A 230,686-nucleotide genomic window follows, 5' to 3' on the forward strand; every position below is an offset into this window, starting at 1 on the left:
GGGTGTAGCTGACGACGGCCGCGCCGGCGAACTTGCCCGAGGCCGCAAAGCTCAGCTGGTACGACGGCTTGCCGGCCGTGCCCACGTCGCGCACCAGCACCTTGCCCGCCTCGGCCGGCGCCACGCTCAGCACATTCGCCGCCGTGAACGGACCGCCCGTGGCGCCCGCCGTCAGGTCGACCGTCACCGTCAGGCCGGCCACCACCGTGGCGCTCTGGCTGAGCACTTGCGGCATCGGGTTGACGCTGATGCTGGCCTTGATCGGCGCCGAGGTGCCGAACGCGTTCGACACGGTGTAGCCGATGCTGATGTCGCCACTGGTATTGATGCCGGGCGTGTAGACGATATTCAGGCCGCTGACCACCGCCGTGCCGCTGGCTGGCTGCGTGGTGATGGCCACCGCCGTGAACGGCCCGCCCGTGGCCCCTTCCGTCACGTTCAGGGTCACCGGCGTGCCGGCCAGGACCGTGGCCGTCTTCGCCACCGGCACGGGGACAGGCTGCGGCGCCACCGTCACGCTGACCGTCGCCGGCGCGGATGTGCCGCCCGGACCCGTCGCCGTGTAGCTGAAGGCGTCGGGACCGAAGTAGTCGGCATTCGGCACATACGTCACCTTGAACGCGAGATTGCCGCCGCCCGCCGCGCCGCTCGACACCACCGTGACGGTCCCATGCTGCGGCGGCGTGACGATGGTCACTGCCGTGATCGGGCTGCCATCCGTGGAAGCGATGGTCAAGCTCACTTCCTGGTTGGCCGAGGTCGTCGCCGTTTCATTGGGCACCGGCGGCGGCGCCTGGTTCACCAGCAGGGTCAACGCCTGCTGCACCGTGAACTGGTTGGCATCCTTGGCCTGCAGGGTAAACGCATAACCGCCCGCCACCGTCGGCGTGCCGCTGACGATGCCGCTCGCCGCATCGAGCGCCAGGCCGGCAGGCAAGGCGCCGCCACTCACGGAGTAGGCATACGGCGCCACGCCGCCGGCGGCCGTGAAGGCCTGGCTGTAGGCGTCGCCGACACGGATGGCCGCCAGGCTGGCCGGCGTCAGGGTCAGGGTCGGCGCGCCGACCACCAGGGTATAGCTGTTGGTCCCGCTGAACGGCGCACCCGTGCCCGTGCTGCTGTCCGTGACCTTGATGCTGAACGGGAAACTGCCGGCCACGTTCGTCGTGCCCGACAGCACGCCGGTGGCCGTGTTCAGGCTCAGGCCCGCAGGCAAACTGCCTGCGCTGACGCTGTAGGCATACGGCGCCGTGCCGCCCGCCGCCGTGATGGCGGCGCTGTACGCGGTTCCCGCCGTCGAACCTGGCAGGCTCGGCAAGTTCAGGCTCAGCGTGGGCGACGACACGGCCAGGGTATAGCTTTGCGCGCCGACGAACTGGTGTGCGTCCTGCGCTTGCACGGTCAAGGTGAAGCTACCGGCCTCCGTTGGCGTACCGCTGAGCAAACCGCCGCTGCTCAAGGTCAGGCCCGCCGGCAGGCTGCCACTCGTGACGGTATAAGCATACGGGCCGACGCCACCGGCAGCTGTCAGCTGCTGGCTGTACGCCGTGGCCGTCGCCGCTGCCGGCAAGGTACCTGGAGTGAGCGTAATCACCGCTGCGGCAATCGTCAAGGTATAGCTGTTGGTTGCGCTGAACGGCGCGCCCACACCCGTGCTGCTGTCGCTGGCGCGCAGGCTGAAGCTGAAACTGCCGGCCACATTCGCCGTACCCGACAGCACGCCCGTGGTGGTGTTCAGGCTCAGGCCGGCAGGCAAACTGCCGGCGCTGACGCTGTAGGCGTACGGCGCCGTGCCGCCCGCCGCCGTGACGGTGGCGCTATAAGGCGTTTCCGCCGTTGCATTGGGCAAGCTCGCCGGCGTCAGGCTGACAGTGGGCACGCCCACGGTAATGCTCACGGTGGCCGGCGCCGAGGTGCCGATACCGTTGCTGGCCGTGTAGGTAAAGCTGTCCGGCCCGCCGTAGCCTGGCGTCGGGGTATAAGTGATGGTAGTGCCGCTGGCACTTGCCGTGCCGTTGCTGGCGGCGGACGCCACGGCCACGGACGTTGCCGCACCGCCGCTCAGGTTCAGCGTGATCGGGTTGGCGCTGCTGCCGTAGGCCACCGTGGCGCTGACATCGCCGGCAACGGGCGCACCGGCAGCCACCGTGCCGGAATACGCGCGCGCTCCCGTATAGGGGCCGGTACCGGTGCTGCTGTCGGTGGCGGCGACGGTAAAGCTGTAGGCCCCGGCCGCCGTGGGCGTGCCGGACAGAGTGCCGTTCGACGCCAGGGTCAGGCCCGCGGGCACGCTGCCGGCGGTGACGGCATAGGTATATGACGCCGTGCCGTTCGCAGCGGTGATGCCCTGGCTGTAGGCAAGACCGGCTGTCATCGCCGGCAGGGTCGCTGGCGCGATACTGATCGTCGGTGCCGCCACCGTCATCGAATAGGCGCGCGCGCCCGAATACGGGCCGCTGCCCGTCGAACTGTCCGTGGCACGCACGGTGAAGTTGAAGGTACCGCCCGCCGTCGGCGTACCCGACAGCAGACCGGTGGACGTATTCAGACTCAACCCGGCCGGCAAGGCGCCGGCGCTGATGGCGTAAGTGTATGGCGCGCCGCCGTTCGCGGCGGTCACGCTCTGGCTGTAGGCCGTCCCCACGCTTGCCGCCGGCACGGTGCTTGGCGCAAGCGTGATGGTGGGGCCGCCTACCGTGATCGTCACGGTGGCCGGCGCCGAGGTGCCGATACCGTTGCTGGCCGTGTAGGTAAAGCTGTCCGGCCCGCCGTAGCCTGGCGTCGGGGTATAAGTGATGGTAGTGCCGCTGGCACTTGCCGTGCCGTTGCTGGCGGCGGACGCCACGGCCACGGACGTTGCCGCACCGCCGCTCAGGTTCAGCGTGATCGGGTTGGCGCTGCTGCCGTAGGCCACCGTGGCGCTGACATCGCCGGCAACGGGCGCACCGGCAGCCACCGTGCCGGAATACGCGCGCGCTCCCGTATAGGGGCCGGTACCGGTGCTGCTGTCGGTGGCGGTGACGGTAAAGCTGTAGGCCCCGGCCGCCGTGGGCGTGCCGGACAGAGTGCCGTTCGACGCCAGGGTCAGGCCCGCGGGCACGCTGCCGGCGGTGACGGCATAGGTATATGACGCCGTGCCGTTCGCAGCGGTGATGCCCTGGCTGTAGGCAAGACCGGCTGTCATCGCCGGCAGGGTCGTCGGCGCGATGGCGATGGTGGGCGCGGCTACCGTCAGCGTATAAGCGCGCGTGCCATTGACGGCCAGCGAATCCGTGGCGCGCACGGTGAAGTTGAAGGTGCCGCCCGCTGTCGGCGTACCCGACAGTACACCGCCACCACTCAAGCTCACGCCCGCCGGCAAGGCGCCAGCGCTGACCGCGTAGGTGTATGGTGCCGCGCCGCCCGTCGCCGTCAAAGTTGTTGTAGAGTAAGGCTGGGCCACCGTGGCATTCGGCACGGTGGCCGGTGCCAGCACGATGGCGGAGGTGATCGTGACGTTGTACACGATGGGCTGCCCCACGTCGTCCCTGACGGTAAACGTGTCCGAGGTCGCGCTGAGATTGGTATTCCGGTAGCGCACGGCATTCGTGGCATTCGAATCTTCCAGCGTGCCATACAGCGGCGCCACCAGGGTGCCCGTCAGGCCGAACTGGGAGCAAGGCGCATTGGTGTAATCCTCATAATACTCGCCCCCCGCGACGATGCTGACGGCGCGCGGACTCGGGCAGGTACTGGCGGCGGAAGCCTGGTGCGACCACAGGGACAGCAAGACAAACAGCAGGGTTCCCGCCAGGCGCGTCAGCCACGATCGCGCCAAGGTCTGGACAGCCGGTGTGCCAGGGTCTCCGGCAACGAGACAATCAACACCGCTGACAGGCGTGGATAGCCATCCAAATTTCGTGAAATTTAGAAACATTTGTCTTCCCTCGATACATTTATCTTGGCGCCGGGCCTTGTACGGATAACGCTCATGGCAACCCTGCACGCCGATGACAGCGACCGTCAACAGGACTGATAATGGCTTCCCAGCATGATTGAACCTTGCTTTAAGTCAATCTATGCTACTACGACTCACCAAGAAAGTAACTGTGAAATATTATCAAATAGGGAAGATTTTTAACGAAAAGTAATTATTGCTGAAATGATGTATTTATCTAACAACAGAATTGAACGAGAATGCCTCAGGGAAGGCTGGATTGCCCAACCGCCATGTGTCATGCCTGTGCTTCATCGGAAGCGGCCACAGCGAATTGACCTTGCACAGCCTGGCGTCAGTTGTACGCACGCAACGCCGGAGACTGTCATCTTGCAAGCCACCCGCCCATAATTTCTTGTCGGCGGGCAGTATGGCCTGCCAGGCTGGGTGCCAGGCAGGCCGCGCCACCTGGTGGCCGCTTACTGCATGGCTTGCTGCAAGCCCGGCGCAAACTCGGCGCCATGCTTGACCTGCGCCGTGGACGCCTTCAGGGTGGCGCCGATCGGCTCGGCACGGCCAGACAGGCATTGCCCCAGGAAGTTTTCCGTCACCGCATTGAAGGCGATGTTGTTGACGGGCCGGGCAAAACCATGGCCCTCATCGGGGAACAGCACATACGTGACAGGGATATTCTTCGCCGCCATCGCCGCCACGATCTGGTCCGATTCAGCCACGTTGACGCGCGGGTCATTCGCGCCCTGGCCGATCAGCAGCGGGCGCTGGATGTTTTGCGCAAAGTTCAGCGGCGAGCGCTCCTTCAGCAGCGCCTTGCCCTCTTCCGTGGTCGGGTCGCCCATGCGCTTGTAAAACTGCTGCTTGCCCGCTTCCCAGTACGGCGGGATGGTTTGCAGCAAGGTAAACAGGTTGGACGGGCCGACGATGTCGACGCCGCAGGCAAACGTCGTCGGCGTGAACGCCATGCCGGCCAGGGTGGCGTAGCCGCCGTAGGAGCCGCCCATGATGGCCACCTTGTCGGCGCTCGTCACGCCGCTCTGCACCGCCCATTGCACCGCGTCGAGCAGGTCGTCATGCATCTTGCGGCCCCACTGCAGGTCGCCGGCCGAGATGAATTGCTTGCCGAAACCCGTCGAGCCGCGGAAGTTCACCGACAGCACGGCATAGCCGCGGTTCGCCAGCCACTGGTGGTAGCCGTTGTAGCCATAGGTGTCGCGCGCCCACGGGCCGCCATGCACCAGCAGCACCATCGGCACCGCCTGCGCGGCCTTGCCGTCGGCCGTCGCCTTCGATGCCTGCGGCAAGGTCAGGTAGGACACCAGGGTCAGGCCGTCGCGCGCCTTGATTTGCTGCGGATACATGGGCACCAGCGGCGCGCCTTCCAGTTCCGGCCGGGTCACATATAAACGCGTGAGCTTTTTGGTCTTGCGCTCGTACAGCCAGCTCGATGGCGGCGCCGTGACGGCGTCGACGGACACCAGCCACTTGTCGTCGGCATCCGTGCGCGACGTCACCGTGAACTGGCCCTTCGTGTTTTTCTTCAGGAAGGCCAGGTCGGCTTTCAGGTCGTTCGTCAGCGGCAGATATTCCTGCTGCAGATAATTGACCGTATAGGCCTGCACCTGGCCCGTGCGCGGATCGTACAGCGCATCGGCGATGTCGGAGCGCGGGTCTTGCGCCACGACCGTGCTCTTGCCGCTGGCCACGTCTTGCGCCAGCAGCGCCGAAGTATTGCGGCCGCGCGAATCGGTCCAGTACAGAGTCTTGCCATCGACCGTGAAGGCCAGCGGCGCCGTGGTCTGCGAGTCTTCCAGGCCCACCTCGGCCAGCGGCGTGCTCTCGACCTTGCCGTCCGTCAGGCGGAAATACTGCATGCCGCCATCGGCGCGCGCCTTGCTGGCGACGCGCAAATTGAGCAACTCATCGGCCAGGTAGCCGCCATAGCCATCGTTCTGCCGCACCAGGGTCAGCTTGCCGCTGGCCAGGTCGAGGCTGTACACGTCGTGCCAGCGCGCATCGCGATTATTGATGCCGACGAGGATGCGGTCCTTCACCTTGCTGCTGATCTGGACGATCCGCACGCGCGTCTTCTCGAACGGCGTGTAGCTGATCTGCTTGCCGCTCGCCACGTTCACGCCGTACAGCAGGAAATTCTCGTCGCCGCCCTTGTCCTGGATGAACAACAGGGTTTTCGAATCGGGCGACCAGAAGCTGCTGCGGATGGGCCGCACCTTTTCTTCCGTCAACGGACGCGCCTGCGCCAGGTCATTGGCCGGCGCCACCCACACATTGAGCACGCCATCGCGCGGCGCGATCCACGACAGCCACTGCCCATCGGGACTGAGCTTGCCGCCGGACTTGCTGGGATTACCGAACAGCTTGGCACGCTCGATCAGCGGCGTTTCCTTGACAGGAGCTTGGGCGTGCGCCGGCAGCGCGCTGGCGAACAACAGGACAGGCAGGACATAGCGAATCATGGACACCTCATGGTTGTAGGATGAAGGAAAACATAATAATTTTGCATGTGCCAGCACATCATAGGCCAAAGCCATGTCGCCAGGTTGATGACAGTGATGAAGGACGCAAATCGGGGGATGGAATGCAGGAAAGTGAGAATGGAACGCGGCGCAGGCGAACACCTCAACGCTGGGCCGCGCTTGATCGGCTAGGTCTGCGGCACAGCCATCGTTGTGTTCTTCGCCTCGTCCAGTATCCATTGCGTCAATGCCTGGACCGGTTTTCCGCTCAAGCCGATAGGCTCGGGAAGGACGATGCAGAAGGTCTTGGAGATGGTTTTTCCATCGGGCCATGGAGCGGCCAAGCGGCCTTGCGCCAGCTCCGTTTCCACGTAAGGGCGCGGCACCAGGGCGACGCCGAGGCCGGCCAATGCCGCCTCGATCAGCATGGCATGCAGATCGTAGCGCGCACCGGTCGCAGGATTGCTCAGCACGACTCCGGTTTCCTGGGAATAACGTTCCCAGGCATCCGGGTTCTGCCGCCGGTGCAGACGCGGCAGCGTGTCCAGTGCCGTTGCTCCTCTGCCCACTTTCAGAAGTGCAGGATGGCAAACTGGCACCAGCACCTCATGCAGCAACGGATACGTACGCATTCCTGTCCAGGCCGGATGCTCGAAATGGATGGCGGCATCGAAGCCGCTGCCGGCAAGAACGAAGGGTTCCATCCGCTCTGCAAGATGCACGCAAATGTTCGGATGCTGCTGCTGGAATTGTGGCAAGCGGGGAATCAGCCACCGCATCGCGAACGTCGGGATGACGGCAATGTCGAGGCTGGCACCATCGACTGGCTGTCCCATCAGGTACTGGCTGTCTCGCTCCAGCCGGTCGAGCGACTCGCGCACCTGCGCCGCATAGCGCTCCCCGTTCGGCAATAGCCGCACACGATTGCCGACTCTTTCAAACAAGGTGACGCCAAGAAAGGCTTCCAGCCGGCCAATCTGACGGCTGATGGCCCCTTCCGTCAGTGACAACTCCGCCGCCGCCCGGGCGAAACTGCCATGGCGGGCGGCGGCCTCGAAGGCCATCAGTGCGGCGTTGCTGGGAATCTTGCGGCGCATGGGAGTTCCTGATTCAGAGCCAGGCTAGCGGCTCACCTTGATGTTTAATCATGGAAGGATACCAAAAAATCGATTTATACGGCGAAATTCACGGCGCAGAATGATTGAACATCAACAAGGAAGGCCGGCGCGCAAAGCGTCCGGTCACGAACGATCTCATGATATATACAGTCGAATGCAGCTTTGCCGATCCCGCCAGTGAAGCGGAGTGGAATAACTTCTATAGCCTGGAAAAACTGCCCGCGCTCATTTCGGTAAGCGGCTTCCATACCTCGCAGCGCTTCAAAGCCTTGAGCGCCGGTTGCCCTGCCTACCTCGCCATGCATACGATCGACAATCTCGATGTGCTTCAGGGACCGGAGTATCGCCAGAAAGGCGGCGGCAATTTCGCGCGCTGGCAGCAACACATCAGCGACTGGCACCGCAATCTGTATGCCGGCCTTGAGCGCGCACCGGCCATCGGCGAAGACGACTATCTGGTGACGAGTACGGTCGGCCCGGAGCCGCTCATCGACATGGGCCTCGCTCCTTGTCGGATGCAGGCTGTCGCGTTGGAAAGGTTCCCTGAACATCGATGGGTGGCGAAGACCGGGCGCGCCACTGGCCCCCGCATGGATCAACTGCCGGAGGGCGTCCATCTGTATGCGCCCATGACCGGTCAATTGACGAATGGCAGTGACATCGCTCATCAGATTTCGCGGTAGAGCCCACATGCCCAACGTGACGATTTTCATACCAGGCGAAAAGATGCCGCCAGATGCAAATCTGGGGGAACTCACCGACCAATGTACCGAACTCTGCACAGGAATGCTTGAAGCTGCGCTGGAGAACGTGCACATCATCTATGTCGGTGTCCGTCATGGCCGGGGGAATCCGGCCTATGCGGAAATCAAATACCGGCTTGTACCGTTCAGGACGAAAGCCGTCATGGATGTGTTCATGGAAAGGCTGGAGGCCATCATCAAAGCAAATACCGGCCTTGCCGCACGCATCCGCTGCTTTGGCTATGCGGCTCCGGCCATTCATGCACGCAATTGATTATTATTGAGGAATACAGCAATGGACCACATACCATTTCCCAGCCAGCAGATAGGCGAGTTTTCGATCACGGCCATCAGTGACGGATACCTGTCCGCCAGTCTGGATTTGCTCTCCAATATAGATTCGATGGATGCGTCAAAACTGCAGCAGGACGCAGGTGTGAGCGATCCCTCTTCCATCCATATCAACTGCTATCTGGTGCGCGGCCGTGGCCGCACAATCCTGATTGATGCGGGTGCGGGCGGATTCAAGCAATGGGGCGGCAAGCTGAAAGTCAATCTTGCGCTGGCTGGCGTACACACCTCCGACATCGACACGATACTGCTGACGCATGCGCATCCCGATCATGTCGGCGGGCTGCTTGATGCGTCAGGAGAAGCAACCTTTCCCGATGCGCAGCTGGTGGTCCACCAGCATGAGGTTTCTTTCTGGGAGGACGATGGCAATTTCAGCCGAGCGAGTGAGCGCGCTCGCGGCAACTTTCTGTTTGCCCGGAAGGTGTTTGACAAGTATCGGGAAAAGATACGCTTGTTTACCGGGAACGAAGTTCTCCCTGGCATTAGTGCCATGCCCCTACCGGGGCATACCGCAGGACATTCCGGCTATCGCATCGAATCCGGTGGCCGCAGTCTGTTGATTTGGGGGGATATTGTGCATTTCCCCCAAATCCAGATTGCGCGTCCCGACGTATCCATTGCCTTCGACCAGGATCCCCTGCTGTCGGCCGAAACACGCTCGACACTGCTCGATGTTGTCAGCTCCGACAACATCGTCATCGCCGGCATGCACCTTGGAGAACTCGGCTTCGCACATATCCGGCGCAAAGGCAATCTCTACAGGATAGTCTACGAAGCCTAGCGGTTGCCCGCGCGCAGTAAGTTCAAGGCCTGCCAACGAGTTGCTTCGTCCGCGGAAGCGCCCGGGCGCCTTCACAGTCGTCGCTTGCCTGCGCGCAGATCTCCCAGCCGCCGCCCAGCGCCTTGTAGATGCTGACAACGGCAAGCCGCTGGTTGGTGCGCGCGACGGCCAGCGCGCGCCGGCTGGCAAAGTCGGCCCGTTCCGCTTCGAGTACCTCCAGGTAGAGGCCTGCGCCTGCCGAAAACTGCAACCTGGCAAGACGCGCAGCCTCGCGGTTTGCCGCCGCTTCAAGCATTCGCAAGCCTAACGTGCTGCCTGCCGTGTCATGGGCTTTGAAGGCATCATCCGTTTCCTGGAGTGCGCGCAAGACGGTCTGGTCGTAGACGAGCAGAGCTGCCTGGGCGCGTGCCTCGCTGGCGGCGATCCGGGCACGCACACGCCCCGTATCAAGCAGATTCCAGCGGATGACGGGGCCGAGAAAGCTCGATTGCATGCCAGCGTCGCCCATCGCATCGAGGCTGCCCGCGACAAGTCCGATAGAACCCGTTACCTGGACCTCGGGATACAGGCCTGCCGTCGCCACCCCGATGCGGGCGGTCGCGGCAGCCAGGTTGCGCTCGGCCGCCGCAATATCGGCGCGCCGCGCGAGCAGCCCGGCAGGATCGCCCACGGTGATCGTCCGCACCGTCAGCGCGTCACTTGCGGGCGTGGCGGCGGGAAGGCTGAACGTCTGCGGCACTTCGCCAAGCAGGACGGCCAGTGCGTTGACGGAGGCCGCTCGGCGGCGCTCCAGTTCGGGCACGGCCACCTCCACCGAGCGCAGCAAGGCCTCGGCGCGAAGGCGGTCGAGTTCGCTGGCAGAGCCAGCGTTTACCATGCGCTCAACGAGCGCCAGGCTGTCCCGCTGGCTTTGGGTGATGCTGGCAACGACAGCGAGTTCAGCCTCGATGCCGCCCAGCTCGAACCAAGTGGCCGCCACCGTGGCGGCAACACCCGCCTGCACGCCGCGCAGCAAGGCCTCGCGCGAGCCCGCCTGCGCCTGGCCCGCCTCCACGGACCGCCGCACGCGGCCGAACAGGTCGATCTCCCAGGACGCATCGACGGTGCCGCGATAGCTTTCGCTCCGGCGCGGCTGGCCGGGCAGCGTTTCGGCCTTGCTCAAGCGGCGCTTCTCGTACCCGAGCCCGGCGCCACCTTGCGGCAGGAAGCCCTGCCGGTCTTCGCGCAGCAAGGCTTTTGCCTCCGCGAGCCGGGCGGCAGCGATGCCGACGTCGTGGTTCGCCGCCAGCGCCCGCTGGATCAGGGTGACCAGCGCCGGGGCGTCGAAGCTGCGCCACCACTCCACCTCGACCGCCCCCGGCACAAGACCGGCGTGGGTCTGACCTGCGCTGCCGGAAAACTGCGATGCGGACAGCGGCGGCGGCAACGGCGGCGCATAATCGGGGCCGACCGCGCAGCCGGCCAGCAACGTGAGCCCACTCAATGAGACTAAAATTGTTTGATACGGGCGATTCATGATGCGCTCCTGTGCATGCTTGTCCGGATCGTTGGCGTGTGGCGTTCGAAGCGGGCCGCCAGGGCGCGCATCACCACATAAAACACGGGCGTGAGGAACAATCCGAACAGTGTCACGCCCAGCATGCCGGCGAACACGGCGATGCCCATGGCCTGGCGCATCTCGGAGCCGGCGCCACTGGCGAAGACCAGCGGCACGACACCGGCGATAAAGGCAAGCGAGGTCATCAGGATGGGCCGCAGCCGCAGCCGGCAAGCCTCGATGACGGCATCGAGCGCGCTCGATCCTTCCATTTCCAGGCTACGTGCGAACTCGACAATGAGGATGGCGTTCTTGGCTGCCAGTCCGACGAGCACGATCAGTCCGATCTGCACAAAGATGTTGTTGTCGCCACCCGCCAGCCACACGCCGATGATCGCGCTCAGCAAACACATCGGCACGATCAGCAGGACGGCCAGCGGCAGCAGCCAGCTGTTGTACTGCGCGGCCAGGATCAGATAGGCAAGCAGCACGCATAGCGGGAAGATGAACAGCGCCGAATCGCCGGCCAGCTTTTGCTGGTAGGTAAGATCAGTCCATTCAAAGCTCATGCCTTCAGGGAGCACCTCCTTCGCCAGCCGCTCCATAACCGCCACGGCCTGCCCCGAACTGACGCCTGGCATCGCGCCGCCCGAGATATCGGCCGACGGATAGCCATTGTAGTGAACCACGCGGTCCGGACCGGAACTGGGCGTGACGGTGACAAACGACGACAAAGGCAGCATGTCGCCGGCCGCGTTACGCACCTGCAAGCGGCCGATGGCCTCGGCCTGCATGCGATGTTCCGCATCGGCCTGAGCCGTCACCTTGTAAGTCCGGCCGAAGCGGTTGAAGTCGTTGACGTAGAGGGAACCGAGGTAGATCTGCAACGACTCGAACACGTCGGCCAGGCGCACGCCCTGGCTCTTGACCTGGGTACGGTCGATGGCGACCTCGAGCTGCGGGGCATTGACGTCCAGGCTGGTCATGAGCCCGGCCACCTGTCCCGACTCGCTTGCCTTGGTCATCAGGATATGCGTCTGCTGCACCAGGGCATCGAGCCCGGCGCTGCCACGGTCCTCGACCAGCATCTTGAAGCCGCCCGTCGCGCCAAGACCGGGGACCGGCGGCGGCGGGAACACGCCGAGGAAACCGTCGGGAATGCCGGCGAACTTCGCCTGCAGGCGCCCGGCGATCGCGTTCGCCGTGAGATCGGGCGTCGTGCGGGCCTTGAACGGGTCGAGCATGACGAACATGACGGCCGCGTTCGGCACGTTGACGAAGCCGTTGATCGACAAGCCGGGGAAGGCGACGACGCTTTCAACGCCAGGTTCGGCCAGTGCAATCCTGGACATTTCCTTGGCGACGGCGTCGGTCCGGTCCAGCGATGACGAGTTGGGCAGCTGGGCGATCGCCACCAGATAGTATTTGTCCTGCATCGGCACGAAGCCCGGCGGCACGGCCTTGAAGCCGAAGAAGGTCAGCGCGAGCAGGCCGCCGTATACCAGCAAGGCCACGCCGCTGACCCTGACGACTTTGCGCACCGTGTTGCCATACGCATCCGGCGCGCGCTGGAACGGCCGGCCCAGCATCTGCAACAGGTGCTCGGCGCGGCCACGCAGGCGGCGCGGATCATGCACGGCCTCGGCCTTGCGGGGCTTGAGCAGCAGGCCGGCAAGCGCCGGGCTGAGCGTGAGCGAATTGACGGCCGACAAGATGGTCGAGATGGCGATCGTCAGCGCGAACTGGCGGTAGAACTCGCCCTGCAGGCCGCTCAGGAAGGCGGTCGGAATGAACACCGCGGCGAGCACCGAGGTGATCGCGATGATGGGGCCCGTGACCTCGTCCATGGCGCGCCTTGCCGCCTGCCTGGGTTCTTCGCCATTTTCGATGTGGCGCTCGACGTTCTCGACGACCACGATGGCGTCATCGACGACGATGCCGATCGACAGCACCAGGCCGAACAGGGACAGGGTGTTGAGCGAGAAGCCCATCAGATGCATGACGGCGAAGGTGCCGATCAGCGATACCGGCACCGCCATGAGGGGAATCAGCGACGCGCGCCAGTTGCGCAGGAACAGCACCACCACGATGACGACGAGAATGATCGCCTCGAGCAAGGTCGTTGCCACCGATTCCAGCGAGGCACGCACAAACACCGTCGGGTCATAGGCGATGCGCGAGCTCAGTCCTGCCGGGAAATTTTCCTCCAGCCGCTGCATGGTATCGCGTACCGCCTGCGCTACGTCGAGCGCATTGGCGCCTGGGCTTTGAATGATTTGCAAGGCGACGGCCGGCTCGCCGTCCAGCAGGCTGCGCAGCGCATACGCGTCGGCGCCCATCTCGATGCGGGCCACGTCGCGCAAGCGCGTGACCTGGCCTTCGGCGCCCGTGCGGATGATGATGTCGCCGAACTGTTCCTCGTCGGTCAAGCGTCCGAGCGTGTTGACCGTCACCTGGAAGGCGGCGCTGGAATCGGGAGACTGGCCGACGGAACCGGCGGCCACCTGCACGTTCTGTTCGCGCACGGCGGCAATCACCTCGCCTGCCGTCAGGCCGCGTGCGGCGATCAGGTTCGGATCGAGCCACAGCCGCATGCTGTATTCGCCCGCGCCCCAGACGAGGACGTCGCTGATGCCGGGGATGCGGGACAGCTCGTCGCGCACCTGCAGGTAGGCGTAATTCGATATGTACAGGGGATCGTAGCGTTTGTCGGGCGACAGCAGGTGCACCACCATCAGGATATCCGGCGAGGTTTTCTGCGTGACGACGCCCTGGCGCTGTACCTCTTCAGGCAAACGCGGCAACGCGCGCGCGACCCGGTTCTGCACCTGGATCTGCGCCATGTCGGCATTCGTCCCCTGCGCGAAAGTGACGGTCAAGGTCATGCGGCCGTCGGTTGCCGATTGCGACGACATGTACTGCATGCCCTCGACCCCGGTGATGGCCTGCTCGAGCGGCGCCGCCACCGTTTCGGCGATCACCTTGGGATTGGCGCCAGGATAGGCGGCGCTCACCTGCACGGTCGGCGGCGTCACCGCAGGATATTCGCTGAGCGGCATCTGGAAGAAAGCAACGATGCCGGCGAGCACCATCAGAACCGAGAGGACGATGGCAAAGATCGGGCGGTCGATGAAGAAACGTGGGAAAGACATTACGCGGCTCCCGAGGTTTTCGGCACGGCGATGGGCGTACCATCCATCGCGGCCGACTGCGGCGTCACCTGCATGCCCGGGCGCACCAGGCCCTTGACGACGATGCGCTCGCCGGGCTGCAGCCCCTGCTCGATCACGCGCAAACCGTCGACCATCGGGCCAAGCTCGACCGGCCGGAACTCCGTCTTGTCGCCTTTGCCGACCACCAGCACATAGCGGCGCCCCTGGTCCGTGCCTATCGATTGATCGGAAACGAGCACCCTGGCTTGCTGCGCCCCCGTCTCCAGTCTGACCTTGGCAAACAGGCCGGGCGTCAGTTTTCCATCGGGGTTGTCGACCACGGCGCGGACACGCACCGTTCCCGTGCCGCGGTCAGCGGCGTTGGCAAGAAAATCGACACGGCCGGGACGCGTGTATGTCTTGTCCGTGGCCAATGCCACCATGACCTTGGCCGCCTGCGCCCCACGCGCGGTGGCGCTGGCTCGGCCGACGGCGAGCGAGCGCAAATAGGTGCGTTCATCGACATCGAAATAGACGTGCAGGGGATCGATGGAAACGATCGTCGTCAGGGGCGTCACGCCGCTGGCGACGTAGTTGCCTTCGGTGACGAGAACTTGGCCGACACGTCCGCTGATCGGTGCCGTGACGCGCGTGAAACCGAGCTCCAGTTGCGCGGCGTCGAGCGCGGCCTTGGCGGCATCGACCTGTGCCTTGCCCGCATGCAGCGCCGCCGTGGCCACGTCGAGACGGTCGCGCGCGACGATCTTCGTGGCGAACAGCTGTTCGGCCCGTTCATGCTCGGCCTGGGCCAGCATCGACGCCGCCTCAGCCTCGCGCAGGCGCGCCGTGGCGGCATGCACCGCCGCCTGGAACACGCGCGGATCGATCACAAAGAGCTTGCTGCCCTTCTCGACAAAGCGGCCTTCCGGCACGCTCACGTCCTGCAGGTAGCCAGCCACCTGCGGGCGCAACTCAACCCGCTTGACGGCGGTCAGCGAGCCGTTGAACTCGACGTACGGTGTTGCCTGCCGAACGATCACTTCGGCAACGGGAACGCCGGGCGGCTTGGCCGCAGCGGCAGGCGATGCCGACTGCTTGCATCCGCTGACGGCAAGCGCGGTGCCCAGCACCGCGGTAATCAGAATTATTGGTGTGACTTTCATCATTGTGCCTTTCGCGACTGGAGTCGACATGGTTTTGTTGAGCTGAAACAACTCCCATTGCCTTTATCCGACCTGACACACTTGGAAGGTCAAGTTTTTTTATCAATGTGATGGCTGTGGCGGCGCGGTGCGGTGGTACGCACCGTGTCGATATTTTCTTGGCGTGTATGGATTGGGGAACGCCGCATCTGTGCCTGCGCCAGGACAACCCTATCGATCAAATCGACATGTCCTACCTGCCGTGGGCGCGCGGCACAGATATGCGCATACTGAAAGAATCGAGGGTGGGCGGATCAGGATCAAGCCCAGCAAAACACACAAAAAACAGTGGCAATGCTGTCGATATCGCCGTCCCGCCTGAGACTGCCGAAGTGATCGCCCGCGCCAGTGGACTCCAAATCAAGTATGGGTTGATCAGTCAGTTCGCGTTCCCGCCGCAAAAAGGTGGCGCCTACACCCGATCGGACCTCGGTTCGATGTGGGATGGCGCCGATGAACCGCAGCAGCGTACAGCCCGACGGTAATGGGGGAAAATTTTTGGCTGACGTTACCCAAATATTGAAAATTCGGATGTAGCCTACGCTCAACCATGCAGCACTGGGGCGGCGGTCGCACCGTGCTGCGGCAGTTCGACTCGAACTCTTGAAGCGATAACGAGAGCGGCGAACAGCATCACAACGCCAGCAATCATGAAAACGCCTGTCACTCCACCAAACCCGAACATAATGCCGCCCAATGCGGCGCCGGCGGCTATTGACGATTGCACCGCAGCGACGACCATGCCGCCTGCTGTCTCCGCTTGATCCGGGACAGCACGGGCTACCCAGTTGGACCAGGCGACAGGTACGCCGCCGAACGCCAGGCCCCACAGAGCGACCAAAAACATCAGGCCTGTTCCTTGGACCGGCAGCAGGATCATGCCGAATGCCGCCAGGCCCACCAGCGCAGGCATGAGCACTAAAGTGGCACGCAGGCTATGCTCCATTAGCCAGCCGGCCAGCAGCGTGCCAACGAAGTTGGCGACACCAAAACCCAGGAGCATCAGAGACAAACCGTTTACATCTATATGGGCAACGCTTTCAAGAGCGGGGCGAATATACGTGAACAATGCATATTGCCCGGTATGGGCAAGTACGCAGCCCAGCATCCCGATCCCGATCCCCGGGCGACGGAGCAATCGCAGTACCGATGTGGTGCGCACCATCGTGCGCGGCGCCATACGGGGCAGCGTGAACAGTTGAAACACAAGCGTCAGCCCTCCGACAGCCGCGGCTGCCATAAATGCACTGCGCCAGCCATATAGCCCCCCTAGGTAGCTGCCCAACGGTACGGAAACGACCGTCCCGATGGCGATGCCGCTGAATATGATGGATAGCGCCCGCGGCACCAGCTTTGCCGGCACCAGCCGCATCGCCACGGCTGCCGCCATGCTCCAAAAGCCTCCTAGCGCGACGCCCAGAAGAATGCGCATCACCAACAATACTGTCAAGCTTGAGGACAACGCCACGAGCAAGTTGGAGGCGATCATCAGCACCGTGAAAGCCAACAAGACGACACGCCGGTCAAAACGACGCGTGAGACCTGGCACCGACAGCCCGGCGAACATGGCCACTACGGCCGTCACCGTCACTGCCTGACCAGCTAGTGCCTCCGATACGCCAAGATCGAAGGCCATCGGGGTCAACAGACTGGCCGGCAGGTACTCCGCCGTCAGCAAACCGAAAACCCCCATGGCCAGTGAAAACACTGCCATCCATGCCGCCGCCGCTGGCTCTGGAACAGGCACATCGTTCGCGTTGGGCGTTTGCTCTGTAGCAAAAACATCGTTGTTCATCTCTGAAATCCCTAAAACAATCGGAGTCGAAAGTCTAGAGGTAAAATCCAGGATGATCTATGATGGCAAGTCTTGATGTTTTGATCGAAACACCTAAAATGAGCAAGCAAAATCAAATTTCTCCATCATCTAATCTCGTCAGTGAACTATTGACAGGCATGCGCCTGCGTGGAGTCCAGTACCGCCGCATTCAGACCGGTCCAGCTTTCGGCATGGGCTTTGAAGACAAGCCAAACCACGCCTACTTCCACTTCCTGGCCGTTGGCACTGCCTTCCTATGTACGGATGATGGTGAGTTGCATAAGCTGTCCGCCGGTAGCGCGGCGTTCATGCCTCACGGCAGGAGACATCAGCTTCTATCGGATGCGGGTATTGCATTTCAGGACATCGGAAAGTTCGATGCCGCGCCCCTTGGTGAATCCGTTAGCGGAGTAGACACATGTCCCAGTACGCACCCCGTGCCCAGTGCGGTTATTTTTTACGGCTGCATGGAATTCGATCTCGGCGGGATGCAAGGGATCGGCAAGCTGATGCCAACCGTCATGGTGGCTGACACGCAAACGCAAGGCTATCCTGGATTACTGCCTGTTCTTGATTCAATGAAGCGTGAAATCTGCGCCGGCCGTATTGGCTTTGCAGGCATTCTGGCTCGCCTGGCGGAGGTCGCGGCGGCAATGATCGTGCGCGGCTGGATTGAATGCGGTTGTGAAAACGCTTCCGGTCTCCTCGCCGCCTTGCGTGATCCGCGCCTTGCTCGTGCCATATTGGCGCTGCACCGCCAGCCTGGTCGTGAATGGACAGTTGCGCAGTTGGCCGCGGAGTGCCATATCTCCCGCTCTGTTTTCGCACAACGCTTTGAAACCACCATCGGAGTGCCGCCCCTGCGCTATGCCACGGAATTGAGAATGCGTCTTGCCAGACAATTGCTCACTCACGAAAGAGTGTCCATCGACGTCGTCGCCCGACGCCTTGGCTATACATCGCAAGCCGCGTTCAGTCGTGCTTTTAAACGCGTCATCGGCAAGCCGCCGGGTGCCTGTCGGCAAATGCTTTGAGGAGAACAGCTGAGGGAAGCGCTGATCAATCCATTTTTCAGCGACATAACCGCACGGTGCGTTACGACTGGTTGGCCCATTATTTGTTTGAAACGCTCGAGGATATCGAGGATTTGGCAACCCGCTGGCTGTGGACTTGCAATCACGACCGGCCCAACATCGGACTTGGCGCCATCACGCCAAAACAGAAGCTTGCCATGGCCGCTCAAGCTCTACTTTTAACGCGCTCTAAAAATAGGGGGATTACCATCCATGCCTGCGAAGGGAAATGGCCGAATAGACGGTACACCTCTTCGGGAATGAGGTCGTCGCCAAATAATCGTAGCGACGCTTCACATCTGTTGATGACGCCCATCTGTCTCCCTGTTCACGACTGACCGCTTGTGGCCGGAGGCTGCTTAAAAGGCATCACCTAAGCATAGCGCACGCGCAGCGTCTGACTTTACAAGCGCCCGTCGTTAGAACCATGGATCGCAGTACTCGGGAGCAGAAGCCTTGCCTCCCTCATTGGCGCACCAAACCGTAACACGGCGCCTGACGTTGACAGCACCAACACCAAGCCGCCCTTGATTGTTATTTGATCAAATGGATTGGATTGATCCGAAACAAACGTCCAAACAGGTTCATGATTTTGCAGCGATTCCAAAACGACTACGCCGATCGAGCCGTGTTCCGCAGCCTCTCCGCACTTAACCATGTACTGTCCACCATACAACTCTTCTTGCGCCAGAATCGCGACATTGAGCCAACCGCCAAGTTCCTGTTTTTCACGTACCCTGGCCATTCTGGTTGCGTGCACGTCGTAGAGATCACCATTGCTGCACAGGAGACCATTGCAGCTTCGCACCTCCTGGCTCTTCCACTTTGTTGCCATCACTGTCATTGATTCCATATTTAGAAATGAGCGACTGCATGCCCGGAATTAAACAACCGCTATTCTATCGAGCGGCTGCTCTTGCAGTCGTTAGCGTCGCTGAAAGCAGCCCGGGAAAATTCGACGCAAAATCGACTTGCGTTCAGAATCGTTGAAGACGATTGTGTTCTTGCCCGTAAAGTCAGGCAAGAGGCAGCGCATGCCTGTTCAACGGACATCGGCATGCTGCAACGAAAATCATACGTCACGTAAACGGAAAAACCCAGCACCGATATTATACAAACGTATAATAAACAGTACTGGGTTTCTATACAGCTTGCGCCGTAACTCCTTGAATCTAATGGTCGGGGCGAGAAGATTCGAACTTCCGACCCCATGCACCCCATGCATGTACGCTACCAGGCTGCGCTACGCCCCGACGAGGTGGGAATTATAGCAGACGCTTTTAGGTTTTTGCCATGCTTTGCGCATGATTCATATCGAACTGCGCAAACTTTTTTGCATGGCCCGTCCAGGCGCCCTATTCGCTCAGCAGCAGCGCCGTCAGGACGATGCGGAAACCGGCGATCAGCGGTTCGGCCTTGACGTCGGGATTGTGCACCAGGCGTACGGGCAAGCCCTGGTACATGGCGATCATGGCGTTCAGGCGCCCTTCCAGCATCTCCTCACCGGCGGGCAAGCCGCGCTTGATGCGCGCGTCGCGGATGATGGCGAGCAGCTGCTGGCGCGAACGCACGTCCGCGCAGCGCAGCATCTCGGCGATCACCGGATTGCGCGAGGCCTCGGCAAAAATCTCGAGCGGCATCACCCACGTTTTCGGGTCCAGGCTTTCCAACACGTGCTCGCCCGCATTGTCGATCACGGACTGCAGCGGATCTTCGCGCTGCGCCAGATCCTGCATCAGGTTCGACACCCGCTCGGTGTTCTTCATGACGAAGGCGGCGATGATCGCATCCTTGCTGTCAAAATAATTATAGATGTGGCCCGCGCTCATGCCGGCCGCTTTCGATATCTCGGCCATGCTGGCGCCGTGAAAGCCGCGGCGGCTGAAACAGCTTTCGGCCGCATCAAGGACCTGCTTGCGCCGCGTGTTGGCGCGCTCGGGGTCCGGATGCTTCTTTTCAACTTGGTTCATGATTTTCCAGTAGCGCGCCGGCCCTGCCCCTGCGGACAAGGGCAAGGCCGGCGTCGGCGTCCCCGTGGTTATTGGGCGCCGCCAGCCGCCGCGACGGCTGTCTGCTCAGGCTGCCAACCGCCGCCCAGCACCTTGTACAAGGTCACCAGGTTGGTCGATTTGGCCAGGCGCGCCGTGATCAGGCTTTGCTGCGCCGTGTACAGCGCGCGCTGGGCCACCAGGGCGTTCAGGTAGGACTCGGCGCCCTGCTTGTAACGCGCATCGTGGATGGAATAGCTCTTCGTCGACGCCTCGACCAGCGAGACCTGCGACTGCAGGCGCTCGTCGATGGTGCCGCGCTGGGCCAGCGCATCGGACACTTCACGGAAGGCGACCTGGATCGCCTTTTCGTATTGCGCCACGGAGATTTCACGCTGCACCTTGGCGATATCGAGGTTGGCGCGGTTCACGCCGCCATCGAAGATCGGCAAGCTGATCTGCGGCAGGAAACTCCACGTGCCGCTGCCGCCCTTGAACAGGCCGGACAGGTTGTCGCTGACCGAACCGGCCGTCGCCGTCAGCGAAATGCGCGGGAAGAAAGCCGCGCGCGCCGCGCCGATGTTGGCGTTGGCAGCGCGCAAGGTGCGCTCCGCCGCCAGCACGTCGGGACGGCGTTGCAGCACGTCCGACGGCACGCCGGACGGAATGTCCGCCAGGGCCGTCACGGCGCCGAACTCGGCTTGCGGCAGCAGGTCGGTCGGCACGGGGCCGCCCACCAGCAAGACCAGCGCGTTCTGGTCGAGCGCGACCTGGCTCGTGTAGACAGCCACGTCGGAACGGGCCGATTCCACGCTGGTCTGGGCATCGTATTTATCCAGGCCCGAGGTGGCGCCCGCGCTGAAGCGGCGCACGGCCAGGTCATACGACGACTGCTGGCTCTTCAAGGTGTCTTGCGCCACGCGCAGGCGCTGCTGGTCGGCCACCAGGTTCAGATAGGTGCTGGCCACTTCGGCCACCAGGCTGATCTGCTGTGCACGGCGTGCTTCTTCCGTGCCCAGGTATTGTTCCAGCGCGCTGTCGGACAGGCTGCGCACGCGGCCGAAGAAGTCCAGCTCGTACGCCGACACGCCCAGGTTCGCCGTGTACTGGCGATTGATGGACGCTTCGCCCGTGGCGCTCTGGTTTTTCGAGATGCGCGTGGCCGACTGGCCGCCCGAGGCCGACAGGGTCGGAATCAGGGCGGCGCGTTCGATGCCGTAGGTGGCGCGCGCCTTCTCGATGTTCAGGATCGAGACGCGCAGGTCGCGGTTGTTGGCCAGCGCCAGTTCCAGTACCTGGCGCAAGCGCGCATCGGCAAAGAACTCGCGCCAGGCGACGTCCGCCACCGGCTTGGCGTCGGCGGCGGCCGTGTCGGCCTTGTAGGAAGGACCGGTCGGCCACGCCGTGGGCGCCGGCGCTGCCGGACGCTCGTACGTGGGAGCCAGGCTGCAACCGGCCAGCAAGGCCAGTGCCGCCATGGAGAGTAGCGTTTTTTTCATATTAATGCGCATCCTTAGAAAGCGTGACGGCTGGCGAGCCAGGCGTCGCCGGCGTGGCGGGCGCGTCCGACTTCGAGAAGAAGCCGCGCACCAGCACGAAGAACACCGGCACGAAGAAGATACCGAGGAACGTGGCCGTCAACATACCGCCCAGCACGCCGATACCGATGGCGTTCTGGCTGCCGGAACCGGCGCCGCTGGAAATAGCCAGTGGCAGCACGCCCAGGCCGAAGGCGATCGAGGTCATCAGAATCGGACGCAGACGCAGACGCACCGCATGCAAGGTCGCATCCAGCAGCGACATGCCCGATTCCTGCATTTCCTTGGCGAATTCAACGATCAGAATCGCATTCTTCGCCGACAGACCCACCACCGTGAGCAAGCCCACCTGGAAGTATACGTCGTTCGACAGGCCGAAGAACCAGGTGCCCAGCACGGCGCCAATCACGCCCAGTGGTACCACCAGCAGCACCGAGAAAGGAATCGACCAGCTTTCATACAGCGCAGCCAGGCACAGGAACACGATCAGCAGCGACAGCGCATACAGCTGCGGCGTCTGCGAACCGGATTCGCGCTCTTCCAGCGACACGCCGGTCCAGCTCATGCCGATGCCAGGCGGCAGCTTGGCGACCATCTCTTCCATCGCGTTCATGGCGGCGCCCGTGCTCTGGCCCGGCGCCGGCGTACCGAGGATCTCTACCGACGGCAAGCCGTTGTAGCGTTCCAGGCGCGGCGAAGCATAGATCCACTTGCCGGTGGCGAAGGCCGAGAACGGCACCATCTGGCCAGCGGTATTGCGCACGAACCACTTGTTCAAGTCTTCCGGCAGCATGCGCGATTCGGCATTGCCTTGCATGAACACTTTCTTCACGCGGCCGCGGTCGAGGAAGTCGTTCACATACGAACTACCCCAGCCCACGCTCAGCACGCGGTTGATTTCCGAGATCTGCAGGCCCAGCGCGGTAGCTTTCTGCTGGTCGATGTCGATCTTGTACTGCGGCGTATCTTCCTGGCCGTTCGGGCGCACACCGACCATGGCAGGATTTTGCGACGCCATGCCCAGCAACTGGTTACGCGCCGCCATCAGAGCGTCATGGCCGACACCGCCGATATCCTGCAGCTGCATGTCGAAACCGGTGGCGTTACCCAGTTCCAGCACGGCAGGCGGAGCGAACGTAAACACCATCGCATCCTTGATCTGCAACAACTTGCCCATGGCGCGACCGGCGACGGCCGGCGCTTTTTGCGCCACGTCCTTGCGCAGCGACCAGTCTTTCAGGCGCACGAAGGCGATACCCGTATTCTGGCCGTTACCGCCGAAGCTGAAACCGGCCACGGCAAACACGGAGGCGACGTTGTCTTTCTCGCTGTTCATGAAGTGGTCTTCGACCTGCTCGATCACTTTCAGGGTGCGCTCTTGCGTGGCGCCCGTCGGCAATTGAATCTGCGTAAACAGGATGCCCTGGTCTTCTTCCGGCAGGAAGGAGGTCGGCAGGCGCATGAAGACGAATACCAGGCCAGCCAGCAGGATGACGTACAGCAGCATCGAGCGGGCGCGGTGACGGATCATACTGCCGACCATGCCCTGGTATTTGTTGCTGCTGCTATCGAAGCTGCGGTTGAACCAGCCGAAGAAACCCTTGTTCGTCGCGTGATGGCCCTTTTCGACCGGTTTCAGCAAAGTCGCGCACAAGGCTGGCGTAAATACCAGCGCAACGACGACGGACAGCACCATCGACGAGACGATCGTGATCGAGAACTGGCGGTAAATCACGCCCGTCGAACCGCCGAAGAAGGCCATCGGCACGAACACGGCCGACAGCACCATGGCGATACCGACCAGCGCGCCCGTGATCTGCGTCATGGACTTGCGCGTCGCTTCCAGCGGCGACAAGCCCTCTTCGCTCATCACGCGCTCGACGTTTTCCACCACCACGATCGCATCATCGACCAGCAGGCCGATGGCCAGCACCATGGCGAACATGGTCAAGGTATTGATCGAATAGCCGAACGCATTCAGGATGCCGAAGGTACCGAGCAGCACGACCGGCACGGCCATGGTCGGGATCAGGGTGGCGCGGAAGTTTTGCAGGAACAGATACATCACCAGGAATACCAGGATGACCGCTTCGACCAGGGTTTTCACCACTTCTTCGATCGACAGTTTCACGAACGGGGTGGTGTCGAACGCCACCTGGTAGCTCATGCCTTCAGGGAATTGCTTGCTCAGGTTGCCCAGCATGGCTTTCGCCGCATTGGCCGTATCGAGCGCGTTGGCGCCCGTCGCCAGCTTGATCGCCACGCCGGTCGCCGCATGGCCGTTGTAGCGGGCCACGGTGTTGTAGTTCTCGCGGCCCAGTTCCATGCTGGCCACGTCCTTCAGGTGCACCATGGCGCCCTCGGTGGTGGTTTTCAGCAAGATGGCGCCGAACTGCTCCACCGTTTGCAAGCGGCTCTGCGCCGAGACGGTGGCGTTCAGCTGCTGGCCCTTGACGGACGGCGTGCCGCCCAGTTCACCGGCCGACACTTCCGCATTCTGCGCCTGCACGGCCGTGATCACGTCCGCCGGGGTCAGGTTGAAGCTTTGCAGCTTGGCCGGGTCGAGCCAGATACGCATCGCGTACTGCGAACCGAACAGCGTCACGTCGCCCACGCCCGGCACGCGGCTCAGCGGATCGACGACGTTGGCGGCCACATAGTCGCTCAAGTCGGTCTGGTCCATCTTGCCGTTTTCGGAAATGAAGCCGAACACCATCAAGAAGTTCTTCGTCGCTTTCGACACGACAAGACCCTGTTGCGTGACAGCCGTCGGCAGCAGTGGCGTGGCCAGCTGCAGCTTGTTCTGTACTTGCACCTGAGCGATGTCGGGATTGGTGCCGCTGGTAAACGTCAGCGTAATGCTGATGCCGCCAGTCGCATCGCTCGACGAAGACATGTAGCGCAAGCCGTCGATACCCTTCATCTTTTGTTCGATGACCTGGGTGACCGCATCTTCCACGGTCTTGGCGGAGGCGCCAGGGTAGGAGCCGCTGATCGAAATCGACGGCGGAGCGATGCTCGGGTACTGCGCGATCGGCAGACTGAGGATCGAAATCACGCCGGCAAGCATGATGACGATCGCGACCACCCAGGCAAAAATCGGGCGGTCAATGAAAAAACGGGCCATTAATATTCTCCTGAATTAGTGGGCGCTGGCAGCCGATGCTGCGGCAGAAGCGGCAGCGGCGGGCGCAGGCGCAGGAGCGGCTTCGGCCTTGGCCGGTACGGCAACGGCTGGGGCGCCTGGCTTGACTTTTTGCAAGCCTTCCACGATCACGCGGTCGCCCGCGGCCAGGCCGGACGTCACCAGCCAGTTGGTGCCGACGGTGCCGCTGGTGGTCAGCACGCGCTGCTCGACCTTGTTTTCCTTGTTCAGGATCATGGCCGTGGCTTGGCCCTTCTGGTTGCGCGTCACGCCCACTTGCGGCACGGTAATGGCTTTCTCATCGACGCCCGTTTCCAGCTGCGCACGCACGTACATACCTGGCAGCAATTCGCCTTTCGGGTTCGGGAACAGCGCGCGCAAGATCACGTTGCCGGTGGTCGGATCGACCGTCACGCCGGAAAACTGCAGCTTGCCCGATTCGCCGTACTTGCTGCCGTCCGGCAAGATCAAATCGACCTTGGCCTGGCCTTCGCCCACTTTCTTCAGCGAGCCGTCGGCCATCTGGCGCTTCAGGCGCAGCAAATCCGTGCTCGACTGGGTCACGTCGACATAGATCGGATCGAGTTGCTGCACGGTGGTCAGCGCTTCGGCCTGGCCCGCCGTCACCAGCGCGCCGGCCGTCACGGTCGAGCGGCTGGTGCGGCCGCTGATCGGCGCCGTCACGGTGCTGTAGCGCAGGTTGATGTTGGCCGATTCCAGCGCAGCGGTGGCGGACTCGACGTCTGCCTTGGCTTGCTCGAACGCAGCGACGGCATCATCGTATTCCTGGCGGCTCACGCCTTCGATGGCGACCAGTTCCTTGTAGCGCGACGCTTTCGGACCGGCCGTCAGCAAGTTGGCCTTGGCTTTCGACAGCGCGGCCTTGGCCGAATTGGCGGCCGCCTGGTACGTGGCGGAATCGATCTGGTACAGGGCAGTGCCCGCTTTCACGTCGCTACCTTCGACGAACAGGCGCTTCTGGATCAAGCCGCCGACTTGCGGGCGCACATCGGCGACCTGGTAGGCATTGGTACGGCCGGGCAATTCGGCGCTCATCGGCAACGCGGCCGGATTAACAGTAAACACGACCACCTGTGGCGCTTGCTGCGCGTGAGGTGCTTCCTGTTTTTTACTGCAGCCGGCCATGATTACAGTGGCGCACAGAACGGCAATAGCGCCGCTCGTACGCGGCGACGTCAGGGAAAAGGTTGGTTGCATCTTGGACTTTCTGAAAAAGAAGCTGGCTAGTGTCGTTAGAAATGACTAAATTTATTAACGCAGATCAAAGAATGAACGATCATTCTAAAATCGTCAAGCATCGTTACAATTGAAACATAGCAACCATCAAGCGAATTAAATTATCAATGAAGCAACAAAATGAGGACAGCTACAGCGGCGGCACGCCAGCAAAACCGGCTACGAAGCTGACGGATGGCGGCAAAAATGGCAATGCGGAAAAGGTGGATTGAGTGAATACTGTAGCAGGGTCATGATTTCTTTGCTGAACTGACCGACACGGACGCAACACCGCCCTTCGCGGCAGGCATGGCGAAGTAATTATTTACCAATGGTATCGAAAAGACACATTCCGGCAGACGCGCTACTATATTGTCCACGGCGTGGCGAAGCGGGGGTGCGATGATGATGGCACAGGCGCAAGGAACGGCCCAACACGATGGCGCGAGCGGCCTGGACGCACTGCTGTCGACGGGCGTGCCCGGCCTCGACGCCATACTCATGGGCGGCCTGCTGCCCGAGCGGCTGTACCTGGTCGAAGGCGTGCCCGGCACAGGCAAGACCACCTTGGCGCTGCAGTTTCTGGCCGAAGGGGCGCGCAGCGGCGTGCCCGTGCTGTATATCGCCCTGGCCGAATCCGAGATCGAACTGCGCGCCGCCGCCCTGTCGCACGGCTGGGACCTGGCCGGCATCGCCATCGAAGAAGTGGCGCCCAGCGACGACATGCTCGACCCCGAGCGCCAGTACACCATCTTCCACCCGTCAGAAATCGAACTGGCCTCGACCAACCAGCGCATCCTGGCCGCCATCGAAAAGCACCGCCCGGCGTGCCTCGTGCTCGATTCGCTGTCCGAGTTGCAGTTGCTGGCGGAAAACCCCCTGCGCTATCGGCGCCAGGTAGTTGCGTTGAAACAATACCTGGCAAGCCGGCACTGCACCACGCTGCTGATCGATGACCGTTCCGCGATGGACGACGGCTTGCAGGTGCGTAGCGTGGCCCACTGCGTGATCTCGCTGGAGCTGCAAAACCAGGACTACGGCACAGACCGGCGCCGCGTGCGCGTGGTGAAATACCGGGGCGTGCCGTTTCGCAGCGGCACGCACGACTACCGGATCGCCCGGGAAGGCCTGATCGTCTTTCCGCGACTGGTGGCGGCCGACACGCGCCGCGATGGCGGCCATCGGCGCCTGTCGAGCGGCGTACCCGAGCTCGACGCCATGATAGGCGGCGGCCTGGAAGAAGGCATGAGCACGCTCATTTCCGGCCCCGCCGGCAGCGGCAAGTCCACCCTGGCGGCGCAATTCGTGCACGCGGCCACGGAGCGCGGCGAACCATGCGCCATGTTCCTGTTCGAGGAAGCGCGCAGCAAGCTGCTGATCCGGGCCGACAGCGTGGGCATGCGCCTGCAGGCGGCGCTCGATACTGGCTTGCTGAGCGCTCAGCAGATTGATCCGGCCGAACTGACACCGGGCGAATTCGCCCAGGCCGTGGTCGACGCGGCGCAGCGGGGCGCGAGGGTGATCGTCATCGATAGCCTGAACGGCTACATGCACGCGGTGCCCGATGAACGCTTCCAGAGCACCTATCTGCACGAACTGCTCAATTACCTGAGCCAGCACGGCGTGGCCACCCTGCTCGTCGGCGTGCAGCAAAACATGCTGGGCACCTCGATGACGACGGCGGCCGACGCCAGCTACCTGGCCGACAGCGTCATCATGCTGCGCTACTACGAAACGGAAGGTGAGGTGCGGCAAGCCATTTCCGTCTTCAAGAAGCGCGGCAGCGCGCACGAGCGCACCATCCGCCGCTTCGAGATCAGCCCGCAGGGCATCCGCATCGGCCCGGCCCTGGCCGGCTTTCACGGCATCCTGTCGGGCTTGCCCACCATCGGCGGCACGCCTTTCCCGTAGGAATACCATGGAGCAGCGCATCCTGATCTACGCGCCTGCCGGCCAGGATGCCGCCCTGGCCGGCACGGTATTGGCGGGCAGCGCCATCGCCAGCCACGCCTGCCGCTCGCCCGGCGAACTGGCCGAGCAGCTGGCGCTGGGCGCCGGCGGCGTGCTGACGGTGGAAGAGGCGCTGCATGCGGGCGTCTACTCCGTGCTCGACGCGTATGCCCGGCAACAGCCGGACTGGTCCGACTTGCCCATCATCCTGCTGACGCACGCGGGACTCGATTCCCTGCCCGTGCGGCAAGCTATCTCCACCCTGGGCAACCTGACCCTGCTGGAACGCCCCGTGCACATCCTGACCCTGATCACCTCGGCGCACGCCATGCTGCGCGCGCGCCAGCGCCAGTACCAGTTGCGCGAGACGCAGCGGCGCAAGGACGAATTCATTGCCAGCCTCGGACATGAACTGCGCAATCCGCTGGCGCCCATCAAGGCGTCGGGGGCCCTGCTCAAGCACCTGTTTCCCGCATCGGAGCAGGTGGGCAAGGTGAGCGACGTGATCGAACGCCAGGTGACGCACCTGACGCGGCTGGTGGATGACTTGCTCGACGTGGCGCGCATCACCAGCGGCAAGGTCCTGCTGCAGCGCAAGGAGTTTGAGCTGCAGCAAGTGCTCGAGCATGTCATCGAACTATGCCAGCCTGTGGCCAGCAGCCGGCACATCGGCATCACGCTGGAATTGCCGCCGCATGCCGTGACCTTGCACGCCGACTATGCCAGGGTGGTGCAGATCTTTTCCAATATCGTGTCGAATGCCGTGAAGTTCACACAGGAAGGCGGACACATCAACATGACGGCGCGCCTGGCGCAGGGCCAGTTACAGGTGATGGTCGAAGACAATGGCATCGGCATCGATCCGGATGCCCTCGCGCGCATCTTTTCCATGTTCGAACAGGGACGCACGGTGGCAGGCCAGATAAAAAGTGGCCTGGGCATCGGATTGAGTCTGGCGCGCCAATTTGCCGAAATGCATGGCGGCAGCATTGAGGCCTACAGCGATGGCGCCGGGCGTGGCAGCCGCTTCATCGTCACTTTGCCGGCCAGCGCCGGCATCGCCCCGGCCGCCATGCCAGTCGCCGGGGGCGACACGCCGGCCCGCGCGGGCCAGCCCGTGCAAGTGCTGGTGGTGGACGACAACCGCGACGCGGCCGACTCCCTGCAAAGCCTGTTCCAGCTCGAAGGCTATGCCGCCCAAGTCGCGTATGGCGGCGCGCAGGCGCTGGCGGCCGTCGAGATGGTATGGCCGCAACTGGTCGTGATGGACTTGGGCATGCCGGACATGGATGGCTACGAAGCGGCGCGCCAGATTCGCCAGCGCGCGCAGGGGCGCGACGTGCTGATGATCGCCCTGACGGGCTGGGGCCAGGGTGAAGCGCGCGCACGGACCGAGCAAGCGGGCTTCGACCATCACCTGACAAAACCGGTGGATTTCGACGCCATCGCCGCCCTGCTGGAACAGCACCTGGCGCAGCGGGCTGCCGCTACGCAGTCGCAGTAGCGCTTACTTCCACTTGCCGCGCAACTCCTGCACTTTTTGCTGCAGCAACTCCGGCGTGGCAGCCTCGGGCGCCACGGGCACGCCCACGGCCAGCGACAAACGCGAGCGCAAGCCCGCCTTGAAGGCGCGCTCGAACAAATGGCCATTGCGGTGGCTCAACAGATGCCCCCACAAGCCGCGCAGCGCCAGCGGAATCACGGGCACCTTGCTGCGCTCGACGATCTTGGCGATGCCGCCCTTGAATTCGCTGATCTGGCCCGTGCGCGTCAGCTTGCCTTCGGGGAAGATGCACACGAGCTCGCCCTCGTGCAGCGCTTGCGCGATATCGATGAAAGCCTTTTCCATCAAGAAAGGATCTTCCTTCGCCGGCGCGATGGGGATCGCCTTGGCCGTACGGAAAATCCAGCCCATCAGCGGCATCTTGAAGATGCGGTGGTCCATGACGAAACGGATGGGACGGGGGCTGGCCGCCATGATGACGATGGCGTCCACATAGCTCACATGGTTGCACACCAGCACGGCCGCCCCTTCCGTCGGGATGCGTTCGCCATCGACGACCTTGACCCTGTGCACGGTCTGGATGAGTATCCACGCGAGGAAGCGCATGAGGAATTCCGGCACCAGCGAGAAGATGTAGGCGGCCACCAGCGCATTGAGGATCGCCGTGACAAGGAACAGTTCGGGGATGGTAAAGCCCTTGCCCAGCAGCACGATGGCCACGCCGGCGGCCGCCACCATGAACAGCGCGTTGAGGATATTCATGCCGGCGATCGTGCGCGAAATGTGTTTCGGGTCGCAGCGCGTCTGGATCAGGGCGAACAGGGGCACGATGAAGAAACCGCCGAAGACGCCGATCATGACGATGTCGATCAAAATGCGCGGCACGCCCGCCTGGCTGACGAACGCCAGCGCATCGACCACTTGCGTGTTCGCATACGCATTGCTGGCGAAATACAGGTCGATGCCGAACAGCGACAGGCCGATGGAGCCGAACGGCACCAGGCCGATTTCGATCTTGTGGCCGGACAACCTTTCGCATAGCAGGGAACCCGTGCCGATGCCGACGGAAAACACGGTCAGCAGCAGCACGAATACGCTATGGTCGCCATGCAGGAAATCTTTCGAATACACGGGGAACTGGGCCAGGATCAGGGCGCCGTAAAACCAGAACCAGGAGTTGCCCAGCATGGCCAGGAAGACGGGACGGTTCTTGCGCGAAAAATTCAGGTTGCGGAACGATTCGGCGACAAAATTCAGGCTCACCTTCAAGTCCGGCTCGGGCGCGGGCGTACGCGGTACGCGGTAGCTGGCGATCAGGCCGAACAGGGCCACGGCGATCGTCGCGCCGGCGACCAGTTCCACGCCCAGCGGCTTGTGCACGATCAGCACGGCGCCGAGGATTTCACCCAGCAAGATGCCGACAAACGTGCCCATCTCGATCAGGCCATTGCCGCCGACCAATTCCTCGGGTTTCAGTTGCTGCGGCAGGTACGCATACTTGACGGGACCGAACAGGGTCGAATGCACGCCCATGCCGACGACGGCGGCCACCAGCAGCCACAGGGTGTGCGTCATCCAGCCCGCGGCGGCGACCGCCATGATGGCCAGTTCCATCCATTTCACGAAGCGGGCCAGGCCCGCCTTTTCGAACTTGTCGGCCAGCTGGCCGGCCGTGGCCGAGAACACGACATACGGCAGGATGAACAGGCCGGGAATCAAATTGGTGATGGTGGACGGGTCGAGCGTGGTCCAGCTCAGCGCATCGTAGGCGAGGATCACCATCAGGGCCGTCTTGAACAGATTGTCGTTGAAGGCGCCAAAGAACTGGGTCCAGAAGAAAGGCCCGAAACGGCGCTGCGACAATAAGGAAAACTGGCTGCTTTGACTCATGGCATGGGGAACCGGCAATTAAGGAATTGCTAAAATACAGCACTATCTTGCGCACGACAATCTGAATGTCTTCATCTTGCTTGGCGTCAATACGGAAAGCGCCGCACCGCGCCATGCTGGCCCCGCACCTTGCTACTTTCCCCTTCACAACAAAAATCGCCTGTTTCTTGATAATAAGGTAATGTGCGCATACATCGGGCGCCTTCGCCCTGACCATCCAGGAAAGCTGCCCCCATGTTTGGATTGATAACGCTGTTTATCCTTGGCGTGCTGATCACCGGCTTCGTGCTGGTGCTGCAGTACCGCAGAAAAGTGGCCGATCTGGAATTGCTGACGGCGCGCCTGCGCAAGGAAGTCGACGGCATCCAGCAGCGCCTGCTAGCGCTGGAAGGCCGGGACGTAGCGCCAGCGGCGTCACCTGCCGTGCCCGCTACCGTTGCGTCAGTAGCAGTGCCGACACCTGTTCCGGTTCCTGTTTCCGCGCCTGCGCCGCAAGCGGCCGTGATCGAACCGGTCGAGCTGGCAAAGGCCGCACCGGCCGCTCCCGAGCCGCCGAAACCATCGCCGCCCACCCCGCCTGCTCCCGTCAAACCTGCCCCTGCAGCCCCCAAGACCCCGTCCTGGATCGCGCGCCCGGACGGCCTCGTTGCCAAGGCGAAGAACTGGCTGTTTACCGGCAACCTGGTTGCCAAGCTGGGCTTGCTGATCCTCTTCCTCGGCGTCAGCTTCCTGCTCAAATATGTGTCGGCGCAGGTCACGCTGCCCATCGAGCTGCGCCTGGCCGGCATCGCGCTGGCCGATATCGCCCTGCTGGCCTGGGCCTGGCGCATCCGCATCAAACGCCCCGGCATCAGCTTGCCGCTGCAGGGCACGGCGCTGGCGATATTGATGCTGGTGACATTCGGCGCCTTCCGCCTGTATGAACTGATCCCGGCGGGCCTGGCGTTTGCCGTGCTGTTCGTGCTGACGGCGTTCACGTGCCTGCTGGCCGTGCTGCAAAACGCCGTCTGGCTGGCCGTCTTCGGCATCGTCGGCGGCTTTGCCGTGCCCCTGCTCGTGTCGACGGGCAGCGGCAACCATATCGGCCTGTTCAGCTATTACGCGCTGCTCAATGCGGGCGTCTTCGCCATCGCCCTGAAACGCGCCTGGCGCGTCCTGAATGTGCTGAGCTTTGGCTTTACCTTCGTCGTCGCCACCACCTGGGGCTTGCTGCGCTACACGCCCGAACACTACCTGTCGACGCAACTGTTTTTGATCCTGTTTGTGCTGTTCTATATCGGCATCGCGATTGCCTACTGCGCGCGCCAGGCGCCGCGCTTGAAACACTATGTGGATGGCACCCTCGTGTTCGGCACGCCGCTGGCGGCCATGGGCCTGCAATACGGCCTGGTCCGGCACTTCGAGTTCGGTCTGGCGTTTTCCGCGCTGGTCGCCGGCTTGACTTACACGGGACTGGCCGTCACCCTGTGGCGCCGCGCAGGTTTCAAACTGCTGGCCGAAGCCTTCCTCGCGCTGGGCATCGTCTTCGGCACCTTGGCCATCCCCTTTGCCCTCGATGGCCGCTGGACGTCGGCCGCCTGGGCGCTGGAAGGCGCGGGCATCGTCTGGGTCGGCTTGCGCCAGCGCCAGACCCTGGCCTGGATCTTCGGCCTGCTGGTGCAGGGGGCTGCCTGGCTGGCCTTCCTCGGCACCATGCAGGACCTCAATACGGCAGCGGCCCTGCAAGCCAACATCTGGCTCGGCTGCGCGCTGCTGGCCGCCGCCGCGCTGGTGATGGCCTACAATTTCCGCCGCCACGCCAGCCACTTGCATCCGGAATTCATGAGCAGCCTGTCCGTGCTGTTCCTGACGGCCGCCACGGTCTGGCTGCTGGGCGGCATCTGGAGCGAAATCCTGCTGCGCACGGATGCCGCCACGCAATTGAACCTGCTGACCGTCAGCGCGCTGGCAGTGGCGGTCCTGCTGGCGGCGCTGGCGCGGCGCGAACAATGGCATGCGCCGCGCGCGCTGCTGCTGGCCGTACAGGTCCTGGCCGGCATGGTCATGCTCAGCCGCGCCAGCTGGGCCTGGGACCAGCATCAGGCCAGCCTGTTCGACGGCTCCTTCCTCAGCGCCCTGCTGCTGGGCGCCGCCGCCTTTGCCAGCGCCCGCTTCCTTGCGCTGCGCGCACGCGGCGGCGACGAGCTGCTGGCGCTGGCAGCGCGTCCCCTGCTGGTCTGGAGCGGCTTGCTGTGGTTTGCCGCCATCCTCGTGCCGTTCGCCAGCTGGCTGCTGCGCCTGATCGACGGCGACCTGAGCATGCAGCCGTACGCGGGCGAGCACTGGCTGGCGCTGTACCTGATCGCCGTGTCCGTCACGACACCCGTGTTCGCCATTCTGGCGCGGCGCCTCGATTGGCCGCAGCTGCGCTGGCTCACCGTGGCCGCCTGGCTCGGCCTGGGCCTGTGGAGCGCCAATATGCTGCTGGCGCTGTACCTGCGCGACTATCTGCTGACCGGCTTGAGCTGGCTGGCCCTGGCCAGCGCGCTGGCGGCCGGCGAATACTTGCTGCGTGCCTGGCCAAACGCCGGCTGGCAACTCGACGTGCGTGCGCTGCGCCTGCTGCATACCTTGCGCACGGCCGCGCCCTGGCTGATGCTGTGGCCGGTTGGCGCCATGCATGTCAACGCCTGGCTGGCACAGCATGAAGATAGCGTCAGCCCCGCCTGGGCCCGCTACTTGCCGGCCTGGGCCATGATGCTGGTACTGGCCTGGCTGATCCGCCGCTGCCGCGCGGGCGCCTGGCCGGTGACACCGATTGCCGAGTGGCACCAGCGCACCCTGATACCGCTGGGCGCGCTGTGGTCGCTGCTGCTGATCGCCGCGTGGAACATCTTCGACGATGGCGCCATGGCGCCGCTGCCCTACTTGCCGCTGCTCAATCCGCTGGACTTGAGCACGGGCTTTGCCGTGCTGCTGGCCATTGCCAGCTACCGTCTGCTGCCGGCGAAGCAGTTGCCGCTGCCCGCCCTGTGGCAGGCGCGCTTGCCCGTCGTAGCCGCGTGCTGCGTGTATGTGTGGTTCAACCTGATGCTGTTGCGCACGGTGTCGCATTACGTCGGCGTGCCCTATACCTTCGACGCCATGCTGGCCTCGCAGTTCGTGCAAGCGATGCTGTCGCTCGTGTGGAGCGTCACGGCCCTGCTGCTGATGCGCCACGCGGCCCGCCATCAACGGCGCCAGCAATGGAGCATGGGCGCCGTCCTGCTGGGCTTGGTTGTCGTGAAACTGTTCCTGATCGACCTGTCCAACGTGGGCGGCATCGAACGCATCGTATCCTTCGTGGGCGTGGGCTTGCTGATGGTCTTGATCGGCTACCTGGCGCCCTTCCCCAAGGCTGCCGCAGCAGCGCCAGCCGAACCGCAACAAGGAGCAGCATGAAAACCACCGCACTCATGTTCGGCATCGTGTTGATGGCAGGCGCCGCGCTGGCAGCGCCTGGCCAGGAGCGGCCACAGGACTATCGCTGGAGCATCGCGTTGACGCCGCAGCCCGGTGCCGGCCTGAGCCGCATAAGCGTCCCCACCGACGTGTACCTGCATGCGCGCTCGGCCAGCCTGGCCGACGTGCGCCTGTTCGACAGTACCGGCAAGCCACTGGCCTTCTCCCTGACGGCCCCGTCCGCGCAATCGCGCACGCAGCGCGACACGCTTGCCATGCGCATCTTTCCCGTCACCGGCAAAAACATCGGCTACTACGAACTGGACAACGTCGATATCCGGACCGGCAATGACGGCCGCCTGCTGTCCGTCACGGCGCGTGGCGGCAGTACGCCCGATGCGGCGCCGGGCTTGCAAGGGTTGATCCTCGATGCGGGCCCGCCCGCCAAGGATAGCCGCATCGGCGCCCTGCAATTTATCTTGCCGCCAGGAACCGATAACTACAATGCACAAGTGCTGCTGGAAGTCAGCGACGACCTGAAACAATGGGATGCCATCGCCACCACCACGCTGAATTGGCTGCGCAACAGCGACACGCAAACCCTGGCCAACGACCGCATCGAATTCGCGCCGCGTGCCTTCCGCTATGCGCGGCTGAGCTGGCAGTACGGCGATCCCATCACTTTCGCCGGCATCGCCGCGCAGCAGGTCAGTGTCACGGCCCTTGCCCTGCCGCGCGCCACCATCACGCTGAAGGGGACGACAGGCAAGAGTATCGACGAGCGCCTGTATGCCACGCCGATCGCCATTCCCACCGACAGCATCGGCTTGCAGCTGGCTGAGGGCAACACGTCCATGCCCGTGACTCTGGGCGTGTATCACCCGGCAAGCGAAGCGCCGCGCCAACGCCTGCATCTGGGCCCGCAAGCGCGCGCCACGCAGGCCGCCGAATTCGAACCACTGCTCCACACGACGTTCTACCGTATCAACATGGATGGCAAGGAACGAGTCTCCGGTGACTTGTCCATACCCGTCGTGCAAACGGCGCAATGGGTGCTCCGGCCGCAATATCACAGCGGCACGAACCCGAACCTCAACTCCGTCTTGCGCCTGGGATGGACACCAGCAAGCCTGGTGTTCCTGGCCAGCGGCAAGGGGCCGTATCAACTGGTCTTCGGCAGGAATGGTGCAACGCCGGCAGCGTTGCCGCTGTCGCAGGTCGCGCCCGGCTTCACGCAGGAGGAATTGCTGGCGCTGCCTGTCGCCACGGCAGCCAGGGTGGTGGCGCTGACCAGCGACGCTCCCATCGAGAAGACGCCGGACGGCGCAGGCTTGCGCCTAGCCGCACTGTGGACCGCGCTCCTGCTGGGCGTGGCCGTGCTGGGCTTTTTTGCCTGGCGTTTGCTGTCGCAGATGAAAGAGGAACAAGGCAGCACCCAAGGCAGTACCGACAAGCAGTAACCTTAGCCACAACATTCACCGCTTGAGCGCGCTACCCGCCGGCTCACTGCCGCAGCAGCGCCTTGAACGTCTGCGGCATCCAGGGACGTGCCGCCAGCATGAAGCTGATGGCCAAGCGCTCATTGCCAGGCAGGCGCGCGTCTTCCTGATGTTGCTGCGAGAATTCCACCGCCACTTGCTTCAGGCGTTCCAGCAAGGCGGCCGTGGATTTCTTCGACAGCATCACGTTCACCAGGCGCAGCAATTCCGTCTCGCCATCGAACTGCGAATTCAAATAGTCGCCATAGGCTTCCTTTTTGAAATACGTGTGGATGGGGCCATTCGGTATCCACGCAAACGTGCGCGCCACGAGCAGTTTGACCCGGTTATTCGGCAGCAGTTCCAGAAAACCGATCTTGTCGAGACGCAGCAGGTATTTCACGGCTTGCGCTTCGCTGATGTCGTAGATGGCGACGATCTGTTCCAGCGGCAGCAGGTTCAGGGCGGAGACGGCCACCACGAACAGCCGGGTGTCCTCGATGATTTCCTTTTCCTGCGCATACGTCAGTCCCGTGATCAGGGTGGGCGCGGCCTGGGCTGACTGCACGGCCAGCGCCAGCTGCTGGAAATCGCTGCCGATGGCCACCAGGATCTGGTCCAGCCGTTGCAGGGTAAATTGCTTCTGCGAAAACATCCGCTTGACGCTGGCTTCCGACACGCCGATGCGCTGGGCCAGCTCGGCATATGTGACGGAACGCGCTTTCAACAGGCGTTTCAAGGCTTCGATCAAGGCGTGGGTTTGCGGCATGCACTTCCTTTATAAAAAAAGCATCAATTCTGGCGGCAGAAAAGTAGCGCAATATGCTACCTGCGGTATGCCTTCCCGCTACGAGTAGCGTATTCATTGACCAATTGCCCACAGTCTACAATGATGGCGTTGCCACTTGGCACACTTGAAGGAGAAACACATGAAACGCCTGCTGCCCCTCTGCCTGTCCCTGTCGCTGTTGACGCTCTCCGCGGCCGCTCCCGGACTGGTCCACGCCGCCGCCTCCGAGAATCTGTCGAAAGGCTCGCAAAACCTCAGCGAAGGTTCCGCCGTCGTCGTCGCCGGCTCCATGTCGATGCTGGTCGCCTCCGGCCAGGTAGTGGTTGCCAGCGTGGAAACGGTGGGCGAAGGCATCGTCATCGTGCTCAAGGGCGCATCCGAAGCCGGTGGCGCCTCCATCCAGATGAGCGGGCAAGCGGCCAAGGGCCTGTCGCTGGCGGCCGGCACCGTAGTCAATGTGGTGGCGATGTCCACCGGACATATGCTGGTTCTTTCCGGCAAGGCCATCGCCTTCATCCCGAACGAACTGGGCAAGGCGCTGCTGCACCACTCCAAAGTGTAATCACCAATGAAGAACGGACATCCCATGAAACATCTGCTCGCCACCGCCCTGCTGTGCGCCGCCACCATGGCGCCGCTGGCCCAGGCCGCCAACTCCGACACCACCAACGCCTCCGACAACGCCAGCATGGCCTCGGCCATCGTATTGGTCGGCTCCATGTCGGTGCTGGCCGCTGCCGGTGAAGTCGTCATCGACAAGGTGGAAGACGCGGCCGACGGCAGCGTCCTCGTGCTCACAAGCGCGGCCAGGGGCGCCTCGCAGGCGGCCACGGCCTCCGTCAAGCTGAGCCAGAAGGCCATGCAAGGCCTGTCGCTGGCGGCCGGCACGGTCGTCAAGGTGGTGGCCGTCTCGACGGGACACATGCTGGTGCTGTCGGGCAAGGCCATCGCCTATGTGCCAAATGCGGCCGGCCAGGCCATCCTCCACCATTCGAAAGCGTGAACCCCATGAAACGCCTGACCGTGATTCTCATCACCCTGGCCCTGGCCGGTACCGCCCATGCGGGACGCTCGTGCGAGGAAAAGCAAACGGACGCGGCCACCCTCGTCAAATCGATGGACCTGGCGCAAAAGACCCTGCAGGCGCTCGACGCTTCGGGCGCGCAGGTGGCGCTGCTGGCGCGCGCCGGGCAAGACCTGTCGAAGTACAATTTGCGCTATTCGCACATGGCGCTGGCCTGGCGCGACCACCCGAAAGGCCGCTGGCTGGTGGTGCATGAACTCAATGAATGCGGCACGGCGCAATCGTCGCTGTACAACGAAGGCTTGGGCAATTTCTTCATGGATGATGTGTTCATGTATGAAACCCTGATTTTGGTTCCCGGCCAGGATATGCAGCAGCAACTGGCGCGCCTGCTGACGTCGAACACGCCCAAGCGCCTGCATGAGCCGCACTACAATATGCTGGCCTACCCGTTTTCCACCAAGTACCAGAACTCGAACCAGTGGGTGCTGGAAACCCTGGCCGCCGCCAGCAACGAGCCTGGCAAGATCGAAACGCGCGCCGAAGCGCAAGGCTGGCTGCGCAGCGCCAGCTACGCCCCGCAAACGCTGAGCATCCCCGCCGCCACGCGCCTGGGCGCGCGCATGTTCCGCGCGAATATCGCGTTCGACGATCACCCGTTCGAGCGCCGCATGACGCGCCAGATCGACGTCGTCACCGTCGACTCCATCGTGCGCTTCATGCGCCAGCGCGAGCCGAAGGCGCAGGAGATCATCGTGCGGGGGAATTAACCTGGCGCCAGGCCCTGCACGATCAAGACGGGCGCCTGCGCCAGCGGCGCATCGCTGCACAGCACGATGGACAGCTCGGCATGCGCCAAGGTCACGCAAACGCCCGCGTCCATGCCCAGCTTGTAGCGCGCCTCCGCCTCGCTCCAGCGCTGGTAAAACGCCGCCATCCGCGCTTCAAGCGGCATGATTTCCAGCTCGGCGGCCGCATCTGCGCTAAACGCCTGGCGCGCCAGCGCCAGCACGTCGCGCCGCGGGTCCCGTAGCTCAATATCGAGTCCCAGCCGCGTAGTACCGCTCAGCGCGCAGGCGACCCAGTGGCCGCTATGCGAAATGCTGAAATAGGGACCGCCGGCGGGCGCCAGCAGCCGCGGCGCCTGGCCCGGCCTCTCTTCCAGCGCGATGGATTCCGGCGCCACCTCCAGCAGTTTCCCCATCGCTACACGCAGCAAGGCGCGCCCCAGCAGGAACTGGCGCTGGCGCAGCGGCCGCACAAAGCGTGCGTAGCGGGCCGCTTCCTCCGCACCCAGCCACGTTTCATACCGGCTGATCTGCGCAAGGTCAATGCTGCGGATATCGAGCAGCCGGATGCTGGCGCCGGTACTGTGCAAGGCTGGTGGCATGACAAGGTCAGGATAGGCAAAGGCGCAGTCTGCCACAAATTGCCAGCATGCATGTGTCAAAAAAATGGCAGCGCGGTTGCCCGTCGCTGCCATTCCAGCAGGTCTGCAGGCGCTTGCGCGCCGCGCCCGTCCTAGTTCGTCATTGCTGCTTCGACCGCTTTATTATCGGCGCCCGTCGGACCGCCTTCGGCACGTACATAGTTGGCCTTGATGTAAGCACTGGTCAGGTTGGCGATGCGGGTCAGCATCAGGTTATCGTGCACGCCGAACGTGAATCCGGCCGCCATCGCGTCCGCGCGCTGGAAGAACTCTGGCGTCGCGACCAGGGTGCCCTTGTTGTCGCGGATCATGGCGCGCATGCGCACGCCGGAACTGCCAGCCAATGGTCCCAGGAATACACGCTTGGCACCGCTCTTGAACTGGATTTCTTCAACGATAGGCTCAATGATCAGCACGCGGCCATTGGCCGGGGCGGCATTCCAGCTAGTCAGCGATTCGGCCAGGTCCTTGCGGATATTCTCGTCGATTTTCGCCATGGCCGCCTGGTTGCCCTTATAGCCTTCGGCAAAGACCGTTGGCTTGACTTCAATGCGGCCAAACGCCGAGAAAGCCTCGCTCGGCGGCGGATTGGTCGTCGACGATGCCTTGATGCGCGTGGCGCAGCCTTGCAACATGGTCAATGCCAGCAACGCGCCAGCCAGGACGACAGTTTTCGATACTTTTTGCATATTCTCTTTCTACTTTTTATTGGAATGGCTCCCGGCGCCAGCCTTCCTGCCAGCGAGCGCCGGTTACCGATATGGACGATTTCCCTGCTACTTCTTTGCTGCTTACTTACTTGCCTTCAACTTCACGAACTCCCCCTTCAAGGCCACGCCTGTCATCATCGTGCCTTCGTGGCACTCGTATTCCGTGGCGTTGGAATTTTCCACGTTCTTGTAATTGCTGACGATATTGACGACGGCATCGGCGCCCACCGACTGGGCGCGCTTTTGCAGCGCCAGCATGGCGGACAGGAAGGCCCAGTTGCACGAAGTTTCTGCCGATTTTCCGACACCATTAGTTTTCTGGCTGGTCTTGTCGCTACTGATGCGTGTGGCAATCGGCGGCGTTGCCTGATCGCCAAAATAGAATTTGACGGTATCGCCCAGGCGCGCCTGGGCATCGTTGGCGGTCATCGCATTGGCGATCGACATCATGTGTTTGGTATCGCCTGCCTGTGCCGGCAGGGCAACCGTCAGCACTGCGCTCATTGCTGCCAGGATCATCATTTTTTTCATGCTGTTTTCCTCGATAAGATAGAGATAGTACGAAAGGAGCCACACTTGCCGTTTGCGCCGGCACAAACGGGCGTCACGGCCGGTAGCGTTTAAAAATCAGCGACGTGTTGATGCCGCCAAAGGCAAAATTATTCGACATCACGTACTCGCATTCGATGGCCCGGCCTTCGCCGGCGATGTAGTCGAGCGGTGCGCATTGCGGGTCGATCTGCTGCAGATTGATAGTGGGCGCAAACCAGCCTTCGCGCATCATCTCGATGCTGATCCACGCTTCCAGCGCGCCGCAGGCACCCAGGGTGTGGCCCATGTAGCTTTTCAGCGAACTGATGGGCGTGCGGTCGCCAAACACTTCGAACGTCGCTTGCGATTCGGCGATGTCACCCTGCTGCGTGCCCGTGCCATGCGCATTGATGTAGCCGATATCGGACGGCTGCAGTCCCGCGTCGGCCAGCGCCAGCAGCATCGCCTGGCGCATGGTGGCGGCGTTCGGCTGGGTCACGTGGCAGCCATCGCTGTTCGTGCCGAAACCCACCAGCTCCGCATGGATGGTGGCGCCGCGCGCCTGCGCATGGGCGAATTCTTCGAGGATCAGGCAACCGGCGCCTTCGCCGATGACCAGGCCATCGCGGCTGGCGTCGAACGGGCGCGGCGTCGTATGGCCTGCGTCGTTGCGCGTGCTGGTGGCGAACAGGGTGTCGAAGACGGCCGCTTCGGTGGCGCACAGTTCTTCGGCGCCGCCGGCGATCATCGCCAGCTGCTTGCCGCCGGCGATCGCCTCGTAGGCATAGCCGATGCCCTGGCTGCCCGAGGTGCAGGCGCTCGAGGTGGTAATCACCCTTCCGGTGATGCCGAAAAACACGCCGATGTTGACGGGCGCCGTGTGCGCCATCATCTTGATGTAGGTGGTGGCGTTGATGCCCTTGGTGGTGCGCTCTTCCATCATGCGGCCAAAGTCGCCGATGGCGCTGGGCGTGCCGGCCGACGAACCGAAGGAAATGCCCATCTGCCCGCTCTTGACCACGGGGTGCCCGGCCAGGCCCGCGTGTTCCAGCGCCAATTCGCTCGCGCGCGTGGCCATCAGCGCGATGCGTCCCATGCTGCGCACGGCCTTGCGGTTGTAGCGGTCCGTCAGCGCGAACGGCGCGGCCGGCGCGCCCAGTTGCGTATTCAAGCCTTCGTAATCGGCCCATTCGTCCATGCGCACGACGGCGTTGCGGTACTCGCCCAGGCGCTGGCGGATAGCCGGCCAGTCATTGCCGATCGGGCTGATGCCGGCCATGCCGGTCACGACTACCCGGCGGCTCATGCCATGCCTCCATTGACGGAAATGACCTGGCGCGTGATGTAGCCCGCTTCCTCGCCGACGAGGAAACTGACGGCGGCGGCCACTTCTTCCGGCGTGCCGACTCTGCGCGCGGGGATCATCTTCAGCGCTTCGTCGAGCGGCACCTCGCTGATCATGTCCGTCTCGATCAGGCCCGGCGCCACACAGTTGACCGTGATGGCGCGCTTGGCCAGTTCCAGCGCCAGCGCCTTGGTCGCGCCAATGATGCCGGCCTTGGCGGCGCTGTAATTGACTTGTCCCCGGTTGCCGATCAGGCCCGAAACGGACGCCATGGTGACGATGCGCCCCGGTTTGCGGCGCTGTACCATCGGCATCACCAGCGGATTGAGCACATTGTAGAAACCATCGAGGTTGGTCTGCAGGACGATGTCCCAGTCTTCGCCCGACATGGCGGGAAACGCATTGTCGCGTGCCACGCCGGCGTTGCACACGACGCCGTAATAGCAGCCATGTTCGGCGATGTCCGCTTCCAGCGCGGCAGCTGCCGCGGCACGGTCGCCGATATCGAATTGCAGCACGCGCGCCGCGCGTCCCATAGCCTGTACCTGCTGCGCCACCGCGTCGGCTTCGCCGCGCGCGCTGCGGCAATGCAGCACCACGTCAAAACCGTCGCGCGCCAGCCGCAAGGCGATGGCCTTGCCGATGCCGCGCGACGACCCCGTCACCAATACACTTTTACTCATGCTGCGCTCCATTCATACTCTCCTGCAGAAATTGCTTTGCATCCTCGGGCTGGAATACCGTAATCGTCGCCTGCGCCAGCACGGCGCCTGCCATCTCGATACGGCACTCGAACGCGCCCAGTCCATTCTCGCCCTGCAAGGCCTGCTGCACATGCACCTGCAGCACGCTGCCATTCACAAACAGGGGCAGCTGCGCTTCGTAGCGCCGCGCCCCCAGCAAAAAACCGATCTTCACGGGCGCGCCGGCCAGCCGCGCCAGGTAGCCCGCGTGCGCGGCGATCGCCTGCGCCATGTATTCGATGCCGACCCAGCTGCCCACGCCTGCCGACGGCGCGTCATAAAACACGCTGCCGGCATGGATGGCCACTTCGGCGCACAGGTTTTCCGCATCGGCCGACAACACCCGGTCGAGCAGCACCATGGCGCCGGAATGGGGCACCAGTTCGCGGATATCGGGAAAACTCATGCTCCCCTCCCGAACAGCAGGGCGGCGTTCGAGCCGCCGAAGGCAAACGAATTGCTCAGCGCCCAGTCGAGAGGACGCCCCAGGCGCGCACCGGGCAAGGCCAGGCGCAGCGGCGGCAGGGATTCATCAGGCACGCCGTCCCACAGGTGCGGCGGCAGCAAGCCCTCGGCGTTATCGTCCTGCATCGCCAGCCAGCACAGCGCCGCCTCGATGGCGGCCGCCGCACCCAGCGCATGGCCTGTCAGCGGCTTGGTGGAGCTGACCATCGCCGTGGCGCCGAACAGGTCGGACACCACGCGCGCTTCCATCGCATCGTTCTGCGGTGTGGCCGTGCCGTGCAGGTTCACATAGTCGACTTGCGACGTCGCGATGCCCGCGCGCGCCAGGGCCTGGGCGATAGCCAGCCGCGCGCCGCCGCCTGCGGGATCGGGCGCCGACATGTGATGGCCATCGGACGATTCGCCCCAGCCGCGCAAGGCCACGCTGGCCGGTTGCGCCGTCATCAGGAACAGGGCCGCGCCCTCGCCGATATTGATGCCGTCGCGGTTCGCGCCCAGCGGATTGCAGCGCCGCGCACTGACGGACGCCAGCGCGGAAAAACCCGCCACGGTAAAGCCGCACAGGGTATCGACGCCACCCGCCAGCACGGCATCGCACAGGCCCATGCGGATCAGGCGCGCCGCGCTGGCCATCGCCTTGGCGCTCGACGAACAGGCGCTCGAATGCACGAGGGCCGGGCCGTCAATGCCCAATTCCTCGGCCAGCATCAGCGCCGGCGACGCCATCTCCTGCTGCCCGTAGTGGAAGGCTTCCGGCAAGCCGTCGCCCGCCACATGCTGGCCGATCGCGCCTTCCGTCTCGGCGATGCCCGACGTGCTGGTACCGATCACCACGGCCACGCGGTCCGCGCCATAGCGGGCGATGGCCTGTTCCACGGCGGGACGGATCTGCGCCAGCGCGGCCAACGCCATCCGGTTGTTGCGGCTGCGCGCGGCGATGCCGTGCTGCGCCACCGATGGCAAGGGCGCATCGGCCACGCCCAGCGGCAGCATGCGCCCCGACGTGTAGGTATCGACGGGCACCACGCCGCTGTGCGCGGCAAACAGGCGCGCGCGCACTGCTTCGCGGCTGGCGCCCAGCGCGCAGACGATGCCGCAGTCGTTCAGGTACACAGTCAAGCCAGTCATTCAACTTCCTTCCGGGGCGTTCTGTATCGTCAGGCGATAGCGATAGCGCAGGTTGTCGAGCACCACCGTGCCGCTCCAGCGCGGCATGCCGCTGTAGTCGATCACCGTCACCGCCTCGTCGTGCAGGAACAGGGTGCGGCGCAAGCCGCTGTCCTCGATGCGCCAGCCGGCCGGAAGCGCTTGCGCGATCGCTTCGCGCGGCCACAGAGTCAGCTGCATGTCTTCCAGCACGTCCTCGGCGCGTACCTGCGCCGGCAGCATCAGGTGGCGCCATGACGTCATCTCCTTGCCGTCGTAATGCAGCGACAGCACGCGCTGGCCGAACGCCAGTCCCACCAGGTCGAGGTGCGACGGTTCCACTTCCAGCGCCGCATCGAGTTCGTCGATGCGGCCCGCCCGTTCGACGATCAGGTGCTGCTGCACGCTGACCGTGGCGCCCAGCGCCTGCGGTGCCAGTTTCAGGCCCAGGCGCGCGGGTGCCGAAGGCGGCGTGCTGGCGCAGCCGGCCAGTGCCAGCAGCAACACCGGCGTCCATCGTTGACAGTGAAAAAACATCAGATTTCTCCTGCGGCACCAGCCGCGCTACGATGGTCGGCTTCGGCAAAGCATGGCGACAGCAGCCATACCAGCGCCGTGCCGATCAGCATGGTCAGGCCAAACGCCTGCAATGCGGCCGTCTTGCTCAGCGCCAGCAGGCCGAAAGACAAAATGGTATTGGCCGCCGACAGGCCCACCGCCAGCCATGGCGTATCGTTACGGCGGTCGGGGTGCTCCTGCATGAAGATGCCGTAGTCGACGCCGACGCCCAGCAGCAGCATCAGCGCCAGCACGTGGAACAGCTGCAGCGGCAAGTTCAAATAGCCGAGCAGGGCCAGGGCCGCCACGCTGGCCAGCGCCGTGGGCGCCAGCACGCGCCAGGTGCGGCGCCCGTAGCGGGGCAGCAGCAAGCCGAAGACCACCAGGTAGGCGCCCAGCACCACGGCGCCCATGTAGACGCGGTAGCGGCCCAGCACCGAGGAAATTTCACTCACCTTGTCGACCCACTGCACGCCGGGCATGCCCTCGCCCGCCTTCGCCAGCAGGGGAATGGCCGCATACTGCATGCCGCGCAACGCGACGATGGAGGCATAACCGCCTTCCACCTTGCCCAGCCACAGGTGGCGCCATGGCTCGCTGGCCGGCACCTTCAGGAAGGCGTCGATCGACAGCGGCGCACCCGCTTGCGCCAATTGCGCGCGCACCTTGCCGGCCCATTCCGGGCCTTCGTCGATGGACTGCGCCAACAAGTCGAGCGCGGCGCCCGGCTGCAGGATGGCCGTGTCGAGCAAGGCCCGGCGCGCCGCCTGCGTCTGCAGCGACGGCACCCAGTTCGACATGGCCTGGACACCGCTGATGTGCTTTTGCGCGATCAGCGGCAGCAGCCGCTGTTTCAAGGCTTCCTCGCGCTGCAGCACGGCTTCCGCGCTGTCGCCGCGCACCAGGTAGAACTGCACCGGCGTGGGCCCATCAAGCAATTTGCTCAATTTAATCTGGTCGCGTATCAGGTGCGCGGGCGGCGTTTGCAGCAGGCGGATATCGTCATTGACGCCCAGGCGGCTGATGCCGAAGAGCGCAAACAGGGCAAACAGCACGCCGCCAGCCAGGGTGGCGCGGTTGGCCCGCAACAGCGGCCAGCGCGCGCGCGCCGCGCCGTACTGTTTGACCAGTGCGCCGCTCTTCAAGGTGCCGCCCTTGACCAGCGCGGGGAACCAGAACACCACCGTCAGCCAGGCAAACACCAGGCCCAGGGCGGAAAATACGGCCATGTGGCGCAGGCCAGGGAATGGCGTCAGCGCCAGGCCCATGTAGCCGATGACGGCCGCCAGCAGGGTCAGGCACAGGCCCGGCAGCAAACGGCGCAGCAAGGCGCGCGAATCGAGCGCCGGATCGGCGCCCAGGCGGTTGCATAGAAAGTAAATGCCGTAGTCCTGCGCCACGCCGATCAGGCTCGCGCCAAAGACCAATGTCATCAAGTGTATTTTGCCAAACAGCAGCCAGCACACGGACAGGGAACCGAGGCAGCCGATGCCGATCGACAGCAGTATCAGCGAGATCGGCTTGAACGAGCGGAAGGTGAACCACGTCAGCAGGACAATGCCGGCCAGGGAGCCCAGGCCGATGGTCGACATTTCGCCCGCCGCCTGGCTGCTGGCGGCCGCCGCATGCAGGATCACGCCAGCGCTGATGATGTCCACGCCGGGCACGGCCTGCCGCGCCGCCGCCTCGGCTTGCGCCAGTACGGGCAGCGCGCTTTCCTGCGCGCCCAGCGAAAAGGCGGGCAGGCTCAAGGTCAGCGGCAGCAGCACATACTGGCGCTCGGCATCGGCGACGAACAGATGGCCGTCACGCGGACGCACGGGTGTTTCCTGTGCGCGTTCCTGCACCCAGCCGCCAAACAGGCCGAAGGGATCGTCCTGCCAGGCGCCCAGTTTCGGCCCGCCAAATGGGCTATACAGCTGACTCAACGCAGAATCGCGCCAGAACGCGGGCGTTTCCTGGCGCAGCTGCGTTTCCTGCGGTGCCGTCAGCAAGGTCAAGCGATGCTGCTGGAACAGCGCCAGCCAGTCGTTCTGCGTCTGCTCGTCGAGCGGCGTGGACTGGAACAGGCCAGCATGGCGCGCCAGCACGGCGCCATAGGCATCGGCCGCGCGCTTCGCATCGCTCCATTCGGCAGCACCGACCAGCACCGCCACGCGCTGCTGCGCCGCGTCGACCATATGCGTAAATGATGCCTGCAGCACCGGGTCGCGCTCCTGCACCGGCAGCAAGGCGAGAATGTCGGTTTCGGGCGCGATGCGCTTGCCCAGCCACAGGTAGGCGTTATGCGCGAGCAGCAGCGCCACCACCAGCGCCCAGGCGATGGCGAGCAGGCGCCCGGCGTTGCGGCCGCGCTTTTTCAATGCGTTCAAAACAGGGCCGCCTCTTGCGCCGTGATGGCGGACGGTCCCGTTTCAATCGCCGAGAACACGATGCTCGTGCGGTCGCCGCTCGCTTCGCTGATGCTGATGTTTTTCACGAAAGCGCCGCCATCGAGGCGGATACTGCCGATGGCCTTGGCCAGCGCCGGCTGGCGCGCCTTCAGCGCCACCTGCCAGGTACCGCCATCAATGCTGCCATCGACTTCGAACAGCGTGTCGAGCTGCGCCAGGTCGCCGGCCAGCAGCGAAAACAGCACGCTGTTGATCATCTTGACCACCGGCTCCGTCTTCGCGTCGAGGCGCATGGCCACGCGCTCGCCCTGGAAATGCACGATCTCGTCGCGCGTCAGGCGCAGGGTGTTCGGAAACGGCTGCAAGGTGCGCCACAAGACGCCTTTGCCGGCCACCACGCAAAAACGGCCGTTCGACGCCAGCGCCTTCTTCATGCCGGCCAGCTGCTTGCTCTGGTCGAAGCGGCCGCACAACTGCTGCGGCTTGGCCAGCATGGCCTCGATCTTCGCTACCGGCGCGGCCGCGTGCAGCGGCGCCATCGCCATCAGGCACAGGCCCGCCAGCAGGATTTTGAATTGTTTTTTCATACGGCCTTCAATCCCAATTTTTCAAACAGTACCGGCGGCGAGGCAAAGCACATCTCGCCGCTGGCGATATCGACGGCCACCTGCGTCGTACTGGCGCGGTTCAGGCGCTTGCCCGTCGCGCTGTCGCTGACCAGGTACTCGATCTTCAAGCGGTCTTCCCACTCCACCAGGTCGGCGCGCAAGGTCAGGCGCTGGCCGAAGGTAGCTGGCGCCACATAGCGCAAGTGCATGTCGATCACGGGCCAGGCATAGCCGGAAGCCTTCATGTCGACGTAGTTGTAGCCGATGCTGTCGAGCAGCGCGCAGCGCACCACTTCGAGGTATTTCACGTAGCGGCCATGCCAGACGATCTCCATCGGGTCCAGGTCGAAGAACTGCACCTGCATCTCCACTTCGGCGTGCCAGCGGCTGGGCGTGGCCTTCTTGCCGCGCACCTTATGTGTCTCAGTCATTTCCGGCTCCATACAGTGGCCACGCCTGGGCGCGCATGCGTTCGAGCAGCACGCGCAGTTCCGGGTCGAGCCGGCGGTCTTCCTCGACGGGCGCGATATCGGCGGCCAGCGCCTCCAGCATCGCCGCCAGCGCCGCTTGCGGCGGCACGTCAGGATTGACCTTGCAGCGCAGCCAGACGCCTTGGCGCACGGTAATCAGCAGCGCCGCAGCCACCTGCTCGCACAGTTCCAGCACGCGCAGGCAGTCGCGCGCGGCGATGGTGCCCATGCTGACCTTGTCCTGGTTGTGGCATTCGGTCGAGCGCGAAAACACGGAGGCCGGCATGGTCAGCTTCAGCGCTTCGGCCGTCCAGGCCGAGGCGCTGATCTGCAATGCCTTAAGGCCGTGGTTGATGGCCGCGCGCGGGCCGGTGGCGCCCGACAGATTGGCCGGCAAGCCCTGGTTGTAGCGGCTGTCGACCAGCAAGGCCATCTGGCGGTCCAGCAGGTCGGCCAGGTTCGCCACCGTATTCTTCATGCTGTCCATGGCGAAGGCGATATGGCCGCCGTAGAAATGGCCGCCATGCAGCACGCGCTCGCCTTCGGCGTCGATGATCGGGTTGTCGTTGGCGCTATTGAGTTCATTCTCGATCGACGAACGCAGCCAAGGCAAGGCATCTGCCAGCACCCCGATCACGTGCGGCGCGCAGCGGATCGAGTAGCGGTCCTGCAGCCGCTTGCCATTGCGCTCCCAGGAATCGGTGGGCAGATCGGCGCGCAGCCAGGCCGCCACTTGCTGCATGCCGGGATGCGGCTTGACGGAGAACAGGGTTTCATCGAAATGGTGCGCGTTGCCGTCGAGCGCAAACGAGGCCATGGCCGTGATGCGCGTCGTCAGGCGCGTCAGGTATTCGGCGCGCTCATACGCCAGGCAGGCCAGCGCCGTCATGACGGCCGTGCCGTTCATGATCGCCAGGCCCTCCTTCGGACGCAAACGGAGCGGCGTGACGCCCGCTTCGCGCAGCGCCTGCTGCGCCGGCACCTGCACGCCGTCGCGCCACACTTCGCGCTCACCGCACAAGACGGCCGCCAGGTAGGACAGCGGCGTCAGGTCGCCGCTGGCGCCGACCGAGCCCTCCGACGGGATCAGCGGCAGCAGGCCCGCATCTAGCAGGCGCGCGATCTGCGCCAGCAGCTCCACGCTGACGCCGGAAAAACCCTTGGAGAGCGACGCCAGGCGCGTGGCCATGATGGCGCGCGTCTGCGCCGGCGTGAAGAATTCACCCAGGCCGCAGCCGTGATAGGTGTACAGGTGGTGCGGCAGCTCGGCCACCAGTTCCGGCGGCACGGTCACCGTGCACGAATCGCCGTAGCCCGTGGTCACGCCATAGATGGTGCCATCCTCGCGCAGCAGGCGGTCGAGGAAATCGGCGCCGCGCGCGATCGCCGCCAGAAAGACGGGGTCGCTGGACAGTTCGGCGCTGGCCCGGCCATGCGCGATGTCGGTAATGTCTTCGATGCGCAGGCGCTCGCGGTCGAAGCGGACGGCGCGCCGGGTGTTTTTCAGGTCAGCGAGTTGCATCGGGAGTATCCAATCTTGAAGTATCGGGGAGTTGCCAAAAATCGTAGAAGTTGAACCATTCGAGCGGCGCGCGCAGGCAGTGATGCTGCAGGCGCGCCGCATAGGCGGCCGCCAGTTCGGCCAGCATCGTCTCGCGTGCCTTGCGCGGCAGGTGCAGCGACTCGCGGAACAGTTCGAAATGTATTTCGGAGCGCTGGCCGATGCGCATGGAAAACAGCAGATACACGGGGCATTGCAGCACGCTGGCCAGCACATACGGGCCGATCGGGAAAGCGGCCGGCTGGCCCAGGAACGGCGCCACCGCCACGCGCGGCTGCGGCGAGACGGGAACGCGGTCGCCGGCGATCACCACGAACTCGCCTTGCGCCACCTTTTCCGCCAGCAGCATGGCCGTGGCGGGCGTGATTTCCGTCACCTGCATCAGATTGAGCTGACTGTCCGGATTGAGGCGCTCCAGCATGCGGTTGAACGCTTGCGCATGGCGCGTGTGCACGAGTACCGTCAGCTTCAAGCGCGTATTGCGCTGCGAGAGCACGCGGCACAAATCCAGGTTGCCCAGGTGAGCGCAGATCAGCAAGGCGCCGCGCCCCTCGTCCAGGCAGCGGTTGATGCCATCGTCGCCATCAACGCCGTGCAGGCTCACGCCACGCGTGTCGTACAGGCCGCCCCATAGCAGCATCTTGTCGAGAATGGTTTCGGCAAACGTGGCAAAGTGCCGTAGCACGCTCAGGTTTGCCGGACCGCCGCACGCCGCGACGCGGCGCAAGTAGCTGCGCGACACGCGGCGCGCACGCGGCTTGGTCAGCACGTACCAGGCCAGCACCGGGTACAGCACGATGCGGAAAGGCCAGCGACCGAAGACGCGGCAGATCCAGAACAGCAGGCGCATGCCGGCCACGAAGCTGACCTCATTGAAGCCGGACCAGTGTCCGCGCGGCTGCTGCGGTGCTGCCGTCATCGCGCGCGCCAGTGGCGGGCCAGCAGGCGCGGTGCGCGCCACAGCATGCCGAAAAACAGACGCGCGTGCATGCGCGAAATCAGCACGTTGTCGCGCCAAAGATCAAAATGCGAGACGCCGTCGCTGGGGTAACCGACGCGCGTGGGCAGGTTCGCCATCGACAAACCATCCCAGTACAGGCGCACCAGCACATCGGTGTCGAAATTCATGCGCTGTCCCAGCTGGCACTTCTCCGCCAACGCCATGAAAGACACCAGCGGATAGACACGAAAGCCGCACATGGAGTCGCGAATCTGCAGCGACAGGGTATTGATCCATACCCATACGTGCGTCGCATAGCGGCCGTAGTAGCGCGCCTTGGGTACCGAAGCGTCGTACACGGGGTAGCCAGCCACCACGGCCGCAGGCATGGCTTGCGCCTGCGCCAGGAAGCGCGGCACATCGTCTGTGTCATGCTGGCCGTCGGCATCGATCTGCAGCGCATGGCTGTAGCCTTGCGCATGCGCGTGACGGCAACCCGTCAGCACCGCCCCACCCTTGCCCAGGTTGTGCGCATGGCGCAGCAGGGTCACGCGCGACGGATGCGCGGCGGCCAGCGCATCCAGGATGCGCGCGCCGGCGTCAAAGCTGCCGTCGTCGACGAGGATCAGCGGTACGCCATGCGGCAGCAGGCGCTGCACCACGGCGCCGATCGCGTGTTCATGATTGAACACGGGGATCACGATGCAGGGTTGAAAACGCACTTCAGTCACTGTGTGCTCCGGCGCGGCCAAAGCGCAGCAGCGAATGGCAATAGCCGATACCGTCGCGCGTGGTCAGCAACTCCAGGCCGGCCGCTTGCGCCAGGCGGATGTAGTCGGTGCTCTGGTAAATCTTGCTGTTACCGCTGGCCATGGCCGTGAAGTACGGCGAGGTGTTGATCAGGCAGTAGGCGGCGATATCGTACTGCTGGCGGTCCCAGAAGGTATCCATGATCAGCACTTGTCCATTCGGCCCCAGTGCCTGCGCCACGCGGCGCAGGATGCTGGCGATGGCCGGCTCGCTGAAACAGCTGAGAAATTGGCTCATCCAGATCAGGTCCATGCCGACCGGCAGCGGCGCCGCGTCGTCGAGCAGGTCGCAGGCGTGCAAATGGGCCCGCTCGCGCACGCCTGCATCGGTGAGGGTCCGGTCGGCTACCGCCAGTTGGCGCTCGAGGTCGACCAGGTGCAGTTCCACACCCGCATGGTAGGCCAGCGCCGCACTGGCGAACTTGCCCGTATTGGCGCCGATGTCCATGATGCGGCGGGGCGCCGTGGCGAAGACGTCCGGGAAGATCTCGGGGAACGATGTATCCGAATAATGGTGATCAAAGGCGAACCAGCTGCCCTTGGCCGGCTCCGACAGGGCCGACAGGCCCTGGTACAGGGTGGGCCAGTCACCCAGCGCGACCAGTCCCAGTGGCTGCTCGGCGTCGAGCGAGCGGTCCAGGTCGAACAAGCCCTGGTAGCAGACGTCGTGCATGAAGTCCAGGTTGACCTGGGTGATGCTGTCCGTCAACATGCAAAAACCGACTTTATCGAGCACATACGCGCCGTCGCGCAGCGAGACGACGCCGGCCGACAGGCACGATTCGAGCGCCACCTTCAGCGCATATTCCGTCCAGCGGCCGCTGGCGGCCATGTCGGCGATCGTCAGGCCGCTGTGGCCCGTGTCGGCCAGCGCCTGCAGCATGCCGCGCTTCCAGGCATAGCGCACGCATTGAAAGACGACGGGACCGAAAGCGATTTTTTGTGCCTCGAAACGGGCGGCAAAGGCGGTCTGGCGTTCGGGTGAGAATTTTTTATCTAACATGCGCTCGCTGCTGGAGTGGGTGTATCGGTGCCGCCATCGGGAACGGCAGCGGCATTCGGGTGAAACAGGATGCGGCCGCTGGCATGCTGGCCGGCGTCCGACTGATAACGAAATTGCAGGCTGGCCTTGGTCGCGTCGTATTCGAGCGCCAGCCGGACCGGCCGGTCCGGCAGCACCGGCTGCTGGAACTTCAGCGCATGCATGGCGCGGAACCGCGCGGGCAGGTCCAGGTGCTGGCGCGCGAAGTGCAGCGCCCACTCCACCTGCACCACGCCGGGCAGCAAGGGCGCGCCCGTGAAATGGCCATCAAAATAGAACAGATTCTCCGGGACGTGCAGCTCGAACAGCAACCGTGGCGTTTCGCCTTCGGCCGAACGCTCGACTAACTGCGCATGCGGCAAGCGAGGTTTCTCGAGCAATGCCTGCAACAGCGCCTGCGTCGTCTTGCCCTGCGCATTGATGGGCAATTGTTCCAGGTAGCGCCAGCGGCGTGGCAAGGCAATGGCGTCGACCTGTCCGCCCAGCGCCGTTTGCAGCTGGCGGTTCAGTGCCAGCTTGCCTTCGGCGTCGAGCAGCGCCCGGCCAGCGGCGCTGCAGACGATAAAGGCGGCCACCTTCTGACGCTCGCCGGCCGGCGCATCGCACAGCAGCACGCGCGCGTCCAGCACCAGCGGCGTGGCCAGCAATGCCGCTTCGATGGCATTGAGGGAAATGCGTTTTTCTTCGATCTTCACGATGCGGTCGCTGCGTCCCAACAACTGGAAGCGTGCTGGCGCCGTTTCGCGCGCGCGGTCGGCCAAACATAGCCAGCCATCGTCGGCCAGGTGCGCCGAACGCACTTCCAGCGCGCCGTCATCCATCAGGCGCCAGTCCACACCGGGAAAACCCTGCCAGCTCTCGTCGTCAGGGCGCTCTGGCACGCGCTGGCGCCAGGCTACGCCGCCGGTCTCCGAACTGCCGTAGATTTCGCGCGGCACGCGGCCCAGCAAATGCCCCGCCGCCAGCGCGCTGTCCAGGGCCAGCGGACCGCCCGAGGAAAACACGGCGCGCAGTTGCGCGCGCGCGCCGGACCAGTCGATGTGTTCCGGCAGGCGTTTCAGGTGCGCGGGGCTGGCGGCCAGGACGCACGGACCGCGCGCCAGCAAGGCCGCCAGCTGTTCCGGATAATCCACGCTGTGCGCATGCACTGCACGCCCGGCAGCCAGCGGCCACAAAACCTTGAACAGCAAGCCGTAGATATGCTGGTGCGAGACGGTGGCGACGACGGCCGCGCCATCGGCATGTTCGCCAAACAGCTGCTCCAGCGTGACCACCTCGCTGGCCAGCTGCGAGAGTTTTTTCGGGATCGCTTGCGCCGCGCCCGTGCTGCCCGAGGTGTACACCACCAGCGCCGGGAAATCGTCGGCAAGCTGCGTCCACGCACGCTCGGCCGGGCTGTCCGCTGGCAGCGGCAGCGGCGCATGCGCAGCCGGGAACTGCCCCAGGAAACCATCGACGGACGCAGCCAGCGAAGCGCAGCTGGCCGGCAGCGTATCGGCCGTCAGCCAGACGGTCTTGCCCGCCTGCCAGGCGCCCAGCAAGGCGGCGCCAAACTCGATGCTGTCGTCCAGGTACAAAGCGAAATGGCGGCCTGCCTGGCCTTCCAGCAAGCCGGCCCAGGCGGACATGCGCGCCGCAAAGTGCGCGTAATCAAGCACATCGCCATCGCGCCAGCCGACGGGCATGGACGGCGGGCGGCCATGCATGGACAGCGCAAGGCGCGCCAGCGGGGAAATCGGCGGATGTGCGTCAGGCACGGGAGCTTGCGGCAACGAGGATTCAGGCATGGTGCAAACGCTTAAAACGCAGGCGGACGAGATACTCGCCGCCAAATAACAGAGCCATCAGGATATAGGCGATGACGCCCGTGTACAGCGACCAGACGGCTTCGCTGGCCCACAGTGCCGTACCCAGCGCGATGCCGCCGTTGACGATGAAAAACCCGCACCAGACTTGTGTCACGCGGCGCGTATAGCGCACGGCGGCGGGCGAAAAATCCTTCTCGCGCAAGCGCGCCAGGCGTTCCACCACCGACGGCGGCGCCCACAGGCTGTAGCCGAAAGTGGCCAGCAAGACGACGTTGACCAGTACCGGATACAGTTTCAGCGGTAGCAGCAGATTGCTCCACAGAGCGATGGCGGCCAGCAGCAGCGCGGCCGCCACCGACCAGCGCGCGGCGCGCTGCAGCTTCAACGCGGGCAGGCGGCAGGCGGTGGCCAGCAACAACAGCAGCGCCAGCCAACGCGGCTCGACCTGGCCGTGACCGAACCAGATCGCCAGCGGATACAGTACGGTCAGCAGCAACGCGACGGCATTGAGCAGCACGCGTTATGCCGCCTGTTCCGACACCGACATCGCGCGCAGTGCTTCGACCACATCGTCGATCGTGCGGATGGTCTTGAATACTTCCGGCTGCAGGCGCTTGCCCGTCAGCTGCTTCAGCTTGACCGCCAGGTCGACCGCGTCAATGCTGTCGATATCGAGTTCGGCGTACAGATTCGATTGCGGCGTCAGCGCCGCCGGATCGAGCTCGAACATTTCGGCCAGCAGCTGCACCACCCATGCGTACAATTCATCGCGGCTCATTGCGCTCATATCTACCATTTTGCTGCTCCTTACTTCTTTCTGTGAGTGTCAACCATCGCCGCCAGCGCCCGTACCGAGGCAAAGTGGCGGCGCGTATCGGCCGAATCGGCCGACAGGGAAATGCCGTATTTTTTTTGCAGGGCGACGCCCAGTTCCAGTGCATCGATCGAATCGAGTCCCAGGCCCTCGACAAACAAAGGCGCATCCGTATCGATATCGGCAGCGCTCACGTCTTCCAGTTGCAGCGCCTCGATGATCAGTTCTTTCACTTCTTGTTCAAGCATGGTGTTCCTGTTTCCCGCTAAAGTAATGTTGCAGATGAGTGGTCAAGGTACGCGCCGCCATCACGTCGCTGGCGCCACCGCCGGTAAACTCGCCGATCGCCAGGTCGTCCTGCACGGCGATCTCGAAATGCGCACGGCGGGCCGGCACGCGCCACCATGGTTCGCCCTTGCCCAGAGTCCTGGGCAGGCAACGTATCAGCACGGGCGTCACGTCGCGGCGGCCGCGCACGGCGATATTCGCCGCACCGCGCTTCAGCACGACCTCGCCACTGCGTGGCGTGCGCGTACCTTCCGGGAAAATGATCAGGTTATTGCCGCGCTCCAGCGATGCCAGGCAGGCGTCCACCAGTTCGGCGCCGCCCGTGTTATTGATATAGCCTGCCGCGCGCACGGGGCCGCCCGTAAACGGGTTATTCCACAAATCGGACTTGACGATGCAATCGGCCTGCTTGACATACGCCATCAGGAAAATCGTGTCGATCAGGGTCGGATGATTGGCCAGGATCAGCAAGCCGCCGCGTTCCAGCTTGTCGAGACCGCGCAAGTCGTAGCGCAGCACGCCGAGAAAACGCATCAGGCCGATATACAGGCGAAAACTCCAGCGGATGATGGCGCGCGCACAGGCGATGCGCGTTTCGCGCCGCCACACCAGCACCTGCAGCAAGGGGAACACCAGCACGCGCAGCAGCAAGCCACCAAGGCCGAAGGCGGCGAAACTGAGCGCGGTCGCGATGGTACGCCAGCCTATCGATATGCCGGCGCGAACAGCCTCCAGCTTATGCATGGCGGCTCCAGCACCATGTCTGACGGTTGGCAGCATGCTCGAACGTGCGGGCCTCGCCGAGCATGAATCGCAACACGGCCAGGCTGCCCGGCATGGCGCCGGCGGCAGCCGCCAACGCATCATCCCTGCCGCGGGCGCGCCACGTCAGGCTGAAAGCGGCTCCAGGGGTAGCCTCGGCCTGCAGCAGCCAGGCAAACGCATGCGACTGCTCATGACAGTCTTCAAAAGCTTCGAACGGCACTGGCAAGGGACACTCCGCCAGCACCAGCAATACCTGCGCCGCGCCATCGGCCAGCAAGCCGCACGCCTCGATCACCGCGGCTTCGAGGCTGGCCGCACCGGCGGCAATGGCCAGCTGATTCGCCGTATCGGCGCGGGCGATGGAAAACAGGCCTGCGCTGGCATTGTGCACGGCCATGCCGAACGCCGTCGGCGACAGGGGTTCGCCCTGGGCCAGCGCCGACAACAGTTCGACGGCGCGCGCCACCTCGCCGTGGCGGGAGCAAAAAACGAGCGGAATATCGCGTTGTTCGCCGAGACAGGCGTACGCCACTTCGAGCGCCATCTTGCCCAGCTGACCGGCGCGGCGGCGCAGCATCGGCGCCATCGCACGCACGCCCGGCTCGCCGGCAGCGGCAATCGGCGCGACGGGCAAGGCGCTTTGCGCCCACGCGCGCCATTGCTGCGGCGTTTCCAGGCCCGGCGCCCATGCGGCGTGTCTGACAATTGAAAAACGGACACCATCGGTGCGCATATGCATTTTCCTGAGCTCAAAAAAAGGGCGAACTCACGTCAAAACCGCGCAAAAAGCCTCGCCGGCGTTCTTTTCAAATTATAAACGATGGAAGTAAAAATAACTAAAATAAATGGCCGTGAGGCAACTTTTTAAATGTAAATACAAAACCTGTTTTTTAAAGAATCCTCCGCCTTAGTTACTATTCGTAACACTCCCATCCATTGTCTTCCGATGGAAAAATCAGCATTCTCCGGCAAACTGTCGGCATTCTCGGAACTGGCGTTTTTTATCCATGACCAAGACAAGCGGCGCATGCGACACATAAGAGCGTTGTTTTTAGATAACACACGCCGCATGGCGCAACGGCGCCCCCATATTCCCGCGCATGGTGGCCGCGAGGATTAAAGCGGATGCGCGGCAAGGACAATACAGAGCGTTTGCTTTATGCCAGTTCCAGCCGGCCCATTCAACTCTGGCGGCTTTGTCTTGTCAGCAGGGAAAAAAACAGCACGGCGCCGGCGATCACGGCATATGAAGAATGAGGAAGGCCGGCACGGGCGCCGTGAAATACGGGGGCGATGCAAAGCCGGTGGCCAGCGCGGCACAGACTGCGCGCCAAGGTGGCCACCACGGTACCGTTAAAACACCCAGAGCTTATCGGCCGGCATGTGCAGCCAGTACTTGCCCGCTTCGAGCTTGTGGCGCGAGTACGCGCGCAAGCTGATGTTCTCGGCGCCACCGCGCTCGAACAGGCATTCCCAGCGGTCGCCCAGGTACATGCAGGTCAGCAGCGGCAGCTCGATGGCGTTGTCCACCTGCGTGGCGCTGATCTTCACTTCCTCGACGCGTATCATGGTCGTCACTTGCGTGCCCAGGTTGGCGCCGCGCGCCACGCCCTGCATGGAGGCGCCATCGACAAGCAGGCGCACCTGACTGCCTTCGCGCTGCACCACCTTGCCGGGCAGGCGGTTGTTACTGCCCATGAACTCGGCCGTAAACAGGGTGTCCGGCGTTTCATACATGCTTTGCGGCGTGCCCTGCTGCTCGATCTTGCCGTTATTGAGCAGCAGGATGCGGTCGGAAATGGCCATCGCCTCGCCCTGGTCATGCGTCACCATCAGCGCGGACAGGCCCAGGCGCACGATCAGTTCGCGCAGGAAGGCGCGCGCTTCCTCGCGCAGCTTGGCGTCCAGGTTCGACAGCGGTTCGTCGAGCAGGATCACGGGCGGGTTGTACACCAGCGCGCGGGCAATCGCCACGCGCTGCTGCTGGCCGCCGGACAGCTGGTGCGGATAGCGCTCGCCCAGGTGGCCCAGGCCCAGCTGCGTCAACACTTCCTTGATGCGCGCGGCGATTTCCGTGCTGCCCATCTTGCGCAATTTGAGGCCGTAGGCGACGTTGTCGAACACGGTCTTATGCGGCCACAGCGCGTACGACTGGAACACCAGTCCCAGGTTGCGGTGCTCGGCCGGCATTTCGAAATGCTGCGCGCCATCGAAGACATTGCGCTCGCCGATCTCGATCGTGCCCGCCTTCGGGCTTTCCAGCCCGGCGACGGCGCGCAGCAAAGTGGTCTTGCCGCTGCCCGAAGGCCCCAGCAGGGCGACCACTTCGCCTTTCTTCAGGTGCATCGAGACACCCTTCAGGATCTGGTTGGCGGAGGCGCCGGTGCCGTAGTCCAGGTGCAATTCATTGACGGTCAATTCATTCATGATGTGGTCTCAGTCTATTCTTAGTTATGCAACTCAGTTGTGTAACTTGACGCCGAAGCGCAGCGCGATGCCCAGGCCGATGGCCACCAGGGTGATATTGATGAAAGACAGCGCCGCCACCAGGTCGGTCGAGCCGCCCGCCCACAGCGATACCAGCATGGCGCCGATCACTTCCGTGCCCGGCGAAAGCAGGTACACGCCCGTCGAATATTCGCGCTCGAAGATCAGGAACACCATCAGCCAGGCGCCCAGCAAGCCGTATTTGATCAGCGGCAGCGTTACGTCGCGCGTCACCTGGCCACGGTTGGCGCCGACGGCGCGCGCCGCCTCTTCCAGTTCCGGGCCCACTTGCAGCAGCGCGGTGGAAATGAGGCGCATGCCGTAGGCCATCCACACCACCGAATACGCAAGCCACAGGGCGAAGATCGTCGAGCGCACTTCGCGCAGCACCGGAATCACATGGCCGCTCAGCCACAGGGCCACGCCGTTGTCCATGCCTTTCAATATGCCGTCGAGCCAGGCCGGCACGAACAGGAACACCCACAGGAACGACAGGCCTGCGAGCAAACCCGGCACGGCGCGCGGCACCAGCACGCTGTAATCGAGCAGGCGCGTGATGCCGTCCTGCTTGCGGTGCATGGCCAGCGCGATGAAGCTGTAGCAGCCGACGGCCAGCGCGCCGCCGACGACGCCGATCAGGATGGTGTTGACGATGCCGCGCACCAGCGAAGGCTGGTCGAAAATATCGCGGAAATGCTGCAGGGTCAGCACGTCGGCCAGGTGCACGCCCTCGCCCCAGTACTGCACGAAGGAGCGCAGCACGATGCCCGTCAGCGGCAGGATGATGGTGAAGATCAGCCAGCCTGCCAGCAAGGCAAACGCCAGCCACTTCCAGCGGCCCAGCGGCATGGCCTTGCTGCGCGCGCCCTTGCCCTTGATCGACACATATTTGTTGGCGGACTTGAGCAGCCAGCGCTGGATCATCACCAGCGGCATCGTCACCATCACCAGGCAGACGGCAACGGCGGCCATCAGGTGGTACGACGGCGTGCCCAGTTTATTCGTCAGCTTGTACAGATAGGTCGGCAGCACCAGGTGGCCTTCCGGATCACCGAGCACCAGCACCAGGCCGAATACTTCGAAGCCGAGGAAGAACACCAGCACGCCCGCATACGCCAGCGCCGGCATGATCATCGGCAGCGACACGTTCAGCATGACCTGCACCGGTGAAGCGCCGGCCACGCGGGCCGCTTCTTCCACGTCCGAACCCAGGCTTTTCAGGGCCGACGAGGCATACAGGTAGACGTGCGGCACGTGCGTCAGGCCGGCGATGATGACGATGCTGGTGAAGGAATAAATATTCCAGGGCACGAAGCCGAACAGCTCCTTGGCCCAGACCGAGTAGAAGCCCACGGGCCCCATCGACACGACGTAGCCAAAACCCATCACCATCGGCGAGACAAAGATCGGCACCAGCAGCATGGGCGCCACCCAGCCGCGGCCTGGCAAGTCGGTGCGCACCATCAGGAAGGCCAGCATGCCGCCCAGCGGCACGGCAATGACGGTCAGGCCGCAGGCAAGCATCAGGCCATTCTTGAAGGCCATCGAGAAATCGGGATCATCGAAGATGAAACGGTAAGAGTCAAAGCCGAATTCGCGCACCGGCATGAAAAACGGCGCGTTCAAAAAGCTCTGGTAAAAAATCAGAAACAGCGGCAGGAAAATGGCGACCATGGTGATCGCCACGACCACGCCGCGCGGCCAGTTCAGGCGCGACAAGGGAGAGCGCGACCGTGCAGGCAGCGGCAAGATAGCAGTTTGCATGATGAATCCAATGAATGAAGGGTGCGGCATCCGTCCGCGGGCACGCGCCTGCGGACGGCCAGGACGGCGTTACTTCTTGCCGGCTGTTTCTTTCCATTGCTTCAAGAAGGCCATGCGCTTGGCTGGCCCCAGGAATTGCAGGATGATCGGGTGCACCGGCACCGGCTTGATGTTGGCCGCGCCGATTTCCTTGATCAGGTCCGCCGAGGTGGTCTCGCCCGTGACATCGGCGCGAATCGCGTACAGCTTGGCGCCGTTCGAGATGATGGTCTGGCCGCGGTGCGACAGGATGTAGTCGAGCCACAGCTTGCTGGCGTTGACGTTCTTCGCGTTCTTGTTGATGAACTGCACGCGCGACAGGATCAGGGTGTAATCCTTGGGCAGCACCACGCCGATCGACGGGTCGGTCTTGGCGCGCACCAGGGCATAAGAGCCCAGCACGTTATAGCCGATCAGGTTTTCGCCCGACGAAATACGCTCCATCATGGTGCCCGTCGACGACTGCACGCGCACCTTGGCCGTACCGAACGCGTTTTGCAGCGCCAGGAACTGCGGATATTCCTTCGCATCCTGCGACATGAACATGAAGCCCACGCCCGACTTTTCGATGTCGTAGGTGGTGACCTTGTCCTTGAATTTCGGCGTGGCGATCAGCTTGACGAAGTCGTCGTGGTTCTTCGGCACTTCCTTCGAATCGAGCAAACGCTTGTTGTAGACGATGGCGGCCGGCTCGAACGTGGTGCCGTAAGCCTGGTCGTCCCACATGGCCCAGCCGGGGATCTTGGACGCTTCGACCGACTTGTATTTCAGGGCGTAGCCATCGGAGGCCAGGCGCATCTGCAAGTCCATCGCCGACGACCACATCACGTCGGCCGTGTTGCCACCGGCGGCCACTTCGGAAATGAAGCGGTTATACACTTCCGTCGAATTCATGTCGTTGTACTCGACCGAAATGCCCGGATACAGGGCGCTGAAATCCTTGATCAGCGGCGCGGCGGCCTTGCTGTCGGTGGCGCTGTAGATCACCACCTTGCCTTCCTTCTTGGCCGCGTCGATGATCTTCTGGTAGTCGGCCGGATAACCCGCCGGCACCTGCGCGAAAGCGGCGCCGGTGCTACCCGCGAAAGCGGCTGCCAGGGCGATGGCGAGAATGGTCTTGGTTTGCATGGTTTGTCTCCGTCTGTGATTGTTGTATGGTTTGCTATTGGATTCAGCGCATCAGGCCCAATTCGGCCGCCTGCCTGGAGTAGCGTTCGACTGCCTGGTTCACGTACTGCGTCAATTTGTCGCCCGTCAGCGCGAACGGATACATGCCCGATTGCGTGCGCCACTGGGCAAACTGCGGCGTGGCCATCGCACGGTCGAACGTGTCCACCCAGCGCTGGTAATCCGCTTCCGGCACCTGTGGTCCCATCCACAGGCCGCGGATGATGGGCCAGACCACGTCGATGCCCTGCTCGCGCGCCGTCGGCACGCTGGCCAGCACGCCGGGCAGGCGCTTTTCCGACAGCACCGCCAGCACGCGCGCATGGCTGTCGCCCGCGTTCAGGGTCGCTTCCGACGTATCGCCCGACATCACCTGCACGTAATCGGCCTGCATCGCCGTGAAGATCTCGCCGCCGCCCTCCAGCGCCACGAAGCGCAGCACTTTCGGGTCGATGCCGGCCTTGCGCGCCACGAGCGCCATTTTCAGCCAATCCTGGCTGCCGATGGTGCCGGAGACGCCGATCAGCACCTTGTCGGGGTGGCGCTTGAGCGCGGCGATCAGGTCGGCCAGGCTCTTGTAGGGCGAGTCGCTGCGCACGGCGATCATGCCGTAGTCGGCGCCCAGCGCCGCCACCCAGCGCACATCGCCCGTCTTGGCGTTGCCGAACTTGCCTTGCGCCAGGTTCAGCAGCGAACCGCCCGAAAACACCACCAGGGTGTTGGATTCGGCACGCCGGCGCTGCGAACCCATCGAACGCCACGCCACCGCGCCGATGCCGCCCGGCAGATAGCTGATGCGCACCGAGGACGCGAATGGCGCTGCCGCCGCCGGATCGGGCTGCAGCAAGCCTTTCTGCGCCAGCTTGCAGGTCAGGTCCATGGCGCCGCCCGGCTTGGACGGCACCACGCAGTCGACTTCAGGCGCGGCGGCCGCTGCCAGCGCGGGCAGCAGCGCGGACAACAGCAGCAGCGACAGGAACACGGTGCGCAGCATGGTCATGCCCTTAGAAGCGGTGCTGGATGCCGGCGATCAGGCCGCGCTGCGTGTCGCCGAAACCGGCGTCGTCACGCGACAGGCTGACCAGCTGGTTGTGCTTGGCCTTGGCATAGGCGCCGGCCACATACAGGTCGGTGCGCTTGGACAGGGCATAGCGCACGCGCGCCACGTACATGATCGGATCGGCATCGAGGTTGGCCGCCACGTTTTTCACGTCCTGGTAGTAGATCACGCCCGTCAGGGTGATGACCGGCGTGGTCTTGTAGCTGACGCCGCCCCAGTACAGGGTGCCGCGCACGTCGGCCTTGCCGCCGGCAGCCGGATCGAGCTTGTAGTCGCGCGCCGCCGCCTGCACCTTCCACGGGCCGTCGTCGTACATGGCGCCCAGGTGGTACACGGTGGTCTTGTCGCGCGCGCCGCCGGCGATGGTGTTGCCGTTCACCTGTTCATACGTGGCCAGCAGGCTGACAGGACCGGTCTTGTAGGTGACGGCCGTCGACAGCTTGGCGCTGTCCGAGCTGCCCGTCGACTGTTCGCCAAAGCCGTACGATGCGCCGTAGCTGAAACCGCCCGTCTTGCCCGAGTACTTGACCATATTGTCGAAGGCCGTCGTCATGCCGTATTTGCTGGGGCCCGTCGCATTGGCCGAGGTGGCCCACGAGTAGAACGGCGCATAGGCCATCGGATCGAATGGCAGCACGAAGTCGTACACGGTGGTGAACGAGCGTCCCAGCACGACGCGGCCAAACGCGCCTTCCAGGCCCACGTTGGCCTGGCGCTTGAACAGCGCGCCGTCGGCCGCGCCCGTGTCAACGAGGATGCCGCCTTCCAGATTGAAGACTGCTTTCAGGCCGCCGCCCAGGTCTTCGCTGCCCAGGATGCCCCAGCGCGAAGTGTTCATGCCGCCGGAGCTCACTTGCGTCATCGAGCTTTTGTTCGGGCCGGCGTTGCTGGTGTTGCTGATGCCGGCGTCAAGACGGCCGTACAGGGTGACGTTCGACTGGGCGTGGGCGCTGCCGGCTGCGGCGAGTACCGCCATGGCGGCCAGCGAGAATGCGGTTTTCTTCATGTAGAGTGTCTCCCTTAGATATAGTTATTAGTGATATGCCTGATCAATTTCATGAATCAGGATCACACTATATGATCGCGATCCTTTCAATTCGCTTTCAGACTGGCAGGTGTCGCCGGCCAGCCACAGGCAATAGCAACAAATTCATTGCGGCCCCTGTCGGCGGCGTGCCGACAGGCTTACACTGCACCCATTCAAACGAATGGCGGAGACCATGCGCATATTATTAGTGGAAGACCATCTGGAGCTGTCGCACTGGCTGGCAAAGGCCCTGCGCGACGCGCACCTGACGGTGGAGACAGCCCACAACGGCGCCGATGCCGACGCCCTGCTGCATACGCAGGAATATTCTTTGGTGCTGCTCGACCTGACCCTGCCGAAGATGGATGGCCTGGACGTGCTGCGCCGTCTGCGCGCGCGCGGCGGCACGCGCGGCAAGACTCCCGTCATGATACTCACGGCGCGCGGCGGCCTCGATGAAAAAGTGCAGGGCCTGAACCTGGGCGCCGACGACTACATGGCCAAGCCGTTCGAGCTGGCCGAACTGGAAGCGCGCGTAAAAGCGCTGCTGCGCCGCAGCCAGGGCAACGAAGCGCTCGTGCACACGTGCGGCGCCCTCGGTTTCGACACCGTCACGCGCATGTTCAGCTATCGCGGAGCGGCGCTGGCGCTGACGCCGCGCGAACATGCGGTGCTCGAAGCGCTGATCACGCGCTCGGGACGCGCCGTATCGAAGGAAAAGCTGTTCGATGAAGTCTTTGCGCTGGCCGACGACGCCAACCTGGACGCCATCGAACTGTATATCCACCGTGTGCGCAAAAAACTCGAGAACGGCGTGGAAAGCGGCTCGCCCGACGGCGCCGTCATCACCACCCTGCGCGGCATCGGCTACCTGCTGCAGCCGCGCAGCGCCATGGCCCCCGCCGCGCCGAAATGACCGTGCGCGCCCCACGCCCGCCCCTGTTCGAGCGCCTGCGCCGGCGCTGGGCGCAGGGACGGCCGCTGGGCAGCCTGCGCAGCCAGCTGCTGCGCTGGCTGCTCATCCCGCTGGTGATGCTGGTGCTGCTCGACGCCTTCTTCGTCTACCGCAACGCGCTCGACGCGGCCGACATGGCCTATGACCGCTCCTTGCTGGCGTCGACGCGGGCGCTGGCCGAAAGAGTCTCCATCGTCAATGGCAAGGTGGTGGCCGAAGTGCCTTACGTGGCGCTCGACAGCTTCGAGACCGACACGCTGGGCCGCATCTACTACAAGGTGACGGGCATCAACGGCGAGCTGGTGTCGGGCTATGGCGACTTGCCGCCCGTGCCGAAAAACGTGCCCCGCTCACAGAATTATCCGGCGCTGGTGCGCTTCTACCACGCCGACTACCACGGCAAGCCGATCCGCATCGCCGCCCTGCTGCAACCCGTGTATGACGACTCGATGCGCGGCATCGCCCTGATCCAGGTGGCCGAAACGCTGGACGCGCGGCGCGGCCTGTCGAACCAGATCCTGTTCGACACCCTGAGCTGGCAGGCGGCGATGATACTGGTGATGGGCGCGCTCGTGTGGTTTGCCGTGCGCCTGGTGCTTCGCCCGCTGATGCGCCTGAAGACGGAAGTCGAGACGCGCGCCCTGTCCGACCTGTCCGACGTCGATCCCACGCTGGTGCACAAGGAGATGCGCCCGCTGGTGAGCGCCATGAACGGCGCCATGTCGCGCCTGCAGCAGCTGATCGCCAGCCAGCGCCGCTTCATCGCCGATGCCTCGCACCAGCTGCGCACGCCGTTGACGGTGCTGAAAACGCAGGCCGAACTGGCCATGCGCGAGTGCGACCGCCAGGCTGGCGCGCCGCCGGACATCGCCGCCCTGCGTGACATCGTGCGCTCGATCGCCGCCACCACCGATTCGACCGTGCTGCTGGCCAACCGCCTGCTGACCCTGGCCCGCATCGAGCATGGCGGCGAGAATCTGGCGATGGACAGCGTCGCGCTGCGCGACATAGTGCAGCAGGTGGGACTGGAAATGGCCATGGCCGCCGTCGCCAAAAATATCGACCTCTCGCTGGAAGCGCCGGACGAAGCGCCCGTGCATGGCCAGGCCCTGCTGCTGCATGAACTGGTGGCCAACCTGGTCGACAATGCCCTGCGCTACACGCCACGGGGCGGCAGCGTGATCCTGCGCGTGCGCGCGGGCGGCGCTGGAAACGAAACGGTGCTGGAGGTGGAAGACAGCGGCAAGGGCATCCCGCCGGCCGAGCGCGAACGCGTGTTGACGCCGTTCTACCGGGTCGGCGCGGCGCTCGAGAGCAACCCGGGCGGCGCCGGGTTGGGACTGGCCATCGTGCGCGACATCGCCGCCCTGCACGGCGCGCGCCTGGAACTGGCCACGGCGGCGAATGGGCACGGCCTGAAAGTCAGCGTGCATTTCGGCGGCTGGGCATGAAGCGCCGCACAGATATATCTTCGACACTTAATGTTGCATCAAAACAACAAATATTTTATTTGCAATATTTTTTAAATAATTGCCTTACGTAAACATATTCATCCCTATACAATTCGGCTCCCATTAAGCGGCGAGATAGTCTCCCCCGCATTAATTATCTAGGATCAATATGAAAAAGCAATTGTTCGCAGCAGTCGTCGGCGCCGCCCTGGCATTCCCTTTGTTCGCTCAAGCCGAAGGCATCTACGCCGGCGCGAATATCGGCCGTGCGGAACTGAAAGTATCTGCCGATCAAGAAGTTTCGCGCAAGGACAACGATACCGGCTACAAAGTCTACGCTGGCTACGACTTCACGCAGAACTTCGGCGCGGAAGCCGGCTACGTCGATTTCGGCAAGCTGTCGCAAAACTTTGACGGCATGAAATCGGCAATCAAGAACCATGCATTCTACGTCGCCGCCACCGGCACCCTGCCGCTGAACGAACAGTTCTCGCTGTTCGCCAAGGCTGGCGTTGCGCAAAACCGCGCAAAACTCACCGTCAGCGCGTTGAATTTCAGCGAGAGCGAGTCGCACAACAAAACCTCCGCCCTGTTCGGTATCGGCGCGGCTTACCACTTCGACAAAAAACTGTCGCTGGTTGCGGAATACGAAAACTTCGGCAAGGTAGCGAGCGAAGACGGCGCCAAGCTGAAAGCGGACCTGCTGTCGATCGGCCTGCGCTACAAGTTCTGATTCGCGCTTGCGTGAATGAATGTCCGCCCGATTGAATGACGGATAAAAAAAGCCGGCTGCAAAGCCGGTTTTTTTTATGGCCGCATGGCGCGCCATGGGCACCGATGTTAAGATCGCGCCCTGAGATTTTAATGAAGGCAGACTGCCATGATGACCAAAGAAGACGTAAGCGAACTGTTCGCCAATATCGCCGAGAACGCGCCGTGGGACTTGACCCAGCCGCTGCTGTGGGGCTATTACTTCACCAACCCGACGTCCGAACCGCTGGAACAGGCCGCCGCCCTGCTGGCGCTGCAGGGCTACCGCCCCGTGGAACTGTACCAGCCGGAACTCGACGATCCGGCGGCGCCGCCCGTGTGGGTGCTGCACGTGGAAAAGGCGGAAGTGCACGGCGTCGACAGCCTGCACGCGCGCAATGGCGAACTGATGGCATTTGCCCAGGAAAACCAGCTGGCCAGCTATGACGGCATGGATGTGGGCCCCGTCGGTACGGCGGCGTAATCCGACGACATCACGCATAAAAAAACGGCGCCCGCGGGCGCCGTTCTGCATGGATCGCTGAAGCTTGTTAGCTGAGGTTTTCCAGGCGAATCTTCGTGACGGTACCGACCACGCTGTTCAACGCTTCCATCTTCTCGATGGCGGCCGTGACGTTCTTTTCCTGCGTCTGGTGCGTCAGCATGATGATGTCCGTATGCGTCTCGCCTTCGGCCGGTTCTTTTTGCAGCATGGCGTCGATCGAGATGCCTCGCTCGGCCAGGATGCGCGTCAGGTCGGCCAGCACGCCAGGCTGGTCGGCCACATGCATGCGCAGGTAGTAGCTGGTGGTGATTTCCGACATCGGCAAGATGGCGATATCGGTCATCGCGTTCGGCTGGAACGCCAGGTGCGGCACGCGGTGTTCCGGGTCGGCCGTGGCCAGGCGGGTGATGTCGACCAGGTCGGCGATCACCGACGAGGCGGTCGGTTCGGCGCCCGCGCCGCGGCCCGAGTACAGGCTGGCGCCGACGGCGTCGCCATGCACGAGCACCGCGTTCATGGCGCCTTCCACGTTGGCGATCAGGCGCTTGGCGGGGATCAGGGTCGGATGCACGCGCAGCTCGATGCCTTCCACGCCGTTGACGGTGGCGCGCTTGGTGATGCCCAGCAGCTTGATGCGGTAGCCCAGCTGCTCGGCATAGCGGATGTCGACGGCATTGAGGTTGCTGATGCCTTCCACGTAGGCCTTGTCGAACTGCACCGGGATGCCGAAGGCGATGGCCGACATGATGGTGGCCTTGTGCGCGGCGTCGACGCCTTCGATGTCGAAGGTGGGGTCGGCTTCCGCGTAGCCGAGTTCCTGCGCCTGCTTCAGCACGGTGGCAAAGTCCAGCCCCTTGTCGCGCATTTCGGACAGGATGAAATTGGTGGTGCCGTTGATGATGCCGGCGATCCATTCGATGCGGTTGGCCGTCAAGCCTTCGCGCAGCGCCTTGATGATGGGGATGCCGCCGGCGACGGCCGCTTCGAAGGCCACCATCACGCCCTTGTCCTGGGCGGCGGCGAAGATTTCGTTGCCGTGCACGGCCAGCAGGGCCTTGTTGGCCGTGACCACGTGCTTGCCGTTGGCGATCGCCTGCATCACCAGGGTTTTCGACAGGTCGTAGCCGCCGATCAGTTCGACGACGATGTCGATCTCGGGATCGTTGACGATCAGGTGCGGGTCATTGACGACCTTGCAGCCGCCGGCGACGAGCGCTTCGGCGCGCGCCACGTCGCGCACGGCGACGGCGACGACTTCAATGCCGCGGCCAGCGCGGCGCTTGATTTCTTCCTGGTTGCGTTTCAGAACGCTGAACGTGCCGTAACCGACATTGCCCAGGCCCAGCAGGCCGATCTTGATGGATTTCATAATTGTGCTTGACTGCTCATAAGTGGCGCCCCTTTGGGCGGCGCCAGGTTGATCGAGATTGCTGCTGGCCGGTTCAGCCCCGGCCGTGACGCTTGCGGTAACCTTCGAGGAAGCGCGCAATGCGCCCCATGGCCTCGGTCAGGTCATCGGAATTGGGCAGGAAGACGACGCGGAAATGGTCGGGCGCGATCCAGTTGAAGCCCGTGCCCTGCACGATCAGGACCTTCGCTTCGGCCAGTAATTCATAGGCAAACTGCTGGTCGTCGGCGATCGGGTAGATCTCCGGGTCCAGGCGCGGGAACATGTACAGCGCGGCCTTCGGCTTGACACAGGTGACGCCCGGAATATCGGTCAGCAGCTTGTGCGCCAGATCGCGCTGTTTCAACAGGCGCCCGCCGGGCCCCACCAGGTCTTGTATGCTCTGGTAGCCGCCAAGCGCCGTCTGAATGGCAAACTGCCCCGGCGCGTTGGCGCATAGCCGCATCGAGGCCAGCATGTTGAGGCCCTCGATGTAATCTTTTGCGTGGCGCTTTTCGCCCGAGACCACCATCCAGCCGGAGCGGTAGCCGCAGGAGCGGTAATTCTTCGACAGGCCGTTCATCGTGATGAACAGCACGTCGTCGGCCAGCGAGGCGATCGACACGTGCTCGGCTTCGTCGTACAGTACCTTGTCGTAGATCTCGTCGGCGAAAATGATCAATTGGTGCTGGCGCGCCAGTTCGACTATCTGCAGCAGCACGGAAACCGGGTACAGCGCGCCCGTGGGATTGTTCGGGTTGATGACGACGATGGCCTTGGTTTGCGGCGTGATCTTGCGGCGCATGTCCTCGATGTCGGGATACCACTCGTTCTGCTCGTCGCACACATAGTGCACGGGATTGCCGCCCGACAGGCTGACGGCGGCCGTCCACAGCGGATAATCGGGCGCCGGCACCAGCACTTCGTCGCCGCTGTTGAGCAACGCGTTCATCGACATCACGATCAGTTCGGAAGCGCCATTGCCCAGGTAAATGTCATCGATGGTCACGCCGGCGATATTCTTGCCCTGCGTGTAGTGCATGACGGCCTTGCGCGGCGCGAACATGCCTTTCGAATCCGTATAGCCGGCCGCGTTCTGCAGATTGAGCATCATGTCGCGCACGATCTCGTCGGGCGGATCGAAGCCGAATACGGCCAGATTGCCGATATTGAGCTTGGTGATCTTGTGGCCTTCTTCTTCCATTTGCCTGGATTTTTCCAGGACCGGGCCGCGGATGTCGTAGCAGACGTCCGCCAATTTATTCGATTTCTGAATCGGTCGCAAAATAAATCCCTGTCGTGATGCGGCGCGGTGAGCAGAACTTGCAGCGTGGCCGCCGCGCCAGAACTATGAACCCGTGAAACTGCGATGCCAAAGACTGCAAGGCGAAAACAACCATTCTCGCCGAAAACAGGGCATTTTATCAAATTAAACATGGCGAACCGCAGCATTTGGCGCCGATTCTGCCACGCCGGCGCATCCGCACGACAATCGGGCGGGCGCCATCTTCATCTTCCCTTAATCTTGCAGCATTACCATGGCGTCAGCATGCACCGCCACTGTGGCGCCGAACATTGCAATTTGGAAAGGATGTTGCTTTTCAGTCGCTCTTTTTTGTCATTTATGGCATGCTTACGCCCTTGGCCGCGGCACCCAGTTTGGCCGCGCGCGCACCGATCAACCGACACGACCAGCCCCGATATCGCCATGAAACTCCACGCCAGCAGCACCCAACAATACCAGACTGTCACCGGCTATGACGAAAACGGCGTCGAGATCAATGCCCAGCCGTACAACTACAGCCTGATCGTCATGCCGGAAACACCGCCACGGGCGTGGGAAGTGGACAGTTTCGAGCAATTGAACGAGGCGCATTTCGCGCAAATCCTGGCCGACGCACCCGACGTGGTCATCCTCGGCACGGGCGAGCGCCAGCGCTTCGTGCATCCGAAACTGACGGCCGCGCTGACCATGCGCCGCATCGGCGTCGAATGCATGGATAGCCAGGCCGCCTGCCGCACCTACAATATCCTCATGGGCGAAGGCCGCAAAGTCACGCTGGCCCTGATCCTGGCCCCGGCCGCAGGCAAGGCCGCATGAAAATCAATGTCAATGAACTGCACTCGTCACGGGTGCTGATGTGGTCCCTGCTGGGCATCTTCATCGTCGTCACGCTGTATGCGCTGGGTATCCGTACCCTGGTGCCGCCCGACGAAGGCCGCTACGCCGAGATGGCGCGCGAAATGTTCGTCACGGGCGACTGGATCACCACGCGCCTGAACGGCATCAAGTACTTTGAAAAGCCGCCGCTGCAAACATGGATGAATGCGCTGACCTTCGCCGCCTTCGGCCTGGGCGAGTGGCAGGCCCGTTTGTGGACTGGCCTGTGCGGCATCATCGGCGTGTGCATGACGGCGTATGCGGGCAAGAAAGTGTTCGGCCCGCGCGTGGGCCTGTATGCGGGCCTGGTGCTGGCGTCGAGCCTGTTCTGGCTCGCTTCGGGCCAGATCAATTCGCTGGACATGGGCCTGTCGGGCATGATGACCCTCACCATGGGCAGCCTGCTGATCGCCCAGCGCGACGACGCCACGGCGACTGAGCGGCGCAACTGGATGCTGGCTTGCTGGGCCGCCATGGCGCTGGCCGTGCTGGCCAAGGGTCTGATCGGGATCGTGCTGCCGGGCGCCGTGCTGGTGCTGTATTCGCTGTGCGCGCGCGACTGGCGTATCTGGACCCGTTTGCACCTGGTCAAGGGCTTGCTGGTGTTCTTTGCCATCGCCACGCCGTGGTTCGTGCTGGTCGCCCTGCGCAATCCGGAACAGCCGCATTTCTTCTTTATCCACGAGCACTTCCAGCGCTTCCTGATGAAGGGCCACAAGCGCGAAGGCGCCTGGTACTACTTCCTCGTGCTGCTCATTCCCGGCATCCTGCCATGGATAGGCGTGCTGCCGCAAAGCCTGGCCGCCGCCTTCAAGCGCCAGGAAGGCGCCTTCCAGCCCCGCTTGATGCTGCTGATCTGGGCCGTCTTCATTTTCTTCTTCTTCAGCTATTCGACCTCGAAGCTGCCTGGCTATATCGTGCCCGTCTTCCCCGCGCTGGCGCTGCTGGTGGCGCTGTACCTGGAATCGGCATCGCGCCGCCAGCGCCTGTTCGCCGCCGGTCTGCTGTGCGTGCTGGGCGCGGCCATCCTGATCGGCGGGCCGATCGCCTTCAGCAGGGCCAGCGCACGCGACGCGGATGCCCTGGTCGCGCTCAAGGGCTACCAGCCATGGCTGATGGCGGCCGGCTTCTTCGCCCTGGCCGGCGGCGCCCTGGCCTTGCTGCATGCGCGCCAGCTGCGCCGCGACATGACCGTACTGACGATTGCCGGCGCCGGCTTCCTGGCCACGCACTGCATCCTGGCCGGCTCCGAACTGTATGGCCAGAACCGCGCGGGCACGGACATGCTGCCGCAGATCCAGGCCGAACTGACGGCCGATACCAAGCTCTATTCGGTCGGTATCTATGAACAGTCGCTGACGTATTATCTGCAGCGGCCCGTGATCCTCGTCGATTACTGGGATGAGTTTACGTTTGGCCTGAAACAGCAGCCGGAATTGTCCATCCCGAGCATCGAGACTTTCATCACGCAATGGACGACCGATGCCAACGCCGGCGTGCGCGACATGGCCATTATCAGCCTGGACCGTTACAATGAATTGCAAGAGCGTGGCGTGCCCATGCGTGTTGTCGCCAAGGATGCGCGCCGCATGGTCATTGCCAACAAATAGTGTTTAACTGGGGCGCGAAGCAACACGGATCGCGCCCGCGGCCAGCTTGCCCCGCCCCCGCAGCGGCAGGTGTTTTTCACTGCTGAACCGGCTGCGCCGCCATACTGACGATATAAAATAGCCATGTCCGCCGGCCGCGTTTGAGCGCACGGCAGCCTTGGCGACACCGATACCCTGACACCATACCGACCCAAGAGCCGCACCCCATGACCTCCACCCTGCCCTTTTTGCCATTTTCCAAACCCACCATCGACGAAGCGACCATCACCGCCGTCGGCGAAGTGCTGCGCTCGGGCTGGATCACCAGCGGCCCGAAAGTGCAGGCCTTCGAAGCCCAGCTATCCGAGTATTTCGGCGGGCGTCCCGTGCGCACCTTCAATTCGGGCACGTGCACCATGGAAATCGCGCTGCGCATCGCCGGCATCGGCCCCGGCGACGAAGTCATCACCACGCCCGTATCGTGGGTAGCGACGGCCAACGTCATCATCGAAGTGGGCGCCACGCCCGTGTTCGCCGACATCGACCCCGTCACCCGGAATATCGACCTCGACAAGCTGGAAGCGGCCATCACCGCGCGCACGAAAGCCATCATCCCCGTCTACCTGTCCGGCTTGCCCGTCGACATGGACCGCCTGTACGCGATCGCTGACAAGTACAATCTGCGGGTCGTGGAAGACGCGGCGCAAGCGTTCGGCTCCACGTGGAAGGGCAAGCGCATCGGCGCGTTTGGCGACTTCGTCTCGTTCAGCTTCCAGGCCAACAAGAACATCACCACGGGCGAAGGCGGCTGCCTCGTCCTGAACAACCTGGAAGAAGCGAAACTGGCCGAAAAATACCGGCTGCAGGGCGTCACGCGCAGCGGCGTCGACGGCATCGATGTCGACGTGCTGGGCGGCAAATACAACATGAGCGACATCATGGCCGCCATCGGCCTGGGCCAGTTCGCCAATATCGACGCCATCACGGCCCACCGCCGCGCGCTGGCGCGCCACTATTTCGCGCAGTTCGGCAGCGACTTCGAAGCGCAGAGCGGCGCCCGGCTGCCCGTGCAGGACTTTGAAAACAGCAACTGGCACCTGTTCCAGATCATCCTGCCCGACAACGGCCCCGGCACACGCGCCGCCTTCATGCAGCAAATGGCGCAGCAAAACGTGGGAACGGGCTATCATTACGCACCGATCCACCTGTTTACCATGTACCGCGAACGCGGCTTTACCGAGGGCATGTTCCCCGTCTCGGAACAGATCGGCCGCCTGACCGTGACCTTGCCGATGTTCTACGCCATGACGACACAGGACGTGGAGCGCGCCGTCGCCACCGTCAAATCCATCCTCATCAAATGAGCAGCGCGCCGATGAAACCTGAACTGTCCGTTATCATTCCGATCTACAACGAGCAGGATGGCCTGGCCGCCCTGTTCGCCCGCCTGTATCCGGCCCTCGACGCCCTGCAGACAAGCTACGAGATCATCTTCGTCAACGATGGCAGCCGCGACAATTCGGTGGCCATCCTGGCGGAACAGTTCCGCCAGCGCCCCGACGTCACGCGCGTCGTCTTGTTCAACGGCAATTATGGCCAGCACATGGCCATCCTCGCCGGTTTTGAAGCGTCGCGCGGGCAGATCATGGTCACGCTCGACGCCGACCTGCAGAATCCGCCCGAAGAAATCGGCAACCTGGTGGCGAAGATGCGCGAAGGCTACGATTACGTGGGCTCGATCCGGCGCAAGCGGCAAGATTCCGCCTGGCGCACCCTGGCCTCGAAGATGATGAACCGGCTGCGCGAGCGCATCACCAACATCAAGATCACGGACCAGGGCAATATGCTGCGCGCGTATGGCCGCAACGTGATCGACCTGGTCAACCAGTGCGCCGAAGTCAACACCTTCGTGCCCGCCCTGGCCTACACGTTTTCCCGCAAGCCCACGGAAATCACCGTCGAGCACGAGGAACGGGCAGCCGGCGAGTCGAAATATTCGCTGTACAGCCTGATCCGCCTCAATTTCGACCTGGTCACGGGCTTTTCGCTGATACCCCTGCAAATCTTTTCGATGCTGGGCATGCTGCTGTCATTCAGTTCGGCCGGGCTGGTGATCTATCTGCTGGCGCGCCGCTTCCTGTTCGGCGCCGAGGCGCAGGGCGTGTTTACCCTGTTCGCCATCGCCTTCTTCCTGATGGGCGTGATCCTGTTCGGCATCGGCCTCGTGGGCGAATACGTGGGACGCATCTTCCAGCAAGTGCGCGCCCGCCCCCGCTACGTGGTGCAAACCATCCTGCAGGACGGCATGGCCCAGGCGGAAGCCGAGGCGCCATCGCACGTGCGCCTGGAAAAACGCCAGGTGGGCCGCTGATGGGCGCCCCGCGCGCCGTCGTCTTCGGCTACCACAATGTGGGCGTGCGCTGCATCAAGGTGCTGCTGGCCGGCGGCGTCGATATCGCCCTCGTCGTCACGCACGAAGACAGCCCCACGGAAAACCTGTGGTTCGAATCCGTCGCCAGCCTTTGCCAGGCTGAAGGCATCCCCTACATCACGCCATCGGACGCGCGCGCGCCCGAACTGCTGGCGCAGGTGCGGGCGGCAACACCGGACATGCTGTTCAGTTTTTACTACCGCCACATGCTGCCGGCCAGCATTCTGGAAGTCGCGCCCGCCTACAATATGCACGGTTCGCTGCTGCCGCAGTTCCGCGGCCGCGCACCGGTCAACTGGGCCGTGCTGCATGGCGCCCCGCAAACGGGCGCCACCCTGCATGAAATGACGGTCAAACCGGACGCCGGCGCCATCGTCGCGCAAACGGCCGTGCCCATCCTGCCCGACGACACGGCCTTCGAAGTCTTCGGCAAGGTCACCGTGGCGGCGGAGCAAACCTTGTGGAACGTGCTGCCGGCCTTGCTGGACGGCACGGCGCCGCGCCAGCTCAACGATTTGCGCCAGGGCGGCTACTTTGGCGGACGTACGCCGGAAGACGGCCGCATCGACTGGAAGTTACCGGCGCAGCAGGTGTACAACCTGCACCGGGCCGTCGCGCCCCCATATCCCGGCGCGTTCACCGAAGTCAACAATGTTATTTACACCATCGAAACAGCCCGTTTAAGCAAGCATTCGGCAGGAAGTTTGCCACCGGGCTTGGCCGTAGTGGATAATTGCATCTTTGGCGTCTGCGGAGACGGCCGCATGCTGGCCATTTCCGCGCTGAGGGCTGCCGGGGAGCCGATTTCGGCTCAGCAATTGCAAGCAAGTCTGACCACCCGCGTCAGCACACACTGATATCACACACGAGAATCTCACATGAAAAAAGTCCTCATCTTAGGCGTCAACGGCTTCATCGGCCACCACCTGTCCAAGCGCATTCTGGAAACCACCGACTGGCATGTCTACGGCATGGACATGAACACGGACCGCATCACGGAATTGCTGGAAGATGACAACTACAAGTCGCGCATGCACTTCTTCGAAGGCGACATCACGATCAACAAGGAATGGGTCGAGTACCACGTCAAGAAGTGCGACGTGATCCTGCCGCTGGTGGCCATCGCCACGCCATCGACCTACGTCAAGCAGCCGCTGCGCGTCTTCGAACTGGACTTCGAAGCCAACCTGCCCATCGTCCGCTCGGCCGCCAAGTACGGCAAGCACCTGGTCTTCCCGTCGACGTCGGAAGTGTATGGCATGTGCCATGACGAGGAATTCGATCCGGAAAACTCGGAACTGATCTGCGGCCCGATCAACAAGCCGCGCTGGATCTATTCGAACGCCAAGCAGCTGATGGACCGCGTGATCTGGGGCTACGGCATGGAAGGCTTGAACTTCACGCTGTTCCGTCCCTTCAACTGGATCGGCGCCGGCCTGGACTCGATCCACACGCCAAAAGAAGGTTCCTCGCGCGTGGTGACGCAATTCTTCGGTCATATCGTGCGCGGCGAAAACATCTCGCTGGTCGACGGCGGCGCGCAAAAACGCGCGTTCACCTACATCGACGACGGCATCGACGCGCTGATGCGCATCATCGCCAACAAGAACGGCATCGCCAGCGGCAAGATCTACAACATTGGCAATCCGACCAATAACTATTCGATCCGCGACCTGGCCGGCATGATGCTGACCCTGGCCGCCGAATACCCGGAATACGCCGAAGGCGCGAAACACGTGAAAATCGTGGAAACGACCTCGGGCGCCTACTACGGTGCCGGCTACCAGGATGTGCAAAACCGCGTGCCGAAAATCACGAATACCTGCGAAGAGCTGGGCTGGGCGCCGACCACCACCATGGCCGATTCCCTGCGCAATATTTTCGACGCCTACCGCAGCCAGGTAGCCCAAGCCAAAGCCCTGATGGATTAATGTTGAGCAAGCCGTTCCTGACCCTGAAAATCGACGTCGATACCTATCGCGGCACCCGTGAAGGCATGGGCAATCTGGTGCGCATGCTGACCGCGCACCAGGCCAAGGCCACCTTTCTGTTCTCGCTGGGCCCCGACCATACGGGCTGGGCTCTGCGGCGCGCCTTGCGGCCCGGCTTTTTCAGCAAGGTGTCGCGCACGTCGGTAGTCGAGCACTACGGCTTGAAAACATTGATGTACGGCACCTTGCTGCCGGGACCCGATATCGGCAAGCAATGCGCGGCGCAATTGCGCGCCGTGCGCGATGCCGGTTTCGAGTGCGGCATCCACACCTGGGATCACACCCTGTGGCAAGACAACGTGGCCAAGCGTAACGCCGCCTGGACCATCAACATGATGCGCAAGGCCGCCAACCGCTACGAACAGGTGTTTGGCGCCAAGCCGCACACGCACGGCGCGGCCGGCTGGCAAATGAATGTCAGCGCCTTTGTCGAACACGACACGGCCGGCTACCGCTTTGCCTCCGATGGCCGCGCCATGCTCGATGCGCGCGGCGCCATGACGCAGCCGTCGCAAGGCCCGCACCGCGTGCGCAACGGCAACACCATCCTGCAATGCGTGCAACTGCCCACCACCCTGCCCACCCTGGATGAATTGCTGGGCTGTGAAATCGACGGCAAACTGATCACCACCGGCAATGTTGCAGAGCACATATTATCGCTGACGGCGGACAATCCCCGCGATCACGTGTATACCTTGCATGCGGAACTTGAAGGACAGAAACTCGCCCCCATTTTCGAACAACTGCTGGCTGGCTGGAAAGCCCAGGGCTACCAGTTTGCAGCGATGGGCGATTACTATGAAAAGATAAAAGATGCGGACTTGCCCGTTTGCCCCATCACTTGGGATGAGTTGCCAGGGCGTTCGGGACGCCTGATTGTGCAGGGCAAAGCGGCCTGAATGCTGTATTGTTGCACCTGGATGCGTTGCCAGATTAAAAACCAGCGCTGATGATCACCGTTCAGGAGAGAACCTGTGGCTGATAGCCAATCCCTCGTTAGCATACCCGACTTTAGCGCCGCGATGACCAGCGGCAAAACCTTTCAGTTGCTGGGCCGTCCGGCCAAGGCCACCGTGCTGTTTTTCTATCCGAAGGACAACACTCCTGGCTGCACCACGGAAAACATCGCTTTCCGTGACGCGTATCCGCAATTTGTTGCCGCCGGCGTGGAAATCTACGGCATCAGCCGCGATTCCCTGCGCTCGCACGAAAGCTTCAAAGCCAAGCTGGAACTGCCGTTCGAGCTCATTTCCGACCCGGACGAAGCCGTTTGCCTGCTGTTTAACGTCATGAAGATGAAGCAGATGTACGGCAAGACGGTCCGTGGCGTCGAGCGCAGTACGTTTGTGATTGACGCCCAGGGCCGATTGGTGAAAGAATGGAGAGGCGTGAAGGTCGCAACTCACGTGGAAGAAGTGCTGGAATTCGTAGCGCATCTGAATTGATCGTCCATTTTGATCCAATGCGTGTTGTCGGCTTCCAGCGAGCCTGGTTCAACCGCAGTTCAGTCACGGTACCTATCGCCATTTTGAGTCAACGAAGCGCCTCCATCCACTCCGCCAGGCGGGCCAGCAGCCCGCCGATGGCGTCCATGACCGGCCATGCTGCCGGCCTTCCGGCAGTTTCTCGTCCTGTAGCATTGTTGTTCCCCCGCATCCACCCCATGAGAAGTGCCGCCAGAAGCTGGCTGCCCATGGGCGATTCATTCCAGAAATTTTTTGATTGAGATCCTGATGCCACTGCCAAAATTACCGAGCAAGCCAGCCACCATCCTGGCCACCCAAGATTACCCAACCGCAGGCGCGGCGCGCCCGGCCACCAAAACCCCGGCAGCCAAGAAAGCGGCTGCACCGATCATTGAAGCGGCGATCGCCGAAGTTGCCAAACCGGTCCGCAATGCGGCCACGAAGATCAAGCAAGTGGCGGCCCTGATGGTCGCCAAGCCGGCGCCTGCGCCAGCCGTTGCCGCACCTGCGGCCGCGCCTGCCGCCGTTGCTGCGCCTGCAGCGAAAGCCAAGCCGGCCGCAAAAGGCAAGGTCACGCCGATCAAGCCCGCCAAGCAAGCCGAGCAGCCGCATCCGGCCAAGCACAAGCCTGTGGAAGTGCAGCTCAAGTCGTCCGCCAGCCGCGCCGCCGACCAGCGCGGCATCAGCAAGCTGTTCGTGCTCGACACGAACGTGCTGATGCACGATCCATCGTCGCTGTTCCGCTTCGAGGAACACGACGTGTATCTGCCGATGATGACCCTGGAAGAGCTGGACAACCATAAAAAGGGCATGACGGAAGTGGCGCGCAATGCACGCCAGGTCTCGCGCACCCTCGACGCCCTGATCAGCAATACGGACGACGACGCCATCGAACACGGCATCCTGCTGTCCAAGCTGGGCAACAAGGACGCCAAGGGCCGTCTGTTCTTCCAGACGCGCCTGCAAAGCGCCGACCTGCCGGCAGGATTGCCAGTGGGCAAGGCCGACAACCAGATCCTCGCCGTCGTGCGCTCGCTCGAGTCGGAGCAGGAAGGCCGTCCCGTCGTGCTGGTGTCGAAAGACATCAACATGCGCATCAAGGCGCGCGCGCTGGGCTTGCCGGCCGAAGATTACTTCAATGACCATGTGCTGGAAGACACGGACTTGCTGTACTCGGGCATCGTGCAATTGCCGGACGACTTCTGGAACAAGCATGGCAAGGACATGGAATCGTGGCAGGAAAGCAAGAACGGCTACAGCTCCACGTTCTACCGCGTGACGGGCCCGTTCATTCCATCGTTGCTGGTCAACCAGTTCATCTATCTGGAACCGAAAAACGGCGAAACGCCGTTCTATGGCCAGGTGAAACAGATCAACGGCAAGACGGCCGTGCTGCAAACCCTGCGCGACTTCAGCCACACGAAGAACAATGTGTGGGGCGTGACGGCGCGCAACCGCGAGCAGAATTTCGCGCTGAACTTGCTGATGAATCCGGAATGCGACTTCGTCACCCTGCTGGGCCAGGCCGGTACCGGCAAGACCCTGCTGGCCCTGGCCGCCGGCCTGGCGCAAGTGCTGGAAACCAAGCTCTACAATGAAATCATCGTCACCCGCGTGACGGTGCCGGTGGGCGAAGACATCGGTTTCCTGCCAGGCACGGAAGAAGAAAAGATGTCGCCATGGATGGGCGCCTTCGACGACAACCTGGAAGTGCTGAACAAGTCCGACTCCGATGGCGGCGAATGGGGCCGCGCGGCAACGCAAGACCTGATCCGCTCGCGCATCAAGATCAAGTCGCTCAACTTCATGCGCGGCCGCACGTTCGTGAACAAGTTCCTCATCATCGATGAAGCGCAGAACTTGACGCCGAAGCAAGTCAAGACCCTGGTCACGCGCGCCGGTCCCGGCACGAAGATCCTGTGCCTGGGCAACATCGCACAGATCGACACGCCGTACCTGACGGAAGGCTCGAGCGGCCTGACCTACGTCGTCGACCGCTTCAAGGGCTGGACCCACAGCGGCCACGTCACCTTGGCCCGCGGCGAGCGCTCGCGCCTGGCCGACCACGCCAGCGAAGTGCTGTAAGTTATTATCAGCGCGGCTTCAACGCCGCGTTCACGATCGAAAGCCCCGGCTGCAGCGATGCGACCGGGGCTTTTTTCATGTGCGCGACTTTTCGTGGCGGCATGTTCTAATACCGCTCCTTTTCCTCTGGACACATTGCCCGATGCATCCCGCCTTTCAGTTGTTGCTCTGCTTCATCCTCTTCATGCTCATCCACATTTCCGTCATGGCCATGTGCGCCCGCGCATTGGGCATCGCCGTGCGCGGCATCAGCTACGGCGTGGGCCCAACTCTGCTGACCGTGGGGAAAAGCCATCTCAAGCTGCTGCCACTGGCCGGCAATGTGGTGCTGAAGGATACGCGCGAGGAAACCTTGTATGACGATGATCGCTGCCTGGACGCCTATAACTTCCAGCCGCTGTGGAAGCAGGTGCTGCTGCCATTGAGCGGAGTGGGAGTGCTGCTGGCCTTGTCGCTGGGCATCATGGGAGCCTCGGGCTGGGACAGCTTTGTCGCTGCCTTCGGACAAATCATCCACGGCGCGCTGGCGCCGTTGTCGACGGCGCAGGCATTGCTGGGGGATGGAGAAAGCTTTGCCCGCACGCACGGCTTTGCGCTCGTGTTCGCCCTGTTCTCATTGAAACTGTGCGCGTTCAACCTGCTGCCGTTTGCCAGTTTGAACGGGGGCCAGGCGCTGCTGGCCATCGCGCGCGGCGGCAAGCCGTACGTGGCATGGGAAGAGTCCGTGGCGAAAAGGCTAATGCTGCCGGGGCTGGCGGTTTTGCTGGCGTGGCTGGTGGCTTTCGGCTGGTATGGCTGGCAGGCGCTGGGGGCGTAAGGAACGCCCCCGAGGCCGCCCGGTCAGCCGACCAGCACCAGCTTGCGGTTGACGAATTCCATGATGCCCAGGTCGGACAATTCGCGGCCGTAACCCGAATGTTTCACGCCACCAAATGGCAGTTCAGGCGCCGTGACGGCGGGCGAGTTGATGAATACCATGCCCGTATCGATGCGGCTGGCCAGGCGCTTGCCGCGCGCGACGTCTGCCGTGATGACGGTGCCACCTAGGCCGAAGGGCGAATCGTTGGCCAGGGCGATCGCCGCGTCGTCATCCTTGACGCGGAAAATCATGGCGACGGGAGCAAAGAATTCCTGATAATAGACAGGATTGCTTGGCGTCACTTCGGTGAGGATGGTCGGCGCCATGAAGTAGCCGGCACGCTCGATACGCTTGCCGCCCAGCAGCACTTTCGCGCCGCCTTCAACGGCCTGGCCGACTTGCTTGACGACCAGGTCCAACGCCGATTTGCTCGACAGCGGCGCCAGGGTCGTGGCGGCATCCATCGGGTCGCCTGGCTGCAGCTTGGCCAGCTCTGCCTGGAAGCGTTCGACAAAGGCATCCGCAATGCTGTCGACCAGGATAAAGCGCTTCGAGCCGTCGCAAACCTGGCCCGCATTCTGGATGCGGCCGATGACGGCCAGCTTGACGGCCAGGTCCATGTCGGCGTCGTCCAGGACGATGAAGGCATCGCTGCCGCCCAGTTCCATCGTGGTTTTTTTCAGGGCCTTGCCGGCCGTGGCCGCCACAGAGGCGCCGGCGCGCTCGCTGCCCGTCAGCGCCACGCCCTGCACGCGCGGGTCGGCAATGGCAGTGGCCACTTGCTCGCTGGACAAGAATGCGTTGGTGTAGGCGCCGGCCGGCGCGCCCGCGTCAAGGAACAGTTTTTCAAAGGCCAGTGCGCACTGGGGCACGTTGGACGCATGTTTCACTACCAGGGTATTGCCCGCCATCAAATTCGGACCCGCAACCCTGGCCAGCTGGTAATACGGGAAATTCCACGGCTCGACGCAGAAGATCACGCCCAGCGGCGCGATTTCCACGCTGGCCTCGCCGCGCTTGACGTCAAGTTGTTTGGGCGCAAGGAATTGCTCAGCATTATCCGCGTAGTAGTCGAGGATTTTCACGCACAGCGACACTTCCTGCCGCGCTTCCTTGAACAGCTTGCCCATTTCCATGGTGATCAATTTGGCGAAGTCATCGCCTTGTTCCTTCAGCAGCATGGCCGCTTTCTTGACGACTAGCTTGCGCTCGGCAAAGCTGCGCTGGCGCCAGTCGCCCTCGAAAGTCGCGGCTGCCTGGGCCAGCATAATGTCCATTTGCGCATCGCTATGCGGCGTGAAGGTCTGCTCGATCTGTTCGCTGTAGGGATTCGTGGTCTGATAGCTCATCTGGTTTCCTTGGTCTTGGCCCCCCGGGAGTGCGTGGGGTAGCTGGACAGTATGCTGGCGGACGCGTCGCGCGACAGTACGCACGCGAACATAGCGGGCCATGGCCGCAGGCGTCATGGCGGCCACGGTACGCACCAGCCGATCTCCCTCTTTGTCACGTGTCGCCATGTGCACCAGCATGCCGCTATTCTTTTTTGCAGACCTGTCGTATGCTCGACTCAGTGCCGCAAGGCAAACGGCAAAGGAAGCATTATTTTCACCTTCGACACCTGCGGCAAGCACCTGGCCCTATGGGCGATCCGGGCCTACCAGCGCCATCTCTCGCCCTGGAAGGGATTTCGCTGCGCTTACCGCGTGCTGACGGGGCGCGACAGCTGTTCCGCCTATGGCTACCGGGTGATTGAACGTCATGGCTTGCGCACGGGCCTGCCCTTGTTGCAACGCCGCTTGCGCGCCTGCGGCGAACGGCATCGCCAGCATCGGGAACTGCACCCGCAGGCACGGCGCAGCGGGCGCCGCCAGGCACAGGCGGGGTATTGCGACTGCGACGTTCCCATGTTCGACTGCGCCTGCGACTGCGCCGACGTAGCCAGCCTGGCTGATTGCTCACGGCCGGGCCGTGGCAAAAAACCGACGTGGTTTCGCAACGGCTATACAGCCAGTGCCGCACTGAAACGGCAGCAGGAAGAACACCGCAAGAAGATACGGCAGGGACAGACCCCGGAAAGCTGAAATTCACACAATATCTTATAAATGAAATATTCATTCATGAAATTAATAATACCCATTATCACTGTGAATTGGCCTGAAGCGGAGCGGCGGCCTATACTCAAGCCGTCTCCCCTACTCCGTTTCCCATGCACACCCTGCTCAGCCCGCATACATCGCGGGCTTTTTGTTCCCGGCCATTGCCGTTCTGTCTTTCCTCTTTTAGCGATCACCGGGTGCGCCGTTCGCCGCCAGCCCAGCCCCCGACAGGGAGCACAGCATGATCGTGCGCGAGCGTCCTTCGGCGCTGCGGTTGTTCCTCGTGGTGCGCGGTTCCGTCCTGCCGCGCATCCGCACCACGCTGATCGTCAACACCCTGATCGCCACCCTCGTCACCTGGTGCCACGGCACCTTGTTCGACCACAAGGTGATCCTCACGACCATCCCGTTTACCCTGATCGGCTTGCCGCTGGCCATCTTCCTGGGCTTTCGCAACACGGCCGCCTACGACCGCTACTGGGAAGCACGCAAGCTGTGGGGCGAACTGGTCTTGCGCAGCCGTAATTTCTCGCGCCAGTGCCAGACGATGATACGCGGCGACACGCCGGCCCACGCGAAGCTGGGTCTGGAAGACGTGCGGGTGCGCATGATTTACCGCGCCATCGCCTTTTGCCACGCCTTGCGCCACCAGCTGCGCGACACGCGCGGACCGGCCGACTTGCAACCGCTGCTGCGCCCGGCCGAATGGGAAGCGGCCTGCAAGGCGGCGAATCCGTCCGACTACCTGATGCTGCAGATGGGCCATGACCTGGCCGACTGCGTCCGGCAGGGCCGCATCGACAGCATCCTGGCCACACAGATCGATAACACGGTCTCGGCCATGGTGGCGGCGGGCGCTTCGTGCGAGCGTATCCGCAGCACGCCGATCCCGTTTTCGTATTCGCTGCTGCTGCACCGCACGGCGTATTTGTACTGTTTCCTGCTGCCCTTCGGCCTCGTCGATTCGCTCGGATTCATGACGCCGTTCGTCGTCGCCATCGTCGCCTACACTTTCTTTGGCCTCGACGCGCTGGGCGACGAAATCGAGGAGCCGTTCGGCGAGGATGCCAACGATCTGCCCCTGTCGGCCATGTGCCGCGCCATCGACATCAGCTTGCGCGAATCCGTGCAGGACGACAAGGTGCCGCCGCCCATGCAAGCTGTCGATTTCCTGCTGAATTGATCCGTAAGGCAGCTTTCCCCCTTGACCTTACCATCGGGGGAAGGCTTACAGTGGACACACTTAACCATTGAAGGAGTGCTTGCCATGTATCAGTTACAAGTTGAAAACATGAGCTGCGGCCATTGCGTCGGCTCGGTCACGAAAGCGGTGCAAGCCATCGATCCGCAAGCCCAGGTGCAGATCGACCTGGCCAGCAAGCGCGTCACGGTGGAATCGCCCGCCGAGCTGGGCGCCATCAGCGCGGCCATCGTGGAGGCGGGCTTTCCCGTCACCAGCGCGCAATAACAGCCACAGCAGCGTCACGACAGCCGGCCATTGCGCCGGCTGTTTTTTTATCCGTCCAGTGCGGGATAATGGCGGAAGATGCCGTCCTCATTGAAAGCGATTCTGCGCTTCGAGCGCAGGTAGCGGGCGATGTTCGGCCGCGCCGCCACCGTGTCGTGCAGGTCGGACAAGGCGGGATAAGCGGGTGCCAAACGCGCCATGGCTTGCGGAAAGGCATAACGCAAGCCGGCCAGCATCTGGAACAGCGACAGGTCGCCATACGTGAGCCTGGCACCCACCAGATACTGGCCGCGGCTGCGATTATTCAGCAGGACCTGGGTGAAATAATCGAGGAATTTCGGCAACCGTGTGTCGCGGAAATCCGCGCTGCGCAGCATGGCCGCCTGTTTCTGTTCCTCATAATATTGATTCATCGACAGCGGATGGTGCGTGTCGTGCACTTCCGTCAGCCAGTCGGCCATGGTCAGTTGCAGCTGGTTCAGCCATAAACGGCCGCTTTCCGCGCGCGGCGCCAGGCCCAGGCGCCGGCCCAGGTAGAACAGGATATTCGTCGTCTGGCCGATCAGCAAGTCGCCGTCGCGCAGCACGGGCGGCGCGTAGGCGGCCTGTGGCGTAGCACCGCCATCGAGGCAGGCCAGCATGGCGGGAACGCCTTGCCCCTTGCGTTCAGGCAAACGGGCGACGTCGCGGTACTCGGCGCCCGCCTCTTCCAGGGCCAGGCGGATGAATTCGCCGCGTCCCTGTATCGTGGGCCAGTAATACAGTTCATACGCCATACGCACCTCCGTTGATTTAACTCAATGGCAGCAAGCCTTCGCTTCCGTGTCGCCGGCCAGCCCCAGGCTTTGCAGGATGGGGCAATCGGGCTTGTCGTCGCCGTGGCACGATTGCGCCAGGTGCGCCAGGGTATCGCGCATTTCCGTCAGTTCGGCGATGCGCTTGTTGAGCTCGGCGACGTGGGCCAGCGCGATGCCTTTCACGTCCGCGCTGGCCCGCTGGTCGTTTTGCCACAGCGACAGCAACTCGCGGATCTGCTCGAGCGAAAAGCCCAGGCCCCGCCCGCGCTTGATGAAACGCAGCGCGTGCAAGTCGTTCGGCGTGTAGATGCGGTAACCGGCGTCGCTGCGCGCGCTGGGTTTTAACAAAGTAATGCTTTCATAGTAGCGTATCATTTTTGCCGATACGCCCGTTTCGCTTGCCGCCTGGCCGATATTCATCCTATGACTCCTTGGTATGCGCACTGCGGGCTTTCCAGCGGCGCAGCAACAGGGCATTGCTGATCACGCTGACCGAACTGAAGGCCATCGCCGCGCCCGCCACCATGGGGTTGAGCAGGCCGAAGGCGGCCAGCGGAATGCCGATCAGGTTATAAATGAAGGCCCAGAACAGATTCTGCCGTATCTTGCTGTAGGTGCGGCGCGAGATATCGATGGCGTCCGCCACCAGGGCCGGATCGCCGCGCATCAGGGTGATGCCGGCCGCATGCATGGCCACGTCCGTGCCCGTCGACATGGCGATGCCCACGTCGGCGGCCGCCAGCGCGGGCGCATCGTTGATGCCGTCGCCCACCATGGCCACCTTCGCGCCCTCGCCTTTCAGCGCGACGATTTTAGCGGTTTTATCGGCCGGCAGCATTTTCGCCGCCACCGTGTCGATGCCCAGCAGCTTGCCGACGGCGTCGGCGCTGCCCTGGTTGTCCCCGGTCAGCATCACGGTCTGGATGCCGAGGCTGTGCAGATGGGCGATGGCCGCCTGCGCGTTCGGCTTGACCTGGTCGGAAAAGGCGAACAGGCCCAGCAGTTCCCTGCCCGAAGCCAGCCATGAAATCGTGTTGCCCGTATTTTCCAGCGACAATGCCTGCTCCGCCAAAGGCGTCATGTCCACGTTCAATTCCTGCATCAGCCGCGTACTGCCCAGTTTCAACTCCAGGCCATCGACGCGGGCCGCCAGGCCGCGGCCCGGCAAGGCCGACAGGCCGGCGGCTGGCAAGGGTTCTATGTGGCGGGCGACAGCCGCGTCCAGCACGGCCGTCGCCAGGCTGTGCTCGCTTCCACGCTGGATGCTGGCCGCCAGCTGCAACAACCGTCCATCGTCGATCCCGTGCGCATGCAGGGCCGCCAGGGCAGGTTTGCCGATGGTCAAGGTGCCCGTCTTGTCGAACACGACGGTATTGACGGCATGCGCCACTTCCAGCGCTTCCGCATCCTTGATCAGGATGCCGTAGCGGGCAGCGACGCCCGTGCCTGCCATGATGGCCGTCGGCGTAGCCAGGCCCAGCGCGCAGGGGCAGGCGATGACCAGCACGGCCACGGCGTTGATAATGGCATTCTCCAGCTCGCCGGTGGCGAACCACCAGCCCAGCATGGTCAGCAGCGCCAGCACCAGCACCACGGGCACGAAGATCGCGCTGACCTTGTCGACCAGGTGCTGGATCGGCGCCTTGGCCGCCTGCGCATCTTCCACCAGGCGGATGATGCGCGACAAGGTCGTCTCGCCGCCCACGGCTTGCGTGCGCACCAGCAATAAACCATCGGCATTGATGGCGCCGCCCGTGACCTTGTCACCCGGATGCTTATCGACCGGCAAGCTTTCGCCCGTGATCAACGACTCGTTGATCTGGCTGGCGCCCTCCACCACCACGCCATCGACGGCCACCCGTTCGCCGGGGCGGATGACCACCAGGTCGCCCACTTTCACCTGTTCCACGGGCAAGTCGATCTCGACACCGTCGCGGCGCACGCGGGCCGACTCCGGGCGCAAGACTTGCAGCGCGCGGATGGCCGATGCCGTCTGGCGTTTGGCGCGGCTTTCCAGCCATTTGCCCAGCAGCACGAGGGTGATGACGACGGCCGAGGCCTCGAAATACAGATGCGGCAGCATCTCGCCCGCCGTCAGCCATTGATAGACGGACAAGCCATACGCGGCGCTCGTGCCCAGCGCCACCAGCAAATCCATATTGCCGCTGCCGGCACGGGCCGCCTTCCAGCCCGCCTTGTAGAAGCGCGCGCCAAAGTAAAACTGCACGGGTGTTGCCAGCGCGAATTGCATCCAGCCGGGCAGCATCAGGTGAATGCCGGCCCACTCAAGCAGCATGGGCAGCATCAATGGGAAGGCCAGCACGGCCGCGAACGCCACTTTCATGCCGTCGCGGTTGTGGGCCACTGCGGGTGCGCTGGCCTGGCTGGCGGCGGGCACGGTGGCTGCATAGCCGGCCTTGTCGATGGCGGCGATCAGGGCGCCCGCTTCCAGGCCGCCCGTCACCTTGATGCGCGCGCTTTCCGTCGCCAGATTGACGCTGGCGGCCAGCACGCCCGGCACCTTCAGCAGGGCTTTTTCCACCCGGCCCACGCAAGAGGCGCACGTCATGCCGGCGACGTTCAGGTCGATCTCACGCTGCGCCACGCTATAGCCGGCCTTTTCCACGGCTGCCTGCAGGGTGGCCAGGGGAATCGGCGTGTCGGAACTGATTTTGGCCACTTCCGTGGCCAGGTTGACGCTGGCCTGAGTGACGCCGGGCACGGCGGCCAGGGCCTTTTCCACGCGGCCCACGCACGAGGCGCAGCTCATGCCTTCGATGGCCAGCGCCTGCGCGTGCGCGGCGGCGGGAGGGGAAGCGGCGGGAGCGAGTGCACTCTGGTTCATGGCGGATCCTGTACGAAAGATTAACGAATAGGGTCAGGATCTGCTATCCAACGATGGGAAGGTCAAGCCCTATTTTCAGGGATTTCCCGGGCTTGCGTGAAAAACTTAGCGCACCACGCAATCGATGGCGGCAGGCTTGCTGCCGCCGGCAGAAGCGCCGCCACTTGAGGACGATGGCACGAAGGCCTGCGGCGGCGTGAACTGGATGCCCGGATTGACGGGCAGCAACGTGGGCGGCTGCTGGAAGTTGGGCGTAAAGCCGAACTGGCCCTGGGCAAAGTTGAGCGTGCCCGCAGGATTGGTCACATGAATCATGCCATCGAGCACCTGCACATACAGGCCGGGCGGGCTAGCCTTGGGTGCCGCTGGCCCGCCAGGTGCGGCCGGCGGCACGTAGCTGGCGATGAAGGTGGTGCCACGAATGCCGATGGTGGCCGCCGGCGTCTTCATCTCGAAGCGCTCCTTGTTACGCTTGCCCAGCAGACCGGTGACGGAGCGCAAGCCGCCCTTGAGCAAGCTGAAGATGGCGTGGTCGCCATCGGGCTGCTCGGCCGTGTAGCTGAATTGCTCGATCACGAAACTGGTATTCGGTTTCAGGATGATTTCGCTATTGTCGATCAGCTTGATCAATGCATAGGTTTCCTTTTCCGTCAGCAAGGTGTCACCCTGCTCGACCTCGGACTTGATGGCCAGGATTTTCACCTTGCCGTCCATCTTCTTGGCCATCAGCGGACCACTCAATTGCATGACGGTACCGGCCACCTGCCCGGCCCAGGCGTGCGCGCCCACGCACATCAGGGCCAGCCACAGCAAGGCCTTAATTGCAGTACATTTTTTTAGCGGCATCATCGAATTTGTATCCTGTAGGTTTATCTGTGGCATCGGCAACATCCTTGCTGTCTTTCTTCTTGTCGTCCGGCTTGGCTGGCGGCTTGGACACGAGCACATCATTGGCACGGTCGGCCTGCTTGATGATGCGCAAGGCTTCGTCGATGGCGGCGCTCGTGGCGGCGTCGATCGCGGGCTTGTCGATGGTGGTCGCCGGCAGGAAGATGGCATCCGCCATACCCACCGTGCCATTCGGCGCCAGCAGGGTCACGCCGCTGCGCTGGCGGTTGATGCGCACGCCCGCGTCACCCGTGATGCTGCCCGTTTTCGCCAGCACGCTCACGCTGCCCGCTGCCGGCAAGGTAACGCTGGCCGTGTCCGCAAAGCGTACGTAGCCTTCCGCGCTGGCGCTGAAATTGCCGCCGCTGGCGATATGCGCATTGCCGCCGACACGGATGTCGCCGCCCGCCGTCACGCTGACATCACGCGCCGCCAGCAACTGCGCGCCATCGCCGAGCAGCACGTCCGTGCTGGCATTGAGCGCAATGTCATTGCCCTCGATCTTGCCGTTGACGGTGACGGGGCTGTGCGCCGTCACGCTGACGTTGCCGCCATTCGCATTGATATTGCCGGCAGCGACGCCGCCCGTGTTGTCGATGGCGATATTGCCCGCGCCCGTGGTCAGCGTTCCCAGGGTCAAGGTGCCCGGTGCCGAGCTATTGTTCAGCGCAATGCCGCCCCCTGCGCTGTTGCTGGCGGTAAAACTGTTTACCTGGTTGCCCGCATTGCCCAGCACGATGCCGTCGCGCGCTTGCGCGGTCAGGCTGCCGGCGAGCAGCGCACCATCCTGGGCGATGGCGCCGGTCAAGGCGCTCAGCTGTACATCATTTGCCGCCAGGCTGGCGAAGCGCAAGTCGCCAGCCGCTTGCGTGATGGCCAACTGGCCTGCCAGCCGGATGGCGCCGGCAGTCTGATTAAAACTGTTGGCGACGAGCAAGTTACCATTGCCGCTCAGCACGCCGCCGCCTTGCGCGTAACGGTCCGCCGACAGGCTGCCGTTCAGCAGCAAGCTGCCGCCGTTGATTTCCAGGCCGGCCAGGCCGCCAAGCACGGAGCGGTCCAGCGTGCTCTCGCCCAGGGTCAGGCTGCCGCCCGTCAACAGCAAACCCGTCGCTGAGTTCAGGTTTTTCAGGGTGGTGTTGCCGGCCGCCGCGCTGTAGGTAACGATGCCCTTGCTATTGCTGAAGTCCACAGCCAGCACGTTCGCGCCTTCCGGCACCACGCCGCCGTCCCAGTTGGCCGCATCGCTCCACAAGCCGTTGCCGCTGCCTACCCAGGTGGACAATTGTTTTTGCGCAATCGTTGCCTGTGTGGTGCCGCCCGTCGTTTCCAGGATGTAATTACCCGCATCGGCACCCTCCAGGCGGAAACCGCTGGCCGTCACCAATTTCCCGGCGCCCGCATTCTTGTCGGCAAAGCTGCCGCTGCCGCCCACCACGCTGACCACATCCTGGTCCAGCACGCCGTTCGCCGACGCGCTGACAGTGGCGGAAGTCGTGCCGTCATACGTCTTGTTGACGCCATTGAAACTCACGTTCAGGATGCGCGCCGCGATGTCGGCCGTGGTCGTGCCCGCATTTCCCCTGAGCACGTAGTTACCCGCATCGCCGCCGCTCAGCGCCACATTCGTCACGTGCACGGCCTTGCCCGTTCCTGCTTTCTTGTTGCCAAACGCGGCATTGCCCGCCACCGTCAGGACGTCGCCCTGGATGCGGTCGTCACCAAACGTCACTTGCGCGCCCGTCGTGCCGTCGTAGGTCTTGTTGATGCCGTCAAAACTCACGTTCAGGGTGCGCGCCGTGATGTCGGCCGTCGTGCTGCCCGCATTTCCATTGAGCACGTAGTTGCCCGCATCGGCGCCCGTCAGGTGGCCCGTCGCCACCTGATAATCGACCACTTTGCCAGTACCCGCATTTTTGTCGCGGAAACTGCCCTGCAAGCCGGCCATACCGACCTGGTCGCCCGTCACGAGGCCTTCGAAATAGCCATTCAGGGCCGCCTGCAAGCTGCCGTCGTAGACGCGGTTTTGCGCGCCCGAGACGCCATAGTTCAGGACGCGCGCCGTGATGGCCGCCGTACCGTCCGCCGTCGTCGCGGCCAGGCTGTAATTGCCCAGTTCATTGCCGCCCAGGGCCAGGCCGCTCGCGTGCACGGCCTTGCTGCCGCCCACATTCTTGTCGAGGAAAGCGGCGCTGCCACTGATGCTGATGTTGTCGCCCGTCACCACGTTGCCCAGCACGAAACTGACGCCGTCGTAGCCCAGGGCGCCGTCATAGACCTTGCCATTGCCGCCGATGCCCACCGTCAGCGCGCGCGGCGTGATGGCAAAGGTCGTCGTGCCGCCCAGGGTGATGTCGTATTTGGTCGACCACAGGCCCGTCGCTGCATAACTGCCCACGTTGCGCGCGTTGCCGTAGCCTAGGCTGCCATTTACGCCCGTGTCGCCGTCAAGCAATCCCACATAGGCGATCGAACCGAGGAAGGCGGCCAGCTGGCCATCGTAGACCTTGCCCGCGGCGTTGCCCGAGAGGTTCACTTGCAGCGGTTTGAGGAAAGCCTTCAGCATCGGCGTCGTGTAGCCTTCGTAGATGCGCCAGGTGCTGCCGAAATTGTAGTCGTTGAAGCTGCCCTGCTGCCGCATCTGCGCCGTGCTGCGGCCGCTGGAGCCGCCGCCGTCGATCTGCACCAGCGACGTTTCAGAATTGAAAAAACCATAGCTGAACGGGGAACCGGCGGAGACGCGGCCGGCCACCGCGCCCACGGCCGCATAGCCGTCACCGGTCACGGCGCCGCTGCTGAAGACATGGCTGACGCTGCCCGTGCTTTCACCGACCAGCCCACCCATGTTTTCCCTGGCCAGGATAGGGTCGGCACTGCCGGCCCGGCCCACGGCGCCGCTGGCGTATGCATCGTCGATGCTGCCGCCGTTCAGGCCCACCAGGCCGCCGATGCTGCGCGCGCCAGTGACATTGCCGGTGGCATACGACTGGCTCAGCGCGCCCTGGTTGTTGCCGACCAGGCCGCCGATCATCGCGCGCGCGCCCGTCACCACGCCGGTCGCATATGAAGTCGCGATGCTGGCGCCGGACGCATTCCATCCCGCCAGGCCGCCGATGGCGCCGCCGTTGTCGGCATTGACGCCGGTGACGGCGCCGCTGCCGCTGGACATGGTGATGGCGCCGCCGTTGCTGCCCACCAGGCCTCCGACATTGCGCTGGCCGCTGACGGCCATGCTGCTGTTCACGCCATCGACGGTGCCGCTGACGACATTGCCCGCCAGCGCGCCCACGTCCGTAGTGCCGGTGACGCTGCCGCCGCTCAGGGTCAGATTGCGCAAGATGCCGCCCTGCACGGTGCCAAACAGGCCTGCCGCCGAACCGGACGCCAGACTGCGGTCGATTTTCAAATTGCTGAGAATAAATCCGCCGCCATCGAACACGCCGGAAAAACCGCTGCCACCGCCGGCGACCGGCACAAAGCCCTGGCCGTCGTTCCAGTTCGCGGTGCCGCTGGCATCGATATTGCCGGCCAGGCGATAGCTGTTGCCCAGACCCAGGCTGGCGATGCCTTGCAAGCCATAGATATCGGCGAGCAGGTACGGTGAAGCGAGACCGTCGCCGCCGGTCACGCGCAGGAAACTGGCGCCGCTGCCGATGGTGAAGTTTTTGGCGCTGAACCCGGGCAGGACCGCCGCGTTTTGCACCCAGGCGCCGCCGTCGAGCACAAAGCTGCCGTCCACCGCCACGGCGCCCGTGGCCGCGATGGCGGAAGCTGAATTGAGGTGCAGATCGCCGGTTCTGGCGAGCGCATCCGATATGCGCATGCCGCCCGTGTTCGTGCCGTCGCCGATGGTCAAGGACGCGGCCGAGATGCCGGCCAGCTCAACCGCGTTCAAGCTGAGGGCCGTGTCCGATTTGGTGCCCAGGTCGATGCTGCGCGAACTGCTCAGGGGTTTGATGATGACATTCGCGCCGCCCGCCGTGCCGCCGACATCAATGCCGCCGGCGAGGGTGATATTGTCGGCCTGCAGGGTCACCGTCTGGCCGGCGATGCCGCTGCCTGTGAGCTGGCTGGCGCCGCCCGACAGGCTGATGCCACCCTGCGCGTCATTTGCGCGCAAACTCAGGTTGCCGTTGCCGACATGAACCGCAGCGGCCCCGGCCACGCCAGCACCGGATAGCGAAATGTTGCCGCCGTTGCTGGTGATCGGTGCGTTCAGATTGACGTTCGATCCCAGGCCATAGTTGCCGCCGGTGCTAGCAGGGTCATTCGCCGACAGGGTCACATTGCCGCCATTGGTGCTGATGGCAGCGTACACATTGATGGTTTCGCCCGCCTGCGCCGTCAAGCTGACGCCGGCATTGAGCATGTTCACCGAACTGCTGAAATTGATGCGGTGCAGGGCCTGCAAAGTGACATCGCTGGTGGCGCCGGAGATGGTATCGGCGCCGATGCTGGTGCTGCCAGTCGACGGCATGTCGCTGAACTGATCGACATTGGCCAGGTCGCCGCCCGCCCCCTGCACCACGTCGATATCATACGGGTCAAGCAGCCAGTTGCCGCGCTTGCCGCGCGCCGCGCTGGTATTGACGCGGATGCCGTCGACGGCCAGGTAATGGCCGGACGTTTCCACGAAGCCGCCATCGCCGCCTTGTGCGCCGCCGCGCGCGGAAATGCTGCCGTGCACCTGCGCCGACTCATTGCCCCAGGCGATGACCTTGCCGCCGTTGCCGCTGTTGACGGCATCGGCAACGACGCTGGCGTCCTTGCCGACGAGTACCTGGCGCGCATTCTGCACGGCCGCGTTCTTGCCCTGGTAGTCGCCGCCCAGCAAGACCATGCCGCCGCCCGTGGCACCGCTGGCATCGACCTTCGCATTGCCCAGCAATCCCACCTGCTCGCCCAGCACCTGGATCTGGCCGCCCGTGCCGGCCGCGCCCGTGGCGCTGGTGACGCTGCCCGCTTCGAGCAGCGCCTTGCCGCTGGCCTTGAGCACGATCCTGCCGTTCTCGCCGACGACGGCGCTGTTCGCGTTGAGCACGCCGCGTTGGCTGACCAGCGCGCCGGCCATGCCGATGCCGCCGCCCTGGGCGATGATCTGCCCCAGGTTCAGCGCCTGGTCGCCTGGTGCCGAGACGAGCACGCGCAGCTGCGGATTGCCGGGGTCGGCCAGCTGCACGCTGCGCCCGGCAGCCAGGATCACTTCGCCGTTCGGCGCCGTGATGATGCCCGTGTTTTCCACGTTCGGCGCGATCAAGAGCACTTGCCCGCCCTTGCCCGCGTTGATGCTGCCTGCATTGCCGACGCCGCCTGCCACGCCGCCGGCCGTGAACTGGCGCTTGCCGGCCAGGAAATCCTCGTTCGTCATGCCCAGGCTGGACGCGACCAGCCCGTTCACGTCCACTTTCGCGCCCTGGCCGAAGACGATGCCGTTCGGGTTGATCAGGAAGACCTTGCCGTTCGATTCCAGGCTGCCCAGGATCTTGCTGGGATCTTGTCCCGTGATGCGGTTCAATACGGCGCTATTGCCGTTTTGCTGGATGAAGCGCGTGATTTCGCCCGCATGGATGGAAAAGCTCTGCCAGTTGATGATGGTGTTGGGCGTGTTCGTGATCGAGAAGATATTGCCCTGCTGGTTGAACGTCGCCTGTCCGTTGACCACCTGCGGCAAGGCGGGGTTGGCCTGCGCGGCGCCGAAACAGCCGGCCAGCAGCAGTGCCAGCGCCGTGCGGCGCAAAGGCGGCGCATAGGGTGGCGTCAGGATGAAAGCGGAGGCGTGCGGGACGTGGTTGTGCATGGTGTTCATCCTGATACTAGTAGGCCAAGGCGAGGCGGAAATGCAGGCGGTTGGCGCCCCGCTGTCCCGTGTCGCCGCCATTGACGACATGGGCGTAATCGAGTTGCAGATTGGCGTCGCGGCTCAGCAGCAAACGCAGGCCGAGGCCACCGCTGCCGATGCCTTGCGACGCGCTTTCGCCAGGCAGCGCATGGTTGCGGCGCAGCCAGGCCGTGTCATAGAACGCCAGCGCGCGGCACTGGTAGCCGAGCGCCCGGCCGCACCAGTTCGGCGTGTACCATTCCAGGTTCAGGTTGACGCCCGAATCGTTCGATACCTCGCGCTCGGCAAAGCCGCGCACGGACGCGGCGCCGCCGGCGCCGAACTGCTCGCCCGGCACCAGCGCGTCCGGCGTGACTTGCGCATTGACGAGCGCGCGCCACTGCCAGTCGCCGGCCAGCACGCGCCCCGTGCTGGCGCTCAGTCGCAAGGTGTTGTAGGCGGCCTTCGCATGCGCGCGCACCCGGTCGAAATCGGCTTGCGCGCCGTGCTTGCCGCCAGGGATATTGTGCGCAAAGGTGACCGCCACGCTTGTCTCGCCCGTGGGCAAGGTCCAGTTGCCGATGTAGCTGACGCTGAGCGGATGCACGGTGACGTCGGCGCCCAGTTCCATGCCGAACAGCTGCACGCTGTTGCGGTAAGCCTTGTAATCGATGCCGTACACGAGCTTGGGTTCGAAGTCGCCGCTGCGGGCAAAGTTCTGGTTGTAGCGGATGCCGGCCATGCTGCCCTGGCCGCTGACGGCCAGGTCGAAGATGCCGGCCGAGACACTGCCCGAATCGACGTTCGAATAGCTGGCGAAAAAGTCCATCGAGTCGCCCAGCGCATACAGCGGCAAGTGATAACCGGCGCCATACACGCCCACCTTGTCCGGCTTTTCCAGGCTGCTCGTGTATTGCAGGCTGGCGACATGGTCGCGGCCAAACAGATTGGCATGCTGGAGCACCACGCCCACGTGCGTCTTGCCCGTTTGCGCATTCCCCGTATTGTCCACGTTGAGCATGGCTTTCCAGGGCTTTTCATCGGCCACCGTGACGAGGGCATCGATGGTGCCTGCCGGTTCATCGGCCTGCAGGCGCACTTCGATCTTGCGCGCCGGGTTTTCATTGGCCAGCTTCAGGCTTTGCGACAGGGCCGGCAGGTTCGGCGTCTCGCCTTCGCGCAGGGCTGGCAAGGCGCGCCGCACGTTGGCCTCGTCGACATACGCGTTGCCGCTGATGGCGAGCTTGCCCAGCGGCGTTTGCAGCACGCTCAGGCGCACCACGCCCCGTTCCAGTTCCTGCTCGGGCAATTGCACCTGCACGGCGCTGTAACCGCGCTCGCGGTAAGCCGATTCCAGCGCCTCGACGGCGCGGGCGATGTCGGAAAAATCGCGCTGCACGCCCGTAAAGGGCGCCAGCAGGGCTTGCACCTGCGCGGACGTGAGCAGGGTATTGCCCTGGACGTCGAAACGGCGGATTTCGAAGCGCGGCACGCCGTCTTCCTGCGCGGCAGGAGCGGCGTCATCCATGGAAACGGCAGCGCCGGCGGCGCCGACGGCGAACAGCAGCGCGGAACCCGCAAGCAGGTGCACCAAACGATATGTCATGTGAAGGATTTCTGGTGTAACCGGACAAGCGCGCGGCCCGCGGGCGCCTGCATGTCCGACAATGGATTGAAGACAAATTTTAGACGGCTTTTAGTTTCCAGTCAGAAATTTCTAACATTTCCCCCTGATTTTTATCGCAACGCAACAAACAGTGCGCCGAGAATGGTGAAAAATGCCGCAATGGCCGGCCTATTTGCTATGCAATTCCGTCACGCCATCCCAGCCGGCGGGCGGCGGCGCGTTCTGGTATTGCTCCAGGCGCGCCGCGTACAGCACGTACAAGCCATCGTCGGGAAAGTCCGCCCGCAGGCGGGCCAGCTGCGCGCCAGCCGCCGCCCAGTCGCGCGCGCGCAGACTGGCCAGCACGGCATGCCATCGCTCGAGCTGCGCCAGTTCGGCGGCAGCGGCGCCGGCCAGCGGGCAGCGCGGCTCGAAAATGGCCACCGCTTCCTGCTTGCCCACCACTCTGACGCGGTCGAGCTCGCGGTATAGAAAGTCCGGGGCGGCGGCGCGCGTGGCCTCGCCCACGACGATGCCCACGCCATACAGCTTGCTGGCCCCTTCCAGGCGCGCGGCCAGGTTGACGCTGTCGCCCATCACGGTATAGGCGCGGCGGATGCGCGAACCCATGTCGCCCACATGCATGGGCCCCGTATTGATGCCGATGCCGATGCGCAGCGCCGGCCAGCCGCGTGCGCAAAACTGCCGGTTCAGCCGCGCCGCGCTGGCCTGCATCAGCAGGGCGCTGGCCACGGCACGGCTGGCGTGATCGCCAAAGGCGACGGGCGCGCCCCAGAATGCCATCACGGCGTCGCCGATGTATTTGTCCAGGGTGCCGCCATGGCTGTCGCGGATATCTTCCGACATGGCCGTCAGGTATGCATTGATGTATTCGCGCAGGGCGGCCGGCGCCAGTTGCTCGGAAATGGCCGTGAAACCGCGCACGTCGGCAAACAGCACCGTCAGTTCGCGGTTCTCGCCCTCCATCGTGTAGCGGCGCGGATCGTCGGCCATCTCGGCCACCAGCTCGGGCGCCACGTATTCGCCGAAGCGCGCCACCAGCGCGCGTCCCTTGCGCACCTCGAAAAAGTAACCCCATGCCAGGTTGGCGATGAACAGCGCAACGATCAGCAACAGCAGCACGGCGCCGCCCAGCACCAGGTCGTGCGCGGCGTACAGGTACAGGTTGATGCCGATGGCGGCCGCCAGCGCGCCCAGCGTCGCCAGCATCACGCCGGCCGGCGGCAGCACGGCCAGGGCGCCCGCCAGCAGCAGGCCAAACAGCACGATCTGCACCAGTTCGAGCGCCAGCGCATAATCGGGCCGCGCCTTGAAGCGCCCGTCGAGCATGGACTTGATCAGGTTGGCGTGCACCTCCACCCCCGGATATTCGGCATTCACGGGCGTGGCGCGGATATCGTTCAAGCCGGGCGCCGTCGTGCCCACCAGCGCGATGGCCCCCTTGAGCAGCGCGGGGGGCACCGTGCCGGCCAGCACGTCGGACGCCGACACGTAACGGAAGGCGCCGCCATCGGGACCGCCCGCGCCGCGGTACTGCACCGTCGTCGTCAAGGCTTCGCCCACGGGGATCGCCAGCGCGCCGCGCGGCGTAAACAGCATGATGTGTTCGAGGCCGCCGCTGGCCAGTTCGCGCGCCGACAGGGTATCGGCCGTGCCCGTGAAACGGGGGGCGATGGCGCGCGCCTGCAGGTAGACGGCGACGGTGGCCAGCGACAGCGAAGGATAATAGCCGTCGCCGATGCGCGCAAGCAGGGTCGAGGAACGCACGACGCCATCGGCATCGGTCAGCGCCGTGAAAATGCCGGCGCCCTGCGCGGCGGCCTGCAGGGGCGCGATATTGGCTTCGTAGCCGCGCGCCACGTAAGCCGTCACCGTGCGCCCGTTCAAGTCCGCGACGGTAAAGGCGGGCTTGGGCAGCACGCCCTTCCTTTGCTGCGCCGAGACGCTGTAGCCGAGCACCACGGGCCGGCCCCGCATGGCTTCGGCGAACAGGCCATCGTAATCCATGGCCGGGCGCAGTTTTTCCAGCTGCGCAGGCAAGCCGGCCACGCCCGCCAGTTCGCCCTGCGCCAGTCCTTGCAGCACGGCGTAGCCGGAACTGGTGTCCGCTTCGGGAAACGCAATATCGAAGCCCAGCGCGGCCACGCCGTAATGCCCGGTGAGCTGGCGCACCAGGCGCGCCTGCACATCGCGGCTCCAGGGAAAACGGCCCACCCGGGCCAGGCTTTGCTCGTCGATGTCGACGATGACGATGCGGCGGTCGAGCTGCGGCGTTTCCGCGCGCATGCGCCAGTCACCCAGCATGGCGTCCAACCGCGCGATCGTGTCGTTGCCCGCCAGGCACAGCACGGCAGCCGCCAAGGTCAGCATTATGCCCAGCAGCGTTCGCACCCCATGCTTGCGCCAGGCCAGCGACAGCGTCACGGGGTATAGCCCGGAATGGCCGCCTCGTCGACGGCATCGATCTGGCTCGGATGCATGTGCTTTTCAGCGAAGGTCAGATACACTTTGCTGCGGATGAAAACGTCGAACAGCTCCGGGTCGATATGCCCGTTCAGGCTGAAATTGCCGAGGATGCGCAGCGATTCGGACAGCGACTTGCCCTTCTTGTAAGGCCGGTCGCGCGCCGTCAGCGCCTCGAAAATGTCGGCGATGGCCATCAGGCGCGCCGGCACCGACATCTGCTCTTTCGTCAGCCCGCGCGGATAGCCCTTGCCATCCATGCGCTCGTGGTGGCCGCCCGCGTATTCGGGCACCTTTTGCAGGTGCTTGGGCCACGGCAGCGCTTCGAGCATGCGGATCGACACGCTGATATGGTTGTTGACGATGGCACGCTCGGCCGCCGTCAGCGTGCCGGCGCGGATGGTCAGGTTTTCCGTCTCGTCGGCGTCGAGAAAATCGCGCAGTTCGCCGTCAGCCGCGCGCCAGCGGCGCCTGGCGATCTGCCGCACGCGCTCCTGGTCGGCATGCGCCATGCTCTCGCCGCCGATGTTCACCGTGCGGATGAAGTCGCGCTCTTCGCGCAGCGCGGCCTGTTCCAGTGCCAGCGCATGGGCGATGGCCTCTTTTTGCCGCGGCTGCGCCGCCTGCTGGCGCAGGGCCGCGATCTCGGCGTCGCGCAGCAGGACTTCATAGCGCGTGTCGATCAGGGCGATGCGGTCGAAAATGGTTTCCAGCTTGGTGGCCTTGTCGACCACGTGCACGGGCGTGGTGATCTTGCCGCAGTCGTGCAGCAGGCCGGCCAGCCACAGCTGCTTACGCTCGTTGTCGCTGAGCCGGAAATCGGCCAGCGGCCCTGTTTGCGTGGCGTGCGCGGCGTCGGCCAGCAGCATCGTCAGTTCGGGCACGAACTGGCAATGCCGTCCCGTGTACGGCGACTTTTCATCGATGCCGATATTGATCAGGGTAACGAGCGATTCGAGCAGCTCTTCCAGCTGCGAGATCAGCAATTGATTCGTCAGCGCCACGCCCGCCTGCGCGGCCAGCGCCTCGATGAAGCGCTGGTCGGTGGAGGAAAAGGCGCGCACCTGGCCCGTCTCGCCATCCTTGGCATTGACCAGCTGCAGCACGCCGATCAAGTCGCCCTCATGGTCGCTCATGGGCACCGTCAGGATCGATTGCGTGTGGTAGCCGTGGTGGCGGTCGAACTCGCGCATGCCGGAAAAATTGAAGACCTCGTCGCGGTAGACGTCGGCGATATTCACGCTGCGGCGCATGTTCGCCGCATACGCGGCCACCGATGCCAGGTTGGGCTGGTCCGCGCCATCGAACAGGGGCACGCCAGGCAAGCCCATGTCCGCCCCCTGCGCGATGCCCAGACTGTCGTTGACGCTGATGTCGAACGCCAGCTGGCGGCCCTCGAGCGCGGGCCGGTACAGGGTGGCGCCATCGGCGCCGCTCATGCCTTTCGCCAGCAGCACGATGCGCTGCAACAGCGCGCCAATGTCGTGTCCCTCGCCGCCCAGGCCGTGGCCGAGCGCGACGCTGAGTTCGGTCAATTGCTCCAGTCTGTGGGCGATTTTCTCAGGGTGCAACTGAGGCATGTTGGTGGCAATCAGGTAATGGACAAGCAAAAAAGGGGAAGTCGGCAAGCGCCAGTGTAACGGCCGTCCCGCGCACTGTACATTACTTAGTCACAACAAAATGAAATTACTTTCCGTATCACAACACGCATAAATGTTGCCGCCAATCTCATTAATTAGAATAGAATCAACAATAATTACACTGTAACAAGGTACTGAATGAAATTCACGTTCAGGGGCGTGCGCGGCTCCATCCCCTCCCCCGGCCCGCGCACGGCGCGCTATGGCGGCAACACCACGTGCATCGAGGTGCGCACCGACAACGATAGCCTGATCATTCTCGATGCGGGCAGCGGCATCTTTTCGCTGGCACAGCAACTGCCGCCGGGCCAGCCCGTCGACGCGCACGTCTTCATCACGCACAGCCACTGGGACCACATCCACGGCTTGCCCATGTTCTCGCCTCTGTTCGTGGCCGGCAACCGCATGCGCCTGCATGGCGCCTTTGACGGCATCAGCGGGCGCGGCATCGAGCACGTGATGGCGGTGCAGCTGCAAGGCAGCTATTTTCCCGTCAGCGAAGCGGCCATGGCGGCCAGCATCGAGTACCGCACCCTGGCGCCCGGCGAAGCCGTCGACGTGGGCGGCGCGCGCGTGCGCGGCGCGGAAATGAACCATCCTGTCGTCAACCTCGGCTACCGCATCGACTGCGGCGGCGCCTCGCTGTTTTTCAGCGGCGACCATGAACCGTTCTACAACCTGCATCCGCCCGGCCACGCCGAGCATGCGGCCTGCGCGGCGCGCAATGCGCAGCGACAGGCCGGCATCGACGCGCTCGTCGCCGGCGTCGACGCGCTGATCATGGATTGCTCGTACACGCGCGAGGAATACCCGGGCAAGCAGGGCTGGGGCCACGGCACCTTCGACGCCGCCTTCGACCTGGCCCTGCGCTGCGGCGCGCGGCGCCTGTACTGCACCCACCACGAACCGACCCGCAGCGACGAGCAGCTCGAAGCCGTGTTTGCCGACGTGATGGGCCGCTACAGCAGCCGCCTGGCCGGTTTGCAAGTGTTCCTCGCCAGCGAGGGACTGACGGTGGAACTGGCCGGCGCATAAAAAAAGGGAACCTTTTGGTTCCCTTTTTTTATACATGCGCCTAGTTGGCCAAGGCCCTCTGAAAACCGTAGCGAGCAAGCCCGATATCGGATTGAGTAGCGGAGCTGTACTTTAGTACAGTGAGCAACGGAGATTCGATAGTGGGCTGCGCAGTAGGTTTGCAGAGGTGCCTTACATGATATGCTGGCCAATCCACCAGGCGACTGCGGCAACAAACGCGGAGGCGGGAATAGTGAATATCCAGGCCCAGACGATGTTGCCCGCCACGCCCCAGCGCACGGCCGACATCTTCTGCGACGAGCCGACGCCGACGATGGCGCCCGTGATGGTGTGCGTGGTCGACACGGGAATACCCAGCGCCGTCGAAACGAACAGGGTGATCGCGCCGCCCGTTTCGGCGCAGAAGCCGCCGACCGGTTTCAGCTTGGTGATCTTCTGGCCCATGGTCTTGACGATGCGCCAGCCACCGAACAGGGTGCCAAAGCTGATGGCCGTGTAGCACGAGATGATGACCCACATCGGCGGCATGGCGTCGGCCGAACTGGAGTAGCCGGCGGCGATCAGCAGCATCCAGATGATGCCGATGGTTTTCTGCGCATCGTTGCCGCCGTGGCCCAGGCTGTAGGCGGCCGCCGAGACCAGCTGCAAACGGCGGAACCACTTGTCGACCTTGCGCGGCGTCGAACGCACGAATATCCATGACACGATCAGCATCATGATGGAGCCGAACACGAAGCCCAGTACCGGTGCGATGACGATGAAGGCGACGGTTTTCCACAGGCCGGCCGCGACCAGCGCGCCCGTGCCGGACTTGGCGACGGCTGCGCCCACCAGGCCGCCGATCAGGGCGTGCGAGGACGACGATGGAATGCCGTAGTACCAGGTAAACAAATTCCAGAAGATGGCGCCCATCAGCGCGCCGAAGATCACGTACTGGTCGATCACTGCCGGATCGATGGTGCCCTTGCCCACCGTGGCGGCCACGGTCAGCTGGTGGAACACGAAGATGGCGACGAAGTTGAACGTGGCGGCCATGGCAACCGCGGTCTGCGGTTTCAATACGCCCGTCGAGACCACCGTGGCAATCGCGTTGGCGGCATCGTGGAAGCCGTTCATGAAGTCAAACAGCAGCGCCAGGACGATCAACAGGCCTAGCACGTAGATGCTGATTTGTATGGTCATTATAGTTTCTTTTCTGATTCTGGTTCAGGACAGGCCCAACGCTTACGCGTTTTCGACGATGATGCCTTCGATAATATTGGACACGTCTTCGCAACGGTCGGTCACGGTTTCCAGAATTTCGTAGATCGCTTTCAGCTTGATCAGGTTGCGCACGTCCGGTTCGTCGCGGAACAGCTTGGACATGGCGGCGCGCATCACGTGGTCGGCATCCGATTCCAGGCGGTCGATCTCTTCGCAGATGGCGACGATCTTGCGCGAGTTGTCCATGTTGTGCAGCATGGCGACGGCGTCGCGCACTTTTTCGGTACAGGCCAGCACCAGTTCGGCCAGGCGCTTGGCTTCCGGCGTGACGGCCTTCAGGTCGTACAGCGAGACGGTTTGCGCCGCATCTTCCAGCAGGTCGAGGATGTCGTCCTGGCGCGTGATCAGCTGATGGATGTCATCGCGGTCGATCGGCGTGATGAAGGTCTTGTGCAGCATTTCCACGGTGGCGTAGGTGACTTTGTCCGCCTGTTTCTCGATGCTTTCGATCGCATGCACGCGGTTTTCCAGGTCGTCGAAATTGGTCATCAGGCCGAGCATCTCTTTGGCGCCCTTGACGCACAGTTCCGCGTGCTGGTTAAACAATTCAAAAAACTTGCCCTCAGTGGGCATCAAGCGTCCAAACATGTCATTCTCCGTTAAGCATTGAGTCGTGTTATTTACTACAGAAAGCCGCCCCGTTGCCGGGGCGGCCGATGGAATTGCCAGTGCTGCTGAGTCTTAGTCGCCTTGGTAAAGCGCCAGGCCACCACTGTAATTGCCAAATTTGGTGTACTGCCCCATGAAGGTGAGGCGGATGCTGCCGATTGGACCGTTACGTTGTTTACCGATGATGATTTCGGCCGTTCCCTTGTCCGGCGAGTCGGGGTTATACACCTCGTCGCGGTAAATGAACAGGATCACGTCGGCATCCTGCTCAATAGCGCCCGATTCGCGCAAGTCGGACATGACAGGACGTTTGTTCGGGCGTTGTTCCAGCGAGCGGTTCAGCTGGGACAGCGCGATCACGGGGCATCCGAGTTCTTTCGCCAGGCCTTTCAAGCCCCGCGAAATCTCGGAAATCTCCGTGGCGCGGTTGTCGCCCGGCGTATTGGCCGACATCAGTTGCAAGTAATCGACGATGATCAGGCCCAGCTTGCCGCATTGACGCGACAAACGGCGCGAGCGGGCGCGCAATTCGATGGAATTGAGCGCCGGCGTTTCATCGATGTACAACTGCGCGTCGTTCATCTTCTGGATCGCATTCGTCAGGCGCGGCCAGTCTTCGTCGTTCAGGCGGCCAGTACGCAAACGGTGCTGGTCCAGCTGTCCGACGGAGCCGAGCATACGCATGGCCAGCTGGGCGCCGCCCATCTCCATCGAGAACACGGCCACGGGCAAGCCGCTGTCGATGGCCACGTTTTCGCCGATGTTGACGGAAAACGCCGTCTTGCCCATCGAAGGACGGCCCGCCACGATCACCAGGTCGCCCGGCTGCAGACCCGAGGTCATGCGGTCGAGGTCGATGAAACCGGTGGGCACGCCCGTGATTTCACTCTGATTGTCGCGGCTGTACAGTTCGTCGATGCGTTCGACCACTTGCGTCAGCAGGGGCTGGATGGCGGTCCAGCCCTGGGCGCCGCGCGCGCCTTCTTCGGCGATGGCGAAAATCTTCGATTCGGCCTCGTCAAGCATCTGCTTGACTTCCTTGCCTTGCGGGCTGAAGGCCGTGCCGGAGATATCGTCGGCGACGGTGATGAGCTTGCGCAGCACGCCGCGGTCGCGCACGATCTCGGCGTAGCGCCGGATGTTCGCGGCCGATGGCGTGTTTTGCGCCATGGCGTTCAGGTAAGCGAGTCCGCCCACGTCATCGGCCTTGCCGAGCTGGGTCAGGGTTTCAAAAACAGTAATGACATCGGCTGGCTTGGAAGCGTTAACCATCTTGACGATTTGCTCGAAGATGATGCGATGGTCATAGCGATAGAAATCCTCCGCATGCATGAAGTCGGCGATGCGGTCATACGCGGCATTGTCGCGCAGCAGACCACCGATGACGGATTGTTCTGCTTCGATCGAATGCGGCGGAATACGGAGGGAATCCAGTTGCGGATCAGAGGGGGCGTTCATGGCGCGAATTATACCCGCTTCGGCGTGCTGGCAAAAATAAAGGGCTGAAATTGAGCGAAAAAAAGGCCACAAAAAAGCCGGGCGAACCCGGCTTTTCATAGTGCGGCAATGCTTGCGGGCCAGGCCCGCAGACAATTACGCGTTCGCGTCTGGAACGACAGCGATAACAACTTCCACGACCACGTCGGTGTGCAGAGCAACCGAAACGTTGTGCTCGCCAACGATCTTCAGCGGGCCGGTAGGCATGCGGATTTGTGCTTTTTCAACAGCAAAACCTTGCTTGGTCAGCGCTTCAGCGATGTCGAAGTTGGTGACGGAACCGAACAGACGGCCATCAACACCAGCTTTTTGAGCAACTTGAACGGTCAGGCCGCTCAGTTTTTCGCCCTGGGCTTGCGATGCGGCCAGTTTGGCGGCAGCAGCTTTTTCCAGTTCGGCGCGCTTGACTTCGAATTCAGCCACAGCGGTTGCCGTGGCACGACGTGCCAGGCGTTGTGGGATCAGGAAGTTACGTGCGTAACCGTCTTTGACTTTGACGACTTCGCCGAGGTTACCGACGTTAACAACTTTTTCTAACAGAATGATTTGCATAGTTCTTCTCCAGGAATATCTGACCGATTAAGCGTGGTGCAGATCGGTGTATGGCAGCAGCGCGAGGAAGCGAGCGCGCTTGATTGCGGTGTCAACTTGGCGCTGGTAGTGCGCTTTGGTACCGGTCAGGCGTGCTGGCATGATCTTGCCGTTTTCTTGGACGAAGTCTTTCAGCGTGTCGACGTCTTTATAGTCGACTTGCTCAACGTGAGCTGCGGTGAAGCGGCAGAACTTCTTGCGTTTGAACAACGGGTTTTGCTGTTTGCGTTTTTCTTTAAGCTTGAGCTTATTTTTGTCGAACTTTTTACCGAATGCCATGTCAGGCTCCTGTATCTAAAATGCGCTAGTCAGAATTGACTGCACTAAAATCAATGATGTGAAACACCAAACTCTTGCTGTTGCGGCTCTTCCTGGCCAGGAAACCCGTGAACTGATACACCCCGCCCAAGCTTGCCTGACTGAACCTGCCTGAGATTTCGCCAGCGGCTAGCGCGGCAACATCAAACTCGGTCAAACGGGCAATCCCTGCTTCCATCTGCTGCGAACTGTGTTGCAATACTGCATTCACAATCGGCAGCCCTGCCGGGGTATAGCGCAATATTTCGCGCTCGGCAATGATGGCGGTGACTTGTAGCTGGTTCAGCGCACGATCCTGGTCAAGAATTAAGCTGCTGCTGCGGCTGGAGCGGCTGCTGGTGCTTCGGTGCGGTGGCTTTTGGCCGCGTCTTCGCGTTGTACCGATTTCATCATCGGCGAAGGAGCTGTTTCAGCTTTCTTCATTTTAACGGTCAGGTGACGCAACACGGCATCATTGAATTTGAATGCTGTTTCCAACTCGACCAGGGTCTCGTTGTCGCATTCGATGTTCAGGCAGATGTAGTGTGCTTTAGGCAGCTTTTGGATCGAGTAAGCCATTTGACGGCGGCCCCAATCTTCCACGCGGTGAACCGAACCGCCGCGGGTGGTTACGCTGGCTTTGTAGCGTTCGATCATCGCGGGCACTTGCTCGCTTTGGTCCGGATGGACGATAAAGACTATTTCATAATGACGCATGCAAACTCCTTCAGGTCGGATTGATAATCGCCCACCCCGGCGTCAAGACGGGTGTGGGAAGGTCAGCCGAAGATTATAACCGCCTTTTGCAAACGTTTCAATCATTGCTTGCGCCGGCGCCCGAAAAGCCCGCGCGCCACCGTGCTTTCCGCCCGTGGACAAGTATTTCTTGCGAAATTCGCCTAAAACACGGAAATCCCCTTGCATAGTGGGCGATACTGTACAAAAATACAGACTGTTCATATAGACAGCATTTTAGTATGCACCCACCGCTCATGATCAAGCTGACAGCACGACAAGAACAAATCCTGAACCTGATCAAGGACGCGATTGAAAACACGGGCTTTCCTCCTACCCGTGCCGAAATCGCCAATGAACTGGGTTTCAAATCGGCCAATGCGGCCGAAGAGCATTTGCAGGCCCTGGCCCGCAAGGGCGCGATCGAGATTTCGCCCGGCACCTCGCGCGGCATCCGCCTGATCGGCGCGGCGGCAGAAGCACCGCCATCGAAAGTGCCGGCGGCGCTGCTGATGTCGCTGCCCCTGATCGGCCGCGTGGCTGCCGGTTCGCCCATCCTGGCCCAGGAAAACCTGGAAGCGAGCTACAACGTGGACCCGGCCCTGTTCTCGGCCAAACCCGACTTCCTGCTGAAGGTGCGCGGCTGGTCCATGCGCGACGCCGGCATCATGGATGGCGACTTGCTGGCCGTCAAAAAGGTCGACAGCGCCAAGAATGGCCAGATCGTCGTCGCCCGCATCGGCGACGAAGTCACCGTCAAGCGCTACAAGAAGACGGGCTCCGTCATCGAACTGCTGCCGGAAAACCCGGACTTCAAGGTGATCACCGTGTCGCCGGAAGACGAGTTTGCCCTGGAAGGTTTGGCCGTGGGGCTGATGCGCAGCTGGCATTGATTGAGCGCGCCCTCATAAACCTACTGCGCAGCCCACTCTCGGGCATCCGTTGCTCGCTAGCTGGGCGCCCCCGTACAATGTACAGCTCCGCTACTCAACCCGATATTGGGCTTGCTCGCTACGGTTTCTGAAGGCACGAAGACATTACCATTGAACGGCGAAAAACAAAGGGCCGCAACAGCATGACTGTTGCGACCCTTTTCATTTATCCGGCTACTTATACATCGAGTGCGAGTGCCTGGCGGAAATCCTCAAGCAGATCCACCTCATCCTCGATACCGACGGAGACGCGGATCAGCGATTCGGCGATGCCCATGCTGGCGCGCCGCTCGGCACCCATCTCATAGAAAATCGTGTGGGCGACGGGAATGACGAGGGTGCGCGTGTCGCCGAGGTTGCTCGCGGGAATGGCCAGGTTCAAACGATTGAGGAAATCGAAGCAGTCGATGCCATCCTTCAGCTCAAAGCTGAACAAGGAACCATAGCTGCGGAACAAGTCCGTCGCCAGCGCGTGCTGCGGGTGCGACGCCAGGCCCGGGTAATGCACGGCCGCCACTCTCGGGTCGGCCTGCAGCATGGTGGCCAGCGCCAAAGCGTTCGAGCAGGTGCGGTCCATGCGCAAAGCCATGGTTTCCGCGCCGACAGCGATATGGTGCGCCGCTTCCGGCCCCAGCGAAGCGCCGAAGTCGCGCAAGGCCTTGGCGCGGATTTGCGCGATGCCCCACTGGGCCGGCGCCGCCTTCTTGTAATTTTCAAAGATGTTCGGATACTGCGTCCAGTCGAACACGCCCGTGTCCGTCAAGCTGCCGCCCAGGGCATTGCCGTGGCCGCCGATGGATTTCGTCAAGGCATTGACCACCAGGCCCGCGCCCACGGCTTTGGGGCGGAACAGATATGGCGTCGTCATCGTGTTGTCGACGATGTACAAAATGCCCTTTTCGCGGCACAAGTCGCCGATTTTTTTCAGGTCGGCGATTTGCGTGCGCGGATTGGCGATGGTTTCCACGAACACGATGCGCGTGGCCGGCGTAATGGCGGCCGCCACGTTGGCGACGTCCGTGGCGTCGACGAACGACACGGCCATGCCCTGCCCCGTCACCGTTTGCCACAGGCTGTTGGTGTTGCCAAACAAAAAGGCCGACGACACGACATGGTCACCCGCGCGCAGCAGCGATTGCACGACGGCGCCGATGGCGCCCATGCCGGTGGCGAAGCACAAGGTCGCCACGCCGTCTTCCATCTTGTTGATCTTGTCTTCCAGCGCGGAAACGGTCGGGTTGCCCTGGCGACCGTAGCGGAAACCCGCTTCCTTGCCCTGGAACACGGACGCGAGCTGGCGCGCATCGGCGTAACCGAAAGCAACGGAAGTATGCACGGGCTTGTGCAGCGAGCCGTGTTCGATCCCCTTGCGGCGGTCGTTGTGCAGGATGGTGGTGGTGAAGCCGTAGTTTTTTTTGGTGGTCATGGTGGAAGTTCCAAATACTCGTCTTGCCGCTTAACCCAAGGCAAGTGCCGGGGTCAGACCCAGCGGATCTGACCCCGAAAAAAAAGCCCGGCAATAGCCGGGCCTAGAATCAAGCCTCGGTAGTAGCGAGGTTCAGGTTCAGCTGGGAACGCGGCGTATCTTCGGGCGCTGCCGCCTTCGGATGGTGGCGCGCATATTCCAGGCGGTCCAGGTATTCCTGCGACACGTCGCCCGTCACGTAGACGCCATCGAAGCACGAGGCCTCGAAGTTCGTCAGGGCCGGGTTGACGTCGGCGATCGCCTGCTTCAGCGCGCCGATATCCTGGTACACCAGGTAGTCGGCCGTGATTTCGCGGCACACTTCTTCCGTCGTGCGGCCGTAGGCGATCAGCTCGTCGCGCGTCGGCATGTCGATGCCGTACACGTTCGGGTAGATCACCGGCGGCGCGGCCGAAGCGAAGATGACCTTCGTCGCGCCCGCTTCGCGCGCCATCTGCACGATTTCACGGCTGGTGGTGCCGCGCACGATGGAATCGTCGACCAGCAGCACGACTTTATCCTTGAATTCGGAGGGGATCGCGTTGAGCTTCTGGCGCACGGATTTCTTGCGCGCCGCCTGGCCCGGCATGATGAAGGTACGGCCGATGTAGCGGTTCTTGATGAAGCCTTCGCGGTATTCGATGTTCAGCGCCATGGCCAGCTGGATGGCGGCCGGACGCGAGGAATCGGGAATCGGCATGACCACGTCGATATGCACGCCCGGCAGTTCGGCGCGGATCTTTTCGGCCAGGTATTCGCCCATTTTCAGGCGCGTGGCGTACACGGAAGCGCCGTCGATGACGGAGTCGGGACGGGCCAGGTAGACGAATTCGAACACGCACGGGTTCAGGCTCGCATTGTCGGCGCACTGGGCGCTGTGCAATTTCTTGTCGGCATCGATAAAGACGGCTTCGCCGGGACCGATGTCGCGCACGAAGCGGAAGCCCATGCCTTCCAGGGCCACGGATTCGGAAGCGATCAGGTATTCGGGACCTTGCTCCGTTTCATTGATGCCCAGGCACAACGGACGGATGCCATGCGGATCGCGGAAGGCCAGCAAGCCCACGCCGGCGATTTGCGCAACGGCGGCGTAACCGCCCTTGACGCGGCGGTTCAGCACGGTAACGGCCTTGAAGATGGCTTCCGGGTCCAGGTTCAGGCCCGTCGTCGCTTCCTGGATTTCATGCGCCAGCACGTTAAGCAGCACTTCCGAATCGGAATCGGTATTGATGTGGCGGCGGTCGTTCTTGAACATTTCCAGCTTCAACTGCTCCCAGTTGGTCAGGTTGCCATTGTGCGCCAAGGTGATGCCGAACGGCGCATTCACATAGAACGGTTGTGCTTCCTCTTCGCTCGACGAACCGGCCGTCGGGTAGCGGCAATGGCCGATGCCCGTCGTGCCTTGCAGCGAACGCATGTTGCGCGTACGGAAGACGTCACGCACGAGGCCGTTGGCTTTGTGCATGGAAAACATACTGCTGTGATTGGTCGCAATCCCTGCCGCGTCCTGACCGCGATGTTGCAAGAGCAACAATGCATCATAGAGCAATTGATTGACAGGTTGATGGGAAACGACGCCGACGATGCCACACATGGTGTGCTCCTAAACTGTGCTACTGATTTTAAAAAAATTCAAAATTTCACATGCTGCGCGTAAGCGGCAGGCAGATAAGGCTTGATGGCGCGCGCGCCCTGCTCGGCGAGCGGGCTGAGCTGCGCATTTTTCCAGAATGGCTGCTGCGGTATGGAAGTCATGCCACACAAGATGACGGCGGTCAGCACGATCACAAGGCCCCGCGCCACACCGAACAGAGTGCCCAGGGTGCGGTCGGCCAGGCTCAGGCCCGTCACCTTGACGAGCGCGTCGACCGTCATGGACAACAATCCCATCAAAATGCGCACGCCGATGAACAGCACGACGAAAGCCAGCAACAAACGGATGGCTTCGCCAGGCACGGCTTCCGGCAGGAATTTCGCCAGGGTAGCGCCATAGGCGTTGGCAATGACGAACGCCACGATCCAGCTGACCAATGACAGGATTTCCTTGACCAGGCCACGCATCATGCTGATCAGCACGGACGTCACCAGCACGAACAGCACCAGGTAATCGAAGATCGTCACGCGCGTTCAGCCTTGCAACATCACGCCGGTACCAGGCTGCCGCCCAGGCCCAGCTTTTGCAGCTTGGCGCGGGTCTTTTCAGCGTCTTCGCGGCTGCCGAACGGCCCCACGCGCACGCGGATGCGCTCGCCCGCCGGGCTCGAGACTTTCTGCGTGTACGACTTGATGCCCGCATCGCGCAGCTTGTACTGCAATTCGTCGACCTTGTCCTGCGTCGCCAGCGCCGCCACCTGCACCACGAACTTGCCGCTGCCCGCGTCATGTGCCTTGTCTTGTGCTTTCTCTTGCGGCTTGCCTTCCAGAATCGCCAGCGCGCGCGCGGCATCGTCGGCCGATTGCGCCGGTTTGGCAGGCTTCGGCTCGGGCTTGGCTTCCGGCTTTACTTCATGCTTGGGCTCAGGCTTGGGTTCGTGTTTCGGCTCCGGCTTGGTTTCGTGCTTCGGTTCCACCTTGACCGGCTTGGGTTCAGGCTTGGGCTCGGGTTTCGGTTCCACATAGGTCGGTTTGACCGGTGCGGGCTGCGCGGCGGCCAGCACGGGGGCCGGTGCGGGTGTCGGTGCAGGGGTCGGCTTGGCCGCAGGCGGCAGCGGCGCATCGACGATTTCCTCGGACTGGTCCAGGCCATTCGCTGCGGCCTGGGCCGGGACGGCCGGCACGGGCGCCGGTGCAGGCGCGACGGCCTTTTCCTTCGACGGAATATCGATGGCGATATCGTTGAACGGCGCCTTCGGCTCGGAATCGAGCAGCATCGGCAAGCCGACGGCCACGCCCAGGGCCAGGGCAATGGCCCCGACCAGGCGGCGGCGTGCGCGCTTTTTTTCAGGCAAGACCGGATCCGGCGCTTCCTTGCCGCCACGGCGCGATCCGCCGCCACCGGCCGTGTTGGCGGCGCGCTTGCGGGTCGGCGACTGTGCTTCGCCAGGGACATAAAAGCCGCTGTCTTCGCCAGAGGATTCTTGCTTGTTTTTAAACAGTTTCGAGAACAAGCCCATGCGTGATTTTCAGTCGAGTGCGTTTCAGTGAAGTGAGGATTTTCGGGCCTTCATCACGCCGGCTACGGTGAGGAAAGAACCAAAGACCACAATTCTATCATTCTCACCGGCCCGGCTCATTGCATTTGCAAAAGCTTGTGCCGGATCATCGAAAATAGACACAGTATGTTCGCTGCTGTCGGGCTTATCTTCGAGCATGATCTGCACCTTGGCGGCCAGCTCGGAAGCCGTGGCCGCGCGCGGCGACGGCAGGCCCGTCAGACACCAGTGATCGACGTGTTCGCTCATCGCGGCCAATACGCCATCGATATCCTTGTCCTGCATGGAGCCGAACACGGCATAGGTGTACGGGTGGAAACCCATATTGCCGAGGTTCTGGTTCAATGCCGAGGCCGCGTGCGGGTTGTGCGCCACGTCGAGGATCACGCTGGGGCGGCCAGGCAAGACCTGGAAGCGGCCCGGCAGTTCCACCGTCACGAGGCCCGTGCGCACTTCCTGCGCACCCACGGGCAGCTTCAGCTTCAGCACTTCCAGCGCGGCCAGCACGGCCGTCGCATTGAGGATCTGGTTGGCGCCACGCAAGCTTGGATACGCGAGCGAATTGCGGCGCTGCTCGCGCCCGCCGTAGTTCCACTGCTGCTTGTCGCCCGAGTAATTGAAATCGCGGCCCATCAGCCACAGGTCGGCGCCGATGGCCTCGGCATGGTCGATCAGCGATTGCGGCGGCACGGGGTCGCTGCAGATGGCCGCCTTGCCCGGACGGAAGATACCGGCCTTTTCAAAGCCGATCGCTTCGCGCGTGTCGCCCAGGTAATCCGTGTGGTCGATGTCGACGCTGGTGACGATGGCCACGTCGGCATCGATCACGTTGACGGCGTCCAGGCGCCCGCCCAGGCCCACTTCCAGGATGGCCACGTCCAGCTTCGCCTGCGACAGCAGGTGCAAAATCGCCAGGGTGGTGAATTCGAAATACGTGAGCGGCGTGTCGCCGCGCACGGCTTCAACAAAGTGGAAGCCGGCGACGATCTGTTCGTCGCTGGCCATCTCGCCCAGCACGCGGGCGCGCTCATTAAAATCGAGAAAATGCGGCTTGATGTACAGCCCTACTTTGTAGCCAGCGCGCAACAGTACCGATTCCAGCATGGCGCAGGTGGAACCCTTGCCATTCGTGCCCGCCACCATGATCACGGGGCAAGTAAACGCCAGCTGCATGCGCGCCTTGACGGCTTGCACGCGGTCCAGGCCCATGTTGATCTGGGTTTCCGAATGGCGGGTTTCCAGCATGGCGAGCCAGTCCGGCAAGGTGGTGGGGAGGTTTTGCATGGGAGACTTCTTGATGAGGAGACAGTGCGCGAGGCGCGGAGACGGTGTTGCGTGGCAACCGGGCGGGTCCGCAGGACACCGCCCGGCCTGTTACTTTGGCGTTACGCCAACACTTCCACAGCCTGGTTTTGCAACAAGGCCAGCAGACGGGCGATTTCTTCGCGCATCTTGCGGCGGTCGACGATCATGTCGACGGCGCCCTTGGTGACGAGGAACTCGGCGCGCTGGAAGCCTTCCGGCAGTTTTTCGCGCACGGTGTTTTCAATCACGCGCGGGCCGGCAAAGCCGATCAGCGCTTTTGGTTCGGCGATGACGACGTCGCCCATGAAGGCGAACGAGGCGGACACGCCGCCCATGGTCGGGTCGGTCAGCACGCTGATGAATGGCAATTTCTTTTCGGACAGCTTGGTCAGCATGGCCGTGGTTTTCGCCATCTGCATCAGGGACAGCAAGCCTTCCTGCATGCGCGCGCCACCGGTGGCGGTGATGCAAATGAACGGCACTTTCTGTTCCAGCGCGATTTGCGCGCCGCGCACGAAGCGCTCGCCCACGACGGAGCCCATGGAGCCGCCCATGAATTCGAATTCGAAGCACGCCACCACTACCGGCAGGCTCATGATGGCGCCGCCCATGACGACCATCGCATCCGTCTCGCCCGTCGCTTCCATGGCGGACTTCAGGCGGTCAGGGTATTTCTTGCTGTCCTTGAATTTCAAGGTATCGACGGGCAGGATTTCCTGGCCGATTTCATAGCGGCCGCCCGCGTCGAGCAGGCTGTCGAGGCGTTCACGCGCGCGGATGCGCATGTGGTGGTCGCATTTCGGGCACACGTGCAGATTCGATTCCAGGTCCGTACGGTACAGCACGGCTTCGCACGACGGGCACTTGACCCACAGGCCTTCCGGCATGGTTTTGCGCGCGGCAGCATCAGAACGCTGGATGCGCGGTGGCAGCAGTTTTTCCAACCAACTCATATTTTCTCCTTGGGCCCTTGTAGGGGTAGCGTCGGTGGACGCCCCCGGCAGACGGTAAACGGCAACGCCCCCATAGGGCGCCACCAGAAATTTTATCTATTGCACAATTACAGGCAAATCAGTGGCCGAAGTGTAGCCGTTTATCGCCGGGCTGTCGAACTTTGCCGTCAACGCATCTTGCGTAAACAGCAAGCTTGCTCAGGCGTCCAGTGCGGCGCGGATGCCTGCCGTAAAGCTGCGCACGGCGTCGACGGCGCCGCCTGCCGGGGCATTTTCAATTTCCTGGATGATGCGGCTGCCGATCACGACGGCATCGGCCACCTTGGCAACGGCCTTGGCCGTGGCGCCATCGCGGATGCCGAAGCCCACGCCGATAGGTAATTTTACATGCTGGCGGATGGCGGCGAGGCGCTCGGCCACCTGTTCCGTATCAATGTTGCCCGCGCCCGTGACGCCCTTGAGCGACACATAATAGCTGAAGCCGCCGCCAACCTTGGCCACTTGCGCGATGCGCTCTTGCGTTGAAGTGGGCGCCAGCAGGAAGATCAGGTCGAGGCCCGCTTCGCGCATGGCGGCCGCGAATTGCTCGCACTCTTCCGGCGGATAGTCGACGACGATGGCGCCGTCGGCGCCGGCCGCTTGCGCCGCTGCAATGAACGCGGCGCTGCCGATGCGTTCGATGGGGTTGGCATAGCCCATCAGCACCACGGGCGTCGTCTGGTTCGTCTCGCGGAACTGGCGCACATAGCCGAACACGTCGTGGATGCCGACGTTGAATTTCAAGGCCCGTTCGCAGGCGCGCTGGATGACGGGGCCTTCGGCCATGGGATCGGAAAACGGCACGCCCAGCTCGAGCACGTCGGCGCCGCCCTCGACGAGCGCATGCATCAAAGGCACGGTGGCGTCGGGGCCGGGGTCGCCGGCGGTGATGAAGGTGACCAGGCCGGTCTTGTTGTTCGATTTTAAAGTGGCGAAGGTAGTGGCGATACGGGACATGGGATGCTTTCTTTATCGGTGGAGGGTGTCGGATTACGCGCTTGCGCGCTAATCCGACCTACGCAATACTGGAGTTGTCAGTTATTTAACTGAAATTCAATCCCATACGCTCCGCCACGGTATGCATGTCCTTGTCGCCACGGCCCGACAGGTTGGCCAGCACGATCTGGTCTTTCGGCAAGGTGGCCGCCAGCTTGGCCGCGTAGGCCAGTGCGTGCGACGATTCCAGGGCCGGGATAATGCCTTCGATATGGCAGCAGTCGTGGAAAGCCTGCAGCGCTTCGTCATCGGTGATCGACACGTATTGCGCGCGGCCCGAGTCTTTCAGCCACGCATGCTCCGGTCCCACGCCCGGGTAGTCGAGGCCGGCCGAGACGGAGTGCGTCTCGATGATCTGGCCGTTTTCATCCTGCAGCAGATAGGTGCGGTTGCCGTGCAGCACGCCCGGGAAGCCGGCCGTCAGCGAAGCCGAGTGCTTGCCCGTGTCGAGTCCTTCGCCGGCCGCTTCCACGCCGATCAGTTTTACCTCTTTCTGGTCGATATACGGGTAAAAGATGCCCATGGCGTTCGAACCGCCGCCGATGCAGGCCAGCACGTAGTCGGGCTGGCGGCCCGTCATTTCCGGCATTTGCACCAGGCATTCCTCGCCGATCACGGACTGGAAGTCGCGCACCATCATCGGGTACGGGTGCGGGCCGGCCACGGTGCCGATGATATAAAAGGTGTTTTCAATGTTGGTGACCCAGTCGCGCATGGCTTCGTTCAGCGCATCCTTGAGGGTCTTGGAGCCCGACTCGACGGGCACGACGGTGGCGCCCAGCAATTTCATGCGGTACACGTTCTGCGCCTGGCGCTTGACGTCTTCGCTGCCCATGTAGACCACGCACTCGAGGCCGAAGCGGGCGCAGATGGTGGCCGTGGCCACACCGTGCTGGCCCGCGCCCGTCTCGGCGATGATGCGCGGCTTGCCCATGCGCTTGGCCAGCAGGGCCTGGCCGATCACGTTGTTGATCTTGTGCGCACCCGTGTGGTTCAAGTCTTCGCGCTTGAAATAGATCTGCGCGCCGCCGGCCAGCTCGGACCAGCGCTTGGCGTGGTAGATCGGCGACGGACGGCCGACAAAATGTTTCAGCTCGTAGCGGAATTCTTCGAGGAATTCCGGGTCGGCGCTGTAGCGGGCGTAGGCGTCTTTCAGCTCGGCCAGCGCATGCGTGAGCGTTTCGGCAACAAAGGAGCCGCCGTAGGGGCCGAAGTGGCCGCGCAGGTCGGGAAACGGGTAGTCGGTGGCGTGGAACAATGCGGCGGCTGCGCCGGGCGCTGTAGTATGGTCATTCATGGTTGTTTCCTCTGGCAATGATGGCATCGGCATCCCGCACCGCGGCGATAAACGCGCGGACTCGGGATGCGTCCTTGATGCCCTTGGACGCTTCGACACCACTGCTGATGTCGACGGCGTAAGGGCGCACGCGCACCACTGCGTCAGTCGCGTTTTGTACGCTCAAGCCACCACTTAAAACGACCCGAGGCGCGAGTTCTTCTGGAATGAGGGACCAATCAAATACCTTTCCTGCACCGCCATAGGCATCCACATAGGTGTCCAGCAAGAGGCTGGCAAACAAGGGACTGGCGGCGCGATAGCGCTGTTCGTATTCTAGCAAATCTTCAAAGCTGGTGTCGGGTTTGACGCGGAACACTTGCGTAAACGGCGTATTCACGGCAGCGGCCAGCGCGGCGCTGTGTTCGGGCGTCTCGTCGCCATGAAATTGCAGCATCGATAAGGGCGCAACGGCCCTGGTCGCCCGCACCTCGTCCACGCTGGCATTGACGAACAGGCCCACCGCCGTCACGTAGGGCGGCACGGCGGCGATCAGGGCAGCTGCCTGTTCGGGCGTCACGTAGCGGGGGCTTTTCGGATAAAACACGAAGCCGATGGCGTCGGCGCCGGCCGCCACGACAGCGTGAATGTCTTCTACTCTGGTCAGGCCGCAGATCTTGATGCGTGTGCGTGGCATGGCAATCCTTTATTTAATTTGATGCGGATCAAAACCAGGGCAAGGCGCTGCTGCTGTCTTGCGGCAATGCCCATTTCGGATCGTAATCGATCTGCGCCAGGTACAGGCCGTCCGGCATGAAGGTGGGCGCGGCCGCGTGGCGATCCTTGCTTTCCAGCAAATGCCCGAGCCATTCCGGCTTTTCGCGCCCCGTGCCGATGTAGACGAGCGAGCCAACCAGGTTGCGCACCATGTGGTGCAGGAAGGCATTGGCCGTAATCGTAAAAATGACGCAATCGCCGCGCCGCTCGATGCGGATATCATGCATGAGCTTGACGGGCGACTTGGCCTGGCATTGCGCGGCGCGGAAGGCCGTGAAATCGTGCCACCCCAAGAGCGGCTGCACGGCCTGGCGCATCAGTTCCACGTCCAGCGGGCGGAAAAAGAAGCCGGCACGCCCTTCCACCAGCGGCGAACGGGTGGCGTTGTTGTACAACACATAATGATAGGTGCGCGCGCGCGCGCTGAAGCGGGCGTGGAAGAAATCATTGACCGTCGGGTCGCCTTCGAGTTCCCTGGCCCAGCGCACGGCGATGGATTTCGGCAGGAAGGCGTTGACGCCGCGCACCCACGAGTGCACGTCGCGGTTCAGTTCCGTATCGAAATGCACGACTTGCTCGAGCGCATGCACGCCCGTATCCGTGCGGCCGGCGCAGGTGGTGGCCAGGCGCACGCGGGCAAACTGCTCCAGCGCGTTTTCCAGCTGGTCCTGCACCGTCTGCCCGTCTTCCTGTTTCTGGTATCCATGCCAGGCCGTGCCGTCATACTGCAGGCCGAGGACGATACGCTTCAATGGCGTTGCTGTCGTAATATTTTGCATCGAAGCATTATACCGGCGCGCAGGCGGCCCTGCCCTCCGACCACACAAGCGCCTGAGACGGCGTTCAGGGCCAGGCGCGCGGTCGAAGACAGTACGACCAGTACGGCGAAACCGCGCAACGCCGCCATGGACGTCGTATCGACGCTTGACTTAGCTGAGCAGCGCACGCATGGTATTGGCCTTGGCAACCTGCTCTTCGCTGCCGCCCTTGATGACCTCATCGATCAGCTCGCGCGCGCCTTCCTTGTCGCCGATTTCCTGATAGGCGATCGCCAGGTCCAGCTTGGTATCCATTTCCATGTGGATGGCCGACAGCGGGTCGTCCACGCCCACGCTGGCCGTCTTGCCATCGTTGAGGTCCAGGTCGATGCCGGACAGGTCGAACTCCTGTGCCGGCGGTATGGCTTCCGGCAAGGATGCAGGCGTTTGCGCGTCGTCGAACAGGCTGTCGAGGGAAGGCTCGGCCGCCGCGACCGGCGCGGCAGCCGGCGCCACGGGTTCGTCGAGGTCGAAATGGGCCAGGTCGACATCCTTCAGCGGATCAGGCAACGGCGTCAGGCCGGCGCCCACGCCATTGACGGGGCCGGCAGGCGGCTCCAGGTCCAGGCCGAAATCCATGCTGGCGTCATAGTGCGCATCCTGCGTGGTAGCCTGCGGCTTGCTGTCCGGTCCCGGCATGACGATCGGGTCGGTGGTAGAAACAGGCTCGAAATCGAGGCTGTCGAGGTCGAAATCGAGGGGGTCGCGCGCATCGCGGGCCGTCACGGAAGACACCGGCTCGGCCGGCGCCAGGTCGGCCAGCGGTGCCGGCGGCTCGTCTGGCAAGTCCATGCTCTGGCCATGCACATCGTCGCCGGCAGCCTTGCTCAGGCTGACAACGGCGTCGTCTTCCGTATCGCCATACAGGGGATTGGCGGGGTCGAGCGCCAGGCCCAGCGCGGCCGCCTGCGGCCACTCTTCGCCCTGGCCCCGCGTCAGGCTATACAGCTCGCTGGCCTGGTCTTCAAACGCGCGCACGTCGTTGCGGGCCGAATAGATTTCCAGCAGCTTCAGGCGGGCAGCATGGCGTTCCGGGTGGATGCGCAAGGCTTCCTTGAGGATATCTTCCGCCTGGCCATCGCGGCCGTAGGCGATATACACGTCCGCTTCGGCGACCGGGTCCGTTTCATTCGCGTCGAGCATGCTGGCGCCCGCCGCCGCGGCCACGCCGGCAGCGGCGGCGCCCGTACCGAACAGGTGATTGCTCGCTTCGGACTGCTGGTCTTCCGGCGCCAGGCCGGCCGGCGGCGCCACGGGCGCTTCCGGCTCGACCACGGGCGCGATATCTTCGGGCGGCGGCGCATCCTTGCGGCGGCGCGCGACCACCAGCGCGGCCACTGCCGCCAGCAATGCAGCCAGGCCGATGCCAATGGCGCCCAGGTGGTCATTGATCTTGTCGGTGATGGTCGGTTCCAGCGGCGACGGTTTTTTCACCAGCGGCACCGGCTTCGCTTTGGGAACGGGCGGCTGGGCTTCGACTGGCACGCTGGCAACAGCCGGTGCGCTGGCGGCGACCTCGGCCGGTTTGGCGGGCGCCGGGGCGCTCTTGTCGGCCATGGCCTTGCTCTTGACCGCCATCAACTTTTCCAGGTCGCTGACGTTCTTTTCCAGCTCCTTGACGCGGGCAGCCGCTTCATCGACCTGTTTCGCCTTGGCGATCTTGTCTTCCTCGCTGGCCACCGCGCTCTTGCCGGCCGACTTGGCCGCCGGCTCCGCCTTCGACAGTTTCAGCTTGTCTTGCGATTCGCTGACGGCCGTCGGTTTTTCCTGCACCTTCGTCGCGCCGATCTTGCCGGCCGTGCTTTGCGTCGCTTGCGCCGCCTTGGCCGGCTTGCTTTGCGACACCTGGCCCGCCAGCTTGTTACGGTAGGCTTCGAAATCGATGGCGTGCGCCGTCACGATACCCTTCGCTTCCGCCGCACCGGTGGCGCGCACGGTGTCCGCGCCCGGCACGGCCAGGATGCGCCCGGCCTGCATGCGGTTCATGTTCTCGCCCTTGAAGGCGTCGGGATTGGCGCGGTACAGAGCGACTAGCATCATGTCGAGCGAGACGCCCGATGGTTTCAGTTCACTGGCGATGCGGCTCAGGGTGTCGCCCGCCTTGACCTTGTATTCCCCGGCAGGCTTTTTCGCCGCGGCTGGGGCAGCTTCGGCCGCCGCCTTGCCTTTGCCCGGTTCGGCCGGGGCCGTCACTTGCGCGCCGCGCGTCTGGCGCGCTTCCGGCGTGTCGAGCACGAACGCATATTCGCGCACCTGGCGTCCGCTCTTGCTGCTCAGCTCCAGCAACAGGTCGACCATGGGTTCGGCCACCGGCTGCGCCGAGCTGATGCGGATGAAGGGCTTGCCATTGCGGTTTTCCACGGCAAACGTCAGCGCGTTCAACGCGGGATTGAATTCCACGTTGGCCTGGCGGTAGGCATCCGGCGGCGCCAGCTTGGCCAGCAAGCTCGATGCCTCGCCTGGCTTGATGGCCGATAATTCGACCTCGGCGCGCAGCGGCTGGCCGGCGGCGGACAGCACCGTGATCTTGCCCAGCTCGGCTGCGGATGCCGCCGGTGACAATAACACCGCACAGGCGACAGCGCTGCTGAGTGTTTTAATGGCAAGGGAGGCGACCCGGGGACGAGTGTGTACAGGCATAGTTGGCGGCATCTTAGTTGACATGGGAAAACTGTTACTTTTCCAGAGGTATCAACATATCATCATGCCCAGAGCTATGCAAGCTCCGCATGGTTGAGCCTTGACGGGCTCAGGACGAAAAAAAAGCCGGGAAAACAGCCCCGGCTTTATCTGGATCAGCAATTTATGGCGGTTACGCGTCCAAGAGGATGCGCAGCATGCGGCGCAGCGGCTCGGCCGCGCCCCACAACAACTGGTCGCCCACGGTGAACGCGGACAGGTATTCGCCGCCCATGCTCATCTTGCGCACGCGGCCGACGGGAATCGTCAGGCTGCCCGTGACGGCGGCCGGCGACAGGTCGCGCACGGAGGCTTCGCGCGTGTTCGGCACGAATTTCACCCATTCGTTATTGCTGGCGATGATGTCGTTGATTTCATCGAGCGGCACGTCTTTTTTCAGCTTGATGGTCAGCGCCTGCGAATGGCAGCGCATGGCGCCGATGCGCACGCACAGGCCGTCGACAGGAATTTCCTTGGTACCGAAGTCGAGGCCGCGGCCGAGGATCTTGTTCGTTTCCGCGCCCGCCTTCCACTCTTCCTTCGACTGGCCGTTGCCCAGATCCTTGTCGATCCACGGGATCAGGTTGCCGGCCAGCGGCGCGCCGAATTGCTTGATTTCATCCGGGGAATAGCCGTGCTGGGTGGCCAGCACCTGGCGGTCGATTTCCAGGATGGCGGAAGCAGGGTTGTCCAGCAGCGCTTTGACGGAACCGTTGATGGTGCCAAATTGCGTCAGCAGTTCGCGCATGTGCTGCGCGCCGCCGCCCGATGCCGCCTGGTACGTCATCGACGTCATCCAGTCGATCAAATCGTGCTGGAACAGGCCGCCCAGGCCCATCATCATGCACGAGACGGTGCAATTGCCGCCGATATAGTTCTTGACGCCCTTGCCCAGCGCATCCTTGATGACGTGCAGGTTGACTGGGTCGAGCACGATGACGGCGTCTTTTTCCATGCGCAAGGTCGAGGCCGCATCGATCCAGTAGCCGTTCCAGCCGCTGGCACGCAGCTGCGGGAACACGGCGCTCGTGTAGTCGCCGCCCTGGCAGGAAATAATGATGTCGCACTTGGACAGTTCGGCGATGTTGTTGGCATCCTTGAGGATGGTTTCATTCTTCGCCATGGCCGGCGCCGAGCCGCCCGTGTTCGAAGTGGTGAAAAACACCGGTTCGATATGGGCGAAATCGCCCTCTTCCTGCATGCGTTGCATCAGGACCGAACCGACCATACCGCGCCAACCTACCAAGCCAACTAATTTCATTACCATTCCTCAAGATGAGACGGCGACTGCCGTCATTAGACTATTTTATCCCAGTGCTTTTACAACTGCATCGCCCATGGCCTCTGTACCGACCAAAGTCGTGCCCGCTTCGTGGATGTCGGCCGTGCGCAAGCCCTGTGCCAGCACTTGCTTGACGGCGCCCTCGATGCGGTTTGCCTGCTCTTCGCGGTTCAGCGAATAGCGCAGCATCATGGCCGCCGACAAGATCGTCGCCAGCGGATTGGCGATGCCCTTGCCCGCGATATCGGGCGCCGAGCCGTGCGATGGCTCGTACAGACCCTTGTTGTTGGCGTCCAGCGAAGCGGACGGCAACATGCCGATCGAACCCGTCAGCATGGCGGCCGCATCCGACAGGATGTCGCCGAACATGTTACCAGTCACCATGACGTCGAATTTCTTCGGCGCCCGCACCAGCTGCATGGCCGCGTTATCGACATACATGTGGTCGAGCGCCACGTCCGGGTACTCCTTGTGCACGTCGGTGACGATGTCTTTCCAGAACTGGAAGGTTTCCAGCACGTTCGCCTTGTCCACGCTGGTGAGCCTCTTGTCGCGCTTTTGCGCAGCCTGAAAAGCCACGTGGGCGATGCGGCGGATTTCGCCTTCCGCATAGCGCATGGTGTCGTAGCCTTCGCGCTGGCCCTTGAACGGACCGTCCGGGCACTCGCGCACGCCGCGGGGCTGGCCGAAATAAATGTCGCCCGTCAATTCGCGGATGATCAAAATATCCAGGCCGGACACCACTTCCGGCTTCAGGGTCGAGGCGCCCGCCAGTTCCGGATACAGAATGGCCGGACGCAGGTTGGCGAACAGGCCCAGGTTCTTGCGCAAACCCAGGATCGCCTGTTCCGGGCGGAACTGGCGCTCCAGATTGTCATATTTGTAGTCGCCGACGGCGCCGAACAGCACGGCATCGGCCGCTTTCGCCAGGGCCAGGGTGGCTTCCGGCAAAGGGTGTCCATGGGCCGCATAGCCGGCGCCGCCCACGGGCGCCGTTTCCAGTTCGAACGATTCGCCCAGCACATGCAAGACCTTGACGGCTTGCGCGACGATTTCAGGACCGATGCCGTCGCCGGGTAAAATTGCAATTTTCATATTTTTATCGATTAGATGACGTTGGCGAGCCAGGGTTGATTATGCAGATGCCGCTCTTCGAAGGCGCGGATGTCGTCCGCATGGCGCAGGGTCAGGCCGATATCGTCGAGGCCATTCATCAGGCAATATTTGCGGAAGGCGTCGATCTCGAACGGGTACGACACGGAACCATTGCTGGTGCGCACGCATTGCTGCTCCAGGTCCACCACCAGCTTGTAGCCGGGGAAAGCCTTGACTTCATTGAACAGGTGCTCGACCTGGCTTTCCGGCAGCACGATGGGCAGCAAGCCGTTCTTGTAGCAGTTGTTGAAGAAGATGTCGGCAAACGAGGGCGCGATGATGGCGCGGAAGCCATATTGGTCCAGCGCCCACGGCGCGTGTTCGCGCGAGGAGCCGCAGCCGAAGTTCTTGCGTGTCAGCAAGATCGAAGCACCCTGGTAGCGCGGCTCATTGAGCACGAATTCGGGGTTCAGCGGGCGGCGGCTGTTGTCCTGGCCTGGTTCGCCATGGTCGAGGTAGCGCCATTCGTCGAACAGGTTGGGGCCGAAACCGCTGCGGTGGATCGATTTCAGGAATTGCTTCGGGATAATCGCGTCGGTGTCGACGTTGGCGCGGTCCAGCGGGGCGACCAGGCCTTCGTAAATCGTAAATTTATCCATGCTGTTTCTACTCGGTAGGACGCGCGGCGCAGGGCGCCGGCACGTCACGGTTTATTTTCCGCCGGCGCCAGTGACGACCTGGCCGACTTTCTGCACGTCGCGGCCGATGCCGGAGACGGTGTTGCAGCCAGACAGGATGACGGTGGCGATGAGGAGGGCGAAGAGTTTTTTCATGATGAGTTCTCGATAAGAAAGATGGGACTGATACCGCTAGTGTAAACCAGCGGCGCCAGTCCCTTCCGTCATCGCAATCCCCGCACGTCGACAAAGTGGCCGGCGATGCCCGCCGCCGCCGCCATCGCGGGCGACACCAGGTGGGTACGGCCACCCTGCCCTTGCCGGCCTTCGAAGTTGCGGTTCGACGTGGATGCGCAGCGTTCGCCCGGCTCCAGGCGGTCCGCATTCATGGCCAGGCACATGGAGCAGCCCGGCTCGCGCCACTCGAAGCCGGCATCCTTGAAGATGCGGTCCAGTCCTTCGCGCTCGGCCAGGTCCTTGACGAGGCCGGAACCGGGCACCACCAGCGCCAGAGTGACATTCGAGGCGCGGTACTTGCCGCGCACCACGGCGGCGGCCGCGCGCAAATCCTCGATGCGCGAATTGGTGCAGGAACCGATGAAGACCTTGTCGATGCGGATATCTTCGATGGCCGTGTTGGGTTTCAGGGCCATATACACGAGCGCCTTTTCCATCGCATCGCGCTTGACGCTGTCTTTTTCCAGGTCGGGGTCGGGCACGCGGCCATCCACGCCGACCACCATTTCGGGCGACGTGCCCCAGGTCACTTGCGGTACGATCTCGGCGGCGTTGAGGGTGACGACGAGGTCGAAGCGGGCGCCCGGGTCCGAATGCAGGGTGCGCCAATAGGCGACGGCGCGTTCCCAGTGCGGACCGGCCGGCGAGAACGGACGGCCCTTGACGTAATTGATGGTGGTGTCGTCGACGCCGATGATGCCGGCGCGCGCACCCGCCTCGATGGCCATGTTGCACACCGTCATGCGGCCTTCCATCGACAGCGCGCGGATGGCCGAGCCGCCGAACTCGATACAGTAGCCCGTGCCGCCGGCCGTGCCGATCTTGCCGATGATGGCCAGCACGATGTCCTTGGCCGTCACGCCGGCCGGCAGCGCGCCGTCGACTTGCACCAGCATGGATTTGGATTTCTTTTGCAGCAAGGTTTGCGTGGCCAGCACGTGTTCCACTTCGGACGTGCCGATGCCGTGCGCCAGCGCGCCGAAGGCGCCGTGCGTTGACGTGTGCGAGTCGCCGCAGACGACCGTCATGCCGGGCAGGGTCGCGCCCTGTTCGGGGCCGATCACGTGCACGATGCCCTGGCGCTTGTCGTTCATGTTGAAGTAGGTCAAGCCGTAGTGCTTGGCGTTCTTGTCCAGGGTTTCCACCTGCAGGCGCGAGACCGGATCGGCAATGCCGTCCACGCGGCTCGTGGTCGGCACGTTATGGTCGGCCACGGCCAGGTTGGCGGAAATGCGCCATGGCTGGCGGCCCGCCACGCTGAGACCGTCGAAGGCTTGCGGGCTGGTGACTTCGTGCAGCAGGTGCCGGTCGATATACAAAATTGTCGTGCCATCATCTTCGGCCCGAACAACGTGGGATTCCCAGAGTTTGTCGTAAAGCGTCTTCATCATGATTTATGCAGCGTTGCCACAGCCTGTAGTAAGTGATCAAGTGATACCAGGTCATACGGTGATCCACAAGGATTATGCCATATATTGGGCGGCACAGAACTGAAACAGGCAAAAGCGTGGGATTGGCGATACAAAGTTTGGCCACATTGTTGGATATGAGCTGGAAATTGCCGATATCGGCTTGCCAGCGCCATCACAAGCCCATCCGTACGCGGCCGGCCGAAGGACTGACGGCGGCGGCAGAAATACATGTTTTTACTCAATCTTTCATGTATTGTGTTTCGACAATAATGACCGGCGCACGCGCGCCACCACACCTGGGGACTTCGATGCAACTGAATTTGTTGGCGCTGGCCGCCCTGAGCCTGGCCGGCAGCCATGCGGCGGCGGCCACGCCGGGAGAAACATGCGTACAGGACTTGCGCGCCATTGCGCCCTTCCTGCTGGAAAACGACACGGGCGCGCACCAGCACCTGGAGCAAAAGGGACAGGCGTATTTCGACCTGGCGCTGGCCACGGCCGCCACGGCGGCCGCCAGCGCAGCCGATGGCAAGGCCTGCGATGCAATCTTGGAAAACTATGCGCGCACGTGGCGCAAGGGCCACCTGCACGTAAAGCCGGGCAGCGCGCTCGATATCGCCAAACCGGCGCCGGCGCGCCCCGCCACGCCGGGACAGGCAGCACCATCGAAGGCGCCGGCGCTGCGGATATTGTCGGACTCGACCGTGCTGCTGACCTTGCCCAGCTTCCACGGCAGCTACCGCGCCGCCGTCGCCAGCCTGCTCGACACGCACCGCGCGGCGCTGGCGGCGCGTCCCAACTGGATACTCGACGTGCGCCGCAACGGCGGCGGCAGCGACAGCACGTATGCGCCGCTGCTGTCCTGGATCAGTTCGGATGAAATCGTCACGATGGGCGCCGAATGGCTGGCCACCCCAGCCAATATCGACGGCCAGGAAAAAGTCTGCGCGCTGCTGGCGCCTGGCGACCAGGCGTGCGCGGCCTTTGCAAGCCAGGCCGTGGCGCAGATGCGCAGCGTCAAGCCGGGCCAGTACGCGCCGCAGCAAAGCAACGGCACCGTCATCTATACGCGCGTGGACACGCCGGAGCCGCGCCGGCCGGCGCGCGTGGCCGTGCTGGTAGACCGCGACTGCGCCAGCTCCTGCGAAGAATTCCTGCTGGCGGCGCGGCAAAGTTTTCATGTGAAATTGATCGGCCGCAACAGCTACGGCGCGCTCGACTATTCGAACATGCGCCTGCACATCCTGCCGTCGGGCCAGCGCCACCTGCAATACGCCACCTCGCGCTCGGCCCGCTTGCCGCATTTGCAGGTCGACCTGGGCGGCATCATGCCCGACATCTATCTGCCGCCACCGAAGGACGAAGCGGAGCGCGCCGAGGAAGTGCTGCGCGTGCAGCGCTGGCTGGAAGGCGGCACGCTACGCCCCAACAATATTTGACACCGCTGGCGCCATAAAAAAAGCCCGCTATATCTAGCGGGCTTTCTCATGAATACAATGATACTTACATCAGGCCGCCAACCGTACGCTGCCTCTACACCCGTCCATCAGGAACGACAGACCCACAACCAGCACCAGCTCGCCTTCGGCCGAGCGGGCCGTACCGGTAATGCCTTCCACCGTGATGGCCGTCATCGGCTTGATCACGAGGTCGGCCGTGCCATCGACGGCTTCCACGGCGAGAATGTACGGCTGCGGGGCAGCGACAACGATGCCGACGCGCTCGCTGCACGATTCGTAGCCCAGCGAGCCGGCCAGCGACCGCACGGGCAATGGACGGCCCTGGTCTTTCAGCACGGGCGCGCCGCCCACTTCCATGAAGGTTTCCGGCAATTCGACGACGCGCTGCACCACCGCCATCGGCAGCGCCAGCGCGGCGCCCGAGGTCGACACGAGCATGGTCGGCACGATCGACAATTCGATCGGCAGGCGGATGGCGAACTTGGTGCCCTTGCCCAACGTGGATTCGATGTGGATGGCGCCGCGGTTTTTCTCCACGGCCGTTTTCACCACGTCCATGCCCACGCCGCGCCCGGAAACGCTGGAGGCGACTTCCTTGGTCGAGAAGCCCGGCAGGAACACCAGCTGGAAGCATTCGTCGTTGCTCAGTTGCGCGTTTTCGCTGATCAAGCCCTTTTGCTGGGCCTTGCTGCGCAGGAAGACCGGGTCCATGCCCTTGCCGTCATCCTGCAGCACGATCATGACGCTGTTCGCTTCCTGCCATGCCTTGAGCGAAATATACGATTTGGCGGGCTTGCCGGCGGCCAGGCGCGCTTCCGGCGATTCGACGCCATGGTCGAGCGAGTTGCGCAGCATGTGCACGAGCGGATCGTACAGGCTGTCCACGACGACGCGGTCGACTTCCGTCTCCGCGCCTTCGATGGTCAGCTCGACATCCTTGCCCAGGTCTTTCGCCAGTTCGCGCACGAGGCGCGGGAATTTCTGGAACAGGCGGCCGACGGGCTGCATGCGCGTGGCCAGGGTGGCCCGCTGCAGTTCCGTCGAGTAGCGCGAGGCCCGTTCCAGGGTTTCCGCCAGGGTCGCCATCAGGGTGGCGGCCTGGCCTTCGAATTTGAATTGCAGCAAGCGCTCGAGCAGCACGGCGGCCTGGTTGGCGGCCTGCACGGATTCGCCGGCCACTTCCAGCAGCGCGTCGAGCTTGACGGCATCGACGCGGATGCTGTCTTCCTTGACGGGCGCGGCATGGCGTACTTCCGGACGCTCTTCGCGTCGTTCGGCGCCATCCCAGGCCTTGGCGGCCGGTTTGGCGGCAGCGGAGGCAGGTGCTGCAGGTGCGGCGGCGGCCACAGCGGGCGCAGCGGCGGCGGACACGGGCGCGGCAGCGACCCGGCTACCCTCGGGCACGACGGCGTTGTACATGGCTTCCCAGTCCAGGCCATCGGCGCCGGCAGTGGCAACGGCGGCGGCCGGCGCGGCCACAACAACTTCGGCAACCTCGGCAACGGGAGCGGCCACTTCCGCCACGGCGGCGGCTGGCGCAGGCGCGTCCATGCCCTTGCCTTCGATGGCATTCGTCAGGATGTGTTCCAGCTCTTCCGGCATGGCCGGCAAGCTTTCCGGCGCGGCGCCATTCGCCAGCTCCGTCAGCTGGCCGGCCACGAAACCGGACGCTTGCAGCGCCGCCTCGATGGCGATCGGGGTCACGGGCGCGGCGCCCGTGCGCAAGGCATCGAACAGGTTTTCCGTCAGATGGCAGGCCGCCACCAGCGCGGGCAAGCCCATGAAGCCGGCGCCGCCCTTGATGGTGTGGAAGGAACGAAACACGGCATTCAGTGTTTCCTTGTTGTCAGGATCGCGCTCGAGGCGCAACAAGTGCTCTTCAACATTAACCGCAAGATCCATCGCCTCAACGACGAAATCCTTGAGCATATCGTCCATTAGAATCCCAAATCCGCAAGAAGGTCGTCTACATTATCCTGGTCCAGCGCCACCGACGGCACGGACGGGCCCTGCATCAGCGGCACCGGCTTTTGCGCCAGTTTCTCGCGCACTTCGGCCGGTGCGTTGTCGCGCAGCAGCTGGGCCAGTTCGTTTTCCACCGTCTTGGTGATGTTGACCACTTTTTTGATCAGCTGGCCCGTGATGTCCTGGAAGTCCTGCGCCATCATGATTTCCAGCAAGCGCGCTTTCTCCGCTTCCGTTGCCTCGGCAACGGCTTGCGCGAACTGGCGCGAGTCGCCGGCCAGCGCCTTGAATTCTTCCAGGCTCAGCTTGCCGTCGAACAGGGCCGTCCAGCGGCCGTCCATGTCCTTGGCCTTCTTCGACAGCACATCCTGCGCCGGCATGCCTTCGTCGAGCGTGTTCAGAACCTTGTTGGCAGCCTGTTCCGTCAGGGTGGCGACATATTCCAGGCGGTCCTGGGCGTCGACGATCTGCGACGACGCTTCCGTCAATGCCTTGTCGTAGCCCAGTTCGCGCAGCGAATCGTGCAGCAGGCGCACGATGCCGCCCAGGCGCTCGAACATCGGCTTGTCGGACTGGTCGACGGGATCGGCCGCGTCGCCAGGCGCGTCGGCGCCGGCAGCGGGCGCCGCTTCCGGCGCGGCTGGCGTTTCTGCCGCGGCGGCTGCCGGCACGGCGGCGCTGGCCGACACGGAGTCGAACAGCGCGTCGAAATCGTCCTCCGCGATCACGGCGGGAGCGGGCGCGGCGGCAGGCGCGGGCTGAGCCGCGGCCGCACTTTGCGCAGATACTTCATCGAATAATGCGTCGAAATCATCAGCGGCGTTGGTCATATCCCTGCTTCTCCATAATTTGTCAAAATTCCGCCTGAACTGTGCGTTTTACAGACTGATACCCACAATTTCTCGATTAAGATGATTTGAGGCAATACCGCTGCGATGGTGCGAGTGTAGCAGGGCGCCGCCCTGTTGGTAAATCTCAAAACGCGCTTCCTGGTGCAAAGCTGGCCCACAAGAGCTTTTCCACCGGGAAATAAGTGTTCCTGCTGTTGTATTTTGAAATACTACCATTGGCGTGCGTGCAAGACCACGCGCCGTACAAGAAATCCTGCTTCCGGGCGCCCGCGCAACAGCGCAGTATGGACATCGTTACAGCTAAAACACGATCTTTCTGCCAATGTTGTCTATACTGAAGGTGCAGTTGTATTGATAATTATCAAGTCTTTACATGAATACAATGCTGCCGCCGCGTCTACAATAAGAGGCGTTGCGCGCGCTCAGTCATCGCCAAAGGACCTGCCATGTATAAGAAAATTCTGATCGCCACGGACGGCTCCACCGTCTCCAACTTGACGGCCTGTGCCGGCGTTGCCTTTGCCGAACAGATGCACGCCGACATCCTTGCCGTGTACGTGGCGCCCGAATACCAGTACCCGGTATACATCGAGATCATTCCGCCAAGCTACCCCAGCGAGGAGGAATATCGCATCGCCATGCGCAAGGCGGGCGCCGACCACTGGCAGCCCATCCTCGACGCAGCCGCCAAGCGGGGTCTGGAAGCGACGGGCTTGACGGCCTTTTCCGACAGCCCCGCCCTGAAAATCGTGGAAGTGGCGCAATTGCAGCATTGCGACCTGATTTTCATGGGCTCGCATGGCCGTAGCGGCTGGGGGCAATTGCTGCTGGGCAGCGTCACCAACAAGGTGCTGTCGCACTCGAAATTGCCGGTACTCGTGCATAGGCTGATCAAGGAGCCACCGTCGGAATAAGGGGTCACATGGCCATGGAGGCCGCCGTTGCCGGCACATTAAGAAAAAGGCAAATTTCGGCCGCGTCAGTTAAAATGGCAACGTTTCTCGTTTCTCAACATTTGATTGTCCGGTGACGGACAGAGCAGATTTCACGCATCCAGATTGCCCGCCTATGATACGTATTGTGATTGCCGACGACCACACCATCATGCGAGAAGGATTGAAGCGCATCCTTGACGGCGCGCCGGACATCGATATCGTGGGTGAAGCCATCGACGGCTTTGAAGTACTCAACCACGTACGCCAGGGCGGTTTCGACCTGCTGCTGCTCGACCTGTCGATGCCGGGCCGCAGCGGCGTCGACCTGATCCGGCAAATCCGCAGCGAAGCGCCGAAGCTGGCCATCCTGATCCTCACCATGCATGAGGAGGAACAATATGCGGTGCGCGCCATCCGCGCCGGCGCGCAAGGCTATCTGACCAAGGAAAGCGCGGGTACCCAGCTCGTGGGCGCCATCCACAAGGTGGCGTCGGGACGTCCGTATATCAGCGCCGAGGTGGCGGAGCAACTCGTGCTCAACATCATGATGCCAAATGAAAGTTTGCTGCACAAACAGTTGTCGGACCGCGAGTTCGAAGTCTTTTCCCTGCTGGTGGCGGGCAAGTCGATCACGGAAATTGCCAACAATCTGCACCTGAGCGTCAAGACGGTGAGTACGCACAAGACGCGCATCATGCAAAAGATGGGCATGAGTTCGTTGTCGGAAATGGTCCAGTACGCCGTGGCGCACCGCCTCTTATCCCCCTTCAAGACTTGAGCACGGCGGCGCGCGCACGCGCGTCGACCGTAGGAACAATCCTACCTCAGCTACCACAGCTCCTACTGCCATATTCAGCCACTGCTGATATTAATTGGATACGGTTGTTGGCATACTGAAACCAGTAATCAAGTTGCTGGGAAGTTATTTCATCACACAGCAAGTCGTCAGCGAATTGAGCTTTATCTGCCTGGACGCGCGCCGCCCCTTCCCTGCCCGCCGTCCTGCGCACCCTGTTATTCAACTCTGAACTACCTGTCACCAGGAGATGAACATGCTGTCCACGCAAACGCCCGAAACCCGCGCCGCCTCCCCATCGCTGGCCCCCTCCTCCCCGATGGAAGCAGGGCGCCAGCGCCAGGGGCGGCTCTGGTCGAACCTGAAGGAGGTGTGCGACCTGCTGCATATCTCCAGCGCCTGCACCATCGCCGCCGACGAACTGCTGTTCCAGCATGTGCAATTCAAGACGGGCCAGCGCGTGCACACCATCGGCCAGCCGTTCGACACCCTGTACATCGTCAATTCGGGCTTCCTGAAAACCGTGCTCATCGATGAATTCGGCAATGAACAAGTACTGAGCTTTCCCATGAAGGGCGACATGCTGGGCGTTGACGGCATCCACTCGCGCCATTACTCCTCGGAAGCGGTGGCCCTATCCGACTGCGACCTGATCCTGCTGCCGTTCAAGAAGCTGACGGCGCTGGGACGTGTCCACCTGGAACTGGAAAACGTCATGTACGGCGTGATGAGCCGCGAACTGGTGCGCGAGCAGGCGATGATCGGCATGCTGGGCGCCTTGAGTGCCGAAGCCCGCGTGGCGCGCTTCCTCGTTTCGCTGGCCGACCGCTTCGCGCAGATGGGTTACTCGAGCAAGCTGTTCAACCTGCGCATGACGCGCCATGAAATCGGCAGCTACCTGGGCCTGACCCTGGAAACGGTGAGCCGCACCCTGTCCGCCTTCAATGAAATCGGCCTGATCTCGGTTGACCAGCGCACCATCGGCATCAAGGATCCGGACGCCCTGAAAACACTGCGCCGCCTGCCGCCTTCGCGCTCGCGCGCCAAGCAGCTGGCCGCCGCCAAGCTCAAGGCCGACACCACCGCCGCGGCGGCCGCCTCGGCCCAATTGCTGGCCACGATTTAACGCCATCCCGCTTTCTTCCAGCTTGGCACAGGCTTGACCCGGCCAAGGCGCGCACCGCCTTGCCGGGTCTTTTTTGCCGCCACCGCCCCTCCACGCCGCGCCAGCGGCCGCCTTTGAACGACCTCGTCGGCCAAGGCGTCGCGCTGCCATAAAAAAGCGCAGGTTCCACACAAATAAGCCTTGCTTTTCGGGCCACATTCAACAATAATGCAAATACGAATCATTCTCAACTGAGATAAAGAAAGCCCAACATGCAAAGCTCAAAACCAGCCTTGATCCAGGATGCCGCTACTGCCCACGTCCGTCCTCCCGTCAGCATGGCCCAGCCGGCGCGCCGCATCACCAGCGAAGCCCTGTTGCAGCAGGGCCGCGAAGTGGAGATTGAACACAGCGGCAAGATCTATCGCCTGCGCGTCACCCAATTGAACAAGCTGATCCTGACTGCCTGAAGCAGCACGGCAGCCAGTCACCACACTCGCCAGCCAGTCGCGCCCCGTGCGCGCAGCCAGCCAAACCACCGCACAGGAGTGTTTGATGGCGCACGACCGACCTTCCCCGATGTTTTCTTCCCCGCAAGGCCAACAGCCTGAGTTGCTGCTCTCGGCCGTGCTGCACCTGATGTCACACTATCATGCGGGCAGTCCCTGCGAGAAACTGGCCGGTGTCATCGAACGCCATCTGCAAGCGCTGGCCGGCTCGCCCGGCCTGAGTCCCGTGCTGCAAGCAACTTGCCAGCAACTGTCCCAGCAATGGGCCACCTTGGTGGCGCTGCACCAGCCCACGCCGCCGAAGACCACCTTGCTGGATCGCCTGGCACGCATGCTGAGCGCCAGGCGCCCCGCTTCGCCCCTGCCGCAATAGTTCTCTTCAACATTTCCACCGCCCAACAGGATACCGCCATGTGTGACAAAGACCAGTCCCTGCCCGTCATCAGCAATTGCGCCCACGCCGACACGGAAACGGCGGCGCTCGCTTCGCGCCGCCGCCGGCTGTGGGAACTGTCGCACACCTGCCATTGTCCGCTGGTCGGCGTGGGTTTGCCATTGGGCTACCTGCGCAAACTGGTAGGCAAGATGACGGGCGGACGCGTGCTGGCCGACGACTACGAAGTGCACGTGGGCGCCGTGACGGAATGCGGCGCGCGCAACCGCCTGTCCGAAGCGCTGCAAAAGGAACTCGAACGCCGCTACGCTCCCGTGATCCTGCGCTTTCGCGGCGCCAAGACGACGGAGCAGGTAGCGCAACTGTGGCGCACGGCCGTCGCCAACGGCGACGTGTCGGGCGCTTTCTGGGCCGGCCTGACGCACCCGCGCTGCGATGCCGAGCTGGAAGAGCAGATGTGCCGCGACCTGCACATGATCCAGCACCAGGCCGGCGCCTGCGTGCGCGCCGACATGGGCAAGTTTACGGCCTTGCAGGAAGAAAACGCGCGCCTGACGCACGAACTGGCCAAGCTGCAACAACGCAGTCAGGCCGCCCTGATGGAAAAGACGGGCGAGCTGGAACGCCAGGAGGCCGTGCTGCTGCGCACGCGTGCCGAGGCCATCGGCAAGGACAGCGTGATCGACGGCTTGCGCGCGGAACTGGCGCAGTTGCAGGCCGCCATCCCCGCGCTGGAATCGCGCACGCGCCTGGTCGAGCGCCTGGCGCAAATGGATGAGCGCGAAAAGGAATTGCGCCAGCAAATCGCGGAATTGAAACAGGCCCAGCCGCGCCCGGCCGCCGTCGCGCCACCACCGGCGCCGAAGCTGGAAGTGCCGACCGGCGGCAAGCTGAAAATGCCGATCCGCCTCGTCGACCAAAGCGTCTTGTGCGTGGGCGGACGCAGCGGCAATGTCGCCACCTACCGCGCCCTGATCGAGCGGGTGGGCGCGCAGTTCGCCCACCACGACGGCGGCCTGGAAGACAATGCCAACCTGCTCGATTCGAGCCTGGCGGCGGCCGACCTGGTGATTTGCCAGACGGGCTGCATCAGCCACAGCGCCTACTGGCGCGTGAAGGATTACTGCAAGCGCACGGGCAAGCGCTGCGTCTTCATCGACAACCCCAGCATCTCCAGCCTGGCGCGCGGCTTGCAGGAAGTGAGCGCGGACATCGAACCCGCCGCGCTGAACGCGGCAGGGTAAGAGCGGGACGCCACAGCACGCCCCCGCGATTTTCCTGCGCCAGCTGGTTTCAGCAGGGGTCCTGGTTGGCACGCACCTGGTTGCGGCCATTGCGTTTCGCCGCATAGACTTCGCGGTCCGCCATAGCCAGCAAGTCCTCGGCGCTCATGCCTGCCCGGTAGGCGGCCACGCCGATGGACACCGTGGCCAGAATCGGCGGCTCGGTTTCCAGCGCCGCCTGCGCTACCACCTGGCGGATGCGCTCGGCCACTTCACAGGCTTGCGCCAAGTCTGCCGAGGGCAGCAGCGCGACGAACTCCTCGCCGCCAAAGCGGGCGCTCAGGTCTCCTTTCCTCAGGGGCGAAGCGATGCGTCTGGCCACAGCTTGCAGGGCCTGGTCGCCCACGCCATGGCCGTGCGTATCGTTGATTTTCTTGAAGTAGTCGATATCGAGCATCAGCAGGGAAAACACGGCACCGCGCCGGTCACCCTCGACGATCAGGTTTTCCAGCGCCAGGTCCAGGGCACGACGGTTCAAGTGTCCCGTCAAGGCGTCGGTGCTGGCCAGGCGATTGGCGTGGATCAGATGCTGCTGCAGGCGCTCGGCCAGGGCACCGTTTTCCAGCCGCAGCCGGATTCCTTCAATGACGCGGGTGGAGATCGGGCCGATGGTATAGATCAGCAGCGCACAATACACGGACAAGCCGATGACGAGCTGCAGGCCGGCGTCGATGCCCGACCACCGCCTGGCGACGCACACGGCCGTGGTCAGCCACATGGCGCCCGTGAGGACGCGAAATGCGCGCGGATAGGTGATATACGTCGGTACGTTGACCGCAAGCACGCCGCATAGCACGATCAGCAGCCAGCCATCGAGGCGGGCGTTGTGCGTCATCAGCATCAAGCCCATCAAGCCCATCAAGCCCCAGCAGATGCCATCCAACGCAGCCGCGGCCATCAGCACGAGATGGTGCTGCCTGGCGCTGGCCCCGGTGTTGCCAATATGCCGCAGCGCCAGCAGGCTCAGGGACCATACGAGGAAGAAGCAGCCCACCCAGCGCAGCACATCGGCGACCGGCACCATGCCGTACGTGAGCCAGGCAACCAGAATCCAGCCCACCGGCGTCGCATGGAAAGTTCTTTCCTGGGCTTCCACGCATTGGACAAAGCCCAGTTCCGTGGCTTCGTCCTGCATGCTTTCTGCCGGGGCAGCGAACTCTGTCATTCCCTGAGTGGACATACGCCTCTTTCGGTGCAGGTGTACGGCCACAGTGCCAGACAGATAGACTATTTGCAACGACTTTTTCCGCGCGCCTGCGCACTGGCAGCACCGTCAACACGGGGCCGCATCGGGCGAACGGCAAAGTGGAAACAGCCGGGATCAGCCCCCCGGCGCGAATGTGCGGCGATGAAAAAACTCAATACACGTCGCGCCGGTAGCGTCCTTCGGCTGCCAGCGCGTCGAGCGCGGGCCGGCCCAGGATCTCTTGCAGCGCCTGGTCGACGCCGCCCGCCATGCCGGCCAGGCTGCCGCAGATGTAGATGGCCGCGCCCTGCTCCAGCCACAGCTTGACTTCATCGGCATTGCCGCGGAGGCGATCCTGCACATAGGTCCGCTCCGCCTGGTCGCGTGAAAACGCCAGGTCCAGGCGCGGCAAGTCGCCGCTGGCGTGCCAGCCTTCAATTTCTTCGCGATAATGAAAATCGTGGGCCACATTGCGTTCGCCAAAGATCAGCCAATTGCGCCGCTGCCCTGCCAGCACGCGGCTTTTCAAATGTCCGCGCAAGCCGGCGATGCCGCTGCCGTTGCCGATCAAAATCAATGGCCGCTGGGCATTGTCTTCCAGACGGAAACGCCGGTGCTGGCGCAAGCGCAGCTGCACCACGTCGCCGACCTTGGCCTGCGCCGTGAGCCAGCCCGAGGCCAGGCCCAGGCTGCCATCGGGATGCGCATGCTGGCGCACCAGCAAGTGCACGCCGCCATCGCGCGGGATCGAGGCGATCGAATATTCGCGCGGCTGCGATGGATCGGCGGGCGCCGTCACCTGCACCAGGTCGCCCGACTGCCACTCCGGCAAGGCGCCCGCCACGGGCGCCAGTTCCACGTGATAAATGGCGCCGCCGGCGCTGCCAGGGTTGAGGTGGCGCCGCTGCGCCAGCCGCCAGTCGCCAAACGCTGGCGCACTCCAGTCCGGCGCGTCGCTGGTGCCGGCCAGGTGGCTCAGGTGCTGGAACCATTGCTCGATGGCGGCGCTGGCGCTGCGATCGACTTCGATGCGTTCGAACAGGCGCGACGCGCCCTGCCCCGCCAGCCAGGCATCGAGCGCGCGGCCGAAGCCGCAGAACTGGCCATAGCTGCGGTCGCCCAGGGCCAGCACGGCATAGTGCAATTGCGGCAGCGCAATCTCGCCCGTCATCAATCGGCCCATGAAGGCGGCCGCATTGTCGGGCGCATCGCCTTCCCCGTACGTGCTGACCAGGAACAAGGCCCGTTCGGCCTGTTGCAGATCAGCGGCCGTGACTTCCGCCAGCGCGCACAGGCGCACGGGGATGCCGGCCAGCTGCAGGCTCTGCGCCGTTTGCATGGCCAGTTCCTCGGCATTGCCCGTCTGGCTCGCATACGTCACCAGCCAGGGCCGGCTGTTGGCCAGCGCCGCCTTGGCCGCATCGGACGCGCGGCGTTTGGCGCGCGCGCGCAGCCAGGGCGCCAGGCACACGCCCGCATAACTGAGGGACAGGGCGGCCAGCAAGGCCAGCCGCGTCGTATCGTGCGTAAAAATCATGGAATTAATCGTTCATTCGTCGAGCATGGCCAGCATGTGGCTGCTCAGCGTTTCGTGGTAGCCGTGGCCGTCGCGCTGCAGGAAGCGCGCGGCCAGGCCCTGCTCTTCCGCCAGCGCCATGCCGGCCTCGACACCCAGCACGGTCAGGGCCGTCGACCAGGCGTCGGCCGCCATGCATTGCTCGTGCACGACGGTGACGGAAGCGAGTTGATTGGCGATCGGCATGCCGCTGCGCGGATCGATGGTGTGCGAGAAACGCACTGTGCCGTCCTGGAAAAAACGCCGGTAGTCGCCCGACGTCGCCACGGACAAGCCGTGCAGCGCCAGCAGCATTTCCGCCGGATGCCGCTCGGCATTGGCGCCATCGACCTGTTCCAGCATCACCCACCACGGCTGACCGTCGGGCTTGCTGCCGGCGCCGCGCAGTTCGCCACCGACTTCGACCAGGTAATGGTGGATGCCCTGGCTGTCCAGGTAGCGGGCCAGGCGGTCCACGCCATAGCCCTTGGCGATGGCGGACAAATCGAGCTGCAAGCCGCCCGGCTGGCGCGCGCGGCGGGCCGGCAAGTCCAGCTCCAGGCGGCGGCGCTGGCCTTGCGCCAGCAGCAGGGCCACGCTATCGTCTTTCGGCGGCAAAAAGCCCGGTTCATCGTAGCGATGGCGGGGACCGAAGCCCCAGAGATTGACGAGGGCGCCCGCGCACGGGTCGTACGCGCCACCCGATACTTGCGACACGTGCATGGCAAAGCCCAGCACCTCGCAAAACGCGGCGGGCAGGCTGTGCCAGCTGCCAGGCTCGGCCCGGTTGAAGCGGCCCAGGTCGGACTCATCGCTCCAGTGGCTCATTTGCGCCACCACCAGGTCCAGCTGCTGCTGCAAGCCCTGCTGCAAGTCGGCGCTGCCCGCGCGTCCCGGCATGGCGGACTCGAGCAGGCGCACCGACCAGCTGGTGCCCATGGACAAGCCACGCAAGTCCCGGATCGCGGCGCCGGGCGGCGCGGCCTGATCGGAAATATGCTGCGGCAGCAGGACCCGGCGCATCGGCGCTCTCTGACGATGCCGCCGCTTACTGCGGCAGCACTTCCACGGTGGCCGCGTACGTCATGCGGCGCTCGGGCATGGCGGGCGGCTGGCCGGCCACGGCCGGTGCGGCCGCTGGCCAGGTGCTGCTCAGGTAATACATGCCGGCTGCGGGCACCGTAAACGTGATCTCGCCCTTGGCATCGGTGCTCTGGCGGATTTCACCGAGCACGCCACGGTAGCGCACGCCGCCTGGCACCAGGCTGAAGGCCTGATTTGCCGCCGGCTTGCCGTCGACGAGGAAGCGCCACGTGGCTTTCTCGCCCGCACGCAAGTCGTTCGGGTGCGTCACGGGCACGAATTCCAGGCCCACGCCCGTCGGCTTGAACACTTCCGTGCTCGTTTCGCCATTGCTGAAGAAAGTTTCCAGGCGCGCCGCCGTGCGCGTGATTTTCAGATCTTGCGCGTCGGCCGGCACTTCCTTCTTGAACGTCTCTTCATTGCCGCGGAAACGCTTCTGCTCGCCATTGAGCTTGTAGCTGCCCATCACGTTTTGCGACACGATGGCCGCTTTATACGTGCCCGGCTTTTCCATTTTTACGTCGAAGACGCTGCGCAAACGGCCCGTGACCGTGTTCGCCGGCGTGACCTTCGCGCCATCCGGACCGATGACTTGCAGCGCGTCCAGGCGCAGCGGCTGGTGGTCGATCTCGAACAGGCCGTCGGAAACGGCCGCGTCCACCGTCACCCAGGCGTCCTTGCTTTCCACCATCGTGCTCGATGGCACCATCCAGCCGCGGTGGGCGTGGGCGTTCATGGCCAGGCCGGCCAGGGCCACGGCGATCAGGGATTTGTTGAATTGCTTGAACATGATGTGCGCCTTATGGTTTGAGTTGGACGACGACATTGCCGAGTTCTTCCTTGCCTTTGGCAGGCACGGACTGGGCCGATTTCAGCGGCCACTGGAACGGCACGCGCACCAGTTCGCGTCCGCCCGCTTCGCGCGCCGCTTCCACGACCACCTGGTATTCGCCGGCCGGCAGCTTGTCGAGCAAGGCTTTGGCGCCGGGGAACGTCAAGGTATGTTCGCCGGGGGCGCGCGTGGCGCCGCTGACGCCGTCAACGGGCATGGCCAGGTCGCGGCCGCTCTTGCGCCACCATTGGCGCATGTCCTTCAGCCATTTTTCACCGGCCTTGTCCTTCTTTTTCACGTCATACAGCACGGCCAGGTTGCCAACGACCTTCTGGTCCGCCGTTTCCAGCCACGCCGCCACGTAGGGACGGTGGTATTCCGCCACGTTCAGTTGCGGCAGTTCAATCTTGAGGGACAGGTCGGCAGCCATCGCCGACGTACCGATCAGGGGAAGGCCAAGCGCCAGGGAGTAGCGTAATTTCATGGTGTGCCTGTAAAAAGGAAAAATAAAAACATCAGTGGATAAACAGCAAGGCGATCGCGCAAGGTATCAAGATACCGAGGCCCACCATCGGCCAGGTAAATGGCCGGTTGGCCGCGTGGAACTTCAAAATCAACAAACCCGTCAGGCAAAACACGATGCAGGCGCCGGCAAAGATGTCGATGAACCAGCTCCACGCCACGCCCGTGTTGCGGCCCTTGTGGACATCGTTGAGCCAGGACACCCAGCCCCGGTCCGTCAATTCATATTCAGCGGCCCCGTCTTCGAGGCCGATGCGCACCCAGGCGTCGCCGCCCGCCTTGGGCAGCGGCAGATACACTTCGTCGACCGACCATTCGGCGGGACGCCCGCCCGCATTGAGCGACCATTGCTGCTTGAGCCAGGCTTCGGCGGCGGCCGGCATCGGTGCGTTGGCGCCATCGTGCTTGGCGGCATACGCGGCCAGTTCCGTGACGAGGGGTGCCGGCAACGCCGCCTGCTGGCGCGTGATCGCCGGCTTGGCTTCGATCTGGCCGGCGTGGTTCAGGGTGATGCCGGTAATGGCGAACAGAAACATGCCCAGCAGGCAAAGCGCCGAGCTGATCCAATGCCATTGATGCAAGTTCTTCAGCCAGACGGCGCGGCTGGCGTTGTTCCTGGCCTTGTCTGCGGCGCCCGCATTACCCATCAATAGCTCCCGGCAAGGAGCGGGCCAGGTGGCGCGACAAGTCAGTGTGCTTCATTCCCATCCTTCAATCAAAGTGCATGCTTATATTTTCAAACAAATGATAATGATTATCATTTATTAAGTCAATACATGGGGCGCCCCGCCAGGCCAGCGTTTTGTAACAGCTTTGAAACAAAGCTGGCCTGCTACGTAAGCTGCCGTACAGAGCCGCTTGCCGCACCCGCCTATGCTGTTGTTCAGGACAATCAAACAGGAGCAAGCACATGCAACAGTATTCCAGCGAACAACTGGCCAACATCGCGGCCAAGATCAAGGATGTCAAATTCGGCATGCTGACCACCAGCGACGACATGCGCACGCTCACCAGCCGGCCGCTGACGCAGCAGCAGGTCGACAGCGAAGGGCAAATCTGGTTCTTTGTCTCGGACGATGCCGCTTACACGCGCGATTTGCTGAACAATCCGCAAGTCAACGTCAGCTTTGTCGACACGGGCGACAGCCTGTATGTGTCCGTCTGCGGCCACGCGCAGTTGCTGAAAGACCGCGCCAAGGCGGAGGAATTGTGGAACCCGCTGGTGAAAGCGTGGTTTCCTGGCGGACTCGACGACCCAAAGCTGTCGCTGATCAAGGTGACGATACAGTCGGCCGAATACTGGGATAGCAGCGCCAGCAAGATGATGCAATTCTATGAAATGGCCAAGGCCGCCATCACGGGCGAGCCGCCGAAGGAGTTGGGCGAACACGGCCGGGTCGATCTGTAGCAGACTTTTTCTATTTTACCCGGGTGTTATTGACTTTCAATTTAACCCGGGTAAAATTGCCTGCATTCCCCATGGAGGCAAGACATGCATACCCCCGCAACACCCGAGCTCACCGCCTTCGCGGGCAAACGCAAAGTAGCCGCCGGCTCTTTGCACGCCGTGGCGCAAACACTGAAGGAACTGGTGACGCGCGAACCCGATGCGCAGATCCTGATTTTCGACGACGCCAGCGGCAGCCAGGTCGACCTGAACCTGCATGGCAGCCTGGCCGATGTGCTGCAGCGCCTGCCACGTGCAGCCACGCCGGCGCCGCAGGAAGACGTTCCCGCGCGCACGGCGGGCCGGCCGAAGCTGGGCGTGGTGGCGCGCGAAATCACCTTGCTGCCCCGTCACTGGGAATGGCTGGCAACGCAGACGGGCGGCGCTTCCGTGGCCTTGCGCAAACTGGTGGAACACGCGCAGCGCGGCAACAAGGCGCACGATGAACAGCGCCAGGCGCGCGAAGCGGCCTATAAAGTCATGAATGCGCTGTCAGGCGATGCGCCCGGCTTTGAGGAAGCGAGCCGCGCCCTGTTCGCCGGCAAGCAGCCGGCATTCCTCGCGTGCGTACAGGACTGGCCAGCCGACGTGCGCGAACACGTCTTGCAGCTGGCACAGCGGGGATGGTCCGAAGATTAAGCGACGGTTGAAAGATCAGACGCCCGTACTGCCCGTGGTATCGGGCGCATCGTCGGCGCTCTGCCGGCTCTGCCCGGCGGAGCCGGCCTGGTGATGGGGCAAGCGGTCGGCGCGCCGCACTTCGCCGATGGAAAACAGATCGTCGCCGATATCGAGCCCCTGCTCGCTATCGACCAGCACAAAGTTCTCGGCCGACTCGGCCGTGCTTTGCTTGCTGCCTGCCGTGGACGGCGTGCCGCCCTGGCTGTTGCCGGCTTGCGGCGTAGTGGAGTTGCCCATCATCTTCCCCCTGCTCGTGAATGCGATTTGACTGCGTTGACTGCGCGTGGGCCGTGGCCGGCGCAGCTCTTTCATCATAGTCCATGCCTGCTGCATTGCATCAAAATTTTGCGCTAGCCCGCGGTAGCCCGCGGTAGCCCGCGGTAGCCAGTGCTAGCCAGACAAGCGGCGCGGCCCTGGCCAGCGGCGTGCCTGCTTCCCGCTGGCCAGGGCCACTTGCGACTTGCTACTTACCTGCCGCTACTTGTTGCGCGAGCCCGAACTGGAACCGGAACCGCCGCTTTGCTTGTTGCCACTGTCGCGGTTGCCTTCCTGGTTCATGCTGGCATTGTCACGCGAACCGCTGGAGCTGGCGGCACTTTGCCGGTTCGCATCGTTCTTGTGGCTTTGACTGCCAGCGCGGCGTGCCTCTTCCGACGTAAACTCATGCGCCGTGCCCTTTTCATGCGCGGCGCGTCCGCCTTCGCTGGCGATTTCGCGCTGCTGGGCGGGGTCCATGGAAGCGAAACCGCGCTTGCTGGTATCGCTTTGCTTGCTGCCGCCGCTGCCGCCACTGCTGCTGCTACTGGTTTTACTACCTTGCTGTTTATTGTCGCTCGATGTGGCCATGATGATCTCCTTGATCGATAGAATCGAAACAGTGCAAACCATGCAATTCTTCCCCCTCGCATGGCAAGGGAACAGTCATCTTAGTGCGCGCATGGGGTACAAGAAATAGGAGGATGGCAAGAGCGCATGTAGGATGAGTCCCGCCTACGGTGGCATAGTTAACTTGAGTTTTATACCAAAAGTATCTGTTGCTCAGCTGCTGGCGGGCAAGGGGAAAATCGCCGCGTCGGCCGTCACGTACACGCGCTCGCCAACATTTGGGCGCACCGCATGGCCGCCCGTAAAGGCGCCAAACGAGGGCAGGATGGCGCGCTTCTGCCCCAGCAGGAAACACGGCAGGCGCAAGCCGCCAATATCTCCGCGCAAGTGGAACACGGGATGCACGTGGCCCGCCAGCACATAGCCGGGCGCCACGGTGTCCGGGTGATGGCAGAACGACAGCTGGCCCACGCAATACGGTTCATCGACCATGCGAATGCCCAGCGCGGCGGCCGGATCGCCCGCGTGCAGGTCATGGTTGCCGCGCACCACCGTCAGGCGCACGTCGGGATGGCGCGCGCGCCAGGCCAGCATGGCCGCCACGGTGGCGGCCGCATGGGCGGCGCGCGCGTGCAAAAAATCGCCGAGGAAGACGATTTCCTCGCAAGCGTAACTGGCCAGCAAGGTGTCGAGCGCCAGCAGGTTTTGCGTCGTGGTGCCGCGTGGCACCGGCACACCCAGCGCGCGAAACGCGGCCGCCTTGCCGAAATGGATGTCGGCGATGACCAGCATCCTGCGCGCCGGCCAATAGATGGCCTTGTGCGCCAGCAGCCAGACTATCTCGCCATCCAGCTCCACCGCGCAGTGTGCTTGCGGGCCGCTCATGCGGCCGCCTTTTCCAGCGCACTGACCAGGCGCGCCACCCGGTCCGACAGCTTTTCCGTCGTCAGCTGTTCGCGGAAGCGCTCGACCATCAGGCCGAAGGCAAATGGCGATGCGCGCTGCAGCGCTTGCCTGGAAATGCGCCGTCCATGCAGCTCGCGCAAGGTGGCGCGCAAGCGCGTCAATTCCAGTTCCTGTTCCAGCACTTCGCGCTGCGCCTGCGTGAGCAGCAGATTGGCCGCATCGTGCTTGCGGAACACTTCAAAAAACAGCGAGGACGAGGCCTGCAACTGGCGCGCGCTTTTCGGCTGGCCCGGATAGCCCTGGAACACGAGGCCGGCGATGCGGGCGATTTCGCGGAAGCGCCGCTGCGACAGTTCCGTCGCATTCAGGCTGGCCAGCACGTCTTCGAGCAAGTTATCCGTGCTGAACAGGGCAAGATCGGCGCCGCTGGCACCCGACAACAGCGGCGCAAAATCGATGTCGTCCGCGCCCAGCAATTCAAAGCCGTAATCGTTGACGGCGATCGACAAGGTCGCCGGCTGCGCGCGCGCGATGCGGTAGGCCAGCAAGGACGCCAGGCCCAGGTGCACGGAGCGCCCCGCAAACGGATACACGAACAGGTGGTGGCCTTCACGGCTGGACAGGGTTTCCAGCAGCAGGGTCGCGCGCGTGGGCAGGCTCGACCATGCCTGCTGGATGGCCAGCAGCGGCGCCAGCGCGCGCATTTCCGGCCCGCTGGCCTTGCCCTCCTGCGCCAGTTGCAACTGGTCCAGCACGGCATGCGCGAGTTCCGACGACAGCGGCATCTTGCCGCCCTGCCAGCGCGGCACGGCGCCGCGGCTGCCTGTGGCACGCCGCACGTAGGCCGTCATCTCGTGCACGCGCACGAATTCCAGGATGCGCCCGCCAAACAGAAAATGGTCGCCCTGCTTCAGGCGCGCGATGAACGATTCCTCGATGCTGCCGATGCGCCCGCCACCGAGGAACTTGACCTGGATCGCCGCCTCCGACACGATGGTGCCGATGCTCATGCGGTGGCGCCGCGCCAGCGCCACGTCCGGCACGCGGTACACGCCTTCCTCGTCCGGCAGCACTCTCCGGTATTCGGGATACACGGTGAGGCTTTGCCCGCCGCGCGCGACGAAATCGAGCGCCCATTGCCACTCGTCCAGGGTCAGGTGGCGATACGACCAGGCCGCGCGCACTTCCGCGTACAGCTCGGCAGACTGGAAACCGCCGCCCAGCGCGATCGTCACCATGTGCTGCACCAGCACGTCGAGCGGCTTGTCCGGCACGGGCCGCGCTTCCAGGTGGCCATGCGCCAGGGCAGTGCGGGCAGCGGCCGCTTCCAGCAATTCCAGGCTGTTGGTGGGCACCAGGGTCACGCGCGAAATGCGCCCCGGCGCGTGGCCGCTGCGCCCGGCCCGCTGCACCAGGCGCGCGATGCCTTTCGCGCTGCCCACCTGCAGCACGCGCTCGACGGGCAGGAAATCGACGCCCAGGTCCAGGCTGGACGTGCACACGACGGCTTTCAGTTCGCCCGTTTTCAAGTGCTGCTCGACCCACTCGCGCACTTCGCGGTCCAGCGAACCGTGGTGCAGGGCGATCAGTCCCGCCCAGTCGGGCCGCGCGTCGAGCAGGTGCTGGTACCACAGCTCGGCCTGCGAACGCGTGTTGGTAAACACGAGGGTGGTGGCGCTGCCCTCGATCTCGGCGATCAAAGGCTGCAGCATCTGGATGCCCAGGTGTCCGCCCCAGGGAAAGCGCGTCGGGTTGACGGGAATCAGGCTGTCGACGAGGATACGCTTTTTGACTTTGCCTTCGACCAGCACGCCGGCGCTTTCCTCGCCCAGCAAGACGTCCTGCGCCTGCCGCAAATTGCCCAGGGTGGCCGACAAGCCCCACGTCATCAATGCGCCATGCCAGCTGCGCAAGCGGACCAGCGCCAGCTGCACCTGCACGCCGCGCTTGCTGCCCATCAATTCGTGCCACTCGTCGACGATCACGGTTTCCAGCAGGCTGAAACGTTCGCGGGCATCCGTCTGGCTCAGCATCAATGACAGGCTTTCCGGCGTCGTGACGAGCACCTCGGGCCAGGCTTTCGCCTGCCGTGCCCGCTGCGCCGCGCTCGTGTCGCCCGTACGCGCCTCGATGCGCCAGCCGGGGGCAAGCTCCGCGCCCGAGGCTTGCAGCGCGCGCACCGTGTCGGCCGCCAGCGCCCGCATGGGCGTAATCCACAGCACGCGCAAGCCCTGCTTTCGTCCCTTGCGTTGTAGTCGCTCGGCGCGCAGCAAGGCGCCGAACCAGACGGCATACGTCTTGCCGGAGCCCGTGCTCGCATGCAGCAGACCCGACTGGCCCTGTGCTGCGGTGCGCCAGACGGCGCGCTGGAACGGGAACACGGACCAGCCGCGCGCAACAAACCAGGCATCGATGCGCTGCGCCAGCGCGCTTTTGCTCATCGCTTGCTCATGTGGCCTGGACCAGCATGGCCTTCAGGGTGGCCAGCGTGTCCGCATCGGCGATGGCCTTGTCGTCACGCCGGCGCAGGATGCGGGGAAAGCGCACGGCGATGCCCGCCTTGTGGCGGCTGGACGCGGCGATGCCCTCGAAACCGATCTCGAACACCATCGTGGGCTTGACGCTGCGCACGGGGCCGAATTTTTCTATCGTCGTCTTGCGGATGGCGGCATCGACTTGTCCGATTTCCGCATCCGTCAAGCCCGAATACGCCTTGGCGAACGGCACCAGCTTGCGCTCGCCTTCCTCGACGTCATCCCACACGGCAAACGTGTAATCCGTGTACAGCGACGCGCGGCGGCCATGGCCCGCCTGGGCGTAGATCAGCACTGCGTCGATGGAATACGGGTCGATCTTCCACTTCCACCACGTGCCCACCTCTTTCGTCCGGCCCACGCCATACGCGGCAGACCTGGCCTTGAGCATCATGCCTTCCACCCCGCGCGCCCGCGATTCGCTGCGGATGGCCGCCAGCGCCTCCCAGCTTGCCGCCGCTATGCGCGGCGACAAACGCAGCGCGGGAGCATTTACCTGCGCCGCTACGCTTTCCAGCAGCGCGCGGCGCTCCAGCTGGGGCAACTGGCGCACGTCCACGCCATCGAGTTCCAGCACATCGTAGGCCACGAGCACGGCCGGCAATTCGGACAGCAGCTTGGACGACACGCTCTTGCGGCCCATGCGTTGTTGCAGATCGGCAAACGGCGCCGGCACGTCGCCCGGCTGCCAGATGAGGATTTCGCCATCGAGCACGGTGCCCTCGGGCAAGGCAAGCTGCGCCAGTTCGGGAAAGCGCTCCGTGATCAATTCCTCGCCGCGCGACCACAGCCAGTTCACGCCCTCGCGGCGCAGCAGCTGGGCGCGCATGCCGTCGTATTTCCACTCGACCAGCCAGTCGCCGATGTTGCCGAGACTCTGCGGCTCCGCCTGCAAGGGATGGGCGAGGAAGAACGGATACGGCTGGCCGCCGCGCAGCGCATGTTCACCGTCCGACTGCGCGGCGATCAGCTTGAGAAAACCCGCGCCCGTGGGGCTGACCTTGCCGTCGGTCCAGCCCATCAGGCGCTGGGCGATCAGCTTGCTGTCGACGGCGGCGATGGAGGCCAGCGCGCGCGTCACCAGCAGTTTGGACACGCCCACGCGAAAGCCGCCGCCGATCAGTTTGATGAGCAGGAAGCGTTCGCGCGTTTCCAGCTCGTCCCAGTAGGCCAGCAAGTCGGCGCGGATGGTCTCGGGCGGCGCGCCGCGCAACGGTGCGATGCGCTGCTCGACCCACTCGGCCAGGCCGACGTCGCTGCGCCTGGCGGGCGCGGGCAGGATCAGGGCAATGGTTTCGGCCAGGTCGCCCACGGCGTGATAGGCCTCGTCGAACAGCCAGGCATCGAGGCCCGCCCACTCGGTCGCATACTCGCGCAGCAGCTTGGTGGGCACGGCCTGGCGCGGCTTGCCGCCGGCCAGGAAGTACACGGCCCAGGCCGCATTCTCGGGCGAGGCACTGCGAAAATACGCTTGCAACGCCGCCAGCTTGCGGCTGGTGGAGGTCGTCTCGTCGAGTTCGGCATACAGCCGGGCAAAGTCACGCATGGGCGACGTCCTCCGCTGCCGTCGATACACCGGGTACGCCGTCATCGGCCTCGTCGTCGCCATACTCCGTTTCGAAGCCGCCCGCCTGCCAGCCGTTCTGCCGCAGCCAGCGCACCATCACGGGAATCGAGCCATGCGTGACGATGATACGTTCGGCCTGCGTGGCCGTGATCGCTTGCATCAGTCCCGGCCAGTCGGCATGGTCGGACAGGACAAAACCCCGGTCCACGCCGCGCCGCCGGCGCGCGCCGCGCAGCAGCATCCAGCCGCTGGCGAACGCATCGCTGTAGTCGCCGAAGCGCTTCATCCATGGCGAACCGGCGGCCGACGGCGGCGCGATCACCATCGCCGTTTTCAAGGCCGCCTTGTCCGTCACGTCGCTCACCATCACGGTGGCGGGCAAGGCCACGCCCGATTCGCGGTAGACCTGCGTCAAGGCCTGCGCCGCGCCATGGCAGATGATGGGGCCGATGGAAGGGTCGAGCCCCGCCAGGATGCGCTGCGCCTTGCCGAAGGCATAGCAGAACAGCACGCTGGTGCGCCCTTCGGCCGCATTCCTGCGCCACCATTGCTTGATTTCATCATTGATTTCCTGCGGCGCCTGCCAGCGGTAGATGGGCAGGCCGAACGTCGATTCCGTAATAAAAGTATCGCAGCGCACTGGCTCGAACGGTGTACAAGTGGGGTCCGGCTGCAGCTTGTAGTCGCCCGACGCCACCCACACTTCGCCGCCCACTTCCATGCGCACCTGGGCCGAGCCCAGCACGTGGCCGGCCGGATGCAGCGACACTTGCACGCCATGGTGTTCGATGGTCTCGCCATAGGCGAGGCCCTGGATGGAAACGGCGCCCAGGCGCGCGCGCAATACTTGCTCGCCGGGCGCGGCGCACAGGTAATGCCGGTGCCCGACACGCGCATGGTCGGCATGCGCATGCGTGATGATGGCGCGCTCGACGGGACGCCACGGGTCGATGTAGAACTGCCCCGGCACACAGTACAAGCCTTCCTTGCGCACCACTACCATGTCTGCCATGCCCTGCCCCCTGCGTTAAAAAAAGCGCGTTGGAATGGGCTGATTCTAGCGCTCTTGCGCCAGATCACTGTTCGGCAGCGCACCAAGGCTTCACGCGGGGACGACGAACTCCGCCATGAAAGTACGCGTGGTGTTTTCCGGAAAGGCAATGGTGACCTGGTCGCCCGCCACCGACAGCACGGTGCCGATCTGGTAGCGCGGTACGCGCACGCGGCTGCCGACGGCGATCTGGGGCGCCCGCGCTGGCGCAGGTACTTGAGCAGGCGCTGGCGGGAACTCGTCCAGGGAGATGGGTGCGGCCAGCGCGGGCGGCGACTGGCAATTGTCGCAGGTGCGGCAGCGCTTGAAATCGCCGGCATCGCCAAAATAATCGAGCAGCAGTTTCCAGCGGCACAAGCCGCTTTGCGCATACGCCACCATCTGCTCGAGCGCCTGCTTGTCGCGCTCCTGCTTGTCGACATAGATCTGCGCCAGCTGCGCATACGCAGGCGTGGCGGCCGACGGGGCTGTCAAGCGGTAACCGAGCTTGCGGTCCTGGCGCAGCAGCTTGCCGTCTTTCAACAGTTTCAGGCATACCTTCAGGTGCCCATCGGAAAACTCGGGCAAGCGCGCTGCCAGCGCGGCGAACGCGAACGTGGCCGGCAATTCCTGCGCGGCCGCCACGATGGCCGCCAGTTCTTCGGCCGTGGGATAGTGCTTGGCCAGGAAAAATTGCTGCACCCGCTTGTCTTCCTGGAAGTACAGCAAGGTGCAGTCGGCGGGCAAGCCGTCGCGCCCCGCCCGGCCCGATTCCTGGTAGTACGCTTCCAGGTTGGCCGGCACCTGCAAGTGGATGACGAAGCGCGTGTCGGGCTTGTCGATGCCCATGCCAAACGCGTTGGTGGCCACCATGATGCGGCGCTCGCCGTTCATGAACAAGTCCTGGTTGTGCTTGCGCTCGCGCGCCGCCAGCTTGCCGTGGTAGCACGTGACGCTCTCGCCCAATTCGCCCAGCCGCGCCGCCAGGTCCTCGACGGCCTTGACGGTGGCCGCATACACGATGCCCACGCCTGGCGTCTCACGCAGCAGGCGCAAGACTTCGTCCTGTTTCTCTCCCGCATTTGTGACCTGGATCACGCGGTAGCGCAAATTGGCGCGGTAGATGCCGGTATTGATGACCTGCAGCTTGCGCGCTTCGAGTTGCGTGTCGATATCGTCTATCACTTCCCCGGTGGCCGTGGCCGTCAGCGCCAGCACGGGCGGACGGCCCAGCGCGCGCAGGGCGGCCGCGATTTCCAGGTAGGCGGGACGGAAGTCGTGGCCCCACTGGGAAATGCAATGGGCTTCATCGATGACGACCAGGCTGGGCGGCGCGCTGGCCAGCAAGGACAGGAACTCGGGCATCGCCAGGCGTTCCGGCGTGCAAAAGATGATGAGCCTGCCACCCTGGGCGATGCGGGCGATGGCGTCGTCCTCTTCGGCGCGCGACAGGCTGCTGTTGAGCTGTACGGCCGTGATGCCCAGTTCGTGCAGCTTTTCCAGCTGGTCTTTCATCAGCGAAATCAGCGGCGACACGACCAGGGTGGCGCCCGGCAACAGCGCGGCGGGCAGCTGGTAGCACAAGGACTTGCCGCTGCCGGTGGGCATGATGGCGAGGGTGTCGCGCCCGGCCAGCACGCTGTCGATGACTTCCTGCTGGCCCGTGCGCAGCCGCGCCACGCCAAAGACCGAGCGCAGCAGGCGCTGGATGTGTCGACCAGACTTGTTCAGCGAAGCAAGCATCATTGCCGTCCTAAAAGTAAAACCGCCATGCCGGCGCCCCTGCGCCAAGGTGCAGTTACTTTACGGCCGGGCCTGGCGCACCGCCATAGGACGGGCACCACAGCTGACGTAGGAATTCAGGAAGCAAACAGGATGGCCCAGAACAGCATCAACAAACCGGCAATCGACACGCACCACACGAGCGTGCGCACGACGGGCACGCCAAACGCGTACAGGGGCAGGTACAGCACGCGTGCGGCCAGGTACAGGGCGGCGCCGTACAGGGTCAGCGCGCTTTCCTGCGCCGTCACGTGGGCGATCAGCACGGCGGCGGCGAACAGGGGCAGGGTTTCGAACAGGTTCGCCTGGGCCCGCCGCAAGCGGGCCGTGATCTTGCCCACGGGCGGGCCGTCGCCGTCGCGCGCGCTCACGTTATAGGCCGTGCCCGTTTCGCGCGTGCGGAACAGGGCGGGCAGGAGAATTTGCACCAGCGCCAGCACGAGGGTGCAGGCCAGCATCGTCAGTTCAGGAGTCATCCATTTGCCTCTGCAGGGTGAGACGGGCAAGCCGTGGGAGCGTGCCCGTCAGGGTTGGTCTAGTGCCGCTTGCAACTCCAGCAAATCATAGGGCTTGCGCAGGACGCTGGCGGAAAAGCCCAGCTCATCCATCGATTCCTTGCCATAACCCGTGGAAAAAATGATGCGCATGTCCGGTTTATCGCGCAGCACCATGCGCGCCAGCGCGATGCCGGACATGCCGGGCAGGCTGACATCCGTAAACAGGATATCGAAGTCTTGCTCGTTGAGCAATTTCCACGCCGCCTCGCCATCGGACACGCCGCTGACCGTGTGGCCCAGCATGCCCACCAGTTCACACACCATCAGCTGCGAATCGAGATTGTCTTCCACCACGAGTATTTTCATCGATGTCGGCATGTCCCCCTGCGGTTCAGGCGCATGCCCCGTCAAGTCCAGCCCCGGCGTGCCGCCTGTCAGCACGCTGGCCGCCAGGCCGCCACCCGCCTGAGTGCCGGCCACCGGTGCGCCGGATCGTTCAAACTGGCGCGCGCGCATTTGCTGCTGGCGGTTGGCCAGCACATGGCGCAGCTTGCGCGCCAGCTCTTCGCGCCGGTACGGTTTGCTGAGCAATTCCACTCCCGCGTCGAGTCGGCCTTCGTGCACGATGACATCCTGCGCGTAGCCCGACGTAAACAAGACGGCGATATCGGGCTGCAATTCGCGCGCCTGGCGCGCCATCTCCGTGCTGCTGACGGGACCGGGCATGATCACGTCCGTAAACAGCAAATCGATCTGCGCGCCGCTGTGCAGCACGGCCAGCGCGCTTTCGCCATCCTCGGCCTTGAGCACCTTGTAGCCGAGCGCGCCCAGCATGTCGACGACGGTCGTGCGCACGCCCACGTCGTCTTCCACCACGAGCACCGTTTCCGTGCCGCCCGTGACGACGCCGCTCAATTCCAGTTCCTCGTCCGCTTCGGCCATCAGGGAACGGGGCAAATAGATTTTGACTCCCGTGCCCACGCCAGGTTCACTGTAAATGCGGATATGGCCGCGGCTTTGCGTGACAAAGCCGTACGCCATCGACAAACCCAGGCCCGTGCCCGCGCCTTCCGGCTTGGTGGTGAAGAACGGTTCGAACGCGCGCTGCAGCACGGAGCCGCTCATGCCGCGGCCCGTATCGGTCACCGACAACATCACGTACTGGCCGGCCGGCACGTCGACCAGGTTGTGCACATACTGTTCATCGAGCACGACGTTGCCCAGCTCGATGGTCAGCTTGCCCACGCCATCCATGGCGTCGCGCGCATTGATGGCCAGGTTCAGGATGACGTTCTCGATCTGGCCGCGGTCGACCAGGGTATTCCACAGCCCGCCGCCGCCCACCAGCACGATGTCGATCGCTTCGCCCAAGGCGCGCCGCAGCAGCGCATCCATGTTGCGCACCACGCGGGCCAGGTCGGCCACCACGGGTTTCAACGGTTGGCGCCGCGCAAACGCCAGCAGGTGCGACGACAGCTTGGCGCCCCGCTCGACGGCGGCAATCGCCGTGTCCAGGCGCTGGCGCATGAGGCCATCCGTGCTCGCCAGGTGCTGCAGCAAATGCAAATTGCCGGAAATGATTTGCAGCACATTATTGAAGTCGTGCGCGATGCCGCCCGTCAGCTGGCCCACGGCTTCCATCTTCTGCGCCTGGCGCAAGGCGTCCTCGGCCTTGGTGCGCTCACCGACTTCCTGTTCGACCCGGTGCTCGAGCGTTTCGTTCAATTCATGCAGCGCTTTTTCCACGCGGCGCCGGTCCGTGATATCCGTCTTGACGGCGATCAAGGAACGCGTCTGTCCCTGTTCATCGACCAGGCGGCTGACACTACTCGACACCCACACCTGCGAGCCATCGGGCTTCAGATAGCGCTTTTCCAGCGAGAACGATTCGCCCGTTTCCACCAGGCGCTGGAACAGCACGCTGTTGCCGGGCACGTCCGCCGGATGCATGATGTCGTTCATGTTCAGGCTCAACAGCTCTTCGGCCGAGCGGCCCAGCATGCGGCACAGGGCGCCGTTAACCCTCTGGAAACTGCCATCGAGACCCAGCTCGGACAAACCCACCGAGGCCTGGCCGAAAATGGCCGCCATGCGCTCCTGGCTGGCGTTCAGTTCATCCTCGATCTGGCGCCGCTCGGTCACGTCGAACGACACGCCCACATAGCGGCGCTGGCCAGGCATGCGGCCAGCCATCACCTCGCCCTGGCGCGCGATCCAGCGCAGCGCGCCATCGGCCGGGCGGCGGATGCGGTACTCCACGTACTCGAGGGGATTGGGCGCCACGTCCAGCTTGCTCGGCCCGACCTTCTCGTGGTCGCGCACATCGACCAGGCTCACCAGCAAGCGCTCCGTTACGTCTTCCTCGTCGGCAATGCCCCACAGCCTGCGGAAGGTGGGCGACACCAGCATCGCGCCCGTCTCGGGGAACCATTCGAAGGTGCCGATGCCGCCCGCCTGCTGGGCCAGGCGCAAGCGCTCCTCGCCTTCCATGCGTTCCGTGACGTCGATGCCTTCGACGAGGATGCCCGTGACCGCGCCCTCGTCATCCTTGATGGGCTGGTAGACGAAGTCGATCTGGCGCTGGCCCGTCTGCCCGTCCGCCGTCTGCAAATCCACCTTCACCTGGCGTCCCTCGTACGGTTCGCCCGTGCGGTAGACCTGGTCGAGCAGTTCGATGAATCCTTGCTCCTTGACTTCAGGCAAGGCCGCTTCGACTGTCTTGCCCAGCAGATCGCGATGACCGACCAGGCGCAGATAATGTTCATTCGCCAGCTCGAACACGTGCCGCGGCCCGCGCAGCAGGGCCATGAAGCTGGGCGCCTGCTGGAACAGGGCGCGCAGCAGCGCGCGTTCCTCGCCCAGGCGGCGGTTGGCCGCGCGCACGGCCTCGCTTTCGGCCTGCAATATGGTGTTGAGTTCGCCCAGTTCGGCCGTGGCCAGCTTCAGCTGGCGCCCCTCTTCCATGCGCGCCGTCAATTCCAGCGCCGTGCACAGCACGCCATCGACCTGGCCGTCGGCGCCATGCACGGGCGTGTAATACAGGTCGAAACAGACATCCGCGCGCTGGCCGTCGCGCAACAGCGGCAAACAGCACTCGCGGTGCACCTGGGTCTCGCCGCGCAGTCCCGTTTCGAGGATGCGCGCGTTCCAGTCCCGGATTTCGTGCCAGATGGCCGGCACCGTGCCGCCCAGCGCCGCCGGATGGCGCGCCCCGGCGATCTGGATGTAATCGTCGTTGTAAATCATCACGTGCTGCGGGCCCCACATCAGCACCATCGCCATCGGCGAATTGAGCACGATGTCGACGCTGGTGCGCAAATGGGCGGGCCAGCCATCGAGGGGGCCCAGGCTGGTGGCGGACCAGTCGCGCTGGCGCACCAGCTCGCCCATATTGCCGCCGCCGCGCGGCCAGGTTGGCGCGCTCATGTGGCCATGTCCGCTTGCACGCGCACCTGGCACTGGCGCGGGATGCGCACGGTCGCCAGCGTGCCCTGCGCCGCCGTCGAGCTGATCTCGACCGTGCCGCCATGGGCCTTGACGAACATGTTGACCGTGTACAGGCCCAGTCCCAGGCCCTGCCCCGTCCTGCGCTTCTCGCCCGCCTGCTGGAATGGCTCGAACAGGGTCGGCAGCAAGGCGGCCGGGATGACGCCGCGATTGGCGATGCGCAATTCAATGCTGTCGGCGTCGCGTCCGTCGAGGGCCAGTTGCACGGGCGTGCCCGGCTCGCCATGCGTGATGGCATTGTTTAACAGATTCGAGATGACTTGCGACAGCAGGCCCGCATCGCATTGCCCGTGTAGATTACCCACGCTGCTGACCTCGACAAGGGGGGCCTGGCCGGCCGTCTCGCACTCCTCGACGATGGCGCGCGCCAGCGCCAGGTAGTCGTGCGTGCTGCTGCGCAATTCCATCGTGCCGGAACGGATGCGCGCCAGGTCCAGCAGCTGGTCGACCATGCGTCCCATGCGCTTGGCGCTGCTTTCGATACGCTGCGCCGTGACGATCACCTTCGGGTGGTCGCTCATCATCGGCAACAGCATGGCGCCGTTCATCACCACCGACAAGGGCGTGCGCAAGTCGTGGCCCAGCACGGCCGTGAACAGTTCATTGAGGTGCAAGGCATGCTTGAGCTCGTCGAGCTGGGCCGACAATTCGCGTTTCTGCTGGTACAGCTGGACCAGCACGGCCACCTTGCTTTGCAAGGCTTTCACGTCGATGGGCTTGTAGAGGAAATCGACGGCGCCCGCCTCGTAGCCGCGGAAGCTGTAGCTCGGTTCGCGCGACGCCGCCGTCAGGAAGATCAGGGGAATGCCGCGCGTGCGCTCGCTGCCGCGTATCAGCTCGGCCAGCTCGAAACCGTCCATGTGCGGCATTTGCACGTCGATCAGGGCCAGCGCCACTTCATGCGTCAACAGCAATTCCAGCGCTTGCGCGCCCGAGCTTGCCTTCAGGATGACAATACCGGGCCGTGCCAGCACGGCTTCGGCGGCGACCAGGTTTTGCGCGATGTCGTCAACGACGAGGATATGGATAGGTGCGGTCACGGAATCATCTTCAGGCATCGCAACGGCAAGATGCCATCGTGTTTCGATATGAACATCAACATTGTTTCAATTCTCACATATATTACACGCACTACACCACTCCCATTCACTTGTGTTCGCCATCGCCGAGCAATGCCAGGCTGGCGGCCATTTGCGGCAAATCGAGCACGCGGTCGGCGCCGGCCAGCTTGAGCGCGGCCGCCGGCATGATGCCACAACTGGCCCGCTGCGGGTCTTGCACCCAGGCACTGCCGCCCAGCTGCCGCACGCGGGCCAGGCCCGCCGCACCGTCGGCCGAGGCGCCCGTCAGGATAATGGCCAGCATGGCGCGCCGGTAAGCGTACGCGGCCGTTTCCAGCAAGACATCGATCGACGGGCGCGAAAAATACACGGGCGCTTCCTGCGACAGGGAAAAACAGCCATCGGGCTCGACTTGCAGGTGGTAGTCGGGCGGGGCGAAATACACAGTGCCCGCCTGCAACGGTTCCTTGTCCTGCGCTTCGCGCAAGGGCAGCTGGCAACGTTCCGCGTACAGCTGCGGCAACTGGCTCGAGCGGCCCGGCGCCAGGTGCAGCACCACCACCACGGCCGCGCGGCAGGTGGCGGGCAAGGCGCGCAGCACGATGCCCAGCGCTTCCACGCCGCCGGCCGAGGCGCCGATGGCGATCAGGCGCAGGCCGGCGGGCGGCGGCGCGACGTCGCAGCTTGGCAGCATGTCAGGCACGCTGGAAGATGCGTTCGGCCGGGCTCAGCTCGTTGAAGCTGTCCGCATGGCGGCTGAAATGCAGGCTTTCCTTCATGCCCAGCCCCAGGAAGCCCCGGTTCACCAGCGCTTCATGGAACAGGCCGAGGCTGCGGTCTTGCAAATCTTTGTTGAAGTAAATCATGACGTTACGGCAGGAAACCATGTGCACCTCCGAAAACACGCTGTCCGTCGCCAGGCTGTGGTCGGCAAAGACGAACTGGCGCCGCAAGCGCCGGTCAAAGATGGCGCCCTTGTAGGCGGCCGTGTAATAGTCGGACAACGAGCGCTTGCCGCCCGCCAGCTGGTAATTCTCGCTGAACTGGGCGATGCGTTCGATGGGATAAATGCCCGCTTCGGCAGCGGCCAGCGCTTCCACATTGATGTCGGTCGCATAAATCATGCTGCGCTCAAGCAAGCCTTCCTCTTCCAGCAAGATGGCCAGCGACCAGACCTCTTCGCCGCTGCTGCAGCCGGCCACCCAGATCTTGATCGAGGGATAGGTATGCAGGATGGGCACGACTTTTTCGCGCAAGGCGCGGAAGTAGGCGGGATCGCGGAACATCTCGCTCACTTGCACCGTGAAAAACTGCAGCATCTGCGCGAACATGGCGGGCTCGTGCAAGATGCGGTCCTGCAATTGCGACAGGCTGGCGCAGCCGAAGCGCTCCATGGCCTGGCGCATGCGCCGGCGCAGGGACGCCACGGAATAATCGCGGAAATCGTGCTGATAGCGCAGCAGTATTCCCTCAAGCAATAACTTCAGTTCTATATCGAAAATATCGTCATCTAACAACATCCACCTCATCGGATACCTGACCGTTGAACAGCGTGCAAAGCGCAGCGCGCAGTCACTGCCAAATGCTAGCAGATCGCAGGCGATTATCCTGCAGAGAAAGTTTCAGTTAGGTACGCTGGCGTACACTCGCGCGTTTTTTTCAGGCATCCACGCCCTTCATGCCTTCCTCCGTATAGCGCGCGCCCGCCGCGATGCCCAAGGGAAAGGCGGCATTCATCGCCGCCAGTTCCGTCCCGTCCAGCCGCACGGCCAGCGCGCCGAGGTTGTCGTGCAAATACGCGATGCGCTTGGTGCCGGGAATGGGGATGATGTCGTCGCCTTGCGCCAGCAGCCAGGCCAGCGCCAGCTGGGCCGGCGTGCAGCCTTTTGCGCGCGCGATGTCCCTGACCTGCGCGACGATGGCCTGGTTGCGCGCCAGGTTATCGGCGGCAAAACGGGGGTTGAACTGGCGAAAGTCGCCCGCATCGAGACTGCTCGCATCGGCAATGGCACCCGTCAAAAATCCCCGGCCCAACGGACTGTAGGCAAAGAAGCTGGCGCCCACGTCGCGGCAGGCGGCCAGCACGCCCTGCTCCGGTTCGCGCGTCCACAGCGAGTATTCGCTCTGCACGGCGGCCACGGGGCAGAGCGCTGATGCGCGCCGCAAGGTGGCGGCGCTCACTTCGCACAAGCCCACGGCGCGGATCTTGCCCTCTTGCCGCAGTTGCGCCAGCGCGTCCATCGATTCCTCCAGTGGCGTTTCGAGGTTCAGGCGGTGCAGGTAGAACAGGTCGATGCGCTCCACGCCCAGGCGCGCCAGCGACGCTTCGCACGCCTGGCGGATGTAGGCGGGGGAATTGTCGACGCGGCGCGCATAACTGCCCGCCTCGCGCGCCAGGCCGCACTTGGTGGCGACCATGGCCTGGCCGCGATGGCTGGCCAAAAAGCGCCCCAGCAATTGTTCGTTGTGGCCGAAACCGTAGGCGTCGGCCGTGTCGAACAGGGTCACGCCCGCCGCCAGGGCCGCTTCCAGCGTGGACAAGGATTGCGCCTCGTCCGTGGCGCCATAGAATTCCGACATGCCCATGCAGCCCAGGCCCAATGCCGAACTGCTCAAACCGCTATTGCCGATGCGTCGCTGTTGCATGCTGCTCTCCTCAGTTGTTGACTCGATGCCGCCAGTCTGGACCGCGCCGGCTGGCAAGGGAATACCCGATTTCGTGATACCTTTCTGGTATGAGAGCCCTCGATACCCACGCCTTGACCCTGTTTTGCGCCGTCGCCCGCTGCCTGAACTTTCGCCAGGCGGCGGAGCAATTGCACATGACCCAGCCGCCATTGTCGCGCGCCATCAAGGCGCTGGAAGACAAGCTGGGCGCACGCCTGTTCGAACGCGACACGCAAGGCGTGGCCTTGACGCAAGCGGGCCTTACCCTGCTGCCGCAGGCGCTGCACATCCTCGATTTGCTGGAGACGGCACAGCAATCGCTGCGGCAAGACAGCGCACCCGCGCGCCTGCGCCTGGGCTTGACCAGTTCCGTGGCGGCCGGCCTGTTCCGTCCATTGCTGGCGGCGCTGGAGGAGCAACTGGGCAATGTCCGCCTGGAATTGACGGCGGCCCCGTCGCCGCGCCTGGTCGCCGCCGTGCGCAAGGGGCAGCTCGATGCGGCCCTGCTTGCCTTGCCCAGCGCCACGTTCGAGCTGGCCGTGCAGCCGCTGGCGCGCCAGCCCATGATGCTGGCCCTGCCCGCCGGGCACCGGCTGGCGAAGAAGCGCAAGCTCAGCCTGCTTGATATCGCCCAGGAATCCGTCTACTGGTTCGAGCGGGCACGCCAGCCCGCCTTCTTCGACCATTGTCAGCAAGTATTTCGCCGGCATGATTTCGCGCCGCATTTCCTGCGCGAAGCACCCGACCATCATGTGCTGCTCGGCGACGTGGCCGCAGGCAAGGGCATGGCGCTGCTGGCAGACTCGTTCCGCGCGCTGCGCATGGACGGCGTGGCCTATCGGCCATTGGCGGAAGGCGAGGAATTGGCGGCCGGCATCGGCCTGGCCTGGCAAGCCGACCACGGTCATGCGGCACTGTCCCTGCTGCGCCAGCTGGCGCAGGAATATCTGAAACAATGACGGCCGCGCGCGCATGCGCAAGACGCGCTACCATGTCGCCTTCCCCATTTTCGAGCGCCACCACGACCATGACGTTTACCATCAGCGACGCCGCCTACGGCACCGACACCCCCGCCGCCAAACAAGCCATGTATGCGGACTTGCGCTCGCAGCTGCAAGGCTTGCTGTCGGGCGAGACCGACTTCATCGCCAATACGGCCAACTTCAGTTCGCTGGTCTTCAACACCATGCCGGGCCTCAACTGGGCCGGCTTTTATTTCCTCAAGGGTGATGAACTGGTGCTGGGACCGTTCCAGGGCAAGCCGGCCTGCATCCGCATCAAGAAAGGGCGCGGCGTGTGCGGCACCACGGTGGTCGAAGGCAAGTCCATCGTCGTGCACGATGTGCATGCGTTTCCCGGCCACATCGCCTGCGACGTCAATTCCCGCTCGGAACTGGTGGTGCCCGTGTTTGCGAATGGCCAGATCATCGGCGTGTTCGACCTCGACAGCCCGTTGATTGGCCGTTTCGACGACGTCGACGCGCAAGGCGTCGAATCCTTGGTGCGCGTGCTGGAAGCGGCTATCGTTGCTGCATAACTAGTTGCCCGTCTTGACGGCGATGAATTCGCCCTTGCCGACCGTCGCCAGGCACGTCGTGTAGCGGCTGTCGGCGCGGATGGCTTCGATGAAGCCGGCCATGTCCGCGTAGTGCGAACTGGCGTTGTCGACCACCAGCACGCCGCCAGCCGCCAGCGCGCGGTCCAGCTGCGGCCACCATTGCGCGTATTGCTGGCGCGCGGAATCGAGAAAGATGAAATCGTAGGCGCCGTCCGCCGCATCGCGCAGCACGTCGCCCGCGTCCGCCAGCAATTGCCCGATCACGCCCTGCAATTGCGCGCGCACGAAGTTGTCGTGCGCCATGTCGAACTTGTCCCGCGCCTTTTCCACCGTCACGACGCTGCCGCCCAGCGCCTGCACGGCGCGCGCCAGCCACAGGGTGGAATAGCCATTCGAGGTGCCGATTTCCAGCACCCGCCGGGCGCCGCGCGCGTGCACCATCACGGCCAGCAATTCGCCCGTATCGCGCGTGATGTTGAGCATGCGGCTGGCGCGCGCCGTGTGCGCCGCATCGTTGCTGTTGCCGAATGCTTCAAGTTCACTCAACAGGGTATCAATATCCGGCATGATGGCTCCTTGTTCAAAACACCAGCATAGCAAAAAAACTAGGCGCTGGCGCGGCGCAGCGGACGTTTCAGATACTGCACCATCGCCACGCCCAGCAGGGTCACGCCGCCGCCGATCACATCATAGCTGTGCAAGGTTTCGCCGAGGAACAGCATGGCGATGATCACCGTGAACACGGGCAGCAAATTCATCAAGGTCGTCGCGCGGCTCGGTCCCAGCTTGGCCAGGCCATGCATCCACAAAAACGGCGCGATGATGGAGGCGGGAATGCCCGCGAACAGCACCAGCGGCAAGCCGGCACCGGTGACGGGCGGCGCGGACTGGCTCAGGTAATACACGAACAGCACGGGCACGGCGCACCAGACCTGGATCAGCAGCGAATGCCAGTTATTCAGGGGAATTTTCCAGCGCTTGAGCAGCACGCCATAGCCCGCATACGACAGACAGGCCAGCAGCATCAGGGCGTCGCCCACGGCCGCGCCATGGGCGAGCAGGGCGGCCGGGTCGCCATGGCTGAGCAAGTAGGCCAGTCCCAGCAGCGACACGAGGCCGCCAAACACGCCGCCCACGGTGGGCGCCTCTCCCAGCAGCAGAACGGACAGGCCCACGGCCAGCAGCGGCATCATCGATGCCAGGATGCCCATATTGGTGGCCGTCGTCGTTTGCGCGGCGATGTAGGCGAGGCACTGGTACATGACCATGCCCAACATGCCCAGCACAAACAGTTTGCCCAGATACGGTCGCACCCCGGCCCGCAGCTTCCATACGGGACGGGCAAACACGAGCGCCAGCAGCACGCCGGCCAGCAGCCAGCGGTAGAACGAGATGGCGGCCGGATCGATCACGCCGACGGCCATCTTGCTGACGATGGTATTGATGGCCCAGATCAGCACGGCGATCACGGGTAACAGATAGTGCTTCACTTGCATGCGGCGTACTCCAGTATTCAAGACCGCCATTTTCGCATGGTCCGATTCCATGGATATAATGCATAGCGGACAAACGATGCGAAGAACAGGACAAAGACACCATGGCCAGCAACCAGCATTTCCCCGCCGTTTCCGACGCCCTGCCCTATCCCGTGTATTTCCGCCTCGACGATTACCGCGCGCACCAGCAATTCGATTACCAGAGCCATCCGTGGGGACAGCTCACGTATTGCTCCACGGGCGTGATGGAAATCATGGTCGCGGGCCAGCGCTACCTGTCGCCGCCCCAGTACGCCGTGTGGATACCGCCCGAGACCTTGCACGACGGCTATATCCGCCAGGATGTCGTGTTTCACTCGGCCTACATCGACGCCAGCCTGTGCGCGCAGTTGCCGGCCCGGCCGTGCGCGCTGGTCCTGAGCCCCCTGCTCAAAGCCATCCTCGGCGACTTTGCCGAGCGCAACGTCACCACGCCGGCCACCGAAGCAGACCAGCGTCTGGCGCAGGTGCTGGTCGACCAGCTGCGGCTGGCGCCGTGCAGCCGCAACTACCTGCCCGGCAGCGACGAGCCCGTCATTGCGGCGCTGCTGGCGGCCCTGCAGGCGGAGCCCGGCAGTAACCACTCACTGGCCGAGTGGGCCGCGCAATTACATGTCACCGAACGCACCCTGGCGCGCCGCTGCCAGCGCGAACTGGGCATGCCGTTCGGCGAATGGCGACAGCGCCAGCGCTTCCTGGCCGCCCTGCCCCTGCTGGAACGGGGCGACACCGTGCAGGCGATCGCGCTGGAACTGGGCTACAGCACGGCTTCCGCTTTCATCGCCATGTTTCGCCGGCAAAGCGGCGGCACGCCGGACCAGTTCCGCCGCGGCCTGCGCTGAAAAAGCGGAGCGGCGCTATCCGCCTTGTCATATGGGGATGCTAAAATTCAAACATCTTTCCAGAGAGCAAAAGGACGCGCATGAACCCCAGCACCGAGACGGCCACCGATACCCAAGGCAACGAGGACATGCCCCAGGCATCAGCAACGTCCGTGACGGCGCCAGCGCCCATCAAGCTCGACAAGGAAGAGATACCGACGGTGCTGGGCAAGCTGCGCACCCTGGTGCAGGACAAGACGCGTTTCGAGCCGCACGACATCACGCCGCTGGACGAGGAAGACGTGCTGCAGGAATTCTCGCTGCAAGCGAACTACGCGCTCGAGGCGCGCTTCGAGCAGCGTGTCATCAATGGCTATTTCACGCCGGCGGGCAATGACTGCCGCTGTGGCTCGCACGAGGTGGGAGCGCTCGCTCACGCGCAGGAGAAGGAACGGCTGCGCCGCGCGGCGGGCAAGCTCGACAATGCCTTGCGCCAGCCAGGCCAGGCCTACAACGGCGTCGAGGCGGGCGTCTACCTGCCGCACGCCGTCAAGTACTGGCACCTCGATACCTGCGGCAACTGTACCGGCCGCGGCCGCATCAACTGCCACACCTGCCACGGCGCGACGACGGAAACGTGCTGGAACTGCCAAGGCGGGCGCACCGTCAGCTGCGACGCGTATGGCTGCTACGGCAGCGGCAAGGTGTCGTGCTCGTATTGCAGCGGCAGCGGCACCGTGTCCGAGCAAGTCACCGATTACATCACGGTGCAAGTGCCCACTACCACCTACAGCAACGGCAGCTCGCACACCAGCTACCACAGCGAAACGCGGCCACAGTACCGCACCGAGTACCGCTCTTGCTACCATTGCAGCTACGGCAAGGTCAGCTGCAACACTTGCCACGGTTCAGGCAGCATCAATTGCGGCACCTGCCGCGCCAGCGGCAAGGTCACGTGCCGCACCTGTAGCGGCGTGGGCGACCTGCGCTGCAACCCGTGCGACGGCTCCGGCAAGGTGGGCAAGGCGGCCTGGGTCGACGTGCATGTGACGCCCGGCTACAGCGTCAGCCTGCCCAAGCAAGCACCCGACGACGCGCGCCGCATCCGCGACAAGGAGAGCGTGCACTCACTGGCAGCCATTGCCGGCAGCCTGGCACTGGCGAAAGTGAGCATTTACAATGAAGACCAGCCGCAGGAGGTCGACGCCCTGTATGCGGCCAAGCTGCGCATCGTGCGCCTCGAGGCATCGTGCAACGCGGAAAAGCACCACCTGGTGGCGTACGGCACGGACTTGCGCTGGCTGACCCTGGACGACATCGTGGAAAAGCTGCTGCGCGGCGACCTCAAGGCGCTCAGCGACGCGCTGGCCGGCAGCGCCGACGACGGCCTGTTCTCGGCCCACGTGCAAGGTTTGTTGACGCCGCTGCGCGACGTGGCCGCCTCGGAACTGAATGCGGACGTGATCGAGTCCGTCCTCAGCGGCAACGCGCACCATGCCCATGTCGATGTCGTCTCCGCCGACTATGCCAACAATGTGCGCACCTGCGTGCTCGGCGCCCTGCGCCAGGTCTACACGCGGCTGGCCAAGCAATTCTGGTGGAAAAGCGCACTGGCCGCCCTGGCCGCCGCCATCGCCACCTGGTTCTTCGCCGGACGCGGGGCGGCCGCCATCGCCGGCCTGCTCGTCACGGGCGCCGGCTACTGGCTGTTCAACCGCAAGGTAAAAAACGTGCTGAGCGAAGCGCTGGGCGGCGAGCGGCAAGCCGAACGGGCCATGAGCATCGCCGGCAAGGGACGCCGCAACCAGCTGGCGCAAGTGCTGATCCTCGCGCCCGCCAGCGTGGCCGTGCTGGCCGCCAGCTATGGCTTGCCGGTGCGCGTGCGCCCGGCCGCTCCACCGCCGCAAACGGCCATGGCGTCAGCGCCCGTCGCGCCCCATGCGCCAGTCCCAGTGCCGCCAGATGCGAGTAGCGCCAAAGCCGTCAAGCTGTACGAAAATGGCGACAAGGCGCAGGCGCTGGCCATGCTGGAAAGCCTGGTCGGCAAGGGCGACGCCGGCGCGTATGGCCTGTATGGCTGGATGCTGCTGATGGGCGAAGGCAAGCCCGGCCCCGCCACCGCGCCGACGGCGCAGCAGCGCGAAGCGCGCCAGGTGGCCGCCAAGCCCCTGATCGGCAAGGGCCTCGTGAAGAACGACAGCTATGCGCTGGCGGCGAAAGGCGTGATGCTGGCCGAAGGCTGGCAGGAACCGCGCAACATGGCGCGCGGCCTCGACCTGCTGAAACAGGCCGCGAACAAGGGCAATGCGCAAGCCATGCACTTATTGGGCCTGTACCACGTGCGCGGCTACCAGATTCCCGTCAACCACAAGGAAGCGCGCAAATGGTTCACCCTCGCCGCCGACAAGGGCAGCGCGGGCGACATCTACAATCTGGGCCTGATGGACTGGGAAGGCGCGGGCTTGAAACGCCCCGACCGCGCCAGCGCCATGCAGCGCTGGAAGATCGCGGCCGCCATGGGCGAGGAGCGCGCGATCAAGGCGGTGGCGCAAGGAAAACCTTAAGGAGCACCTGAGAAAAAGCCCATGGCGTTGTTGCGTTGCCTGGCCGTACGTTCGTACTGCCTGCGGCAACGCGCCTAGCCCTGAGCATTTTTCAGGCGCTCCAGCAGAGCGGCGGAAAAAGTCGCCGCTTTTTGATTTTTACACCGCCGCCAGCGCCTGCAAGGCCATCGGATTCGGCGTCGGCTCACCGATTTTCGTCAGCAGGTTGCGGTCCGTGTGGTGGAACGGTTCGTCCTTGCCGCGGATCAGCATGACCGTGTCTTCATCGTAGCCCCACGTGCCGTCGGCGTGGATATCGACCTTGATCCGGTATTCGACGGTGGTGAACGCGTGTTCGAGGAAGGGGTTCGAGCAGATGCCGTACGCCGTCGAATCGCGCTTGGCCACCAGCTCGAAACTGGTGGCGTCCGCCGTCGTCGTGCCGGACGCCATGGCGATCTGGCCGCGCGGGATGGCCAGGGTCTGGATCACGGCGCCCGTGGCCGGCTCCCACAGCCAGTAGCCCACCTGCTCATGGTACGTTTTGACTTGATCCGGCTTGGTGATGTGGATGTAGTAGCGCAAGCCGTAGAACAGTTGCGGGCCGTTGGTGACGGGGTCGATCGGCTGCAGTTCGATGCGCTCGACGAAGGCCTGCTTGCGCGGGCCATCGGCTTTCGGCTTGACGTCCAGGCCGCGCGTGCCCGTCCAGATGCCGGCCATGCCAGTCAAGGGGCCCAGGTTGTTCAGGGTGTGCACGTCGGCGGACGGCTCGGTGTAGATATCTTCGGGAAAATCGCTCATGCGGAAGTCTTCAAAATGGGGCAACAGTGCTTGCCGCCATTGTAAGACGCGCGCCCGCCGGCGGCAAAGCGCCAGCCGTCAGGGAAACTGCGTAGTGTGGCGCTCGATGAACAGCAGGGCCGCGGCGGCCAGCGCGGGGCGCTGCGCTTCGAACACCGTTTCGTCGCGCGTTTGCAGCAGATTGGCAGCCGCCTCGGGCAGTTCCAGTGCGCCGGTGATGAACGCCGCCACCGCGTCGATATTCGCGTACAGGGCGCTGTCGTAGCCTTCCCAGTCCACATAGGCCAGCCATTCGGCCAGCATCACCATGCCGGCGACGGGCGGCGCCAGGGCCGCGATGCGCTCCGCGCGCAGCACGCTGTCGCTGCCGATGCCTTCCTGCTGCAGCACCGCCAGCGCCACGTGCTGCAGCGCGTCTTCCGGATCGCGCCGGTACTTGTTCAGCAGACGCTGCGTCAGCGTATAACGTTCGGCGTCGATACCGCGCAGGGCGGCCGCCACGTCGTCGTCATGCAGCGCCAGGTGACGCGCCGCGCAAGCGACATCCACGCCGGCTTTCGCGGCGACGATATCGGTGAGCTGCTGCCGGCGCGCGTCATCCATGCTTACACCAGCGGCTCGGTCGAACCGGTCAGGGTAAAGATTTCAAAGCCCGTTTCCGTGACGGCCAGCGAGTGCTCGAACTGCGCCGACAGCGAGCGGTCTTTCGTCACCGTCGTCCATTTATCGGGCAAGACCTTGACCTGGTAGCTGCCCACGTTGAGCATCGGTTCGATCGTGAAGATCATGCCCGGTTCCAGCACGATGCCCGTGCCGGCGCGGCCGTAATGCAGCACTTGCGGCGTGTCGTGGAAGACCTGGCCCACGCCATGGCCGCAGAAGTCGCGCACGGAGGAAAAGCCCTGCGCCTTGGCTACCGCTTCGATGGCGGCGCCCACGTCGCCGAGGGTCGCTCCGGGGCGCACGGTGTGGATGCCGGCCATCATGGCGTCATACGCCGTGTTGACGAGGCGGTTGGCCAGGATGGAGACGGCGCCCACCTTGAAGGTGCGGCTGGTGTCGCCGAACCAGCCGTTGAACTTCGGCGTCACGTCGATGTTGAGGATGTCGCCCACTTTGAGGATCTTGGTTTCCGACGGGATGCCGTGCGTGACCACGTGATTGACGGAGATGCAGCTGGCGTGCTTGTAGCCGTGGTAGTCGATGGTGCCGGGGATGGCGCCGGCCGCGCGCATGAATTCTTCGCACAGGGCGTCGAGTCTGGCCGTCGAGACGCCCGGCTTGACGAAAGGCGCGATGTAGTCGAGCGTGTCGGCGGCGATGCGGCCGGCCGCGCGCATGCCGAGGAAACCTTCTTCGTCGTGCAGCGGGATTTTCTTGCCGTGTTCAAGCTGGGTGGAATAGCGCATGGGGATTCTTTTCTTTGTTAGTGTGAGGTGGTATGGGCGGCCCAGCCGCGCACGGCGTCGTGCGAAGCGCGCAGCATGGCGTCGACGCTGGCCGGTATCGGCCGCTCCTGGGTCAGGTAAGGCTTGACGACGGCCACGGGCGCATCGATCAGCACGAATTTGAGCAGCATGTGATCGAGGTCCAGCTCCGCGGTGGCGGGCATGGCTTCGGCGCAGCGGACAAAGCAGGCGTCGAGCGCGGCCTGCTCCTCTTCCACGGCGGCCAGCAATTCCTCGCTGAGGCCACTGTTGAAATCGGGGCTGTCCGCGCATTGCAGCAGGAAGCGCGCATATACGGGCTTGCGCCGGCACCAGTCCAGCAAGCCGTGCACGCCGGCCCACGTGTCGCCGCCGAGCCAGCGGCTGGCCACTTCCTCGCGGAAGTCGCTCTTCACGCGCAGCCAGGCGCGCGCCAGGATGGCGTTGCGCGAATCGAAGCGGTGATACACGGAGCCGATGGGTGCGCCGGCCTTGACGGCGATGGCGGCCATCGAGACGGCACCCACGCCGCACTGGGCGGCGACGGCGATCGCGCTGTCGATGAAGTTGTTTTCGTTGAATTTGGCTAGTCTGACCATTCAAATAGAATACAGATTCTATTTGAATTCGTCAAGCGCCTCCGACATGCGCCGACATGAGTTGCCTTGCTGCCTTACAATGGTATGCACGAACCGCCACAAGGAGAATCCGCTTGCTTACGCCCCCCTTCATCGCCTCCTCCCGCTTCGACGATCCACGCCTGGCGTTGGAACAGGTGCAAGCCATTTACCGCAGCAGCATCGAACACTTGCGCGATGCGCTGCAGCGCTTTGTCGCCGGCGAAGACATGCACGAGCGGGTGCGCGCCTGCTACCCCTTCGTGCGCATCCAGACGGACACCGTGGCGCGCGCCGACTCGCCGCTGGCCTACGGTTTTGTCGCCGGTCCCGGCGTGTTTGAAACCACTTTGACGCGTCCCGACCTGTTCGGCGATTACTACCTGGACCAGTTCACCCTGCTGCTGAAAAACCATAACAGCGGCCAGAAGGTGCACCTGGAAGTGGGCGTGAGCGCACAGCCCATCCCCGTGCATTTCTCGTTCGCCGAACATGACCATATCGAAGGCAATATGGATGCGGGCCGCCGCCTGGCCATGCGCGACCTGTTCGACCTGCCCGACCTGTCGGCCATGGACGACGGCATCGCCAACGGCACGCACGAACCGGCGCACGGCGAAGCGCAGCCGCTGTCGCTGTTCACGGGCCCGCGCGTCGATTATTCGCTGCAGCGCCTGCGCCATTACAGCGGCACGTCGCCGCAGCACTTCCAGAACTTCGTCCTGTTTACCAATTACCAGTTCTACATCGACGAATTCATCCGCCTGGGCCACGCCATGATGGACCGCGCGCCCGATGCGCAAGCGCCCTCGGACGACGACGGCTACGTCGCCTTTGTCGAACCGGGCAACGTGGTCACGCGCCGGGTCGGCCAGACGGTCGAAAGCGAGGATGCGCTGGGCGCCGCCCCGCCGCGCCTGCCGCAGATGCCCGCCTACCACCTGCTGCGCGCGGACGGCAGCGGCATCACCATGGTCAATATCGGTGTCGGTCCGGCCAATGCGAAGACCATCACCGACCATATCGCCGTGCTGCGCCCGCACGCCTGGCTGATGCTCGGCCATTGCGCCGGCTTGCGCACCACGCAAAGCCTGGGCGACTACGTGCTGGCGCACGCGTATGTGCGCGAAGACCACGTGCTCGACGAAGACTTGCCGCTGTGGGTGCCGATCCCGCCGCTGGCGGAAATCCAGCAGGCGCTGCAAACGGCAGTGGCGGAAATCACCCAGCTGACGGGGCATGACTTGAAACACATCATGCGCACGGGAACCGTGGCCAGCACGGACAACCGCAACTGGGAATTGCTGCCGCAGCGCACGCCGGAGCGTCGTTTCAGCCAGAGCCGCGCCATCGCGCTGGATATGGAAAGCGCGACGATCGCCGCCAACGGCTTCCGTTTCCGCGTCCCCTACGGCACCCTGCTGTGCGTGAGCGACAAGCCGCTGCACGGCGAAATCAAGCTGCCCGGCATGGCCAACCACTTCTACCGCGAACGGGTCGACCAGCATCTGCGCATCGGCATCCGCGCCGTGGAACTGCTGCGCCGCCAGGGCGTGGACCGGCTGCACAGCCGCAAATTGCGCAGCTTTGCGGAAGTGGCGTTTCAGTAACTGTCAGCACCACCCCTCATCCGGTTCGCATCATGACTAGGCATGGTGCGATCCGGGAGCAGCTTCACTCAGATACGGTCACGGAATGTTACAGTCGGTTCCGTATCTTCCACCGCACTTCTTGTCCCAAATCCACTGCAAATCGTCTTGCTCCTGCAAATCGACAGAAAATGAAATGGCTGGCGAGGTCAGCGTCAACTTCACGATATTAGCGGTAGCGGACCACTTGGTCTCATCAGTCAAATCAGACAAGATGACGCCCTTGTCTATCTGCATGGTGATTTTACTATTCGCCAGCAAATAAGCCAGATTATCCTGAACGTATTGACCGATAGGAAAACTTCCTCCGCCGGGCAGGGATACCGATTTATCTCGCGGTATCAGATTATTGAGTGCCGTCAGATAATTCTGATCGCGCTTGAAAAATGGGGTCGCGACACCGGCGATGGTCTGATTCAAGCCAGCGACGATGGCATCATCGATCTTGGAGCTACCAAGATTTACAATATAGTCTCCGATCACTGGCAATATCCATCCAAGATTGGAGTCGCAATCGGTCGACGACGAAGGATTTCCTGAAACTCCCATGCCTGGCAATATCTGGCCCGAGCCTTGCGGAGATCCCATCTGTGCATTGATGGTGAAATTATCGATGGCTGCACTATTAGTGCAGCGAAAACTGATGCCATATTTCTTGCCTGAATACCCCATCAGAGTTTGATAGCGTGGTGCTTGCACTGTAATACCAACAGTACCATCTGCCGCAGGTGCCAGCGTAAACAGCAAGCTGCCTGTCACTTTCCCGGAGTAGAACTGCACACCATTATTCGTCGCCTGCTGCTTCAGAAATGTATTCAGCGTTTTTTCCAAGCTATAGGGACCATTGATAATCTGATCCGCAAATCTGGTTACCGGCCCTTGGTCTATCCGATTCTCTGAATAGGCGACACTGCCACCTGCATAATGGACAGTGGCGATGTACGTCACGGCCGTTACCCGTGGCACCCACGCAGCATGCGCACTGCCGGCAATTAACAGGCAAGATAACAAAGCATATTTCTTCATTCAATTTCCTCAATGTGAAAAATTCATGAATTCAGGTCGCAAGTCGAATTTCTCATGGCCATACAGTCTCCGATAGCAACAAGAGCGGCTTGCACTACATCGCCTGACAGGATAAGTAGCACGAAATTTTAATGAATTAACATCTAATTCAAAAATAGAAATGTATCATGAAAATAAACTCTTTCCCTTTCTCAAACATCCTATTTAATGAAATTTCAATGAACGACCAATTTCCGCACTAGACAACTCAAAAAATAAAAAGCCGAGTTCTGCACAAGCAGCCCCGGCCCCATTATTTCGAGAAAGTAGAATAAAGGAATTTTAGCGCATCAAGAAGTTTGTCGTTTACAGTATGCACGCCTTGACTAGCACGAACAAATCATGCACTGCAATAGCCTGAAGAAGAAAAAGCACCAATCGCCGTATACCGATTGATGCTTTTTCGCAGACGCTCCATGCCAGTGTTACAGGAAGCGGTCGAGTATCTTGCGCGTCGTCTTGTCGATATTGAACATGTCGCGTATCAAAAAGTGGATGCCGTGGTTATCGGCGATCAAGAGCGACGTGGCGCCGATGCGGCGGATGTCTTCCTCGCCTTTCAGCACGAATTGCGTCTCGCCCCGGTCCGTATCGACATACCAGGTGCATGGCGTGGCAAAGCTGGAAACGCTTTTCACGCGCGCGATCTCGGGCATGAATTCGCGCCCTTCCAGCTCTTCCTGCAGCAGGCTGCGCGCCGGTTCCGGCAAGGCGTCGATACGGTCGATCCACGCCACTTCCTTGCCATTGCCCAGCACCAGCGAAATGCCTTCGTCGGGCGACTGGATGGGAAAGGCGCGCACGGGCGCCACGCATTCAAAGACTTGGCCGTCCGCGTCCGTCATCACCAGCTTGCCGAAGGTGTCGCGGCTTAATGTAAAAGTTGTACTGGCCATGCTTATTCCTTGTCATCCAGAGCGAGTTCGTTGTTGCGCGCCTGTGCTTCGTAGAGGCGGAAATAGGCGCCCTCTTTCGCCATCAGTTCATCGTGGCTGCCCACTTCGACGACCTGGCCGCGGTCCAGCACCACCAGGCGGTCGGCGCGGTGCAGGGTCGACAGCCTGTGCGCGATGGCGATCGTCGTGCGGCCCTGCACCAGGTTGTCCAGCGCCTTCTGGATTTCCTTCTCTGTTTCCGAGTCGACCGACGATGTCGCTTCATCCATGATCAGGATGCGCGGGTCGATCAGCAGGGCGCGGGCGATCGAGATGCGCTGGCGCTCGCCGCCGGACAAACCCTGGCCACGCTCGCCCACCATCGAATCGTAGCCTTGCGGCAGGCGCAGGATGAATTCGTGCGCATGCGCGGCGCGCGCGGCGGCGATGATGTCCTGGCGCGTCGCGTGCGGCTTGCCGTAGGCGATATTTTCCGCGATGGTGCCGAAGAACAGGAACGGCTCCTGCAGCACCAGGCCGATATTGCGGCGGTAGTCGGACACGGCGAACGAGCGGATGTCGACGCCGTCGAGCAGAATCGCGCCTTCCGACACGTCGTAGAAACGGCAGATCAGGTTGACCAGGGTGCTCTTGCCCGAACCGCTGTGGCCCACCAGGCCGATCATCTCGCCCGCCTTGATGTTCAGGGTGATGCCGCGGTTGACGGCGCGGTTGCCGTAGCGGAAACCGACTTCGCGCAGGTCGATGCGTCCTTCGATCTTGTCCAGCTTCACCGGTTGCGCCGGTTCCGGCACGCTCGACACGTGGTCGAGGATGTCGAAGATGCGCTTGGCGGCCGACGCCGATTTCTGCGTCACGGAGACGATCCGGCTCATCGAGTCAAGGCGGCCATAGAAACGCGTGCTGTAGGCGATGAAGGCGGTCAGCACGCCGACGGTGATTTCGCCGCGCGACAGTTGCCAGATGCCGAAGCACCAGATGACCAGCAAGCCCATCTCCGTCAGGAAGGAAACGGTGGGCGAAAACAGCGACCAGACCTTGTTCAACTTGTCGTTGACGGCCAGGTTGTGCGCGTTGGCGTCGCGGAAGCGGGCCGCTTCGCGTTTTTCCTGCGCAAACGCCTTCACGACGCGAATGCCGGGGATGGTATCGGCCAGCACGTTCGTCACTTCGCTCCACACGCGGTCGATCTTTTCAAAGCCCGTGCGCAAGCGGTCGCGCACCAGGTGGATCATCCAGGCGATGAAGGGCAGCGGCGCCAGGGTCATGATGGCCAGCCATGGATTCATCGACCACAAAATGACGCCCGTCATGATGATCATCAGCACGTCGGAAGCAAAATCGAGCAAATGCAGCGAGAGGAAGACGCAGATGCGGTCGCTGCCGCTGCCGATGCGCGCCATCAGGTCGCCCGTGCGCTTGCCGCCGAAAAATTCCAGCGACAGTTTCATCAGATGTTCATAGGTCGCCGAGCGCAAGTCGGCGCCCATGCGTTCGGACACCAGGGCCAGCACATAGGTCTTGCCCCAGCCCAGCAGCCAGGCCAGCAGGGCCGAACCGAGCAGGCCGCTCATGTAGTACACCACCAGCCATGGGTCGATATGCTTGCCGTTTTGATACGGGATCAGCACATTGTCCATCAGCGGCGCCGTCAGATACGGTGGAATCATGTGCGCGGCCGTACTCAGCAGCATCAGCATGAAGCCCAGGGCCAGCTGGCCACGGTAGGGATGGGCGAAGCGCCACAGGCGGAACAGGGTCCAGGTCGATGGCGGCGTGTGCAACACCTTGGCGCAGATCGGGCATTCTTCCTGCTCCGGCTCCAAAGGCGCCTTGCAGCTGGGGCACACTTCCTGCTCCGCTTCCAGCACGGGCTGGCCCGTCAAATGGCTGTCGAGGCGCTCGACGAACTGTTCCAGCACGCGGATCGCATGCAGGTTCTGGCCCAAAGTGAAGCGCCACGACGCCAGGCGGCCGTGGTCGTCGAACAATTCCAGGTGGCCGACGCCGGCGTGGTCATGGTGCGTCAGGCGCAATCCGTGGCGGAAAGACCAACTTTTCCAGGTGGTATCGCCCGGCGAACGGGCCAGCAAACGCTTCTCGGTGACAACTATTATGCCTTTTGTGAAACGTAATCGCGCATCGAGGTCAACCTCAACGCTACTTAAAACGTTCTCCCCTGGAGAAAGGTTGCTCTCCACTTCCGCCAGCCAGTGTTCCGGCAGCGATGTGAGGGGAATAGTTGTTGCAGGAACACTCAGTTCAGTTGTCATCGTAAAGCATACTCCGGCTCGAGGCCAAGCCCTTCAGGGCGGGATTTGGGGGATGGGGCAGACGCCCGATCAATGTTTGTGTACTGCGCGATGGCGAGGTGGATGCACCAGTGGCAATTTCCTGTATTGTATCGAATGGATGCCTGCCGGTAAGGAATGATGGCAAAACGGCGCAAAAAAATCAGCGTCCGCCGTACCGGAGCAAGTATACAACAGCCCGCTGTTGCGCAAATGCTCCAGCTTGGCCCAGAGTCGGTATCTTTATAACAAGTACGGCAACAATTAGTAACAATTAGAATGACAACACCAGCAGAATAAGGGCAGCAAACGCGACAAGAGGCCGCTAAAAGTGGCACACTGCGCATACCCGGGATAAAGAACCAAGCAAGAGCCTGAAAAGACTCTGTAGAGCCAACATAAAGTATCTGGCGCCCAGACGCCTGGCTTGTTATCAAGAAACCACTTACATGATCAAGAAGAAGAACATCGAATTTGCCCGCGTCACCCACTTGCGCGGCCCCAACATCTGGACTTACCGCCCGGTGATTGAAGCCTGGGTCGACATCGGCGAACTGGAAGACTATCCATCCAATACCCTGCCCGGCCTGTACGAGCGCCTGGTGGCGTGGCTGCCCGGCATGATCGAGCACCGCTGCGGCGTGGGCGAACGGGGCGGCTTTTTCGAGCGCCTGCGCGAAGGCACGTGGTCGGCCCACATCCTCGAGCACGTGGTGCTGGAACTGCAAAACCTGGCAGGCATGCGCACGGGCTTCGGCCAGACCCGCTCGACCAGCCAGCGCGGCGTCTACAAGATGGCCTTCCGCACGCGCGAAGAGCACGTGGGCCGCGCCGCTCTGGCCGCCGCGCGCGACCTGCTGATGGCCGCCATCAACGATGAAGCCTACGACCTGGAAGCGGCACTGGCGCCCCTGCGCGACATGGTCGACTCGCGCTGCCTGGGCCCGAGCACGGCCAGCATCGTCGATGCGGCCACTGAGCGCAGCATCCCTTCGCTGCGCCTGAACGACGGCAACCTGGTGCAACTGGGCCACGGCGCCGCGCAGCGCCGCATCTGGACGGCCGAAACGGACCGCACCAGCGCGATCGCCGAAGGCATCGCCAGCGACAAGGATCTGACCAAATTCCTGCTCAAATCGTGCGGCGTTCGCGTCCCTGAAGGCAGCCTGGTGCGCAGCGCCGAAGCGGCTTGGGAAGAAGCGCAGGACATCGGCGTGCCCGTCGTCGTCAAGCCATATGACGGCAACCATGGCCGCGGCGTCTCGCTGAACCTGATGACGGAAAGCGACGTGAAGGCCGCCTATGCACTGGCCGCGCGCAAGGGCGACAGCTCGGCCGTGCTGGTGGAAAGCTTCATCACGGGCGACGAACACCGCCTGCTCGTCGTCGGCAACAAGCTGATCGCGGCCGCCAAGGGCGAATCCTTGTGGGTCGATGGCGACGGCGTCTCGACCGTGCTGGAACTGGTCAACACGCAGATCAATACCGACCCGCGCCGCGGCGAAGGCGAAGACTTCCCATTGGGTACCGTCAAGCCGCATGAATCGGGCGAAATCGTGCTGGAACTGCAGCGCCAGGGCATGACCGCCCTGTCCGTGCCGCAGGCCGGCCAGAAAGTGCTGATCCAGCCGAACGGCAACGTGGCCATCGACGTCACGGACGACGTGCATCCGTCCGTCGTGCATGCGGCCCTGCTGGCCGCGCGCGTGGTCGGCCTGGATATCGCCGGCATCGACCTGGTCACCACCGACATCGCGCGTCCGCTGGAAGAACAGCGCGGCGCCATCATCGAAGTCAATGCCAGCCCTGGCCTGCTGGCGCACATCAAGCCGGGCGTGGGCCAGCCGCGCCCTGTCGGCGCGGCCATCGTCGACCACCTGTTCGCGCCCGAGGAAACGGGCCGCATTCCGCTGATCGGCGTGACGGGCACGCGCGGCGCCAGCCTGATCGTGCGCATGCTGTGCAAGCTGCTCAACCTGTCGGGCCTGCACACGGGCGCCGTCTGCAGCGAAGGCATGTATCTGGACCAGCGCCGTGTCGTCAGCAGCGATTGCGTGAACTGGGACGCGGGCCAGCGTTTGCTGCTCAACCGCACCGTGCAGACGGCCCTATTCGAGAGCAATCCACGCATGATCCTGGCCGAAGGCCTGGCCTATGACAAATGCCAGATCGGCATCGTCACGGACATGGGCAGCCTCGATAGCGTCAAGGATTTCGACGTGCTGGACGAAGCGGGCCTGTACAAGGCCGTGCGCAGCCAGGTCGACGTGGTGGTGCCGACGGGCGTGGCCGTGCTCAACGCCGCCAACGCGCACGTGCTGGAACTGGCCGAACTGTGCGACGGCACGGTGACCCTGTATGCGCAGGATGGCAGCCTGCCCGCCATCGCGGCGCAGCTGGCCGCCGGCCAGCGCGCCGTGTTCGTGCGCGGCAACCACATCGTGCTGGCCGAAGGCGGCATCGAAACGGTCCTGCTATGCCTGGACCTGCTCAAGCCTGCCACGGCCGGCAATGTCGACAGCGTGCTGGCCGTCGCGGCCGCCGCCTGGGCCCTGAACCTGCCCGTCGACCTCATTTGCGCAGGTTTGCGCACCTTCGACGCGGCACCCGGCTGCATCGGCAACTAAGACAAAGCAGCACTCAAGCCCGGCTACGGCCGGGCCCACAAGAACACAACAGGATTACGGTTTAATTATGGAAGTATCTCGCGTACGGGCCTTGCGGGGCCCTAACCTCTGGAGCCACGACACGGCCGTGGAAGCCATTGTTTCCTGCACCACGCAGGAACTCGACATCGCCCAGCTGCCCGGCTTCGAAGCCCGCCTGCGCGCGCGCTTTCCGCAACTGAGCCCGCTGCAACCGCTGGGCAACTACAACGCCGCGCCGATGGCGCAGGTGCTGGAACTGGCGGCGCTGGGCCTGCAGGCGCACGCCGGCTGCCCCGTCACCTTCAGCCGCACCACGCCGACCCTGGAAACGGGCATCTTCCAGGTCGTCGTCGAATACTCGGAAGAAGCCGTCGGCCGCCTGGCCCTGGAACTGGCGCAGCAGCTGTGCCGCGCCGCGCTCGACGATGCGCCGTTCGACCTGGCCGCCGCCCTGCACCAGTTGCAGGAGCTCGATGAAGACGTGCGCCTCGGTCCATCGACGGGCGCCATCGTCAACGCCGCCGTGGCCCGTAACATCCCGTTCCGCCGCCTGACCGAAGGCAGCCTGGTGACGTTCGGCTGGGGCAGCAAGCAGCGCAAGATCCAGGCCGCCGAAATGGACGGCACCAGCGCCATCGCCGAAGCCATCGCGCAAGACAAGGAACTGACCAAGAAGCTGCTCGATTCGGCCGGCGTGCCCGTGCCGCAAGGCCGTGTCGCCATCGACGTGGACGACGCCTGGGCCGCCGCCTGCGAAATCGGCCTGCCCGTCGTCGTGAAACCGAAGGACGGCAACCAGGGCAAGGGCGTCACCGTCAATGTCACCACGCGCGAACAACTGACGGCCGGCTTCCTCGCGGCGCAGGAATTCCGCGACGACATCCTCGTCGAACGCTATCTGCCCGGCCACGATTTCCGCCTGCTCGTCATCGGCAACAAGATGGTGGCAGCGGCCCGCCGCGACCCGCCGCAAGTGGTGGGCGACGGCCAGCACACGGTGCGCGAACTGGTTGACCAGGTCAACCTGGACCCGCGCCGCGGCAGCGGCCACGCCACCTCGCTGACGAAAATCCGCTTCGACGACATCGCCCTGGCCAGCCTGGCCAAGCAGGGTTACGTGGCCGAATCCGTGCCGCCCGTGGGCCAGCGCGTGATCTTGCGCAATAACGCCAACCTGTCGACGGGCGGCTCGGCCACCGACGTCACCGTCGACGTGCACCCGGAAGTGGCGGCGCGCGCCGTCGCGGCCGCGCACATGGTGGGCCTCGATATCTGCGGCGTGGACGTGGTGTCCGACAGCATCCTGAAACCGCTGGAAGAGCAGAACGCCGGCATCGTCGAAGTCAACGCGGCACCAGGTTTGCGCATGCACCTGGCGCCGTCGTTCGGCAAGCCGCGTCCCGTGGGTGAAGCCATCATCGCCGCCATGTTCGCCGAGGGCGACGATGGCCGCATTCCCGTCGTCGCCGTCACGGGCACCAACGGCAAGACCACCACCGTGCGCCTGATCGCCCACCTGCTGACCACCTCGGGCCTGCGCACGGGCATGACGAACACGGATGGCGTGTACATCGAAGGACGCCAGATCGACAGCGGCGACTGCAGCGGCCCGCGCAGCGCGCGCAACGTGCTGCTGCATCCGGACGTGGACGCGGCCGTGTTCGAAACGGCGCGCGGCGGCATGCTGCGCGAAGGCCTGGCCTTCGACCGCTGCCAGGTCGCCGTGGTGACGAATATTGGCGCGGGCGACCACCTGGGCCTGAACTACATCACCACCGTGGAAGACCTCGCGGTCCTGAAGCGCGTGATCGTGCAGAACGTGGCCGACAGCGGCGTGGCCGTGCTGAACGCCACCGATCCGGCCGTGGCCCGCATGGCCAAGAATTGCAGCGGCACGGTGACCTTCTTCGCCGCCGACAAGACGCATCCCGTGATGGCCACGCACCGCGCGCAGGGCAACCGCGTCGTGTATGTGGAAGACGGCAAGCTGGTCGCGGCACAAGGCAAGGAACGCCACGAAATCGCCCTGTCGCAGGTGCCGATCACGCGCAACGGCGCCATCGGCTTCCAGGTCGACAACGTCATGGCGTCGCTGGCCGCCGCCTGGGCCGTGGGCCTGGACTGGAAAACCATCGCGCTGGGCCTGAAAACCTTTGCCAATGAAGCCGACAATGCGCCGGGCCGCTTCAACGTGTTCGATTACAAGGGCGCCACCCTGATCGCCGACTACGGCCACAATCCGGACGCCATCCTGGCGCTGGTGCAGGCCGTGGAAAGCATGCCGGCCAAGCGCCGCTCGGTGGTCATCAGCGGCGCCGGCGACCGCCGCGACGAAGACATCCGCCAGCAGACGGAAATCCTCGGCGCCGCCTTCGACGACGTGCTGCTGTACCAGGATCAATGCCAGCGCGGCCGCGCCGACGGCGAAGTCGTGGCATTGCTGCGCCAGGGCTTGAACGGCGCCAAGCGCACCAGCCATATCGATGAAATCAACGGCGAATTCGTCGCCATCGACAAGGCCCTGGCACGCCTCGGCGAAGGCGACCTGTGCCTGATCCTGATCGACCAGGTGGAAGAAGCGCTGGCGCACATCGCCAAGCGCGTCGCCGAAGCGTAAACGCAGCCTGATGGCATATGAGGGCGGCCTGCGGGCCGCCCTTTTTCATCCCGGCGCCTCAGTCGGCGCCGGCTTTCTCGATCGCCTGCGCGGCCAGCGCGCCGGCCCGCATCTCGCTGGCAAACAGCGTCGCCGCATGCGCGATGGCGCGGGTGGCACGCGCGAGGAAATGCGTCCAGTGCTGCTGCTCGAGCAGCAGCATCTCGATGCAGAACCATACCTGACCGCACTGCACATGGCCTTTCACCAGCTTGATGCGGCGGTTGACTTCATCGAGCGCGGCACGCACGCGCAGCAACTCTTCCGGCATATCGATGCTCCACACATTCGGCAACAGCAGTTTCCCAAATTGCGCGTCATCGGTATCAAAGCACAGGACATAGCCCATGCCTTCGAAACGGAAGACGATATCGCCATCGCTGTCGATCTGCGCCTGATATCCGTCCGCTTGCAAGTGACGCAGCAACGGTTCGGTGATAGTGGATGCCAACATGGTGCTTCCTTTCATTGAGTGGGATGGCGACGCCCCATCTGGTGCCGCTGCATCGCTACCTCAACGCCGCCACCGGCAAAAAATACAAAACTATTTTCGCCACGTGTGGAGAGCGGGCAAGGCCGGCAGGTGCATGGATGCGGCAGGGATACCGGAATTGATATGGACATCGCAAAAGAAGTCATTTGTGGCGCAAAGTCATTCGCCCCTACCATGCTTCCTGAGCCAGTTCCAGCTCTGGCGGCGACTGCCGCAGCGTTCTCAACATAACTAAAATACAGGTGGAGACAAGATGATGCAATTGATGGCAACGGGCACCCGCACGCCCCGACAAAATACACGCTTGACCTTGAAGGCGACGGTGGCCGCCCTGGCCGGCGCAGGCCTGCTGAGCAGCGCCTCCGTCCGGGCGCAACAGGCGCCCGCCGTGGAAACGCCAGTGGCAGAAACGGCACCGGCGGCGGCAGCGCCGGCCGACAATGGCGGCATCGCCGTCGTCGCCGTCACGGGCGTGCGCAGGGCGGCACAGAGCGCACAGACGATCAAGAAAAACAGCGACCAGGTGGTCGACTCCATCGTCGCCGATGAAATCGGCAAATTCCCCGACAAGAACGTGGCCGAAATCCTCGGCCGGGTGACGGGCGTGCAGGTCCGCCGCGAAGGCGGCGAAGCCGGTACCGTCATCATCCGCGGCTTGCCTGGCGTGGTGACCCTGCTCAACGGCCGCGAAATGTTCACGTCCGTGGGCCGCAGCCTGTACCTGGCCGACATTCCGACGGCCATGCTGCAGCGCGTGGACGTGTACAAATCGCAGGGCGCCGACATGGTCGAAGGCGGCACGGCCGGCGTGATCGACGTACGCACCAACCGCCCGTTCGACTTCAAGGGTTTTACGGCATCGGGCAACGTGCGCGCCGAACACCGCGACAAGTCCGGCTCGACGGACCCGAACGTCAGCGGCATGGTCTCGAACCGCTGGAAGACCCAATACGGCGAATTCGGCGCCCTTCTCGGCCTGTCCTACCAGCGCGGCAGATACTATGACGAGACGATCTGGAACGCCGAACCGGTCAAGCGCCCGGAAGCGGGAAACATCACGGGTCCCGATTCCGTCGGCATGATCCCGACCGTGGGCGACCGCAAGCGCTACGCGGCCAACGCCGCCTTCCAGTGGCGCCCGAACTCGCAGGTGGAAGTGTATGCGGAAGGCATGTCGACCCTGATCAAGCACGCGTTCGACAGCCAGTTCTTCGTCGGTTCGCTGCCCTGGGGCCAGAACCCCGACATCACGCTGATCCCCGGCACCAATCAAGCGGCCACGGTGGGCAAGATCGACGGCCCGTGGTCGCCGTTCACGCTGGGCTCGACCCAGGCGCGGCGCGACCGCTCGATCGGTTCGCAAGGCGCCATCGGCGCGCGCTGGGACATCACGCCGCAGCTGCGCGCCACGACGGAGCTGGCGCGCACGGTCAGCAACTTCGAGCGCGAATTTCCCATCCTCGACTTTCTCGCCCATCCGACCAGCGTGATCGGCAGCACGAACGTGAACGGCGGCGCGCAGATCAGCTACCCCGGCTACAACATGCTCGATCCGAAGAACTACACCCTGCTCGGCTTCTACGACAATCACAGCCACGACGAAGGCAGCTCGACCGACTGGCGCGGCGACGTCACCTACGACATGGACAGCACGGGCTTCTTCCGCGAATTTTCGGGCGGCGTGCGCCTGGCCAAGCGCAAGGCCGAATCGATCCGCGAAAAAAATGGCCAGGGCGGGCTGACGTCGATCATGACTGCGGACGCGATTCCTGGCCTCGCCTGCACCTCGCACGAGAACACGGGCAACTTCGGCCTGCAAAGCTGGCTCACGCCGTGCCGCGACTTCATGCTCAACAACACGGCCGCGCTGCGCCAGCTGTTTACGGGCAGCAGCGAACGCAGCCCCGACGATCCGATGACCCACTACAAGGATGTGGAAAAAACCAATGCCGTCTACGGCAAGGCGCGCATCGGCTTTGACTTGGCGAAAGTACCGGTCGATGGCACCCTCGGTGTGCGCGTCGTGCAGACCAAGCAGGACTTGCAAGGCAATTCCTCGCAAAACGGCATCGTCACGCCCGTGCGCGTCAAAACCTCGGATACGGACGTGCTGCCCAGCATGACCTTGAAAGCCATGCTGCGCCAGGACCTGATCGCCCGCATGACGGCCGGCAAGGCCGTGCAGCGCCCGAATTTTGCCGACTTCAACCCCGGCGTGAGCCTGGGCCAGAGCCTGGAGATGGTGCGTCCGACGGGCAGCGGCGGCAATCCCGACCTGAAACCCGTGGAAGGCAAGAACCTCGACGTGGCGCTGGAATGGTATTTCGCGCAGACGGGTTCCGTCACGGCCACCGTGTTCCGCCACAACTTCAAGAACTACATCCTGTCCGGGTCGGCCAAGGAAACGTATGGCGGCATCGAGTACGACATCACGCGTCCGCGCAACACCTCGAAAGGCCATCTGCAAGGCCTGGAAATGGCGTACCAGCAGTTCTACGACAAGCTGCCAGGCTGGATGAGCGGCCTTGGCCTGCAGGCGAACGCCACCTACATGACGGGCGAACTGGAAGAATTGAATGGCAGCGTGCACCCGTTCACGGGCATGTCGAAGTGGTCGGCCAATATCGTCGGCCTGTACGAACAGGGACCGTGGTCGGCGCGCCTGGCCTACAGCTGGCGCGACAAATACGTCGACGACTACAACTACCGCGGCAAGGGCATCCACCTGACCGTGGCGCCCACCAAGACCCTGGACGCGTCGGTCTCGTACAAGCTCAACCCGAACACCACGGTGACGCTGGACGCGAACAACCTGCTCGACTCGACCTACCGCGACTACCACGACACGCCGGACTATGTGCGCGATGTGCGGCGCTATGACAAGGTCGTGGGACTCTCCGTCCGCTGGAGCTACTAGTGGACACCTGACCAAACCGGCTGCGCGGCGCGCTTTGCGGCCGGCGATGGTTTTGTCAGGCGGTGAGACGTTGTTAAAAACAATATACCTTTCTTCCTTGAGGGTTTTCAGCGCCAGCCGGTGACGGTTGGCATTTTTTTTGCCTTGTGGAATCTATCCGACACAGGAATTGATTTAACGCAAAGTGGCGGCGCCGGGGCGCTTTTATGCTGGCAGTCTGACCATCGAACCCGGCGGGGACAGCATGCGCGAGGCACGACACGTCGACATACAGCTATTTCAACCCGACATCCCGGTGCGGCTCGACATGCGCACGGCGGCGCTGGTGGAGCATGCGCTGGCCTTGCAGGAAATGGCCGGCACGGGCGCCGCCGCCCTGTTTTTGCACTGCCACGACGTGCCGCTGCCCACCGCCTTGCGCGTGCTGACGACGGGACCGCACCGCAAACCGGCCGGGCCGCACCTGTTTGCCCGGCTGCGCCCGCGCACGGCCGCCCGGGCGCAAGGCGCAGCGCTACCGGCGCGCTGACGAATCCTGTACCATCGCCGCAACCTATTCCATGAGGCACGGCGATGCAGGCAGCGACACCCCACGATTCCTATGCGGCACTGATGGACCTGATCAAGGCGCGCCATGCGGAACTGAGTCCGCAATTCCAGGCCGGCGCCCGCTACCTGGCCGACCATCCGGACGAAGTAGCCGTCTCGTCGATGCGCAGCATCGCCGCGCGCGCGCAAGTGCAGTCGGCCGCCCTCGTGCGCCTGGCGCAGCAGCTGGGCTTTGCCGGCTGGCCGGAACTGAAAGCCATCTTCGTCGAACGCCTGCGCGCGGGACCGGCCGGTTATGCGGCAAAGGCCAACGCGCTCGCCGATAAAGACGGTGATCTCGTCACCGAAGTGTTCACGGTGCAGCAGCGCAACCTGGCCGCCACGGAAAGCGCCAACCACGCCGCCCTGGATGCGGCCGCCAATTTGCTGCAGACAGCGCCCCGCGTGCACGTGGCCGGCTTTCGCGCCGCCCACCCGATCGCCTATACCCTGCATTATCTGTACCGGCTGCTGCGCCCCAGCGTGCAGCTGTTGAGCGGCCAGGGCGGCACCCTGGAAATGGACTTGCGCGCCCTGCAGGCGGACGAAGCCGTCGTCGTCGTCAGCTTCGCGCCGTATTCGAGCGAAGCGCTGCTGGTGGCGCAGGCGGCGCGCCAGGCCGGCTGCCAGGTCATCGCCATCAGCGACAGCGCCATGTCGCCGCTGGCCCTGCAGGCCGACGCCAGCATCGTCATCGCCGTCGACAGCCCCTCGTTCTTCCCTTCCATCGTGGCCGGCGTCGCGGCCGTGGAAAGCCTGGTGGAACTGCTGGTGGCGCGCGCGGGGCCCGATGCCGTGCACGCCATCGGCGCGGCGGAAAGCCAGCTGCGGGCGCTGGGCGCCTACGCAAAAAACATCGAATGATGTAAATTAAAACAAAATACATCAATCGTTGCAATGCGGCGCGACGCCTCCTATAATCGGCCATTCCCCCCTTTGCCGATAAGAAAGCGATGCCATGAGCCATGTCTTCCACCGCAGCCTGACCGCCAATTACCCCGTCGCCACGGGCGGCGATGGCCCCTACCTGATCGACGCCGATGGCAAGCGCTACCTGGACGCCTGCGGCGGCGCGGCCGTCTCCTGCCTCGGTCATTCGGATGCGGCCGTGATCGCCGCCGTGCAGCGGCAGATCGCCACGCTGGCGTACGCGCACAGCTCGTTTTTCACCAGCGAACCGATGGAGCAGCTGGCCGATTTCCTCGTCGCCCGTGCGCCAGCCGGCATCGACAGCGTGTATTTCGTCTCGGGCGGTTCGGAAGCGGTGGAAAGCGCGCTCAAGCTGGCGCGCCAGTATTTCGTGGAACGGGGCCAGCCGCAACGCCGTCACGTCATCGCGCGCCGCCAGAGCTACCACGGCAATACGCTGGGCGCGCTGGCCACGGGCGGCAACGCCTGGCGCCGCCAACAGTTCGAGCCGCTGCTGATTGGCGTGACCCATGTCTCTCCCTGCTACGCCTGGCGCGACCAGCCAGCCTATGAAACGGATGGCGACTACGTGGCGCGCCTGGGCCAGGAACTGGAAGACACTATCGCCGAGCTGGGCGCGGAGAACGTCATGGCATTCATCGCCGAGCCCGTCGTCGGCGCCACGGCCGGCGCCCTGCCCGCCGTCGCCGGCTATTTTGCGCGCATGCGCGAGATCTGCCAGCGCCACGGCATCCTGCTGATCCTCGACGAAGTCATGTGCGGCATGGGCCGCACGGGCAGCCTGTTCGCCTGCGAACAGGAAGGCATCACGGCCGACCTGATCTGCATCGCCAAGGGCCTCGGTGCCGGCTACCAGCCCATCGGCGCCGTGATGGTATCGCAGGACATCCGCGACACCATCCGCACCGGCACGGGCTTCTTCCAGCACGGCCACACGTATATCGGCCATGCCACCGCGTGCGCCGCCGCGCTGGCCGTGCAGCAACAGATCGAGGAGCGCGATTTATTGGCCAAGGTGCGCGCCATGGGCGGCTTGCTGCAGGAGCGGCTGCGCCAGCGTTTCGGCGAGCACCCGCACGTGGGCGACATCCGCGGCCGCGGCCTGTTCCTGGGCCTGGAACTGGTGCAGGACCGCGCCGGCAAGCAGCCGTTCGACCCGACCCGCCGCCTGCACGCGCGCATCAAGGCGCAAGCCATGCAAAACGGACTGATGTGCTACCCCATGGGCGGCACCATCGACGGCCTGCGCGGCGACCACATCCTGCTGGCGCCGCCCTATATCATCGACGCCAGCCACGTCGATGAGATCGTCGACAAGCTGGGCACGGCCATCGATGCCTGCGTGGCGTAGCCGCGCATGCCTGCGGCAGAAACGCGCAAAGGCGACTGCCAGCAGTTTCTGTTCACTCCTTGTCAATATTAATTGACTTATTTTAAACAATCGTTTTAAATCAGGAAGTTACTCAAAATCAATCATTTTGCGCACAAAGCCATCGCGATTCCCTTCCCGATGTCTGCTGCGCACCTTGATGCACTCTGAAGCCAAGGTATATGGAACTGCTCGACTCCCTGCGTCAGACCCCGTCGCAAGACGACACGATCAGCGGGCACTACGAAGTGCGCCGCTTGCTGGGCGAAGGCGGTTTCGGCCATGTATTCGAAGCGTGGGATGCCAAGCTGTGCCGTAGCGTGGCGCTGAAGCGCCTGAAACCGCAAGCCGACGTGCTGCATCCGGAAAAACTCATCAATGAAGCGCGCCTGGCCGCCTCGCTCAGGCATGCCGCCTTCGTACGCATTTTCGCCATCGAGGGCCAGGGCACGAGCCAGTCCATCGTCATGGAACTGGTCGAAGGCCAGACCCTGGGGCAGTTCATGCACAGCGGCAAGGCTGGCCTGCAGTCGGCGCTCGACATCGCCTACCAGATCGCCGACGCCATGGACGAGGCGCATGCGATGGACTTGGTCCATGGCGACCTGAAACCATCGAACCTGATGCTGGAAGCAAACGGCAGGGTGCGCATCCTCGACTTCGGCCTGGCGCGCCACATCGACCCGCAAGCCACGCAAACGACCACCCTGTGCGACCTGCAGGGCACGATCGCCTACATGGCGCCCGAGCGCCTGATGGGCCGCCTGCCCGACACGCGCGGCGACGTGTATGCCTTGGGCGCCATGCTCTACGAAATGCTGGCCGGCCAGCGCCACTTCGCCCACCTGAACGGCCTGGCCCTGGCCGCCGCCCACATGCAGGCAACAGAACCGTGGCCCGACCTGCCGGACTCCGTCCCGCCCGCCATCAACGCCCTCGTGCGCGCGATGACGGCGCACGACCCGGCCGAACGGCCACGCACCATGCGCGATGTGCGCGAGGCGATAGGTGGGCAGCGCACGCTAGCGGCGCCGGCACTGGCCGCCGACACCGCGCCCACCAAGCACGCCAAACCCGCCAGGCCGCCGGCTTCGATTGCGATCCGCCTGCAGGTGCCCGTCAAGCGCGCCATGCTGGCGGCCGGCACCGTGCTCGTGCTGGGTCTGGGAGCCTGGCAAGGGCCACAACTATGGACTGCGTTGAGCGGGCAATACGGAACAAAGCCTTATTCCGAAATGGCGTCTATGAAAGCCGGCATGGACGCCCTGCGTGTGTTTGACCTCGATACCAGCCAGGCACAGGCAATCGAGCATTTCATGACCGTACTACAGCATAATCCAGGCAATGCCGCCGCCGCCGCTGGCCTGTCACTGGCAGCCAGCTTCCGCTACACCGGAAATGGGCGCGATGACACCTGGCTACAAAGAGCCGAGGTCAACGCAAAACAGGCATTGGCAGCGGACAGTCAGCTTGCTCTTGCCCATGTTGCGCAGGCATGGGTACTTGAACTCCAAGGCAAGTACGACGAGGCGCTGCGTGAAGAAAACGCCGCATTGAACCTGGAACCGAACAATCTGTTTGGTTTGTATGGCAAGGCACGCTTATACCTGACCATTCAGAAATTTGATCGAGCAGACGCCATACTAAAGCAAGCGATCGCCGCTTATCCAAATGAGCGCATGTTTAATATGTTGCTGGGCGTGATGTATTACAGGAAGGGGGACTATGCGGCTGCCGAGCAGACATTTCGCAAATCCATACGCATGGCCCCACAATCGCCCAATGGTTATGCCCATCTTAACGCGACTTTGCTGCGCCAGAATCGCGAAGACGAGGCACTTGCGGTTCTCCAGCAAGGTTTGCTCATACGTCCGCACTGGGAGCTATACACTAATTTGGGAACATCCCTGTTTGCCAAGGGCGACTATCTGGGTGCCGTGCAGGCATTTGAAAGTGCCGTTTCCGAGAAAAAAGGCAGTCCTGGCACCTATTTGCTTTGGGCCAATCTTGCCGATGCCCAGCGCTGGGTGCCAGCATTAGCGCAAGCATCGAAACAGTCGTATCTACGCGCTATCGCCCTGTTACAGCCCATGCTTGTGCGCATGCCCGACAATATCACCTGGACTTCACGCATGGCCCTGTACCAAGCCTACGCAGGTGAAAGAGATGCAGCCCTGAAAAACGTGCAACACGCACTCCGCTTAGCGCCACAGATTGCCGACGTACAGTTTCGCGCCGCTCTGACACATGAACTGCTTGACAAGCGAAGCGAGGCATTGGCTGCGCTACTGCAAGCTAGCAAGCTTGGCTACCCTCTCAATCTGATCGAATCAGCACCCGATCTGTTGAACCTGCGGCGAGATGCTCGCTACCAACAATTTCTCATCAACCTGGAAAGAGACAGTAAAAAATGACGCCTGTAAGCCCTTGGATGAAGTTATCCGTGCATTTTGATGCAGACCAGATCACCAACCAGCTCGACTACAGCTTCACCTCCTGCGACGGCACGGCCGATCCCCGCCATGGCCCCTACATGGGTGGCGTGCACTTCCAGAAAGGCCAGCATGTCTATCTCGACGTTACTTGCTGCGGCTCCAAGGACAGCGGCTTCACATCGTTCCAGATCATCGATTGCTGCATCGTCACCGTGCCGCAACTGACTCAGATCGGCCCGAAAGTACCCACCATTTATTCACCGCCATCGCCATTCCTTCAGTCGGTAGGCGCCACCTACCATTTCCCTCTGGACTTCGAGATCCAGCAACTGTTGGGTGAACCAGAGGATAAGCCCCTGCACCGCATCCGCCAGGAATGGAAACACAACTTGGACGTTGGCTATGCCGCCGGCCGCTGGGAATTGTCATTCGTCATCACGGTACGTATCATGCGCGGTGAAGACGTCCAACCAGAATTGCGCGTATTTTCCTTTGACCCGGAAAGCTCTGTAGGTGGCGACGGAATATTACAATAAATATTCACAATAAATATTCCAGGACTTTGCCATTCAATAGGGCATATTTAGGACTAGAGTGGAACCAAGGGCAATTCTAGCCAGTCAGACACGATCTATGACTTCATTCTCTCCCCGCTGAGCAAACCATCATCCCCAAAGCCACGCTACCTCCACCGGCGCGGCTTTTTCACGCCCGCACGCAATACCCCGCTCCGCCCGCCGAAAGCGGTAAAATGACGGCCTTGGACTCAAGCCTCGCCTAGCAGCGCGGCCTTGAACGCACACAGCACCACACACAGCCCGGCAGGCATGCGTTTTCCTGCCGCCGGACCAACGACAAAGAACACATGACCACCGTCCCAAAAGAAATCAACGCCGCCGCGGCAAAGAAGAATTCGGCTGAAAAGCTCACGCCAATGATGCAGCAATATTTAGGCATTAAAGAGAACCACCCGACGATGCTGGTCTTCTACCGCATGGGCGATTTCTACGAGCTGTTTTTTGAGGATGCGGAAAAAGCCTCGCGCCTGCTGGGCATTACCCTGACGGCGCGCGGCGTGGCCAGCGGCAACCCGATTAAAATGTGCGGCGTGCCGTTTCACTCGCTCGACGGCTATCTGGCCAAGCTGGTCAAGCTGGGCGAGTCGGTGGCCATTTGCGAACAGATCGGCGACCCGGCCACCAGCAAGGGTCCCGTCGAGCGCAAGGTCATGCGCGTGGTCACGCCGGGCACCCTGACGGATGCGGACTTGCTGCCCGAAAAGGCCGAGCGCCCGCTGCTGGCCATGTGCAGCATCACGCAGCGCAAGACGGTGACGACGGGCCTGGCCTGGCTGTCGCTGGCCAGCGGCGCCTTGAAGCTGATGGAGTTTTCCGGCGACAGCGCCACCGTGGCGGCGCGCCTGCAGCAGGAACTGGAACGCATCGTGCCGGCGGAAATTCTCAGCGGCGACAACGGCAACCTGTTCGACGACTACGCGGGCACGCACATCAACCGCGTGCCGGACTGGCATTTCGACGTAGTCGGTGGCCACAAGGCCCTGCTGGATCAATTGGGCGTGGCGACCTTGACGGGCTTCGGCGCCGATGGCCTCGGCGCGGCGTTCGGCGCGGCCGGCGCCCTGCTGCGCTATGCGCAATCGACGCAAGGGCGGGGCTTGCAGCACGTGCGCTCCTTGACGACGGAAACGGAAAGCGAATTCATCGGCCTGGACGCGGCCACGCGGCGCAACCTGGAATTGACGGAAACCATCCGCGGGCAGGAATCGCCGACCTTGTTCTCCCTGCTGGATCATTGCCGCACGGCCATGGGTTCGCGCATGCTGCGCCACTGGCTGCACCATGCGCGGCGCGACCAGAACGTGGCGCGCGCGCGCCATGAAGCCATCGCCGCGCTGGCGCAAAGCGAGGCGGCCGGTCCGCTCGCCGCCACCCTGGCGCAAGTACCCGATATCGAACGCATCACCACGCGCATCGCCCTGCTGTCGGCCCGTCCGCGCGATCTGGCCGCCCTGCGCGACGGCCTGCTGCAACTGCCGGCCCTGCGCGGCGACGTGGTCCGTTGTTATGGTCCTGGCCAGGGCGGCGAAAGCGGTTTGCTGGCCGCCATCCACGCGGCGCTGGCCACGCCGACGGCCTGCCTGGACTTGCTGGTGCGCGCCGTGGCGCAGGAACCGGCTGCCATGGTGCGTGACGGCGGCGTCTTCGCCACCGGTTTTGACGCCGAACTGGACGAGTTGCGCGCCCTGTCGGAAAACGCGGGCCAGTTCCTGCTCGACCTGGAAACGCGCGAACGCGCGCGCACGGGCATCGCCAACCTGCGCGTCGAATACAACAAGGTGCACGGCTTCTATATTGAAGTCACGCACGGCCAGACGGACAAGGTGCCGGACGACTACCGCCGCCGCCAGACCCTGAAAAACGCCGAACGCTACATCACGCCGGAACTCAAGGTGTTCGAAGACAAGGCCCTGTCGGCACAGGACAAGGCCCTGGTGCGCGAAAAACTGCTGTACGACCTGCTGCTGGCCGAGCTGGCGCCGCACATCGGCACCCTGCAGACCATTTCGCAGGGCCTGGCCCAGCTCGACACCCTGAACGCGCTGACGGAGCACGCGCAGCAGCACAACTGGGCCGCGCCGCAACTGGTCGACGAGCCGTGCATCAACATCGTCGAAGGCCGCCACCCCGTGGTGGAAAAGCAGATCGAACGCTTCATCGCCAACGATTGCCGCCTCGTCAACGAGCGCCGGTTGCTCTTGATTACCGGCCCGAACATGGGCGGTAAATCGACCTTCATGCGCCAGGTGGCATTGATCACCCTGCTGGCCTACGTGGGCAGCTACGTGCCGGCCACGTCCGCCACCATCGGCCCCATCGACCGCATCTTCACGCGCATCGGCGCCACCGACGACCTGGCGGGCGGACGCTCGACCTTCATGGTGGAAATGACGGAATCGGCCGCCATTTTGAACGGCGCCACCGAGCACTCGCTGGTGCTGATGGATGAAGTGGGCCGCGGCACCTCGACCTTCGACGGCCTGGCGCTGGCATGGGCCATCGCGCGCCATCTGATCGATACGAGCCGCAGCTTTACCCTGTTTGCCACGCATTACTTTGAGCTGACGCAACTGCCGGACAGCCACCCGAGCGCCGCCAACGTGCACTTGTCCGCCGTCGAGCACAAGGACAGCATCGTCTTCCTGCACGCCGTGCAAGCCGGTCCCGCCTCGCAAAGCTATGGCTTGCAGGTGGCGCAACTGGCTGGCGTGCCGCAGCCCGTGATCAAGGCCGCGCGCAAGCACCTGGCGCGCCTGGAAGCGCAGGCGCTCGACGCCACGCCGCAGCGCGACCTGTTCGCCGCACCGGCAGCCGATCCGTATGCGCAAGAGGAAGAAGAGGACGCGGCGGCGCCGCTGGACGCGCTGAACGCGGCGCAGCAAGCCTTGCTCGACGCCATCGCCGACCTCGATCCCGATGCGCTCACGCCGCGCGATGCGCTCGAGCAGCTGTATCAGTTGAAACGGCTGGCCGCCGCATGACCTGCCGGCGCGGCACGATACACCTGCTGGCCGCCGGCTTGCTGGCTGCCAGCCTGCCATGGCAAGCGGCGTTGGCCGCCCAGAGCGACCAGGCCGGCTTCGAGTTTGCCGTGCTGGGCCACTCCTTCAACGCCGGACCCGACGATGGCCCCCTGAAAAAAGCCATCGCCGACACGAGCGCCTTCAATGCATCTTTCGTCGTGGCCACCGGCATCAAGGCGGCCAGCGAATCGTGCAGCGACAAGCTGTACAACCAGCGCAAGGACTTGCTCGACGCCAGCGGCCCGCCGCTGATCGTCTCGCTGTCGGCCAGCGATTGGGCCAACTGCCGCAACTCGCGCGGCAGGGTCAACGCCATCGAACGCCTGAACCGCTTGCGCGACGTGTATTTCGCCGACGACCAGAGCCTGGGCCAGCGCAAGCTGACCCTGTCGCGGCTGTCATCGACGGCGAAGTTCCGCAGCTATGCGGAAAACGCCCACTGGGAATATGGCGGCGTGCTGTTTGCCACCATCAACCTGCCCGCGAATAACAACCATTTCCTGCCAGAAGCCGGCCGCAACAGCGAATTCGAAGACCGGCTGGTCGCCAACCGTTCCTGGCTGCAGCGCCTGTTCGCCATGGCGCAACGCAAGAAACTCGACGGCATCGTGCTGTTTTCCGACGGCGACATGGGCGTGCTCGATGAAGACGACAATTCGCTGCTGCCCAGCTTCAGCTCAAAACAGGATGGCTTTGCGGGACCGCGCAAGCAGGTCCGTACCCTGGCGAAGAAGTTCAGCGGCAAGGTGTTATTGGTCGATACGCAGCGCGATGGCGACGCGGACGGCAAGGAAGGGAAAAACAAAAAGGCCGCGGCCAGGACGGACGCGCCAAAAATCAGCTGGAAAGGCAACCTAGGCCACGTCAGCATCGACAACGACTGGTCCGCCATCGCCGTACGGCCAGGCAAGACGCCATTCTTTGAGGTGCGTCAACGCGCCGTCAGGCCATCGGCGCAAGCGCGCGCCAAAGCGTCGACTGTACGCCGCTAGCGCATCAGCAAACAGGCCGGCATGTAGCCGGCCTGTTTTCATTCAAGCAGCGTCACCCCAACAGACGTCACGACGCCTGACAAAACCGTAGCGAGCAGCTGCGCGGCGTGGCCGAGAAGCGCAACCGTACTCGGTACGGGGGCGCCGAGCCGGTGAGCACCGCCGGCCGCGCCCCGCTGCGCGCAGCAGGTTTGGTCAGGTGTTAATGGATAGGATGCGAGCGGAAGTGATCGCCTTCGTCACCCTCTTCTTCATCATCGCCATGGTCATGGCCGTGTGCGCCATGCACGTGGCCATGGGCGATTTCTTCGTCGGTGGCGGCGCGCACGTCAGCGACGGTCAGCGAGAAACGCAGCGCGATGCCGGCCAGTGGATGGTTACCATCCAGCACGACTTTGTCGTCGGCGATATCGGTGACGGTGAAAATCATCGCTTCTTCGTCCGGCGAATCGCTTTCCGGCATGCCTTCGAACTGCATGCCTACTTCCAGCGGCTCAGGCAGGCGATTGCGCGGCTCGACCTTGACCAGGGCTGGATCGTATTCACCGAAAGCATCATCCGGTTCGATCTGGATCGTGTTGGAGTAGCCGACTTCCTTGCCGTCGAGTTCTTCTTCGATCTTCGGCAGGGTGTTTTCATAATCACCGTGCAGGTAGACCATCGGCTGACGGCCGTCTTCGATCAGATTGTCTTGCGCGTCTGACAGTTTGTAGTTGACAGTCACGACCGTATTTTTGGCAATCTTCATTATGCTTCCTTTCATTGTATAAGCTGGCAAATTATACCTTCACGCCGCCAACGGCAGGCGCATTCCTGCATTTCCGGTTGTTATAATGGGCGCATGAAAACATTAACTCTCCTCGGCGATATCACGCCGGCGCAATTCCTGCGCGACTACTGGCATAAAAAGCCCCTGTTGATCCGTCAAGCCATACCCGGCTTCAAGGCGCTGTTCGATTTCAAGGCCCTGGCCGAGCTGGCTACCCTCGATCACGTTGAATCGCGCCTGGTCAGCCATGCGGATGGCCACTGGAACATGCAGCAAGGTCCGTTGACCAGCCTGCCCTCGCTGAAACAGAAGGAATGGACGCTGCTGGTGCAGGGCGCCAACCTGCACAGCGCCAAGGCTGACGCCCTGCTGCGCCAGTTCCGTTTCCTGCCGGACGCGCGCCTGGACGACCTGATGGTCAGCTTCGCCACCGATGGCGGCGGCGTGGGCCCGCATTTCGATTCCTATGACGTGTTCCTGCTGCAAGGCCAGGGTAAGCGCCACTGGCGCATAGGCGCGCAGAAGGACCTGAGCCTGATCGACGGCTTGCCGCTGAAAATCCTCAGCAACTTCACGCCCGACGAAGAATTCACCCTGGAACCGGGCGACATGCTGTACCTGCCGCCCCACTACGCGCACGACGGCGTCGCCATCGGCGACTGCCAGACGTATTCGATCGGTTTCCGCTCGCCTTCGTTCCAGGAACTGGGCGAAGCTTTCCTGCAATTCATGGCCGATTCGATCGACTTGCCGGGCATTTACAGCGATCCCGACCTGAAAGCGTCGGGCAAGCCGGCGGAAATCCCCCGTGAAATGCTCAGCACCATCGCGGAAGAGCTGAACAAGGTGCGCTTCACGGAAGAAGACGTCACGATTTTCCTCGGTGAACACCTGTCGGAACCGAAGCACAATGTGTTTTTCACGCCGTTGTCCAAGCCGCTGACGGTGGGCCGCTTCGCGGACGCCGCACAGAAAAAAGGTGTCGTGTTGTCACGCAAGACGCTGATGCTGTATCGTGGCAAGAATGTCTTCATCAATGGCGAATCGTTTGCCATTGGCAAGGCTGACAAAACGGCCCTGGAAACCCTGGCCAACGAACGCGGCCTCGATGGCGCCGCCGTGGCCCAGGCTTCCGATGACGTGATGGATGCCTTGTATACCTGGTATCAGGATGGCTGGATCGAACTGGCTTGAATGGGTGCAGCGTAGCAAAGTGGTATTACAGTAGGTAAAATAACAGCATCTGTGCCAGCGCAAAGAAAGATATTATTTTTATATCGTTTTGTCGCGCTTTCGCAAATCGCTTACACTTGCTTGCAATTTGCTTCGGTAAATATTGCGATATCACAAAATAGTTGCGAATTTGCCTCTTGCTCCTATTGCGACGCACCAAAAATCGCTATAATATTCGGTTAGGAAGTTTCCGTTGTCTGGCAGGCACCACCTGGTACGAAAAGCCTTCGAAGACGACCTAACGAGCGATAATTACCGGTAATTATTCATCGCAACAATGTTGATTTATTTTTTGAAATAATTAAGGAAAACAAATGAAAAAATCCCTGCTGATCGCCTCCCTGATGGTTGTTGCTCTGGCTGCTTGCAGCAAAAAAGAAGAAGCTCCTGCACCAGCACCAGTAGTTGAAACCCCAGCACCAGCACCAGCAGTTGAAGCTGCTCCAGCTGCTGCTGCTGACGCTGCTGCTTCGGCCGCTACCGACGCTGCTGCTGCTGCTTCGGCTGCCGCTTCGGCCGCTACCGACGCTGCTTCGGCTGCTTCGGCTGCTGCATCGGCTGCTAAGTAATTTAGCACCCTGCACTAGAGAAAGCCGGCCTTCGGGCCGGCTTTTTTGCGTCCGGCGTTTTATCCGCAGGATATAACGCCCGGACGCAGGCAATAAAAAAGGCTGTCCCGGTTTGCACCGGGCCAGCCTTTTTGATGATGCGTGGCAGCTTTTGATCGCCGCCACCAAGTGAACCTTATTTCAACTGATCGTTCAGCAGGCCCAGGATCTTCTCTGCCACTGGCGAGGTATCTGGCTGGCCTTCGTTGCCGAGGATGCTGACCAGGCTGGTCGAGCCCGTGCCGGCCTTGACGAGGACGCGGTAGCGCTGCGCTTCCTTGTCCTTGTCGGACGACGAACCCCAGCTGAACAGTTTCGAGAAGAAACCATCTTTCTTGACTGCATCCGGGTCGACGTAACGCACGAAATACGTGCCTTGCGTACGGTCGCGGTCTTCCACGGTGAAGCCGACGCGGTCCAGCGCCAGGCCGACACGGCGCCAGGCGCGGTCGAAACCTTCATCGACTTCGATTGCACGCGCCGGCGTGGCGGCGTCGCCGACCAGCTTGGCGTGCTGCGGCTGCACGATGGCGGCATCGACAGCCGTCTTCGCTTGCGCATCGTCGCTGGCCGCGCCCAGGCGCGTCATCAGCTTGGCCAGGAATTGCGCTTCCAGGCCCGGATCGTTCGGGCGAGCGGTCCAGGTGGTGGTTTCCTTGTCGCGGCCCGTGACGACCTCTTCCACGCCACGGTGGCTGATGTAGATCTCGGTCGAGCCATCGGCCAGGCGCTCCACGCGGGTACGGAACTTGTCTTTTTCACCGGTCGAGTACAGCGAATCGAAAGCCTTGCCGATGGTGCTGCGGATAAAGTCTTGCGGCACCTTGGCGCGGTTTTCATTCCACTCGGTTTCCATGATGCCAGCCGTCGGCTGGTCGACGGCAATGGTAAAGCCCGAATCTTCCCAGAATTGCTTGAGCTGCGGCCACAGCACCTCGGGCGACTGCTTGACGACCAGCCAGCGCTGGTTGCCCGCGCGCTCGACCTTCACGCCGCCTGCCGTGACCGGCACGACACCGACCACGCCGTCGGCGCCCACGACGACGGGCGTACCGGCCGTGGCGTTGCGCTGCGCGTTGTAGCCGGACGCCGTGGCCACGCCGTTTTTCGCATCCGGCAAGGAGTAGCGGTTGTCCTGCTGCAATTGCGTCAGGTCAGGCGGCACGTCCAGGGTGCCGGCTTTCTTGACCGACTTGTAGTCGACCTTGTCGCCGCCGACTACCGAACTGATCATGCCGCAGCCCGCGAGGCTGGCTGCGATGGCGCCGATGACGATGCCGCGGACGGCGGTGGTGGCAGGCGCCGATTGGTTTTTCTTGCAATTAGTCATGTCGTAACTGGATAAGAAGCTAAGTAGCAGCTGGAATCAGGAAAGGTCCGGACTGGTCAAGTCCGGGCTTGAAGTTCGGTCTTAAGACAGGATGCCGGCGTCGCGCAAGGCATCGCGCACGGTGGCATGGCAATTTTCAGCCAGCGGCACCAGTGGCAAGCGTATGCCGGCAGGCATCAGGCCCATTTCGGCCATCGCCCATTTGACGGGCACCGGGTTGGGCTCGACAAACAGCTTCTGGTGCAGAGGAAAAACCTTGTTATTGATGGCAATCGCCGTGGCGCGCTCGCCCGCCATGGCCGCGACGCACAGTTCGTGCATGGCGCGCGGCGCGACGTTGGCCGTCACGGAGATATTGCCGTGGCCGCCGCAGAACATCAGCGCCATGGCGGTCGGATCATCGCCCGAGTACACGGCGAAGTCCGCTGGAACCAAACGCAGCAGGTCGATGCCACGGCCGATATTGCCGGTCGCATCTTTCACGCCGACGATATTCGGGATGGCGGACAGGCGCACGATGGTCTCGTTGCTCATGTCGGCAACAGTACGGCCCGGCACGTTGTACAGAATGACGGGGATGTCGACGGCTTCGGCGATGGCCTTGAAGTGCTGGTACATGCCTTCCTGGGTAGGACGGTTGTAATACGGCACCACTTGCAAGACAGCATCTGCGCCCGCTTCTTTCGCGTAGCGCGTCAGTTTGATGGCCTCGGCCGTGGAGTTGCCTCCGGCGCCGGCGATGATAGGAATGCGTCCCTTGGCATGTTCGACGGTCAACTGGATCAGTTCGCAGTGTTCTTCCACGCTGACTGTTGCCGATTCGCCCGTTGTGCCAACGATGACGATGCCGTCCGTACCCTCGGCGATATGCCAGTCGATCAGCTTGCGCAGACCTGGAAAGTCCAGACTGCCGTCTGCGTGCATCGGGGTGACGATTGCTACAATGCTGCCCTTGATCATAGTAAGTTTATAGCGCCGATAAATAAAACAACGATTGTAGCGGATAGCCCGCGCCTGTGGTGCATTCTGACATAGTATGGCCGCTCAAAACGTCGGCAGCAGCGCTGCCAACCGTGGAAAATCCGGCCGGACGGCGCAAATTCGTTGCACCAGAGCAGCTTTTGGCTGTTCCACGCGCCCATCCTCATACGCTACCACACGCAAGCCCTGCTGCACGGCCCAGGTCAGCATTTCGCCTTCCTTCAGCAGGAATTTCGGATTCGACGGCTTGCCGAACTGTTCATTGCCCTCGGCAAACGTTTCATACAGCAGCACGCCATCGGGCGCCAGGCTGGCGACCATGGCTTCCAGCAGCGGCCGGTGCAGATAATTGGTGACGACGATGCCGGCAAAGCGGCCGGGCGCGAAGGGCCATACGGCGCCCGGCGCTTCCAGGTCCACCAGCGAGGTGGTGATGCCCGTGCCGGCCGCTTTTTCCAGCATTTCCGGATCATGGTCGAGCGCGATCACGGGGTGGCCCAGGCTCACCAGGTGGCGCGCATGGCGGCCTGCGCCGCAGGCCAGGTCCAGCACCTCGCCGCCCGGGATCAGGGGCGTCCAGCGGCGCAGCCAGCCGGAAATCGCTTCGGTTTCTACTGTTGGTTCAATTGCTTGCATCGGTACTTCCATCAATTATTTGCGTACATCCAGCTGCCTGTCGTACATCCAGCTTATCTCACGTCAACAGAGCCGTCAGGGGCGTGACCATGGTGACAAAAATGCCTATGACAAATTCGATTGCCGCCAGCAAGGCGCGGTTCAATACGCCCGTATACATCAGCAGCACCAGGGCACCGAACACATACAGGCTGTAGCGCTCGATGCTGGCGTAAGGGCGCGCCAGCTGCATCGGCAGCAAGCCCGTCATGATGCGGCCGCCATCGAGGGGCGGCACGGGAATCAGGTTAAAGACGAACATGGCCGCATTCACGCTGACGCCGGCGCCCGCCATCTTGCGGAAAAACATGCCCATTTCCGTTGGCGGCAGGACGCTGAGCACGACAAAGGCAATCATCCAGCCCAGGCCCATGACAAAATTGGCGCCAGGCCCCGCAAACGCCACCCAGGCCATCTGCTTCTTCGGATTGCGCAGGCGGCTGAAATCGACGGGCACCGGCTTGGCATAGCCGAACGGTACCTGGATCGCGAAATACAGCATCAAAGGCAGCAAGATCGTGCCGAAAGGATCGATATGCCGGATGGGATTGAGGCTCAGCCTGCCCTCGTTCGAAGCCGTGGGGTCGCCGAAATAGCGGGCGACGTAGCCATGCGCCGCCTCATGCAGGGAAATGGCAAACAGCACCGGTACCAGGTACACCGCAACGGTCTGGACTATCGTATTGAAATCGCTCATGACCGCGATTCTACCAGAGGCACCCTTGGACCTTTCTTATGTTGTCATTAAGAACAGGTGAAGAGCGGCCCGGCAACAGGCGCGCCCTGCTCCTCTACAAGCCCAGCACGGCCGGGTCGCCGCGGCCCACGCGCACCACTTCCGGTTCCGCTCCCGTCAAGTCGATCACGGTGCTGGGACCATGCGCGCAGACGCCGCCATCGATGATCAGGTCGACCAGTTTTTCCAGGCGCTCGCGGATGGTGTCGGCATCGGTCAGGCTCTCTTCGTCGCCGGGCAATGTCAATGTCGCGCCCAGCAGGGGCTGGCCCAGCTCTTCCAGCAGACATTGCACGATGCGGTGCTGCGGCACGCGCAGGCCGATGGTCTTGCGCGACGGGTGGCTGAGGCGGCGCGGCACTTCCTTGGTCGCCTCCAGGATGAAGGTATAGGCGCCCGGCGTGGCCGCCTTGAGCAGGCGGAACTGGCGGTTATCGACGCGGGCATACACGCCCAGCTCGCTCAAGTCGCGGCACAGCAAGGTGAGATGGTGCTTTTCATCGATGCCACGGATGCGGCGCAGGCGCTCGACGGCGCCCTTGTCGTCGAGCTGGCACACCAGCGCGTAGCAGGAATCCGTGGGCAGGGCCACGACGCCGCCGGACTGGATGATCTGGGCCGCCTGCTTGATCAGGCGCAATTGCGGATTGTCTGGGTGAATCTGGAAAAATTGACTCATGTGTAAGCGTTCTGGCGAACCAGCTTGTTAAGTTGGCATTATTGTACGCCGCGCAGCGCGGCGATGCGTTGTTCGATCGGCGGATGGGTGGCGAACAGCGCGCCCCAGCCGCCATTGCCGCCGCTGATGCCCAGCGCCTGCATCGATTGCGGCAGCTCGCCCGGCGGCACGCCGCCCAGGCGCGCCAGCGCATGCATCATCGGCGTGGGGCTGCCCAGCAGCTTGGCCGAACCGGCGTCGGCGCGGAATTCGCGCTGGCGCGAGAACCAGGCGACGATGATGGACGCGAGCAATCCAAAGATCACTTCGCACACCATCACGGTAACGAAATAGCCGATGCCGCGTCCGCCGCCTTCGCGGTTGTTATTTTTCAGCAGCACATTGTCGACAAAGAAACCCACGACGCGGGCCATGAAGACGACGAAGGTATTTACCACGCCCTGGATCAGGGTGAGTGTCACCATGTCGCCGTTGGCGACGTGGGCGATCTCGTGCCCCAGCACGGCTTCGACTTCATCGCGGTTCATGCTTTGCAGCAAGCCGGTCGAGACGGCCACCAGCGCCGAGTTTTTGAAGGCGCCCGTGGCGAACGCATTCGCGTCGCCTTCGTACACGGCCACTTCCGGCATGCCGATGCCGGCCCGCTCGGCCAGCGCACGCACGGTATTGACCAGCCACAATTCCGTCGACGAGGTCGGGTTGTCGATCACGCGCGCGCCCGTGCTCCACTTGGCCATCGGCTTGCTGATCAACAGGGAAAAGATCGATCCCGTGAAGCCGACCACCAGCGAAAACACCAGCAGGCTGCCAAGGTTCAAGGTACTGCCGCGTGCCGGATTGCCCACGCCCAGCAAACTGAGCACGAGCGACAGCACCAGCATCACGGCCAGGTTGGTTGCAATAAAAAGGACGATACGTTTCATGGGCGTTGGCTCCAGATGACTATGTATAACAAGAATAACAAAAAGATATGCACGCAAACGCAGATTTCAAGCAGCGACACGACGGCGCATCGGCAGCCAGGAAAATCGTCGCGAGCGGCAGTGATTTGTGGCCGAGAAGCGCAACCGTACTGGAGTACGGTGAGCATCGCCGGCCGCAAAGCGCGCCGCGCAGCAGATTTGCCTGGCTGTCAGCTAAAACCAGTCGTGCCAGATCGGGGTCACGTTGGCAGGCAAAGGCGGCAACTTGGCAAAATCCACGCGCGATTCGCCCGGCGCATGGAAATCCGTGCCGCGCGAAGCGAGGAAGCCGTAGGCGTTGGCCAGTTGCGCGTATTCGGGATACTGGTCCGGGCTATGGCTGCCCGTGACGACTTCGATGGCCACGCCACCGAGTTGCTTGAATTCATCGAACAGCACGCCTTGCGCCATGTCGCTGAAGCGGTAGCGGCCCGGATGGGCGATGACGGCAACGCCGCCCGCGCCGCGTATCCAGCCCACCGCTTCGGCCAGGGTGGCCCAGCGGTGCTCGACGTAGCCAGGCTTGCCTTCCGACAGGTACTTCTTGAACACGTCGGGGATGTTCGCGCATTTCCCCATTTCCACGATGTAGCGGGCAAAGTGCGTGCGCGACATCAGGTCCGGGTTGCCGACGAATTTCAAGGCCCCTTCATAGGCATCGGGGATGCCGGCCAGGTCCAGCTGGCGGGCGATTTCGCGGCCGCGCGCGTCGCGCCCCGAGCGCGTCTGGTGCAGGCCGTGCACGAGGCCCGGATTGTTTTCATCGACTTGCAAGCCCACGATGTGCACGGTTTCGCCGGCCCACGTAATGGAAATTTCCACGCCGGCCACGAAACGCATGCCCAGGTCCAAGGCGGCCGCGCGCGCGGCGGCCACGCCCGATACCTCATCGTGGTCCGTCAGGGCCCACACGTCCACATCGGCCTTGCGTGCGTACGCGGCCACGGAGGCGGGCGCGAGCACGCCGTCGGAGATATTCGAATGACAATGCAGGTCGACTTTAAGCATGTGAAAACAATACCCTGCACGGGCTCAGCATGGAAGAAGTTTTCATTGTACGCTGCTTGTCAAATCGCGCTGCGGCATTCCCGACACACATCAGGCCAAAAAGGCTTCCACCAGCCGCGCCAGTGCCGCCGGTTGATCATGATGCAGCATGTGGCCCGCATCGGCCATCATCTCGCAGCGCACATCCTTGATGCAGGCCAAACGCCGGTCGATTTCTATGCGCGCCTGTTCCTTGGGCCCCATCCATTGCCACATATTGGTGTCGTCGGCCTCCACCCACAGCACGGGCGCCGTGATGCGGCGCCAGCACGCCATCACTTCTTCCACCTGGTACAGGATGGGATTGACCCGCTTGTGCTGCGGGTCGCCCATGATGTCCCACTCGCCCGCCTCGTTCTGCGCCGACCAGTGTTCGGCGAGAAAGGCCGCGCGCTCGTCCGGCAGACGCGGATTGGTCTTTTGCAGGCGCTCGGCCACGGCCTTTTGCGTGGGATAACCGCGCATGGCGGGCGGCTCGCGCAATTCATCCAGCCACTTGGCGTAGCGGCCCGGCGCCTGCTCCGGTTTTGTTGCCATCATGCCGAAGCCCTCCAGGTTGATGAAGCGGCTGATGCGCTCGGGCCGCACGCCCGCGTACAGGCCGGCCACGTTGGCGCCCATGCTGTGGCCCAGCAGGTTGACGGGAGCGTCCGGCGAGTAATGCAGCAGCATGGCGTCCAAGTCGGCCAGGTAGTCGGGGAACCAGTAGGTGTCCGATTGCGTGTAGTCGCTGAGGCCAAAGCCGCGCCAGTCGGGCGCGATCACGTGCCAGTCGCCGGCCAGCTCGTCGACGACGAACTGGAACGAGGCGGCCACGTCCATCCAGCCGTGCACCATGAACAGGATGGGCGCCCCTACACGGCCCCAGTGGCGCACGTGCGTACGGGCGCCGCGGATGTTGATGAATTCGGAACGGGAAAGTTTCATGGTTTTCATCGGATGCCTGCCTTGAAAGTGGCGCGGATGGCGCCACATGCTGTGTCTGTAGATAGTACGGCCATAAAAGTACGACCGTTCGATAATTATACCGGATTGACGGTCGGCGCTCGGACTTGCCCTGCAACAGCGTAAAATAGCGCAAAACTTCCGCGTCCGGCCGCGCCCGGCGCTTCCACCACCGCCACAGGCTAACGATGACACTCTACCAATTGGGCGCCGATGCGCCGCAGATTGATGCTTCCGCTTTTGTTGCCGACACGGCCAACGTGATCGGCAAAGTGACCCTGGAAGCGAATACGTCCGTATGGTTTGGCGCCACGATTCGCGGCGACAACGAACGCATCACCGTGGGCGTCAACAGCAACGTGCAGGAAGGCGCCGTGCTGCATACGGACCCGGGCTACCCGCTGGACATCGGCCAGAACGTGACCATCGGCCACCAGGCAATGTTGCATGGCTGCACGATCGGCGATGGCGCCCTGATCGGCATCCAGGCCGTGATCCTGAATGGCGCGAAGATCGGCAAGAACTGTCTGGTCGGCGCGGGCGCCCTGGTCACGGAAGGCAAGGAATTTCCCGACAATATGCTGATCCTCGGCTCACCGGCGAAAGCCGTGCGGGCCCTGACGGCAGACGATATCACCAGGCTACAAAGCAACGCCGTGAACTATGTACAGCGCGGCCAGCTATTTAATACGCAACTCAAGAAGATTGGATAAAAGAATGACGACTGAAATCACGGGCGCCGTCAGCGCAGCCGCTACCGGCCAGGATACCCTGCAAAAATTTATTTTCGACAACGCCGCCGTGCGCGGCCAGTTCATCGACGTGTCCCACACCTGGCAGGAAGTGGTATCGCGCCACGCCTATCCGACGGCCGTGAAAAAAGTGCTGGGCGAAATGGTGGCTGCCGCCGCCCTGCTGTCGGCCAACCTGAAATTCAACGGCTCCATCATCATGCAAATCCATGGTGACGGTCCCGTGCGCCTGATGGTGGTCGAGTGCGACTCCGACCTGCGCCTGCGCGCCACGGCCAAGCTCGACCCGGACGCCATCATCGCCGACGTGGCCACCGTGCCGCAATTGCTCAACGCCACGGGCAAGGGCCGCTTCATCATCACCCTGGACCCGGCCGACAAGGTGCCGGGCCAGCAACCGTACCAGGGCATCGTGCCGCTGGACGGCGACGACATGGCCACCGTGATCGAAAACTACATGTTGCGCTCGGAACAGCTCGACACGCGTCTGTGGCTGGCCACGGACGACACCGTCTCGCGCGGCCTGCTGCTGCAAAAGCTGCCCCACCATGGCGGCAAGGCCGAAGCGACGCCCGTGTCGGAAGAAGACGCGCTCGACACGTGGAACCGCGCCGTGATGCTGGCCTCGACCCTGAAAGAAGCGGAAATCCTGTCGACGGACATCGATACCCTGATGCAGCGTTTGTTCTGGGAAGAAACGATCCGCGTCTTCGACCCGCTGCACCCGAGCTTCCATTGCAGCTGCACGCGCGAAAAAGTGGGCAATATGCTCAAGATGCTGGGCGAGGAAGAAGTCAACAGCACCCTGGAAGAAGTGGGACAAGTGGGCGTGAACTGCGATTTCTGCGGCCAGCACTACGAGTTCGACAAGGTCGATTGCGCGCAGCTGTTCGTTACGGATGCGCCGGCAGAGGTGCTCATTCCACCCGCAGCCAGCATTAACTAATTGTAATATTCTTCGCGCCGCCTCTCAGGCGGCGCAATTGTTTCTGCTGTCATCTTCCCGTCATCAGTTCGTCATCAGCCCGTCACGCGCCGCCGTTACGCTGCGCAGCTTGTATTACTCCCAATACTTTCCACAGGCTGATGATGACCACCCACTTGACGCTGGCCCTGCGCCGCCATTCCTTCCATGTTTTGCTGGGCGCTTGCGCCGCGGGCTTGAGTTTGCCTGCCCTGGCACAAACGGCCGTGGCCGCCGCCGTAGCCTCGGCCACGACCGAGATGGCAGCGCCCGCCACTGCCGCCGATGAGGGCGCACCGATGGCCACCGTGGAGATTTCCTCGCGCAAGACGCGCTCTTCGGTCGCCCTGAGCAAGAATGAAATCCAGAAGATCCTGCCTGGCACGAATCCCCTGAAAGCCTTGCAAACCTTGCCGGGAGTCAGCTTCCAGACGGCCGATCCGTGGGGCAACAACGAGCAAAACCTGTCGCTGTTCGTGCATGGCTTTTCTGGCCAGCAACTGGGCTACACCATGGATGGCGTGCCGCTGGGCGACCAGCAGTACGGCAACTACAACGGCCTGTCGCCGCAGCGCGCCGTCATCAGCGAAAACGTGCGCAGCGTCGTGCTGTCGTCGGGCGCGGGCGATTTGGCCACGGCCTCGACCAGCAACCTGGGCGGCACCATCGAAACCTATTCCAGCGATCCGCTGGCCACGCAGGGTGCCAGCGTGCAGCAAACGGTGGGCAGCCACCGCACCTCGCGCACGTTTGCCCGCTACGACACGGGCGCCTTCGGCGATGGCAGCAGCGCCTATTTTTCCATCCTGCACCACGAAGCGCGCGCCTGGGACTTCGATGCGCGCCAGGGCGGCGACCAGTTCAACGCCAAGTACGTCAACCGCAGCGACGCGGGCAAGCTGACCCTGTTCTTCAATTACTCGGACAAGATCGAGCCGAACGAAGACAGCACCGTGCACGTGGCCGGCGAGACGAGCGCGCCGTACACACGCCCCTTCCTGTACCCGGACTTCAAGGCGGCTCTCAATTACCTGTCGCCGACTGGCGCGACGCCCGCCGCGGACGGCAACAATTACCGCAATTACTACAGCGATGCGCAGCGCACCGATTACCTGGCCTACGCCAAGTTCGACGCCAACTTGTCCGAAGGCATGACTTGGTCCAACCAGGTGTATTACCACAAGGATGACGGCGCGGGCGTGGTGGCCGGCCCCATCGGCGTGGCCGGCTTGCCGGGCCTGTTCAGCGTCTACTACCCGAAACAGAACCTGAAGGAAGTCTTCGGCAACTCTGGCTACGCCGTGCGCACGACGGAATACGACATCAAGCGCGGCGGCTTCCTTTCCACCTTGCGCAAGGAAATCGGCAATCACCAGCTGGAAGCGGGCCTGTGGCTGGAACAGAACCGCTCGTCCGCCTACCGCCGCTGGTATGCGCTCGACGTCAACAACCCGACGTCGCCCTACGACCGCCCCAGCAATCCTTTGATCACGCAGTACGGCAGCGAGATCGACAACAAGGTGGTGCAGCTGCACTTGCAGGATGAATGGCGCATCCGCCCCGATATCGCGCTGCAGGCCGGCTTCAAGTCCAGCTTGCAGTTTGCCGACGGCCAATTCCCCGTGCAGCCGGCCAAAGGCGCCATCGCGGGCGGCTCGACGGCCTTGCCGGTCGGCACCATCAACACGAAAAAATGGTTCCTGCCGCAAGTGGGCGCGCGCTGGGACTTCACGCCGCAAGACCAGCTGTATTTCAACATCCAGAAAAACATGCGCCAGTTCGTCACCTATGGCGGCGGCGGCGCCTCGCCATGGAGCTTGTCGAGCCAGGCCGCCTTCGATTTGTTCAAGCGCGACGCCAAGCCGGAAACGGCGCTCACCTATGAAGTGGGCGTGCGCGGCAGCCATCCTTTGAGCCTGGGCGCCATCACTTCCATCGATGGGCAAATCAACGTCTACCACGTCGATTTCAGCAACCGCTTGCTGCAGATCAGCCCCACGCCCGTGATTTCCTCGATCATCGGCGGCAACCCCGTGCTGGCCAACGTGGGCAGCGTGCGCACGGACGGCATCGATATCGCCGGCACCGTTCACTTCGGCAACAATTTTTCGTTCTACAATGCCCTGTCGTACAACCGTTCGCAGTACGCGGACAATTACAACAATGGCGCCGCGCTGGTCTTGACTGCTGGCAAGAACGTGCCGGGTTCGCCGGAATGGCTGAACAAGTTCGTGGCCTCGGCGACGTTTGGCGATATCGAAGTGCAGCTGACGGGAGACTATGTGGGCAAGCGCTACGCGACGTACACCAACGATTTGTCCGTGCCCAGCTATTTCCTGATGGGACTGGGCGTGTCGGGCAAGCTGCCGGCCATGGCCGGCTGGCTGAAAAACCCGCGCTGGCGCCTGAACGTCAGCAACCTGGCCAACCGCGAAGGCTCGCTGAACGTGGTGGTCGGCGCGGCCGACAAGACCTACAACACCTTCCCGATCGCCCCGCGCCAGGGCTTCCTGACCTTGACGGCGGACTTCTGATGCGTACGCCAATCTTGCCGCAACGGCATTTTTCGCGCCGCAGCTTCGTCCGGGCGGCCGCCGGCGGCCTGGCGCTGGCCGCCGCGCCCGGCTTTGCGGCCGGCCTGCTGGCCACGCCACCTGCCCGTCCGCTCGTGTTCGCCCACCGGGGCGCCAGCGCCCTGCGTCCCGAGCACACCTTGGCGTCGTACGCCAAGGCCATCCTCGACGGCGCCGACTACGTCGAGCCGGACCTGGTCGCCACGCGCGACGGCATCCTCGTGGCGCGCCATGAAAGCAACCTGATCGACACCACCGACGTGGCGCGCCGTCCCGAATTCGCCAGCCGGCGCGGCAAGAAGATGGTCGACGGCGAATGGCACGAAGGCTGGTTCGTCGACGACTTTACGCTGGCCGAACTGAAAACCCTGCGCGCCATCGAACGGCTGCCGAAGGTACGCACTGGCAACACCTTGTACGATGGGCAATTCCAGATCCCGACCTGGGAAGAAATCATCGATTTTGTTGCAGCGCAATCGGCCGCCAGCGGACGCATCATCGGCCTCGTGCCCGAGCTGAAAAACTCGACCTACTTCCGCGATGCGGGCCTGGCGCTGGAAGACCGTTTCCTGTCGACCATGCTGGCGCACGAATACACGCGCCGCGCGCCGATCGAAATCCAGTCCTTCGAAGTGGCAAATTTGAAATACTTGCGCGAGAAGCTGGGACGGCGCGCCAACGTGCGCCTGATGCAGCTGGTGGTGGGCGGCGATATCCGCCCCGTGGACGTTGCCAAGGCGGGCGGCAAGCTGACGTTCGGGCGGATGACGACGCCGGCCGGCCTGCGCGACATCGCCGCCTACGCGGACGTGGTGGCGCCGCCAACGCGAGCAATCATCCCGCTGGGCGCCGACCAGCGCCTGGCCAAGCCCACTGCCATCGTCGATGATGCGCACCAGGCGGGCTTGCTGCTGCACACGTGGACCTTCCGTCCGGAAAACCGTTTCCTGGCGGCCGACTTCCGCGACGGCAACGGTGAAAACGCGCGCAACGAAGCGGGTTCCGTGGCGGAAATGCGGCGCTACATCGAGACTGGACTGGACGGCTTTTTCAGCGACGATCCGGGTTTGGGACGCATCGCCGCCGGATAAACATTTCGTAACAAATTCTTTTTCAGGGCGTGGCCGATGGCTACGCCCTTATTATTCGCTTCCTGAATTTCTGAAATTGGAATTTGGAATTAGACATATATCGCGAACTCCATTATTGTGCAATGCAACAACAGACCATTCATGGAGGGCATATGTCCACTTTTACCAACACCTACAGCAACGACAACGACAACTATTTCAGCAACCTGGGCCGTGCGACGCGCGCCTTCCTGGGCGCCCTGCTCGCTTCCAAGCCGTACAGCGACCTGGCCCAGAAGGAAGTCATCGCCAGCGCGACGACCAGCGCCGACGACGAGCGCTATGTGCGCCCAAGCAAGCAAGATTTCGCCCTGCTGAACTCGGAAGCGAACCGCTACGAAAAGCTGATGCCTAACCTCGCAGCCGAGTTGCGTTTCTTGGCCTCGCGCGGCTAACTAAATACTGAAAGGATTTTTATATGATGATTCTCGAAACCGCACTGATCGCCGTCGCCGTCGTCGTTACCGGCATCCATTTCTACCTGATCTCGACCGGCAAAGCCCGTTTCTGATCAGCAAGCAACAAGGCAGTCGTGTATAGCAGTAGAAAGAAGTAAGAAGTACCAGGTAGTAATACAGCTGTGATATGTCAGCCTGGCAATCGGTTCAGGCTGGCAAGTGGGAAGTACTCAGTGCGGCGCGGCAGCGTCCACCGGCGTTTCCTGCAGTGGCGGGGTTTGGCCCTTGCGCACGATCTGCACGAAAATCTCATTCTGTTTGACCATGCCCAGCTCATAGCGGGCACGCTCCTCGACGGCGCCCGTACCATCTTTCAGGTCGCGCACTTCGGATTCGAGCTTGGCGTTTCGCGCCTTCAATTCCATATTCTTTTTATTCGCCACCGCCACTTGGGCTTCCATGTCGGCAACGCGCAGCCAGCCGCCTTTACCCAGCCAGAGGGGAAATTGGATCAGCAGCAGCAGGGCTGCCAGGGCGAGCGTAATCAGGCGCATGGAGTAGTCGGTTAACAAACCGGCCGGATATCTCCGGCCGGCCAGTGGGTTTTACATCAGCTTACTTCAGATTATAGAACGCATCGCGGCCAGGGTAGCTGGCGATGTCGCCCAGGTCTTCCTCGATACGCAGCAGCTGGTTGTACTTGGCCATGCGGTCCGAACGCGACATCGAGCCGGTCTTGATCTGCAGGGCGTTCGTGGCAACGGCGATATCGGCGATGGTCGAATCTTCCGTTTCGCCCGAGCGGTGCGAAATGACGGCCGTGTAGCCGGCGCGCTTGGCCATTTCAATGGCGGCGAACGTTTCCGTCAGGGTGCCGATCTGGTTGATCTTGATCAGGATCGAGTTGGCGATGCCTTTCGAGATGCCTTCTTTCAGGATCTTGGTGTTAGTGACATACAGGTCGTCGCCGACCAGTTGCACTTTCTTGCCCAGTTCCGCCGTCAGGATCGCCCAGCCGTCCCAGTCGCCTTCGTGCATCGCGTCTTCGATCGAGATGATCGGGTACTTGTCGCACCAGGTCGCCAGCAGGTTGGTGAACTCGGTGGCCGTCAGGCTCAGGCCTTCGCCTTCCATTTCGTACTTGCCGTTCTTGTAGAACTCGGACGCGGCGCAATCGAGGCCGATGGCGATCTGCGTGCCTGGCTCGTAGCCCGCTTCTTCGATGGCCTGGATGATCAGCTTGATGGCTTCTTCATGGTTGGCCAAGGATGGCGCGAAACCGCCTTCGTCGCCCACGTTGGTGTTCAGGCCCTTCTTGTGCAGGATCTTTTTCAGCGTGTGGAACACTTCCGCGCCGTAGCGGACGGCTTCCTTGAACGATGGAGCGCCCACGGGAATGATCATGAATTCCTGGATGTCCAGGTTGTTGTCGGCGTGTGCGCCGCCGTTGATGACGTTCATCATCGGCACTGGCATCTGCATGGCGCCCGAACCGCCGAAATAGCGGTACAGCGGCAAGCCCGCTTCTTCGGCGGCAGCCTTGGCAACGGCCATGGAGACGGCCAGGATGGCGTTGGCGCCCAGGCGCGATTTGTTTTCCGTGCCGTCCAGGTCGATCAGGGTACGGTCCAGGAAAGCCTGTTCATTGGCGTCCAGGCCCATGATGGCTTCGGAGATTTCGGTATTGATGTTTTCGCATGCTTGCAGCACGCCCTTGCCGAAGTAACGCTTGGCATCGCCATCGCGCAATTCCACGGCTTCGCGCGAACCGGTCGAGGCACCCGACGGTACGGCCGCACGGCCCATCACGCCCGATTCCAGCAACACATCGCATTCGACGGTCGGGTTACCGCGCGAGTCCAGGATTTCGCGACCGATAATATCAACAATAGCACTCATGTCATTCTCCAAAGTTAAGCGTAACAGGGGCTGCACACTGCGTTCTGATGCGCAATTGCACAAAGGGGGCAAAGAAACTCCCGGCGGAGACTATCAGGCCGGGAGCTGTCTTACGGGTAATACTGTGCTATCGACCGGCGTTATTCAGCGACGGCGTTGGCTTCTTTGTGCGCCAGCGCTGCCTTGATGAACGAGGTAAACAACGGATGGCCGGTGCGTGGCGTCGACTTGAACTCGGGATGGTATTGCACGCCCATATACCATGGGTGGGCATTTTCACCCGTGCGTGGCAATTCCATGATTTCGCACAAATCTTCGCTTGGCGTACGGGCCGAAACGATCAGGCCAGCCGCTTCGACACGCGCCAGGTAGTGATTATTGGCTTCGTAGCGATGACGGTGACGCTCGGTCACCACGCTGCCGTAGATCTCGGCGGCGAGGGTGCCCGGATTGACGGCGCAGGTCTGCGCGCCCAGGCGCATGGTACCGCCCAGGTCCGAGTTTTCATCGCGCAACTCGACTTTACCATCGTGGTTTTGCCACTCATTGATCAGTGCAACGACAGGTTGATCCGTATCAAGGTCGAACTCGGTCGAATTCGCGTTCGGCATGTCTGCCTTGTTGCGCGCGTATTCGATCAGGGCCACTTGCATGCCCAGGCAGATGCCCAGGTAAGGGATCTTGTTTTCACGGGCGAACTGGGCCGCCTTGATCTTGCCTTCCACGCCGCGCTTGCCGAAGCCGCCCGGTACCAGGATGGCATCGTACTTGCCCAGGTTGTCGCAACCGGTCGTTTCGATTTCTTCCGAATCGATGTACTCGATATTGACGCGGCTTTCCGTGTGGATGCCGGCGTGGCGCAACGCTTCGATCAGCGACTTGTACGACTCGGTCAGCTCGACATACTTGCCGACCATGCCGACGGTCACTTCCGCCTTCGGGTGTTCCATCGTATAGATCAGCTTGCTCCAGATCGACAGGTCGGCCGGTGCGGGATCGAGGTCCAGCGCGTCGCAGATGATCTTGTCGAGGCCCTGGTCGTGCAGCATTTGCGGCACTTTGTAGATGGTGTCGACGTCCCACACGGAAATGACGGCGTCTTCCTCGATGTTCGAGAACAGCGAGATTTTCGCGCGCTCGTCTTCCGGGATGGCGCGGTCGGCGCGGCACAGCAGCGCGTTTGGCAAGATGCCGATTTCGCGCAGCTTTTGCACCGAGTGCTGGGTCGGCTTGGTTTTCAGTTCACCAGCCGAGGCGATGTAAGGCACCAGGGTCAGGTGGACGAAGGCCGTGTTCTTGCGGCCGGCGCGCAGGCTCAGCTGACGCGCCGCTTCCAGGAATGGCAACGATTCGATATCGCCGACGGTGCCGCCGATTTCGCACAGGGCCACGTCGTAGCCTTCGGCGCCACGGCGGATGTAATCCTGGATTTCATTGGTGATATGCGGAATCACCTGCACGGTCTTGCCCAGATATTCGCCCCGGCGTTCCTTGCGGATCACCGATTCATAGATCTGGCCAGTGGTGAAGTTATTCACCTTTTTCATGCGGGTGGAAATGAAGCGCTCGTAGTGACCGAGGTCGAGGTCGGTTTCGGCCCCGTCGTCGGTGACGAATACTTCACCGTGTTGCATAGGGCTCATCGTGCCAGGATCGACGTTGATATACGGGTCGAGCTTGAGCATGGTGACTTTAAGGCCGCGCGATTCGAGGATCGCGGCGAGGGAGGCGGCGGCAATCCCTTTTCCAAGGGAAGACACAACGCCACCAGTGACGAAGACAAATTTGGTCATTGCAGATGGTGCCGAACGGCACGTGCGGGAAATTGAAATTATACACTAAAGCCCGCCTGCGTCGCCTCCCGCGCGCGGAAATTTACGCCAAATACCGACTATCCCTCCCCCTCCTGCTGTCTACGCACAACAAGATTGCAAGCTAGCAATAACTAAAATATTTCCAATTCCATACTTTGTGTGGGAGAGCGAACAGACCCTGCCGCACCCTGGCGGCACACTGGCATTTTCAACAGGAGGTCCATCATGAGCTACGAAGAACGCGACGCCTACGGCATGTATGTCAACCGCGGCCACAAAGGTCCCGGCCCGGAACTGATGGGTGCAGACACCCTGATCGGCGACCATGTGCACAACGCCAAGGATGAACATCTGGGCGAAATCAAGGAAATCATGATCGACATGCGCAGCGGCAAAATCGCCTACGCCGTCATGTCGCACGGCGGTGTGTTTACGATCGGCGAAAAGCTGTTCGCCGTGCCGTGGGAAGCGCTGCTGCTCGACACCGTCAACAAGCGCTTCACCCTCAACGTCGACAAGGAACGTATCGAAAACGCGCCCGGCTTCGACACCGATAACTGGCCGAACATGGCGGACCAAGCCTGGGCGACGTCGATCCACAGTTATTATGGCACCACACCGCGCGAGTATTAAAGAGCTGGCCTCATTTGGGGTCAGACCCGCCGGGGGCATGCGGCCCAATGGACCGCATGCCGATTCCAAAGGAACTGACCCCAGCTTTAAACTAGAACCGGTACTCCAGCCCTGCCACATACGTCCTCCCCCGCGCCGTACCCATCGGCGTATTGTCGTTCGACTGCGACGGCATCGAGTTCAGCCGGTTCAGCGCTTCCGAGTAATTCTTGTCCATGGCGTTCTGCACCGACAGGCGCAGGAACAGGTTTTTCGTCACTTGCCAGCTCGCATACAAATCGATCACGGCCGGGATCTTCGGATTATCCACCTTTGTCACTTCCCCCGTCACCTCATCGGCTTCGTTGTCCGGCGACAGGCGGCGGTTCGATCCCGTGTGCTTGATGATGGCGCCCACCTCCATTTTATTGTCCAGCAAGCGCGTGCCCACGTCGAGGTTGTAGTAGGTGCTGGGCAGCTCGCTGATGTCGGACGCGCCAAACCACGCGCTGGCGATCGAGGTGGGCTGGCGGGTCTTTTCACGCGTGTACGACAGCCGCGCAAAAGCCGGGCCCAGCTGATACTGGGCTTCCAGTTCCCAGCCGCGCGTGCGTACGGGCGTGGCCGAGTTGATGTAGATATACATATTGGTCACGTATTCGTCGACCGTCTCCCAGTCCGTGGCGATCACTTCCGCCATATTGCACTTGCGCCCGTTGTCGCACACCAGGAAGGACTGGCTGGTGATATAGCCGTCGATCTTGCTCTTGAAATACAAAGCCTTGAAGTTCAACGCATCGTTGGCGCTCAGCAAGCCGTGCAGGCTGGAATTGAAACCCAGCTGATAGGTCGTCGCCTTTTCTCCCTTCAAAAACGGGTTCATCGACGCCCCGCCATCGTTCGAGAAAAATACTTCCTGCGGATTCGGCCCCCGCATGGTGCGCTCGGCGCTGGCAAACGGCTGGAACCATGGCGTGACCTGTGCGGAAACGAGCAGCGAGGGATTGATGCCGTGTTCCTTCAGCGCGATATTCGCCTCCCCTTGCGGGAAGCATTTCACGCGCTCGTCGCAAGCCGGCTTGTAGCCAGTCAATTCAAAACGCGTGTAATTGAGCCCGGCATTGATCTGATAGATGCCGCGGTTGTATTGCAGGCCCGCATACAGGCTGTCGATCTTTTGCTTGCCGGCCGGGCCAAACGTATTGTTTTCAATCGACTGCCGGTTGGCGTCCGGGTTGTCCGGATCGTCGACGAGGCTTTCCACGTGCTTGCTGTATTGATTGCGCATCAGCTTGCCGCCCACGGTCACCAGCGCATCGCCGCCCGCCAGCCTGAAGCTGCTCGTGTTGTTGATGTCAAAGGCGTCGGCGCGGTTGGCCGTGCTCGTGTTGACGAAATTGATCAAGGCTTCCGGCATGTATTTCTGCTTGCCACGACTGCTGCTGGCCACCACATTGAGGTCGATCAATTCCGAAAACGGCGTGTAGTGGTATTTCAAATAGTAGTCATCGCTCCGGATATCGCGGCGCGTGAACGTATTGCGGTAATCGCGCGCCGACAGTTCCAGCGCATGGAAATCGCTCAGTTTGAGGTCCAGCTTGAGCAATTGCGACTTCGGCTTTTGTTTATAGAAACGGTTGTAGCCGAAGCCGAATTGCTCGCTATCCGTGCCCTTGCCATTCTTGTAGTTGTTGCCGATCACGCTTGCGCTCGTGGCCGCCATGAAACCGACGCTGCCGCCATCGAAGGCGGGGTTTTTCATGGCCACGGCCAGCATGGCGCTGCGCCCCACGCCATTGTTACCGGCGGACATCTTCGCGCGCGCGCCCACCTTCTCGCCCGTAAACACCACGTCATCGACGCCGATGGTGCGGAAGTTGGCGCTGCCGCCCAGCGCATTGACGCCGTCGCCGCCGACGGCATTACCGCGCGACACGTCCACGCCGATGATGAAATTCGGGTCGATCAGGGCGCCGAACTGGCTGCTGGGCACGCTACCATGCGCCACTTCCGACGGTGCGCTGCCATAGTAATTCTGCGTCACGCCATCGACCATGGTGTTGACCCTGCCAAAGCCGGACAGGCCGCGGATGTTGACGCTGACGGCGCCCTGCGCGGGATCGATCTGGGTAAACGTGCCCGGCATGCCGCGCAGTATCTGGTCCACGGGCTGCAAGCGCGTATCGGCGCCGCGCGCACTGACGGCGCCCGGTTTTTCCAGCGCCTGCTGTTCCGCCGACACAGCCTCGCCCGATACGTTCAGCGGCGAAAACACGACCTTGCCACTCTCTTGTGCCTGTTGCGCCCATCCATGCTGCGCGAGCAAGGCCATGCAGATGCCCACGGCCTGCGTCATTGTCTTGATATGCATACACCCTCGATTTCTTATGTGATTGAAAAATTCAGATGGCGCCGTGGCCGCTCTCGGCGTCGAGCTTGAACGACACGGGCAAGGTCACCGTCACCGTGCCCTGGCGCAGGACGTTATCGGGCGGCGCCGGCAGCGGCTGCGCGCGCTGCAGCACTTGCAGTGCTTCGCGGTCGAGCAGCACCGTGCCCGATGAGGTGACCAGTTCGCTGGCCAGCAGCTTGCCGTCGCGGTCCACCTGGAAACGCACCCAGGCGGCGCCGGCCCGCTTGCGCTGGCGCGCGTCGCCCGGATAGCGCTTGAAGTGGGCCAGGTGGCCGAGCACGCGGCTTTGCCAGCTGGCGGGCGCGGCATTGGTCGACGGCGTATCGCTATCGAACGGCGCCGCCTGCGGACCGCGCACGGCCGCGGGCGCCGGCGTGGCGCTGCTGCTGGCCTGTGCGGGTAATGACGCTTCCTTCGCGGCATCCTTGCCCGGCTCCGCCGACGGACTGGTTTCCGCCTTCGCCTCTTTTTCCACCGCGACGATCTCCGGCGCGGCGGCGCGCGCCAGCACGGGCAGCGCCTCTTGCCTGGCCGTGCTCTTTTTGGTTTGGGCGGCGCTGGACGCCGCCGACTGGCGCGCCCCTGCCGCTGCCGCCTGCCGTGTCTCCGGCGACATCGCTTGCGCGGCAAACACCACCATCACGCTGGCGGGCGGCTGCGTGGGAGCGATGCTGACGGGCCGCCAGCCGGCCCACAGCAGCAGCGCCAGCACGGCGGCCACTACCAGCGACGTGGCGATGCCCCAGCTTAATATCGGACGCGGATTCACCCGCCCTCCCGGCCCACCAGGCCCACTTTCAGATAACCGGCCTGGCGCAGGGCATCCATCACGCCCAGCACGTCTTCATACGCCGCTTGTTTGTCGGCCTGGAAAAACAGGGTGCGCTGGCGGTCGCCGTCCGTCTGCGCGTCGAGCAAAAGGCCCAACTGCTCGCGCGCCACGGGCGCCTCGCCCAGGTACAGGCTGCGGTCGGCTTTCAGGGAAACGAACAGGGGCTTGTCGGGACGCGGTTCCGGCTTGGCCGTGGCAGCCGGCAAGTCGATTTTCAGGTCGACGGTGGCCAGCGGCGAGACCACCATGAAAATGATCAACAGCACCAGCATCACGTCGATAAAGGGCGTGACATTGATCTCGCTGAGTTCCGGCATGTCGGCCGTATCGTCGTCCGGCGTAGGAAACAGGGAAGCCATGGCTCAGGCCTGCTGGCGCGTGTCGAGGTCGCGGCTCAGCATCAGCAGCACTTGCGCGGAAGCGGCGCGCAGCTGCGCCTTGTACTCGTTGATGCCCCGGCTCAAGACGTTATAGATGACGACGGCGGGAATCGCCGCCACCAGGCCCAGGGCGGTGGCCAGCAAGGCTTCCGCAATGCCGGGCGCGACGGTGGCCAAATTCGTGCTCTGGCTGACGGCGATGCCGATGAAACTGTTCATGATGCCCCACACGGTGCCGAACAGGCCGACGAACGGCGCCACGGCGCCGATGCTGGCGAGCAGACCGATGCCTTGCGTCATGCTGCGTACCTTGTGCGCGATCAATTGCTCCTGGCGAAACCCGGCCCGCTCCTTCAGGGCCGCCGCCGGCGCGCTGGCGTGCGACAGGCTCAGTTCCTGCTGCACCTCGGCCAGCAGCTGTTGCGCCAGCGAAGTGCTGCCCGCGCCCTCCACTTTGACGGCCGCGTCGGGCAAGGAAGTGGCCGTCTTCAGCACGGCGGCGGCTTGCGACGCTTCTCGCCGCGCTTGCAGCAAGCTGGCGCCCTTCACCAGCAAGACCACCCAGGTGGCCAGCGCGGCGACCAGCAAGCCGATGAGCACGCTTTTGACGACCTGGTCGGCAGCGAAAAACATGCCCAGCGGCGACATGTCGTGCGGCAGCGCGGACGCTTGCGCGCCGGTATGGAACAGGGCAAGAAACACGCCGCCAGCGGCGGCTTTGAGACAGGAGATACGCATGGAAGCTTCAACAGGTAACAGGCATGGCTGCGCCAACGGCGCGCACGCGCATGCAAAAAAAATCGGACGAACTACCTGGCTGCTGCGAAGAAGCTTGCTGGGGGAGAATGCCGGGCTGAACGCCCGGCGGAGGTAAAACGGTTTACTTGGCGCTGGCGACGGCGGGCGCAACAACCGGCGTGAACCAGACGAAATCGGCCTGCGGCGCCAGCACCGTCGCGCCCTGCTGCGCCAGGACCAGCACCAGCGGCGCGGGGCCGCCCGTCAAGTCCTGCACGTGCAGCGGCACGCCCAGGTCCTTGTGCGCATGGTAGGCGCCGGCGATCAGCACGGCGGGCACGGGCGCGGCCAGCAGGCGCTCGGCCATGCGGCGGTCGCGCTGCTGCTGCACCGACAGCATGGCGGCCAGGCGCGGTTCGTCGATCTGGTTGTCGTGCATGACGCGGATGATGTCTTTCAGCTTGGCATGCACCTTGCCATCGTTGGCCAGGTTCGAATGCTTGCCCTGCACGGCCGGCTTGTCGATAAACATTTGCTTGATCTCGCTGCGGTCCAGGTTGGCCGACCAGACGGGATACGGCGCGCGCATCACGGTCATGACCAGGTCGCCATATTGCGCCCACTTCCAGTTCGGCTGCCAAGCCACCAGCTCGGCCACGTGTTCGGGGCGCACGACGGGGTCCGTCTGCAGCCACGGCTTGACCTTGTCCACCTTGGCTTGCTGGTCCGGGTTCAGCATTTCCAGCAGCACGCTGCCTTGCGGACGCTGGCCCTGCAACTGCTGCAACAGCCATTGCTCGATCTGGTGATGGCTGAGCTGGTCATGCTGCTCGCCCACGATGACACGCGGCGCGGCGGCCAGCTGGGCCAGCAATTGCTCGGCAGTCACGCGCTGGCCGCGGCGCAGGTCGACGATCTCGCCCAGCCGGCGCACGTCTTGCGCCGCGGCAGGCGCAACGGCGGTGGCGCCGGCACCGTTGACGGGTGCGACGCCGCTGCAGGCGCTCAGGGCCAGCACGCAGGCGGGCAGGACGGCGGCGAGGGACAGGGGGAATCTCATGGGCATGGCCTTTCGGATTGAAGCACGCATTGCAAAATAACTACTGGCGGGCATTTTAATAGAAATGATTCTCATTTACAACCACTGCGCGGCGCATCATGCGGAATTTTTTACAACTGGCAAAAATGGTGCTTCGGTGAAATCTCCAGGTGCGGGGTAGAATAAAAAAAACGGAGGACTTGCGTGAATCAAACTGACCAGTTGGCGGTACTGAAAAAACCGCTGCCAGACTCTCTTGCTGCCGTACTTTCCCTGATCTTTGCCGACCGCTTTTCCATGACGCAAGCCATGCGCGAACACCATGGACGCGACGAGTCGAGCTATCCCCCCATGCTGCCGGACGCCGTCATCTTCGCCCGTTCCACCGAGGAAGTGGCGGCCGCCGTCAAGCTGTGCAGCGCGCACGACGTGCCCATCATCGCCTACGGCAGCGGCACCTCGCTCGAAGGCCACGTGCTGGCCCTGCATGGCGGCGTGACGATTGATCTGTCGCAAATGAATCAGATGGTCGCCGTGCATGGTGAAGACTTGACGGCCACCGTGCAGGCGGGCGTGACGCGCAAGCAACTGAACGAGGAAATCCGCGACACGGGCCTGTTCTTCCCCATCGACCCGGGCGCCAATGCGTCCTTGGGCGGCATGGCCGCCACGCGCGCCTCGGGCACGAATGCCGTGCGCTACGGCACCATGCGCGAAAACGTGCTGGCCCTGACCGTGGTGACGGCCGATGGCCGCATCATCAAGACGGGAACCAGGGCGAAAAAATCGTCGGCCGGCTACGACCTGACGCGCTTGTTCGTCGGCAGCGAAGGGACGTTGGGCATCATCACGGAAGTGACGGTGAAACTGTATCCGCTGCCGGAAGCGATCTCGGCTGCCGTGTGTTCGTTCCCCGGCACGGGCGAAGCCGTCAGCGCCGTGATCCAGACCATCCAGATGGGTATTCCTGTGGCACGGGTCGAGTTTCTCGATGAAAATGGCGTGAAAGCCATCAATGCCTACGACAAGATGGCGCTGCCGCAAAAGCCGCTGTTGCTGTTTGAGTTCCACGGCACGCCGGCCAGCGTGGCCGAGCAGGCGCAGTTGGTGCAAGCCATCACGGCCGAACACGGCGCCAGCGATTTCGAATGGGCCAGCCGCCCCGAAGACCGCTCGCGCCTATGGGCCGCGCGCCACAACGCGTATTTCGCCCTGCTGCAGATGCGCCCGGGCAGCCGCGCCATTTCCACCGATTGCTGCGTGCCGATTTCGCGCCTGGCCGAATGCATCCTCGCCACCAAGGCCGATTGCGAAGCGCAGGGCCTCGTCTACGCCATCATCGGCCACGTGGGCGACGGCAATTTCCACGTGCAGATGCTGGTCGATCCCGACGACCCGGCCGACATCGCCCGCGCGGAAAAGGTCAACAGCGACATGGTCACGCGCGCCATCGGCATGGATGGCACGTGCACGGGCGAGCACGGCGTAGGCATGCACAAGATGGCGTTCCTCGTGGAAGAACATGGCGAAGGCGCCATCGACACCATGCGCGCCATCAAGCACGCGCTCGATCCGAAGAACATCATGAATCCGGGGAAGATCGTGCGCTGGTAATCAGGCCGTCAACTCCATGCGCATCGGCACGAAAGCGATGCCGCCCTCCTCCACCTTCGGCCCCGTGGCGACAAAGCCCAAGCTCGTGTACAGGGGCAAGGCATACAGCGAGGAGTTGACGGTAAAGGCCGTCACATCGCCCCTGGCCAGCGACGCATCGCGGGCTGCCTGCCACAAACGGCGCGCCATGCCGCGCCGGTGCAGGGCGCGCGGCACGAACATGTGGAACAGATGCGTGTTGTCGCGCATGGCCACGACGCCGGCCAGCTCGCCGCCGATATGCGCGAGCTGATACGCATAGCGCGACTGCGACAGATAGCCTTCGATGGCCGGCTGGCGGCAATGTTCGATAAATTTTTCCGCCCCCGCGCCATCCGGATGCAGGGTCAGAAAGGGCATCAAGTCGTCGATCAGGGCAACGATGGCGGGCGCGTCGGCGACGAGGGCGGGACGCAGTGTCGGTTCGGGTGATGTTGTCATTCTTAAATGATGCCATGCCTTGGGCAAACAAGACAATTCTCAACAAAAATCGCGGCTGCTGGTACGCAAGCGTCCCAGCAAATGCGACATGTCGACCAGGCGCCTGGCCACCAGATTGCGCACGATGCCCTCGCGCTGCCACACGCCGTACACGCCCAGCAGCGGCGCGCTCAGCACTTCGCGCCGCTGGCTTTCCACCAGGTCGGGCCAGACGATGACGTTGACGGTGCCCGTCTCGTCTTCCAGTGTCATGAAGATCACGCCCTTGGCCGTGCCCGGCCGCTGGCGCACGGTGACGATGCCGCAGGCGCGCGCCACTTGCCCGCTCGTGTACGTCATCAGCGTAGACGCCGGCATGAAACGCTGTTCCAGCAATTGCCTGCGCAGCAGCGCCAGCGGGTGGCGGCCCAGAGTCAGGCCTTGCGCGCGGTAGTCGCTGACGATGCTCTCGCCCTCCGTCGGGGCCGCCAGCATGGGCAAGTCTTCCTCTTGCGTCGTGGCGCGCAGCAAATCCCTGTCGGGCACGGCGCCGGCCGCCTGCCACAGCGCCGCGCGCCGGTGCCCGGCCAGCGCGTGCAGCGCATTGCCGGCGGCCAGCACCTGCAAGTCATGACGGTCCAGGCCGCTACGCCGCGCCAGGTCGGCAACGTCGATAAAAGCGGCAATGGCGCGCGCATCCTCGATGCGCTGGGCGGCCTCGGCGCGCATGCCGAACAGGCTGTTCAAGCCCAGGCGCACGGCGGGCGCGCCCCCTTCCGCGGCCTCTTCCAACGTCGCTTCCCAGCCGCTGATGGCCACGTCGACGGGCAGCACCTGCACGCCATGCCGGCGACCATCCTGCACCAGTTGCGAAGGGCTGTAAAAACCCATGGGCTGGCTGTTGAGCAAGGCGCACAGAAAGGCGGCCGGTTCATGGCATTTCAGCCAGGAACTGGCGTACGTCAGCAGGGCGAAACTGGCCGCGTGCGACTCGGGAAAGCCGTATTCGCCAAAGCCCTCGATCTGGCTGAAGATGGCCTCGGCAAACTTTTTCTCATAGCCATTGTCCACCATGGCATTGACGATGCGGTCATGGTAATTGTTCATGCCGCCCTTGCGTTTCCAGGCCGCCATGGCGCGCCGCAACTGGTCCGCTTCGCCGGGCGTGAAATCGGCGGCGATGATGGCCACCTGCATCACTTGCTCCTGGAAAATGGGAATGCCGAGGGTGCGTCCCAGCGCCTTTTCCAGGCCCTTCGGATACTCGACCAGTTCCTTCCGCTGGCGGCGCTGCAGATACGGATGCACCATGCCGCCCTGGATGGGGCCGGGACGCACGAGCGCCACCTCGATGACGAGGTCGTAGAATTCACGGGGCCGCAGGCGCGGCAGCATGCTCATCTGTGCGCGCGACTCGATCTGGAACACACCGATGGTGTCGGCCTCGCACATCATGTCGTAGGTGGCGGGGTCTTCGCGGGGAATATCCTGCAGGCGGAACTCTTCGCCGCGCCGCGCACCGACCAGTTCCAGGGCGCGGCGCAGGGCCGACAGCATGCCCAGCGCCAGCACGTCGACCTTCATCAAGCCCAGTTCCTCGAGGTCGTTCTTGTCCCACTCGATGACGCTGCGCTCGGCCATGGTGGCGTTTTCAATCGGCACCAGGCGCGACAACTTCCCGTGCGCAATGACGAAGCCGCCCGGATGCTGCGACAGATGGCGGGGAAAGCCCAGCAACTGCTGCGCCAGGCCGGCCCACTGCTGCGACAATGCCGCTTCCGGGTCGAGCCCGCATTCGGCAAGGCGCTCCAGCAGATCGCGCTTGCCGTCGAACCAGCGATGCGCCTTGGCCACTTTTTCCACGATCGCCAGGTCGATCCCCAGCGCCCGGCCGCTGTCGCGCAAGGCGCTTTTCGGACGGTAGCTGATCACCACGGCGGCCAGCGCGGCCCGTTCGCGCCCATATTTTCCGTAGATATATTGAATCACCTCTTCGCGCCGCTGGTGCTCGAAATCGACGTCGATGTCGGGCGGCTCATTACGTTCGCGCGACATGAAACGCCCGACCAGCGAATTGCCGCGTGCCGGGTCCACTTCCGTGATGTGCAGGCAATAGCAGACGGCCGAATTGGCGGCCGAGCCCCTGCCCTGGCACAGGATGTTTTGCGAGCGGGCAAAGCGCACGATGTCGTACACGGTCAAAAAGTACGCTTCATACGACAGCTCGGCGATCAGATCCAGCTCCTGCTCGATCTGTTCCTGCACGTTGGCCGGAATGCCCAGCGGAAAGCGGATGCGCGCGCCCGCATACGTTTCCTCGCGCAGATAGGTCGCCGGCGTGTGGCCGCCCGGCACCAGCTCGTCGGGATAGTCATAGCGCAAGCTATCGAGGGAAAATTCGCACATCTTGGCGATGCGCAAGGTTTCCGCCAGCGCCTGCGGCGGATACACATTGGCCAGCCGCAGGCGCGCGCGCAAATGCTGCTCCGCATTTTGCGCCAGCGCATAGCCGCACTCGCCCACGGGCTTGCCCACGCGAATGGCGCACAGGGTATCGAGCAGGGGCTTGCGCGAACGCACGTGCATGCACACGTGGCCGACGGCCACCACGGGCAAACCCTGCGCCTGCGCGGCCGCCTGCACGGCGCTGCGGTGCGCGTCATCCTGCGCCCGCTGCAGCAGGTTCAGGCCGATCCAGCTGCGCTCGCCGCCAAAGGTGGCCGCCATCCACGCCCCCTGCGCGCGCACGGTTTCCGGCTGGGCCGGATAGCTGGGCAGCAAGATCATCAGACAACCGGGCAGCCCCCGCAAATGCGCAAACTCGGCCGAAGGCGCCGCAAAATCGTCGGGCGTCAGCAAATAGCGCCCCTTGGCCGCCCGCGTGCGCGCCATGGTAATCAGCTCAGACAAATTGCCATAACCGTCGATGTCCCGCACCAGCGCCAGCAGGGACAGGGCCGGACTGCCGTCGGCCTGCGTCAAATGAAAATGCGCGCCGATGGTCAGCGGAAAACCGGCCCGCTTGGCCGTCGCATGGGCACGCACGACGCCCGCCAGCGAGCACTCGTCCGTGATGGCCAGCCCCTTGTACCCGAGCTGGACGGCGCGCGCCACCAGCTCTTCCGCATGCGAGGCCCCATGCAGGAAGCTGAAATTGCTCAGACAGTACAACTCAGCATACTCGGGTAAGACGGCGCCCCACATGATCCACCTCAATACTGTATATAAACACAGTATATTATACGCATCCGGAAGAGGTGGCCGGGAAGCGCAACGACTGTTGATTTAGAAAGTCAAAAGCTGAGAGCCTGAAAAGTCAATGCGCGACAATACGAAACTCCGTCGCTGTGGCTACGGGGCGAACTTGATTGCGCTCCCGTTTCAATTCCACGATGCCGTAATTGGACATTGTTTTCAAGGTGCGCGACAGGTTGCTCGGTTTACGGCCCGTTGTCTCAGCCAAGGCCGAGATGGATTCCGGTTGCGTTTCCAAAATCACGTGCAGCAATGCCCGGTTTTCGTCGCTCAAGACTTCCGCCAGCGATTTGATCGAAGTGAACCAGACCTTGGGCTCATCCGCCTTCGGTTTATATATGCCGCGAGCGATGGCGAGCAGGCGTTCGCGGATTTTCTCTTGCGGCATGATGCCAATAAAAATCGGTTTCATTGCTTTTTTACCTCCAGCAAAATGCGGTCCACGTCAGCAAAGAAGTCATCGATCAGATGCTGTGCGTCCTTGAATTCGTATGGCACTCCCTGATCTGACGGATGCCGATGTTTATGGTCAAAAGTCACGATACGTCCCGCATATTTGAATTTTTTGGCTCTGTCATCGGCAAATAGGGGAAATGCCGGAATCTTCCCTTGGTTGTGTTGTCTGACTCTGCATACTTACCTGCAGGAGCAGATCATGCGGCGAGCCGAATGGATCAGCTTTGTTGCGCAGTTTGCGCAGTTGAACCGACGCCAGCGGCAGGCTGGCATTGCCCTGTTGCATGGCAACGCGCCACACGACGCGACCGTCGCGCTGCTGGAAAGTGTGGCGCAGCCGCGATTGGCCTGTCCCGCCTGCCACTCGCCTCACCTGCATCGACATGGCCATGCGCACGGCCTGCAGCGCTACCGCTGCGTGCCGTGCGGACGCACCTTCAATGCGCTCACCGGCACGCCGCTGGCGCGCTTGCGCCATAAATCGCTGTGGCTCGACTACGCCGATTGTCTGCTGGCATCGGATTCCGTGCGCAAGGCCGCGTCACAGCTGGGCGTGCACCGCAACACCACGTTTCGCTGGCGTCACCGGTTTTTATCGCTGGCCAAGACGGACCGGCCGCATCGCCTGCACGGCATCGCCGAGGCCGACGAGTTATATCTGCTGGAATCGGAAAAGGGAGCACGGCAGATGACGCGTCCGCCCCGCCGCCGTGGCGGCCATGCCCGCCAGCGCGGCATATCGAACGAACAGGTCTGCATCCTGGTGGCGCGCGACCGCACGGGGCAAACTCTCGATTTCGTCACGGGCAAAGGAGCATTGACGAAGGCGCAGCTGCACCATTGTTTGTTGCCCATGATCGACAAGGATGTCTTGCTGGTCACCGACGGCCATCGCGCCTACCGGGCCTTCGCCCGGGAAGCGGGCATCAGCCACCAGGCCGTCAACTTGCGCGCCGGCATCCGCGTGCAGGGCGCCGCCCACGTGCAGAACGTCAACGCCTATCACAGCCGTTTGCGACAATGGATGGGGCCGTTTCACGGCGTGGCGACGCGCCACCTGCCGAACTACCTGGGCTGGCGCTGGATACTCGACGCCGGGCGCATCCGCTCACCGGAAACATTGTTGAAAGCAACTTTAGGCGCATTCCCACACCTGACGGTGACATAGCTAATTTTTTTGGCGGCTTCACCATATGGGCATTGGCGCAACCGAGAATGCGTTTGCCATACGGTTCGTGCAACGTCAGCGAGTAGCGTATGCCGTGGGGGATCTCATCCGATACCTTTGTCCGTCTGGCTTCTATCTTGATCCAATAGCCGCCATCCTGGTCGAGTATGGAACCATCAAGGTCCAGCAATGTATCAATGGCAGGATCGATCTACATGCGGCAAAATATATCATCAGTTGATATGCAACCTCCACGAAGGCGTCAATAAGCAGAGCCTTGTCGCTACAGGCTGGCAGGATTGCAACAGGCGTTGCGCATATTTTCGTTTATGCTCGTGTTTTACCTTATGCCTCGCCCATCATGATCGTCCACTTATTAAAATGTTTCGGCGCCGCACCCGGTGGCGGCAATGCGGCGCTGGTCGTGGAAAACGACGACAACAGCGAAACGGCGCGCCAGCAATTTGCCCGCGAACGCCAGGTCAGCGCCTGCGTCTTCCTCGACCGGCAAGCGGACGGAGGCGTCGTGCTCGACTATTTTTATCCGCACACGCGCAGTCCCCTGTGCCTGCATGCCACCCTGGCGGCCGCCCATGTGCTGCTGACGGCGCCTGGCGCACCGGCAGCCTTGACGGTGACCACGGCCATGCGCGGGCAAGCTTTGCAGCTGGTGCGCCGCGCGGAAGGTCTATTCATCGGCCTGACACCGCAACCGGCGCCTGCCGTCATGGTGGAAAAATATGTGCCGTCGGAACTGATGGGCCAGCACATGCACTTGCTGTCGCCGCCCGTGGTCACCTCCGTCGGCAGCCCGAAGCTGCTGCTGGAAGTGCCCGACCGCACCACCCTGCGCGCACTGCGGCCGAACTTGGAACTGATCGCCGACTGGAGCGCCTTGCATCAGGTCAACGGCTGCTATGCATATTGCCGCACGGGCGAGCACGAGTACGAGGGACGCAACTTCAACCACCTCGACCCGGCGCTGGAAGACAGCGCCACGGGCGTGGCGGCAGGCGCGCTGTCAGCCCATTTGCAGCTGTCGCTGCGCCTGCATCAGGGCCACGTGACGCAGCAGCCATGTTTGATCGAGGTGCAATACAGCGCGCAGGCAATCTGGGTGGGCGGCATGGTGCAACGCAGCACCTGAACGGGGCATGCCGCACCAGTACGAGGCAAGCCGGGCAGCGGCGAAAAGATAATCAACCAGGAAACAACAGTTACTACAAATTTGTAATAAGAAAACAAAGTATCGCTGGTGAATGATGAAATGATGGCACTAGAATCAAATCACAATACCACTTGGAGATACTGCGTGCCGACCCTCACCACCTTGCGTAAAGCAGTCCTCATCAGCCTGTACGGCAGCGCCGCCCTGGCCGCCTTCAGTCCCGCCGCCATGGCGCAGAGCAACGACCCTGCGGCCACGGAAGGGCCCGTGCAAACGGTCAGCGTGGTCGGCTCGCGCCGGGTCGCCAGTTCCTCCACCGATACGATGGTGCCGGTCGATATCATTCCGATTTCCAAGGTGGCCGAGCAAGGTGGCCAATTCGACCTGGCGCAATCGCTGCAATACATCTCGCCCTCGTTCAATTCCACGCGCCAGACGGGCGCCGACGGGGCCGACCTGATCGATTCAGCCGCCCTGCGCGGCCTCGGCTCCGACCAGACTCTCGTGCTGGTCAACGGCAAGCGGCGCCACACGACGGCCCTCGTCAACCTGTTCGGCGCGCGCAACCGCGGCAACACGGGCACGGACATGAATGCGATTCCCTTGCTGGCGATCAAGAACGTGCAAGTGCTGCGCGACGGCGCCGCCGCCCAGTACGGCTCGGACGCCATTGCCGGCGTGATCGACATCGAACTGAAGAAAAGCCTGGGCTGCGAAGCGGTGGCCGGCTACAGCCAGTATTCGGAAGGCGACGGCAAGAATTACATGACGTCCGCCTACTGCGGCATCGCGCTGGGCGACAAGGGCACCTTGGCCATCACGGGCGAATACCTGGACCGGGGCCGTTCGAACCGCGCCGATTCCGACAGCATGCGCATCATCGGCGACACCAAATCCAAGAACAAAACCCTGTACATCAATGGCGACTACGCCACCAGCGGCACGGGCAAGCTGTACTTCACGGCCGGCGCACAGACGCGCGACGCCTCGAGCGCCGCATTTGGCCGGGGCGGCATCGGCAGCGACGACATTCCGTCGCGCAATTCGGCCGCCATGTATCCAAATGGTTTCGTACCGTTCATTAACGGCAAGATCGACGACCAATACGCCACCGTCGGCCACCGCAGCCAGATCGGCGAATGGCATGCTGACTTTTCGCAAACCTATGGCTACAACAAGATGCGCTACGACATCAGCCATACCTTGAACGCCTCGATCGCCAATCTCGACTTGTTGAACGGCGGCAAGGGCGTCAGCGCCAGCAGCTACGATGCGGGCGGCTTCTCGTTCCAGCAGCTGACCAGCAACGCCGATTTCAGCCGCTTTTACGACACGGTAATGAGCGGCATGAACGTGGCCTTCGGCGCCGAATACCGCAGCGAGGAATACAAGATCATGGCCGGCGAACCGGGCTCCTACAGCGACGCCGACGGCGTGGGCGTGGGCGGCAATGCGGGCAGCCAGGGCTTTCCCGGCTTCCAGCCCGGCGACGTGACCAAGGCCAAACGCCACAGCATCGCCGCATATGGCGACGTGGAACTGGACTGGACGGATCGCCTGAAAACCCAGGCTGCCCTGCGCTATGAAAAATTCAGCGATTTCGGCTCCACCGTGACGGGCAAGCTGGCCGCCAGCTATAAAGTGGCGCCCAACGTGCTGCTGCGCGGCTCGGCCAGCACGGGTTTCCGCGCGCCATCGTTGCAGCAGGTGTATTTCTCGTCCACCTTCACCGACTTCATCGGCGGCGTGCCCACCGACGTGGTGCTGGCGCCGAACGGCGGCGCCGTCGCCAACGCGGCCGGCATTCCCAAGCTGAAAGAGGAAAAATCCACCAGCTTTACGTTCGGCACCACCTGGACGCCGACGCAAGCCATTTCCGTGACGGCCGACTTGTACAATATCAAGATCAAGGACCGCATCGTGCTGTCGGGCCGCTTCAATGCCGACAATTACCCGGACCTGGCCGCGCGCCTGGCCCTGCTGGGCGTGGGCGAAGCGCAATTCTTCGTCAACTCCATCGACACGCGCACGCGCGGGCTGGACCTGACGGCTTCGCACAAGGGCGAACTGGCCGGCAACCGCCTGAACACCTTCCTGGCCTTGAATTTGAGCAAAACGGAAGTGACGAAAGTCAAGACGCCTGACTCGCTGAAAGGCTATGAAGACGTGCTGCTGTCCGAGCGCGAACGCCTGTTCATCGAACAAGGCGGCCCGCGCGCGAAAGCCACGCTGGGCTTCGACTACATCACGGGCAAGCTGGAATCGGACTTGCGCATCATTTATTTCGGCCCGCAAACCCTGGGCACCTTCAGCGGCACGGCCGCCGGCGTGCCCAACGCCCACTACGCGGCCAAGACTTCGGCCGATCTGAGCTTTACCTACAGCATCAACAAAAATACCAAGCTGACCTTTGGCGGCAACAACATCTTCAACGTCAAGCCGACCACGCAAAATGCGGATGAAACGGATAACGGCTTCAAGTACGACAGCGTGCAATTCGGCCTGAACGGCGCTTCGTATTTCGGACGGCTGTGGGTGAAGTTCTGATCACCGTGTCCGCCTGAAACAACAGCGGCTGCACCGGCATGGGCAGCCGCTGTTTTCTTATGCGGGCATCCATACACTCATGTCCAGCCGGGATTGTCGCTTGACTTGAAATGATGAAACAGTGACTCGTAAGGCCAGCCGTCTTCGGCCACGACACTGCAATCGGTGGCATGTACGCAGTCATGCAGCAATCTGACTGGATCAGCAATGGCCGGAACAAGTAAAGAGTCTGATATCCTTTTCCTGGCAGCAGGAAACTCGGCGTATTCCTCTGCAAAGTCCTGTTCGCTGAACCGAGCGGTCCGGCGCATCTCTTGCAAGTTGCCACGATCTGAAAACTTGAGCAGGTCGCGCCAGTATGGCAGCGCCAGCATCATGGCAATCAGCTCCGTGAGATTGGCGGCGATACGGCCGGCATGGCCCTCGGAGCTGACATATAGGACCGGGCGTCGTTCGATCTCGCCCTCCCCGTAGGCAAGAAAAACACCACCGCTGCTTTCACCGGCCAGTACCATGAAAGCCTTTTCTGGCAGCAACTTGATCCAGGAGCTGTCCCGCGCAGCACGGCCAAGGTCAAAATCGCACTGCGATGCGAGCTCGTCCATCACAGTTTGCGATTTTTTTATATCAGCAAGAATAATCATAATAGAGAGACAACCTTCAGTGCGATAGGTGAAAATCAATGGACTACCAGCCTGCTTCATAAGGGAACATACCCCTTGCCTGCCCTGCCAGCCCGATCCAGCGGCTCCCGGCCAGCGCTGCCGCAGTGAACAATCTTTGTCCCGCGGCGGAAAGCAAGGATAATAGCGCCTAACTCATAAGCACAGTATTGGATTACCTCATGGAAATTAAAGTCAACTTTCTCGACAAGCTGCGTCTCGAAGCCAAGTTCGACGATTTTACCGTCATCGCCGACCAGCCCATCCGCTATAAAGGCGATGGCTCGGCACCTGGCCCGTTCGATTACTTTTTGGCATCATCGGCACTGTGCGCGGCATATTTCGTGAAGTTGTATTGCGATACGCGCAATATTTCCACCGAGAATATCCGCCTGTCGCAGAACAATATTGTCGATCCGGAAAACCGTTACCAGCAGATTTTCAAGATCCAGGTCGAGTTGCCGGCGGATATTTCGGCCAAGGACCGCCAGGGCATCCTGCGCTCGATCGACCGTTGCACGGT

At 63.1% G+C, this 230,686-nt stretch carries 194 protein-coding genes, 1 tRNA gene and 1 pseudogene (1 of these 196 cut by a window edge); 69 read left to right on the plus strand and 127 right to left on the minus strand.

Annotated elements, in window-relative coordinates:
* The 3 genes from IGS55_RS07880 to IGS55_RS07890 form a co-directional block, all read right to left on the minus strand.
* Nucleotides 1-3,817, minus strand: a 3,817-nt coding sequence (locus IGS55_RS07880) for a beta strand repeat-containing protein (protein ID WP_230537179.1), incomplete at its 3' end; no start/stop codon positions are given.
* A gap of 578 nt (nt 3,818-4,395) precedes the next feature.
* Nucleotides 4,396-6,408, minus strand: coding sequence for a S9 family peptidase (locus IGS55_RS07885; RefSeq protein ID WP_230517285.1), 2,013 nt, complete (start codon nt 6,406-6,408; stop codon nt 4,396-4,398).
* 188 nt (nt 6,409-6,596) lie between these two features.
* Nucleotides 6,597-7,505 carry a LysR substrate-binding domain-containing protein gene (locus IGS55_RS07890; protein ID WP_230517286.1) on the minus strand — a complete coding sequence of 303 codons (909 nt, stop codon included), beginning with the start codon at nt 7,503-7,505 and terminating at the stop codon, nt 6,597-6,599.
* A 158-nt stretch (nt 7,506-7,663) separates the two neighbouring features.
* Here IGS55_RS07890 and IGS55_RS07895 point away from each other — a divergent pair, with 158 nt between their 5' ends.
* From IGS55_RS07895 to IGS55_RS07905, 3 genes are read left to right on the plus strand one after another with little or no spacing between them, the layout of a single operon-like run.
* Nucleotides 7,664-8,209 carry a sugar ABC transporter gene (locus IGS55_RS07895; RefSeq protein ID WP_230517414.1) on the plus strand — a complete coding sequence of 182 codons (546 nt, stop codon included), beginning with the start codon at nt 7,664-7,666 and terminating at the stop codon, nt 8,207-8,209.
* Between the two features lie 7 nt (nt 8,210-8,216).
* On the plus strand, nt 8,217-8,543 hold the full coding sequence (locus IGS55_RS07900) for a hypothetical protein (RefSeq protein ID WP_230517287.1): 327 nt from the start codon (nt 8,217-8,219) through the stop codon (nt 8,541-8,543).
* A gap of 21 nt (nt 8,544-8,564) precedes the next feature.
* Nucleotides 8,565-9,404 (plus strand): MBL fold metallo-hydrolase, encoded by an 840-nt coding sequence (locus IGS55_RS07905; RefSeq protein ID WP_230517288.1) that lies wholly within the window; start codon nt 8,565-8,567, stop codon nt 9,402-9,404.
* A 22-nt stretch (nt 9,405-9,426) separates the two neighbouring features.
* On the opposite strand, the gene IGS55_RS07910 is transcribed toward IGS55_RS07905, so the two are convergent.
* Genes IGS55_RS07910 through IGS55_RS07920 form a run of 3 tightly spaced genes read right to left on the minus strand, consistent with a single transcriptional unit; the run spans nt 9,427 to nt 15,259 of the window.
* Nucleotides 9,427-10,920, minus strand: coding sequence for a TolC family protein (locus IGS55_RS07910; RefSeq protein ID WP_329958138.1), 1,494 nt, complete (start codon nt 10,918-10,920; stop codon nt 9,427-9,429).
* Complete coding sequence (locus IGS55_RS07915; protein WP_230517289.1) at nt 10,917-14,093, minus strand: efflux RND transporter permease subunit; 3,177 nt, start codon at nt 14,091-14,093, stop codon at nt 10,917-10,919. The genes IGS55_RS07910 and IGS55_RS07915 overlap by 4 nt, the downstream gene beginning before the upstream one ends.
* Nucleotides 14,093-15,259 carry an efflux RND transporter periplasmic adaptor subunit gene (locus tag IGS55_RS07920; protein ID WP_329958139.1) on the minus strand — a complete coding sequence of 389 codons (1,167 nt, stop codon included), beginning with the start codon at nt 15,257-15,259 and terminating at the stop codon, nt 14,093-14,095. The genes IGS55_RS07915 and IGS55_RS07920 overlap by 1 nt, the downstream gene beginning before the upstream one ends.
* A 164-nt stretch (nt 15,260-15,423) precedes the next feature.
* Here IGS55_RS07920 and IGS55_RS07925 point away from each other — a divergent pair, with 164 nt between their 5' ends.
* Nucleotides 15,424-15,780 carry a hypothetical protein gene (locus IGS55_RS07925; RefSeq protein WP_230517290.1) on the plus strand — a complete coding sequence of 119 codons (357 nt, stop codon included), beginning with the start codon at nt 15,424-15,426 and terminating at the stop codon, nt 15,778-15,780.
* 59 nt (nt 15,781-15,839) lie between these two features.
* Here the strand turns inward: IGS55_RS07925 and IGS55_RS07930 are convergent, their stop codons facing one another.
* Entirely contained in the window at nt 15,840-17,009 is a 1,170-nt protein-coding gene (locus tag IGS55_RS07930; RefSeq protein WP_230517416.1) for an MFS transporter, read from the minus strand.
* Nucleotides 17,010-17,149: 140 nt separating this feature from the next.
* On the opposite strand from IGS55_RS07930, the gene IGS55_RS07935 reads away from it, so the two are divergent.
* Both IGS55_RS07935 and IGS55_RS07940 read left to right on the plus strand, forming a co-directional pair.
* Nucleotides 17,150-18,145 carry an AraC family transcriptional regulator gene (locus IGS55_RS07935; RefSeq protein WP_230517291.1) on the plus strand — a complete coding sequence of 332 codons (996 nt, stop codon included), beginning with the start codon at nt 17,150-17,152 and terminating at the stop codon, nt 18,143-18,145.
* A 35-nt stretch (nt 18,146-18,180) separates the two neighbouring features.
* Nucleotides 18,181-18,351 (plus strand): annotated as a pseudogene (locus IGS55_RS07940) (integrase core domain-containing protein); the annotation flags it as partial.
* Nucleotides 18,352-18,587: 236 nt separating this feature from the next.
* Here IGS55_RS07940 and IGS55_RS07945 read toward each other — a convergent pair.
* The 6 genes from IGS55_RS07945 to IGS55_RS07970 all read right to left on the minus strand — a co-directional run bounded on the left by IGS55_RS07945 (nt 18,588) and on the right by IGS55_RS07970 (nt 26,073).
* Nucleotides 18,588-19,028 (minus strand): hypothetical protein, encoded by a 441-nt coding sequence (locus tag IGS55_RS07945; protein ID WP_230517292.1) that lies wholly within the window; start codon nt 19,026-19,028, stop codon nt 18,588-18,590.
* Between the two features lie 332 nt (nt 19,029-19,360).
* A tRNA-Pro gene (locus IGS55_RS07950) sits at nt 19,361-19,437 on the minus strand.
* Between the two features lie 102 nt (nt 19,438-19,539).
* Nucleotides 19,540-20,154 (minus strand): TetR/AcrR family transcriptional regulator, encoded by a 615-nt coding sequence (locus IGS55_RS07955; protein WP_230517293.1) that lies wholly within the window; start codon nt 20,152-20,154, stop codon nt 19,540-19,542.
* A 68-nt stretch (nt 20,155-20,222) separates the two neighbouring features.
* Nucleotides 20,223-21,671, minus strand: a complete 1,449-nt coding sequence (gene adeC / locus IGS55_RS07960; protein ID WP_230517294.1) for an AdeC/AdeK/OprM family multidrug efflux complex outer membrane factor — start codon at nt 21,669-21,671, stop codon at nt 20,223-20,225.
* Between the two features lies 1 nt (nt 21,672).
* The gene (locus IGS55_RS07965) at nt 21,673-24,837 is read right to left on the minus strand and encodes an efflux RND transporter permease subunit (protein WP_230517295.1); all 3,165 of its coding nucleotides are present in this window, start codon (nt 24,835-24,837) and stop codon (nt 21,673-21,675) included.
* A 15-nt stretch (nt 24,838-24,852) separates the two neighbouring features.
* The gene (locus IGS55_RS07970; protein ID WP_072452525.1) at nt 24,853-26,073 is read right to left on the minus strand and encodes an efflux RND transporter periplasmic adaptor subunit; all 1,221 of its coding nucleotides are present in this window, start codon (nt 26,071-26,073) and stop codon (nt 24,853-24,855) included.
* 423 nt (nt 26,074-26,496) lie between these two features.
* Here IGS55_RS07970 and IGS55_RS07975 point away from each other — a divergent pair, with 423 nt between their 5' ends.
* Both IGS55_RS07975 and IGS55_RS07980 read left to right on the plus strand, forming a co-directional pair.
* A complete protein-coding gene (locus IGS55_RS07975; RefSeq protein WP_230517417.1) occupies nt 26,497-28,002 on the plus strand; it encodes an ATPase domain-containing protein in 1,506 nt (501 codons plus the stop codon).
* A gap of 7 nt (nt 28,003-28,009) precedes the next feature.
* Complete coding sequence (locus IGS55_RS07980; protein ID WP_230517296.1) at nt 28,010-29,545, plus strand: hybrid sensor histidine kinase/response regulator; 1,536 nt, start codon at nt 28,010-28,012, stop codon at nt 29,543-29,545.
* 3 nt (nt 29,546-29,548) lie between these two features.
* Here the strand turns inward: IGS55_RS07980 and IGS55_RS07985 are convergent, their stop codons facing one another.
* Nucleotides 29,549-31,435, minus strand: coding sequence for an MFS transporter (locus IGS55_RS07985; protein ID WP_230517297.1), 1,887 nt, complete (start codon nt 31,433-31,435; stop codon nt 29,549-29,551).
* A gap of 234 nt (nt 31,436-31,669) precedes the next feature.
* Here IGS55_RS07985 and IGS55_RS07990 point away from each other — a divergent pair, with 234 nt between their 5' ends.
* Both IGS55_RS07990 and IGS55_RS07995 read left to right on the plus strand, forming a co-directional pair.
* Nucleotides 31,670-34,855 (plus strand): DUF2339 domain-containing protein, encoded by a 3,186-nt coding sequence (locus tag IGS55_RS07990; RefSeq protein ID WP_230517298.1) that lies wholly within the window; start codon nt 31,670-31,672, stop codon nt 34,853-34,855.
* Nucleotides 34,852-36,315, plus strand: coding sequence for a DUF3999 family protein (locus tag IGS55_RS07995; RefSeq protein ID WP_230517299.1), 1,464 nt, complete (start codon nt 34,852-34,854; stop codon nt 36,313-36,315). The genes IGS55_RS07990 and IGS55_RS07995 overlap by 4 nt, the downstream gene beginning before the upstream one ends.
* A 43-nt stretch (nt 36,316-36,358) precedes the next feature.
* Here IGS55_RS07995 and IGS55_RS08000 read toward each other — a convergent pair whose 3' ends face one another.
* Entirely contained in the window at nt 36,359-37,102 is a 744-nt protein-coding gene (locus tag IGS55_RS08000) for a helix-turn-helix domain-containing protein (protein WP_034750344.1), read from the minus strand.
* Between the two features lie 160 nt (nt 37,103-37,262).
* On the opposite strand from IGS55_RS08000, the gene IGS55_RS08005 reads away from it, so the two are divergent.
* From IGS55_RS08005 to IGS55_RS08015, 3 genes are read left to right on the plus strand one after another with little or no spacing between them, the layout of a single operon-like run.
* Nucleotides 37,263-37,685: a hypothetical protein gene (locus IGS55_RS08005; RefSeq protein WP_230517300.1), complete on the plus strand. Its 423-nt coding sequence runs from the start codon at nt 37,263-37,265 to the stop codon at nt 37,683-37,685.
* Nucleotides 37,686-37,709: 24 nt separating this feature from the next.
* Complete coding sequence (locus IGS55_RS08010; protein ID WP_230517301.1) at nt 37,710-38,126, plus strand: hypothetical protein; 417 nt, start codon at nt 37,710-37,712, stop codon at nt 38,124-38,126.
* Nucleotides 38,127-38,131: 5 nt separating this feature from the next.
* Complete coding sequence (locus IGS55_RS08015; RefSeq protein ID WP_230517302.1) at nt 38,132-38,917, plus strand: DUF2145 domain-containing protein; 786 nt, start codon at nt 38,132-38,134, stop codon at nt 38,915-38,917.
* Here IGS55_RS08015 and IGS55_RS08020 read toward each other — a convergent pair.
* The 26 genes from IGS55_RS08020 to IGS55_RS08145 form a co-directional block, all read right to left on the minus strand.
* A complete protein-coding gene (locus tag IGS55_RS08020) occupies nt 38,914-39,537 on the minus strand; it encodes a 4'-phosphopantetheinyl transferase family protein (protein WP_230517303.1) in 624 nt (207 codons plus the stop codon). The genes IGS55_RS08015 and IGS55_RS08020 overlap by 4 nt on opposite strands.
* Nucleotides 39,538-39,668: 131 nt before the next feature.
* Nucleotides 39,669-40,265 (minus strand): hypothetical protein, encoded by a 597-nt coding sequence (locus IGS55_RS08025; RefSeq protein ID WP_230517304.1) that lies wholly within the window; start codon nt 40,263-40,265, stop codon nt 39,669-39,671.
* Between the two features lie 102 nt (nt 40,266-40,367).
* A complete protein-coding gene (locus IGS55_RS08030) occupies nt 40,368-40,862 on the minus strand; it encodes an excinuclease ATPase subunit (protein ID WP_230517305.1) in 495 nt (164 codons plus the stop codon).
* Nucleotides 40,863-40,890: 28 nt separating this feature from the next.
* Entirely contained in the window at nt 40,891-42,123 is a 1,233-nt protein-coding gene (locus IGS55_RS08035; RefSeq protein ID WP_230517306.1) for a beta-ketoacyl-ACP synthase, read from the minus strand.
* Nucleotides 42,120-42,845 carry a 3-oxoacyl-ACP reductase FabG gene (gene fabG, locus IGS55_RS08040; protein WP_374106824.1) on the minus strand — a complete coding sequence of 242 codons (726 nt, stop codon included), beginning with the start codon at nt 42,843-42,845 and terminating at the stop codon, nt 42,120-42,122. The genes IGS55_RS08035 and fabG overlap by 4 nt, the downstream gene beginning before the upstream one ends.
* Complete coding sequence (locus IGS55_RS08045; protein WP_230517307.1) at nt 42,838-43,311, minus strand: hotdog family protein; 474 nt, start codon at nt 43,309-43,311, stop codon at nt 42,838-42,840. The genes fabG and IGS55_RS08045 overlap by 8 nt, the downstream gene beginning before the upstream one ends.
* Nucleotides 43,308-44,498 (minus strand): beta-ketoacyl-ACP synthase, encoded by a 1,191-nt coding sequence (locus IGS55_RS08050; RefSeq protein WP_230517308.1) that lies wholly within the window; start codon nt 44,496-44,498, stop codon nt 43,308-43,310. The genes IGS55_RS08045 and IGS55_RS08050 overlap by 4 nt, the downstream gene beginning before the upstream one ends.
* The gene (locus IGS55_RS08055; protein WP_230517309.1) at nt 44,499-45,053 is read right to left on the minus strand and encodes a DUF3261 domain-containing protein; all 555 of its coding nucleotides are present in this window, start codon (nt 45,051-45,053) and stop codon (nt 44,499-44,501) included.
* The gene (locus tag IGS55_RS08060; RefSeq protein WP_230517418.1) at nt 45,053-47,437 is read right to left on the minus strand and encodes an MMPL family transporter; all 2,385 of its coding nucleotides are present in this window, start codon (nt 47,435-47,437) and stop codon (nt 45,053-45,055) included. The genes IGS55_RS08055 and IGS55_RS08060 overlap by 1 nt, the downstream gene beginning before the upstream one ends.
* A 5-nt stretch (nt 47,438-47,442) precedes the next feature.
* Nucleotides 47,443-48,054, minus strand: coding sequence for a LolA family protein (locus IGS55_RS08065; protein WP_099762893.1), 612 nt, complete (start codon nt 48,052-48,054; stop codon nt 47,443-47,445).
* The gene (locus IGS55_RS08070; RefSeq protein WP_230517310.1) at nt 48,051-48,506 is read right to left on the minus strand and encodes an acyl-CoA thioesterase; all 456 of its coding nucleotides are present in this window, start codon (nt 48,504-48,506) and stop codon (nt 48,051-48,053) included. The genes IGS55_RS08065 and IGS55_RS08070 overlap by 4 nt, the downstream gene beginning before the upstream one ends.
* Nucleotides 48,499-50,067 (minus strand): HAL/PAL/TAL family ammonia-lyase, encoded by a 1,569-nt coding sequence (locus tag IGS55_RS08075; protein ID WP_230517311.1) that lies wholly within the window; start codon nt 50,065-50,067, stop codon nt 48,499-48,501. The genes IGS55_RS08070 and IGS55_RS08075 overlap by 8 nt, the downstream gene beginning before the upstream one ends.
* Nucleotides 50,054-51,025 (minus strand): LpxL/LpxP family acyltransferase, encoded by a 972-nt coding sequence (locus IGS55_RS08080; protein ID WP_230517312.1) that lies wholly within the window; start codon nt 51,023-51,025, stop codon nt 50,054-50,056. The genes IGS55_RS08075 and IGS55_RS08080 overlap by 14 nt, the downstream gene beginning before the upstream one ends.
* On the minus strand, nt 51,022-51,777 hold the full coding sequence (locus IGS55_RS08085; RefSeq protein ID WP_230517313.1) for a glycosyltransferase family 2 protein: 756 nt from the start codon (nt 51,775-51,777) through the stop codon (nt 51,022-51,024). The genes IGS55_RS08080 and IGS55_RS08085 overlap by 4 nt, the downstream gene beginning before the upstream one ends.
* Nucleotides 51,770-52,858, minus strand: a complete 1,089-nt coding sequence (locus IGS55_RS08090; RefSeq protein WP_230517314.1) for a class I SAM-dependent methyltransferase — start codon at nt 52,856-52,858, stop codon at nt 51,770-51,772. Before IGS55_RS08090 ends, IGS55_RS08085 begins: the two co-directional genes overlap by 8 nt.
* Nucleotides 52,852-54,684, minus strand: a complete 1,833-nt coding sequence (locus IGS55_RS08095; protein ID WP_230517315.1) for an AMP-binding protein — start codon at nt 54,682-54,684, stop codon at nt 52,852-52,854. The genes IGS55_RS08090 and IGS55_RS08095 overlap by 7 nt, the downstream gene beginning before the upstream one ends.
* Entirely contained in the window at nt 54,677-55,222 is a 546-nt protein-coding gene (locus tag IGS55_RS08100) for a hypothetical protein (RefSeq protein WP_230517316.1), read from the minus strand. Before IGS55_RS08100 ends, IGS55_RS08095 begins: the two co-directional genes overlap by 8 nt.
* 3 nt (nt 55,223-55,225) lie before the next feature.
* Nucleotides 55,226-55,483 (minus strand): acyl carrier protein, encoded by a 258-nt coding sequence (locus tag IGS55_RS08105; protein ID WP_034750398.1) that lies wholly within the window; start codon nt 55,481-55,483, stop codon nt 55,226-55,228.
* A 29-nt stretch (nt 55,484-55,512) separates the two neighbouring features.
* Nucleotides 55,513-55,767, minus strand: a complete 255-nt coding sequence (locus IGS55_RS08110; protein ID WP_034750401.1) for a phosphopantetheine-binding protein — start codon at nt 55,765-55,767, stop codon at nt 55,513-55,515.
* A complete protein-coding gene (locus IGS55_RS08115) occupies nt 55,760-56,551 on the minus strand; it encodes a lysophospholipid acyltransferase family protein (RefSeq protein ID WP_230517317.1) in 792 nt (263 codons plus the stop codon). Before IGS55_RS08115 ends, IGS55_RS08110 begins: the two co-directional genes overlap by 8 nt.
* Nucleotides 56,544-57,305 (minus strand): beta-ketoacyl synthase chain length factor, encoded by a 762-nt coding sequence (locus tag IGS55_RS08120; RefSeq protein WP_230517318.1) that lies wholly within the window; start codon nt 57,303-57,305, stop codon nt 56,544-56,546. Before IGS55_RS08120 ends, IGS55_RS08115 begins: the two co-directional genes overlap by 8 nt.
* Before the next feature lie 620 nt (nt 57,306-57,925).
* Nucleotides 57,926-58,999 carry an ABC transporter ATP-binding protein gene (locus IGS55_RS08125; protein WP_230517319.1) on the minus strand — a complete coding sequence of 358 codons (1,074 nt, stop codon included), beginning with the start codon at nt 58,997-58,999 and terminating at the stop codon, nt 57,926-57,928.
* Nucleotides 59,000-59,032: 33 nt separating this feature from the next.
* Nucleotides 59,033-60,823, minus strand: a complete 1,791-nt coding sequence (locus tag IGS55_RS08130) for an ABC transporter permease (protein ID WP_219327488.1) — start codon at nt 60,821-60,823, stop codon at nt 59,033-59,035.
* A gap of 69 nt (nt 60,824-60,892) precedes the next feature.
* A complete protein-coding gene (locus IGS55_RS08135) occupies nt 60,893-61,990 on the minus strand; it encodes an ABC transporter substrate-binding protein (RefSeq protein WP_230517320.1) in 1,098 nt (365 codons plus the stop codon).
* 43 nt (nt 61,991-62,033) lie between these two features.
* Nucleotides 62,034-63,029, minus strand: a complete 996-nt coding sequence (locus IGS55_RS08140) for a Bug family tripartite tricarboxylate transporter substrate binding protein (protein WP_442908151.1) — start codon at nt 63,027-63,029, stop codon at nt 62,034-62,036.
* Between the two features lie 4 nt (nt 63,030-63,033).
* On the minus strand, nt 63,034-64,095 hold the full coding sequence (locus IGS55_RS08145; RefSeq protein ID WP_230517322.1) for a porin: 1,062 nt from the start codon (nt 64,093-64,095) through the stop codon (nt 63,034-63,036).
* 214 nt (nt 64,096-64,309) lie between these two features.
* Here IGS55_RS08145 and IGS55_RS08150 point away from each other — a divergent pair, with 214 nt between their 5' ends.
* The 4 genes from IGS55_RS08150 (at nt 64,310) to IGS55_RS08165 (ending at nt 67,756) form a co-directional block, all read left to right on the plus strand.
* Nucleotides 64,310-65,032: a response regulator gene (locus tag IGS55_RS08150; protein ID WP_230517323.1), complete on the plus strand. Its 723-nt coding sequence runs from the start codon at nt 64,310-64,312 to the stop codon at nt 65,030-65,032.
* A gap of 2 nt (nt 65,033-65,034) precedes the next feature.
* On the plus strand, nt 65,035-66,522 hold the full coding sequence (locus tag IGS55_RS08155; protein WP_230517324.1) for a sensor histidine kinase: 1,488 nt from the start codon (nt 65,035-65,037) through the stop codon (nt 66,520-66,522).
* Between the two features lie 169 nt (nt 66,523-66,691).
* Nucleotides 66,692-67,255, plus strand: a complete 564-nt coding sequence (locus tag IGS55_RS08160; RefSeq protein ID WP_230517325.1) for a porin — start codon at nt 66,692-66,694, stop codon at nt 67,253-67,255.
* A gap of 147 nt (nt 67,256-67,402) precedes the next feature.
* Nucleotides 67,403-67,756, plus strand: coding sequence for a ribonuclease E inhibitor RraB (locus IGS55_RS08165; RefSeq protein WP_230517326.1), 354 nt, complete (start codon nt 67,403-67,405; stop codon nt 67,754-67,756).
* 67 nt (nt 67,757-67,823) lie between these two features.
* On the opposite strand, the gene IGS55_RS08170 is transcribed toward IGS55_RS08165, so the two are convergent.
* Both IGS55_RS08170 and IGS55_RS08175 read right to left on the minus strand, forming a co-directional pair.
* The gene (locus tag IGS55_RS08170) at nt 67,824-69,146 is read right to left on the minus strand and encodes a homoserine dehydrogenase (RefSeq protein ID WP_034750424.1); all 1,323 of its coding nucleotides are present in this window, start codon (nt 69,144-69,146) and stop codon (nt 67,824-67,826) included.
* 73 nt (nt 69,147-69,219) lie between these two features.
* Nucleotides 69,220-70,449 (minus strand): pyridoxal phosphate-dependent aminotransferase, encoded by a 1,230-nt coding sequence (locus IGS55_RS08175; RefSeq protein ID WP_034750427.1) that lies wholly within the window; start codon nt 70,447-70,449, stop codon nt 69,220-69,222.
* Between the two features lie 423 nt (nt 70,450-70,872).
* Here IGS55_RS08175 and IGS55_RS08180 point away from each other — a divergent pair, with 423 nt between their 5' ends.
* The 10 genes from IGS55_RS08180 to IGS55_RS08225 all read left to right on the plus strand — a co-directional run bounded on the left by IGS55_RS08180 (nt 70,873) and on the right by IGS55_RS08225 (nt 81,704).
* The gene (locus IGS55_RS08180; protein WP_070311121.1) at nt 70,873-71,265 is read left to right on the plus strand and encodes an Mth938-like domain-containing protein; all 393 of its coding nucleotides are present in this window, start codon (nt 70,873-70,875) and stop codon (nt 71,263-71,265) included.
* Nucleotides 71,262-72,935, plus strand: coding sequence for a glycosyltransferase family 39 protein (locus IGS55_RS08185; RefSeq protein WP_230517327.1), 1,674 nt, complete (start codon nt 71,262-71,264; stop codon nt 72,933-72,935). Before IGS55_RS08180 ends, IGS55_RS08185 begins: the two co-directional genes overlap by 4 nt.
* A gap of 206 nt (nt 72,936-73,141) precedes the next feature.
* On the plus strand, nt 73,142-74,278 hold the full coding sequence (locus tag IGS55_RS08190; protein ID WP_230517328.1) for a DegT/DnrJ/EryC1/StrS family aminotransferase: 1,137 nt from the start codon (nt 73,142-73,144) through the stop codon (nt 74,276-74,278).
* Between the two features lie 11 nt (nt 74,279-74,289).
* Nucleotides 74,290-75,285 (plus strand): glycosyltransferase, encoded by a 996-nt coding sequence (locus tag IGS55_RS08195; RefSeq protein ID WP_230517329.1) that lies wholly within the window; start codon nt 74,290-74,292, stop codon nt 75,283-75,285.
* Nucleotides 75,285-76,202: a formyltransferase gene (locus tag IGS55_RS08200; RefSeq protein WP_230517330.1), complete on the plus strand. Its 918-nt coding sequence runs from the start codon at nt 75,285-75,287 to the stop codon at nt 76,200-76,202. Before IGS55_RS08195 ends, IGS55_RS08200 begins: the two co-directional genes overlap by 1 nt.
* A 21-nt stretch (nt 76,203-76,223) precedes the next feature.
* Entirely contained in the window at nt 76,224-77,276 is a 1,053-nt protein-coding gene (locus IGS55_RS08205) for a bifunctional UDP-4-keto-pentose/UDP-xylose synthase (protein ID WP_230517331.1), read from the plus strand.
* Nucleotides 77,276-78,235 (plus strand): polysaccharide deacetylase family protein, encoded by a 960-nt coding sequence (locus IGS55_RS08210; protein ID WP_230517332.1) that lies wholly within the window; start codon nt 77,276-77,278, stop codon nt 78,233-78,235. The genes IGS55_RS08205 and IGS55_RS08210 overlap by 1 nt, the downstream gene beginning before the upstream one ends.
* Before the next feature lie 75 nt (nt 78,236-78,310).
* Nucleotides 78,311-78,781, plus strand: a complete 471-nt coding sequence (locus IGS55_RS08215; RefSeq protein ID WP_034750445.1) for a peroxiredoxin — start codon at nt 78,311-78,313, stop codon at nt 78,779-78,781.
* A gap of 288 nt (nt 78,782-79,069) precedes the next feature.
* On the plus strand, nt 79,070-80,887 hold the full coding sequence (locus tag IGS55_RS08220) for a PhoH family protein (protein ID WP_230517333.1): 1,818 nt from the start codon (nt 79,070-79,072) through the stop codon (nt 80,885-80,887).
* 142 nt (nt 80,888-81,029) lie between these two features.
* A complete protein-coding gene (locus tag IGS55_RS08225; protein WP_230517334.1) occupies nt 81,030-81,704 on the plus strand; it encodes a site-2 protease family protein in 675 nt (224 codons plus the stop codon).
* A gap of 23 nt (nt 81,705-81,727) precedes the next feature.
* On the opposite strand, the gene IGS55_RS08230 is transcribed toward IGS55_RS08225, so the two are convergent.
* Nucleotides 81,728-83,095 (minus strand): NAD-dependent succinate-semialdehyde dehydrogenase, encoded by a 1,368-nt coding sequence (locus tag IGS55_RS08230; RefSeq protein ID WP_230517335.1) that lies wholly within the window; start codon nt 83,093-83,095, stop codon nt 81,728-81,730.
* 51 nt (nt 83,096-83,146) lie between these two features.
* Here IGS55_RS08230 and yidD point away from each other — a divergent pair, with 51 nt between their 5' ends.
* The 3 genes from yidD (at nt 83,147) to IGS55_RS08245 (ending at nt 85,310) form a co-directional block, all read left to right on the plus strand.
* Nucleotides 83,147-83,827 (plus strand): membrane protein insertion efficiency factor YidD, encoded by a 681-nt coding sequence (gene yidD / locus IGS55_RS08235; RefSeq protein ID WP_230517336.1) that lies wholly within the window; start codon nt 83,147-83,149, stop codon nt 83,825-83,827.
* A gap of 256 nt (nt 83,828-84,083) precedes the next feature.
* Nucleotides 84,084-85,025 (plus strand): bestrophin family protein, encoded by a 942-nt coding sequence (locus tag IGS55_RS08240; RefSeq protein WP_230517337.1) that lies wholly within the window; start codon nt 84,084-84,086, stop codon nt 85,023-85,025.
* A gap of 84 nt (nt 85,026-85,109) precedes the next feature.
* Entirely contained in the window at nt 85,110-85,310 is a 201-nt protein-coding gene (locus tag IGS55_RS08245) for a heavy-metal-associated domain-containing protein (RefSeq protein WP_034750458.1), read from the plus strand.
* A gap of 47 nt (nt 85,311-85,357) precedes the next feature.
* On the opposite strand, the gene IGS55_RS08250 is transcribed toward IGS55_RS08245, so the two are convergent.
* From IGS55_RS08250 to IGS55_RS08285, 8 genes are all read right to left on the minus strand, one after another.
* Nucleotides 85,358-86,086, minus strand: coding sequence for a glutathione S-transferase (locus tag IGS55_RS08250; RefSeq protein WP_230517338.1), 729 nt, complete (start codon nt 86,084-86,086; stop codon nt 85,358-85,360).
* 21 nt (nt 86,087-86,107) lie between these two features.
* Nucleotides 86,108-86,527, minus strand: coding sequence for a Cu(I)-responsive transcriptional regulator (cueR, locus tag IGS55_RS08255; RefSeq protein WP_099762866.1), 420 nt, complete (start codon nt 86,525-86,527; stop codon nt 86,108-86,110).
* A gap of 1 nt (nt 86,528) precedes the next feature.
* Complete coding sequence (locus tag IGS55_RS08260) at nt 86,529-88,952, minus strand: heavy metal translocating P-type ATPase (protein ID WP_268991930.1); 2,424 nt, start codon at nt 88,950-88,952, stop codon at nt 86,529-86,531.
* A gap of 105 nt (nt 88,953-89,057) precedes the next feature.
* Complete coding sequence (locus tag IGS55_RS08265; RefSeq protein ID WP_230537182.1) at nt 89,058-89,801, minus strand: FecR family protein; 744 nt, start codon at nt 89,799-89,801, stop codon at nt 89,058-89,060.
* Nucleotides 89,770-95,637, minus strand: coding sequence for a YDG domain-containing protein (locus IGS55_RS08270; RefSeq protein WP_230517339.1), 5,868 nt, complete (start codon nt 95,635-95,637; stop codon nt 89,770-89,772). The genes IGS55_RS08265 and IGS55_RS08270 overlap by 32 nt, the downstream gene beginning before the upstream one ends.
* Nucleotides 95,638-95,653: 16 nt before the next feature.
* A complete protein-coding gene (locus IGS55_RS08275; protein WP_230517340.1) occupies nt 95,654-97,264 on the minus strand; it encodes a ShlB/FhaC/HecB family hemolysin secretion/activation protein in 1,611 nt (536 codons plus the stop codon).
* Nucleotides 97,265-97,453: 189 nt separating this feature from the next.
* The gene (locus IGS55_RS08280; protein WP_230517341.1) at nt 97,454-99,655 is read right to left on the minus strand and encodes a CHASE2 domain-containing protein; all 2,202 of its coding nucleotides are present in this window, start codon (nt 99,653-99,655) and stop codon (nt 97,454-97,456) included.
* A 50-nt stretch (nt 99,656-99,705) separates the two neighbouring features.
* Nucleotides 99,706-101,328, minus strand: coding sequence for a GAF and HD-GYP domain-containing protein (locus IGS55_RS08285; protein ID WP_230517342.1), 1,623 nt, complete (start codon nt 101,326-101,328; stop codon nt 99,706-99,708).
* Between the two features lie 198 nt (nt 101,329-101,526).
* Between IGS55_RS08285 and IGS55_RS08290 the strand changes: the two genes are divergently transcribed.
* Complete coding sequence (locus IGS55_RS08290) at nt 101,527-102,423, plus strand: MBL fold metallo-hydrolase (RefSeq protein WP_230517343.1); 897 nt, start codon at nt 101,527-101,529, stop codon at nt 102,421-102,423.
* Between the two features lie 171 nt (nt 102,424-102,594).
* Here the strand turns inward: IGS55_RS08290 and IGS55_RS08295 are convergent, their stop codons facing one another.
* The 7 genes from IGS55_RS08295 to rpsF all read right to left on the minus strand — a co-directional run bounded on the left by IGS55_RS08295 (nt 102,595) and on the right by rpsF (nt 107,397).
* Nucleotides 102,595-103,608 carry an inorganic phosphate transporter gene (locus tag IGS55_RS08295; protein WP_128142328.1) on the minus strand — a complete coding sequence of 338 codons (1,014 nt, stop codon included), beginning with the start codon at nt 103,606-103,608 and terminating at the stop codon, nt 102,595-102,597.
* A 39-nt stretch (nt 103,609-103,647) separates the two neighbouring features.
* Nucleotides 103,648-104,274, minus strand: a complete 627-nt coding sequence (locus IGS55_RS08300; RefSeq protein WP_010400015.1) for a DUF47 domain-containing protein — start codon at nt 104,272-104,274, stop codon at nt 103,648-103,650.
* Between the two features lie 93 nt (nt 104,275-104,367).
* Nucleotides 104,368-105,753 (minus strand): replicative DNA helicase, encoded by a 1,386-nt coding sequence (locus IGS55_RS08305; protein ID WP_034750488.1) that lies wholly within the window; start codon nt 105,751-105,753, stop codon nt 104,368-104,370.
* Nucleotides 105,754-105,888: 135 nt separating this feature from the next.
* Nucleotides 105,889-106,344, minus strand: coding sequence for a 50S ribosomal protein L9 (gene rplI, locus IGS55_RS08310; protein WP_034783456.1), 456 nt, complete (start codon nt 106,342-106,344; stop codon nt 105,889-105,891).
* A gap of 27 nt (nt 106,345-106,371) precedes the next feature.
* On the minus strand, nt 106,372-106,662 hold the full coding sequence (gene rpsR, locus IGS55_RS08315; protein WP_010400024.1) for a 30S ribosomal protein S18: 291 nt from the start codon (nt 106,660-106,662) through the stop codon (nt 106,372-106,374).
* 25 nt (nt 106,663-106,687) lie between these two features.
* Entirely contained in the window at nt 106,688-106,987 is a 300-nt protein-coding gene (gene priB, locus IGS55_RS08320) for a primosomal replication protein N (protein ID WP_034783455.1), read from the minus strand.
* A gap of 20 nt (nt 106,988-107,007) precedes the next feature.
* The gene (gene rpsF, locus IGS55_RS08325; RefSeq protein WP_034750499.1) at nt 107,008-107,397 is read right to left on the minus strand and encodes a 30S ribosomal protein S6; all 390 of its coding nucleotides are present in this window, start codon (nt 107,395-107,397) and stop codon (nt 107,008-107,010) included.
* Between the two features lie 275 nt (nt 107,398-107,672).
* Here rpsF and lexA point away from each other — a divergent pair, with 275 nt between their 5' ends.
* On the plus strand, nt 107,673-108,308 hold the full coding sequence (gene lexA / locus IGS55_RS08330; protein ID WP_034750502.1) for a transcriptional repressor LexA: 636 nt from the start codon (nt 107,673-107,675) through the stop codon (nt 108,306-108,308).
* 217 nt (nt 108,309-108,525) lie between these two features.
* Here lexA and IGS55_RS08335 read toward each other — a convergent pair whose 3' ends face one another.
* From IGS55_RS08335 to leuC, 16 genes are all read right to left on the minus strand, one after another.
* On the minus strand, nt 108,526-109,773 hold the full coding sequence (locus IGS55_RS08335) for a cystathionine gamma-synthase family protein (RefSeq protein ID WP_230517344.1): 1,248 nt from the start codon (nt 109,771-109,773) through the stop codon (nt 108,526-108,528).
* A gap of 109 nt (nt 109,774-109,882) precedes the next feature.
* A complete protein-coding gene (gene purF / locus IGS55_RS08340; RefSeq protein WP_034750508.1) occupies nt 109,883-111,406 on the minus strand; it encodes an amidophosphoribosyltransferase in 1,524 nt (507 codons plus the stop codon).
* Nucleotides 111,407-111,444: 38 nt separating this feature from the next.
* The gene (locus IGS55_RS08345; protein ID WP_046685790.1) at nt 111,445-111,933 is read right to left on the minus strand and encodes a CvpA family protein; all 489 of its coding nucleotides are present in this window, start codon (nt 111,931-111,933) and stop codon (nt 111,445-111,447) included.
* 20 nt (nt 111,934-111,953) lie between these two features.
* Nucleotides 111,954-112,925, minus strand: a complete 972-nt coding sequence (locus IGS55_RS08350; RefSeq protein ID WP_230517345.1) for an SPOR domain-containing protein — start codon at nt 112,923-112,925, stop codon at nt 111,954-111,956.
* Between the two features lie 24 nt (nt 112,926-112,949).
* Nucleotides 112,950-114,248 carry a bifunctional tetrahydrofolate synthase/dihydrofolate synthase gene (gene folC / locus IGS55_RS08355; protein ID WP_230517346.1) on the minus strand — a complete coding sequence of 433 codons (1,299 nt, stop codon included), beginning with the start codon at nt 114,246-114,248 and terminating at the stop codon, nt 112,950-112,952.
* 101 nt (nt 114,249-114,349) lie between these two features.
* Nucleotides 114,350-115,222: an acetyl-CoA carboxylase, carboxyltransferase subunit beta gene (gene accD / locus IGS55_RS08360; protein ID WP_010400390.1), complete on the minus strand. Its 873-nt coding sequence runs from the start codon at nt 115,220-115,222 to the stop codon at nt 114,350-114,352.
* Nucleotides 115,223-115,420: 198 nt separating this feature from the next.
* Nucleotides 115,421-116,218: a tryptophan synthase subunit alpha gene (trpA, locus tag IGS55_RS08365; RefSeq protein ID WP_230517347.1), complete on the minus strand. Its 798-nt coding sequence runs from the start codon at nt 116,216-116,218 to the stop codon at nt 115,421-115,423.
* An 85-nt stretch (nt 116,219-116,303) separates the two neighbouring features.
* Entirely contained in the window at nt 116,304-117,554 is a 1,251-nt protein-coding gene (trpB, locus tag IGS55_RS08370; RefSeq protein ID WP_139248182.1) for a tryptophan synthase subunit beta, read from the minus strand.
* Nucleotides 117,547-118,230: a phosphoribosylanthranilate isomerase gene (locus IGS55_RS08375; protein WP_230517348.1), complete on the minus strand. Its 684-nt coding sequence runs from the start codon at nt 118,228-118,230 to the stop codon at nt 117,547-117,549. Before IGS55_RS08375 ends, trpB begins: the two co-directional genes overlap by 8 nt.
* Nucleotides 118,231-118,258: 28 nt before the next feature.
* Nucleotides 118,259-119,062 carry a tRNA pseudouridine(38-40) synthase TruA gene (gene truA, locus IGS55_RS08380; protein ID WP_034750899.1) on the minus strand — a complete coding sequence of 268 codons (804 nt, stop codon included), beginning with the start codon at nt 119,060-119,062 and terminating at the stop codon, nt 118,259-118,261.
* 177 nt (nt 119,063-119,239) lie between these two features.
* Nucleotides 119,240-121,696 carry a FimV/HubP family polar landmark protein gene (locus IGS55_RS08385; RefSeq protein WP_230517349.1) on the minus strand — a complete coding sequence of 819 codons (2,457 nt, stop codon included), beginning with the start codon at nt 121,694-121,696 and terminating at the stop codon, nt 119,240-119,242.
* Nucleotides 121,697-121,940: 244 nt separating this feature from the next.
* A complete protein-coding gene (gene asd / locus IGS55_RS08390) occupies nt 121,941-123,068 on the minus strand; it encodes an aspartate-semialdehyde dehydrogenase (RefSeq protein WP_072452459.1) in 1,128 nt (375 codons plus the stop codon).
* Nucleotides 123,069-123,113: 45 nt separating this feature from the next.
* Nucleotides 123,114-124,184, minus strand: coding sequence for a 3-isopropylmalate dehydrogenase (gene leuB / locus IGS55_RS08395; RefSeq protein ID WP_230517350.1), 1,071 nt, complete (start codon nt 124,182-124,184; stop codon nt 123,114-123,116).
* An 11-nt stretch (nt 124,185-124,195) separates the two neighbouring features.
* Nucleotides 124,196-124,843 (minus strand): 3-isopropylmalate dehydratase small subunit, encoded by a 648-nt coding sequence (leuD, locus tag IGS55_RS08400; protein ID WP_230517351.1) that lies wholly within the window; start codon nt 124,841-124,843, stop codon nt 124,196-124,198.
* Nucleotides 124,844-124,894: 51 nt separating this feature from the next.
* Complete coding sequence (locus tag IGS55_RS08405) at nt 124,895-125,017, minus strand: lipoprotein (protein WP_010400408.1); 123 nt, start codon at nt 125,015-125,017, stop codon at nt 124,895-124,897.
* A gap of 68 nt (nt 125,018-125,085) precedes the next feature.
* Nucleotides 125,086-126,489 carry a 3-isopropylmalate dehydratase large subunit gene (leuC, locus tag IGS55_RS08410; RefSeq protein WP_128142323.1) on the minus strand — a complete coding sequence of 468 codons (1,404 nt, stop codon included), beginning with the start codon at nt 126,487-126,489 and terminating at the stop codon, nt 125,086-125,088.
* 329 nt (nt 126,490-126,818) lie between these two features.
* Here leuC and IGS55_RS08415 point away from each other — a divergent pair, with 329 nt between their 5' ends.
* The gene (locus IGS55_RS08415; protein WP_230517352.1) at nt 126,819-127,949 is read left to right on the plus strand and encodes a S41 family peptidase; all 1,131 of its coding nucleotides are present in this window, start codon (nt 126,819-126,821) and stop codon (nt 127,947-127,949) included.
* Nucleotides 127,950-128,018: 69 nt separating this feature from the next.
* Here IGS55_RS08415 and IGS55_RS08420 read toward each other — a convergent pair whose 3' ends face one another.
* Nucleotides 128,019-129,908 carry a chemotaxis protein CheA gene (locus IGS55_RS08420; protein WP_230537184.1) on the minus strand — a complete coding sequence of 630 codons (1,890 nt, stop codon included), beginning with the start codon at nt 129,906-129,908 and terminating at the stop codon, nt 128,019-128,021.
* A complete protein-coding gene (locus tag IGS55_RS08425; RefSeq protein WP_230517354.1) occupies nt 129,908-130,765 on the minus strand; it encodes a protein phosphatase CheZ in 858 nt (285 codons plus the stop codon). Before IGS55_RS08425 ends, IGS55_RS08420 begins: the two co-directional genes overlap by 1 nt.
* Before the next feature lie 467 nt (nt 130,766-131,232).
* Here IGS55_RS08425 and IGS55_RS08430 point away from each other — a divergent pair, with 467 nt between their 5' ends.
* The 6 genes from IGS55_RS08430 to IGS55_RS08455 all read left to right on the plus strand — a co-directional run bounded on the left by IGS55_RS08430 (nt 131,233) and on the right by IGS55_RS08455 (nt 135,769).
* Nucleotides 131,233-131,700, plus strand: a complete 468-nt coding sequence (locus IGS55_RS08430; protein ID WP_034750554.1) for a universal stress protein — start codon at nt 131,233-131,235, stop codon at nt 131,698-131,700.
* A gap of 154 nt (nt 131,701-131,854) precedes the next feature.
* Nucleotides 131,855-132,499 carry a response regulator gene (locus tag IGS55_RS08435; RefSeq protein WP_034750556.1) on the plus strand — a complete coding sequence of 215 codons (645 nt, stop codon included), beginning with the start codon at nt 131,855-131,857 and terminating at the stop codon, nt 132,497-132,499.
* A 337-nt stretch (nt 132,500-132,836) separates the two neighbouring features.
* Nucleotides 132,837-133,643 (plus strand): Crp/Fnr family transcriptional regulator, encoded by an 807-nt coding sequence (locus IGS55_RS08440; protein WP_070221155.1) that lies wholly within the window; start codon nt 132,837-132,839, stop codon nt 133,641-133,643.
* A gap of 251 nt (nt 133,644-133,894) precedes the next feature.
* On the plus strand, nt 133,895-134,092 hold the full coding sequence (gene hemP / locus IGS55_RS08445; RefSeq protein WP_034750559.1) for a hemin uptake protein HemP: 198 nt from the start codon (nt 133,895-133,897) through the stop codon (nt 134,090-134,092).
* An 85-nt stretch (nt 134,093-134,177) separates the two neighbouring features.
* Nucleotides 134,178-134,504 carry a hypothetical protein gene (locus IGS55_RS08450; protein ID WP_230517355.1) on the plus strand — a complete coding sequence of 109 codons (327 nt, stop codon included), beginning with the start codon at nt 134,178-134,180 and terminating at the stop codon, nt 134,502-134,504.
* Between the two features lie 38 nt (nt 134,505-134,542).
* On the plus strand, nt 134,543-135,769 hold the full coding sequence (locus IGS55_RS08455) for a DUF2325 domain-containing protein (protein WP_230517356.1): 1,227 nt from the start codon (nt 134,543-134,545) through the stop codon (nt 135,767-135,769).
* A gap of 49 nt (nt 135,770-135,818) precedes the next feature.
* On the opposite strand, the gene IGS55_RS08460 is transcribed toward IGS55_RS08455, so the two are convergent.
* The 6 genes from IGS55_RS08460 to IGS55_RS08485 form a co-directional block, all read right to left on the minus strand.
* Nucleotides 135,819-136,943 carry a GGDEF domain-containing protein gene (locus IGS55_RS08460; RefSeq protein ID WP_230517357.1) on the minus strand — a complete coding sequence of 375 codons (1,125 nt, stop codon included), beginning with the start codon at nt 136,941-136,943 and terminating at the stop codon, nt 135,819-135,821.
* A 223-nt stretch (nt 136,944-137,166) separates the two neighbouring features.
* Nucleotides 137,167-138,531 carry a sulfite reductase subunit alpha gene (locus IGS55_RS08465; protein ID WP_230517358.1) on the minus strand — a complete coding sequence of 455 codons (1,365 nt, stop codon included), beginning with the start codon at nt 138,529-138,531 and terminating at the stop codon, nt 137,167-137,169.
* Between the two features lie 12 nt (nt 138,532-138,543).
* The gene (locus IGS55_RS08470; RefSeq protein ID WP_230517359.1) at nt 138,544-139,572 is read right to left on the minus strand and encodes an FAD:protein FMN transferase; all 1,029 of its coding nucleotides are present in this window, start codon (nt 139,570-139,572) and stop codon (nt 138,544-138,546) included.
* Between the two features lie 25 nt (nt 139,573-139,597).
* On the minus strand, nt 139,598-140,422 hold the full coding sequence (locus tag IGS55_RS08475) for a DUF4198 domain-containing protein (protein WP_230517360.1): 825 nt from the start codon (nt 140,420-140,422) through the stop codon (nt 139,598-139,600).
* Between the two features lie 10 nt (nt 140,423-140,432).
* The gene (locus IGS55_RS08480) at nt 140,433-140,948 is read right to left on the minus strand and encodes a DUF2271 domain-containing protein (protein ID WP_070303571.1); all 516 of its coding nucleotides are present in this window, start codon (nt 140,946-140,948) and stop codon (nt 140,433-140,435) included.
* 31 nt (nt 140,949-140,979) lie between these two features.
* A complete protein-coding gene (locus IGS55_RS08485; RefSeq protein WP_230517361.1) occupies nt 140,980-141,633 on the minus strand; it encodes a PepSY-associated TM helix domain-containing protein in 654 nt (217 codons plus the stop codon).
* Nucleotides 141,634-141,896: 263 nt separating this feature from the next.
* Between IGS55_RS08485 and IGS55_RS08490 the strand changes: the two genes are divergently transcribed.
* A complete protein-coding gene (locus IGS55_RS08490) occupies nt 141,897-142,394 on the plus strand; it encodes a pyridoxamine 5'-phosphate oxidase family protein (RefSeq protein ID WP_230517362.1) in 498 nt (165 codons plus the stop codon).
* 84 nt (nt 142,395-142,478) lie between these two features.
* Nucleotides 142,479-143,072, plus strand: coding sequence for a DUF2239 family protein (locus IGS55_RS08495; RefSeq protein WP_230517363.1), 594 nt, complete (start codon nt 142,479-142,481; stop codon nt 143,070-143,072).
* Nucleotides 143,073-143,087: 15 nt separating this feature from the next.
* On the opposite strand, the gene IGS55_RS08500 is transcribed toward IGS55_RS08495, so the two are convergent.
* From IGS55_RS08500 to IGS55_RS08560, 13 genes are all read right to left on the minus strand, one after another.
* On the minus strand, nt 143,088-143,354 hold the full coding sequence (locus tag IGS55_RS08500) for a hypothetical protein (protein ID WP_230517364.1): 267 nt from the start codon (nt 143,352-143,354) through the stop codon (nt 143,088-143,090).
* 237 nt (nt 143,355-143,591) lie between these two features.
* The gene (locus IGS55_RS08505) at nt 143,592-143,960 is read right to left on the minus strand and encodes a KGG domain-containing protein (protein ID WP_230517365.1); all 369 of its coding nucleotides are present in this window, start codon (nt 143,958-143,960) and stop codon (nt 143,592-143,594) included.
* Between the two features lie 192 nt (nt 143,961-144,152).
* Entirely contained in the window at nt 144,153-144,824 is a 672-nt protein-coding gene (gene pdeM / locus IGS55_RS08510) for a ligase-associated DNA damage response endonuclease PdeM (RefSeq protein ID WP_230517366.1), read from the minus strand.
* The gene (locus tag IGS55_RS08515; protein ID WP_230517367.1) at nt 144,821-147,286 is read right to left on the minus strand and encodes a ligase-associated DNA damage response DEXH box helicase; all 2,466 of its coding nucleotides are present in this window, start codon (nt 147,284-147,286) and stop codon (nt 144,821-144,823) included. The genes pdeM and IGS55_RS08515 overlap by 4 nt, the downstream gene beginning before the upstream one ends.
* Nucleotides 147,287-147,293: 7 nt before the next feature.
* Nucleotides 147,294-148,925, minus strand: coding sequence for an ATP-dependent DNA ligase (locus IGS55_RS08520; protein ID WP_230517368.1), 1,632 nt, complete (start codon nt 148,923-148,925; stop codon nt 147,294-147,296).
* Complete coding sequence (locus tag IGS55_RS08525) at nt 148,918-149,958, minus strand: ligase-associated DNA damage response exonuclease (RefSeq protein ID WP_230517369.1); 1,041 nt, start codon at nt 149,956-149,958, stop codon at nt 148,918-148,920. The genes IGS55_RS08520 and IGS55_RS08525 overlap by 8 nt, the downstream gene beginning before the upstream one ends.
* Before the next feature lie 90 nt (nt 149,959-150,048).
* Nucleotides 150,049-151,719, minus strand: a complete 1,671-nt coding sequence (locus tag IGS55_RS08530; RefSeq protein WP_442908157.1) for a RecQ family ATP-dependent DNA helicase — start codon at nt 151,717-151,719, stop codon at nt 150,049-150,051.
* Nucleotides 151,720-151,835: 116 nt separating this feature from the next.
* Nucleotides 151,836-152,234 (minus strand): MAPEG family protein, encoded by a 399-nt coding sequence (locus IGS55_RS08535; protein ID WP_070303540.1) that lies wholly within the window; start codon nt 152,232-152,234, stop codon nt 151,836-151,838.
* Nucleotides 152,235-152,282: 48 nt separating this feature from the next.
* On the minus strand, nt 152,283-155,681 hold the full coding sequence (locus IGS55_RS08540) for a hybrid sensor histidine kinase/response regulator (RefSeq protein WP_230517371.1): 3,399 nt from the start codon (nt 155,679-155,681) through the stop codon (nt 152,283-152,285).
* A complete protein-coding gene (locus IGS55_RS08545) occupies nt 155,678-156,802 on the minus strand; it encodes a hybrid sensor histidine kinase/response regulator (RefSeq protein WP_230517372.1) in 1,125 nt (374 codons plus the stop codon). Before IGS55_RS08545 ends, IGS55_RS08540 begins: the two co-directional genes overlap by 4 nt.
* A 106-nt stretch (nt 156,803-156,908) precedes the next feature.
* Nucleotides 156,909-157,517, minus strand: coding sequence for a chemotaxis protein CheB (locus IGS55_RS08550; RefSeq protein ID WP_230517373.1), 609 nt, complete (start codon nt 157,515-157,517; stop codon nt 156,909-156,911).
* Between the two features lies 1 nt (nt 157,518).
* On the minus strand, nt 157,519-158,343 hold the full coding sequence (locus tag IGS55_RS08555) for a CheR family methyltransferase (RefSeq protein ID WP_200873008.1): 825 nt from the start codon (nt 158,341-158,343) through the stop codon (nt 157,519-157,521).
* Nucleotides 158,344-158,482: 139 nt separating this feature from the next.
* Nucleotides 158,483-159,469, minus strand: coding sequence for an aldo/keto reductase (locus tag IGS55_RS08560; RefSeq protein WP_230517374.1), 987 nt, complete (start codon nt 159,467-159,469; stop codon nt 158,483-158,485).
* Nucleotides 159,470-159,558: 89 nt separating this feature from the next.
* On the opposite strand from IGS55_RS08560, the gene IGS55_RS08565 reads away from it, so the two are divergent.
* Both IGS55_RS08565 and IGS55_RS08570 read left to right on the plus strand, forming a co-directional pair.
* A complete protein-coding gene (locus tag IGS55_RS08565) occupies nt 159,559-160,449 on the plus strand; it encodes a LysR family transcriptional regulator (RefSeq protein WP_230517375.1) in 891 nt (296 codons plus the stop codon).
* A gap of 68 nt (nt 160,450-160,517) precedes the next feature.
* Nucleotides 160,518-161,027 (plus strand): GAF domain-containing protein, encoded by a 510-nt coding sequence (locus tag IGS55_RS08570; protein WP_329958141.1) that lies wholly within the window; start codon nt 160,518-160,520, stop codon nt 161,025-161,027.
* Here IGS55_RS08570 and IGS55_RS08575 read toward each other — a convergent pair whose 3' ends face one another.
* Both IGS55_RS08575 and IGS55_RS08580 read right to left on the minus strand, forming a co-directional pair.
* Nucleotides 161,028-161,615, minus strand: coding sequence for an O-methyltransferase (locus tag IGS55_RS08575; RefSeq protein WP_230517376.1), 588 nt, complete (start codon nt 161,613-161,615; stop codon nt 161,028-161,030).
* A 38-nt stretch (nt 161,616-161,653) separates the two neighbouring features.
* Complete coding sequence (locus IGS55_RS08580) at nt 161,654-162,544, minus strand: DMT family transporter (RefSeq protein ID WP_230517377.1); 891 nt, start codon at nt 162,542-162,544, stop codon at nt 161,654-161,656.
* Between the two features lie 101 nt (nt 162,545-162,645).
* Between IGS55_RS08580 and IGS55_RS08585 the strand changes: the two genes are divergently transcribed.
* Complete coding sequence (locus IGS55_RS08585) at nt 162,646-163,425, plus strand: AraC family transcriptional regulator (protein WP_230517378.1); 780 nt, start codon at nt 162,646-162,648, stop codon at nt 163,423-163,425.
* Between the two features lie 80 nt (nt 163,426-163,505).
* Nucleotides 163,506-165,968 carry a tetratricopeptide repeat protein gene (locus IGS55_RS08590; RefSeq protein ID WP_230517379.1) on the plus strand — a complete coding sequence of 821 codons (2,463 nt, stop codon included), beginning with the start codon at nt 163,506-163,508 and terminating at the stop codon, nt 165,966-165,968.
* A 138-nt stretch (nt 165,969-166,106) separates the two neighbouring features.
* Here IGS55_RS08590 and IGS55_RS08595 read toward each other — a convergent pair whose 3' ends face one another.
* The 4 genes from IGS55_RS08595 to IGS55_RS08610 form a co-directional block, all read right to left on the minus strand.
* A complete protein-coding gene (locus IGS55_RS08595; RefSeq protein ID WP_034783389.1) occupies nt 166,107-166,751 on the minus strand; it encodes an FABP family protein in 645 nt (214 codons plus the stop codon).
* Nucleotides 166,752-166,829: 78 nt separating this feature from the next.
* Nucleotides 166,830-167,354: a hypothetical protein gene (locus IGS55_RS08600; protein WP_230517380.1), complete on the minus strand. Its 525-nt coding sequence runs from the start codon at nt 167,352-167,354 to the stop codon at nt 166,830-166,832.
* A gap of 2 nt (nt 167,355-167,356) precedes the next feature.
* The gene (gene map, locus IGS55_RS08605) at nt 167,357-168,160 is read right to left on the minus strand and encodes a type I methionyl aminopeptidase (RefSeq protein WP_230517381.1); all 804 of its coding nucleotides are present in this window, start codon (nt 168,158-168,160) and stop codon (nt 167,357-167,359) included.
* A 17-nt stretch (nt 168,161-168,177) separates the two neighbouring features.
* Nucleotides 168,178-168,777, minus strand: coding sequence for a TetR/AcrR family transcriptional regulator (locus tag IGS55_RS08610; protein ID WP_034750636.1), 600 nt, complete (start codon nt 168,775-168,777; stop codon nt 168,178-168,180).
* Nucleotides 168,778-168,890: 113 nt separating this feature from the next.
* Between IGS55_RS08610 and IGS55_RS08615 the strand changes: the two genes are divergently transcribed.
* Nucleotides 168,891-170,405 (plus strand): AMP nucleosidase, encoded by a 1,515-nt coding sequence (locus tag IGS55_RS08615; protein WP_152281250.1) that lies wholly within the window; start codon nt 168,891-168,893, stop codon nt 170,403-170,405.
* Nucleotides 170,406-170,483: 78 nt separating this feature from the next.
* Here IGS55_RS08615 and IGS55_RS08620 read toward each other — a convergent pair whose 3' ends face one another.
* The 3 genes from IGS55_RS08620 to IGS55_RS08630 all read right to left on the minus strand — a co-directional run bounded on the left by IGS55_RS08620 (nt 170,484) and on the right by IGS55_RS08630 (nt 174,678).
* On the minus strand, nt 170,484-171,470 hold the full coding sequence (locus IGS55_RS08620) for a hypothetical protein (protein WP_230517382.1): 987 nt from the start codon (nt 171,468-171,470) through the stop codon (nt 170,484-170,486).
* Nucleotides 171,471-171,934: 464 nt separating this feature from the next.
* Nucleotides 171,935-172,405 (minus strand): cyanophycin metabolism-associated DUF1854 family protein, encoded by a 471-nt coding sequence (locus IGS55_RS08625; RefSeq protein ID WP_230517383.1) that lies wholly within the window; start codon nt 172,403-172,405, stop codon nt 171,935-171,937.
* Between the two features lie 2 nt (nt 172,406-172,407).
* Nucleotides 172,408-174,678: a cyanophycin metabolism-associated ABC transporter gene (locus IGS55_RS08630; RefSeq protein WP_080698525.1), complete on the minus strand. Its 2,271-nt coding sequence runs from the start codon at nt 174,676-174,678 to the stop codon at nt 172,408-172,410.
* A gap of 467 nt (nt 174,679-175,145) precedes the next feature.
* Between IGS55_RS08630 and IGS55_RS08635 the strand changes: the two genes are divergently transcribed.
* A complete protein-coding gene (locus IGS55_RS08635; protein WP_230517384.1) occupies nt 175,146-177,323 on the plus strand; it encodes a cyanophycin synthetase in 2,178 nt (725 codons plus the stop codon).
* Nucleotides 177,324-177,390: 67 nt separating this feature from the next.
* On the plus strand, nt 177,391-179,961 hold the full coding sequence (gene cphA, locus IGS55_RS08640; protein WP_230517385.1) for a cyanophycin synthetase: 2,571 nt from the start codon (nt 177,391-177,393) through the stop codon (nt 179,959-179,961).
* 58 nt (nt 179,962-180,019) lie between these two features.
* Here cphA and IGS55_RS08645 read toward each other — a convergent pair whose 3' ends face one another.
* A complete protein-coding gene (locus IGS55_RS08645) occupies nt 180,020-180,454 on the minus strand; it encodes a hypothetical protein (protein ID WP_230517386.1) in 435 nt (144 codons plus the stop codon).
* 292 nt (nt 180,455-180,746) lie between these two features.
* Between IGS55_RS08645 and IGS55_RS08650 the strand changes: the two genes are divergently transcribed.
* From IGS55_RS08650 to IGS55_RS08685, 8 genes are all read left to right on the plus strand, one after another.
* On the plus strand, nt 180,747-183,410 hold the full coding sequence (locus tag IGS55_RS08650) for a TonB-dependent receptor (RefSeq protein ID WP_230517387.1): 2,664 nt from the start codon (nt 180,747-180,749) through the stop codon (nt 183,408-183,410).
* A gap of 244 nt (nt 183,411-183,654) precedes the next feature.
* Nucleotides 183,655-183,939, plus strand: coding sequence for a hypothetical protein (locus IGS55_RS08655; RefSeq protein WP_230517388.1), 285 nt, complete (start codon nt 183,655-183,657; stop codon nt 183,937-183,939).
* 44 nt (nt 183,940-183,983) lie between these two features.
* Complete coding sequence (locus tag IGS55_RS08660; protein ID WP_230517389.1) at nt 183,984-184,862, plus strand: MurR/RpiR family transcriptional regulator; 879 nt, start codon at nt 183,984-183,986, stop codon at nt 184,860-184,862.
* A 94-nt stretch (nt 184,863-184,956) separates the two neighbouring features.
* The gene (locus tag IGS55_RS08665; protein WP_230517390.1) at nt 184,957-186,279 is read left to right on the plus strand and encodes an aspartate aminotransferase family protein; all 1,323 of its coding nucleotides are present in this window, start codon (nt 184,957-184,959) and stop codon (nt 186,277-186,279) included.
* Between the two features lie 200 nt (nt 186,280-186,479).
* Nucleotides 186,480-188,711, plus strand: a complete 2,232-nt coding sequence (locus IGS55_RS08670) for a serine/threonine-protein kinase (protein WP_230517391.1) — start codon at nt 186,480-186,482, stop codon at nt 188,709-188,711.
* Nucleotides 188,708-189,268: a hypothetical protein gene (locus IGS55_RS08675; protein WP_230517392.1), complete on the plus strand. Its 561-nt coding sequence runs from the start codon at nt 188,708-188,710 to the stop codon at nt 189,266-189,268. The genes IGS55_RS08670 and IGS55_RS08675 overlap by 4 nt, the downstream gene beginning before the upstream one ends.
* A 329-nt stretch (nt 189,269-189,597) precedes the next feature.
* Nucleotides 189,598-192,291 carry a DNA mismatch repair protein MutS gene (gene mutS / locus IGS55_RS08680; protein ID WP_230517393.1) on the plus strand — a complete coding sequence of 898 codons (2,694 nt, stop codon included), beginning with the start codon at nt 189,598-189,600 and terminating at the stop codon, nt 192,289-192,291.
* The gene (locus IGS55_RS08685) at nt 192,288-193,325 is read left to right on the plus strand and encodes a hypothetical protein (protein ID WP_230517394.1); all 1,038 of its coding nucleotides are present in this window, start codon (nt 192,288-192,290) and stop codon (nt 193,323-193,325) included. The genes mutS and IGS55_RS08685 overlap by 4 nt, the downstream gene beginning before the upstream one ends.
* Before the next feature lie 202 nt (nt 193,326-193,527).
* On the opposite strand, the gene IGS55_RS08690 is transcribed toward IGS55_RS08685, so the two are convergent.
* Complete coding sequence (locus tag IGS55_RS08690; protein WP_070303515.1) at nt 193,528-194,073, minus strand: FKBP-type peptidyl-prolyl cis-trans isomerase; 546 nt, start codon at nt 194,071-194,073, stop codon at nt 193,528-193,530.
* Nucleotides 194,074-194,166: 93 nt separating this feature from the next.
* Between IGS55_RS08690 and IGS55_RS08695 the strand changes: the two genes are divergently transcribed.
* Together IGS55_RS08695 and IGS55_RS08700 are read left to right on the plus strand one after the other, a co-directional pair.
* Nucleotides 194,167-195,288 carry a cupin domain-containing protein gene (locus tag IGS55_RS08695; RefSeq protein ID WP_230517395.1) on the plus strand — a complete coding sequence of 374 codons (1,122 nt, stop codon included), beginning with the start codon at nt 194,167-194,169 and terminating at the stop codon, nt 195,286-195,288.
* Nucleotides 195,289-195,641: 353 nt separating this feature from the next.
* Nucleotides 195,642-195,896, plus strand: coding sequence for a hypothetical protein (locus IGS55_RS08700; RefSeq protein ID WP_034783358.1), 255 nt, complete (start codon nt 195,642-195,644; stop codon nt 195,894-195,896).
* Nucleotides 195,897-196,071: 175 nt separating this feature from the next.
* Here the strand turns inward: IGS55_RS08700 and bamC are convergent, their stop codons facing one another.
* The 8 genes from bamC to IGS55_RS08740 all read right to left on the minus strand — a co-directional run bounded on the left by bamC (nt 196,072) and on the right by IGS55_RS08740 (nt 203,272).
* Entirely contained in the window at nt 196,072-197,265 is a 1,194-nt protein-coding gene (bamC, locus tag IGS55_RS08705) for an outer membrane protein assembly factor BamC (RefSeq protein WP_230517396.1), read from the minus strand.
* A gap of 81 nt (nt 197,266-197,346) precedes the next feature.
* The gene (gene dapA, locus IGS55_RS08710; protein WP_034750679.1) at nt 197,347-198,225 is read right to left on the minus strand and encodes a 4-hydroxy-tetrahydrodipicolinate synthase; all 879 of its coding nucleotides are present in this window, start codon (nt 198,223-198,225) and stop codon (nt 197,347-197,349) included.
* Nucleotides 198,226-198,309: 84 nt separating this feature from the next.
* Nucleotides 198,310-198,882, minus strand: coding sequence for a class I SAM-dependent methyltransferase (locus tag IGS55_RS08715; RefSeq protein ID WP_230517397.1), 573 nt, complete (start codon nt 198,880-198,882; stop codon nt 198,310-198,312).
* A gap of 58 nt (nt 198,883-198,940) precedes the next feature.
* On the minus strand, nt 198,941-199,618 hold the full coding sequence (locus tag IGS55_RS08720) for a site-2 protease family protein (protein WP_128142284.1): 678 nt from the start codon (nt 199,616-199,618) through the stop codon (nt 198,941-198,943).
* A gap of 94 nt (nt 199,619-199,712) precedes the next feature.
* A complete protein-coding gene (locus IGS55_RS08725; protein WP_230517398.1) occupies nt 199,713-200,336 on the minus strand; it encodes an L-threonylcarbamoyladenylate synthase in 624 nt (207 codons plus the stop codon).
* Between the two features lie 38 nt (nt 200,337-200,374).
* A complete protein-coding gene (gene htpX / locus IGS55_RS08730; RefSeq protein ID WP_230517399.1) occupies nt 200,375-201,259 on the minus strand; it encodes a protease HtpX in 885 nt (294 codons plus the stop codon).
* A 213-nt stretch (nt 201,260-201,472) separates the two neighbouring features.
* Complete coding sequence (locus IGS55_RS08735; protein ID WP_230517400.1) at nt 201,473-202,306, minus strand: 3',5'-nucleoside bisphosphate phosphatase; 834 nt, start codon at nt 202,304-202,306, stop codon at nt 201,473-201,475.
* A 90-nt stretch (nt 202,307-202,396) separates the two neighbouring features.
* Entirely contained in the window at nt 202,397-203,272 is an 876-nt protein-coding gene (locus IGS55_RS08740) for an alpha/beta fold hydrolase (protein WP_230517401.1), read from the minus strand.
* Between the two features lie 206 nt (nt 203,273-203,478).
* Here IGS55_RS08740 and IGS55_RS08745 point away from each other — a divergent pair, with 206 nt between their 5' ends.
* The 5 genes from IGS55_RS08745 (at nt 203,479) to IGS55_RS08765 (ending at nt 209,104) form a co-directional block, all read left to right on the plus strand.
* Nucleotides 203,479-204,003, plus strand: a complete 525-nt coding sequence (locus tag IGS55_RS08745) for a gamma carbonic anhydrase family protein (RefSeq protein ID WP_139091530.1) — start codon at nt 203,479-203,481, stop codon at nt 204,001-204,003.
* A gap of 4 nt (nt 204,004-204,007) precedes the next feature.
* Complete coding sequence (gene hslO / locus IGS55_RS08750; RefSeq protein WP_230517402.1) at nt 204,008-204,988, plus strand: Hsp33 family molecular chaperone HslO; 981 nt, start codon at nt 204,008-204,010, stop codon at nt 204,986-204,988.
* Nucleotides 204,989-205,128: 140 nt separating this feature from the next.
* Nucleotides 205,129-207,540: a TonB-dependent receptor gene (locus IGS55_RS08755; RefSeq protein WP_230517403.1), complete on the plus strand. Its 2,412-nt coding sequence runs from the start codon at nt 205,129-205,131 to the stop codon at nt 207,538-207,540.
* Nucleotides 207,540-208,670, plus strand: a complete 1,131-nt coding sequence (locus IGS55_RS08760) for a glycerophosphodiester phosphodiesterase (protein WP_230517404.1) — start codon at nt 207,540-207,542, stop codon at nt 208,668-208,670. Before IGS55_RS08755 ends, IGS55_RS08760 begins: the two co-directional genes overlap by 1 nt.
* 152 nt (nt 208,671-208,822) lie before the next feature.
* Nucleotides 208,823-209,104: a hypothetical protein gene (locus IGS55_RS08765; protein ID WP_230517405.1), complete on the plus strand. Its 282-nt coding sequence runs from the start codon at nt 208,823-208,825 to the stop codon at nt 209,102-209,104.
* A gap of 233 nt (nt 209,105-209,337) precedes the next feature.
* Here the strand turns inward: IGS55_RS08765 and ftsB are convergent, their stop codons facing one another.
* The 3 genes from ftsB to IGS55_RS08780 form a co-directional block, all read right to left on the minus strand.
* Nucleotides 209,338-209,661, minus strand: a complete 324-nt coding sequence (gene ftsB / locus IGS55_RS08770; protein WP_070221436.1) for a cell division protein FtsB — start codon at nt 209,659-209,661, stop codon at nt 209,338-209,340.
* Nucleotides 209,662-209,722: 61 nt separating this feature from the next.
* Nucleotides 209,723-211,006 carry a phosphopyruvate hydratase gene (gene eno, locus IGS55_RS08775; RefSeq protein WP_034750709.1) on the minus strand — a complete coding sequence of 428 codons (1,284 nt, stop codon included), beginning with the start codon at nt 211,004-211,006 and terminating at the stop codon, nt 209,723-209,725.
* Between the two features lie 140 nt (nt 211,007-211,146).
* The gene (locus IGS55_RS08780; protein ID WP_072455259.1) at nt 211,147-212,799 is read right to left on the minus strand and encodes a CTP synthase; all 1,653 of its coding nucleotides are present in this window, start codon (nt 212,797-212,799) and stop codon (nt 211,147-211,149) included.
* Nucleotides 212,800-213,045: 246 nt separating this feature from the next.
* Here IGS55_RS08780 and IGS55_RS08785 point away from each other — a divergent pair, with 246 nt between their 5' ends.
* Nucleotides 213,046-213,453 carry a PRC-barrel domain-containing protein gene (locus tag IGS55_RS08785; RefSeq protein WP_034750714.1) on the plus strand — a complete coding sequence of 136 codons (408 nt, stop codon included), beginning with the start codon at nt 213,046-213,048 and terminating at the stop codon, nt 213,451-213,453.
* Nucleotides 213,454-213,544: 91 nt separating this feature from the next.
* Here the strand turns inward: IGS55_RS08785 and IGS55_RS08790 are convergent, their stop codons facing one another.
* The 5 genes from IGS55_RS08790 to IGS55_RS08810 form a co-directional block, all read right to left on the minus strand.
* Nucleotides 213,545-215,803, minus strand: coding sequence for a TonB-dependent receptor domain-containing protein (locus IGS55_RS08790; RefSeq protein ID WP_230517406.1), 2,259 nt, complete (start codon nt 215,801-215,803; stop codon nt 213,545-213,547).
* 31 nt (nt 215,804-215,834) lie between these two features.
* A complete protein-coding gene (locus IGS55_RS08795; protein ID WP_230517407.1) occupies nt 215,835-216,614 on the minus strand; it encodes an energy transducer TonB in 780 nt (259 codons plus the stop codon).
* Nucleotides 216,611-217,036, minus strand: coding sequence for a TonB system transport protein ExbD (exbD, locus tag IGS55_RS08800; RefSeq protein ID WP_230517408.1), 426 nt, complete (start codon nt 217,034-217,036; stop codon nt 216,611-216,613). The genes IGS55_RS08795 and exbD overlap by 4 nt, the downstream gene beginning before the upstream one ends.
* 3 nt (nt 217,037-217,039) lie before the next feature.
* Nucleotides 217,040-217,795, minus strand: a complete 756-nt coding sequence (gene exbB, locus IGS55_RS08805) for a tonB-system energizer ExbB (RefSeq protein WP_230517409.1) — start codon at nt 217,793-217,795, stop codon at nt 217,040-217,042.
* A gap of 142 nt (nt 217,796-217,937) precedes the next feature.
* A complete protein-coding gene (locus tag IGS55_RS08810; protein ID WP_230537187.1) occupies nt 217,938-218,855 on the minus strand; it encodes a ChaN family lipoprotein in 918 nt (305 codons plus the stop codon).
* A 183-nt stretch (nt 218,856-219,038) separates the two neighbouring features.
* On the opposite strand from IGS55_RS08810, the gene IGS55_RS08815 reads away from it, so the two are divergent.
* A complete protein-coding gene (locus tag IGS55_RS08815) occupies nt 219,039-220,448 on the plus strand; it encodes an FAD-binding oxidoreductase (protein ID WP_442908152.1) in 1,410 nt (469 codons plus the stop codon).
* Here the strand turns inward: IGS55_RS08815 and IGS55_RS08820 are convergent, their stop codons facing one another.
* From IGS55_RS08820 to IGS55_RS08830, 3 genes are all read right to left on the minus strand, one after another.
* Complete coding sequence (locus IGS55_RS08820; RefSeq protein WP_230517411.1) at nt 220,449-220,928, minus strand: GNAT family N-acetyltransferase; 480 nt, start codon at nt 220,926-220,928, stop codon at nt 220,449-220,451.
* A 39-nt stretch (nt 220,929-220,967) separates the two neighbouring features.
* On the minus strand, nt 220,968-224,111 hold the full coding sequence (locus IGS55_RS08825) for an error-prone DNA polymerase (RefSeq protein ID WP_230517412.1): 3,144 nt from the start codon (nt 224,109-224,111) through the stop codon (nt 220,968-220,970).
* A 112-nt stretch (nt 224,112-224,223) separates the two neighbouring features.
* On the minus strand, nt 224,224-224,574 hold the full coding sequence (locus IGS55_RS08830; protein WP_230517413.1) for an HVO_A0114 family putative DNA-binding protein: 351 nt from the start codon (nt 224,572-224,574) through the stop codon (nt 224,224-224,226).
* Nucleotides 224,575-224,817: 243 nt separating this feature from the next.
* Here IGS55_RS08830 and IGS55_RS08835 point away from each other — a divergent pair, with 243 nt between their 5' ends.
* The 3 genes from IGS55_RS08835 (at nt 224,818) to IGS55_RS08845 (ending at nt 229,501) form a co-directional block, all read left to right on the plus strand.
* Nucleotides 224,818-225,786, plus strand: a complete 969-nt coding sequence (locus IGS55_RS08835; protein WP_230537188.1) for an IS1595 family transposase — start codon at nt 224,818-224,820, stop codon at nt 225,784-225,786.
* 361 nt (nt 225,787-226,147) lie between these two features.
* Nucleotides 226,148-226,933, plus strand: a complete 786-nt coding sequence (locus IGS55_RS08840) for a PhzF family phenazine biosynthesis protein (protein WP_230519195.1) — start codon at nt 226,148-226,150, stop codon at nt 226,931-226,933.
* 165 nt (nt 226,934-227,098) lie between these two features.
* Entirely contained in the window at nt 227,099-229,501 is a 2,403-nt protein-coding gene (locus tag IGS55_RS08845; protein ID WP_230519194.1) for a TonB-dependent receptor plug domain-containing protein, read from the plus strand.
* Between the two features lie 77 nt (nt 229,502-229,578).
* On the opposite strand, the gene IGS55_RS08850 is transcribed toward IGS55_RS08845, so the two are convergent.
* Nucleotides 229,579-230,205: a hypothetical protein gene (locus IGS55_RS08850; protein WP_230519193.1), complete on the minus strand. Its 627-nt coding sequence runs from the start codon at nt 230,203-230,205 to the stop codon at nt 229,579-229,581.
* A gap of 140 nt (nt 230,206-230,345) precedes the next feature.
* On the opposite strand from IGS55_RS08850, the gene IGS55_RS08855 reads away from it, so the two are divergent.
* Nucleotides 230,346-230,686: the start of an OsmC domain/YcaO domain-containing protein gene (locus IGS55_RS08855; protein WP_230519192.1), read on the plus strand. It continues 1,858 nt past the right edge of the window; the window shows 341 of its 2,199 coding nt (coding positions 1-341); it begins with the start codon at nt 230,346-230,348; the stop codon falls past the right edge of the window.

This window comes from Janthinobacterium sp. EB271-G4-3-2, assembly GCF_020858035.1.
GTDB lineage: Bacteria > Pseudomonadota > Gammaproteobacteria > Burkholderiales > Burkholderiaceae_D > Janthinobacterium > Janthinobacterium aestuarii.

What these genes read in the sequence shown, in the direction of transcription:
- mutS (WP_230517393.1), top strand. Translation starts at nt 189,598, where the DNA reads ATGACCACCGTCCCAAAAGAAATCAACGCCGCCGCGGCAAAGAAGAAT.
- IGS55_RS08785 (WP_034750714.1), top strand. Translation starts at nt 213,046, where the DNA reads ATGAGCTACGAAGAACGCGACGCCTACGGCATGTATGTCAACCGCGGC.
- IGS55_RS08230 (WP_230517335.1), bottom strand. Translation starts at nt 83,095, where the DNA reads ATGAGCTATCAGACCACGAATCCCTACAGCGAACAGATCGAGCAGACC.
- IGS55_RS07995 (WP_230517299.1), top strand. Translation starts at nt 34,852, where the DNA reads ATGAAAACCACCGCACTCATGTTCGGCATCGTGTTGATGGCAGGCGCC.
- IGS55_RS08810 (WP_230537187.1), bottom strand. Translation starts at nt 218,855, where the DNA reads ATGAGATTCCCCCTGTCCCTCGCCGCCGTCCTGCCCGCCTGCGTGCTG.
- IGS55_RS08760 (WP_230517404.1), top strand. Translation starts at nt 207,540, where the DNA reads ATGCGTACGCCAATCTTGCCGCAACGGCATTTTTCGCGCCGCAGCTTC.
- exbB (WP_230517409.1), bottom strand. Translation starts at nt 217,795, where the DNA reads ATGCGTATCTCCTGTCTCAAAGCCGCCGCTGGCGGCGTGTTTCTTGCC.
- IGS55_RS07975 (WP_230517417.1), top strand. Translation starts at nt 26,497, where the DNA reads ATGATGGCACAGGCGCAAGGAACGGCCCAACACGATGGCGCGAGCGGC.
- IGS55_RS07910 (WP_329958138.1), bottom strand. Translation starts at nt 10,920, where the DNA reads ATGAATCGCCCGTATCAAACAATTTTAGTCTCATTGAGTGGGCTCACG.
- IGS55_RS08820 (WP_230517411.1), bottom strand. Translation starts at nt 220,928, where the DNA reads ATGACAACATCACCCGAACCGACACTGCGTCCCGCCCTCGTCGCCGAC.
- IGS55_RS08610 (WP_034750636.1), bottom strand. Translation starts at nt 168,777, where the DNA reads ATGGTCAGACTAGCCAAATTCAACGAAAACAACTTCATCGACAGCGCG.
- IGS55_RS07925 (WP_230517290.1), top strand. Translation starts at nt 15,424, where the DNA reads ATGGATTGGGGAACGCCGCATCTGTGCCTGCGCCAGGACAACCCTATC.
- asd (WP_072452459.1), bottom strand. Translation starts at nt 123,068, where the DNA reads ATGAAATTAGTTGGCTTGGTAGGTTGGCGCGGTATGGTCGGTTCGGTC.
- IGS55_RS07935 (WP_230517291.1), top strand. Translation starts at nt 17,150, where the DNA reads ATGATGGCAAGTCTTGATGTTTTGATCGAAACACCTAAAATGAGCAAG.
- IGS55_RS08245 (WP_034750458.1), top strand. Translation starts at nt 85,110, where the DNA reads ATGTATCAGTTACAAGTTGAAAACATGAGCTGCGGCCATTGCGTCGGC.
- pdeM (WP_230517366.1), bottom strand. Translation starts at nt 144,824, where the DNA reads ATGAGCGGCCCGCAAGCACACTGCGCGGTGGAGCTGGATGGCGAGATA.
- IGS55_RS08480 (WP_070303571.1), bottom strand. Translation starts at nt 140,948, where the DNA reads ATGAAATTACGCTACTCCCTGGCGCTTGGCCTTCCCCTGATCGGTACG.
- IGS55_RS08130 (WP_219327488.1), bottom strand. Translation starts at nt 60,823, where the DNA reads ATGCAAACTGCTATCTTGCCGCTGCCTGCACGGTCGCGCTCTCCCTTG.
- IGS55_RS08435 (WP_034750556.1), top strand. Translation starts at nt 131,855, where the DNA reads ATGATACGTATTGTGATTGCCGACGACCACACCATCATGCGAGAAGGA.
- IGS55_RS08645 (WP_230517386.1), bottom strand. Translation starts at nt 180,454, where the DNA reads ATGTTGGCATCCACTATCACCGAACCGTTGCTGCGTCACTTGCAAGCG.
- IGS55_RS07890 (WP_230517286.1), bottom strand. Translation starts at nt 7,505, where the DNA reads ATGCGCCGCAAGATTCCCAGCAACGCCGCACTGATGGCCTTCGAGGCC.
- IGS55_RS08565 (WP_230517375.1), top strand. Translation starts at nt 159,559, where the DNA reads ATGAGAGCCCTCGATACCCACGCCTTGACCCTGTTTTGCGCCGTCGCC.
- IGS55_RS08420 (WP_230537184.1), bottom strand. Translation starts at nt 129,908, where the DNA reads ATGGACGATATGCTCAAGGATTTCGTCGTTGAGGCGATGGATCTTGCG.
- IGS55_RS08850 (WP_230519193.1), bottom strand. Translation starts at nt 230,205, where the DNA reads ATGAAGCAGGCTGGTAGTCCATTGATTTTCACCTATCGCACTGAAGGT.
- IGS55_RS08220 (WP_230517333.1), top strand. Translation starts at nt 79,070, where the DNA reads ATGCCACTGCCAAAATTACCGAGCAAGCCAGCCACCATCCTGGCCACC.
- IGS55_RS08455 (WP_230517356.1), top strand. Translation starts at nt 134,543, where the DNA reads ATGTGTGACAAAGACCAGTCCCTGCCCGTCATCAGCAATTGCGCCCAC.
- IGS55_RS08020 (WP_230517303.1), bottom strand. Translation starts at nt 39,537, where the DNA reads ATGCCACCAGCCTTGCACAGTACCGGCGCCAGCATCCGGCTGCTCGAT.
- htpX (WP_230517399.1), bottom strand. Translation starts at nt 201,259, where the DNA reads ATGAAACGTATCGTCCTTTTTATTGCAACCAACCTGGCCGTGATGCTG.
- IGS55_RS08765 (WP_230517405.1), top strand. Translation starts at nt 208,823, where the DNA reads ATGTCCACTTTTACCAACACCTACAGCAACGACAACGACAACTATTTC.
- IGS55_RS08405 (WP_010400408.1), bottom strand. Translation starts at nt 125,017, where the DNA reads ATGAAAAAACTCTTCGCCCTCCTCATCGCCACCGTCATCCTGTCTGGC.
- hslO (WP_230517402.1), top strand. Translation starts at nt 204,008, where the DNA reads ATGACGACTGAAATCACGGGCGCCGTCAGCGCAGCCGCTACCGGCCAG.
- IGS55_RS08425 (WP_230517354.1), bottom strand. Translation starts at nt 130,765, where the DNA reads ATGACCAACGCCGCTGATGATTTCGACGCATTATTCGATGAAGTATCT.
- IGS55_RS08840 (WP_230519195.1), top strand. Translation starts at nt 226,148, where the DNA reads ATGATCGTCCACTTATTAAAATGTTTCGGCGCCGCACCCGGTGGCGGC.
- IGS55_RS08475 (WP_230517360.1), bottom strand. Translation starts at nt 140,422, where the DNA reads ATGTTCAAGCAATTCAACAAATCCCTGATCGCCGTGGCCCTGGCCGGC.
- leuB (WP_230517350.1), bottom strand. Translation starts at nt 124,184, where the DNA reads ATGAAAATTGCAATTTTACCCGGCGACGGCATCGGTCCTGAAATCGTC.
- IGS55_RS08505 (WP_230517365.1), bottom strand. Translation starts at nt 143,960, where the DNA reads ATGGCCACATCGAGCGACAATAAACAGCAAGGTAGTAAAACCAGTAGC.
- IGS55_RS08570 (WP_329958141.1), top strand. Translation starts at nt 160,518, where the DNA reads ATGACGTTTACCATCAGCGACGCCGCCTACGGCACCGACACCCCCGCC.
- IGS55_RS08520 (WP_230517368.1), bottom strand. Translation starts at nt 148,925, where the DNA reads ATGCGTGACTTTGCCCGGCTGTATGCCGAACTCGACGAGACGACCTCC.
- IGS55_RS08045 (WP_230517307.1), bottom strand. Translation starts at nt 43,311, where the DNA reads ATGAGTTTTCCCGATATCCGCGAACTGGTGCCCCATTCCGGCGCCATG.
- IGS55_RS07885 (WP_230517285.1), bottom strand. Translation starts at nt 6,408, where the DNA reads ATGATTCGCTATGTCCTGCCTGTCCTGTTGTTCGCCAGCGCGCTGCCG.
- IGS55_RS08735 (WP_230517400.1), bottom strand. Translation starts at nt 202,306, where the DNA reads ATGCTTAAAGTCGACCTGCATTGTCATTCGAATATCTCCGACGGCGTG.
- IGS55_RS08695 (WP_230517395.1), top strand. Translation starts at nt 194,167, where the DNA reads ATGAAAACATTAACTCTCCTCGGCGATATCACGCCGGCGCAATTCCTG.
- IGS55_RS08725 (WP_230517398.1), bottom strand. Translation starts at nt 200,336, where the DNA reads ATGAGTCAATTTTTCCAGATTCACCCAGACAATCCGCAATTGCGCCTG.
- IGS55_RS07915 (WP_230517289.1), bottom strand. Translation starts at nt 14,093, where the DNA reads ATGTCTTTCCCACGTTTCTTCATCGACCGCCCGATCTTTGCCATCGTC.
- IGS55_RS08055 (WP_230517309.1), bottom strand. Translation starts at nt 45,053, where the DNA reads ATGTTTTTTCACTGTCAACGATGGACGCCGGTGTTGCTGCTGGCACTG.
- IGS55_RS08580 (WP_230517377.1), bottom strand. Translation starts at nt 162,544, where the DNA reads ATGCAAGTGAAGCACTATCTGTTACCCGTGATCGCCGTGCTGATCTGG.
- IGS55_RS08110 (WP_034750401.1), bottom strand. Translation starts at nt 55,767, where the DNA reads ATGCTTGAACAAGAAGTGAAAGAACTGATCATCGAGGCGCTGCAACTG.
- exbD (WP_230517408.1), bottom strand. Translation starts at nt 217,036, where the DNA reads ATGGCTTCCCTGTTTCCTACGCCGGACGACGATACGGCCGACATGCCG.
- IGS55_RS07985 (WP_230517297.1), bottom strand. Translation starts at nt 31,435, where the DNA reads ATGAGTCAAAGCAGCCAGTTTTCCTTATTGTCGCAGCGCCGTTTCGGG.
- IGS55_RS08590 (WP_230517379.1), top strand. Translation starts at nt 163,506, where the DNA reads ATGAACCCCAGCACCGAGACGGCCACCGATACCCAAGGCAACGAGGAC.
- IGS55_RS08025 (WP_230517304.1), bottom strand. Translation starts at nt 40,265, where the DNA reads ATGCAAAAAGTATCGAAAACTGTCGTCCTGGCTGGCGCGTTGCTGGCA.
- IGS55_RS08375 (WP_230517348.1), bottom strand. Translation starts at nt 118,230, where the DNA reads ATGCCACGCACACGCATCAAGATCTGCGGCCTGACCAGAGTAGAAGAC.
- IGS55_RS08050 (WP_230517308.1), bottom strand. Translation starts at nt 44,498, where the DNA reads ATGACTGGCTTGACTGTGTACCTGAACGACTGCGGCATCGTCTGCGCG.
- IGS55_RS07990 (WP_230517298.1), top strand. Translation starts at nt 31,670, where the DNA reads ATGTTTGGATTGATAACGCTGTTTATCCTTGGCGTGCTGATCACCGGC.
- IGS55_RS08195 (WP_230517329.1), top strand. Translation starts at nt 74,290, where the DNA reads ATGAAACCTGAACTGTCCGTTATCATTCCGATCTACAACGAGCAGGAT.
- IGS55_RS08655 (WP_230517388.1), top strand. Translation starts at nt 183,655, where the DNA reads ATGCGCGAGGCACGACACGTCGACATACAGCTATTTCAACCCGACATC.
- IGS55_RS08305 (WP_034750488.1), bottom strand. Translation starts at nt 105,753, where the DNA reads ATGAACGCCCCCTCTGATCCGCAACTGGATTCCCTCCGTATTCCGCCG.
- IGS55_RS08825 (WP_230517412.1), bottom strand. Translation starts at nt 224,111, where the DNA reads ATGTGGGGCGCCGTCTTACCCGAGTATGCTGAGTTGTACTGTCTGAGC.
- trpB (WP_139248182.1), bottom strand. Translation starts at nt 117,554, where the DNA reads ATGAATGACCATACTACAGCGCCCGGCGCAGCCGCCGCATTGTTCCAC.
- IGS55_RS08120 (WP_230517318.1), bottom strand. Translation starts at nt 57,305, where the DNA reads ATGCGCACCGATGGTGTCCGTTTTTCAATTGTCAGACACGCCGCATGG.
- IGS55_RS08700 (WP_034783358.1), top strand. Translation starts at nt 195,642, where the DNA reads ATGAAAAAATCCCTGCTGATCGCCTCCCTGATGGTTGTTGCTCTGGCT.
- IGS55_RS08495 (WP_230517363.1), top strand. Translation starts at nt 142,479, where the DNA reads ATGCATACCCCCGCAACACCCGAGCTCACCGCCTTCGCGGGCAAACGC.
- IGS55_RS08150 (WP_230517323.1), top strand. Translation starts at nt 64,310, where the DNA reads ATGCGCATATTATTAGTGGAAGACCATCTGGAGCTGTCGCACTGGCTG.
- IGS55_RS08180 (WP_070311121.1), top strand. Translation starts at nt 70,873, where the DNA reads ATGAAACTCCACGCCAGCAGCACCCAACAATACCAGACTGTCACCGGC.
- IGS55_RS07965 (WP_230517295.1), bottom strand. Translation starts at nt 24,837, where the DNA reads ATGGCCCGTTTTTTCATTGACCGCCCGATTTTTGCCTGGGTGGTCGCG.
- IGS55_RS08190 (WP_230517328.1), top strand. Translation starts at nt 73,142, where the DNA reads ATGACCTCCACCCTGCCCTTTTTGCCATTTTCCAAACCCACCATCGAC.
- IGS55_RS08065 (WP_099762893.1), bottom strand. Translation starts at nt 48,054, where the DNA reads ATGAAAAAACAATTCAAAATCCTGCTGGCGGGCCTGTGCCTGATGGCG.
- IGS55_RS08465 (WP_230517358.1), bottom strand. Translation starts at nt 138,531, where the DNA reads ATGATTTTTACGCACGATACGACGCGGCTGGCCTTGCTGGCCGCCCTG.
- IGS55_RS08005 (WP_230517300.1), top strand. Translation starts at nt 37,263, where the DNA reads ATGAAACGCCTGCTGCCCCTCTGCCTGTCCCTGTCGCTGTTGACGCTC.
- IGS55_RS08415 (WP_230517352.1), top strand. Translation starts at nt 126,819, where the DNA reads ATGCAACTGAATTTGTTGGCGCTGGCCGCCCTGAGCCTGGCCGGCAGC.
- IGS55_RS08675 (WP_230517392.1), top strand. Translation starts at nt 188,708, where the DNA reads ATGACGCCTGTAAGCCCTTGGATGAAGTTATCCGTGCATTTTGATGCA.
- IGS55_RS07895 (WP_230517414.1), top strand. Translation starts at nt 7,664, where the DNA reads ATGATATATACAGTCGAATGCAGCTTTGCCGATCCCGCCAGTGAAGCG.
- IGS55_RS08780 (WP_072455259.1), bottom strand. Translation starts at nt 212,799, where the DNA reads ATGACCAAATTTGTCTTCGTCACTGGTGGCGTTGTGTCTTCCCTTGGA.
- IGS55_RS08075 (WP_230517311.1), bottom strand. Translation starts at nt 50,067, where the DNA reads ATGCAACTCGCTGACCTGAAAAACACCCGGCGCGCCGTCCGCTTCGAC.
- IGS55_RS08470 (WP_230517359.1), bottom strand. Translation starts at nt 139,572, where the DNA reads ATGCGCCGGGTCCTGCTGCCGCAGCATATTTCCGATCAGGCCGCGCCG.
- IGS55_RS08485 (WP_230517361.1), bottom strand. Translation starts at nt 141,633, where the DNA reads ATGGGTAATGCGGGCGCCGCAGACAAGGCCAGGAACAACGCCAGCCGC.
- IGS55_RS08685 (WP_230517394.1), top strand. Translation starts at nt 192,288, where the DNA reads ATGACCTGCCGGCGCGGCACGATACACCTGCTGGCCGCCGGCTTGCTG.
- IGS55_RS08430 (WP_034750554.1), top strand. Translation starts at nt 131,233, where the DNA reads ATGTATAAGAAAATTCTGATCGCCACGGACGGCTCCACCGTCTCCAAC.
- IGS55_RS08290 (WP_230517343.1), top strand. Translation starts at nt 101,527, where the DNA reads ATGAAATTCACGTTCAGGGGCGTGCGCGGCTCCATCCCCTCCCCCGGC.
- IGS55_RS08600 (WP_230517380.1), bottom strand. Translation starts at nt 167,354, where the DNA reads ATGGATGACGCGCGCCGGCAGCAGCTCACCGATATCGTCGCCGCGAAA.
- IGS55_RS08090 (WP_230517314.1), bottom strand. Translation starts at nt 52,858, where the DNA reads ATGTTAGATAAAAAATTCTCACCCGAACGCCAGACCGCCTTTGCCGCC.
- IGS55_RS08660 (WP_230517389.1), top strand. Translation starts at nt 183,984, where the DNA reads ATGCAGGCAGCGACACCCCACGATTCCTATGCGGCACTGATGGACCTG.
- adeC (WP_230517294.1), bottom strand. Translation starts at nt 21,671, where the DNA reads ATGAAAAAAACGCTACTCTCCATGGCGGCACTGGCCTTGCTGGCCGGT.
- IGS55_RS08000 (WP_034750344.1), bottom strand. Translation starts at nt 37,102, where the DNA reads ATGCCGCAAACCCACGCCTTGATCGAAGCCTTGAAACGCCTGTTGAAA.
- IGS55_RS08690 (WP_070303515.1), bottom strand. Translation starts at nt 194,073, where the DNA reads ATGAAGATTGCCAAAAATACGGTCGTGACTGTCAACTACAAACTGTCA.
- trpA (WP_230517347.1), bottom strand. Translation starts at nt 116,218, where the DNA reads ATGTCCCGTATCGCCACTACCTTCGCCACTTTAAAATCGAACAACAAG.
- IGS55_RS07905 (WP_230517288.1), top strand. Translation starts at nt 8,565, where the DNA reads ATGGACCACATACCATTTCCCAGCCAGCAGATAGGCGAGTTTTCGATC.
- IGS55_RS07930 (WP_230517416.1), bottom strand. Translation starts at nt 17,009, where the DNA reads ATGGCAGTGTTTTCACTGGCCATGGGGGTTTTCGGTTTGCTGACGGCG.
- IGS55_RS08535 (WP_070303540.1), bottom strand. Translation starts at nt 152,234, where the DNA reads ATGACTCCTGAACTGACGATGCTGGCCTGCACCCTCGTGCTGGCGCTG.
- IGS55_RS07955 (WP_230517293.1), bottom strand. Translation starts at nt 20,154, where the DNA reads ATGAACCAAGTTGAAAAGAAGCATCCGGACCCCGAGCGCGCCAACACG.
- IGS55_RS08200 (WP_230517330.1), top strand. Translation starts at nt 75,285, where the DNA reads ATGGGCGCCCCGCGCGCCGTCGTCTTCGGCTACCACAATGTGGGCGTG.
- IGS55_RS08555 (WP_200873008.1), bottom strand. Translation starts at nt 158,343, where the DNA reads ATGTTGTTAGATGACGATATTTTCGATATAGAACTGAAGTTATTGCTT.
- IGS55_RS08265 (WP_230537182.1), bottom strand. Translation starts at nt 89,801, where the DNA reads ATGATGCCGCTAAAAAAATGTACTGCAATTAAGGCCTTGCTGTGGCTG.
- IGS55_RS07980 (WP_230517296.1), top strand. Translation starts at nt 28,010, where the DNA reads ATGGAGCAGCGCATCCTGATCTACGCGCCTGCCGGCCAGGATGCCGCC.
- leuD (WP_230517351.1), bottom strand. Translation starts at nt 124,843, where the DNA reads ATGGATAAATTTACGATTTACGAAGGCCTGGTCGCCCCGCTGGACCGC.
- IGS55_RS07945 (WP_230517292.1), bottom strand. Translation starts at nt 19,028, where the DNA reads ATGACAGTGATGGCAACAAAGTGGAAGAGCCAGGAGGTGCGAAGCTGC.
- IGS55_RS08080 (WP_230517312.1), bottom strand. Translation starts at nt 51,025, where the DNA reads ATGACGGCAGCACCGCAGCAGCCGCGCGGACACTGGTCCGGCTTCAAT.
- map (WP_230517381.1), bottom strand. Translation starts at nt 168,160, where the DNA reads ATGCGCTATTCCACCCAGCTTGAACACGGCAAGAAAATCCCGCTGCAC.
- IGS55_RS08630 (WP_080698525.1), bottom strand. Translation starts at nt 174,678, where the DNA reads ATGACAACTGAACTGAGTGTTCCTGCAACAACTATTCCCCTCACATCG.
- IGS55_RS08015 (WP_230517302.1), top strand. Translation starts at nt 38,132, where the DNA reads ATGAAACGCCTGACCGTGATTCTCATCACCCTGGCCCTGGCCGGTACC.
- IGS55_RS08530 (WP_442908157.1), bottom strand. Translation starts at nt 151,719, where the DNA reads ATGCTTGCTTCGCTGAACAAGTCTGGTCGACACATCCAGCGCCTGCTG.
- IGS55_RS08595 (WP_034783389.1), bottom strand. Translation starts at nt 166,751, where the DNA reads ATGAGCGATTTTCCCGAAGATATCTACACCGAGCCGTCCGCCGACGTG.
- IGS55_RS08665 (WP_230517390.1), top strand. Translation starts at nt 184,957, where the DNA reads ATGAGCCATGTCTTCCACCGCAGCCTGACCGCCAATTACCCCGTCGCC.
- IGS55_RS08210 (WP_230517332.1), top strand. Translation starts at nt 77,276, where the DNA reads ATGTTGAGCAAGCCGTTCCTGACCCTGAAAATCGACGTCGATACCTAT.
- IGS55_RS08115 (WP_230517317.1), bottom strand. Translation starts at nt 56,551, where the DNA reads ATGCATAAGCTGGAGGCTGTTCGCGCCGGCATATCGATAGGCTGGCGT.
- IGS55_RS08745 (WP_139091530.1), top strand. Translation starts at nt 203,479, where the DNA reads ATGACACTCTACCAATTGGGCGCCGATGCGCCGCAGATTGATGCTTCC.
- IGS55_RS08270 (WP_230517339.1), bottom strand. Translation starts at nt 95,637, where the DNA reads ATGCACAACCACGTCCCGCACGCCTCCGCTTTCATCCTGACGCCACCC.
- hemP (WP_034750559.1), top strand. Translation starts at nt 133,895, where the DNA reads ATGCAAAGCTCAAAACCAGCCTTGATCCAGGATGCCGCTACTGCCCAC.
- IGS55_RS08460 (WP_230517357.1), bottom strand. Translation starts at nt 136,943, where the DNA reads ATGCAGGACGAAGCCACGGAACTGGGCTTTGTCCAATGCGTGGAAGCC.
- IGS55_RS08135 (WP_230517320.1), bottom strand. Translation starts at nt 61,990, where the DNA reads ATGCAAACCAAGACCATTCTCGCCATCGCCCTGGCAGCCGCTTTCGCG.
- rpsR (WP_010400024.1), bottom strand. Translation starts at nt 106,662, where the DNA reads ATGGCATTCGGTAAAAAGTTCGACAAAAATAAGCTCAAGCTTAAAGAA.
- IGS55_RS08205 (WP_230517331.1), top strand. Translation starts at nt 76,224, where the DNA reads ATGAAAAAAGTCCTCATCTTAGGCGTCAACGGCTTCATCGGCCACCAC.
- IGS55_RS08650 (WP_230517387.1), top strand. Translation starts at nt 180,747, where the DNA reads ATGATGCAATTGATGGCAACGGGCACCCGCACGCCCCGACAAAATACA.
- purF (WP_034750508.1), bottom strand. Translation starts at nt 111,406, where the DNA reads ATGTGTGGCATCGTCGGCGTCGTTTCCCATCAACCTGTCAATCAATTG.
- IGS55_RS08550 (WP_230517373.1), bottom strand. Translation starts at nt 157,517, where the DNA reads ATGCTGCCAAGCTGCGACGTCGCGCCGCCGCCCGCCGGCCTGCGCCTG.
- IGS55_RS08450 (WP_230517355.1), top strand. Translation starts at nt 134,178, where the DNA reads ATGGCGCACGACCGACCTTCCCCGATGTTTTCTTCCCCGCAAGGCCAA.
- IGS55_RS08165 (WP_230517326.1), top strand. Translation starts at nt 67,403, where the DNA reads ATGATGACCAAAGAAGACGTAAGCGAACTGTTCGCCAATATCGCCGAG.
- IGS55_RS08720 (WP_128142284.1), bottom strand. Translation starts at nt 199,618, where the DNA reads ATGAGCGATTTCAATACGATAGTCCAGACCGTTGCGGTGTACCTGGTA.
- IGS55_RS08490 (WP_230517362.1), top strand. Translation starts at nt 141,897, where the DNA reads ATGCAACAGTATTCCAGCGAACAACTGGCCAACATCGCGGCCAAGATC.
- IGS55_RS08095 (WP_230517315.1), bottom strand. Translation starts at nt 54,684, where the DNA reads ATGCCTGAATCCTCGTTGCCGCAAGCTCCCGTGCCTGACGCACATCCG.
- IGS55_RS08635 (WP_230517384.1), top strand. Translation starts at nt 175,146, where the DNA reads ATGATCAAGAAGAAGAACATCGAATTTGCCCGCGTCACCCACTTGCGC.
- IGS55_RS07920 (WP_329958139.1), bottom strand. Translation starts at nt 15,259, where the DNA reads ATGATGAAAGTCACACCAATAATTCTGATTACCGCGGTGCTGGGCACC.
- IGS55_RS08185 (WP_230517327.1), top strand. Translation starts at nt 71,262, where the DNA reads ATGAAAATCAATGTCAATGAACTGCACTCGTCACGGGTGCTGATGTGG.
- IGS55_RS08515 (WP_230517367.1), bottom strand. Translation starts at nt 147,286, where the DNA reads ATGAGCAAAAGCGCGCTGGCGCAGCGCATCGATGCCTGGTTTGTTGCG.
- IGS55_RS08160 (WP_230517325.1), top strand. Translation starts at nt 66,692, where the DNA reads ATGAAAAAGCAATTGTTCGCAGCAGTCGTCGGCGCCGCCCTGGCATTC.
- rpsF (WP_034750499.1), bottom strand. Translation starts at nt 107,397, where the DNA reads ATGCGTCATTATGAAATAGTCTTTATCGTCCATCCGGACCAAAGCGAG.
- fabG (WP_374106824.1), bottom strand. Translation starts at nt 42,845, where the DNA reads ATGAGTAAAAGTGTATTGGTGACGGGGTCGTCGCGCGGCATCGGCAAG.
- yidD (WP_230517336.1), top strand. Translation starts at nt 83,147, where the DNA reads ATGCTGGCGGACGCGTCGCGCGACAGTACGCACGCGAACATAGCGGGC.
- IGS55_RS08250 (WP_230517338.1), bottom strand. Translation starts at nt 86,086, where the DNA reads ATGGCGTATGAACTGTATTACTGGCCCACGATACAGGGACGCGGCGAA.
- IGS55_RS08140 (WP_442908151.1), bottom strand. Translation starts at nt 63,029, where the DNA reads ATGACCATGCTGCGCACCGTGTTCCTGTCGCTGCTGCTGTTGTCCGCG.
- IGS55_RS08670 (WP_230517391.1), top strand. Translation starts at nt 186,480, where the DNA reads ATGGAACTGCTCGACTCCCTGCGTCAGACCCCGTCGCAAGACGACACG.
- ftsB (WP_070221436.1), bottom strand. Translation starts at nt 209,661, where the DNA reads ATGCGCCTGATTACGCTCGCCCTGGCAGCCCTGCTGCTGCTGATCCAA.
- leuC (WP_128142323.1), bottom strand. Translation starts at nt 126,489, where the DNA reads ATGATGAAGACGCTTTACGACAAACTCTGGGAATCCCACGTTGTTCGG.
- IGS55_RS08285 (WP_230517342.1), bottom strand. Translation starts at nt 101,328, where the DNA reads ATGCCTCAGTTGCACCCTGAGAAAATCGCCCACAGACTGGAGCAATTG.
- accD (WP_010400390.1), bottom strand. Translation starts at nt 115,222, where the DNA reads ATGAGTTGGTTGGAAAAACTGCTGCCACCGCGCATCCAGCGTTCTGAT.
- IGS55_RS08145 (WP_230517322.1), bottom strand. Translation starts at nt 64,095, where the DNA reads ATGAAGAAAACCGCATTCTCGCTGGCCGCCATGGCGGTACTCGCCGCA.
- IGS55_RS08240 (WP_230517337.1), top strand. Translation starts at nt 84,084, where the DNA reads ATGATCGTGCGCGAGCGTCCTTCGGCGCTGCGGTTGTTCCTCGTGGTG.
- dapA (WP_034750679.1), bottom strand. Translation starts at nt 198,225, where the DNA reads ATGATCAAGGGCAGCATTGTAGCAATCGTCACCCCGATGCACGCAGAC.
- IGS55_RS08070 (WP_230517310.1), bottom strand. Translation starts at nt 48,506, where the DNA reads ATGACTGAGACACATAAGGTGCGCGGCAAGAAGGCCACGCCCAGCCGC.
- IGS55_RS08575 (WP_230517376.1), bottom strand. Translation starts at nt 161,615, where the DNA reads ATGCCGGATATTGATACCCTGTTGAGTGAACTTGAAGCATTCGGCAAC.
- IGS55_RS08260 (WP_268991930.1), bottom strand. Translation starts at nt 88,952, where the DNA reads ATGAACCAGAGTGCACTCGCTCCCGCCGCTTCCCCTCCCGCCGCCGCG.
- IGS55_RS08715 (WP_230517397.1), bottom strand. Translation starts at nt 198,882, where the DNA reads ATGCAAGCAATTGAACCAACAGTAGAAACCGAAGCGATTTCCGGCTGG.
- lexA (WP_034750502.1), top strand. Translation starts at nt 107,673, where the DNA reads ATGATCAAGCTGACAGCACGACAAGAACAAATCCTGAACCTGATCAAG.
- IGS55_RS07900 (WP_230517287.1), top strand. Translation starts at nt 8,217, where the DNA reads ATGCCCAACGTGACGATTTTCATACCAGGCGAAAAGATGCCGCCAGAT.
- IGS55_RS08540 (WP_230517371.1), bottom strand. Translation starts at nt 155,681, where the DNA reads ATGAGCGCGCCAACCTGGCCGCGCGGCGGCGGCAATATGGGCGAGCTG.
- IGS55_RS08440 (WP_070221155.1), top strand. Translation starts at nt 132,837, where the DNA reads ATGGAAGCAGGGCGCCAGCGCCAGGGGCGGCTCTGGTCGAACCTGAAG.
- IGS55_RS08585 (WP_230517378.1), top strand. Translation starts at nt 162,646, where the DNA reads ATGGCCAGCAACCAGCATTTCCCCGCCGTTTCCGACGCCCTGCCCTAT.
- cphA (WP_230517385.1), top strand. Translation starts at nt 177,391, where the DNA reads ATGGAAGTATCTCGCGTACGGGCCTTGCGGGGCCCTAACCTCTGGAGC.
- IGS55_RS08275 (WP_230517340.1), bottom strand. Translation starts at nt 97,264, where the DNA reads ATGACATATCGTTTGGTGCACCTGCTTGCGGGTTCCGCGCTGCTGTTC.
- IGS55_RS08525 (WP_230517369.1), bottom strand. Translation starts at nt 149,958, where the DNA reads ATGGCAGACATGGTAGTGGTGCGCAAGGAAGGCTTGTACTGTGTGCCG.
- IGS55_RS08835 (WP_230537188.1), top strand. Translation starts at nt 224,818, where the DNA reads ATGCGGCGAGCCGAATGGATCAGCTTTGTTGCGCAGTTTGCGCAGTTG.
- IGS55_RS08335 (WP_230517344.1), bottom strand. Translation starts at nt 109,773, where the DNA reads ATGACCACCAAAAAAAACTACGGCTTCACCACCACCATCCTGCACAAC.
- bamC (WP_230517396.1), bottom strand. Translation starts at nt 197,265, where the DNA reads ATGACTAATTGCAAGAAAAACCAATCGGCGCCTGCCACCACCGCCGTC.
- IGS55_RS08225 (WP_230517334.1), top strand. Translation starts at nt 81,030, where the DNA reads ATGCATCCCGCCTTTCAGTTGTTGCTCTGCTTCATCCTCTTCATGCTC.
- IGS55_RS07970 (WP_072452525.1), bottom strand. Translation starts at nt 26,073, where the DNA reads ATGCAACCAACCTTTTCCCTGACGTCGCCGCGTACGAGCGGCGCTATT.
- IGS55_RS08500 (WP_230517364.1), bottom strand. Translation starts at nt 143,354, where the DNA reads ATGATGGGCAACTCCACTACGCCGCAAGCCGGCAACAGCCAGGGCGGC.
- IGS55_RS08350 (WP_230517345.1), bottom strand. Translation starts at nt 112,925, where the DNA reads ATGGGCTTGTTCTCGAAACTGTTTAAAAACAAGCAAGAATCCTCTGGC.
- IGS55_RS08105 (WP_034750398.1), bottom strand. Translation starts at nt 55,483, where the DNA reads ATGAGCCGCGATGAATTGTACGCATGGGTGGTGCAGCTGCTGGCCGAA.
- IGS55_RS08620 (WP_230517382.1), bottom strand. Translation starts at nt 171,470, where the DNA reads ATGAAGAAATATGCTTTGTTATCTTGCCTGTTAATTGCCGGCAGTGCG.
- IGS55_RS08170 (WP_034750424.1), bottom strand. Translation starts at nt 69,146, where the DNA reads ATGAAATCCATCAAGATCGGCCTGCTGGGCCTGGGCAATGTCGGTTAC.
- IGS55_RS08740 (WP_230517401.1), bottom strand. Translation starts at nt 203,272, where the DNA reads ATGAAACTTTCCCGTTCCGAATTCATCAACATCCGCGGCGCCCGTACG.
- IGS55_RS08035 (WP_230517306.1), bottom strand. Translation starts at nt 42,123, where the DNA reads ATGAGCCGCCGGGTAGTCGTGACCGGCATGGCCGGCATCAGCCCGATC.
- IGS55_RS08790 (WP_230517406.1), bottom strand. Translation starts at nt 215,803, where the DNA reads ATGCATATCAAGACAATGACGCAGGCCGTGGGCATCTGCATGGCCTTG.
- IGS55_RS08125 (WP_230517319.1), bottom strand. Translation starts at nt 58,999, where the DNA reads ATGAATGAATTGACCGTCAATGAATTGCACCTGGACTACGGCACCGGC.
- rplI (WP_034783456.1), bottom strand. Translation starts at nt 106,344, where the DNA reads ATGCAAATCATTCTGTTAGAAAAAGTTGTTAACGTCGGTAACCTCGGC.
- IGS55_RS08280 (WP_230517341.1), bottom strand. Translation starts at nt 99,655, where the DNA reads ATGCTGACCTTGGCGGCTGCCGTGCTGTGCCTGGCGGGCAACGACACG.
- IGS55_RS08560 (WP_230517374.1), bottom strand. Translation starts at nt 159,469, where the DNA reads ATGCAACAGCGACGCATCGGCAATAGCGGTTTGAGCAGTTCGGCATTG.
- IGS55_RS08755 (WP_230517403.1), top strand. Translation starts at nt 205,129, where the DNA reads ATGATGACCACCCACTTGACGCTGGCCCTGCGCCGCCATTCCTTCCAT.
- IGS55_RS08625 (WP_230517383.1), bottom strand. Translation starts at nt 172,405, where the DNA reads ATGGCCAGTACAACTTTTACATTAAGCCGCGACACCTTCGGCAAGCTG.
- cueR (WP_099762866.1), bottom strand. Translation starts at nt 86,527, where the DNA reads ATGAATATCGGCCAGGCGGCAAGCGAAACGGGCGTATCGGCAAAAATG.
- IGS55_RS08300 (WP_010400015.1), bottom strand. Translation starts at nt 104,274, where the DNA reads ATGTTTGGACGCTTGATGCCCACTGAGGGCAAGTTTTTTGAATTGTTT.
- IGS55_RS08830 (WP_230517413.1), bottom strand. Translation starts at nt 224,574, where the DNA reads ATGAAACCGATTTTTATTGGCATCATGCCGCAAGAGAAAATCCGCGAA.
- eno (WP_034750709.1), bottom strand. Translation starts at nt 211,006, where the DNA reads ATGAGTGCTATTGTTGATATTATCGGTCGCGAAATCCTGGACTCGCGC.
- folC (WP_230517346.1), bottom strand. Translation starts at nt 114,248, where the DNA reads ATGCAAAACCTCCCCACCACCTTGCCGGACTGGCTCGCCATGCTGGAA.
- IGS55_RS08010 (WP_230517301.1), top strand. Translation starts at nt 37,710, where the DNA reads ATGAAACATCTGCTCGCCACCGCCCTGCTGTGCGCCGCCACCATGGCG.